Genomic DNA, 169,964 nt, shown 5'->3' with positions numbered 1-169,964 from the left:
AACTTGATTTCTTTAGAACGAAAGTCGTCGTCGCCAGCAGCGCCGCCGCCCTCGTTCAGTGAGCGGACTTATAAATCCATCACCTCAAACAAGTCAACAGCACAATTCGGAAAAAATAAGAAAATCATTCAACATATTGATTTTCCTAAATAATTTCAATTTTCAGCAGCGTTCCACTGCAAAAGACGCCACAGCACTGCCGGTTTTGCACAGGAGAACGGAACCCGCGACATCAAGTCGAACCCCGCGCCTTCTTTTGGCCCGGTTCCTCGCTAATTGCTTTGCCAACGAAGCGTTAACGCGGGCATGCGTGCGCGTGTCCTTGTGTAAGCTGTTGCGACATATCTTTCGATGCGTCGATCAATTTGACTCATGGCTTTGAAAGTTGCACACCTTCGCCTGAAGTTTCTGGAGAGCGCATGACCGACGGGGCACAGCTGGTATGACTGCGGATCGCAATGTGATCCGGTCGCTAGGCACGGAACCGCCAATTCTGGCGGAAGGGCGCCGTGCACCCGATCGTCGCGAAATTTCGCTGCGATGGCTCTCCGGTACATTCCTCACCGGCATCACTTCTTCCATATTGATGGGTGTGGCTCTTTTTGCAGCCCTGGACGGTCGCCAGCAGCTCGCCATTCCCGCCGAGGCCTTCGCCAAGGCGGACATGGGTAACAATGCGACGGAAGCGGCGCGCCGCGGCACGCGTCTTATCGCCCCGAATATCGCGGCCCGGCCATCCGACCGGTCGATCATGGAAGTCTCGACTGTCATCAATGAAGGCGACAAGGAAGTGGTCCGCAAGGTTCCTTTCTCTCACGTCAAAATTCCGCTGGCAGCGAATTATGCCAAGCAGGATGATTATCCCGCCTTCGATCCCTTAAACATTTTCGCAAGCAACGACGACAAGGACGCAGCCGCGCCTGCACCGAGCCGCACGGGAACGATCTACGGCTCCGAGGTTGAATCCGAAGTCAGCCTGAAGACTGTGGCCTTTCCGGTCCAGCACTCCAAATACGCCTTTGCCGGCTCCTTGAGCTTCGACGAGGTGGAGGAAGCGGTACGATCGAATGGCTCGATCTTGACGGATGGCAATGAGCAAGTTGCTGCACTTTATTACATCGACCCGCGCCGCTTTGATAATGATGAAGGTGATGTCGATATCACGGCCGGCCTTGCGGCCCGTGTCGTTGAACAGAATATGTCGGTTTCAACCCCGCAATCGGCATCGGTGCCGGTCAAGGAATATGCCGACGACGTGATCCCTGCCCGCCAGACCGAGACCATCGAGGCTGCTTTGTTCGGCGCGGGTTACTCCAAGGTACAATCATCGGAAATCGCCGGACTGCTGTCACCGCAACTCCAGTCGAACAATGTCGAAAGCGGTGATGTGCTGCGCGTCGGAATTATTCAGGAAGACGAAAAAAGCGACATCGTGCGCGTCAGCCTTTATCGCAAGGGCCGTCACATGGTCACCATGGCCGTCGATGACCGCAAGAATTTCATCAAGGCCAGCGAACCACCGAAACTCGACGCCGTGGCGACCGCCTTCGACAGTACGCCGGCGCCTGCGGCCGGCCGCGACCTGCCCAGCGTCTATGACGGTGTCTACCGCGCGGCTCTCGCTTACGGCATGAACCAGAGCATGGTTTCCCAGCTTATCAAGCTTCTGGCCAGCAGCGTCGATTTTCAGGCGCAGCTCAAGCCGGCGGATACGCTGGAGGCCTTCTTCTCCGTGGAAGATGCCGATGGCAAGGCCACCGACAAGTCGGAGCTGCTCTACGTCAATGCCAAGTTCGGCGACAACGAGACGCGGTTTTACCGGTTCCAGAACCCTGATGACAACAGCATCGATTATTTTGACGAGAACGGCAAAAGCATACGGCAGTTCCTGTTGCGTAACCCCGTTCCGAACGGCCGCATGACATCCGGTTTCGGCATGCGCCGTCACCCGGTTCTGAAATTCAGCCGCATGCATACCGGCACCGACTGGGCCGCCGCCCGCGGCACGCCGATCATCGCAACTGGCAACGGTGTTGTCGAAAAGGCCGGCTGGGCCTCCGGTTACGGTAACCAGACCCTGCTTCGCCATGCCAATGGCTATGTCTCTTCCTATAATCACCAGAGCGCCATCGCCAAGGGTGTTACCGAAGGCGCCAAGGTCCGGCAGGGTCAGGTCATTGGTTATGTCGGATCGACCGGCCTTTCGACCGGTGCCCACCTGCATTACGAGCTGATCGTCAACGGCACGAAAGTCGATGCGATGAAAGTGCGCCTGCCGGGCGGCAAATCGCTTTCCGGTGATGCGCTTGCACGTTTCTCCGATGAGAGAAAGCGCATCGACAACCTGCTCAACATCGAAGACAAGCCAAACCAAGTGGCGAGCCGGTAATCCGCCGGCATTTTGCAGTCCGAAAAGCAGATCAAATGAAAAGGGCTCCGTTTCCGGAGCCCTTTCGTTTTATGCCGCATCGGCTGTTTCGGTTTTGGCCTCGCCCTTCGGAGGCTTGACCTTGAACAGCAGCCGGTCCGTACCGGACGTCACCTTGACTCGCGAACCATCGGGGATTTCCCCGCCGAGGATCATTTCGGCGAGCCGGTCCTGAACCGACTTCTGGATCACCCGCTTCAGCGGACGTGCGCCGTAAGCGGGATCATAGCCCTTGTTGGCGAGCCAGCTGCGGGCATCCTCATCCAGTTCGAGCGAAATCTTGCGATCACCCAGCAGCGAGACGAGCCGCTTCAACTGAATTTCCACGATCGCACCCATTTCATCACGCCGCAGGCGGTGGAACAGGATGATATCGTCGATACGGTTGAGGAACTCCGGCCGGAAATGCGACCGGACGCGCTCCATCACCAACTCACGAACCGAATCCACATCGTCATTGTCGCCCATCTGCGTCATGAATTCCGAACCGAGGTTCGAGGTCATGATGATGATGGTGTTCTTGAAATCGACGGTGCGGCCCTGGCCATCCGTCAGGCGGCCATCGTCCAGCACCTGCAACAGGACGTTGAAGACGTCCGGATGCGCTTTCTCGATCTCGTCGAACAGCACGACCTGATAGGGCCGGCGGCGAACGGCTTCGGTCAGGGCACCACCCTCTTCGTAACCGACATAACCGGGAGGCGCACCGATGAGCCGGGCAACGGAGTGTTTCTCCATATATTCCGACATGTCGAGGCGAACCATCGCGGTTTCGTCGTCGAACAGGAAGCGGGCGAGCGACTTCGTCAGCTCGGTCTTGCCCACACCGGTCGGGCCAAGGAAGATGAACGAGCCGATCGGGCGGTTCGGATCCTGAAGGCCGGCACGCGAACGGCGAACCGCCTTGGAAACTGCCTGAACGGCCTCGCCCTGCCCGACAACGGACTTGGCAAGCTCGTCTTCCATGCGCAGCAGCTTTTCGCGCTGACCTTCCAGCATCTTGTCGACGGGAATGCCGGTCCAGCGGGAAACGACATGGGCAATATTGTCCGGTGTCACCACCTCCTGAACCATCGAGCCGGCACCGCTGCTGTCACGCGCTTCCGCCGCAGCCAGTTCCTTTTCAAGGCCCGGAATAATGCCATAGGTCAACTCGCCGGCGCGCTGGAACTGGCCGTTGCGCTGGGCAATTGCCAGTTCGTTGCGGGCTTCGTCCAGCCGCTTTTTCAAATCGGCGGCATGGCCGAGCTTCTGCTTTTCCGCCTGCCAGCGGGCCGTCAACGCATCTGCCTTTTCTTCCGTATCGGCCAACTCGTCTTCAAGCTTTTTCAGGCGATCGACGGAGGACTGGTCCGTCTCCTGCTTCAAGGCTTCGCGCTCGATCTTGAGCTGAATGATACGACGATCCAGTTCGTCCAGTTCTTCCGGCTTGGAATCCACCTGCATGCGAAGACGCGAAGCGGCCTCGTCCATCAGATCGATTGCCTTGTCGGGCAGGAACCGGTCGGTAATATAGCGGTTGGAAAGCGTTGCAGCCGCAACCAGGGCCGAATCCGAGATGCGGACCTTGTGATGCTGTTCGTATTTTTCCTTCAGACCACGCAGGATCGAGATCGTGTCTTCCACGGTCGGTTCATCCACCAGCACGGGCTGGAAACGGCGGGCAAGGGCCGGGTCCTTTTCCACGTGCTTGCGATATTCATCAAGCGTGGTGGCGCCAACGCAGTGCAGTTCACCACGGGCAAGCGCGGGCTTCAGCAGGTTGGACGCATCCATCGCGCCATCGGCCTTGCCGGCACCGACCAGCGTGTGCATCTCATCGATGAACAGGATGATGCCACCATTTTCGGCCTGCACCTCATTGAGTACGGCCTTCAGGCGCTCCTCGAATTCACCGCGATATTTCGCACCGGCGATCAGCGCGCCCATATCGAGCGCCATCAGCTTCTTGTCCTTGAGGCTTTCCGGCACGTCACCATTGACGATGCGCAGCGCAAGCCCTTCGGCAATTGCCGTTTTACCGACGCCCGGTTCACCGATCAGCACGGGGTTGTTCTTGGTGCGGCGCGAAAGGACCTGAATGGTACGGCGAATTTCGTCGTCGCGGCCGATGACAGGGTCGAGTTTACCCTCGCGGGCTTCCTCCGTCAGATCGCGCGCGTATTTCTTCAACGCGTCAAAACCCTGTTCGGCATTGGCGCTATCGGCCGTGCGGCCCTTGCGGATGTCGTTGATGACCTGGTTGAGAGCCTGCGCCGTTGCGCCTGCCTTTTTCAGCGAAGCCGAAGTGGAAGCAGAGCTTTCAATCGCCAACGCCTGCAAAAGGCGCTCGACGGTAACGAAGCTGTCGCCTGCCTTCTTTGCAAGATCTTCAGCAGTCGAGAACACCTTGGCAAGCGGCGCCGTCAGCGAAAGGCCGCCATTGCCGCCGGAAACCTTGGGCAATTTCGCCAACGCGGCATCATTGGCAAGACGCGCTTCTTTCGCGTCGCCACCAGCCCGCTCGATCAGCGATGCCGCCATGCCCTGCTCGTCATCGAGCAAAACCTTGAGAACATGTTCCGCAGAAAACTGCTGATGATTTTCGGCAAGTGCAAAGGTCTGTGCGGATTGCAGAAAACCGCGAACGCGTTCGGAGTATTTTTCAATATTCATAGTCGAACCTCCATTGACCGGCCCGCCCGCTTTCGGCACGGCTCCGGGTGTTAGGGTTGAGGCTCCCTCAAAAGGCAAGCCCCGCTACGACAGCCGTGTTTAAAGGATTTCACGATCGCCGCCTCTCGAAGGACGGTTGCCGGCGAATGCAGCTTGCGTCCTTCCTGCACGAATATGGGAGGCATTTTCATCGGTTTAAAGGGGCGCAAAACCGCCATTCGGGAAATTTTCGCCTGTTTTGACAGACGTCAGTTTGCCGGCGCGCAACCACCCTCTTTGCCTGCCAACGGCTCCTGCCATCTGAACCCTAAAAACAAAAAACTCCGGCAAGCCGGAGTTTTTCAATTGCGTGGTTGGCCGCGTGTTTGACGCGGCCTGCCTGAAATCCCTGCTTATTCAGCAGCGTTTTCAAGAGTGGCCGATGTTGCGTCTTCACCGGCGGGCGCGTCTTCACCTTCAGCACCTTCCGCCGCGGCGGCACGGCGCGGGCGACGCGGGCGCGGCGTCGTGGCACGGCGGGTCTTTGGCGCACGTTCGGTTGCGGGTGCTTCCGCCTGCTGCTGCTCTTCCTCGACGGCCACTTCCATGGGCGTGCCTTCGATGACGGGCTGCGGTGCCTGGCTGGCGTCATAAACCGGTGGCTGCTGCTCGGCCGAGACCTGCGGCTGGCGCGGCTGACGTTCCTGCCGTTCACGACGGTCCGGACGTTCGCGACGTTCCTGGCGTGGCTCGCTCCGCTCAGTGCGCTCCTGGCGCTCCGGCTGCTGGACGCGCTCTACCTGCTCGGAATGCTGCTGCGATGCAACGACGCCGTCGTCGCCATCGTTTCCATCCATATCGTCGGCATCCGTCTCGGCGGAATTATATTCACCGCGATCGTCGCGCTGGAAACGTTCCTGCATCTGGGCCTGAGCCGTGGCAATGATGCGGTTGTAATGCTCGGCATGCTGCAGATAGTTTTCCGCAATCACACGGTCGCCAGAACTCTGCGCGTCCCGGGCAAGGGCAGCGTATTTTTCCGCTATATGCTGGGCTGTACCACGAATCTTAACATCGGGGCCGGAACTGTCATAAGTCCTGGTGAGCGGATTGCCGCCCTTGCGGTTGAAGTTATTATTACCGCCACCATTGTTATTGTTGTTATTATTGTTGCTTCCACGCCCCCGGCCGCGCTTGTTTTGCTGTCCTGGCCTCATCAATTGCTCACCTGAATTCTGTTTTGCTGACAATCTGGTTATTTTCATGCAATTCCGGACGGAAAACCGCTGGAAATTTTTCCTGAAATTGTTCCGTCACGCGTCCTGCCGAAGATAACCCCGGACAAGACCTCGCGTGTGACGACCGGTCGCGCAAATGCTGCACCGAGCCGCCTGCGAACAAAGTTTACTGATTCACATGCCGGAAACGCCCAGCCTTTCAGGGCTCTCAAAAGAACCCGCTTCGGGACTGACCCATACCCTGACGAATCTGCGTTCGTCCTCAGCCACCCTGCATGTGGCCGCAAACTATCCCGCTTCCTGCGGAAATCCAAGCCTTTTCTTTTGCTGTGCAAAATATCTCTGCAAAATTCCGCCGCCATATCGCGAAGAACTATCTCCGGAAGATCAAAACTCTGTCGTTGCCGCCATAATCCTTCACGGCCTCCACAAGAGAGAAACCGTTAGAAGCAAATATCGTGGAAACATCAAGCCTTTGATCGAAACCGATCTCCACACCAACGATCCCGTTTTCCACAAGAAAGCGGCCTGCGTCGGCAGCAATAAGGCGGTACGGTGCAAGGCCGTCCTGACCTCCGTCCAGCGCCGCCATCGGATCATGATGACGAACCTCTCGGTCGAGCGTTGTAACGATATCGCTTCTTATATAAGGCGGATTCGACACAATTATGTCAAAGCGGCCGGAGATTTTTTCGAACCAGTCGCTCTGCATGATCTCAAAACGCGTTTCGAGCCCATTTCTGGATGCGTTTTTCGCAGCGGTCTCCAAGGCACCAGTGGAAATATCGCTGCCGATACCCGTCGCGTCAGGGCATTCCTTCAAAAGCGCCAGACAGATCGCCCCCGTGCCCGTGCCCAGATCCAGAATGCGGGCGCTGCCCTTGTGGGAAACCGCCTCCTTTAACGCCGGCAACAGCGTATCAACCAGAACCTCCGTGTCCGGACGGGGTTCGAGCGTATCCTTAGACAGCAGAAGATCGAGGCCGTGAAATTCCCGGTGACCGAGGATACGGTGGACGGGTTCCCCCCCGGCCCGCCTTTCGATCATGGAAGCGATGCGGGCCTGCTCCTCCTGCGTAAGGGGCCGGTCCGGCTTCATCACGAAATCGGTCAGTGAAAAGGCAACAACCTCACCGATCAGCAGGCGCGCATCGAGAAGCGGATCAGCAACACCGGCCGCCTGCAGCCGTTTGCGGGCAGCGGCAAGTTCGGTCGAAACGGTCCCCCCAGCGCCGCTCAAAGCTGCTGTTCGCCAAGCAGTGCCAGCTGGTCGGCCTGATAATCGGCGATCAACGCATCCACGAGCTCATCAATCTCACCTTCGATCATTCTGTCGAGTTTATAGAGAGTGAGGTTGATGCGGTGATCGGTGACACGCCCCTGCGGGAAATTATAGGTGCGGATGCGCTCTGACCGGTCACCCGAACCGACCTGGCTTTTGCGGTCCGCCGAGCGTTCGTTATCCACCTTCTGGCGCTCGATATCGTAAAGACGCGAACGCAGAACCTGCATGGCCTTGGCGCGGTTCTGGTGCTGGGATTTCTCCGAACTGGTGACGATCAATCCCGTCGGAAGATGGGTGATACGAACGGCGGAATCGGTGGTATTGACGTGCTGACCGCCGGCGCCCGAGGCGCGCATTGTATCGATGCGAATATCTTCCGGGCGGATTTCGACGTCGATGTCCTCCGCTTCCGGCAGCACCGCGACGGTGGCGGCGGAGGTGTGAATGCGGCCGCTCGCTTCCGTTTCCGGCACCCGCTGTACGCGATGCACACCGGATTCGAACTTCAGCTTGGAGAACACCCCTCGCCCGCTGATCGTGGCGATGATTTCCTTATAACCGCCCGCTTCACCTTCGCTGGCGGAAAGGACTTCGACTTTCCAGCCCTTGGTCGACGCGAAGCGCTCATACATGCGGAACAGATCGCCGGCAAACAGCGCCGCTTCGGAGCCGCCTGTGCCGGCACGGATTTCAAGGATCGCGCTTTTTTCATCCGCCGCATCCTTGGGAAGCAGCAGGACCTGCATGTCCTTCTCAAGCTCACCGATGCGGGCCTCGACCTCCGGCAGCTCCATTTCCGCCAGATCGCGCATGTCCCTGTCGGTCGTCCTGTCGGCGAGCAGCGCCTCGAGATCGGCAGCCTCGGCAATCGCCTTTTCGTAATCGCGGATCTTGTTCACGACCGGCTGCAGTTCGGAATATTCCGAAGCCAGCTTCACATAGACATCTGCCGCCGGGCCAGCCGACATCCGCGCCTCGATCTCTCCGAAACGCCTTTCCAACTCGCGCATTTTTTCGACGGGAAGCTTCGCCACCAGTCACTCCGATAATGAAATAAGTCTTTTAAATGGGAATGGAATGCGCTGCAGCAAAGCGTAACAACACCTCGCGACCGCTTTCCAGCGAATTATGATCGTCAAGCGCGGCATTCAACTCCTCGGCAAGACGTGCCGCGTCCAGCCCGAGCAGCATGGCCTTGACCGGACCGATTGCCGTTGGCGACATCGAAATCGACCGGAAACCGAGACCGATCAGCGCCATGGCAGTCAGTGGCTTGCCCGCCATCTCGCCGCACAGCGTGACTGATGTGTGGTGCTTTTCGCCGGCGCGAACGATATCACGCAGAATGCGCAGGAATGGCTTGCCAAGATTGTCGAAACGATCCGAAACCCGGGCATTGCCACGATCGACCGCCATGGAGAACTGGAACAGGTCGTTTGAACCTACGGAAACGAAATCCACCTCCTGCATCAGCTCGTCGAGCTGCCACATCAGCGACGGCACTTCCAGCATCGCGCCGAATTGCAGCTTTTTCGGCAGCGCATGGCTGAACTTCGAAAGATGCTGCACTTCCTTCTGCAGAAGATCGCGTGCCGCCCGGATTTCGGACACTTCCGTCACCATCGGCAACATCATGCGCAACTCCGCACCGGACGCGGCGCGCAGCAGTGCGCGCATCTGCGTGCGCATCAGGCCCGGACGGTCAAGCGACAGGCGGATTGCCCGCCAGCCGAGTGCCGGATTTTCCTCTTCCTGGCCGCGCATATAAGAAACGACCTTGTCGCCGCCGATATCCAGCGTGCGGAAGGTGACGCTCTTGCCTTTCGCCTGCCGGAGAACGGAGCGATAGAAAGCCTCCTGCTCCTCGCCCTTCGGCATGTTGGAAGCGATCATGAATTGCAGCTCGGTGCGGAACAGGCCGATGCCGTCGGCGCCGGATTCCTCCAGCTGCGGCAGGTCCACCAGCAGGCCTGCATTCATCTTCAGATTGACCTTCTGGCCATCCTTGGTGATCGGCTCGACATTGCGCAGCGCACGGAACTGCTCCTGCCGCTTGGCACGCAGGCGGACTTTTTCTTCATAGGCACGCTGCAGATCCGACATCGGGCGCAGATGCACCTGACCGTCATCACCATCGATGATGATCGGATCGTTGTTTTCCGCCAGCGCGACGATGCCGGCCGCCTGGCCGATGATCGGAATACCCATGGCGCGCGCCACGATAACGACGTGGCTCGTCACCGCGCCGTCTTCGAGCACGAGACCACGCAGTTTTTCGCGCGGGTAATCCAGCAATTCGGCAGCGCCCATGGCGCGTGCCAGAACGATGGCGTCGAGCGGGAAATCCTGCTCCGGTCCGCGACCGCCAAAACCGATCAGCTGGCGCAGCAGCCGGTTGGCAAGATCATCGAAGTCGTGCATGCGCTCGCGCAGATAAGGATCGGTCAGGCGCATCATGCGCGCCTTGGTGTCGCTCTGCACCTTCTCGACCGCCGCTTCCGCCGTCAGGCCGTTGCGGATCGCCTCTTCCATGCGCCGCACCCAGCCCTGATCATGGGCGAACATGCGATAGGTCTCGAGAACCTCGCGGTGCTCACCTTCGGTCGGCACGTCGCGGCGCTGCAACATGTCATCGATCGACAGGCGCAGCGAGCCGATAGCATCGGCAAGACGGCGGATTTCCGTATCCGCGTCCTCGTTCAGCAGGTTGGTGACGACAATGCGGGGATCGTGCAGCACGACGTGGCCAAGACCGATGCCTTCGCCATAACCATCGCCATCGATGGTGACGGCGCGCGTCAGGTCCAGCTCCACACCGGGGCGGGTGATCTTTTTCAACTCGCCGCTCGCCACTATTTCAGCGATAAGCATCGCGGTTGTCTCAAGCGCTTCAACTTCATCCTCCCGGTATGTTCGGCTGGCCTTGTTCTGGACCACAAGAACGCCAAGAGTGCGACCGGAGCGCAAAATCGGCACGCCGAGGAAGGAATGATAAATTTCCTCACCGGTTTCAGGAAGATAGCGGAATGCGGGATGCGCCTGCGCATCGGAAAGATTGAGCGGTTGAGCGGAAGCGGCAATGGTGCCGACAAGACCTTGCCCCATTTTCAGCTGGGCAAGATGCACGGCATCCTTGTTAAGACCTTCGGTGGCGTAAAGCTCCAGCACGCTGTCGGAACGCAGCACATAGACCGAGCAAACCTCCGCCACCATGTTGCTGGCAATCTGACGGACGATCTGGTCCAGACGATCCTGCGGTTCAAGGTGCTCCGCCATCATTTCGCGCAGCCGCTTGAGCAGGACGCGCGGACCTGCGGAAAGGTCTCTCATCGCGTTTGCTCCCCGACGCTTCCGATCCGAACTTCATAATATTCGAGAATCAAAACGTCATTTAAAAAATTTATAGCGCCAGAAGCGCGTCCCGCAAGGGACACGCTTTCAAGAAACGCCACATCGGAAGAACGCAACTCCGAAGAATCGGAGCATCGGGAACCGATGTCTCGGATTTAGCTCTTATCGAGACCGTAGGCCGAATGCAAAGTGCGAACGGCAAGTTCGGCATAGGCGCCGTCGATCAGGATCGAAATCTTGATCTCTGACGTGGTGATGGCCTTGATGTTGATGTTCTTCTCGGCAAGTGCCTTGAACGCGCTGGCGGCAACGCCGGCGTGGCTGCGCATGCCGATACCGATGACAGACACCTTGGCGAGACCCGTCTCGTTCTGGGCGACGTCGAAGCCGATCTGGGCCTTGTTGTCGTCGAGAACCTTGAGCGCCTTGGCAACATCACCCGAGGGAACGGTGAAGGTCATGTCGGTGCGCGAGCCATCTTCGGAGATGTTCTGCACGATCATGTCGACATTGATATGCGCTTCGGCCAGCGGACCGAAGATCGCGGCGGAAACGCCCGGACGGTCGGCCACGCGGCGCAGCGAAATCTGTGCTTCATCCTTGGCATAGGCGATGCCGGTTACGACTTCCTGTTCCACGATTTCATCCTCGTCACAAATCAAAGTACCGGGCGGGTTGATGAGGTCGCCCATGCCCGGCGCATCGGGATCCTCGAAACTGGAGCGAACGAAGGTGCGCACCTTGTGTACCATGGCAAGCTCGACGGAGCGAACCTGCAGAACCTTCGCGCCAAGAGACGCCATTTCGAGCATTTCCTCGAAAGCGATCTTCTTCATGCGGCGAGCCTTGGGCTCGATGCGCGGATCGGTCGTGTAAACACCGTCGACATCGGTATAGATGTCGCAACGATCCGCCTTGACGGCGGCGGCAATGGCCACAGCCGACGTGTCAGAGCCGCCGCGACCAAGCGTCGCGATGCGATTATCCGGGCCGATGCCCTGGAAACCGGCAACGACGGCAACCTGTCCTTCACCCATGCGCTTGACGATATCGGACCCGTCGATCTCGAGAATGCGGGCGGCGCCATGCGCATTGTCGGTGCGGATCGGGATCTGCCAGCCCTGCCAGGAGCGTGCATTGATGCCCATGGACTGCAGCGTAATTGCCAGCAGACCTGACGTCACCTGCTCGCCGGATGCGACAACCGCGTCATATTCGCGCGCATCATAGAAGGAGGCGGCATTGGTGCCGGTCACCTTCGCGGCGTTCTGCACCCAGTCCACCAATTCGTTGGTTTTGCCGGACATGGCGGAAACGACCACGGCCACTTCATGGCCGGCATCCACTTCGCGTTTCACATGCCGTGCGACATTGTGAATGCGTTCGAGGTTCGCGACGGACGTGCCGCCGAATTTCATGACAATGCGAGCCATAGCCTTGACCAGTACATCCCTTTTTTCCGCCAGCCGGTTTTCACCCGGTGTGGACAAGAACAAACCCAGTCGGCCCTTCCTGACAAAGAGCCTCAAGTTGCGGGTCTCTTAGCGAAAAGGCGGGGGGCACGCAATGCCGTTTATGAACCATGCGGTACGCCTTTTGAATGGCGTTTGCGAAGGACGATGGCGGGCTGGAACGCAGGGCAGGAGAAAATACCCGTAAAAGAGCGTACCGCAGTGCACTGTACAAACCGGCCTATTCGCAGTATGAGCGCGGGCAATGCAACCGGCCAGATGGCCGAAATGGCCTGTATCGGCTGCCCCGGAGACTTTAGGACCTATTGGTTTCGGGCGGATGCGGGCAGCTTCATATCCGAAAGACGGTAGATGACAGACACCCAGGGTATCGCCCCGGCGATCGCGCAGGCGTTGGAAAAACGCGGCTACAACGACTTGACCCCCGTGCAGAAGGCCATGCTTGCGCCGGAACTCGCCGATAAGGATGCGCTGGTTTCCGCGCAGACCGGTTCCGGCAAGACGGTTGCCTTCGGCATCGCGCTCGCAACCACGCTGCTGTCGGAAAATACCCGCTTCGGTCAGGCTTCCGCGCCGCTCGCTCTTGCCATTGCCCCAACCCGCGAACTGGCCATGCAGGTCAAGCGCGAGCTGGAATGGCTTTATGAATTTGCCGGCGTGTCGATCGCATCCTGTGTCGGCGGCATGGATATCCGCAATGAGCGCCGGGCGCTGGAACGCGGCGCCCATATCGTCGTTGGCACACCCGGCCGTCTCTGTGACCATATCAAGCGTGGCGCACTCGATCTGTCGTCCATCCGCGCCGTGGTGCTGGATGAGGCCGACGAGATGCTCGACCTCGGCTTCCGTGAGGATCTGGAATTCATTCTGGAAGAATCGCCCGAAGATCGCCGCACGCTGATGTTCTCGGCCACCGTGCCGCGCAGCATTGCCAAGCTGGCCGAAAGCTACCAGAAGAACGCAGTGCGCATCGCCACCGCTTCCGAACAGAAGCAGCATGTGGATATCGAATATCGCGCGCTTCTGGTGTCGCCGTCTGATCGCGAGAACGCCATCATCAACGCGCTGCGCTTTTACGAAGCCCGCAACGCCATCGTCTTCTGCTCCACCCGCGCCGCCGTCAACCACCTGACGGCCCGGTTGAACAATCGCGGCTTCTCCGTCGTCGCCCTCTCCGGCGAACTGACGCAGAACGAGCGCACGCACGCGCTGCAGGCCATGCGTGATGGCCGCGCCCGTGTTTGCGTGGCGACCGACGTTGCCGCCCGCGGCATCGACCTGCCCGGTCTGGAACTCGTTATCCATGCCGACCTGCCGACCAATTCCGAAACGCTTCTGCACCGTTCCGGCCGTACCGGCCGCGCCGGTCAAAAGGGCGTCAGCGCCATCATCGTGCCCGTGAGCCAGCGCCGCAAGGCTGAGCGCCTGCTCGAAGGCGCCAAGGTCAGCCCCGCATGGGTTCGCCCGCCCTCCGTCGAAGAGATCGTCGAGCGTGACGGCGCAAGGCTTCTGGCCGATCCGACGCTCAGCGAAGCCGTGGCTGAGGACGAACGCGATTTCGTGACGAGGCTGCTCGAACAGCATGGCGCGGAAAAAGTCGCCGCCGCCTTCGTGCGCCTTTATCACGCCGGACGCTCGGCACCGGAAGACATTTTCGAGGTCGCGCTGGATAACACCCGCAAGCCGCGCCGCGACAGCTTTGAGACGGTCGAAAACAATGCACCGCGCCGCGAGCGCTCCGACTTCTCCGACAGCGCGTGGTTCTCGCTTTCCGTTGGCCGCAAGCAGAGCGCCGAGCCGCGCTGGCTCATCCCGATGCTGTGCCGTTTCGGCAAGATCACCCGTCAGGATATCGGCGCGATCCGCATGCAGCAAACCGAGACCTTCGTGGAACTGGCCGCCGATGCCGTCGACCGTTTCACCTCCGCCATCGGCAAGGACATGATGCTGGAGAAGGGCATTCGCCTGAAGGCGCTGGAAGGCAAGCCGGAAATGACCGGCAGTGCCCGTGAAGACACAAGGCCGGCAAAGGCCCAGCGGAAGTTCACCAAATCGGACAATGCAAGCGCGCCGCGCGATGACCGCAAGGGCGAAGACAAGCCCTGGAAAAAGAAAAAGCCCTTCGGCGACAAGCCGAAATACGAAGGCAAAAAGGACAAGCCGTTCGAGAAGCGTGGACCGAAGCCAACGAAGGGCTGAGGGTTACTCCGGTCCCGTTCAGGCGAGACTCTGGATCGCCGGCAAAATTTCTGCCGTCATGCCGGCCTTGAGCCGGCATCCAGCCACGGTGCGTCTGCACCGTAAAAAGATTGTCTCGCGATCAAGGACTTGATCGCGCTCGACCCCGGATTAAATCCGCGGTGACAGTGAGGATGCTACGACTTCGCCAAACTGTTCGGTCGAAAAACTGGCCAGCAACAAAAAGCCCCGCTTTCGCGGGGCTTTTATTTTGTCTCAATTTCTCAAAACGTCTGCGCTCAGAACTCCAGCACGCGATCGCCGTTTTCATCCTTGATGCGGTTCGGCAGGCCAATCTTGTTCAGAATGTTCAGGAACGGCTTCGGCGGCAGTTCTTCCACATTGGCCATCTGCTTCACGTCCCATTCGCCGGTGGCGATGAGCATGGCAGCGGCGACCGGGGGAACGCCGGCGGTGTAGGAAATGCCCTGCGAACCAACTTCTTCATAGGCGTCCTTATGGTCGGCCACGTTGTAGATGAAGACTTCGCGTTCCTTGCCGTCCTTGATGCCCTTGACGATATCGCCGATGCAGGTCTTGCCGACATAGTCAGGCGCCAGCGAGGACGGATCGGGCAGCACGGCCTTGACCACCTTCAGCGGCACGACTTCCAGCCCCTCGGCCGTCTTGACCGGCTTTTCCGAAAGCAGGCCAAGGTTCTTCAGCACGGTGAAGACGTTGATGTAGTGATCGCCGAAGCCCATCCAGAAGCGCACATCGGCACCGTCCATGTTTTTGGACAGCGAGTGCACTTCGTCATGGCCGGTCATGTAGGCCTTCTGCTTGCCGACGACAGGCAGATCGAACTCCTGGCCGACTTCGAACATCTGGTTCGTCTGCCACTCACCCTTCTGCCAGGAATAGACAACGCCGGTGAATTCGCGGAAGTTGATTTCCGGATCGAAATTGGTCGAGAACCAGCGGCCATGGCTGCCGGCATTGATATCGACGATATCGACCGAGGTGACCTTGTCGAAATATTCGTCCTTGGCAAGGCGGGCATAGGCATTGACCACGCCGGGGTCGAAACCGACGCCGAGAATAGCGGTGACGCCCTTTTCCTTGCACTCAGCGGCGCGCTTCCACTCGTAGTTCCCATACCACGGGGGCGCCTCGCAAATCTTGGTGGGATCCTCATGGATCGCCGTGTCCATATAGGCAACACCTGCGTCCATGCAGGCACGAAGAACGGACATGTTAACGAAAGACGAACCGACATTGATGACGATTTCCACGCCGGTCTGTTTGATCAAGGCTTTCGTCGCCTCGATATCCATAGCGTCAAGCGCATGGGCCTCAAGTTTCACATCTGTCTTGAGGCTCTTCTTTTCGCGTACGGACTCGACAATCTTGCGGCACTTTTCCAAAGTCCGTGACGCAATATGAATGTCTCCCAATACATCGCTGTTCTGGGCGCATTTATGCGCCACGACCTGTGCTACGCCACCGGCGCCGATGATCAGAACGTTCTTCTTCATTTCAGGTGATGCCTCCTTTTCCCCGCAGGGATGAGCTTCGTTGGATGTTGAAACAGGGTTTAAGACAGGCTTTGCTCGAAATCGGCAAAGTCGAATTCACGAACGGCGCGGACCGTGCCGTCCAGTTCCTTGATGGCGATCGCCGGCATCTTCACGCCGTTGAACCAGTTCTTCTTGACCATGGTGTAACCGGCCGCATCCTGGAAGGAGATGCGGTCACCGACCTTCAGCTCCTTGTCGAAGCGGAAATCGCCGAAAATATCGCCCGCCAGGCAGGACTTGCCGCAGACCATGTAGGGATGCTCGCCCTCGTTCGGCGAAACCTTTGCGGTTTCGCGGTAGATCAGAAGATCGAGCATGTGGGCTTCGATGGAACTGTCGACGATGGCGAGGTTCTTGCCGTTGAACAGCGTGTCGAGAACCGTCACCTCAAGTGTGGTGCTTTTGGTGATCGAGGCTTCGCCGGGCTCCAGATAGACCTGCACGCCATATTTTTCCGAGAAAGCCCGCAGACGATCGCAGAACTGGTCGAGCGGATAGTTGTCACCGGTGAAATGAATGCCGCCGCCGAGGCTCACCCATTCGGCACGTGACAGCAGGGATCCGAATTTCTCTTCGATCTGCGTCAACATCCGGTCAAACAGCGAGAAATCGCCATTTTCGCAATTGTTGTGGATCATGAAACCGGAAATGCGGTCCATGACCTTGTCGACCTTGGCGACGTCCCATTCACCAAGACGGCTGAACGGGCGCGCGGGGTCGGCAAGATCGAAACTGGAAGAGCTGACCTGCGGATTGAGACGCAGGCCACGCGTTATGCCGGCGGCCTTGTCGGCGAAACGCTCCAGCTGACCGATCGAGTTGAAGATGATCTTGTCGGCATTCGCAATCACCTCGTCGATTTCGTAATCGGCATAGGCGACGGAATAGGCGTGGGTTTCGCCACCGAATTTCTCGCGGCCGAGACGCACCTCATAAAGCGAAGACGAGGTCGTGCCGTCCATATATTGCGACATGAAATCGAACACCGACCATGTGGCGAAGCACTTCAACGCCAGAAGCGCCTTGGCACCGGATTTTTCCCGCACATAAGCAATCTTCTCCATGTTGCGAAGAAGTTTTGTCTTGTCGATGAGGTAATAAGGCGTTTGAAGCATGTCGTTTCACATATTGATTGAAGTCAAGGTACGTCTCGATGATGGGCCTTATATGATGCTTGTGACAGGAAAACAAATGTCCGGCACCGAATTCCCAGAAAATTGCCCCCAACCGGAAATGCCTGCGAAGAAAACACATCACGTTGCGGAACCAAGCCTGCATCGGCGCGTTTGAATGGCGGACAGGCAGGTGTTTCGGTCACCGGAACGGAAGTTTTCGAGCGACAGAAATAGCCTGTAGCGGCAGTCGGGTTGGCCCGCCGCGATTTCCATCAACGATGTTCCAGGAAGGACTTCACCTATGGCAAGCGTGCGTAGCAGCGTTAATGACAAGATCCAGCAATCCCTCGAAAACGGTGATGCAGCCGACGTTGCGGCGCAGCTCGCCCAGCTTCGCGAAGATCTGGCAAATCTTGCCAAGAGCGTTAAGGCGCTGGGCGTCGGTGCCTCGCATGAGCTGAAGGCGCAGGCCGCCCGCGTGGCTGATGACGCGCTCACCGCCTCCGGCGAAATGGCCGACAGCGTCCGAAGCGAAATTTCGTCGCTGAACGACAATCTGACCGATCAGGTTCAGAGAAACCCGCTCCAGTCCCTCGGCATCGCCGTTGGCGTCGGCTTCGTGCTCGCTTTCCTTACACGTCGATAAGGCCGCATCATGCTTGAGGCATTGCTGGTCTATCTGGGAGACACCCAGCGCGAAGGACGCGTGGTGACGCGGCGTCTGCGTGCCACCATCATCCTGTGGGTGCTGACCGGTGTCTTTTTCCTGATCGCCTTCGTCGCCGCCGTGGTTGCAGGGTCGATCTATCTTGCCCGGCATGTCGGCGCGGGTCCCGCCGCGCTCGTCGTCGCGGGCACCGCGTTTCTGCTCGGCGTTATCATGCTGGTGGCGCTGGCAATCGTAAAAAGGCCCAGAGCCTATGCCGCACGGCCGGTTGCACCCTTGGCGGCTGCTCCGCTGACGGCAGCCCCCCTCGCCTTGCAGTCACTGTTGACGCTGGCGATCCAGGCGCGGCCCTATGCGACACTCGCTGTTGCCATGGCCGCCGGTTTCCTGGCGACAAGGGCCAATACGAGGAAAAAGAAATAAACACGCCTTCGGGCGCGTTTTATGCACTTCCGCAGACCCTCATAAAAGCTGTGCATCCAGATGATGGATGCGCAGTTTTTTTTATGTTACGCGCAATGGATAGACTGGCAAATGGTGTCCCGCGCCATGCCGCCCTTATTTGAACAAAGTGACATACAGTCTCGGCGCGTCCGTATTTATTGAAAGGCGTTTGATGAAGAAGAAAGTCCTTGTCGTCGGCGGTGCCGGTTATATCGGTTCGCACACCTGCCTTCTCCTGTCTGAGCGAGGATATGAACCGGTCGTTTTCGACAATCTGTCCAATGGACATGAGGAATTCGTCCGCTGGGGACCCTTCGAACAGGGCGATATTCGCGACCGGGCGAGACTGGATGAAGTCTTCGCCAAACACCAGCCGGAAGCCGTTCTGCATTTCGCGGCGTTGATCGAAGTCGGCGAATCCGTGAAGCAGCCCGTCGCCTTTTACGATAATAACGTCATCGGCTCGCTCAACCTTCTGTCCGCTGCGATTGATGCCGGCGTCACCGCTTTTGTTTTCTCCTCAACCTGCGCCACCTATGGACTGCCGGAACAGGTACCGATCGACGAGACGCACCGGCAGGCGCCGATCAACCCCTATGGCCGCACCAAATGGGTGGTGGAACAGGCGCTGAAGGATTACAGCACCTATAAGGGGCTGCGCTCGGTCATGCTGCGTTATTTCAATGCTGCTGGCGCGGATTTCGAAGGCCGTATCGGCGAGTGGCACAAGCCGGAAACCCACGCCATCCCGCTCGCCATCGAGGCCGCACTTGGACGGCGTCAGGGCTTCAAGGTGTTCGGCACGGATTACGACACCCGCGACGGCACCTGCGTGCGCGATTACATTCACATCCTCGATCTCGCCGATGCCCATGTGCGGGCGGTGGATTATCTACTGGCGGGTGGCGAAACCGTCGAACTCAACCTCGGCACCGGCACCGGCACCACGGTGAAGGAATTGCTGGCGGCAATTTCCGAGGTCTCGGGCCGCCCCTTCCCGGTCGAATATACCGGCCGGCGCGACGGCGATTCCACCACACTCGTGGCCAATAACGACAAGGCCAAAGAAGTTCTCGGCTGGGAACCGCGTTATTCCCTCTCGGACATCATCAAATCCGCCTGGGCATGGCATTCTTCCCGCAACGCCGGTGATTAAGCGAGCCCGTAGGCCAAAACAAAAAAGACACCGGCCAGTGGCCGGTGTCTCTCGCGGGACGGCGGATTGACGCCAGTGCCCGCTCCTGCCTCCCAGGTATGGGATTAAGGCTTGGTGGCGGATGTGGTTGTACTGTCAGGTGCCGCCGGGGTTGCCGCATTCTTTTCGCTGGTCTTCTGTTCCAGCGTCTTGAACTCGGGCGCCGCCTTCAGCGTTTCCGCCGTTTCGGTCGTCGTCAGACGGATGGTGCCGTCCTGCGCGTTGCGCGTCATCGTTACCTTGTCCATGGGCACCGCTACGTCCTTCGCGCCGATGCCGAGGAAACCGCCAACGCCGATCACGGCTGCGACCAGGCCACCATCTTCTTCCATGATGAGATTGGTGACGTTACCGATGCTCTCATCGGCTGCGGTGTAGACCGACTTGCCAATATAGTCATTGGCGCTGATCTGCGTTTCGCCCTGCTCGGTGATGTAAGCACCGCCAGTGGTTGTGGCCGCGCTGTCATTGGCCGCAGGAGCCGCAGGCGTCATCGGGGTGGCAGGCGGTGTTGCCGGCTCGGTCTGCGCGCTCGGATTTGCCGGTGCGGGCTGCGTGGTGCCCTGAGCGATGGCAAGCGGCGCGAAAGCCGTCGTGCCCATCAGGGCGGCGGTGACGAGTATCGTAAGTTTCTTTGCCATTTTCGTACCTTCCTTTCATCGTTCTCAACTGGCCGGGCGGTGATGAATTTCGCTTCCGCTCGCTGGCCGGTTCGTCTTGCAAACGGGCTGATCGTTGAAATAGTTCCGTTTTTTTCGTGCAAAACGGTGTATTCGCCTGATGTCACGACAACCGAGGGTAAAAATCAGGCATTGCTAAAGGGGGACAGCGCGGTATTATTCCTGCCGTAACAATGCCATAACTGCCGGAGTTTTTTGTATGCCTCAACCCGGCGACAGACTGAAAGAGATGATCTCGGCTTTACGTCGGCGCAGCGCGAATTTTTTCCCGACAGCCTCCATCGGCACCTATCTGGTGGTGATGGCAACCGTCATCACCCTGCCGCTCATCCTTTTTGTCGGCTACCTGATGTTGCGCCTCGAAGCCGAAAAACGCGACGACCTGCAAAGGGAAACCATCGAGGATGTCCGGGTCGTCAGCCGCAACATCGACCGCCGCCTGCAGGAAATCGCCACCTCGCTCAATCTGCTGTCGCAGTTTCCAGAGCTTGAGAGCGGCAATCTCGCAGCGTTTCAGGGGCGCGTCGCCGAAAGCCTGAAGAAGGAGGGCCTCTACGCCCTCCTCGCCGCCAAGGATGGTCAGCAGCGTCTCAACACCCGGGCGCCCTATGGCCAGCCTCTCGGCAAGGTACCGGCCGAGGCAAATCTGGCAAAGGCGATAGAATCCCGCCGCATCACCGTCTCGGATCTATTTTTCGGCGCCACCAGCCATGAGTGGGTGTTCAACGTCACCATGCCGCTTGACCCGGAACTGGGCCTTGCCGGGGACGCCCTGATCCTGACGCAGAATGCCAGCGATCTTGGCCGGCTTATTCCCACGGAAAACCTGCCGCGCAACTGGGCGGTCGCCATCATCGACGGCACCAACCGGGTTGTCGTTTCCAGCGCCCAGGATGAGGCCGAAGTTGGGAAACCCTTTGTCACCCCCGAAATATTGTCGGAAATGCAGGCCTTCAGTGGGAATTTCTTCGACGGCAAGGGCAATCTCTACGCCTATGCCCAATTGCCGGGCTGGCAATGGAAGACGGTGATGTGGGGACCGCTGGCCGCCAGCCAGGCGGCACTGATCGACACCTGGCGGCAGATGATGATCGGCAGCCTTGTGCTGGTGCTGATCGCCATCGGCGGCGCCTATCTGGTCGGCCGACAATTGCGCAGCTCCATTCGCGATCTGACCCATATGGCGGAGCGCATTGGCGAAGGCGAGATCGTCGCGCCGGTGGATACCAAGATAAAGGAAGCCAATCAGGTCGCCATCGCACTCTCCAACGCTTCCTTCGATAGAAGCCAGTCGGAAGAGCGGCTGCAATTGCTGCTGCACGAACTGGTTCACCGCTCCAAGAATATTCTGACGCTGGTTCAGGCGATGATACGGCAATTGGGCCGGGAAAATAAAAGCATTCCGGAGTTCCAGAAAGAGGTCGACCATCGCCTGCGCGGTCTCGGCATGTCGATCCGGGCGCTCGCGGAAGTTCAGTGGCAGGGGCTGCCGATCCGCAAGCTGATCGAGACCCACCTCGAAGTTTTCGGCACCGTATCGGAACGTGTGGTGCTGGCGGGCGATGATTTCATGCTATCGCCGGAGGCGGCGCAGAATTTCGGGCTTGTGGTGCATGAGCTGACCACGAATTCCATTAAATATGGCGCGCTTTCGGCGCCGCTCGGGAAAATCACCGTCAGCTGGAAGCCGCTCGAAAAAGACGGTCGGCAAATGCTTCATCTGCTCTGGATAGAGACGGGCGGGCCACCGGCCGTGGAGCCGAGCCGCAAGGGTTTCGGCACCACCGTCATCAAACGACATGCGGAAGGCGCATTTGGCGGCCATGTGACGACGGAGTACCGGCAAACCGGCTTCGAATGGTCTCTGGAAGCGCCGATACGGTATTTCACGCCGAAGCGGCCGGACCCGGCACACTGAACCGCATCGACGGTGAGAATGGCCGCAAATCTGCCGTTTGCTAAAAAAATGCATTTTCCGGGAACCGAATGCGGTTGCATGCATTAGTACTGCAGCCAAGCAATTCCCCCGTCCCCGCCTGAAGCTTGGCTGACTATAAACGGGTTTCGCCCCTGAAAACCCGTCATAAAAATAGCACGGCTCTCCTATGGGCCGTGCTTTTTTATTGCGCCTTCACAGAATGAAACAGCCTTTCGGCCTGACATGTAGTCCGATAACTCTCAGGAATCCGTGCTATCGCCCGAAGGGAACTTCAACCGGTAAACGATGCGTTCCGGCGTCAGCTGGTATTCGGCACTTCCTCCAAGAGCGGAAGGAACGACCTTTTCCAGCACGACGCTGCCGAAACTGCCGCGCCTTGCCTCTGCCGGCTCTTTCGAAGGCATCATCGGCTCGTTCCATTCGACGATATAAAAATCACCGTCCTGGCGACACTGCAGGGATATAGGCGGGTGATAGGCCAGATTGCCGCTATGGCTCACCGTGTTGACGACCAGTTCGTGGAAGGCCAGCCCGATGTAAAGCGCCCCGTTCGGGTTAAGCAGCAGGTTTTCCCCCTCCATGTGAATGAGGTTCGGATATTCCGGCACATAGAGATCGAATTGCTGGCGGAGAAGTTCGAATATGCGCGCGCCCCGCCAGTCCGAATCCGTGATGAGATCCTGGCTCTGGGCAAGCGCGTGCAGCCGCCCACGGAACTTGCGCAGAAAATCATCCTTGGTGAGGCTGAAACGGGCTGTCTGGCCCGCAAGGCTCTGGATGATCGCCAGCAGGTTCTTGGAACGGTGGCTGACCTCGCGCAGCAAGGAGCGCAACAGCTGCTCGCGCCGCCGTTCCGCCGTCACCTCGCGGATGGTGGTCTTCATCACCATCTGGTTCGACTGGTTGAAGGTGGAATGGACCTGAAACTGGAAGACCCGGTTCTGGCCGGCATTAACCTCCAGCATACCCCGGCTGCCAGCCGTCACCATGTCCTTTTTCAGCTCGGCCAGCCGGTTGGACAGGTCATTTCCAAACAGATTTTCATCCGTCGGGTGAGAATCCGCCGGCAATTTCCAGACATCCGGCAGATTGGCCACGAATATGTATTCGCGCTTCCAGTCCTGCAGCATGACCGTCTCACCCGAATCGAGCAAGGCGAGAACGAGCGAATCGTGAAGCTCGCTCTCGTCCCTCTCCGCGTTATGCCATGCCAGCCGATGCAAATTCGTCTCCTTGCAGAAAGCCGCGGGTCAACCCCACGACCGTAACCGCCAACGCCCGGGCACCACACTGGTTCCCGGCTCGTCTGCGGTTTCGGCAAATTTCACGCCGCGACGCGAGAGCTTTCGTTGAAAAACAGGGCCTGGCTGATAAGCGCTTTCACCATGTCCGGGTTGAAAGGTTTCGTCACAAGGAAGGTCGGCTCAGGCCGCTCGCCCGTCAAAAGACGCTCGGGGAAAGCCGTGATGAAGATCACCGGGAGGGTGGTCATCTGCAGGATGTCCTTCATCGCATCCAGACCGGAGCTGCCGTCTGCAAGCTGGATATCGGCAAGGATCATTTTCGGCTGCGTGCGATGGAAAAGGTCGAGCGCTTCGGTATGCGTGCGGGCAATACCCGTGACGCGGTGACCGAGATCCGTGACCATCTGTTCGATATCCATGGCGATCAGAGGTTCGTCCTCGATGATCATGATATCGGTTGCGACCTGGCGGGCGATTTCGGAAGCCGCCTCGTCGATCAGCCTGCCGACCTGGTCTTCAGACACCTTCAGAACCTCTGCGGCTTCCGAAGGCGTGAACTCTTCGACCGTCGTCAGCAGGAAAGCCTGACGGGCAAGCGGCGGGACGGCAGAGAGGTTCGCAGAAGCGCGCTTCTCCCATCCCGACAGGTTTTCATCCGCCTTAATATTGATCGTGACGGAACTAAAGATCGATACGAACAATTGATAGAGCGAAACGCGATCGCTGCTTGTCTGCGGGAAGATGCTGATATCGGCGATCAGAGCTTCGAGTGTTGCCGCAACATAGGCATCGCCCGTGGATTGTGAGCCGCAAACGGCACGCGCAAACCTGCGCAGATATGGCAGGTGCGGTGCGATGCGTGTAGAAACTGACATGGAATTCTCCCCTTTCATGCGGTTTGCAACGCAAACCCAAGATAGCAACGTGCGTATCGCAAAAAAAGTTCCAGAGGGCCGGAACTATTTTTTTCACCACGCATTATTTGCCACGACACAAAAGGAATACCGGACGTTATGAGCATGTTTCAATCGGACCAAGATTCGCCGGACAATTCGGCCGCCCCTCAGGTTCCACATTCCGGGCGGGCGGTGATTTCCCGCAAGCTCAGGGAGCTTTATGATGCCGTTCAGGATGAAGGCATCCCTGATAAATTCCTCGATCTTCTCGAAAAACTCGATGAAGCCGAAAGCAAAGCCAAAATAAAGGCTTCGGAGGAATGATGGCGAAAGAGCCGGAGCAGACAGAATACAACTTCAAGCGGGAAATGCTGGCGGCGCTGCCGAACTTGCGCGCCTTCGCCATTTCGCTCATCCGCTCGAGAGACCGTGCCGACGACCTCGTGCAGGACACGATCATGAAGGCCTGGGCGAAGCAGGACAGCTACCAACCCGGCACCAACATGCGGGCATGGCTGGTGACGATCCTGCGCAACGAGTTTTACAGCCAGATCCGCAAATCCGGCCGTGAAGTGCAGGATACGGACGGGGTCTATACCTCGCGCCTTTCGGTGCCACCCGAGCAGCACGGTTCGGTCGACCTTCAGGATTTCCGCTCAGCACTCGCAAAACTGCCTGATGACCAGCGTGAAGCCATCCTGCTGATCGGCGCCTCGGGTTTTGCCTATGAGGAAGCCGCCGAGATTTGCGGTTGCCCTGTCGGCACGATCAAAAGCCGTGTCAGCCGCGCAAGATTGCGTCTGCAGGAGCTTCTGGGTATCGAAAATGAAAATGAGTTCGGTCCGGATGCGCAGATGAGCGCGGTTACCGCCGCTGCCACGGCGCGCTGAACGAACTGAATTTTTTAAAAACAGCGAACGGGCAGGCTTACGTCTGCCCGTTTCTCATTGTCTATCCGTGACGTTCATTTCCGGACGGACGATGAAACCTATTTTTTCCCCGATGCCCCTAGATGCCGGTTTCCTTGACCGACTGCATGACCACGAAGGTCGAAGTATTGGCGACCGATGGCAGGCTCGAGATTTTCTCCCCCAGCACCCGCCGATATTTGCGGATGTCGCTGGTGCGCACCTTTAAAAGATAATCGAAGGCGCCGGCAATCATGTGGCATTCCTCGACTTCCTTGATCTTGCGAACCGCCGTGTTGAATTCCTCCAGTGCCTTTTCCCGCGTGTCGGAAAGTTTGACTTCGGCAAAAGCGATGTGATCGACGCCGAGTTTGTGCGGATTGAGCACCGCCCGGAAGCCCAGAATGTAACCCTCATCTACCAACCGTTTCAGCCGCGTCTGGCACGGCGTCTTGGAAAGGCCCACCCTTTTCGACAGCTGTAGCACCGACATGCGGCCGTCTTCGCTCAAGGCCTCGAGGATCTTGAGATCGAAGTGGTCCAGATCGTCTGTTCTGTGACTATTCGCCATATTCTTTCACGCCAATTGAAGAAAACAAAAGTTCATATGGCCTGTTTTATTCCAAAAATAAGGCCATAGCAATTTTCCCGGTGATGGTATTGTCAGCGGCAGGATGAAAAGCGGCGGGCGGAGGACACGCTGCCGCCGACGGCCTTTCTTCAACAGCTTTTTCAGGATTTTCAGAATGGCCGATGGTGCAAGCAACGCCGGTGTAGCAATGAACGGTATTTTCCAGAATTTCGCGCCGCCGGTGCGTGAACAAAGCCCGCTGCGCAAGGCAATCACCGCCGCCTATCGCCGCCCCGAGGAAGAATGCCTGGCCCCATTGATTGAGGCGGCAACGCTGACAGAGGAGCAGACGAAAGCCATCCGCACCACCGCCGGCAAGCTGATCGAGGCGCTGCGCGCCAAGACCAAGGGCACCGGCGTCGAAGGGCTGGTGCAGGAATATTCGCTCTCCAGCCATGAAGGCGTGGCGCTGATGTGCCTTGCCGAAGCGCTGCTGCGCATTCCCGACACCGCCACCCGCGATGCGCTCATCCGCGACAAGATCGCGCGCGGCGACTGGAAGTCGCATATTGGCGGCGGGCGCTCGCTTTTCGTCAACGCCGCCACCTGGGGTCTCGTCATCACCGGCAAGCTGACCTCGACCGTCAATGACAGCGGCCTTTCGGCGGCGCTGACCAAGCTGATCGCACGGGCCGGCGAACCCGTCATCCGCCGCGGCGTCGATATGGCGATGCGCATGATGGGCGAACAATTCGTGACCGGCGAAACGATCGGCGAAGCCATAAAACGCTCCAAGCCGCTGGAGGAGCAGGGCTTCCAGTATTCCTACGACATGCTGGGCGAAGCCGCGACCACCGCCAGGGATGCGGAGCGTTATTACAAGGATTATGAAAACGCCATCCACGCCATCGGCAAGGCCTCTGCCGGCCGCGGCATCTATGGTGGTCCGGGCATCTCCATCAAGCTTTCGGCGCTGCATCCGCGTTACGCCCGCGCGCAGGCCGAGCGGGTGATGGCCGAGCTTCTGCCGCGCGTCAAATCGCTGATGCTGCTCAGCAAGAAATACGATATCGGCCTCAATATCGACGCGGAAGAAGCTGACCGGCTGGAACTGTCGCTTGACCTTCTCGAAGAACTGGCGCTCGACAGGGACCTTGCCGGCTGGAACGGCCTCGGTTTCGTGGTGCAGGCCTATGGCCGCCGCTGCCCCTTCGTTCTGGATTACATCATCGATCTCGCCCGCCGTTCGGGCCGCCGCATCATGGTGCGCCTCGTCAAGGGCGCCTACTGGGATGCGGAAATCAAACGCGCGCAGGTGGATGGGCTGGAGGACTTTCCGGTCTTCACCCGCAAGGTGCACACCGACGTCTCCTATATTGCCTGCGCCCACAAGCTGCTCAACGCGCGCAACGTGATCTTCCCGCAATTTGCAACCCACAATGCGCAGTCCATGGCGACGATCTATCACCTGGCCGGCCCCGAATTCAAACTTGGCGATTATGAGTTCCAGTGCCTGCACGGCATGGGCGAACCGCTTTACAGCGAGGTCGTCGGCAAGAAAAAGCTCGACCGCCCCTGCCGCTTCTACGCCCCGGTCGGCACCCATGAGACGCTGCTTGCCTATCTGGTTCGCCGTCTCCTGGAAAACGGCGCGAACTCCTCATTCGTCAACCGCATCGCCGATTCCGCCGTTCCGGTCGATTCCCTGCTGGAGGACCCGGTCACGGTGGTCAAGGCTTATGCCGTTCCCGGCGCACGGCACGACCGTATCGCCGCGCCCGAAGGTCTCTTCGGCCCGGACCGAAAGAATTCCGCTGGCCTCGATCTGTCCAGTGAAACAACGCTCTCCGCACTCGACAGCACCTTGAAGGCAGCTGCGGCAACCGAGTGGAAAGCCGCAGCGCAGCAGGCAAGCGGCCAGACACGGCCGGTGCTCAACCCCGGTGACCACACGGATATTGTCGGCCATGTGACCGAACCGACCGAAGCCGATGCCGAAGCGGCGATGCAGCGGGCGGCGGCCTCCATTTGGCCCTCCACCCCGGTTGAAGAGCGTGCCGCCTGCCTGGAGCGCGCCGCCAACGCAATGCAGGCCGAGATGCCAGATCTGCTCGGCCTCATCATGCGCGAGGCGGGAAAATCCATGCCCAACGCCATTGCCGAAGTGCGCGAGGCGATCGACTTCCTGCGTTATTACGCAGCGGAAGCCCGCAAGAATTTCAAGGCTGGCGAAACACCGCTTGGCCCGGTCGTCTGCATCAGCCCGTGGAACTTCCCGCTCGCCATCTTCATCGGTCAGGTGGCGGCGGCACTGGTTGCCGGCAATCCGGTTCTGGCAAAGCCCGCGGAAGAAACGCCGCTGATCGCGGCGCAGGGCGTACGCCTGCTGCATGATGCCGGTGTTCCGCAGGATGCCGTGCAGCTTATGCCGGGCGACGGCAAGACGGGTGCGGCACTTGTCGGCTCACCGCTGACGGCGGGTGTGATGTTCACCGGTTCGACTGAGGTCGCGCGGCTCATTCAGGGCCAGCTGGCCGGCCGGGTTCTGACGAACGGCCAGCCGGTTCCGCTGATTGCCGAAACCGGCGGCCAGAACGCCATGATCGTTGATTCCTCCGCACTCGCCGAACAGGTTGTCGCCGATGTCATCGCATCAGCCTTCGACAGCGCCGGCCAGCGCTGCTCGGCGCTGCGCATTCTCTGCCTGCAGGAAGATGTGGCGGATCGCACGCTCACCATGCTCAAAGGTGCGCTGCATGAATTGCGCATCGGCCGCACCGACCGGCTTTCCGTCGATGTCGGCCCCGTCATCACCGCTGAGGCCAAGGGCATCATTGAGAAGCATGTTGACGGCATGCGGGCGCTCGGCCACCGTATCGAACAGATCACGCTTGCGGGTGAAACCGGCAAGGGCACTTTCGTGCCGCCGACCATCATCGAGATGAAATCGCTCGCTGATCTGAAACGGGAAGTATTCGGCCCGGTGCTGCATGTGATCCGCTTCAAGCGGGATAATCTCGACCGGCTGATCGACGAGATCAACGCCACCGGTTACGGCCTGACCTTCGGCCTGCATACACGTCTCGACGATACGATCCAGCATGTGCTGTCGCGCGTCGCGGCCGGCAATCTTTATGTGAACCGCAACATCATCGGCGCGGTGGTCGGCGTGCAGCCTTTTGGCGGGCGCGGTCTTTCCGGCACCGGCCCCAAGGCCGGCGGCCCGCTCTATCTCGGCCGCATGACGCAGGCTGCGCCGAAGATCGACCGGGTTGCAAGCCAGCAGGATCAGGCCGCCGTTGATCTTGCCCGCTGGCTGGATGAAAACGGCGAAACCGTTGCGGCCGAAGCAGCACGGCAGGCGGCGGCGCTTTCCGGCCTCGGCTTCGAAACCGAGCTGGCAGGCCCCGTCGGCGAACGAAACGTCTATGCGCTTCATCCGCGCGGCAGCATCCTGCTGGTTCCGGCAACCGAACAGGGGCTTTACCGCCAGCTAGCGGCAGCACTTGCCACCGGAAACACGGCCGTCATCGACAATGCCTCTGGCCTCGAAAAATCGATCTACGGGCTGCCGGCAACCGTCACCTCGCGCATCGTCTGGGCGGATGACTGGGCAAAATCCGGCCCCTTTGCTGGCGCCTTGGTCGAGGGTGACGCGGAGCGTATCGTGGCGACCAACAAAAAGATCGCCACCCTGCCCGGACCGCTGGTTCTCGTGCAGGCCGCGACCACGGAAGCGCTTTCCGGTGAAAGTCAGCCCTATAATCTCGACTGGCTGGTCGAAGAAGTCTCCGTCAGCGTCAACACCACGGCGGCCGGCGGCAATGCCAGCCTGATGAGCATCGGCTGAGCGGCACGATTGCCCAAAACAAAATCGGCACGGAAAAATCCGCGCCGATAAAAGCAATCCCACAGATCATTGTCGCTCCGGATGAGCGACAGGTCACAGATGTCATTCGATGTCGAAGGACACACCCTGCGCCAGCGGCAGCGACTTGGAATAATTGACCGTGTTGGTGGCGCGGCGCATATAGGCTTTCCACGCATCCGAACCGGATTCACGGCCGCCGCCGGTCTCCTTCTCGCCCCCGAAAGCGCCACCGATTTCCGCGCCCGAGGTGCCGATATTGACGTTGGCGATGCCGCAATCCGAGCCTTCCGACGACAGGAAACGTTCCGATTCCTGAATGTCGCGGGTGAAGATCGACGATGAAAGACCAGCGGCAACGGCATTATGCGCGTCGATCGCCTGATCGAGATCGCTGTATTTCATGACATAGAGGATCGGCGCGAAGGTCTCTTCGAGCACCGGGCCAACCTGTTCAGGCATTTCGACGAGCGCGGGCTTCACATAATAGGCATCCGCCGCGCCGGTATCCACGCGTCCACCGCCATTCACCACGCCGTCATGGGCTTTCGCCGCCTCGAGCGCCTTCTGCATGCCGTCAAACGCTGCCTTGTCGACCAGCGGGCCGACGAGTGCCGAAGTTTCCAACGGGTTGCCGACGGAGACGGAGGCATAGGCCTTTTTCAGGCGCGGCACGAGCTGGTCGTAAACGCTGTCATGCACGAAGAGGCGGCGAAGCGTGGTGCAGCGCTGGCCGGCCGTGCCCATAGCGCCGAAGGCGATGGCGCGCAGCGCCATGTCGAGATCGGCGGACGGGCAGACGATGCCGGCATTGTTGCCGCCAAGTTCCAGAATGGCGCGGGCAAAACGCTTTGCCAGGCGCGGACCGACATCACGGCCCATGCGGGTGGAGCCAGTGGCCGAAACCAGCGGCACCTTGGGGTTATCCACCAATGCTTCACCCACGGCACGATCACCGATCAGCAGCTGCGAAAGACCTTCCGGCGCATCGCCGAAGCGGGCGGCGGCCCGTTCGAAGATGCCCTGAACGGCCAGCGCCGTCAGCGGCGTCTTTTCCGAAGGCTTCCAGACCACCGAATTGCCGCAGACAATGGCAAGTGCGGCATTCCACGACCAGACGGCGACGGGGAAATTGAAGGCCGAGATGACGCCGACGACACCGAGCGGATGCCAGGTCTCCATCATGCGGTGACCGGGACGTTCAGTGGCGATTGTGAGGCCATAAAGCTGGCGGGAAAGACCGACGGCGAAATCGCAGATATCGATCATTTCCTGCACTTCGCCGAGACCTTCGGACGGGATCTTGCCCGCTTCCAGCGACACGAGACGGCCGAGATCAGCCTTGAAGGCGCGCAGCTCTTCGCCGAGCAACCGGATCAGCTCGCCACGACGGGGCGCCGGCACATTGCGCCATTGCTTGAAGGCGGCATCAGCCTTGTCGACCACGGCTGCCACGCCCTCGACCGAAACGGTCTTCAGGTTTGCGACCTGTTCACCCGTCACCGGGCTGAAGGACGCCATGTTGCCGCCGGTATAAAGATCGCGCGCAACACCCATTCTGTCGAGAAGGGCGGCGGCTTCCTGTTTCACGTCAAGCTTCGTGGTCGCATCCATGTCCAATTATCCTTTTTGGCTGAAAGGGGAGGAAAGGCCGTTTTTAGTACGGCGCTTTCAACTCCCGTCGCTCTTCTTTCCCCGAATTTGTCAACGGCGGCGCCAAGCCGGCAAAACACCATTCCATTCTTTCCCGTAATCATATATGGGCATAACAACCCTTTTCCAATGAGGAAAGCGGGTAAGTTGATGCGAGAATGGAATGGATCCGCGCAGAAGACTGGTTCCCGATATCGTCACCCTGCAGGCGTTTGAATGCGCGGCAAGGCACGGCAATTTTACCCGCGCGGCGGAAGAACTCAACCTCACGCAGAGCGCGGTGAGCCGGCAGATCGGCGAACTGGAAGCGCAGACGGGAATGCAGCTTTTCGAGCGCATCCGCAGGCGGGTCGTGCTTTCGGAAGCGGGGCGTAAATTCCTGCCCGATGTGCGGCGCCTGTTGCAGCAATCCGAACAGCTGATGGTGCGCGCGGTCTCGGCCGGAACATCGCACGCATCGCTTTCCGTCGCAACGTTACCGACCTTTGGCAGCCGCTGGCTGATGCCGCGCCTCTCCCGCTTCATCGATGCCAATCCGGATATGGCGATCACGATCGGTTCGCGCTCGCATCCGTTCGATTTCGACGAGGAAGGTTTCGATCTCGCCATTCATTATGGCCAACCGGTCTGGGCGCATGGCACCTGCACGTTTTTATGCAACGAGGTGATCGTGCCCGTCGCCAGTCCCGCCCTGCTTGGCCGCGCCAAAGTGAACCGGGTGCAGGATTTGGCCGAACACCCATTGCTGCATGTGACGACGCGGCCGAAACTATGGACGGAATGGCTGGAGATGAACGGGGTGACGGCGGAAAATGCCTATCAGGGAAGCCGTTTCGACCAGTTCTCGATGATCATCGAAGCTGCCGCAAGCGGTATCGGTTTTGCCCTTCTGCCGAAATATCTCATCGAGGCGGAACTTGCCTCCGGCCGCCTCGAAATCGTCTTCGACATCCCTTTGCAGACGGACAAGAGCTATTATGTCGCCCTGCCGGAAGGGCGGCAGGACAATGCACTCGCCCGCGCCTTTCAGGCCTGGCTGCTCGAGCAGGTCGGCAAGCCTGTCTAGTCCATTATCCGGTCACTTCGAGGACCGGAGGGAGACCTCATCAAGTCCCGGAAGATCGGGGCCGACCGGCACGATCCGGGTCGGATTAAGCGCCTTGATGGAATAATAACCGCGCTTGATATGGTCGATATTGACCGTGTCGCGCACGCCTGGAACGTTCAGCACCCGTATCATATAGGCCTGCAGCGCGGGATAATCGGCGATGCGGCGAAGATTGCATTTGAACAGGCCGTAATAGGCGGCGTCAAAACGAACCAGCGTCACAAAAAGCCGGACATCCGTTTCGGTCAGAAGATCACCGAAGAGGAAAGGCCCGCCCGTCGCCAACCGCGTCTCAAGCTCATCGAGCGTTTCGAAAACCTCGGCAAAGGCTTCCTCATAAGCCACCTGCGTGGTGGCAAAACCGGTTCTGTAAACGCCGTTGTTCAGACGGGGATAGATATGCTCGTTGAGAGCGTCGATCCCGTCGCGCAGCGCCGCCGGATAAAGGTCGATCGCATTATCGGCGAGATCACCGAACCCGGAATTCAGCATGCGCAGAATATCGGCAGATTCATTGTTGACGATGGTTTTCGTCTTCTTGTCCCAAAGCACCGGCACGGTGGCACGGCCGGTATAATGCGGGTCGGCGCTGGTATAGGCCTCATGCACGTGGGTGAAACCATTCAGCGTGTCCCGATCCGAACCCGGATAGTCGCCGAATTTCCAGCCTTCGTCGGAAAGCGCCGGCTCGACCACGGAAACGGAAATCACCTCTTCAAGCTTCTTCAGCTTGCGGCCGATCAGCGTTCGCGATGCCCATGGGCAGATCAGCGCGACATAGAGGTGGTAGCGACCGGCCTCAGCCGCAAAACCGCCCTCGCCCGTTGGTCCCGCCGAGCCATCAGGCGTTACCCAGTTGCGGAAACCGGAGGTCTGGCGAACGAAGCCACCCTTTTTGTCGGTTGCCTGCACCGGATGCCATTCGGCGGTCCATTTTCCATCCACGAGCATTTGCGGCTCCCTGTTCATCTAAAGATGAAAGCCTTATGGGCCGGGTCGCCACCTCATCACAAGCCACACTTCGGTTGACGCACTGTTTCCGATCGGCAGAAGAGTTCACAGGCGATTGCGGAAAAACGGGTTCCAGCGCACGGTGCCAAGCCTTACCTTTTCGCGGATCATCGTCAGAAGTCCCGATCCAGCGATGACCGCTAGACCCAGCACCGCAACGGCGTCAGGATATTCGCGAAAGAAGGTCATGCCGATCGCCACCGCCCAGAGGATTTGCGAATAATGCGAGGGCGCGATCTGGCTTGCCGGCGCGATGCGGGTCGCGACCAGAAGGGTTATCTGCCCCGTCGCCGTGCAAAGGCCGATGAAGGCGAAGGCCAGAAGCTGGTGCAGGTTGGGCATGACGAAATCGGGAATGGAAGCGATGCCGTTAAAAGTCAGACCGTAAATCAACAGCACACCCATGATCGAGGTGCGCTTCTCCTTGCCCGCCAGCGAGCGCAGCAGCACGATGGTCATCGCCGCCAGGAACGCCACGCCGATGGCGGCAAAATGCCCGAGTTCCAGCGACTTGAAGCCCGGCCGCACCACGAGGATGACGCCGACGATGCCGGCCAGAACCGCCGCCCAGCGCCATGGGCCGATATTCTCCTTCAGCACCACGGCGGAAAGCACGGTGACGAAAAGCGGCGACAGGAAGATCAGCGCATAGGCTTCCGCCAGCGGAATGGTGGTGAAGGCATAGATGCCGAAAATGCCGGCGAAGAGGCCGGAAATCGCGCGGCCATGCACGGCGAATGGTCTGCTCATGCGCCAGAATTCACGCCACCTTTCCTCACGCGGCTTGCTGAAGAAGATGAAAATGCCGGAGAAGAGAATGCTGAAGAAGCCGATTTCGAAAACGCTGATCTGCGATCCAAGCGACTTGATGGTGGCATCGCCCATGGAAAAGGTCGCATAAGCGAACAGACCGAGCAGAAAACCCTTTTGCATTTGACTTCCCCGAACACCGACCGCAACGCAAAGCTTCTCCCGGTCGCGTTTAACGCGACCCGGACGCCCCTTTGTGGGACAGACAGTCTGGCAGATTTGATCCTCAGCCCTATGGCTAGACCCGGCTACCTATGAGTGCAAGCCGCAAAAGACGCAAAATTGCCCGATTGGACCCGGCCGGTGCAAATGGCTGCAAGGTGCGGCAAATTTGTCCCGCCACCGCCATCACATCACCGTCATGGAAAGAGGTTAGCCGGTGTTCATCGTGGCGCTTGGCGACGGGCGTGAAGGCGGCTAAATATTATCGTGTAATTTTCGCCCGCCGATTTCCCCGGCTGGTATTGCCGCGTTAACATGGCCTCGCTAACCGAAAGGAAAAAGAATGCGGATAGTGATGATCGGTTCGGGTTATGTCGGCCTCGTGTCCGGCGCGTGTTTTGCAGATTTCGGCCACGATGTGGTCTGCGTCGACAAGATGCCGGAGAAGATCGAGGCCCTGAAAAACGGCCATATTCCGATCTTCGAACCGGGCCTGGAGACGATCGTCGCCAATAACGCCAGGGCCGGCCGGTTGAGTTTCACCACCGATCTTTCCGCTGCCGTCGCCAATGCCGAGGTCGTCTTCATCGCGGTCGGCACACCCTCGCGGCGCGGCGATGGCCATGCGGATCTCGGTTATGTCTATGCGGCGGCAAAAGAGATCGCCCATGCGCTGGATGGTTTCACCGTCATCGTCACCAAATCGACCGTTCCGGTCGGCACCGGCGATGAGGTGGAGCGCATCATTCGCGAGGAAAATCCCTCCGCCGATTTCGCCGTGGTGTCCAACCCGGAATTCCTGCGTGAAGGTGCAGCCATTGAAGATTTCAAGCGGCCGGACCGTATCGTCGTTGGCCTTTCGGACGAGCGGGCCCGCCCTGTCATGACGGAGGTTTACCGTCCGCTCTACCTCAACCAGTCGCCGCTGCTCTTCACCACGCGGCGCGCGTCGGAACTGATAAAATATGCCGCCAACGCCTTTCTGGCGATGAAGATAACCTTCATCAACGAAATGGCTGACCTCTGCGAAAAGGTCGGCGCCAATGTGCAGGACGTGTCGCGCGGCATCGGTCTCGATGGCCGCATCGGCTCGAAGTTCCTGCATGCAGGCCCCGGTTATGGTGGCTCCTGTTTCCCAAAGGATACGCTGGCGCTTGCCAAGACCGCGCAGGATTATGACGCGCCGGTGCGGCTGATCGAAACCACCATTGCCATCAACGACAACCGCAAGCGCGCCATGGGCCGCAAGGTCATCAACGCCGTGGGCGGCGACGTGCGTGGCAAGAAGATCGCCGTGCTTGGCCTGACCTTCAAGCCCAATACCGACGACATGCGCGACAGCCCGGCGATCGCCATCATCCAGACCCTGCAGGACGGTGGGGCGAAAGTGGTCGGTTACGATCCTGAAGGCATGGCGAATGCCCGCCATCTGATGGAGGATATCGAATACGCAACGGGCCCCTACGAGGCAGCGCAAGATGCCGATGCCGTGGTGATCGTGACGGAATGGAACCAGTTCCGCGCGCTTGATCTGCCGCGCCTGAAGGCGATCATGAAAAGCCCTGTTCTGGTGGACCTGCGCAATATTTACCGCACGGATGAAGTTGCCGCGCATGGATTTATCTATGCCGCCGTCGGCCGCCCGCATGAGGATACCGCCGGCAAGGAACTCTAGCGCTTCGTCGTCTGGAATTTCACTGAAACAATTTTCGCGCTTCGGTTTAACCGCAAACGCACCAACAGATTCGGGATATAGTCATCATGCGTTATCTGGTTACCGGCACGGCAGGCTTCATCGGCTTTTACGTCGCAAAGCGGCTGCTGGATGCCGGACACTTCGTGACCGGCTTCGACGGCATGACGAAATATTACGATGTCAGCCTGAAAGAAAAACGCCACGCCATCCTTTCCCGCTCCAACGGCTTCCGGGCCGAAATCGGCATGCTGGAGGATACCGATGCGCTGAAGCGGGCCGCGGAGGCCGCAGAACCTGAGATCATCATCCATCTCGCCGCCCAGGCCGGTGTTCGTTACAGCCTTGAAAATCCGCGCGCCTATATCGATTCCAATCTCATCGGCTCGTTCAACATGCTGGAGCTCGCGAGAGGCCTTGAGGTCAAACACCTGATGCTGGCATCGACCTCCTCCATCTACGGCGCCAACGAAAAAATCCCCTTTGCGGAAAGCGACAAGGCCGACGAGCCGATGACGCTTTATGCCGCCACCAAAAAATCGATGGAGCTGATGGCGCACAGCTATGCCCATCTGCACAAATTGCCCACCACCGCCTTCCGCTTCTTCACGGTCTACGGGCCGTGGGGCCGGCCGGACATGGCGCCGATCAAATTCGTCGACGCCGTCTCCAACGGCCGGCCAATCGACGTTTATGGCCAGGGCAATATGAGCCGCGACTTCACCTATATCGACGATCTGGTCGAAGGCATCGTCCGGCTGAGCCAGATCATCCCATCGGAAGAAAACCGGGTTACGCAGGATGGTGTCATCGACACGCTCTCGCATCACGCGCCCTTCCGCGTCGTCAATATTGGTGGCGGCCAGCCGGTGGAGCTGATGCATTTCGTCGAAACGATCGAAAAGGCAGTCGGCAAGCCGGCAATCCGCAACATGCTGCCGATGCAGCAGGGCGACGTTCCGCGCACCTTTGCCTCACCCGATCTTCTGAGGGCGCTGACCGGTTATGTGCCACAGACCCCGGTCGACGAGGGCATCAAGGCCCTCGTCGCCTGGTATCGGCAAATGCAATCAGCCGAACTGCGGGAGTAGTTCAGAGCGTTGCAAGCAACCGGTTGGAGAGGGCGCCACCCGATGCGGCCTGCATGGAGACTTTGGTTTCCACCGCGTCGATGATCGTATCGCTGAAATCGACATTGGTGAGTTCGAGGATATTCGACAAGCCACCGGGCGAAAACACATTCACTTCCAGTATCTTGTCACCGACGATATCGAGCCCGACCAGAAACATGCCGTCCTCCACGAGCTTCGGCCGCATCATTTCGGCAAGCGCCACGATGTCGTCCGTCACCTTCACGGCTTCTGCCGTGCCCTGGGCATGAATGTTGGAGCGCAGATCGCCTTTCGCCGGCACACGGCGGAGTGCGGCATATTTGCCGTCACGCATCAGCGGCCGGCCATTCATCATGAAGAAGCGGATGTCCCCGTCCTTCGCGGCCGGCAGATAGGCCTGCGCGATCAGATAACCCTCAAGGCTGACCGCCTCGAAAATCTGGTTGAGATTGGTCTCCTTGCTGGAACCGATCTTGAAGACGTTCTTGCCGCCGGAGCCCTGCAGCGGCTTGACGATGACGCCCTTGGGATGTGCATCGGCAAAGGCACGGATTTCCTCGACATTGCGGGAAATGATGGTGGTCGGCCGGACGATCTCGGGAAAGCTCTGGAAATAGAGCTTGTTCTGCGCCAGAGCCAGACCTTCCGGATCGTTCAGCACCACGACGCCGCGCTGTTCGGCAAGCCGCCCGAACAGAATGCCGGCATGCACCGCCCATGGCCGCGTCGTCTGGTCGAGCGAGGGGTCGTTGCGCAGCATCAGCGCGTCGATTTCCTCGACATCCATGGTCCGCCGCTCCAGAGCCTTGTCCTGAAGCGTGGAATGGAACGTCTCGCCTTTCTTGATTTTACCCTTCGGCAGCACGGTTGCATGAATGGTCAGGCTGTCATCTGAACGCAGGGTAAAATCCCCGGGCGTCAGATAAACCACCTCGTGGCCACGATTGAGTGCGGCCATGGCCAGCAGGCCTGTGGCGTAATTCGGCCCCTCGGTTTCGATGGAATTGACGAAAAACGCGATACGCATGAAGCCCCTCCTATAATGTTGCCAGTTCGGCAATGGATAATCCCGCCCGTATTTTCTCCAGCCGTTCATTGGCCTTGGCGGGCAGCAGAAATGCGGGTCTGACACCTGGCGGACGCAAAAGGCCGCGCAGGGCCAGTTCCTGCATGACCGGGAAATGTTGCGCGGCGATCTTGCCCATCCAGAATGGATCAAGCGCCCCGCCCCTGCGCAGATGTTCCAGAACCTCGGCCAGCCCGCGCAGATAAATCGCATCCTTTGACAGGCCGCCGCCGCGATAGATGCGCAGCACCATGTTGAAGGCGCCTGCCTCGTCGAAACCGTGATCACGGGTCATGATGCGGAAGGTCTCAACGAATGTCGCGCCATCAAGCATGGTGGCGCAGCCGACGACGCGGCCGGCAATCAGCCGCAGGCGCTCACGCGTCATGCCACCGGCCAGATGTTCCGCCAGCACCGCCAGCCCTTCCTGCACGCCCTCGTAACCGGAAAGGCCGGTGCGGAAGAGCCGCAGGCCCTGAAACGAACCGTTGAAATAGGTGAGAAGATGCACGCCGATCTCATGCGACAGCAGTGCTTCGACGCGGCGCTGTTCCATGACGGTATGGCGGGAAATCAAGAGCTTCTCGCCCGTCACCATCAGGCCCGGCGGCAGGTCGTCGCGGATTTCGACGCGAGCCTTGAATTCCGGCTCTTCCGCCAGATAGGTCTCGACCATCTCGCGCGATTTTCTGGCGACCGCGTAACAATCCACCATGGCGATTTCGCCGCTTTCCTGGGCGCGTGGGCAATCCTCAAGCACACGAAGCGCCAGCGTCAGGAGAGCGGGTTCGACGGCGCCATAGAGGGCGCGTGAAAAATCGGTGAAGGTGCGATGATGCAGGTTCGCAAGCATCGTCAATTGCAGGTCGATCTCCTGCTGTTTCTCCCGGTAGAGGTGATAGAGCACCGGGTCTTCCAGATGATCGAAAACGACGGAATAGAGCTTGCGTTTCTGCTCCTCGACATCAACGCCGAGCGGCCGGTAAAGCAGGCGTGGCGCAAACTGAAAGCTGCCATCGCGAAACTCCTCAAAGGCCCGGCGGGCATTGATTGGCGTAACCGACAGAAGAAAATCGAAGGATGAAACGATCTCATCCACCGAGCGGTCGGCGCGCCGGACGGCATCGACAAAGGCCTTGCGGCCAAGCGCCCGGTGGCTGGTGACCTTCAGCGCATCCATACCGGCGGAAAATGACGAGAAGGCCTGCAAACCCGCGTCAAAAAGATCGGCAATCATCGTTTCGCGCAGACCGGGATAATCGGCACCGGATTCCGGCTGTCGATAGATCGGCGCGAAACGCACGCTGATGCAGGGAAAATCCAGACCGGCATTCTGAAACCTGAGGATCGGATCGGCTTCCGGTTCCGGCCGGGTGATACGCGGTGTGCGAAACCGTACTTCGGCGTCACAGACCGCCTTGATGAAGACCCGGCGGGCTTTCTGCGTTTCCGGTTCTGAAGTCGCTGAAACGGAAACCTCATAATGCGGCAGAAAGGGGGAATCGTCGGCCAGCAGAATATCGTGTTCCAGTTCACCGATATCGAGGACGATGAAGGCGCCGAAACGCTGTAGCATGGCGGCGCCCACAGCCTCGATCAGCGGTGCGGCCTCCTGAATGGTGGAAGCGATGAGATAGGATGCATGGGCGGCGGCGATATCGCGCGCGGCAAGGTCTTTCGTACCTCCCGTGAGATGCAGGCAAAGGAACGGCAGCGGCCGGTCGATGTGCAGCCTGCCGTTTTTTCCGACATCCCGGCGGATAGCCTTGCCGCCCTTCAGGCAGGCGACGACATCATCCACCAGGTCGACGATGGGAGAAGGCTCGCTGCGGGCGGAAGAAACGCTCATCGCCGCGACCCCAGGCATTTTTCGAGAACCGGCTGAAGGGCAGCGATCGTATCACGGATATCCGATATCACCCGTGTGTCCGGTTTTCCCGTCCATTCATCCATGAAGAATTTCTTGAACTCGATCGCGATCGCGCAGCCGTTTTCGGCAAAGCATTCGTGGATAAAGCGGGTCTGTTCCCCTTTACCCTGAAACGCCACGTTTTCGCGAACATCAAGGCGTCGACCGCCGATGGTCGCTGAGGCGAAATGATGACCGACAGCGCTGACCACATCGCTCCAGCGGCTGCGATCCATGGAAAATGTACCGATATTGATATCGGGCGCTTCCGCCTGCGCCGTCGCAGGCGCGGCAGCACCCTGCCGGCGATGATTATAGCTGTGCACGTCCAGCACCACGAAAGCACCATGCCGTCGCTCCACCGTCGACAGAACTGCCTCCAGCGTCGCATAATAATCGTCGTGGAAATCGAGCGATTGCCGAAGCGCTAGTTCCGCCGGCTCCTCGTTCCAGACCTCAAGCCCCCAGGATTGTTCGGGCTTCAGGTAGATCGCCTGATCGGCAGCGCGGTTGAGATCGATTTCGAAGCGAGAATGATGAACAACGAGGCGATTTGTCAGCCCCGAAATCATCTCGCCGGTAAAGGGGTCTTCCTCGCGCAGCCTCTGCTCAGGTGAAAGAGCCATGAGCCCCGCCACTTCCGGGCGAATGAAATGACCGTCATGAATGGCCGTGCCGACAACGGGCGAGTTGCCGAAGTCGATCGACCAGAAACCCTTGTTTTGGTTATGACCGTAATGTTCGCCGTCGCTGTGTCTGGCTGCCATGCTGCCTCCCCTGCATCGGGTATAAAACAACGCGACTTGTCCGTTTGTTCCGGGAAAAATTGCGCACGATACATTTGCCCCCTGCACGGACACCGCCCGAAAAACTACGGAACCATACCGGAAAGCTCACGTTGTTCTGGCAGGAGGGCCGCCGTGTCAAACGGACGTGATGGTGCCGAAGAACATCGGGATTTTTCCGTTTTCTCCCGGTGGCCAACGAAGCGGCAGTCGAGCTTCTTACCCATCCGGCGTCCCTCCGTCCCCACTTTCCGCGCACAAGGAGCTGCGACATGGAAAAGACCGAAACGCGCAAACTTGCGGAAGAATATCTGCGACTTGGCGGCACACGTCAGGTGATGATCGACGATAACAAGACCTTCGTGCGCCAATGGGATCAGGAACCGGCAGACGCTGAGACATTCTGGCAAACGTACATCGAAAATCTCGAAGCCGAACGCCGCAAGGACGTGGAGTTTTTCCTGCCTTCCGTAAATTCGGACAAGGACGACTGAACACAGAAGGAGACAGACATGACTTCAATCAACGCTGCAAAAATCGTCATTCTCGCAACCGACGGCTATGAGCGCTCGGAACTCAGGGTGCCCTACGACCAGCTGAAGGCCAGAGGTGCCGATGTAAAGATCGCTTCGATCAAAACGGGCGAAATCAAGAGCTGGGATGAAAAGAACTGGGGCGACAGCATCGCGGTGGATCTTTCCGCCAAGACCGTCAAATCGGATGATTTCGACGCGCTGGTTCTTCCGGGCGGCCAGATCAACCCGGATATTCTGCGCCATGATGAGGATGCGATGCGCGTGGTGCGCGATTTCGTCAAATCCGGCAAGGTGGTGGCTGCCATCTGCCATGCGCCCTGGCTGCTGGTGGAAGCGGATGCCCTGCGCGGTCGTGACGCCACCTCTTACTGGTCGATCAAGACAGACCTGAAAAATGCCGGCGCCAACTGGAAGGACGAAAAGGTGGTGACGGACAAGGGCATCATCACCTCCCGCAGTCCCGAGGACCTTGACGCCTTCGTTGCGAAAATCGTCGAAGAGGTTGAGGAAGGCCGCCACGAGCGCCGCGCCGCCTAAAGGCCCTTACCACCCCGTGCCGCCGGTTTCCGGCGGCACTTTTATTGGGAGAGACCCATGAAAAGCAGATTGCTGGCGAGCGGCGCGGAGCGCACTTTCATTCTTGTCATCGAGCCGGAGGAAGAAGCCTTCGAGGCTATCCGGCGTTTTGCCGCGGCCGAGAACATCAACGCTGCGTCAGTGACGGCCATCGGTGCCTTTGCAACGGCAACTCTCGCCTTTTTCGATCTTTCGACGCGGGAGTACAAGGAAATACCGGTCACCCAGCAGAGCGAGGTTCTGAGCCTGCTCGGCGACATTACCCTTGATGAAAACGATGACCCCAATCCGCATCTGCATGTGGTTCTGGGCCTTGCCGATGGATCCACCAGGGGCGGCCATTTTCTGAAGGGCGTGGTGCGACCAACGCTTGAAGTGGTCATCCGCGAAACACCCGCGGAATTGCGGCGCAGCTATCGCCCGGAATTCGGCATCGCCCTTATCGATCCCGCCAAATAAACGGCGGAACCGGAAAAACACCATTGCGTTATTCCCCCATGTGAGGGGCGGCATGGCGGCAGCAATCAATCGAAAAGACACCGGTGACGATGAGGTCAGACAGTTTCTGACCGGTCTGGCACGTGGCACGGCGGGTGCCCTGCTGTTTGCCCTGCCGATGCTGATGACCATGGAAATGTGGTTTCTCGGTCTTTATATCAATCCGTGGCGGCTGCTGCTGCTCTGCATCCTCAACCTGCCGCTGCTGCTGCTTCTCGCCCGCCGCATCGGCTTTGAGAATATTCATTCCCGGGGCCAGGCGCTGCGTGACGCGATCACGGCCTATGGGCTCGGCATAGCCGTCAGCGCCGCTGTGCTGCTGTTGTTCGGTATCCTGAACGACCAGATGACCGTCTCCACCATCATCACAAAGATTGCGCTGCAATCCGTTCCGGCGAGCATCGGCGCGCTGCTCGGCCGCAGTCAGCTCGGCCAGCATTCGGATGCGCAGGACGAAGAGGAAGGCGAATATTCCGGCAAGACCGGTTATCTGCACGAACTGTTCATGATGATGGTCGGAGCGCTCTTTCTCAACCTCAATGTCGCGCCGACGGAAGAGATGATCCTGATCGCCTACAAGGTGACGCCCTATCACATTCTGGCGCTTTGCCTACTGTCGATCGCCATCATGCACGGCTTTGTCTATGCGCTTCATTTCAAGGGCTCTCACCAGCTGCATGATGGGCAGCATTGGTGGCAATCCTTCATCCGTTTTACCCTGCCGGGCTATGTCATCGCCATCGCCATCAGCATCTACACGCTCTGGACCTTCGAGCGTCTCGACCATACGTCGCTGTCGCAGATCATGAGCGCCGCCGTCATTCTGGGCGTCCCGGCTTCGATCGGCGCGGCCTCCGCCCGATTGATCCTGTGAGGACAAGATGACGACATCGAAGGGTAACAAACACACCGAAAGTTCCGATCCCCACTGGATAGAATGGGTAACAGGCGCGATCTGCACGCTTCTTGTTGCGGCCATGCTCGGCTGGATCGCCTACGATATCTATCGTTACCAGCCGGAGGATGCCCGTTTCGAAATAGCCGTCACCAGCGTGGAGGGGCAGTCCGTTCCGTACCGCGTGAAGTTCGATATCCGCAATCTCTCGATGACGACGGCAGCGCAGGTGCAGGTGCGCGGCGAGCTGCAGCAAGACGGCACGATGCAGGAAAGCGCTGATGTGACATTCGATTATGTCGCCTCGGAATCAAAGGACGCCGGCACGCTTTTCTTCCGCAACGATCCCCGCCGCGGAACACTCAATCTCAACGTATCCGGCTATACCGAGCCATGAGACCTTTCAGGACTATTTCATGCCGACATCCAAACTGACGAAAGAACGCGATCTCAGGGATTCAAAGCCGCTCTGGGCCGATAGCCCACGCATCGGCATCCGCAGCGGAACGACGCCAAAAGCCGACCGTTACGACACGATCGTCGTCGGTGCCGGCATAAGCGGCGCGCTGGTGTCGCACGCGCTGCATCGCCCGGGGCAATCCATGCTGATCATCGACAAGAGAGAACCGGTGATGGGCAGCAGCGTAGCCAGCACCGCGATGATCCAGCACGAGATCGACACGCCGCTGACGGAACTCAGAAAGATGATCGGCAAGGATGCCGCCGACAGGGCATGGCAGCGCTCGGCCCGCGCCGTCTTGCGTCTCGAAGAAATCGTCACGTCGCTTGGCATCTCCTGCAGCATGGCGCGCAAGCAGGCACTTTACCTTGCCGGAGATGAAATGGGGTCGCGTGCGCTGAAGGCGGAAGCGGCCGCGCGCGGGGAGGCCGGCATCGAGGCCAGGTTCCTCAGTGCTGCGGAACTGAAAGAACAATATGGCCTGGAGCGGACCGCCGCCATTCTCAGCGACATCTCGGCTTCCGCCAACCCCGCGCAGCTGACAGCCGGCCTGTTGCGCCACACGGCGGGTGCAGGCGCTGAAATTGTCTCACAGCTTGAAATTACCGATCTTAGAAATCTCGGTGACGAGGTGGTCCTTGCGACGGCTGAGGGCAAAATCCTGTCTGCCCGCAATGTCGTCTTCTGCACCGGATATCAATTCCTGAAAATGCTTGAAAGTCCGCAACACCAGATCATTTCCACCTGGGCCCTGGCGAGCAGGGAAGGACTTGAGCTGCCGGACTGGCTGGAGAACCACATCGTCTGGGAGGCTTCCGACCCCTATCTTTATCTGCGCACCGACCGAAACGGACGCATGATTGCCGGCGGCGAAGATGAGGAAAACCCTACCTCCTTCCAGTCGGAGCGCAAGCTGGCCTCTAAAACGAAGATTATCCGTAGCAAGATCGAAAAACTGCTCGGCGTCGATATCGGCGAACCGGAATATCGCTGGGCAGCGGCGTTTGGCACCACCACCACGGGCCTGCCGCTGATCGGCGCAGTTCCCGGCATGAAGAATATCTATGCCGTCATGGGTTTTGGCGGCAACGGCATCACCTTCAGCCAGATCGCCGCCGAGATCGTCGCCGCCGCCGTTAATGGCGGCAAGGACCCAGACGCCGATCTTTTCCGCTTCGGTTGATGCCCGGTCAGTCTTCCTTGATACCGGCGGCCACCTGCATGCGGCGAAGCGTCCAGAGAACGATAATGCCGACGCCGGAGGCTAACAGCGCGAGCGGCCACATGCCGAGCCCGGCAGAGAGGCCGATCGCGGCCGAAAGCCACATGCTCGCCCCCGTCGTCAGGCCTTTGACATCGCCCTTTGTATAAACGACCACGCCTGCCGCGAGAAAGGCGATGCCGGCCGTCACGGCTTCCACCAGCCGGATGGGATCGAGCCGCGCCGCCTCATGGCCTTCCGCCATCGTCTCCATCATGTGGATGGTGATGACACAGAAGGTGACGGCGGCAAGGCCGATCAGCATGTTGGTGCGCAGACCGGCGGTATTCTTGTGAAATTCCCGCTCCAGACCGATCAGGCCGCACAGGATGACCGCGCCAAACACGCGCACCAGCAGCACCTCGAAAGGCATGGAAACATTCATGGAAAATTCTTCTGCAAGGCTCTGGGGCATGGTCGCGTCTCCTCCCGAAATTTCATCACCAGTAAGTTCGGGAAGGCCGGTTGGTTCCGCGCGGCAATATAAACGTTGCGCGCAACGGAGCCGGAACCATAGGGGCGGCGAAAGGTTTGCCTCCCGTGTGCATGGGCGCACATCCTGCATTTTCACACCATGGGAGAAGGAACAATGGCCGAGAAGAAACTCGACGACCTGTTTTACGACACGCTGAAGGATATCTATTACGCCGAAAGGCAGATCCTCAAAGCCCTGCCGAAAATGGCCCGGGCAGCGACAGACCCGAAGCTGAAACAGGCGTTTGAAAAACACAAGGAAGAGACGCAGGGGCACGTGGAGCGCCTGCAGGAAGTGTTCGAAGTCATCGGCAAGCGGGCGCAGGGCAAGACCTGCGAAGCCATCCAGGGCATTATCGCCGAGGGCGAAGAGATCATTGATGAGTTCAAGGGCACTGCGGCGCTCGATGCCGGTCTCATTTCGTCGGCACAGGCCGTCGAGCATTATGAAATCGCCCGTTACGGCACGCTGAAAGCCTGGGCGGAAAAGCTTGGCCACACCAAGGCGGTTTCACTGCTGGATGCCACGCTCAAGGAAGAAACCAAGACCGACGATGCGCTGACCTCGCTCGCCAAGACCTCGATCAATGCTGCGGCTCAGAAAAAGGCGGCATGATCACCGCTTCGACCGCACAAGCAAAAACCGGAATGGTCTCCCATTCCGGTTTTTTATTTACCTGAAGCTGTCCCGTTTTACGGCAGCGTATAAGCGATCACATAGTCGCCCGGCTTGGTGCCGACGGAACCATGGCCACCCGCAACCATCACGACATATTGCTTGCCGCCTTCCAGCGCATAGGTCATGGGCGTTGCCTGGCCACCGGCCGGTAGACGCGCTTCCCACAGCTGTTTGCCGGTGGTGAGGTCGTAAGCGCGCAGAAAGTTATCGACAGCGGCACCCAGGAAGGCCACGCCGCCCTTGGTGATCATCGGCCCACCAATGCCGGGCACGCCCACCTTGAAGGGCAGCGGCAGCGGCGTCATGTCATAGACCGTGCCATTCTTATGCTTGTAGGCGATATCGCCGGTACGCAGATCGGCTCCTGCAACATAACCCCATGGCGGCGCCTGGCAGGGGATCTGCAACGGTCCGAGGAACGGCCCCATGAACACGCCATAGGGTGCACCATCATTGCGGTTCAGGCCCTGCTCGCTGCCCTTCTCATCCTGTCCCTTCGGGGGGATGTCAGCACGCGGCACAAGCTGGGAGGTGAAGGCGAGATAGGTCGGCATGCCGAACATGACCTGACGTTCCGGATCGACCGCCACGCTGCCCCAGTTGAACGTGCCGAAATTGCCCGGATAGATGATCGAGCCATTAAGCGAGGGCGGCGTATAACGGCCCTTGTAGTCCAACTGATGGAAGCGAATGCGGCAGGCGAGCTGGTCGAACATGGAGACGCCCCACATGTCCTTTTCCTTCAGCGGCTCCGGCTTGAAAGACAGGGCCGTCGTCGGCTGCGTCGGGGAGGTGAAGTCTTCAGGGATCGCACCGCCCGGCGCCGGCTCTTCCGTAATCGGCAGAAGCGGCTCGCCGGTGCGCCGATCGAGAACGTAGATGTCGCCCTGCTTGGTGGGTCCGACAAGGGCCGGCACGTTCTGGCCGTCCTTGGTGATGTCGAGCAGCACCGGTTGCGCCGGAACGTCCATGTCCCACAAATCGTGATGGACCGTCTGGCGAACCCAGCGGTCCTTGCCGGTGTTGATATCGAGCGCGACAATGGAGGAGGAATATTTCTCCACATTCTCGCTGCGGCCCATGCCAAGCTGGTCCGGCACCTGATTGCCGAGCGGGACATACACCAGGCCGAGGCCTTCGTCATAGCTCAGCACCGACCAGCTGTTTGGCGAGTTGGTGGTATAGGTCTCGCCCGCCGCAATCGGCTCGGTCTTTTCCGGATTGCCGGAATCCCAGTTCCAGATCAGGGCACCGCTATTCACATCGAAAGCACGGATGACGCCGGACTGCTCCTGCGTAGAGTAATTGTCGTTCACCGCGCCGCCGATGATGATCTTGCCCGCCGCGATGACGGGCGGCGAGGTCGAATAATAATAACCGGCAGGATTGTACTTCATGCCCTGTTCGAGATGCAGAACACCCTGATCGGCAAAGGAGGTGCAGACCTGACCGGTCGCAGCATCAAGCGCGATCAGCCGCGCATCCGACGTCGGCAGGTAGACGCGCTCTGCGCATGCCGTGCCTTGAGCCGCATTCGGCTCGGCATAATAGGAAACGCCGCGGCACGTCTGGTGCTGGCGGTCCGGATTGAGACCGACATTCGGGTCGTATTTCCACTTTTCCTTGCCGGTTGCCGCATCGATGGCAATCGCCCAGTTATGCGGCGTGCAGATATAAAGCGTGTTGCCGACCTTGAGCGGCGTCACCTGATAGGTGGTTTCGCCGACATCGTCGGGTAGCTTCACGTCGCCCGTCTGGTAACGCCAGGCTTCCTTCAGCTGCGAGACATTGTCGACATTCACCTGGGTCAGCGGTGAATAACGCTGGCCATAGGGCGTGCGGCCATATTGATGCCAGTCCGCATCCGGCACGTTGCCGCCCAAATCGGGCGTCGCCAACGCAATTTCCTGAGGCAGGGAACCTGCCTTATCGTGCGGATCCTGCGCCATCGAGTATCCGGCCACAGCCATGGAAGCGAGAACCGATAACACAAGCGGCCAGGCATTGGGGCCGTAGCTGAGCCCGGTCGGGCTTGAAAAACCAAGCGGCTTTCTGACCCAGGGCACCAGCATCCAAACGCCGATGAGAATGATGATACCGCCACGTGGGCCGAGCTGCCACCAGTCGAAACCGACTTCCCAGACGGCCCAGGCAAGTGTCGCGACAATGAAGACGGCATAGACGTGGAGTGCTGCGCGATTGCGCTGAAACAGCAAAATAGCCGTCAACAGAAAAGCCAGCCCGGAAAGGACATAATAAAAACTGCCGCCCAGCAACACCAGCTGGGAGCCGAAACCAAACAGCGCAAGGCCGATCAGCGTGAGAATAACTGCAGTGACGGTGACTGCCATGAATGAAACCCCCGATTCCTGTCACTTTGGGTGAAATGAAATCGGGGCCAATCTGGTTCCACACAAACTATTCATTTGTCGTGAAAAATTTCACGTCATGGTCGTCAGGGGTTTTGTGGCGCTCCCGTCGAGTCCTGACGCGTCGGATTCGTATCCGTCGAAGCGGGAGGTGCAGCACCGCCATTTGCAGGGTTGTTGTCGAAGCTGCCGGAGCCGGAAGGCTGCTGCGGCACGGGTGCCGTCTCGGTCTGCGTGCTTTGCGGACGGTTTTCATCCGGCTCAAAAACCGAATATTCCACAACCGCCCAGACGACCAGCGCGAGAAGAACACTGACAATCAGTATGACAAGAACCGGCCGTCCTCTGGACCCCTGCCGCGCCTGGGTTGCGGTCTCCGTTTTCGGAGCGTCCCGACCGTGGAGATAGCTGGCATTTTCTCTGGCCATATCTTTTACTCCCTGTAACCTGTGAATTTAATCCGCAGGGTCACGGTTTGGTTCCAGAGAGAAGAGAGAGCCTTCAGTTACACTCGGCTGGACAAGGCATATCGAGATCCGGAGCGGCGGCCGTCTCGATTGCACTGAAGCTTTGCCTGAGCCCCAGCCAGGAGGTTGTCCGCCGGGCATCCGCCGTTTCGCCCGGCTTGTCCGGGACGGTTCCAGCGCTCGCAGTGTCGGGGGTCTGGTTCAACCGCGCAGGCGGTCGCACGCCCCCAAATTCGGAATGACCGCCGGCAGCCCGATATTTTTTTGCCTCAAGGCGACGGCTGCGCCATACCGGCAGAATCTCCAGAAAAGTAAAAATTCTCAACATCATAACTATCAGAAAAATAGATCAATTAAAAACAATGCCGTCACTGTGGCATGTTCGCCGGTAATGTGCACCCCCTATTGCGTTACAACCACAGAGAATAGTCAGATTGTGCTAATAATACGCCACAAAGTGTCAGTTCGGCGGCCTGTATCGTCGCGTTTCAGCGCCCCACACAGCTATAAAGTGGAAAATCGCAGAATAAAGCCGGGAGGAAGCGAAGCGGCTTCGCGGGACATGCCGGCAGAAACTACTTCGCGGTCCAGCCGCCGTCGATGGAAATAGTCGTTCCCGTGATCGACCGCGCCATGTCGCCGGCAAGATAAAGCGCCATTTCCGCCACTTCTTCCGGTTGCACAAATTGCCGGGTCGGCTGCGGCGCAAGCATCACCTTTTTCACCACATCCTCCTCGCTCATGCCATGCACGCGGGCCTGATCCGCGACCTGCGCGGCAACGAGCGGCGTCCAGACATAACCGGGGCAGATGGCATTACAGGTGATGCCGAGTTCGGCCACTTCCAGCGCCACGCTTTTCGTCAATCCCACCACCGCATGTTTTGTTGCGACATAGGGTCCCTTGAAGGGCGAGGCACGCAGACCGTGGGCGGAGGCGATGTTGACGATGCGGCCCCAGCCCCTTTGCTTCATGCCCGGCAGCACCGAATGAATAGTGTGAAAGGCACTATCGAGCGAAATGGCGACGATGCGGGAAAAATCGGCGAAATCGAACTCGTCGATCGGCGCGACCTTCTGGATGCCGGCATTGTTGACGAGCACATCGATGTGGCCGAATTCGGCGATGACGGTTTCCGGCAGATGGGCGCTTTCGTCGTAATTTGCGAGGTTGGCCGAAAAATAGACCGGCCTGTGCCGCGCCACCTTCGCAACCATCTCCAGGGCCTGCGTCGCCTCTTCCGGCGTCTCTATGCCATGCACCGCGACCAGATAGCCCGCCTCGGCGAAACGTTTGGCGATGGCGAGCCCGATGCCGCTGGTGGAACCGGTGACGAGCACGGTTTTCGGTTGGTCCTCCATCGGCCTAGTCCTTCAGCTGCGGCAGGTTGCGGAAAAGCTCGAGCGATTCCGGGTTGGCGAGCGCATCGACATTCTTCACCGGCCGGCCATGAATGGTATCGCGCACCGCGATTTCGGAAATCTTGCCGGAACGGGTGCGGGGAATGGCGCTGACGGCAATGATCCTTGCCGGCACATGCCGCGGCGTGGCGCCCGAGCGAATGCGGCTGCGGATGGTCTTTTCCAGCTCTTCCGTCAAGGCCGCACCACCCTTCATGCGCAGGAAGAGGATGACCCGCTGGTCGCCGTCTATATCCTGCCCGACGGCAATCGCCTCCTCGACTTCAGGCACGGTTTCCACCTGCCGGTAGATTTCGGCCGTACCGATGCGGACCCCGCCGGGATTAAGTGTCGTGTCCGAACGGCCATGGATGACATATCCGCCGGAGGGGCGCATTTCGGCAAAATCGCCATGCGCCCAGATGCCGGGGAAACGGTCGAAATAGGCGGCCTGATACCGCGAACCATCCTCATCGCCCCAGAATTTGACCGGCATGGAGAGATGCGCATTGCGGCAGACCAGCTCACCGGCAACGCCGCGAACGGAACGACCTTCATCGTCAAGCGTATCGATATCCATGCCGAGCATCGCGCCCTGCAATTCACCGCGATGAACCGGCTGCAGCGGATTGCCGCCAAGGAAACAGGCGCAGATGTCGGTGCCGCCGGAAATGGAGGCGAGATGCACATCCGCCTTCCAGTCGCGATAGATATAATCGAAGGATTGCGGGATGAGCGGCGAGCCGGTGGAAAGGATCGTTCTCAGCGAGGATAGGTCGTGGCTTTCACGCGGTTTCAGTCCGGCCTTCAGGCAGGCATCGATGAACTTGGCCGAGGTGCCGAAGGTGGCGATCCGCTCCGCGTCGATGAGGTCGATCAGCCGCGCAGGCTTGGGATAACCGGGATTGCCGTCATAGGTGACGAGCGTTGCGCCCAGCGCCAGACCGGAGACCTGCCAGTTCCACATCATCCAGCCGCAGGTGGTGAAATAGAAGAAGCGCTCCCCTTCTTGGATATCGCATTGCAGCTTCTGCTCCTTCATGTGCTGAAGAAGCAGCCCGCCGCCGGAATGGGTGATGCATTTCGGCTTGCCTGTCGTGCCGGAGGAATAAAGGATCGCCAGCGGCGCCTTGATCGGCAGACGGTTGAAGGAAATCTCCCCCGCCTTATATGGCGCGACGAAATCCGAGAGCGTCACGCAGCCGAGATCGGCAAGGCCGGAAGGAACCGCATCACCGATCAGCACGATCTTTTCGGGCCTCGCACTTTCCGCCACGGCACGGATGGTCGGGCCAACATCGATGCGTTTGCCGGCATAGCCATATTCCGGCACGGCGATGAGGATTTTCGGGTCGATCTGCGACAGACGATCTGAAGCGCCGGCCGGGCCGAAATCCGGCGAGCAGGACGACCAGATCGCGCCGATGGCGCTGACTGCGAGATAGCTGACGATCGCCTCGATATCATGGGTAACGATCGCTCCGACGCGATCGCCTTCACTCACGCCCGCATGGGCGAGCGCCTGCACCAGACGGGAAACATCGTCGTAAAGGTCTCTTCGGCTTATTTCTCGCCGCGTTCCGTCATCCCGATGGGCGATGATCGCCAGCCGCTCGTCGGCATCGCGCAGCAGGTTTTCGGCATAGTTGAGCCGCGCACCCGGATAAAATTCGGCCTCACGCATCGTCGCGCCAGCCTTGAACGCTGTTTCGCCGCGCGTACCGATAATCCCGAGTTCATCCCACAGCGCATCGTAAAAGGCGTCCGGTGCATCAATGGACCAGCGCAGCAGGCCGGCATAATCATCGGCGGCCACCCCGTGCGGTTTTGCCGTTTTCTCTGCGAAGGAAAAAAGCGCCGAGCGCTCGAGCCTTTCCCTCGTCGGCACCCACAAAATATCGGAAGGCGCGGCGTCCGTCATGCTTCGCTCCCGCGCAGCATCTCGACGATGGCGGAAAAATCGCGCCCGCCGCCGCCCTCGCCGACGAAGTTCTCGTAAAGCGCCGATGCCGCTGCACCAAGGGGGGTGGAGGCCCCGGCTCCATTGGCGGCCTCCTGTGAGAGCTTCAGGTCCTTCAGCATCAATGCCGCCGCAAATCCGGGCTGGTAATCCTTGTTGGCGGGCGATGTCGGCACCGGCCCCGGCACCGGGCAATAGGTGGTGAGCGACCAGCACTGCCCCGAAGAGGTGGAGGCGACATCGAACAGCGCCTGATGCGAAAGGCCGAGTTTTTCGCCAAGCACGAAGGCTTCCGAGACCGCGATCATGGAAATGCCGAGGATCATGTTGTTGCAGATCTTCGCCGCCTGGCCATTGCCACCCTTGCCGCAATGGACGATCTTTTTGCCCATTGCCTCCAGCACCGGCTTTGCCGCCGAAAAGGCGTCGGCCTCGCCGCCACACATGAAGGTCAATGTGCCGGCGGAAGCCCCAACCGTGCCGCCGGAGACAGGCGCATCAACCGAGGGGCAACCGGCAGAAGCGGCCAGCTCATGCGCCTTCAGCGCGCTTTCCATATCCACAGTCGAGCAATCGATAAGGAGCGTCCCGGCGGAGACTTTCTGTACCAGATCACCATAGACCGAAACCACGTGCTCGCCCTTCGGCAGCATGGTGATGATCACATCAGCCGCTGCCGTCGCCTCGGCGGAACCCGCAGCAATGGGAACGCCGGCTTCCCTCGCCGCCGCACGGCAGGTTTCGGAAAGGTCGAAACCCTTCACGGTATAACCCGCCTTGACGAGATTGGCGGCCATCGGCAGGCCCATATGTCCAAGTCCGATAAAAGCGACGGTCTTCATGGGAGCGTTCCTCTCAACGATTATCCGCAAGGATCATGTCGGCAGCCTTTTCGGCAATCATGATCGTTGGCGAATTGGTATTTCCGGATGTGATCCGCGGCATGATGGAGGCATCCGCGACGCGCAGCCCCGCAAGCCTGCGGAACTTCAGCCTGTTATCGACAACGCTTTCCACATCCGACCCCATGCGTAACGTGCCAACGGGATGAAAAATGGTGGTGCCGATATCGCCCGCCGCCTTGGCGAGATCATTATCGTTTTCAAACGAGGGACCGGGCCGGTATTCCTGTGGCTTGAACCGGGCAAAGGCCGGCTGGGCGACGATGCGGCGTGTCAGCCGCATGGAATCGATGGCCACCTGGCGGTCGCCTTCCGTGGAAAGATAGTTCGGGCGGATTTCCGGCTGCATGGCGAAATCCGGTCCTTTCACATGCACTGAGCCGCGGCTTTCCGGCCGCAGATTGCAGACGCTTGCGGTGATGGCAGGAAAAGTGTGAACCGGATCACCGAACTTGTCGAGCGAAACCGGCTGGACATGATATTCCAGATCGGCGGTTTCCTTTTCCGGCGAAGAACGGGTGAAGACGCCGAGCTGGCTGGGCGCCATCGACATCGGCCCGGAGCGGGTCAGCGCATATTCGAGGCCGATCCTCGCCTTGCCGAACAGGGTGGAAGCCCTTTCATTCAGCGTCAGAACACCGGAAACCTTATAGACCATGCGCAGTTGCAGGTGATCCTGCAGGTTTTCTCCCACCCCCTGAACCTCGGCCACGGTGTCGATACCGGCGGCCTGAAGCACATCGCCACGGCCGACACCGGAAAGCTCCAGAACATGCGGCGAGCCGATTGCCCCCGCGGAAAGCACCGTCTCGCGCCGCGCCCGCATCTTTTTCAGAACGCCGTCATGGTGGAACTCGACGCCCGTAACCCGACCTTCTTCGATGATAAGCCGTTTGACGTGAGCTTTGGTCAATACCGTCAGGTTTTTACGACCAAGCGCCGGTTTCAGGAAGGCTTTCGCCGTGTTCCAGCGCCAGCCAGAGCGCTGGTTCACATCGAAATAACCGGCACCCTCATTGTCGCCCCGGTTGAAATCGTCAGTCGCGGGAATACCGGCTTCGCCCGCCGCCTTCTGGAAGGCATCCAGCACATCCCAGCGCACCCGGGCTTTTTCCACCCGCCATTCGCCGCCGGCGGAATGCAGGTCGCTCTTGCCGCGATAAAAATCCTCCGACTTCAGGAAATAGGGCAGGATATCGTTCCAGCCCCAGCCCTCGCAGCCAAGCTGCCGCCAGACGTCATAGTCCCGCGCCTGGCCGCGCATGTAGATCATGCCGTTGATGGAGGAACAGCCGCCCAGAACCTTACCGCGCGGATAGATCAGCGCGCGGCCGTTAAGGCCCGGCTCTTCCGCCGTCTTGAAACACCAGTCGGTGCGCGGGTTGTTGATGCAATAGAGATAACCGACCGGAATATGGATCCAGTGGTAATTGTCGTTGCCTCCCGCTTCCAGAAGCAGCACGCGGTTGTTCGGGTCTTTCGAAAGGCGGTTGGCGAGAACGCATCCGGCACTCCCCGCTCCGATGACGATATAGTCATATTCGCCCATGCTCTTCTCCATACGCCGCCCTTGCCGCGTCGTCCCGGACGCGGGGGAGGCCTTTCCAGTGTTTTCAAAAATATCTAGCCGCGGTGCTGGAAGCCGAGTTTTCTCCCGAGCCGCGACGCGTAAAATTCGCCGATCAAACCGCGCCGGAACACCAGAACGCAGGCCATGAACACAAGGCCGGTAATGATGGTGACCGGGAAATCCGATGTCGCGAGATAGTTCTGCAAGGTGACCACCAGGCCCGCGCCAAAAATCGGGCCGATCATGGTGCCGATGCCCCCGAGCAGCGTCATCAGAATGACCTCACCGGACATCTGCCAGGTCACATCGGTCAGCGTCGCGAACTGGAAGACCAGCGCTTTCAGACCGCCCGCAAGCCCGGCAAGCGCCGCCGACATGACGAAGGCGCCGAGCTTGTAACGCTGCACGCTGTAGCCAAGCGAAATGGCGCGCTGCTCGTTTTCACGGATGGATTTCAGGATCATGCCGAAGGGCGAGTTGACGAAACGCCAGATGACCAACAGTGCCAGAACAAAGGCGGCCAGCACCGTGTAATAGATGTTGAGTGGCGCGTTGAGATCGAGAAGGCCGAAGAGATGGCCGCGCGGCACGCCCTGCAACCCGTCCTCGCCATGGGTAAACGGCGCCTGAAGGCAGAAGAAATAAAACATCTGCGACAGCGCCAGCGTAATCATGGCGAAATAGATGCCCTGACGACGGATGGCGAAAAAGCCGATAACGAGGCCGAGAAGGGCAGCACCCGCCATACCGATCACAAGACCGATCTCCGGCGTCACGCCCCATTCCTTCACCGAATAGGCCGTGAAATAGGCCGCACCGCCGAAAAACGCCGCATGGCCGAAGGACAGCAGTCCCGTGTAACCGATCAACAGATTGAAGGCGCAGGCAAACAGCGCAAAGCACAGGAGCTTCATCAGAAAGATCGGGTAAACGAACATCGGCGCGGCGATGAGCACGGCAAGCCCCGCCAGAATGAGCACGGTCTTGATGGTTCCGGCAGTCGTCGAAACTTCCGTCTGCGGCATCGCACCGGCGGTGGTATGGGTGGCTTTGGACATATCAGGCGTCCTTTCCGAAAAGTCCGGCGGGGCGGATGAGCAGCACAAAGGCCATGATGACGAAGATGACGATGTTGGAGGCTTCAGGGTAAAACACCTTGGTCAGCCCTTCGGCGATGCCGAGCATGTAACCGGTGACGATGGCCCCCATGATCGACCCCATGCCGCCGACGACGACCACGGCGAAAACGACGATGATGAGGTTGGTGCCCATCAGCGGCGAGACCTGATAGATGGGCGCCGCCAGCACGCCGGTGAAGCCTGCAAGGCCGGCACCCAATGCGTAGGTCAGCGTCAGGAGCACCGGCACGTTGATGCCGAAAGCCTGCACCAGCGTCGGGTTTTCCGTCGCCGCCCGCAGATAGGAACCGAGCCGCGTCTTTTCGATCAGCGCCCAGGTGGCGAGGCAGGCAACCAGCGAAATGACGACAACGAAGGCGCGATAATTCGGCAGGAACATGAAGCCGAGATTGGTGCCGCCGGCAAGCTCACGCGGCACCGAATAGGGCTGGCCGGCAGCGCCGTAAAGCCAGCGGAACGTGCCTTCCACCACAAGCGCCAAGCCGAAGGTGAAGAGCAGCCCGTAAAGCGGATCGAGATCATAAAGCCGCGACAGCAGGAGGCGTTCGACGATCGCACCGAAAAGCGCAACGACGAGCGGTGTCACCACCAGCGCTGCCCAGAAATTGATGCCGAAATATTGCAGGCCGAGAAAGGCGACGAAAGCGCCGAGCATATATTGCGCCCCATGCGCAAAATTGATGACGCGCAGCAGGCCGAAAATGACGGCAAGGCCGAGCGACAGCAGCGCATAAAACGAGCCGTTGATAAGGCCGATCAGCAATTGCCCGAGCAGGGCCTGAATTGGAATGCCGAAGATCATCGTCATCGTTAAACCCCCAGCACTTTATTAAGTTCGCCTATGCGGCCGGAAAGCTCGCCCACCGGAAAATTGCTGACCATCTGGCCGTGATCCATCAGGTAGAAGCGATCGGCAATGCGGCTTGCGAAACGGAAATTCTGCTCCACCAGAACCACCGTCATGCCGCGGCTCTTCAGCTTTTGCAGCACTTCGCCGATGCGCTGCACGATGACGGGTGCAAGCCCCTCCGTCGGTTCATCAAGCAGCAGCACCTTCACCCCGGTGCGCAGGATGCGCGCCATGGCCAGCATCTGCTGCTCGCCGCCGGAAAGCTTGGTGCCGGGGCTCATGCGGCGCTCATGGAGATTGGGAAACAGTTCATAGATTTCATCGAGCGTCATGCCGCCGGATGCGACGACGGGCGGCAGCTTCAGGTTTTCCTCGACACTCAGCGTCGCGAAGATGCCGCGTTCTTCCGGCACGAAACCGATGCCGTATTTTGCCGTGCGATGCAGCGGCACCGGCATCATATCCTTGCCGCCGAGCTTGATGACGCCCTTGCGGTTGCGGATGATGCCCATGATGGTGCGCAGCGTCGTGGTTTTGCCCACGCCGTTGCGGCCGAGAATGGTGATGGTTTCACCCTCGCCGACCGTCAGATCGACGCCGTGCAGGGCCTGGCTTTCGCCATACCAGGATTTCAGGTTGGAGACTTCGAGCATTGCCGCCATATCAAGCCTCCTCCGTGCCCATATAGGCCGTGCGCACCCGCGGATCGGCGGAAACGGCGGCATAATCGCCCTCCGCCAGAATTTCACCGCGCTGCAGCACCGTGACGTGATGGCAGATATCGGCAACGACTTTCAGATTATGTTCGACCATCAGCACCGCGCGTGTCTTTGCCACCTCGCGGATAAGCTCGGCGACGTGGGAGACATCTTCCCCACCCATGCCGGCCATCGGCTCGTCCAGCAGCAGAACCTTGGGATCGAGCGCCAGCGTGGTGGCGATTTCGAGAACCCGCTTGCGGCCGTAAGAAAGATCGGCCGCAAGCGCATGTTTTTCCCGTGTCAGGCCAACCGTTGCGATCAGCTCCTCGGCGCGGGCATTCAGCCTGTCGAGCGAGGAGAGCGGCAGCCAGAACTGCGTTGCGAGGCCATTCGGACGCTGCAACGCAACCCGCACATTTTCCAGAACCGTCAGATGCGGAAACACCGCCGATATCTGGAAAGACCTGACGAGGCCGAGACGCGCCACCTTGTCCGGTGGCGTCCTTGTTATATCCGTTCCCATGAAGGTGATCGCTCCGCCCGTCGGCTGGAGAAACTTGGTCAACAGATTAAAGACCGTAGTCTTGCCGGCGCCGTTTGGGCCGATCAGCGCATGAACGCGGGCATGGTAGACGTCGAGATCGACGTTTTTCACGGCTGCGAATGCGCCGAAGGTTTTACTGAGACCACGCGCCGAAAGAACGACGCGAGGTTCGGCCTGCCCGGCGGGGGCGGGAGCGATCATCATGAAACTTTCCCCTTTATTGCGTCAGTCTTTTATTGCGTCACCAGCGGGCAACCACTTTTTGCGGGGTCCATGAAGGCTTCCTTGCCGGGGATGGTGGCGAGCACCTTGTAATAATCCCACGGCTGCTTGCTCTCATCCGGCTTCTTCACTTCCATGAGATACATGTCGTGGATCATGCGGCCATTGGCGGCCACATGGCCGTCCTTGGAGAAGACGTCGTTGACGGGCATTTCCTTCATGGCCTTGGCGACAGCATCGGCATCATCAGTGCCGGCCTTTTCGATGGCCTTCAGGTAGTGCAGCACAGCGGAATAGGTGCCGGCATGCACCATGTTCGGCATTGCGCCGGTGCGTTCCTTGAAACGCTCACCGAACTTGCGCGATTCATCGTCGCGGTCCCAGTAAAAACCTTCCGTCAGCGTCAGCCCTTGCGCCGCCTCAAGACCGAGGCCATGGACTTCGGCAAGCGTGAAGAGAAGAGCGGCAAGCCGCTGGCCGCCGGCAACGATGCCGAATTCAGCCGCCTGCTTGATGGCATTGGAGGTGTCGAGGCCCGCATTGGCAAGACCGATGACCTTCGCGCCCGAAGACTGCGCCTGCAGCAGGAAGGAGGAATAATCCGTCGTTGCCAGCGGATGGCGCACGGAGCCCAGAACCTTGCCGCCATTGGCCTTGACGAAATTGGCGGTGTTTTCTTCCAGCGAATAACCGAAAGCATAGTCCGCAGTCAGGAAGAACCAGCTGTCGCCGCCCTGCTTCACCAGCGCGCCGCCGGTGCCAACCGCCAGCGAATAGGTGTCATAAGCCCAGTGGAAACCATAGGGGCTGCACTGCTTGCCGGTCAGTTCGGTGGTTGCCGCACCGGTGTTGACGGTGATCTTCTTCTTGTCCTTGGAGAGCGCCTGCACGGCCAGGCCCACTGACGACGATGTCAGCTCCATGATCGAATCCACCTGTTCGGTGTCGTACCATTGCCGGGCAATGTTGGAGGCCACGTCCGCCTTGTTCTGGTGATCGGCGGTCACGACCTCAACTGGCGCATTGAGCACCTTGCCGCCGAAATCCTCAATCGCCATCTTCGCGGCCTCGTAAGAGTACTTACCGCCAAAGTTGGCGTAAACGCCGGACTGGTCATTCAGGATACCGATCTTGACCTTGCCGTCCGAAATCTCGGCGGCATAAGCGGCGGTGCCGGCGGCCAGTGCCATGGCCGTGGATAAAACGATACTCTTGCGCATGACTTCTCCTCCCAGAGATGATTGCGAGCCTCAGATTGTCTGTGCAACAGTGAACGAAGCCGCATGGCGATCGTCCCGGGTGCTGCATCCGAACGGTCACGCCACTCTCCTCAAAGCGACGCATCCTAGTTTTAGATTTCTCGAATTCCTCGGTTGACACAAGAGCACGGCATCATCAAATTTCGAACAGGAACTGTTCATTTTTGAACAGAACTCGGAATGGGAGACGAGATTGGCCACACCTTTTACCTGGGACGACCTGCAATATTTTCTGGCCGTGGCCCGCACCGGGCAGCTCTCATCGGCCGCCCGCAGCCTGCGCACCAGCCACGCAACCGTCTCCCGCCACATCGACCGACTGGAATTCTCGCTTAAAACCAAGCTGTTCGAGCGAAACCCGCGCGGTTACGAGCTGACGACGGTGGGGCGGCGGCTGGTCGATACGGTCGAGCGCATAGAAGCGGAGGCCGAAAGACTGCAATCGGATATTTCCGAAAGCGGCAGCCTGCTGCGCGGTGTGGTGCGCCTAAGCGCCCCTGAAGGTTTTTCCAATTTTTTCTTCGTGGAGAGGCTGAAAGACTTCGCCGCCACCCATCCCCACATCATGGTGGAGATGGTGACGATCCAGCAGATCATGGCGCTTTCCAGAAAGGAAGCGGATGTGGCCGTCACGCTCGATCCGCCGAAAGCCGGTCCCTATATCAATGAACAGATCATCGATTACACGCTGCATATCTATGCCTCGCGTTCCTATCTCGCCGGACATCCGAAAATCACGCGGCGTGAGGATTTGCCCGACCATTTCTTCATCGGTTACGTGCAGGACCTGATTTTTTCGCCGGGCCTCGATTACATGCGCGACGTGATGCCCGGCCTGCGCCCCAATTTTCAGTCATCGAGCATTTTCGCCCAGCTGACCGCCACGCTGAGCGGCCGCGGCCTGTGCATATTACCGAACTTCATCGCCGCCCGCTTTCCGGACTTGCAGATGGTTCTTGCCGACGAAGTGCAACTGCGGCGCGGCTACTGGCTGACCAGCCATCAGGATCTTGCCAACGTGCCGCGTGTACGCTCGCTGATGGATTTCATCCTGACCACCGCACGCGCCCACGAAAATCTCTTCATCCTCGACCGCAGGACGATTGCCTGAAACGACCATCGTTCACATTTCGGCGACACCGTGTTTACGGGTGACGGATTGGAGGATGTGCGCGGTTGCTTATATGACTGACAACAACGAAGCCGGTTTGTGAAAACCGGCATCCTCCGACATCTGGAAGGTCATCATGAAAAAGATCGGATTTTTATCCTTCGGCCACTGGACACCCTCACCCCAGTCGCAGACCCGCTCGGCGGCCGACACGCTGCTGCAATCGATAGACCTTGCCGTGGCCGCTGAAGAACTCGGCGCCGATGGCGCTTATTTTCGCGTGCACCATTTCGCCCGCCAGCTTGCCTCACCTTTTCCGCTTCTGGCCGCCGTCGGCGCCAGAACGAAAAATATCGAGATCGGCACCGGCGTCATCGACATGCGTTATGAAAACCCGTTCTACATGGCGGAGGATGCCGGTTCGGCCGACCTCATCGCCGGTGGACGCCTGCAACTCGGCATCAGCCGTGGTTCGCCGGAACAGGTGATCGATGGCTGGCGTTATTTCGGCTTCCGCCCGGCCGAGGGCGAGACCGAGGAAGATATGGCGCGGCAACATACCGAAGTCTTCCTGGAGCTTTTGAAGGGCGAAGGTTTCGCGCAGCCAAACCCGAGACCGATGTTCCCGAACCCGCCCGGCCTTTTGCGCCTGGAACCCCATTCCGAAGGGCTGCGTGAGCGCATCTGGTGGGGTTCGAGTTCCAACGCAACGGCGGTGTGGGCGGCAAAGCTTGGCATGAACCTGCAAAGCTCCACCCTGAAGACGGATGAAACGGGCGAACCTTTCCACGTCCAGCAGGCGCAGCAGATCCGTATCTTCCGGGAAGCCTGGAAGGAGGCCGGACATGCCCGCGAGCCCCGTGTCTCAGTCAGCCGCAGTATCTTCGCCCTCGTCAGCGACCGTGACCGGGCCTATTTCGGTTACGGCAATGAAGGCGACGACAAGATCGGTTATATCGACGACAAGACGCGTGCGATCTTCGGGCGCAGCTATGCCGCCGAGCCTGAAGCGCTGATCGAACAGCTGAAAGCCGATGAAGCCATTGCCGAGGCCGACACGCTGCTCCTGACCGTGCCGAACCAGCTGGGTGTCGATTACAACGCCCATGTGATCGAGACGATCCTGAAGCAGGTGGCGCCGGCTCTCGGCTGGCGCTAACGGCTGGTCCTGAAAATGAGCAAGGCGGCGCAGTCTGTGCGCCGCCTTTTTTATTTCACCGCCTTGCCATAACGGGAAAAGCTTTCCGCCAGCGGCGTCGTGCTGGCGCCGGGCTGCTCCGGCCTCCTGTAAACACCATCCCGCACATGGATCGGCTCTTCGAAATGATCCTTGATCCACGGAATATATTCGAGAATGGTCGAAGCCGGATGCCAGTAGCTCAGATGCACATGCACCTGGCTCATCTCACCCGCATGCGGCACCACGGGCAGGCGATGGGCGAGTGCGAGATCAGCCACCTGAATATATTCGGTGATGCCGCCAAGCCGGGTCACATCCGGCTGGACATAGGCGACCGCCCCGGCATCGATGAATGAGCGGAACGCATCCACCGTATAAAGCTGCTCGCCGAGCGCGATGGGAATGGATGTGCCGCGCGCCAGCCGGGCGTGGCTGGTGACATCGTCATACCACAGCGGTTCTTCGAACCAGTAGATATCCAGATCCTTCGCAGCTGCGCAAAAACGCTGGCATGTCGGCAGGTCCCACTTGCCATTGCCGTCAATGGCGATGCGGATGGAGGAGCCGACGCGGTGGCGGACGGCGGCAAGCCGGGCAATGTCGATATTCGGATCATCATGACCGACCTTGAGCTTCAGGCGGGTGAAGCCATCCTCCTCCACGGCCTTTGCACTGCCGGCCAGCAGGTTTTCCAGCGTAAAGGAAAGCCAGCCAATATCGGTGTTATAGGCTTCCACGCCTGCCGTGCGCGCACCGCCGAGATATTGCCAGAGCGGCACGCCCGCCTTTTTCGCCTTGATATCCCACAACGCCACGTCGATGGCGGCAAGTGCCAGATGGGTGATGCCGGCCCGGCCGACCCATTGCAGCGAGGGGTAACGGGCAAGTTTCATCCACAGCCGCGAATGCTCCGACGCGTCCTCACCCAGCAGCAAGGGCGCATAACAATCGCTGATGCAGGAGGTGATCAGCCTGTCGGATGGAAGATGCGCGTGGGTGCCGGTGAAACCATAACCTTGAATGCCGTCACTCGTCGTGATTTTCGCGCCGACGACGCCCCAATGGGTGATGCTGTGAGTGGAATCGGAGATAGAATCCGACGTGAGCGGCAGATGCAGGATGAAAGGTTCGACAGCGGTAATTTTCATGATCGGTCATTCCTCGATGCTTGGACGCTTCTGGGGAGGAAAGGCGGAAGTCCCTTTTCTGAGCGACGCTTCGCCGATTGGTGGGTGAAGTCACGTCATGCCCCGCACCCGATGACTGCGGGAACTGAACCGTCAGGGGATTGCCGGACCACCCTCCTCCGGCAGCCGGCTTCCGATGGCAGATAGAGCTAACGGAAAAACGGATTTTGTAAAATAAAAAATTTTTTATTTTTAATATTTGATTGTTGCCTGTCTTTCCAAGCTGGGCAATGATGCGGCCATGAACACACTCGTCAAAGTCACGCTCGCCGAACAGGCGCACCGGGAGCTGCGCGCCCGCATCGTCAGCGGCAAACTGCGCGGCGGCGAACGGCTGCTGCCCAACGAGCTTGCCGCCGATCTCGGCATCAGCCCCACACCGGTCAAGGAAGCCTGCGTGAAACTCGAGGCCGACGGGCTGGTGGTCAATTCTTCAAGGCGCGGCATGGTGGTGCGCGATTTCACCGTAGAGGATGTGGAAGAGCTCTACGCCGCCAGAATGCTGCTTGAAAAAGGCGCCGTCGAAGTGGCTTTCGATGCCGGACAACTGGACGGGGAGCTGCATGCGCAGCTTCTCGAAAGCCTCGCCAAACACCGCGAATTCGCCAAGGGCCCGACGCTCGACGAATTGTCAAAAGCGCTTTTTTACGACCGCAGCTTTCACACAACACTGGTTTCAGCCGCCCGCATTCCGGTCATCTCCGGCTCGCATGAACGCATTCTCGACCAGACCCACACGGTTTTCGTCTCGATCCTCGGGGATTACGCCCGTTCGGTGGAAGAGCACCAGAATATCGCCGACGCCATCGCCGCCGGCAGCAAGGCCCAGATCGTCGATACCCTGTGGCGGCATCTCGAGCGCAGCCGCCAGAACACGCTGCGTCAGGTCCGGCTGCTCAAAGAGGCTCGGGCCTGATCCATTCAAAATACGACCTGTTCAGGGACAAGTGGAGGAACTGACATGATGCGCGAAAACCCGGATGCCGCCATTACCATCTTGCTCCGCATGGAGATTTCGCATTGATGACAGACCGGCTTTCCGCTGCCACCCTTCCCCGCCTGCCGCAATCCGTGGCAACACCCGCCTATGATCGCCAGACAATTACACCCGGCATCGTGCATCTCGGGGTCGGTGCGTTTCACCGGGCGCACCAGGCGGTTTTCATTGATGACTGCCTCAATCGCGGTGAGACGCAATGGGGTATCGTCGCCGCATCGCTGCGCAGCCCTGACACACGCGATGCCATCGAACCGCAGGACAATCTCTACACATTCTGCCTGCGGGACGGCCAGAGCGAGCACCTGCGCATCATCGGCTCCATCACGGAAACCATCGTTGCGCCGGAAGATCCTGAGAAGCTGGTGGAGCGGCTATGCGATCCGCGCGTGCTCATCGTCACCCTGACCGTGACGGAGAAGGGTTATCTCACCAATCTCGCTTCCCGCAGCCTGCTGCGTGACCATCCCGATATTCTCCACGACTTTGAAAACCCGGACCGGCCACGCTCCATCTTCGGTTTCATTCTCGCCGCTACACGACGCAGACGCAAAGAAGCATCGCTGCCGCTGACGCTGCTTTCCTGCGACAACCTGCCTGCCAACGGGCATGTGCTACAAAAGCTCTTGCTGGAATTTGCGGAACTGGCCGATCCGGAACTGGCCTCCTTTATCGAAGCCAATATCGCCTGCCCCTGCTCCATGGTGGACCGCATCGTTCCCGCCACAACCGACGCAGATCGGGACGCGATATCGGCAGCACTTGGGGTGCGCGACGCCTGGCCGGTGGTGGCGGAGCCCTATTTCCGCTTCGTCATCGAAGATCGTTTTCCGCATGGAAGGCCGGCGCTCGAAAGATCAGGCGTGGAGTTCGTCAGCAATGTCGAGCCCTATGAACATATGAAGCTCAGAATGCTGAACGGCTCGCACAGCGCCATCGCCGCCATAGGCCAGATCACCGGCCTTAAAACGGTTGCCGATGCATGGGGTGAAAAAACCGTGCGCGATTTCATCGACGCCTATTGGCGCGAAGTTGCCCGGACGTTGGACCCGGCGGTCGATGGAGCAGAATTTGCAGCCGGCCTCAGGGAGCGTTTCGCCAACCCCTCCCTGCAACACAAGACGATGCAGATCGCCTCCGATGCCTCGCAGAAGGTGCCGCTGCGTATTCTTGGCCCCTTGCGCGAATTGCTGGAAGAAAAGACCGCCAGTCGCGCCGTTATTTTTGCCGTCGCTTTATGGATCAGATCCTGCGCAGACCGGGATGAGAAGGATCAGCCGATCACCATTCTCGACCCTGCTTTCAAGGAATGGGATGCGCCGGACCAGCTGGCAATGGCGCCGGATGCTGTCGTGGACCGGTTCCTCACCTTCAGGCGCACATTCGGCGATGACCTGCCAGCCAACGAAAACTTCGTGTCGACACTGAAAGCCGCTTATCGCGACATCCGCGAGCAAGGCGCACTTGCCGCTATGGGTATGTTTTTAAAGTCCTGAAAAACAAACAGGCCGGAAACCCGGCCTGTTTTCTAACTTGATGTTTCTATGCTCAGACCGTTGCGGCCTGCCGCGCCGCCTTGCGGCGTTCCACGCGGGCGCGGATGGCATCGACATCCGTGATGGGCGTCGCAGCGAAGAGCTGGCGCGTATAGGGGTGCTTCGGATCGGCGAAGAGTTGCTCGCGCGTCCCCTGCTCCACCGCCACGCCCTTGGAAATGACCATCACATCGTCGGCGATGTAACGAACCACCGAGAGATCGTGGCTGACGAAAACGTAGGTCAGTTCGAATTCTTCCTGCAGATCCCGGAGCAGGTTCAAGACCTGCGCCTGCACCGAAAGATCGAGCGCGGAAACCGGCTCGTCCAGCACCAGCAGCGCCGGATTGAGCATCAGCGCGCGCGCAATGGCGATGCGCTGGCGCTGGCCGCCGGAGAACATGTGCGGATAACGGTTGAAATGTTCAGGACCGAGACCGACCTTCACCAGCATGGCTTCAGCCCGCTCGCGACGCTCGGAAGCCGGTATTTTCGTGTTGATGACAAGCGGTTCCATCAGCACGTCACCCACCTTCTGGCGCGGATTGAGGCTGCCATAGGGGTTCTGGAACACCATCTGCACCTTGGAACGCATCTGCGTATCCGGACGCCGTCTGGCGATATCGACCGGCTGGCCTTCGATCTTCAGCTCACCGCCGGATGCCGGGTCGATCAGCGCAATGATGCGGGCAAGCGTCGACTTGCCCGAACCGGATTCGCCGACGATAGCGAGCGTCTTGCCACGCTCGACGGCAAAATCGATGCCTTTCAGCGCCTGAACCGTCTTGGCGCCGCCGAACAGGCCGCCCGGAACATGATAATCGCGGGTAATGCCCTTGCCTTCGACAACAATGCTCATTGAACGCCCTCCTTGCCGAAGAAATCGGAAACCGTGGGCAGGCGGTCGCCGGTGGCATTTTCGGGCAGGGCCGAAAGCAATGCCTTGGTATAGGGATGCTGCGGGGCCTCAAAGAGGCTCAAGACATCCGCCTCCTCCATCTTGCGGCCCTTATATTGCACCACAACGCGGTCTGCGGTTTCCGCCACCACGCCCATATCATGGGTGATGAGGATCAGCGCCATGCCGTATTCCGTCTGCAGGTTCATCAAGAGATCGAGGATCTGCTTCTGGATCGTCACGTCAAGCGCGGTGGTCGGCTCGTCGGCGATCAAGAGGCGCGGTTTGGAGGCGATCGCGATGGCGATCATCACGCGCTGGCACTGGCCGCCGGACATCTGGTGCGGATAGGCGTTAAGCTTGGTTTCCGGCTCGGGAATGCCGACAGCGCGGAACAGTTCCAGCGCCCGGGCGCGGGCGGCGGAGCGGCCCATGCCGAGATTGAGGCGCAGCACTTCCTCGATCTGGAACCCAACCGTAAAGGACGGGTTGAGCGAGGCGACCGGCTCCTGGAAGATCATGGTGATCTCGCGGCCGATCACCCTGCGGCGCTCCTGCGGCGACATGGTCAGCAGGTTCTTGCCGTCGAAGGTCATCTCATCGGCGGTAATCGTTGCCGTATCGGGCAGAAGCCCCATGACGGCGAGCATCGATACCGACTTGCCGGACCCGGATTCACCGACGATGGCCAGCACTTCATGCTTGTCGACGGATACGTCGATGCCGTTGACGGCAATGAAGGCGCCGGTGGCGGTGGCGAATTTGACGGTGAGGTTCTTGATTTTCAGCAGGCTCATCGCTCAGCTCCGCTTCAGTTTGGGATCGAGCGCATCGCGCAGACCGTCGCCCATCAGGTTGATGGCGAGTACCGAAATCAGGATCGTCAGACCGGGAAGGGTGACAACCCACCAGGCGCGCAGAATGAATTCACGCGCTTCGGCCAGCATCGTGCCCCATTCGGAAGCGGGCGGCTGGGCGCCCATGCCGAGGAAGCCGAGGGCCGCTGCATCGAGAACCGCGGACGAGAAGGAGAGCGTCGCCTGCACGATCAGCGGGGCAAGGCAGTTCGGCAGAATGGTCTTGAACATCAGCCGGAAATTGCCGGCTCCCGCCACACGGGCGGCGGTGACATATTCGCGCCTGAGCTCACTCATGACAGCGGCACGCGTCAGGCGCGCAAAATGCGGCTGATAGACGATGGCGATGGCGATCATGGCATTGGTAAGACCCGGGCCGAGGATCGCGACCAGCACCAGTGCCAGAAGCAGCGACGGAAATGCCAGGATGACGTCCATCACGCGCATGATGACGGTATCCACCCAGCCGCCGAAAAAGCCGGCGACGAGACCGATGACGATGCCGCCGACAAGGGCGATGGAAACGACGACGACGCCGATGAACAGCGAATATTGCGCGCCATAGATCAGCCGGGACAGCATGTCGCGACCGACCGCATCGGTGCCGAAGAAGAAGCCGGCGCGGCCGCCTTCCTGCCAGACCGGCGGTACAAGCAGCGTATCGCGATATTGCTGCGTCGGGTCATGCGGCGCGATCAGCGGTGCGAAAACCGCCACCAGCACCAGAAGAGTAAAGACGGCAAGGCCGATGACGGCACCACGGTTCTGACGGAAGTAGAACCAGAAATCGGCGATCATCCGGCGGCGGATGGCGGCGTCCGAAAGGCGGACGCCGGGGGTGGTGGTCACATCGCTCATTTGTGACGGATCCTCGGATTGATGAGGCCATAGGTCAAATCGACAAGCAGGTTGACGACCATTACCAGACCCGCGATCAGCAGCAGGCCGCTCTGCACGACCGGATAGTCGCGGCGCGAGATGGAATCGATCATCCACTTGCCGATGCCCGGCCAGGAAAAGATGGTTTCGGTCAGGATGGCACCCGCCATCAGCACGCCAATCTGCAGGCCGATGGTGGTGATGACCGGGATCATGGCGTTGCGCAGTGCATGCACGCCGACGACGCGGGAGGCCGACATGCCTTTTGCACGGGCGGTGCGGACATAATCCTCACCCAGCACTTCCAGCATGGCCGAGCGTGTCTGGCGCGCAATCACCGCCAGCGGAATGGTGGCAAGCACCACCGAGGGCAAGATGAGATGCGACAGGGCCGAGGCGAAAGCGCCCTTCTGCCCCGAAATCAGGCTGTCGATCAGCATGAAACCAGTGACGGAGGGGAAGAAATACATCAGCGAGATGCGGCCCGACACCGGCGTCCATTGCAGGATGCCGGAGAACATGATGATCAGCAGCAGACCCCACCAGAAGATCGGCATGGAGAAGCCCACCAGCGCGGTCGTCATGGAAATCTGATCGAACCACGAGCCACGGCGAATGGCGGCGATGACGCCGACCGGCACGCCGATCAGGGTGGCGATGATGATGGCGACGAGGCCAAGCTCGACCGTCGCGGGGAAGAGCGACAGGAACTCGGTCAGAACAGGCTTCTTGGTGACCAGCGAATTGCCGAGATCGCCCTGAAGCAGCCGTCCGAGGAAATGCAGATATTGCTGCCAGATGGGCTGGGAAAAGCCGAGCTGTTCGGCAAGCTGTGCATGCCGCTCAGGCGATATGCCCCGTTCGCCGGCCATCAGCAGCACGGGATCGCCCGGCAGAACGCGCACGAAGGCGAAGGCGACGATGGTGATCCCGAGGAAGGTCGGAACGAGATAGAGAAGTTTGCCGAGAATGAACCGGATCATGGTTTTTTCCTGAAAAGACGCGCGGAAGAACATGGTTCTTCCGCGCGTCCTGTTGTTTGGGATTACTCCGCGATATCGACGGATTCGAAGGTGAAGTCGCCAAGCGGGCTCATGGTGAAGCCGGAAACCTTGGCGGACATCGGAACGAACTGCGTGGAATGCGCAAGCGTCGCCCACGGAGCCTGTTCCTTGAAGATCACCTGCGCCTGCTCATAAAGCTTGGTGCGCTCGGCAACGTCAGTGGTCTGCTTTGCCTTGGAAAGCAGATCGGAGAACTCCTTGTTGCACCACTGCGCGCGGTTTGCACCACCTTCGCCGGTTGCGGCGCAGGAGAGCAGAACGCCCATGAAGTTGTCAGGGTCACCGTTATCGCCGGTCCAGCCGAGGATGACGGCACCGTCGCGGTTCACTTCTGTCGACTTCTTGAGATATTCACCCCACTCGAAGGAGACGATCTCGGCCTTGACGCCAACCTTCGCAAAATCCGACTGGATCAGCTCGGCCGTGCGGCGTGCGTTCGGCATGTAAGGACGCTGAACCGGCATCGCCCAGATCTTCATCGTCAGATCCTTGACGCCAGCGGCTTCAAGAGCCTTCTTGGCGGCTTCCGGATCGTACGGGTCGTCCTTGATGCTGTCGTTGTAAGACCACATTGTCGGCGGGATCGGGTTCTTGGCAACCTGGCCAGCGCCCTGGAACACGGCATCGATGATTGCCTGCTTGTTCATCGCCATGTTCAGCGCCTTGCGGACTTCCGGCTTGTCGAAAGGTGCAACGGTGGTGTTGTAAGCGAAGTAAGCGACGTTCAGACCCGGCTGCTCATCGAGCTTGAGGTTCTTGTCGGCGCGGATGGTCTCCAGATCGGCCGGAGCCGGATAGGGCATCAGGTGGCATTCGCCGGCCTTCAGCTTCTGCAGGCGCACGGCGGCGTCAGGCGTGATCGCGAAGATCAGATCGTCGATCTTCGGCGCGTCACCCCAGTAGTCGGCGTTCTTCTGGTAGCGGATGACCGCGTCCTTCTGATAAGCGACGAACTTGAACGGACCGGTGCCGATCGGCAGGTTGTTGAAGTCTTCCTTGGTGCCAGCCTTGTCAAGCGTATCGGCATATTCCTTCGATACGATCGAAGCGAAAGGCATGGCGATGTTGGCGAGGAACGGTGCTTCAGGGCGCGTCAGCACGAACTTGACGGTGTAATCGTCAACCTTGACGATTTCCTTGATCAGCGACGGCATTTCCATGGAGTTGTAATATTCGTAGGTGATACCTGCGATATACTGGTTCCACGGGTTCTTCGCGTCACCCTGGCGGTTGTAGCTGAAAATCACGTCATCGGCGTTGAAATCGCGGCTCGGCGTGAACTTCTCGTTGGAGTGCCACTTTACGCCCTTGCGCAGGTGGAACGTATATTCGAGGCCATCGCTCGAAACATCCCATTTTTCCGCAAGGCCCGGCTCGACTTCGGTCGTGCCCTTCTTGAACTCGGCCAGACGGTTGTAGACCGGGTGCGCGGAGGCATCGAAGGTGCCGCCAGCCGTGTAAGGCGACGGATCAAAGCCTTCCGGCGATGCCTCGGAGCAATAAACGAAGGTCTTCGCCATGGCAGGCATGGCGGAAGTGATCGCAATCGCAGAGGCGATAAGCAAACTGCGGGTCAGCGTTTTCATCTGGTGGTCCTTTCCCTCTTTTTCTGAGTTCCTGCGGCCCCGTTTGGGGGCCTACCTCTTCTGGTCAGCAGCGGCACGCAACACGTGCCGCTATTCGGTCCTTTGCCTCCCGACCAATTACCTGGCGACCGGCTGAAACAGCCGGTCGAGGTTCGTTTCCGGCGGGCAGAACCAGCGCGGTCCCGCCTCCGTCATATAAACAATGTCCTCAAGACGGACGCCGCATTCCCCATAAACGCACAGCATGGGCTCGATGGAAAAGCACATTCCCGGTTCAAGCGCCGTCGCATTTCCTGCAACGATATAGGGTTCTTCGTGAATATCCAGCCCAAGCCCGTGGCCGGTGCGATGCGGCAGACCCGGGACCTGATAATCCGGGCCGAAACCGACCGCCTTCAGGCTGTCGCGTGCGGCCTTGTCGACATCGGAACACGCAGCACCGATGTAGGCCGCGGCAAAGGCCGCAGCCTGCGCATCACGTTCAGCGTTCCAGAGGAAACGCTGCCGCTCGGTCGGCTGGCCAAAGACGTAGGTGCGGGTGATGTCGGAACGGTAGCCATGAAGAATGGCGCCGAGATCGACCAGCACCATATCGCCTTCGTTCAATGTCTGCGCATAGGGCACGCCATGCGGATAGGCCGTCGCCTCACCGAACTGCACCGCCACAAAAAGCGGTTTCATGCCAAGGGCGATATGAGCGGCATTAACGAAATCAGCCACTTCGGTGGTGGAAATGCCGGGACGAAGCCCTTCGAATACGGCCTTCTGCACGCCGTAACTTGCATCCATCGCCGTCTGGATAAGGGCAATTTCAGCCGCAGACTTGACCTGTCGCTGGGCGATGATCATCGGCTGGGCAGAAATGACCCGTCCTTCCAGACGCTGCATCAGGGCGGATGCGAAAACAAATGGTGTAGCGGGATCGATGGCCACAAGATGACCGGCACAGGAAAGCGCCGCAACGCGTCCCGCCATCAGGTCGAAGGGATTTTCATCCTCTTCCCAGATGGCGACTTCGCCCTTGATGCGAATGAGGGTCTGGAGTTTCGGCTCTTCGAATGTCGGGCTGATATAGATCGGCGCGCCCTCGGCCGGCACCAGAGCGCCGTGAATTCGCTCGGAAAGGCCAAGTGACAGGCCGGTATAATAGGTCAGCGACGATGATGCATCGAGCCAGACCGCCTTGACATTGTCCTGGATCATCCGCGCCTGAAGGCCGCGTAGCCGCAACCTGAGTTCGTCTTCAGCGATCGATGAAACCGCGATCGGCTGAAACCGCTTCAGCGCCTCTTGAAAGTCTGCCATTCTCTCCCCGCCGCTTTCGGGCGCACAGACACAAGCGTGTCGGCCACCTCCCAAGCGTTCTTTTGCCCATGCTTAAACACAGGCCGGGGCCTAAGCAATGGGCCAGCACCACGCACCGCCACAAAACTGTGCATATTCATCTAGACATAACGAAATCGTGATCGATGCGCGTCCGATTCCCGTTCCGATTGCCTTGACGGGAAAAATGAAAATCCCCCGGAAATTCGGGGGCCAGTGGAATATTCCGCGCGCCTGGCCAGCGCGCTGAAACGCACCCACAGAAAGAACATCAAAAAAGAAGGTCCGGAAAAGGAAAAAGCCTGCCGCGGGAGGAGGTGCGGCAGGCTTCAAACTTGATCGGCGACTGGGAGGAGGAGTGCCACCGATCCACATCGAGCGACGCTGGGAGGAGGAGTGCGTCGCTTCGATGATTGGAATATAGCGACATCTGCGATTTTTAACAGAGCAAGTCTCGCAATGCAGCATTGCATTTTTGCATAGCTTCAAAATACCTGCACGGTTTTTCAGCACTCCCCAAAATCCGTCGAAATCAGCTTTCGCGATGGACCTGAAAACCGGCAAAGGACTGGTTGACCGGCATGAGTTCGAGGCTGTTGATATTGATGTGTTTGGGCTGCGAGGCGACCCAATAGATCGTATTGGCGATATCGTCTGCCGTGATCGGGTTGACACCCTTATAAAGATTGTCCGACGCATCCTGGTTGCCGCCGGTGCGCACCAGCGTGAATTCGGTTTCGCACATGCCGGGTTCGATGGAAGTGACGCGCACGCCCTTGCCATGCAGGTCCGAGCGAAGGCCGAGCGAGAACTGCCGAAGGAAAGCTTTCGTGCCGGCATAAACGTTGCCGCCGGCATAGGGCCAGTGCGCGGCGACCGAGGAGAGGTTGACGACAATGCCCTTACGCTCGATCAGCGTGGGCAAGAGAAGGTGAGTGACGTTCAACAGGCCGGTGATATTGGTGTTCACCATGGTCTGCCAGTCTTTCAGCGGCACCTGCGGCGCGGGCGCCGTGCCAAGCGCAAGGCCGGCATTGTTGACGAGAATGTCGATATCCCGGAAGCCCTCCGGCAACGCAGCCAGCGCCTTCGCCGTTGCATCCTCATCGGTAATGTCGAAAGCGGCACCATGGAAGGCCGAGCCGAGTTCCGCCGCCAGCGCCTCCAGCCGTTCCGTCCGCCGGCCTGTGCCGATGACCTTCCAGCCTTCCTTGATGAAGCGCCGCGCCGTAGCCTGGCCGAAACCGGATGTGGCGCCGGTGATAAGAATGGTACCGCTCATGATGATGTCTCCGCTAATTTCGTTCTGTCAGGATCAGCCTGTCCCAGTAATTTCTCCGCCGCCGCCGCAAGGCAGCGTTTATAGGCGTCGAGGTCCGTATAGAGCGCCTCTTCAGGCGCATTGCCGACAATGATGACCCCACCGCGACGCACAATTCCACCATGCAGCATGAGATTGTCGACCATGTCGAAATTCTCGATCGACAGCCCGTCCGGCCCGCGATAGCGACCCGTTTCATCGATGGTGGAAACACCGCCATAATGCGCCTTGATGCGGGTGAAGTGATTGGCCGCGACATTGGTATAGGCGAAAACCGGCTTGCCCAGTGCGCACATGAAACCCAGCTCAAAGCTTGTTCCCGTATCGGCGGCGACACCGCGAAACGGTGTGAGATTGGCAATCACCGCATCCGCTTCAAGCATCATCCGCTCGTCAACGGCATTGATGTTGCAGCCATGGCCGATCCGGGTATCCGCCGGCGGAATCTGCAGATCACCCGGTGAAAGCGGCGTAAAACCGGCATCCCGCGCCAGCGAGGCCTTGAGATCGAGCATTTCACGCGCGTTCGGGAGGAAGACTTCCGGTCCGGCGAGATAGATTTTCTTTGTCATCGGGAATTCATGCGTTTTGTAAGAAAAGGATTTCCCGAACCTAACCCGGGGACTTTCGCAAAGGCAAGCGCGAAGCCGCGCCGAACCGACCCATAAAACGGTATCATCAGGCCATTCTTTCCGTTATAGCCGGAGCAACCGACTGCAATTTCTGGAGCAAGACATGGCCGCAACCATTCGCTATCACGAAGGCGATATTTCCGCCGAAGATACCGCGCGTTATGCCGGGGCCATCGCAATCGACACGGAAACACTCGGGCTGGTGCCGCGCCGCGACCGTCTCTGCGTCGTCCAGCTTTCGCCGGGCGATGGCACTGCGGATGTCATCCGCATCGCCGCCGGACAGAAACAGGCCCCCAACCTCGTGCGCATGCTCGAAGATCCCGCCCACCAGAAGATCTTTCATTACGGCCGTTTCGATATTGCCGTCCTGTTCCACACCTTTGGCGTGACGACGACACCGGTTTTCTGCACCAAGATCGCCTCCCGCCTCACCCGCACCTATACCGACCGGCACGGCCTGAAGGACAATCTGAAGGAGATGCTGGAAGTTGATATTTCCAAGGCGCAGCAGTCCTCCGACTGGGCCGCGGAGACGCTATCGCCCGCCCAGCTCGAATATGCCGCCTCCGATGTGCTGCACCTGCACGCGCTGCGCGACAAGCTGACCCACCGCCTTGTGCGCGATGGCCGCCTTGATCATGCCGACGCCTGTTTCGCGTTTCTGCCGACCCGCGCCAAGCTCGATCTTCTCGGCTGGGAAGAAACGGATATTTTCGCCCATAGCTGAGCGTTTTTACGCCTGGTTAAGCACTGATTTACCGAATTTGCCTATTCTCGGCCGCAACTTTGGGTGGCCGGGATTTTTCAGATGATTACTCCGCTGCAGCAGACAGCCAGCATAGCCGTCAGCGATCTCATGCGGTCGATGGTCGAGACCATCGAGGAACGTCAGCGCGAAGAGCAGGAAAAGGCAAACGGCACCAAAAAGGATGAGGCGGTCAAGACCCAGCCGCAGCCGGACCAAAGCCAGCGTGTCGCCAATGAAAAGATAAGCGCCCGTCTGTTCGGCATCATGAAACCGGACCCGGATGCCTTCACCTCGCTCGTCTCCCGCTTCTCCTCCGCCCTTGGTGTCACCCAGGAAAAGGACGAATCGAGCTTCTCGTTTGCGCGAAGACTTCAGGACGCACTGACCCTGACAGGCGGCTTTGAAAAGGTCGATGCGCAGGGAAAAGCCACGACAATTTCCCTGAAATCCTTCGGCGTTTCGGAAGCACAGGTCGTAGACGTGCTGAACAATGGCGCCACCGCCAAGACCGATCCCATGGCCGCCCTTGCCGCCCGCATTGCAGCAAGCGCTGGCCTGACGGGCAAGGAAGAGGATTTCGGTGTGCAGATGTCGGATGCGATCATGGCAGCGCGTGCGACCTTGCCGAAAAGCATCAACGATCTGGAAGAATCCACCGGTCTGAAGGAACTCGGCGTTTCAGCCCAGCAGATGATCGCCGCCATCGCCAATCCCTTCGGCGACGCGGCACGCGCCGTGAAGGATGCCCTGAACGAGCAGGCGCAGGGCACCCTGTTCATGACACGCGAAACGATGAAGGTCATCCAGCGCCTGGAAGATGTCGCCGACCCGAAAACCAAGGAAGAATTGCAGGCCGAGCGCGGCGAAAATCGCATCGGCGAAGTCAACGATGCCGAGGTGAAGGCCGAGCGGGAACAGGATATCCAGAGCCGCGACGCGCAGGGAAAACTCGAGGATGTGCAGGAACTTCAGGAGGTCGTGAAGGAACACAACGACGCTTCCGCCGGTGAAAAAACGGATGGCGCGGAGGGGCAAGGTCCGGTCGATATTTCATCGGAAATCGCCCTGATTTCCGTGCTTGCGGCCGCGCCGGACGAAGAAGCTACCCCGGCTGAAAACGATAATGCGCCTGCAGAGGCGGGCAAGGCCAAAACAGACGCGACCACCACACCGGCCGATGCGGAAGCATTGCTGGACGCGATGGCGGTTGTCGATGACGCCCGCAGCGCCATTTTGCCGATCTCGATCGACGATAACGGTCTTTATGAACTGCTGAAGAAAAAGGCGGCATGATTGCCGCTTGCGACCGTATTTGAGCGAAACATGATGTGAGTTCAGACATGTCCGATATTTCCGGCCTATCCGGCAGCGCCGGTCTCGATGCCGAACCGAATACCGCACAGGCATTGCTCTCGATAGCGGCCCCGCCACTCGCCCCGGATAACGCGAGCTTCCTCGCGCCCGGCGACGATGACGACACCATCGATCCCGTGGAAATTCTGCCCGAGAGAAGTTTTCCCAAGGCGAGCTGGCTCGATGCCATGCCGCCGGAGGCCATGGAAGTGACCGTCAGCGAACCCGACCACATTTCCTCGGTCAATTCCGACGATAACGGGCTTTACCGCATGTTCATCGGCGTTTCGCCGTGAGCGAAGCCATCCGGCACAATTTATGGTTAGCCAAATATTAATATCTGCGCGGCAAGCTTCGACTTGATGATTCTGTGTGTGCCGAAGAGAGCTGGCATTCGCGCCAGCGGCATATACGGGCGCTCCCGCATGAGCGGGCGAGATGACACCTGTACATCACCGGCGCGGCAATCTTTCAACGGACGAGCCAGACGCGAACCAGAGAGCCAGTATGAATTGGCCCTTTCGCAAGCCAGCGGCGGTAATCGATAGGAATGGAGCGCACCCATGTTACCGCCTGTAACGAAAATTTCGGCAGCCGATGCCGCCTATGGAACGACAGTTCCGCCGGCGACCCGCGGGCAGCTGAAAGACGCCGCGATACCGCAGGTGACCAATCCTGCTCCCGACAATGGCAGCAGTATTTTTGCCAAAGCCGCGGTCGCCTCGCTGACCAGCGAATTTCAACTTTCCCGCAGCACCGCCGTACTGGCGGAAACACTCGGTAAATTGATGAACCTGCCACGGCGCGACGGCGAAGCCATCGAGACTTATGTGGTGCGCCTGACGGACGTGCTGCGCACCATGCCCCCCGCACAGCGCCTGGCGCTGGAACAGCAGGTCAGCAAGGCCCTGCAAGGCTTGAGCCTTTCGATGCTGGCCGAAATTCTGAAACAGCCCACCGGCCCGGAAGCGGCCCGCCTCGCCCTGCTGATCGAGCTTTCCCGCTACAAGGGAATGGATCTGGCAGCGAAAGCGGTGGTTTCTTCCTATCAGCAGAACAATCCGGCCAGTTCGGCACCCACGCAGCCGAAACCGCAGAGCCCCCAAAGCCAGAATTCCGGAAACCACCAGAATGCCGCTGCGGCTGCGCAACCGGCAAGCGCGGCAGCGACCGCCCGGCTTCTGCCTTTGCTCATCAGTCCGCTCGCCCTCGGTGGCGCAGCGATAAAAAACGTCATCGCGGCGCAGATAGGGCCACCGGATCTACGGGCGAGCCTTTCCGCACCGGCAACAGACATGCCCGAACCTGCGCCGGCAGCCTCAAAACCGGAGGGAAAAGCGGGAGGTGTGGGACGCCCGCCTCAATCATCCGCAGGCAACGTGACCAGGGAAATAACGGCAGAGGCACGCCCGGCAAACTCGCCGCGGGCTGAAAATGGCGAGATGCGCCCGGCGCTTCCCCTTCGGGATATGGTGAAGGCAGAGCAGAAGGAAATGCGCACGCCCCTGCCCCAGTCTTCTGGCCAACCTGCGGGCGATGCCAAGACCATGGAAAACCTGCTGCTCGCCGCCCTTGCCGGAAAACTTCCCACCAGAGCTGCGCCCGGCGCGCAACCACCTTTCCCGCCACCGGGCACCGCGCCGCAGCAGCTCGAGAATCAGCCGGCCGAAAAGACCGCGGCGCCGACGCCGCTCATCCATCCCTCCGGCGAAGAGGCGGAGACGATTGCCAACCGTCCGGAGGCCCAGCCCCTCCCCCGCGCAGCACTCGATCCGGAAACGAGAATGGCGATGCTCGAACAATCGGCCTCACAATCGCTGATCGCCGCCGCTCTCGCAAAAGACGGCACACCGCTGCCGCTGGTCGCCTATCCGCCGGCGGAAGAGGACTATGAATCGGAAACACCACCCCGCGGTGGCGGCCCGTTTTCTGAAGATGAAGCGGAAGGCGAAGCTGACGGCGAAAACGCCGAAGCCCCGGAAGAGGCGGAAGAGCGGCTGGCCGCCAATGACGAGACCGGAGAACAGGGAAGCCAACCGGAAGCGGCTTACGACGACAGTGCGGAAAATTATTATCTCAGAATGAGCGGCGTGCTCTGAATTTCAGGTGACGCACCCGTCTCCGATGACGCGAAAACTGCGCCAATAAAAAACCCGCCGGAAAATTCCGGCGGGTTCTTCATTTCAAAAGATCAGAGCGATTATTCGCCGCGGTTCTTCAGAGCCGCGCCGAGGATGTCGCCGAGCGAAGCGCCCGAGTCGGAAGAACCGAACTGTGCGACGGCTTCCTTCTCTTCAGCGATTTCCAGAGCCTTGATCGAAAGCATGACCTTGCGATCCTTCTTGGAGAAGTTGACGACGCGGGCGTCGAAAACCTGGCCAACCGAGAAACGCTCCGGACGCTGATCGTCGCGATCGCGTGCCAGGTCGTTGCGGCGGATGAAGGAGGTGAGGTCTTCGTGGTTGACGAGCTTCACTTCAACGCCACCGTCGTTAACGGCGATGACTTCGCACGAAACAACAGCGTTCTTGCGCAGGTCGCCGGACGAAGCGGCTTCGCCGACAGCATCCTTGCCAAGCTGCTTGATGCCGAGCGAGATGCGTTCCTTCTCGACGTCAACGTCAAGAACGACAGCCTTGACGACGTCACCCTTGTTGAACTCTTCGATGACCTGCTCGCCCGGACGGTTCCAGTCGAGATCCGACAGGTGAACCATGCCGTCGACATCGCCTTCGAGGCCGATGAACAGACCGAATTCGGTCTTGTTCTTGACTTCGCCCTCAACTTCAGTGCCGGCCGGATGGCTGTAGGCAAATGCCTGCCACGGGTTTTCCAGCGTCTGCTTGAGGCCGAGCGAGATACGGCGCTTGGACGGGTCGACTTCGAGAACGACAACGTCGACTTCCTGGCTCGTGGACAGGATCTTGCCGGGATGTACGTTCTTCTTGGTCCAGGACATTTCGGAAATGTGGATCAGGCCTTCGATGCCCGGCTCCAGCTCAACGAATGCACCGTAGTCGGTGATGTTCGTGACCGTACCGGAGATCTTCTTGCCAACCGGGTACTTGGCGGAGATGCCATCCCACGGATCGGACTCGAGCTGCTTCATGCCGAGCGAGATACGGTGGGTTTCCTGGTTGATGCGGATGATCTGAACCTTGACCTGCTGGCCAATGTTGAGGATTTCCGAAGGATGGTTGACGCGGCGCCATGCCATGTCGGTAACGTGCAGCAGGCCGTCGATGCCGCCGAGGTCAACGAACGCACCGTAATCGGTGATGTTCTTGACGACGCCGTCAACAACCTGGCCTTCTTCGAGGTTCTGAACGATTTCAGAACGCTGCTCGGCACGCGACTCTTCGAGAACCGTACGGCGCGAAACAACGATGTTGCCGCGACGCTTGTCCATCTTGAGGATTTCGAAGGGCTGCGGGTTGTGCATCAGCGGGGTAACGTCGCGGATCGGACGGATGTCGACCTGCGAACGCGGAAGGAAGGCAACAGCGCCGTCCAGATCGACGGTGAAACCACCCTTGACCTGGTTGAAGATAACGCCTTCGACGCGCTCGCCAGCTTCGAACTTGGCTTCGAGCTTGACCCAGCTTTCTTCGCGGCGAGCCTTCTCGCGCGACAGAACGGCTTCGCCGAGAGCGTTTTCGATGCGCTCGACGTAAACTTCGACTTCGTCGCCGACCTTCAGCGTGCCGTCCTTGGACTTCGCGCCGAATTCCTTCAACGGTACGCGGCCTTCAACCTTGAGGCCGACGTCGACGATGGCAACGTCCTTCTCGATTGCCGTTACGATACCCTTGGCAACATAGCCTTCGGCAAGATCGTTAGAGGCAAAGGATTCTTCGAGAAGCGCTGCGAAATCTTCGCGCGTGGGGGTAGATACTGACATGAAATCTCCTGGTTGCATCCGCGCTAGGGCGAATACAAAAGCGCCGGTGGGCTAGTGTTGTTGATACCCGAACCCATGCCCGCCTTTTAAAAGGCTTTCCGGCGCAAGGACATGTCTTCAGGCATTCCGGACTAAACGCGGACCGAAATGAAGCGGTTCCGCGAAAAACCTATTTCCTCAGGGCGGCGTCGATGATCGCCCGCGCGGCCTGAAACGCCGCCTCTATACTCATTTCCGACGTATCTAGCAAGTGCGCGTCTTCAGCCGGTTTCAACGGGCTGTCGGCGCGGCCCATATCGCGCTCGTCGCGTTGCCTCACCTCGGCGAAGATGGCGTCGTAATCGGCCTCTCCACCATTGGCCAGAATTTCGTCGTAACGACGTCTTGCCCTGACATCAGGCGAAGCCGTGACATAAAGCTTCACCGGCGCATCCGGGCAGACCACCGTGCCGATGTCGCGGCCATCCAGCACCGTGCCAGGCTCCCTTGCCGCAAAACGCTGCTGCGCCTTGACGAGCGCGCGCCTCACCGGCGTCATCACCGCAATCTTCGACGCTGCTTCGCCGATATCGTGCCGGGAAAGCACCGAGCGGTCGAGGCCTGCAAGATCGAGTTCCAGCGCCACCTTTTCTGCCACGCCCTCATCATCAAGCGGCAGGCCGGCATCGAGAAGGGCCTTGGCGGTGGCTCTATAGGTCAAGCCGGTATCGAGATGATGGAACCCATAGATTTCCGCGATCCTGCGCGACAAAGTTCCTTTGCCGGCCGCAGCCGGTCCATCTATGGCGATCGTGAATGTCATGAAGCTCTCTGCCTGTGTGTGCGTCATTCATATAATATGGCGTTCGGCTGCTTCCAATCTTCATCAGCAGCCCGGCATATAAGGTGCGTTGCAAGGGTAATGCCCGAAGTTTGTCTTTGACACGAAAGACCGCAACGATTAAGGGGACCGGCTAGAAATTTTACAGTCTATGCCGGTTTTACGGCGTACACACCGAAACTCATTCGACAATTTGAGGCTTAGACAGTGGCAAAAGCGGACCTTGGTACCAAGCGCACAGACCCCGATACCGGCAAGAAGTTCTACGATCTGAACCGCAATCCGGTCGTTTCTCCCTATACCGGCAAGTCATGGCCGCTCTCCTTCTTCGAGGAAAGCACGGCACAGGCAAAGCTCGAGCAGGCTGAGGAAGAGGAAGTAGCGGAAGTCGATACCGAAAACACGGAAGTCGAACTCGTATCGCTGGAAGATGCCGATGGCGACAACAGCGGCGACGAGATTCCGGATATGGGCGACGACGAAGACGACGTGGAAATCGGCGACGACGACGATACCTTCCTTGAAGCTGACGAAGACGACGATGATGACGACATGTCCGGTATCATCGGCGTTACGGGCGACGACGAAGAAGCTTGATCTTATTGGATAAACCAGCCCGGCGACAAAAAAATGAAGCCGGGCTGTTTTTTGTGCTTGCACTCTTCGATTAGCCGAAGTAGTAAGCCGCCACCGAACGGAACAACAGCCGCTTCGGTTCCCGGAACCGGACGAAATGCCGGAACCCTTATGGGGCTATAGCTCAGCTGGGAGAGCGCTTGCATGGCATGCAAGAGGTCAGCGGTTCGATCCCGCTTAGCTCCACCAAATCTTCCCAGACACGATAAATCATCCGCGGACAGACATTGCCCGACGCCCTATCGGCCAGCGACCGGCATGGTCCTCTCCTGCAATAACGCCCGCACGTCCTGCCCTTTGATCCCGCATTCAACAGTTTGGACTGCCACTCCCTCTTCCACCACCCGGCATTCGAGATATTTGCCGCGCAGACGGTTCTCCAGCGCCTTGAAGGCGTTGAGGCCGCAGGCATAGCGGCGGCCATCAGCACCGGCGCAGACGCGGTTGCGGTCGATGTCTTCGACGCCGGCAAGGCGGAATTCCTGGCCCTTGAAGGTGAAGCGATTGCTGGCGACCACACGCAAGCGCTGGTCCGCATGTATTTTTAGCGGATAGCGATCGGGCGGGGTGGGGATTCGTTCATAATTTTGCTGACGGGTATCAACCTTCACCGGGGAGGTCGTCCACAGCATTTCCGTGTTTGCCGCAAGAGCGGCCGTCTCATATCCATCTTCGCCATTGAAGAACGAGGCGATGCGCATGCCGGCAATGCCGAACCCTATCACCAGCATGATCTGAAACAGCAAAATTGCGATCTGCCGAACCATGTCACCGAAACATCAAAAGCGATAAAATATGACCCTATCTCGCTGCAGAGTAGGGGAGACACCGCATTACATCAACAGCACCTTGCGCGCGGTAACATCGCGAATTGTCCCCATTGCCATGATCGGAACGCCGTCGCAGTCGTGGATCACCCTGCCCGTCGTCCTGAGCCAACGAAAACCGCCAGCCTTGAGATCAATCCGGCACTCCTGATCGTAAAACTCACCGTTTGTCAGCGAATTATGGACCGCTCGCGCCACCCGGGCCTGTGAACCGACCTCAACCTGGGCGATGAACTTCTCCACCGGAATGCCGCGAGAAGCCTCCTCAAAGGAGAAATCGCGCAGACGCGAAGCTACGGCATCCAGATAGACCAGATTCTGGCCGATGCTCCACGTATAATAACCAATAAGCGTCTCTTCCAGAGATATATCTTCTAACATCGGCTTTCTACACTATATGAATGCTTATAACTTTTTTATAACATAACAAAAAATGCATTACTAATCACAAGATTTTATCCATTTGTTTGATTATATGCTACTTTAGACTTTATGCGGATATAGAAAGCACTTTGCCGCCTACCCCTTGTTGGCGAACCAGCCTTCCTGTGCCAAAGAAGGTTGATACCGCAACCCAAGACAGGAGTCGCCGTGACCATCGGGCTTGCCCATGCTGAACTCATTGCCGTCGTCACCGCCATTACGGGAGACGAACCGCGGGTGATGACCGTCCGGGCGGGCGCGGCACTTCCCTCAGGCCCATTCGAATTCGGGCACAGAACGCTGCAAAGCGGGCTGCGGGAGTGGATCCACGAACAGACCCATCATCCAGTCGGTTATCTCGAGCAGCTTTACACCTTCGCGGATCGCGACCGTAACAACGATATCCCCGGCGGACGAACCATCTCCATCGGTTATCTGGGGCTGGTTCGCGAGCACGAATCATCGGGCAGCGGGCATGCACTCTGGCATGGCTGGTATGAATACCTGCCCTGGGAGGATCATCGGCAGGGACGCCCGGCAGTTCTGGATACCATCATCGACAGGCTGCGCGCCTGGGCGGATTCCGATCTTGCCTGCAAAAGCCAGCGTCACCTGCGGGCCGATTTCACCTTCGGCCTCGATGGCGGCGGCTGGAACGAGGAACTCACCCTGCAGCGCTACGAGTTGCTGTATGAGGCAGGCCTTGTCGAGGAAGCCCAGAGCGAGCCGCGGACCAACTTCGGCAGGCCGATGTTTGCCGATCACCGCCGCATTCTCGCTACCGGCATCGCACGCCTGAGGGCCAAGATCAAATATCGCCCGGTGGTCTTCGAACTGATGGCCGATACCTTCACCCTGCTGCAATTGCAACGCGCGATAGAGGCGCTGGCGGGACTGACCCTGCACAAGCAGAATTTCCGCCGGCTGATCGAGCAGCAGCAGCTGGTGGAAGAGACCGGCGACATGACGAGCGAAACCGGCGGCCGCCCGGCAAAGCTTTTCCGCTTCCGCCAGACCGTGCTCGATGAACGCGCCCTTTCCGGAACGAAACTGCCACTCTCCCGCAATTGACATATGCTCATAATGAGAATATCCCTTTGTTCTAGATATACTCAAAAAGAGTATAAATGGGAGAGTGCTCGTGAACGAACAGATTTCTGCTGCAAGCCTTTATGATCGGGTCAGCCGTGTCATTCCCAAGGCTGAATGGATGGGCTTTCAGGATGATGTGGATGCGATCCTTGAGCTGAAGCGCAAACGCAACGCCGTCATCCTCGCCCATAATTACCAGACACCGGAAATCTTCCACGGCGTCGCCGATATCGTCGGCGACAGCCTCGCCCTTGCGCGCAAGGCGATGGAGGTGGAAGCGGATGTTATCGTTCTGGCCGGCGTGCATTTCATGGCCGAGACGGCAAAGCTGCTCAATCCGGGAAAAACCGTGCTCATTCCGGATATGGCCGCCGGCTGCTCGCTGGCAGACTCCATCACGCCCGAGGATATTGCGCTGTTGCGCAAGGCCTATCCCGGCGTTCCAGTCGTAACCTACGTGAACACCTCTGCGGCGGTGAAGGCGGCGTCCGATATTTGCTGCACCTCCGGCAATGCCCGCCAGGTTGTGGAATCGCTCGGAGTGCCGCGTGTGCTGATGTTGCCGGATGAATATCTGGCGCAGAACGTGGCGCGGGAAACCAATGTCGAGCTGATCGCCTGGCGTGGCCATTGCGAAGTGCACGAGCTTTTCACCGCCGATGACATCAGGGAATTGAGAGAGAGCCATCCGGGCGTCACCGTTCTCGCACATCCGGAATGTCCGCCGGATGTCGTGGAAGCCGCCGATTTTTCCGGTTCCACCGCGGTCATGTCGGATTATGTCGGCCGGGAGCGACCCGCTCGCGTGGTGCTTCTGACCGAATGCTCGATGAGCGACAATGTCGCCGTGCATCACCCCGATGTCGAATTCATCCGCCCCTGCAATCTTTGCCCACATATGAAGCGCATCACGCTTGGCAATATCCGCACGGCACTGGAGGAAAACCGCCATGAGGTGACGGTCGACCCGGCAATCGCGGTCGCCGCCCGCCGCGCCGTGGAAAGGATGCTGGAGGTATGAGCGAACGCCTTTCGTCGCAGCACGACTGGACAGTCGTCGTCGGCAGCGGCATTGCCGGCTTGATGGCGGCGCTGACGCTTGCGCCGCAGCCCGTGCTACTTCTGACACGTGGCGCGCTCGGCGGCGAAACCTCAAGCGCCTGGGCGCAGGGGGGTATTGCCGCAAGTCTCGGCCCGGGCGATAGCGCCGCACTGCATCTTGCCGACACGCTCGCCGCAGGCGACGGGCTCTGCGACGCGGATATGGCCGAGCAAATCGTTTCTGCCGCTCCCGCCGTCATCGAGGCGCTGGAGCGGGCCGGCGTGCGCTTCGACCGCGATGCCGAGGGGAAACTTGTCTTCGGGCTGGAGGCTGCCCATGGCCGACGGCGCATCCTGCATGCGGAAGGCGACGGTTCGGGCGCGGCCATCGTCAGGGCGCTTGCAACCGCAGTCCTTCGCATGCCGTCCATCACTGTTATGGAAGGCACGGAAGTGCGCCGTCTATTGACGGAAGAGGGCATTATCACCGGTCTTGCCTGCGTCGGCCCGAAGGGCAGTTTCATTCTGCCGGCCACGCAGGTCATTCTTGCGACCGGCGGCCTTGGCGGGCTTTACGAGGCGACGACCAATCCCTCCGGCAATTTCGGCCAGGGCATCATGCTCGCGGCGCGGGCCGGCGCCATCCTTACCGATATGGAATTCGTCCAGTTCCACCCGACCGCACTTTCCTCGCCCAGACGGCCGCTGGCGCTGGTGAGCGAGGCGGTCAGGGGCGAAGGCGCGCTTCTGCTCAATGAAAACGGCGAGCGTTTCATGGCGGCGGTGCCGGGTGCCGAGCTTGCGTCACGCGATATCGTCGCCCGCGCCATCGATCGGGAAATCCTGCGCGGCGGCGCGGTCTTCCTCGATGCCCGCAAGGCGCTGGGTTCCGGCTTTTCGCTGCGTTTCCCCTCTATTGACCTGCTCTGCCGCGAGGCCGGCATAGACCCCGCCCGCGAACTTGTGCCCGTGCGTCCCGCCGTGCATTACCATATGGGCGGCGTCGCCACGGATGGCAGAGGCCAGAGCTCGGTGCCGGGCCTGTGGGTTGCCGGTGAAACCGCCTGCACCGGCCTGCACGGCGCCAACCGGCTCGCCAGCAATTCCCTGCTGGAAGCCGCCGCCATGGGCATGCGCGCAGCGCAGGACATTGCCGGTCGACAGGCACGCACGGCAGGGGCGACAGCTGTTGCGCAACGCGCAGCCCCCGACTGTGTGGCCGCCGATCTCGCTGCCGTCCGGCCCATCGTTTCCCGCCATCTCGGCATTGTGAGACATGCAGCAGGTTTGCGCGAAGCGATCCGGGACCTGCTGCCGCTTGCCGAACAGGAAGGCCCCGCATCCGATCCCGCCCTTATCGGCCTCACCATCGCCGTCTTTGCGGCCCTGCGCACGGAATCGCGCGGCGCGCATTTTCGCGACGATTTCCCCGGGAAGGACGCGGTAGCCACACGACGCAGGCTGAGCCTGACCGACGTCATTGCCACCGGCCATGACCTTTCCTCATCCAGCTTTTCTTCTTCCAGCATTGCGCGGAGCGCCTGACATGAACCTTGCCCCCCTGCCACGTCTCATCATCGAGCCGCTCGTGCGCAACGCCCTTCTGGAAGATCTGGGGCTTGCGGGCGACATAACCTCCGCCGCCGTCATTCCCGCCGATCATCGCTCGGTCGTCGTCATGGCCGCACGTGAACCGGGCGTTATTGCCGGTCTCGATGCGGCGGAGCTTGCTTTCCAGCTTGTCGATCCCGCCATCATACTGAAACGACACGTTGAGGATGGAGCAACCGTTGCGCCCGGCGATATCATCGCAACGATCGAAGGCCCTTCCCGCGGGCTTCTGACGGCGGAGCGCACGGCGCTGAATTTCCTCGGCCATCTCTCGGGCATCGCCTCCGTTACCGCAAAAATCGCCGCATCCATCTCCGGCACCAAGGCCTCAATCGCCTGCACCCGCAAGACGACGCCCGGCCTCAGGGCGCTCGAAAAATACGCCGTGCGCGCCGGCGGTGGCATGAACCACCGTTTCGCGCTTTATGATGCCGTCCTCATCAAGGATAACCACATTGCCGTGGCGGGCGGGGTGCGTGCCGCCATCCGGAGCGCCAAACAGGGCGTGGGCCATCTTGTCAAAATCGAAGTAGAGGTCGATACGCTCGCTCAATTGCGCGAGGTGATGGACGAAGGTGTCGATGCGGTTCTTCTCGACAACATGACGCCGGAACAATTGCGCGAGGCCGTGGCGATCGTTGCCGGGCGCGCCATCACCGAAGCCTCCGGCCGCATCAACCCGCAGACGGCGGCAGCCATCGCCGCAAGCGGCATCGATCTCATCTCCGTCGGCTGGCTGACGCACAGCGCACCGGTTCTGGATATCGGGCTGGATTTTCAAAGCCGGGGCTAGAGAATAAGGCCGCCCGGACGCGCCGCAGGGAACCAAATCTCCGCATCTGCGTTGTTACCCCGCCTGGGGTCATTCAAGGCGGGGGGATCAGTGCGCGCAAAAGCCTGTCCATATGCCTGCGGACCTCTCTTACAAAGGAAAGGCTTATTATGGAAGACGCACAAGTTGGCTGGATTGCAGCAATCATCATCGGCGGCGTAGCCGGTTGGCTCGCCGAACAGTTCATGAAAAGCAATATGGGTGTTTTCATGAACATTATTCTCGGCATCGTCGGCGCCATCGTCGCCAATTTCCTTCTCGGGCTGATTGGCGTCTCGCTCGGAGGCTGGATTGGTTATCTCATCGCCGGTTTCATCGGTGCCTGCATTCTCATCGCCGTCGGGCGTGCAATTCGCCGATAAGGGAGCACAAGAATGAGCTTTTTCGACAAGATCAAGAACGCGATTTTCGGCAAGGCCGAGGCCGCCCCGCAGACTTCGGCACCGGCCGGCACGCCAACGACTGCCGCAAGCCCGGCAGCACCCGCCCAGCCTGCTTCGCCGGCACCGACAGCCAGCGCTCCAGCATCCACCGGCAGCGTCGACGTCGCCTCCATTCTGGATGCGGCAGTTAAAAAGAACGGACAGAAGCTCGACTGGAAACACTCGATCGTCGATCTTCTGAAAGCCCTTGATCTGGATAGCAGCCTCAGCGCCAGAAAAGAGCTGGCGGGCGAACTGGGTTATACCGGTGACACCTCGGATTCGGCGACGATGAATATCTGGCTGCACAAGGCCGTCATCAAGAAACTCTCCGAAAACGGCGGCAAGGTTCCGGCCGACCTTTTGGATTGAACCGGTAAACGGGAGAGCCGCAATGGACGACTATTCCAGCCTGCGCGAGCAAATCGGCCAGGACCTCGACACCCTGCACGGGACCGATAACCCGAAGTCGATTTTTGAAATCGCTGACGACTATCTCCTGGGAAATCCAAACCTCAAGAGAGCAATCGTCGAAGACATCATCAAGGAAGAAGCGGACAAGCGCGGCATCGCCATCCACTAAGGCCGCGCGATAGGCACGGCTGTTTTACGAGAGGGCGGTATCCGGACCGGATGCCGCCCTTTTATGTCTCATGCCGAAGCGTTATTTTTCCAGCTTAGCCTCAGCCTTTTTGGCGTTTTCTTCCATCAGCTCATACCACATGGCGTTCATGACGGCGAAGATGGCGGCGAGGGGCAGGCCGAGCAGCCAGGCGAAATACCACATGTTCGATCTCCTTCTCTCGATATCAATATGCGTGACCGCTGTCGTCGCGGATCGCCTTTTCATCCACCTTGCCCCACAAGACGCGATAGACCCATGAGGTGTAGGCGACGATGATCGGAACGAAGATAAGGGTGACGACCAGCATGTTGAACAGTGTCATATGGCTGGACGACGCATCCCAGACCGTCAGGCTCGACTTCGGATCGACCGAGGACGGCAGGATGAAGGGAAACATTGAAAGCCCGACGGTGGCGATGATGCCGAAAATGGCAAGCGAGCTGGCAAGCAGCGCCATCACTTCCCTGCGGAGCCTCAGCAATATGAAGGCGACCAGCGGGAAGGCCAGACCGAGTGCCGGCGCCAGCATCATCCACGGATGCGCCGCATAATTGGAGAACCAGACGCCGGTTGCGACCTCAACCGTCTTTGCCAGAGGATTGGACGGCCCATCGGTCACGACTTCCGAGGTGAAACGGTAACCATCGACACCAAACCACAGCAGGATGCCACCGAGTGCAAAAAGAACGGTGGTGGCAAGTGCCGCGATGCTGCCGAAACCGCGGGCGCGGATGGCAACCGGACCTTCGGTTTTCAGCACCAGCCAGGCTGCGCCGTGCATCACCAGCATGGCGACGGAAACGAGGCCGCAAAGTAGAGCGTAGGGGTTCAGAAGCTCGAACAGCGTCGTGCCGTCGTAGAAGATCCTGAGGTCATCATTAAAATAGAACGGCACGCCCTGCAGCACATTGCCGATCGCCACGCCGAAGATCAGCGCCGGTACGAAGCCGCCAACGAACAGGGCCCAGTCCCAGCCGCTGCGCCATGCCGCACTTTCACGCTTGGACCGGTATTTGAAACCGACCGGTCGCAGGATCAATGCGAACATGATGGCCGCCATCGCCAGGTAAAATCCTGAAAATGACACCGCATAGAGTGGCGGCCACGCCGCGAAGATCGCTCCGGCGCCGAGAATGAGCCAGACCTGATTGCCTTCCCAGACAGGGCCGATGGAGTTGATGACGACACGCCGCTCAATATCCGTCTTCGCGACGAAGGGCAGCAACGCGCCCGTGCCGAGATCGAAACCGCCGGTTACGGCAAAGCCGATAAGCAATATGCCGAGCAGCAGCCACCAGATGATGCGAAGGATTTCATAGTCGATGAGTTGGTGCAGGATCATGATCGTTTACTCCGCAGCGACGAGTTTTTCAGGAACGAGCGGCGCTTCCGGCTCATGGTCCGGATCAGGCCCCTTGCGGATCGCCTTCAGCATCAGCCCCATCTCGACGATGAACAGCACCGTGTAGATGGCGATGAAACACAGAAGCGTAATCAGAACCGTCGAGGCGCTGAGGCTCGAAACAGCCGCCGCCGTTGGCAGCACGCCCTCGATGATCCACGGCTGACGCCCGAACTCGGCCACAACCCAGCCCATTTCAGCGGCAATCCACGGCAGCGGAATGGCGAAGACGGCCACCTTCAGCAACAGCGGATAACGGTCCAGCCGCCGGCGGGCCGACAGATAAAAGAAGGTCGCCGTCAAAACGATGAAGAACATGCCGAGACCGACCATGATACGGAAGGCCCAGAACAGCGTCGGCACATGCGGGATCGTATCAGCCGCCGCCTTGGCGATCTGCTCTTCTGTCGCCTGACGCGGATCGTCGACATAACGTTTGAGCAGCAGGGCATAACCAAGCTCGTGGCCCAGTTCGGCAAAGGTGCCGTTCACCTCTTCCGGCAGTTGCGCGCCCTTGCCGCTGGCGCGTATCTGCATCAGCGCGTCATAGGCCTTGATGCCGTCGCGGATACGGGTCTTTGCCTGTTCCACCAGATCGTTGATGCCGGGGATTTCCGTATCGAGCGAACGGGTGCCGATAAGGCCCATCACCCAGGGGATCTTCACCGCGAAATGCGTCTCACGCGCTTCCTGATTGGGGAAACCTATTGCCGTGAAGGGTGCCGGTGCCGGTTCCGTTTCCCACATGGCTTCGATGGAGGCGAGTTTCATCTTCTGATGTTCGGTGGAGAGATAACCGCTTTCGTCCCCCAGCACGACGACCGACAGGGCTGACGCGAGACCAAAGGAAGCCGCGACCGTCATCGACCGCTTGGCGAGATCGACGTGGCGCCCCTTCAGCACATACCAGGCGGAAACGCCGAGCACGAAGATGGAGGCCGTGACATAACCTGCGGAAACCGTGTGAACGAATTTCGCCTGCGCGACCGGGTTGAACAGGACCGCGGCGAAATCCGTCACTTCCATGCGCATGGTCTGCGGGTTGAAAGCCGAGCCCGTCGGGTTCTGCATCCAGCCATTGGCGATCAATATCCACAGCGCCGAGAAGTTCGAGCCGATCGCCACGCACCATGTGGCAACGAGATGGCCGAGTTTCGACAGCTTGTCCCAGCCGAAAAAGAACAGGCCGACGAAGGTGGCTTCCAGAAAGAAGGCCATCATGCCCTCGATCGCCAGCGGCGCACCGAAAATATCGCCGACATAGTGGCTGTAATAACTCCAGTTCATGCCGAACTGGAATTCCATGACAATGCCTGTCGAAACACCCAGCACGAAGTTGATGCCGAACAGCGTGCCCCAGAATTTCGTCATCTGCCGCCAGATCACCCGGCCGGTCATGACATAGACCGTTTCCATGATGGCGATGACCACCGACAGCCCGATCGTCAGCGGAACGAACAGAAAGTGATATAAAGCGGTAACCGCGAATTGCAGGCGCGACAGCGCCACGATGTCGAGTTCCATGGTTTTACCCCACCTTTATGGGAAGCCGGCCTTCCGTTACGAAATCACGCCAGCCCCGAAAAATACTCAGTCCCGGCGTAATGTTTGCAGCACTACGTCGTATTCCGGCGTCCCGCTTTGACATTCATCAAATTGGCACCCGTCTTTCAGCATGATTATGCGGTCAGTGAATTCGGCCTCGCGGCGATTATGGGTGATCATCACGACAGCCTTGTCTTCGGCCCTCGCAAACAGCCGGCTGAGCACATCGCGGGCCGTCTCGCCGTCCAGTCCCTCCGTCACCTCGTCGAGAAGCCAGAGCGGTTTGTCGATGAGCAGGAAACGGGCAAGCGCCAGCCGGCGCGACTGGCCCCCGGAGAGCCCCTGCCCCGCTTCGCCAAGCCTCGTCTCCAGCCCGGCGGGCAGGGTTTTGACATGTTCGGCAAGGCCTGCGGCGTCAAGGACGTCCCACAATTCGCGCTCGGTCGCAGCAGGTTTCGCCAGCCTCAGATTATCGGCGATGCTGTCGCGGAAAAGCTGGCTCCGTTGTGTCATGAGCGAAGAGGGCAAGGCGCGGACAGTACCTGCCGATGGCTGCAATTCACCGGCCAGAAGCTGGATGAGGCTGGTCTTGCCCGCACCGCTCGGGCCGATGATCGCGACCTTTTCTCCAGCGGCAATGGCAAGATTGATCTTGGTCAGGACCGGCTGGTCGTTGCCGTGCCGTTCCAGACGCACGCCTTCAAGCTCGGCAGCCACGCCGCTGGCGGGCAAAGCCGGACAACGGACCTCGGCCGGCGCTGAAAGGCGCGGCGCGATGCGCCTTGCGGAAAACAATGTGCGGCCGAGTTCCATCGCTCCGCGGCGCAGCGCGGTGAAAGGCTCCAGCGCGGCAAAACAGACGAGCAACCCGAGCGCGGCGGCCGGCGCGCTGACCGTTCCCTGCTCCGCCAGCCAGGCCATGCCGAGCAGAGCCGCGCTCAGAAGGACCGCCGTTGCAAACCCGAAGGAAAAACCGGTATTCGTTTCGATGCGATTCAAGGCCTCGTCGCAGGAAAGCAGGTAGTCATCGGCGCGCCTCACTGCCGCGACCTGCGCGGAAAGGCGACCTGCCGTAAGCAATTCCGTCTGCCCGTTGACGAGGTCCGCCGTGCGGGCACGCAAGGCTTCAAGCCCGATTGCCCGCCGGCGCGAGAATTTCTCTGCCCGCAGGGCGGAGCGCACCGAAATGCCGAGCCCTGCCGCAATGAGAAAGAACGCCGCCAGAATGCCCGCAAGCGGATTGAGAAAAGCCAGCCCGATGCCGGTTGCAACAGCCGCAAGCACCGCAACGGCGGCAGGAACCAGCACACGCAGATACAGCGAATCCAGCGCATCGATATCCGCAGTCAACCGGTTCAGCAGGCGGGCGGGCCTCGCTTCCAGGTTTTGCGCCGCCTGCGGCGCTGCAAAGCCGCGAAACAGCCTTTCGCGCAGCGCCGCGAGCACGGAGAGCGTCGCTTCATGGGTGGTCATGCGCTCGCCGTACCGGGCGGCGGTGCGTGACAGTGCCAGAAGGCGAATGGCTGCCGACGGCATAAAGACATCAAACGCATAGGCCGTTGCCGGAAGCAGACCGGCAATGGCAGTGGCGGTTATGAACCAGCCGGAAACACCGAGAAGGCCGATACCCGCCAGCACCGTGGTTGCGGCCAGAACCGTGCCGGCAAGCAGCATGCCGCGACGCGCCGACCAGAATAGTGCAATGACAGGTTTCAATATGGCAAAACGCGCAATCATGACCGATCCCCCGAATGGATCGCCGCCATATCCACGACCCTGTCCATGCGCGCGGCCAGCACCGGATCATGGGTTGCGACGATCAAAGTCCTGCCTTTGGCGAGCTGCAGCAGGTTTTCCGTAATGAGAGCGGCGGTTTCCCGGTCCAGATGCGCCGTCGGCTCATCAGCCAGAATAAGCTGTGTCGCGGGATCGGCGACGGCGCGCGCAATGGCCAGCCGCACCGCTTCACCACCGGAAATGCCATGGCCGGCATCGCCGACAAGCAGATGTTGCCGGGCGGATGACAGTCTTTCGAGACCTGTCTGTTCAAGCGCCGTCTCGACCATATCCCGCGTAATGCCGGGGCGGCCGAAACGGATATTTGCCGCAAGCGAACCGGCAAAAAAGAACGGCTTCTGGCCGATCCAGCCGATGGACGTTCGAAGGGTATCAGCCGTCTTGTCATCAAGGGCGATGCCGCCGATTTTTATCGTGCCGCTTCCGGCCGAAGCCAGCCCGGCGATCAGCGACAGAACGGTGGATTTGCCGCAACCCGATTGCCCCAGGAGCGCTACTGTTTCGCCCGCCCGAATGCGGAGATTGAAATTGCGGAGCACGGGCGGCGAGGCTGGATAGGCAAAGGACAGATCGTCCATCTCCACCGTACCGGGGGTGGGCAATGTTGCCAACGCCACATCCCTGCCCTCACCCGCAATGGCCGCACCGCCCTGCGTCAACTTGTCGAGCGCATCAAGTGCTGCTTCCCCCGCCGCCCGGTCGTGCCAGACCGCGGATAATTCCCGTAGCGGCTCAAAGAAGGCCGGGGCCAGAAGCAGGATGAACAGACCCTCGGCAAGCGTCAGCTTCTGCCCCCACGCGCCGAAATCAAGAAAACCGAGGAGATGGAAACCGATGTAAACGGCGGTCATGGCAACGCCGAGGGCGGCGAAAAGCTCCAGTACCGCCGAAGACAGAAAAGCGATCCTCAGAACCGCCATCGTCCGCGTCTTGAGGTTTTGCGCATCGGCGCTGAGGCGCCCGGCAGTCAGATCGACAGCTTCCAGTGCGCGGATCGTTTCCAGCCCGCGCAGGCGATCCAGTAGGAAAGCATTCATATTGCCGGTCTCGGCCAGTTGCTTTTCGCTCGCCGCCTTGGCCTGCCAACCGATCAGCGCCATGAAGAGCGGAATGGTCGGCATGGAGAGGAGCAGCACCAGCGCCGCAATCCAGGTGAACGGCAGGATCACCAGCACAAAAACCAGGGGAACGATGGTCGCCTTCATCCGCGCCGGCTGGAAACGGGAAAGATAGGACACCAGCGATTCCGCCGCCTCGGCCACGACACTTGCCGCCTCGCCGGAAGCCGTGCGCGACAGATCGAGCGGCGAAACCTTCGCCACGGCCTGAAGCGCTTCCAGCCGCCGCTGCGACAACGCCGCACGCGCAGCACGAAACGATAGTCTCGCAGCGATTTTCTCCAGCCACGCCTTCAGGAAACCCAGAATGAGAACCGCGACGGCCGCCGGCATGATTGCCATCATCGGCTCGCCATCAGCGATTTTTCCGACGGAAAAGGCCAGCAGGCCCGCCTGCGGCAACCAAAGCAGGGCCGCCAGAACATGCACCAGGGCGACGGATCTTCCCACCGCCGGTGCGCGCATCGCCTTCACGGCAGTCTTGTCGCGGGAGGTCTTGCGGCTAGCAGTGCTGAAGAAGCGCCGCCTCGGCGTTTCAGGTGAGACCGAAACCGGCACAGGACAGTCTGCGCCATCGCTATCGGCCGACTGGCGGATTTGTGCGGACATGTTCATGACCGATCTCCTCACCTGTCCTTTTTCGCACCGCGGGGTCTTGCAAGAGAGACGATCTTGTCCTTCGCCTCCAGCAGCTTCGTGACCTTTGAGCCGAGCGCCAGAAGGGAGGCCAGCCTCTCCGTCTCCAGCCGCTTCACATCGTCATACCAGCCGGTGAGCTGCTCGATCAGTGTCTTCATCTCATCGATGCGCTTTTGCGCATGCCGCTCATCTTCGTTCTCCGGCGTCTCCATCAAAATTTCACGCAATACGCTCAGGGTGGGATCAATTTCGCGCTTCTTGCGCTCTTCGGCAAGGGTACGGAGAATTTGCCAGACATCCTCCGGCGTCGTGAAAAAATCGCGCCTGTCGCCGGGAAAATGCTTGAGAATTGCAAGGTTCCACGCCTGAAGCTCCTTCAGGCTCATCGAGACATTGGAACGGGAAATGCCAAGCGCCTCAACAATCTCATCGGCGCAAAGCGGCTGCGGCGATATGTAAAGCAAAGCATAGACTTGGCCGACGGTGCGGTTGATGCCCCAGCGGCTGCCCATCTCGCCAAAATGCAGCACGAAGGACTGAACGAGTGGTGACAGGCTGGTCGGCATTTCTTTGTTTCCTGAATTTTCAGTAATTTCTGAAATTTCGATAACGCAAAAAATGACGGGCGGCAAATCACCTTTTTGACCTGCGTCAAAATGTGCAGCTCGACTGGCGATACGTCAGCAGATGCTGGGCCGGATAGGCCGGGAGGACCAGGAAACCTTTCGCAGATAATTTATGATACCGATAACATCAATGAGAGTCTGCTGAGGCTGAAATCTCTCGATAAAAAACCGGCGGTGGAACTAGCCACCGCCGGTTAGGGTCGTACAAATATGCGGAAGCACTTAGGAAAAAGCGATCTGGACTTTCATCGCCCGACTGCGGTCGGAGGCGAATTCGAAGGCCGAGATGGCGTCATCGAGATCGACGGTCTGGGTGATGAATGGCTTGACGTCGATCAGGCCCTTGCGCATCAGCTCGACACCGGTGGCGAACTCCTCGTGGAAGCGAAAGGAGCCCCGCAGATCGAGTTCCTTGGCGGTAATCGCCATCATCGGCAGGCTCATATCGCCACCCAACCCGAGCTGGACGATGATGCCGCGCGGCCGCAGTGCCGCGATGCCGCCGGCAAGCGCCACGGCGGCGCCAGAGCATTCATAGAGAACGTCGAAAGTACCCTTGTTCGCGCCATAAGCGGCAAGCGCATCGGGCTCATCCTTGCTGTTGATGACACGATCCGCACCCGCTTCGCGCGCCTTGGCGAGCGTGAAATCGGAAAGGTCCGTCGCGACGATTTCGGCAGCACCCGCCCGGCGCGCAGCGAGGATGGAGAGAATGCCGATGGGGCCGCAACCCGTCACCAGCACGCGTTTTCCCAGCAAATCACCGGCGCGGCGGGTGGCATGCAGCGTTACCGCCAGCGGTTCCGCCATGGCCGCCTCACCGGCGCTCAGGCCGTCAGCCGGCACGCATTGCAGGGCATCCGCCACCAGAACCTCGCGGAAAGCGCCCTGAATATGCGGGAAAGGCATGGCGCTGCCATAAAAGCGCATATTGAGGCACTGGTTGTGCAGGCCTTCCTGACAAAAACGGCAGGTGCGGCACGGGCGGGACGGCGAAACTGCCACAAGACCACCGACCTTCAGGCCTTCAACGCCTTCACCGAGCTCCTCGATAACGGCGGAGACTTCATGGCCGAGCACCATGGGTTCGCGAAGCCGTATCGCGCCAAAACCACCATGGTTGTAATAGTGCAGATCGCTGCCGCAAATTCCGCCCCGGGCCAGACGAAGCCGCACTTCTCCCGGCCCCGGCGCTTCCTCCGGCCGCTCCTCAATGCGCACATCCTTTGCCCCGTGGGCGACAATCGCTCTCATCAACAACTCCCGTTCAACCGCGCGCCACTGCGGCGCGTAAAAATTTCCGCATCCAGATCGCGGCCACAAGACCACATTTAGCCGCCTTGCGGCCTCCTCCCGCGCCGGATCCGTACCGAAACCGGACGTTTAAGCCTTGACATCCACGCCTGAAAGGGATGAATGTTATCGATAACATAAACCTGTACAAATGCAATGTCGAGAGACTGGAGGAAACAGTGGGCCTTAATTTGTTCGATCTTTCCGGCCGCCGCGCCCTGATCACGGGTTCGTCCCAGGGCATTGGCTTCGCGCTGGCGCAAGGGCTTGCGGAAGCCGGCGCGGAAGTGGTGCTGAACGGGCGTGACGAAGCCAAGCTGAAAGCTGCCGCCGCCGGCATCAAGGGCGCCAGAACGCTCGCCTTCGACGCCACCGACCACGGTGCAGTGCGCGAGGCCGTAGACCGTTTCGAAGCCGAAGTCGGCCCCATCGACATTCTGGTCAACAATGCCGGCATGCAGCACCGCACGCCGCTCGAGGATTTTCCGGCGGATGCCTTCGAGCGTCTTTTGCAGACCAACATTGCCTCGGTGTTCCACGCGGGACAGGCGGCAGCACGCCACATGATTTCCCGTGGACGCGGCAAGATCATCAATATCGCCAGCGTTCAGACCGCTCTTGCCCGCCCCGGCATCGCGCCCTACACCGCAACCAAGGGTGCCGTCGGTAATCTGACGAAAGGCATGGCGACGGACTGGGCGAAATACGGCCTGCAATGCAATGCCATCGCGCCGGGCTACTTCGACACGCCGCTCAATGCGGCACTGGTCGCAGACGAGACCTTTTCCGCATGGCTTGAAAAGCGCACGCCCGCCGGTCGCTGGGGCAAGGTCGAAGAGCTTGTCGGCGCCTGCATTTTCCTGTCATCCGATGCCTCGTCCTTCGTCAACGGACATATTCTCTATGTTGACGGCGGCATCACTGCTTCGCTTTAAAAATACCGAAACCGGATGGCCGGCTACGGCCGCCATCCGGTTTTGAACCGACGACACCACGACACTTTGGGAGGAGGCCGTGAACACCATGACCGAGAAGAACAAAGTCGCCCTGATCGGCGCAGGCGCCATGGGCGGGGCGATCGGCACGCGGCTGGTCGAAACCGGCAATCAACTGACTGCTTTTGATCTGGATGCGGAAAAAGTGGCGGCTCTGACCAGCCTCGGCGCGCGCAGCGCCGACACTGCTGCGGAAGCGGCATCCGTCTCCGATGTCGTGATCCTCAGCCTCAACTCACCGAAGATCGTCCGTATCGCCGTTTTCGGCAAGGATGGCGTGGCGGCGGGCGCAAAGCCCGGCACGCTGATCATCGACATGTCCTCCATCGATCCGGAGGCGACAAAGGAACTGGCGGCCGAAGCCGCAGAAAAGGGGCTGCGCTGGGTGGATAGTCCCCTCTCCGGCGGCGCGCCCAAGGCGCTCATCGGGCAGTTGACGCTGATGGCAGGTGGCAGTGACAGGGACGTCGCCGACGCCCATCGCGTGCTGCAGGATGTGGCCAGCAATTTTACCCATATGGGACCCTGCGGCGCAGGCCAGACGACCAAGCTCATCAACCAGGTTCTCTGCGGCCTGAACTTCCTGGCCGTGGCGGAAGCAACGCAGCTTGCGCTCGATGCCGGCGTCGATGCCGCCAAGATACCGCAGGCGCTGAAGGGCGGCCGGGCCGATAGCGCCATCCTGCAGGAATATATGCCGCGTTATGTGGCCAAGGACTATCGCCGCACCGGTCGCATCGACAATATGGTGAAAGACCTGAACGGCGCGCAGGATCTGGCCCGACGCACCAACACGGCCATGCCCTTGACGGCACTTTGCACCGAGGTGCACCGCATGCTGACGGCGGCGGGACTGGGCGGTGAGGATCAGGCCGCGCTGATGGAATTTTTCAGCGGCGCGAAACGAACCTTCCCGGACTGAGTTCCGTCATAGGGGAAACAAACCTCGACGTAACGGAGATCGTTCTTGCTGCGACCTCTTCCAGCCATTGCGAAATATCGGCACAGCGAAGATGATCTGCGAATCGGGACAGTCTTCCCGATGATCGCAAACATATGCATACAGAGGACAATTTCCCGATGACCACCTCCGCGACAGGCACGGGGATTGCCGCTGTTACCATTTCCGGCAAGGGCTTCAGCGCCGAGATCGCTTATGAGGGCGCTACGCTTCTGAGCTGGCGGCCGCGGCTTGCCGAAGGTGGCGGCAGCGATGGCGATGGCGAAAACCTTGTCGACGGCTATTTGACGCCGGCGGAGATGCAATCACAGAACGGTGTGAGAAACGGCATTCTTGCGCCCTTCACCAACCGCATTCCCAACGGCCGCTATGACTTCGGCGGGGAGATGCACCACATCGAGCCGGTTCTTGCCCACGAGGCCCTCGTTTTCCACGGATTTGCCAGAGCCCTGCCCTTTGCTCTCGAACAATCTTTCGAGGAAAATGGCGCGCACGTGCTTATTTTCCGCAGCGAAATATCACCGACCGATTTCAGCGGCTATCCCTATCGGCTTGCCATCGAGGTGGAATATCGCTTTGCCGGCCATGCGGTTAGTATCGATATACGTGGCATCAATCACGGCGATAGGCCTTTGCCCTTCGCAGCCGGCTGGCATCCCTATTTCCGCCTGCCTGGCATCGCGTCCATCGACGATCTCCTTCTCACCCTTCCTTCGCGAACGGCGATCGAAACGGACGATGATTTGATTCCCCTGCACGATTCACGGACAGGAATAATCAAACGGGACGATACTCGTTTTCTCTATGCGCCGGTGGCAGGCCATGTGCTGGATGTTTGCTTCACCGACCTGATCGCATCCGAAAACGGGCTTTACGAGACCCGGATCGAAAACCGGCACGATGGTTCGAGCCTCACGGTGTGGCAGGAGCGTGGCCACATGCATGTCTTTACCGGCGATACGCTGGCCCGTGACAGGCGAAAATCCATCGCGCTCGAGCCGGTGGAGATGCCCACCAATGCCTTCAACCAGCCGGAGCTGGCGGCAGCAGTGACACTTCAACCGGGAGAGACCCGCAGTTTCCGTTTCGGCGTCCGCTTCGAGGCGGCGCGCTGATAAGGCACCAATGATCTCTCAGATATGCGTTGTCGGTAGGGAAGACGACAGCTTCACCGTCTCCATGGAGATATATGCGGACATATCGTAGAGCTGAACGCGGCGCAGGATCTGTTTATAGACCGTGTCGTAATATTCGACATTCGGCAGCACCAGCTTCAGAATATAATCGAAATTGCCAGTCAGCCGGTGAACCTCGACGATTTCGGGTATGGTACTGACGGCGGCATGGAACTGGTCCAGCCAGTCTTCTGCATGCAGGCCGGTTCTCACCAGCAGGAAAACCGTGGTCGGCAGGTTGATCTTTCGCCGGTCGAGCAGCGCCATCGTGCCCGTCACATAACCTTCCGCACGCAGGCGCGTGACGCGCCGCGAGCAGGCGGATAACGACAACGACACCTCCTCGGCTATATCGGCAAGCGGCGTTTCGGCATTTTCCTGGAGAATCGCAAGGATTCGGCGATCACGGTCATCAATCATCGCCAAAGAATGCACTGGTTAACGCAACAGCGCAAGAAATTTGCACACCAAACCTATCAGACGCCTTCTATTTGCATGCGCGCATTTAAATCTCTAAAAAAACGCATGCCGTTTTCGTCCTTGCAATGGCATTCTTGTCTTCAATCAAACTTGATAAGGGAACTCTTATGAAACGCATCGGTCTGATCGGCGGCATGAGCTGGGAATCCACCGCAACCTATTACCGCATGATCAACGAGGCCGTGCGCGATAGCCGCGGCGGGCTGGTCTCGGCCGATATCGTCATGCATTCGCTCGATTTTTCCGAAGTCGTCGCCCTGCAGAAGGCCGATCGCTGGGATGAGGCCGGTGCGCTGTTGGGCGCTGCCGGTGCGCGCCTTGCCAATGCCGGCGCCGATTGTGTGCTGATCTGCACCAACACCATGCACCTCGTCGCAGAAACCGTTGAGAAGATGTCGGGCGTCGCCCTCATCGACATTATCGACGAAACCGCTGCAGCCCTTAAGGCCGATGGCCGCCGCAAGCCGCTGCTGCTCGCCACCCGCTACACGATGGAACATGGTTTCTACACCGACCGCATGCGCCGCCACGGTGTTGATGTGGTTGTGCCCGATGCGGAAGACCGGACTGCGATCCACGACATCATCTTCGGCGAACTCTGCCAGGGCGAGATCAAGTCCTGCTCGCGCGAGCGTTATCTCGCGGTCATCGAGAAGGCTCGTGCACTGGGTGTCGATTCCGTCATTCTCGGCTGCACTGAAATTTCGCTGCTGATCAACCCCGACGCTTTGCCGCTACCGGGTTATGATTCGACCGCCATTCACGCGAAGGCCGCCGTCGGTTTCGCGCTCGGAAACAAGGCCTTCAATAGAGCCGCATGAATGTGTCGCCTCTTTGCCTATTCCGGTAAACCGGTCTGGCTCGACAGTCTGCTGATCGAGCCGGAAGCATCGCTGGTCAGCCAGTCCATGGCCGCACGGGAAGCAAAGACCGTCGTTAATGGCGATGGTTGCGGCCTTGGGTGGTATGGCGAGCGCGGCACCCCCGGCGTGTTTCGCGATACCAGACCCGCCTGGTCCGACGCCAATCTGGCCGCACTTTGCCATCAGCTCCGCTCGGGCATGTTCATGGCTCATGTCCGCTCCGCGACGTCAGGCGAGGTTTCCCGCGCCAATTGCCACCCCTTTGCCCATGGGCAATATCTGTTCATGCATAACGGCCAGATCGGCGGTTACGAACAGATAAGGCGCGACATCGATTCTCTCATACCCGACGATATCTATGCGTCGCGACGCGGCACCGGCGACAGCGAAGCGATCTTCCTGATCGCCGCCGGCCACGGCCTTGTCGCAGACCCCATCCGCGCCATTTCCACCGCCCTGCGCCTCTGTCAGGAAAAGATGCTCGCTGCCGGCGTTTCCTCAGCGCTGCGGTTCAGTGCCGTGCTGATGGATGGTGATTGCCTGCATGCTTTCCGCTGGTCCAGCGATGACAAGCCACCGACGCTTTACTGGCGTGGGCTGGATGAGGGAATTGCACTGAGTTCGGAACCCTTTTCCTTCGATTGCACCCCGTGGTGCGCTGTTCCGCCGAATACGCGCGTGACGATCCGCGCCGGCGAGATGACGACGGAACCTTTTTTCCCGACGTAAATATCGGTTTTTGCAACGATCTGGGCCTTTTTTCCGCGCTCACCACCCAGAGCGGGAGCGGTCACGACGCCGCCTCGTTTATTTTCATTGAATTTTCCAGGCCGCGAAGGCTAGTGTGTGATCCGATAGACCGAAACAGATTTCAGGACCGGTGAACCACTTCAGAAAGTATTGCAGCCTCTCTCCCTTTTTTGAACGATGCCCCGCATCGCAACGACCACGCAAACCCGTTCAAGAACGGCGCATAAAGAGCGCGCAATGCCTTTGGCGGTCCTCGGGATGCTGAAGGAAAAGTCTTATTTTTCATAATATTAAGCCCTCCAACTTTCCGCGAAAATTGCTGTTGCCACGCCTCCATATCGATGCATAAACTGGCATCAGCAAAGGCAACACGGATCAACCTCTCAGACCCTCTCCTCCCACCAAGGTGCTGACCGACCAATGATCAATAATCTCAACGCCGCCGATCTTCCCCGCCCCGCCCCGCGCAGTTCCAACCCGGAAATCATGGCAGCGGAAATCATCGAGCGACTGACTTACCGTATCGGCAAGGACGTCAAGGTAGCCAAGCCGCATGACTGGCTGACCGCGACCATTCTCGTCGTTCGCGACCGCATCATCGACAAGTGGATGGAATCCACCCGCAAGGCCTATGCCAACAATTCCAAGCGCGTTTATTATCTGTCGCTGGAATTCCTGATCGGCCGCCTGATGCGCGACGCCATTTCCAATATCGGCCTGATGCACGAAATCCGCGACGCGCTGTCCTCGCTCGGTGTCGATCTCGACGTTATCGCCGGGCTGGAGCCGGATGCCGCACTCGGCAATGGCGGCCTTGGTCGTCTCGCTGCCTGCTTCATGGAATCCATGGCGACCGTCGACATTCCCGCCTATGGTTACGGCATTCGTTACGTGCACGGCCTCTTCCGCCAGCAGATGGCGGATGGCTGGCAGGTGGAACTGCCGGAGACCTGGCTGGCACACGGCAACCCCTGGGAATTCGAGCGCCGCGAAAGCTCCTATGAGATCGGCTTCGGCGGATCGGTGGAGACCATCGGCGGCTATGAAGACCCGCAGCGTTTCGTCTGGAAACCGGCCGAACGCGTCATCGCCATGGCTTACGACACACCGGTCGTCGGCTGGCGCGGCACCCGCGTCAACACCCTGCGCCTGTGGTCGGCGCAGCCGATCGACCCCATTCTGCTCGCCGCTTTCAATGCCGGCGATCACATCGGCGCATTGCGCGAGAGCAACAAGGCGGAAAGCCTGACACGCGTTCTCTACCCTGCGGATGCGACGCCGGCCGGCCAGGAACTGCGCCTGCGGCAGGAGTTCTTCTTCTCCTCCGCCTCGCTGCAGGACATTCTGCGCCGCCATCTGCAGCAATATCCTGATTTCACATCACTGCCGGACAAGGTTTCAATCCAGCTCAACGACACACATCCGGCCATTTCTATCTGCGAAATGATGCGCCTGCTGTGTGATGTGCATGGCCTTGAATTCGATGACGCCTGGAAGATCACGCAGGGGACTTTCTCCTACACCAACCACACGCTTCTGCCTGAAGCGCTGGAAAGCTGGCCGGTGCCACTGCTTGAGCGTCTTCTTCCAAGACATATGCAGATCGTTTATGCGATCAACGCCAATACGCTGGTCTATGCCCGCAAGGAAAAGAAGATGGCGGATCAGCAGATCCGTTCGATCTCTCTCATTGATGAAGGCGGCGAACGCCGCGTGCGCATGGGCAACCTCGCCTTCATCGGCTCGCATTCGATCAACGGCGTTTCTGCCCTTCATACCGAACTGATGAAGGAAACGGTGTTTGCCGACCTGCACGGCCTCTACCCCGATCGTATCAACAACAAGACCAACGGCATCACGCCACGCCGCTGGCTGATGCAATGCAATCCCGGCCTGACAGGACTGGTGCGCGAAGCGATCGGTGACGACTTCCTCGACGATGCGGAAAAGCTCACCGCGCTCGACCGCTTTGCCGACGACGCCGGTTTCCGTGAAAAATTCGCTGAAGTGAAGCGTCTGAACAAGGTGCGCCTTGCCAATACGGTGGCGCAACGCATGGGTATCCGTGTCGATCCTTCGGCCATGTTCGACATCCAGATCAAGCGCATCCACGAATATAAGCGCCAGCTTTTGAATCTTGTCGAAACGGTAGCGCTTTACGACCAGATCCGTTCCCACCCGGAACTGGAATGGGTACCGCGCGTTAAGTTCTTCGCAGGCAAGGCGGCGCCGAGTTATCACAACGCGAAGCTGATCATAAAGCTTGCCAATGATATTGCCCGGGTCATCAACAACGATCCGGCCGTGCGCGGGCTTCTGAAAGTGGTGTTTATTCCGAACTATAATGTCTCGCTTGCGGAAATCATGGTTCCCGCCGCCGATCTCTCGGAACAGATTTCGACCGCTGGCATGGAAGCATCCGGCACCGGCAACATGAAATTCGCACTGAACGGCGCGCTCACCATCGGCACGCTCGATGGCGCAAATGTCGAAATGCTCGAACATGTCGGCGCTGAAAACATCGTCATCTTCGGCATGACGGCGGAAGAAGTCGCAAAGGCGCGGGCCGAAGGTCACAATCCCCGTGCGATCATCGAACAGTCCGCGGAATTGTCGCAGGCGCTGTCGTCCATTGCGTCAGGTGTGTTCTCGCCCGATGACCGCTCGCGTTTTGCCGGCCTTATTGACGGTATATACAATAGCGACTGGTTCATGGTCGCTGCCGATTTCGACGCCTATGCCGACGCGCAGCGCAAGGTGGATGCGATCTGGAGCGACCAGGATAGCTGGAACACCAAGACAGTGCGCAACACGGCGCGTATGGGCTGGTTCTCGTCCGACAGGACGATCCGGCAATATGCCACCGAGATCTGGAGAGCCTGATGAAAAAACCGCTCAATTCGGCCGAAGAGAAAAAGACTGGCGAAATCACGAAGGCTGAAATCGAGGCGATCAAGAGCGGTTTGCACTCCAATCCCTTTGCCCTTCTCGGCGTTCACGAAACGCCGGAAGGGTTTTCCGCCCGCTGTTTTATCCCGGGCGCTGAAGAAGTGTCCGTCCTGACATTGGACGGAAATTTCATTGGCGAACTAAAGCGGCTCGATCCGGAAGGTTTTTTCGAAGGTCCGGTCGAGCTTGCATCGCGCCAGCCGGTGCGTTACCGCGCCGGCCGCGACGATGCCGAATGGGCAGTGACCGATCCATACAGCTTCGGCCCGGTTCTTGGACCCATGGACGATTATTTCGTCCGTGAAGGCTCGCATCTGCGGCTCTTTGACAAGATGGGCGCGCATCCTCTGAAGCTCGAGGGCGTCGAGGGTTTCCACTTTGCCGTCTGGGCACCCAATGCGCGGCGCGTTTCTGTAGTCGGCGATTTCAACAATTGGGATGGACGCCGGCATGTGATGCGTTTCCGCAAGGATACCGGCATCTGGGAAATCTTCGCGCCCGACGTCTATGCCGGTTGCGCTTATAAATTCGAAATTCTCGGTGCCAATGGCGAGCTCCTGCCGCTGAAGGCCGACCCTTATGCCCGGCGCGGCGAGTTGCGGCCGAAAAACGCCTCCGTCACCGCACCGGAACTGGCTCAGAAATGGGAAGATCAGGCTCACCGCGAACATTGGGCGCAGGTGGACCAGCGCCGCCAGCCGATCAGCATATACGAGGTTCACGCCGGTTCCTGGCAGCGCCGCGAGGACGGCACCTTCCTCAGCTGGGATGAACTGGCCGCGCAGCTCATTCCCTATTGCACAGATATGGGCTTCACTCATATCGAGTTCCTGCCGATTACCGAACACCCCTATGACCCCTCCTGGGGTTACCAGACGACCGGCCTTTATGCCCCGACCGCCCGTTTCGGTGATCCGGAAGGTTTCGCGCGGTTCGTCAACGGCGCTCACAAGGTCGGCATCGGCGTCATCCTCGACTGGGTGCCGGCACATTTCCCGACTGACGAGCACGGTCTGCGCTGGTTTGACGGCACGGCGCTTTATGAGCACGCCGATCCGCGTCAGGGTTTTCATCCCGACTGGAACACGGCCATCTATAATTTCGGCCGTGTTGAGGTGATGTCCTACCTCATCAACAATGCGCTTTATTGGGCCGAAAAATTCCATCTCGACGGCCTGCGTGTCGATGCGGTCGCCTCAATGCTTTACCTCGATTATTCCCGCAAGGAAGGCGAGTGGATTCCCAACGAATATGGCGGGCGTGAAAACCTCGAATCCGTCCGCTTCCTGCAGAAAATGAATTCGCTCGTTTATGGCACTCATCCCGGCGTCATGACCATTGCGGAAGAATCCACTTCCTGGCCGAAAGTCTCCCAGCCCGTTCATGAAGGCGGCCTCGGTTTCGGCTTCAAATGGAACATGGGCTTCATGCACGACACGCTGAGCTACTTCTCGCGTGAGCCGGTGCATCGCAAGTTCCACCATCAGGAACTGACCTTCGGTCTGCTTTACGCCTTCACCGAAAATTTCGTGTTGCCGCTTTCCCATGACGAGGTGGTGCACGGCAAGGGATCGCTGATTGCCAAAATGGCGGGCGACGACTGGCAGAAATTCGCCAACCTGCGGTCCTATTACGGTTTCATGTGGGGTTATCCCGGCAAGAAGCTGCTGTTCATGGGCCAGGAATTCGCGCAATGGAGCGAGTGGAGCGAAAAAAAATCGCTCGACTGGAATCTGCGCCAATATCCCATGCATGAGGGCATGCGCCGCCTCGTGCGTGATCTTAACCTCACCTATCGTTCAAAACCCGCTTTGCACGCCCGCGACTGCGAGCCGGAAGGTTTCCGCTGGCTGGTGGTCGAGGACCACGACAATTCCGTCTTCGCCTGGTTGCGCATGGCGCCCGGTGAAAAACCGGTGGCAGTCATCTGCAATCTCACCCCGGTCTACCGGGAAAGTTATTATGTGCCGCTGCCCCAGGCCGGGCGGTGGCGGGAGATTCTCAACACCGATGCCGAAATCTATGGCGGCAGCGGCAAGGGAAATGGCGGACGCGTTCAGGCGGTCGATGCCGGCGGAGAAATCGGGGCGATGCTCGTCCTGCCGCCTCTGGCGACGATCATGCTTGAGCCGGAAAACTGACAGACAGAGAGGGAGGACACCATGTCGGAAAAAAGAGTTCAGCCACTGGCACGTGATGCAATGGCCTATGTCCTCGCAGGCGGCAGAGGAAGCCGCCTGAAGGAGCTGACGGACCGCCGGGCAAAACCCGCCGTCTATTTCGGCGGCAAGGCGCGCATCATCGATTTCGCGCTCTCCAACGCGCTCAATTCCGGCATTCGCCGCATCGGCGTCGCCACGCAATACAAGGCGCATTCGCTCATCCGCCACCTGCAGCGCGGCTGGGACTTTTTCCGCCCCGAACGTAATGAAAGCTTCGATATTCTGCCGGCCTCGCAGCGCGTGTCCGAAACGCAGTGGTATGAAGGCACCGCAGACGCCGTCTACCAGAACATCGACATTATCGAGCCCTATGCGCCGGAATACATGGTCATTCTCGCCGGCGATCACATCTACAAGATGGATTACGAATACATGCTGCAGCAGCATGTCGATTCCGGTGCCGACGTGACGATCGGCTGCCTTGAAGTGCCGCGCATGGAAGCGACCGGCTTCGGTGTGATGCATGTGAACGAAAAAGACGAGATCATCGACTTCATTGAAAAACCGGCCGATCCGCCCGGCATTCCTGGCAATGAAGGTTTTGCGCTCGCCTCCATGGGCATCTATGTCTTCCACACGAAATTCCTGATGGAAGCGCTGCGCCGCGACGCCGCCGACCCGACTTCCAGCCGCGATTTCGGCAAGGATATCATTCCCTATATCGTCAAGCACGGCAAAGCCGTCGCCCACCGCTTCGCGGATTCCTGCGTGCGCTCGGATTTCGAACACGGGCCGTACTGGCGCGATGTTGGCACCATCGATGCCTATTGGCAGGCCAATATCGACCTGACGGACGTGGTGCCGGACCTCGACATCTACGACAAATCCTGGCCGATCTGGACCTATGCGGAAATCACCCCACCGGCCAAATTCGTGCATGACGATGAGGATCGTCGCGGTTCGGCCGTGTCGTCGGTCGTCTCGGGCGACTGCATCATTTCCGGTGCGGCCCTCACGCGCAGCCTGTTGTTTACCGGCGTGCGCGCCAATTCATACTCCCGCCTTGAGAATGCCGTAGTACTGCCGAGTGTGAAGATCGGGCGTCATGCCCAGCTCAGCAATGTCGTCATCGACCATGGCGTGGTCATTCCGGAAGGACTGATTGTAGGAGAAGACCCAGAACTGGATGCCAAACGTTTCCGCCGCACGGAAAATGGCATCTGCCTTATCACCCAATCGATGATCGACAAGCTGGACCTGTAGAGCCCATGAATGTCCTTTCGGTTTCATCCGAAATCTATCCCCTGATCAAGACCGGAGGGCTCGCCGACGTTGTCGGCGCGCTCCCCATCGCGCTCGAAGCCCACGGCGTCAAAACACGGACATTGATACCCGGCTATCCGGCGGTGAAAGCCGCCGTGACGGACCCCGTCAAATGTTTCGAATTTACCGATCTGCTCGGTGAAAAAGCCGAGGTGCTCGAGGTACGGCATGAGGGGTTGGATCTCCTCATCCTCGATGCACCCGCTTATTACGAGCGGTCCGGCGGACCTTATCTCGACCAGACCGGCAAGGATTATCCAGACAATTGGAAGCGCTTCGCGGCACTGTCGCTCGCGGCAGCCCGCATTGCCGCCGGCGCGCTTCCCGACTGGCGGCCGGATATGGTGCATGCCCATGACTGGCAGGCTGCCATGACACCGGTCTATATGCGTTATGCGCAAACGCCGGAGATTCCGAGCCTTCTCACCATCCACAACATCGCCTTCCAGGGTCAGTTCGGCGCCAATATCTTCAGCAAGCTGGCACTGCCCCCACATTCCTTCGGCATGGAAGGCATCGAATATTATAACGATGTGAGCTTCCTGAAGGGCGGCCTGCAGACGGCAACCGCACTTAGCACCGTCAGCCCGTCCTATGCCGAGGAGATCCTCACCCCGCAATTCGGCATGGGCCTGCACGGCGTCATCGGCAGCCGCGCCCATGTGCTGCACGGCATCGTCAACGGCATCGATGCCGATGTCTGGAACCCGGCGACAGACCATCTGATCCACGACAATTATTCGGCCGCCAATCTCAAGAACCGCGCGCTGAACAAGAAGGCGGTCGCTGAGCATTTCCGCATCGATGACGACGACAGCCCGCTTTTCTGCATCATTTCCCGCCTCACCTGGCAGAAGGGCATCGACCTCATGGCGGAAGCCGTGGACGAGATCGTTGCTCTCGGCGGTCGTCTTGTGGTGCTTGGCGCAGGCGAAGTGGCGCTGGAAGGCGCGCTTCTGGCGGCCGCATCCCGTCACCATGGCCGCGTCGGTGTTGCCGTTGGTTATAACGAGCCGCTGTCGCATCTGATGCAGGCGGGCTGTGACGCGATCATCATTCCCTCGCGTTTCGAGCCCTGCGGGCTTACCCAGCTTTACGCGTTGCGTTACGGCTGCATTCCGGTTGTCGCCCGCACCGGCGGCCTTGCCGACACGGTGATCGACGCCAACCACGCCGCCATCGCCAATAAATCGGCGACCGGCGTGCAATTCTCGCCCGTCACGCTTGACGGTCTCAAACAGGCGATCCGCCGGACCGTGCGTTATTATCACGACCCGAAACTTTGGACACAAATGCAGAAACTCGGCATGAAATCCGATGTTTCCTGGGAAAAAAGCGCCGGTCTTTACGCCGCGCTTTACAGCCAGCTTATTTCGAAAGGCCATTGAAACAATGATCAAGACCGTTCAGACCAAGCCCTATCAGGACCAGAAGCCGGGCACTTCAGGCCTGCGTAAGAAGGTGCCGGTTTTCGCCCAGGAAAATTACGCCGAGAACTTCATCCAGTCGATCTTCGACGCGCTTGAAGGTTTTCAGGGCCAGACGCTGGTGATTGGCGGCGACGGCCGTTATTACAACCGCGAAGTCATCCAGAAGGCGATCAAGATGGCCGCCGCTGCCGGTTTCGGCAAGGTTCTGGTTGGTCAGGGCGGCATTCTTTCCACGCCCGCCGCCTCCAACATCATCCGCAAATACAAGGCCTTCGGCGGCATCGTGCTTTCCGCCAGCCACAATCCCGGCGGCCCGAACGAAGATTTCGGCATCAAATACAATATCGGCAATGGTGGCCCGGCACCGGAAAAGATCACCGACGCGATCTATGCCCGCTCCAGGGTCATCGACAGCTACAAGATTTCCGATGCCGCCGATATCGATCTCGACAAGGTGGGCAGCTTCAAAGTCGATGAGCTGACGGTCGAGGTGATCGATCCAGTCACCGATTACGCGGCGCTGATGGAAGAACTGTTCGATTTCGGTGCGATCCGTGCGCTGATTGCCGGTGGTTTCAAGGTCGTGGTCGATTCCATGAGCGCCGTTACCGGCCCTTATGCCGTAGAAATCATCGAAAAGCGCCTCGGCGCGCCGAAGGGCTCCGTCCGCAACGCAACGCCGCTGCCGGACTTCGGAGGCCATCACCCCGACCCGAACCTTGTCCATGCCAAGGAGCTTTATGACGATGTCATGAGCCCGCAGGGTCCGGATTTCGGCGCGGCTTCCGATGGCGACGGCGACCGCAACATGGTCGTCGGCAAGGGCATGTTCGTCACGCCATCCGACAGTCTCGCCATCATCGCCGCCAATGCCAGACTGGCACCCGGTTATGCCGCAGGCATTTCCGGCATTGCCCGCTCCATGCCAACAAGTGCGGCAGCGGACCGTGTCGCCGAAAAGCTCGGGCTTGGCATGTATGAAACGCCGACCGGCTGGAAATTCTTCGGCAACCTCATGGACGCCGGCAAGGTGACGATCTGCGGCGAGGAAAGCTTTGGCACCGGCTCCAACCATGTGCGTGAAAAGGATGGCCTCTGGGCCGTGCTTTTCTGGCTGAACATCGTCGCTGCCCGCAAGGAAAGCGTAAAAGACATCGTCACGAAGCACTGGGCCGAATATGGCCGCAACTATTATTCCCGCCATGACTATGAAGAAGTGGATTCGGACGCCGCCAACACGCTGGTCGCCACCCTGCGCGAAAAACTCGCCACGCTCCCCGGCACCAGCTATGGCAATCTGAAGGTCGCGGCTGCGGATGATTTCGCCTATCACGATCCGGTCGATCAGTCGGTGAGCAAAAATCAGGGTATCCGCATCCTGTTCGAGGGCGGTTCGCGCATCGTGCTGCGCCTTTCCGGTACCGGCACGGCAGGCGCGACGCTCAGGCTTTACGTGGAGCGTTACGAGGCGGATGCGGCCCGTCATGGCATCGAAACGCAGGAGGCACTCGCCGACCTTATTGCCGCTGCCGATACGATCGCCGGTATCAAGGCCCATACCGGCCGCAACGAACCGAGCGTTATTACCTGAAGTTGCCGCGGCGCTTGTCTCTTCCGGGAGAGAGGGCGCCGCGCAATAGGATGGCATCTGGCAAGGCAGACTATAGGGGTGACACACCCTTCGCCACATTCGGCATCATCCTCGGGCTTGGCCCGAGGATCCATGGTGCAGCCGGGTTGTGGGTCCCTCGGGTCAAGCCCGAGGATGACGCAGGAGAGGCTCCAGCCCTCTAACCCTGCGGACGCGTTTGAGAAGAGACGATATTCTATCGGAGAGAGACCATGCAGAACCCACCCGTTTTCCCCAAAGGCGCAACCCAGACGGAAAACGGAACGGAATTCACGGTCTATTCCCGGCACGCTTCCCAGATCGATCTTTGCCTTTTCGATGCAGCCGGTGAAAAGGAGACCACCCGCCTGCCCATGAAGCGCGGAGAGGATGATATTCACCGTTTGACGGTGGCAGATGCCGGTTCTGGCACGCGATATGGCTACCGCGCCCACGGAATTTACGCCCCCGAACACGGTCTGTGGTTCGACCCATCAAAACTGCTGCTCGACCCCTATGCCATGGAGATCGATCGCCCCTTCCGCCATGATCCGGCGCTATACGCTTTTGGCGAAGACACGGGCGGCATCATGCCCAAGGCGATCCTTTCGCAATATGAACCGCTCAAACGCCAACCGTCGCTTTTTGCCGAAGGCGGGCTGATTTACGAACTCGCGGTCAAATCTTTCAGCAAATTGCATTCCGAGGTGCCGGAAAACATCAGGGGCACCGTCGCGGCGCTGGCCCATCCCGCCATAATCGCGCATCTGAAAAAAATCGGCGTGGATGCCGTGGAGCTGATGCCGATCACTGCCTGGATCGACGAGCGGCACCTGCCGCCACTCGGCCTTTCCAATGCCTGGGGCTACAATCCGGTCGGCTTCATGGCGCTCGATCCGCGCCTCTGCCCCGACGGCGTGCGGGAATTACGCAACACGGTGGCCGCGCTGCATGCGGAAGGTATCGGCACCATTCTCGATCTCGTCTTCAACCATACGGGTGAAAGCGATATTGAAGGCTCGGTTTTGTCATTGCGGGGTCTCGATAATCTTACCGCCTTCCGACACCCGTCCGGAGAGCCGGGCGTGCTTGTTAATGATACCGGCACCGGCAATACGGTTGCCTGTGACCACCCCTATGTGCGCCAGCTCATCATCGATGCGCTCAGGCATTTTGTCGTGAATGCCGGTGTGGACGGCTTCCGTTTCGATCTGGCACCCGTGCTCGGTCGAACCGCCAATGGCTTCGAGATGGCCAGCGAAACGCTTGCGGCCATGCATTCGGACGCAGTGCTTCACGACCGTGTGCTGATCGCCGAACCATGGGATATCGGTCCCGGCGGTTACCAGCTCGGCAATTTTCCCGAGAGCTTTCTGGAATGGAACGACCGTGCCCGTGACGATATGCGCCGGTTCTGGCGCGGTGATGCCGGAACCACAGGGGCGCTCGCCGATGCATTGTCCGGTTCGTCGCCGATCTTTTCACGCCATGGCCGCTCAAAAAGCCGCAGCGTCAATTTCCTTGCCGCCCATGACGGCTTCACGCTGTTCGATCTCGTCAGCCACGAACACAAGCACAATGAAAAAAACGGCGAGAACAATCGCGACGGCCACAATGAAAACCATTCCTGGAACAATGGCGTCGAAGGCCCAAGCGATGATCCCGCCATTGTCGCTGCGCGCCTTGCAGATGTGAAGGCGCTGCTGTCCACGCTTTTCGTCAGCCGCGGCGCGTTGATGCTGACCGCCGGTGATGAGGGCGGCCGCAGCCAGCAGGGCAACAACAATGCCTATTGTCAGGATAATGAGATCAACTGGGTCGACTGGTCGTCGCTTTCCCCGGAACTGATTGATCACACCGCGTTTCTTTCCGCATTGCGCAAACGCTTCGGCGTCTTTTCGCAAACCGCATTTTTCTCCGGCAAGGACGATGTGGCATGGCTTGCTCCCGGCGGCGAACCCATGACGGTGTCGGACTGGGAAAGGCCGGACGGACCGGCCTTCGCCATGGTGCTTTCCACCTCCGATCATGAGAGTGGAAACGATGTCGAACTCGCCGTGCTCATCAACCGCAACCGCGAGATCGTGCCCTTCACCTTGCCCGGCAATGGTTGGAAAGCTATCGGCACGGATTTCGGCAATCCGGCTTTCCTGCCTGCCCGTTCGGTGGTGTTTTATCTGCGCGGTTGATCGCCTGGCCCTCGCACCCTTATATGGCGGGCGACGCAACCGGAAAGAGACAAGATGGCAAAGGACATAGGGCTGGCGGAGATTAAGAGTCTCGTCGGCACGGAAATGGGCGTTTCCGACTGGATCGTTGTAGATCAGACGATGATCGACGCTTTCGCAAAGGCAACTTTGGACGAACAGTTCATCCATACCGACCCGGAGCGCGCCAAAGCGGAAAGCCCGTTTGGTGGCACCATCGCGCATGGGTTCCTGACGCTGTCTCTGCTTTCGGCGCTATATTATGACGCCGTGCCCCCTATTCGCGAGCAGACGATGGGCCTCAATTACGGCTTCGACGCCGTCCGTTTCGTCGCGCCGGTTAAATCTGGTGCGCGGGTGCGCGGCCGGTTCATCCTGGCGGAAGCCCGCTTTCGCGGCGCCGCCATGCTGATGACGACCTATGACGTGACGGTGGAGATTGAAAACGAAAGAAAGCCGGCGCTTACCGCCCGCTGGACGACGATCACCCAGTTCAATCCGGAGGACAGGCCGGAGGATATCTGACCCACGGACCAAGGGAGAGACCGCATGCATGATGAAGCCGTAAGAAATGCGTTTCTCGTTCAGGCAAGGGCTTGCGACAGCCTCGGCTCGCCCTTTACCGCACGGCTTTGCCGCGCGGTCTCGGCGCGGCTGGACCGCCAGACGGAAGTGGGCCGGAAAATCCTCTCCTGGCCGGGTGATGTTGGCCCCTCCGGTGATTCCGTGCCGCTGCGGCTGGCGGGCGCCCTGCATGCGCTTGCCATTGAGGACACGATCGCGCCGCTTGTCGATATAGCGCCTGAAAACGAGGACACGTTGTGGCAGGCCTGCGAAGATGCGTTGCGCTTTCACGCCGCCTTTATTCTCGATAGGTTGAAATCACCACCGCAGACCAACGAAGTGCGCCGTTCCGCAGTGCTGCTGCCGGGTTTTCTGACGATTGCAGCGCTTGCCGGCAAGCCGCTGGCGCTTTCGGAAGTTGGCGCCAGCGCCGGGCTGAACCTGCAATTCGACCGTTACCAGTATCGACTGGGCGACCTTGCATGGGGTGAGACGTCGGATGTCTTTCTCTCGCCGGAATGGCGCGGAAACGCTCCGCCGCTCGATCGTCGGATTGAGGTTATCGAGCGCGCCGGCTGCGATCTCAACCCACTCGATCCGTCGTCCGCCGAAGATCGCCTGCGGTTGATGTCCTATGTCTGGGCCGATCAGACCGACAGGCTGGAGCGAACGGCAGCGGCTCTACAGATTGCGGTGGAGAACGGCTTGCACGTCGAAAAGGCCGATGCGATCGACTGGCTGAAACGCCGCCTTGCCACACCACATTCGGGTGCCACCCATGTCGTCTACCATTCCGTCGCCTGGCAATATCTGCCGGATGCCTTGAAGCAGACCGGCGAAGCCTTGATTGCCGAGGCAGGCGCCCGCACCACACCCGAGGCTCCGCTTGCCCGCCTGCAGATGGAGGCGGACCAGACGCCGGGCAGCGCCGCGATTACCCTGCAAATCTGGCCAACCGGTGAGAAACAGGAAATCGGCCGCGCCGATTTTCATGGGCGCTGGGTGGATTGGCAGGGTTGGAAAAACCAGCCGAATTAAACCACCACGTCCTCAGCCGCCTCCTGCAGCAGCCCGCCGACATAATCGGCGAAGGAGCGCCAGCATTCCACCCGGAACGTATCATCCGCCGTGCGCAACAGCACCACTTCCGCCTTGCCAAAAACCGTGCGTGAGCAGGCACCCACCGGGAATTTTGCGACAGACAGATCCTGCGGGCAGCCGGCATTGAGCGCCGCTTCCGTGCCGGGACCGGAGACGATGACGGCCGTATTGCGGTGGGAAACGTCGGTTGCCGAGAACAGACCTGAGACGCCGGAGAGCACTGCCATCAGGTCGCTTTCGCCCTGATCGATCACCAGCCATTCATCCGGTCCGAGCCAGAGAGCGGAGCGCAGACCTGACGTAACGGCGCTTTTCGGGCTCGTGGGCAAGGAAAGACCAAGCGCTTCCGACAATGCCGGCACGGCGCTTTCCCGTGCGCGCAGCGACAGCCGTGATGCGGAAGCAGCAGGTTTTAACGAGACGAAGGGCGAGCCGCCATGGAAATCCTCAAGCACGGATTTGCGTTTTGCGTGAAGCATATCAGCCATTGAGACGGGCTCCTTCCTTGTCGAGGAAGACCATGTCGGTCACTTCGACGGCAATGGTTTTATCGGCGAGCGGGATATAAAGCGTTTCGCCCATGCGCGCCCTGCCATCCGCCACCAGCGCAAAGGCAATGGAATGGCCGAGATTTTCCGACCAGTAGGCGGAGGTGACATGGCCGAGCATGGTCATGGGTTTCGGCTGATTCGGATCAACAACGATCTGGCCGCCTTCTTCCGGGACGGTCAGCCTGTCCTTCGTCTTCAGACCCACCAGCTGCTTACGGCCGGAGCGTGTGAGATCGGGGCGCTTGAGACCGCGAATACCGACGAAATCCGTCTTCTTCTTGGAAACCGCCCAGTTGAGCCCGGCATCATCAGGCGTCACCGTGCCGTCGGTATCCTGCCCGACGATGATATAGCCCTTTTCAGCACGCAGGATATGCATGGTCTCGGTGCCATAAAGGCAACCGCCAACGGCTTCGGCCCTTTCCCGGATGGCAGACCAGACGGCTGCGCCGTAATCGGCCGGAACGTTGATTTCGAAACCAAGCTCGCCGGTGAAAGACACCCGGAAAAGCCGCGTCGGCACGCCGCAGAACTTGCCCTCGGCCACCGCCATATGCGGGAAGGCTTCCGGCGACAGATCGATGCCCTCGACGAAAGGCGCGATCACCTCGCGTGCCTTTGGCCCCTGCACGGCAATGACAGCCCATTGTTCGGTGGCCGAGGTCAGCCAGACGTTGAGATCGGGGAACTCGGTCTGGAGATAATCCTCCATGTGCTGCAGCACGCGCGGCGCGCCGCCCGTCGTCGTCGTCACATGGAAACGGTCCTCGGCAAGCCGGCCGACGACGCCATCATCATAAACGAAGCCGTCTTCACGGGTCATGATGCCATAACGGCAGCGACCGGGTTTCAGCGTATCCCAGGCGTTTGTGTAGATGAGGTTGAGGAACTTCGCCGCGTCAGGGCCGACCACCTCAATCTTGCCGAGCGTCGAGGCATCGAAGACCCCGACACTGTCTCGCACCGTCTTGCACTCCCGGTTCAGCGCTTCATGCATGTCCTCACCCGCGCGTGGGAAGAACCATGCGCGTTTCCAGTTTCCGACATCCTCGAACACCGCACCTGCTGCCGCCTCTTCATCGTGCATCGGCGTCTTGCGGGCCGGGTCAAACAGCGCGCCGCGCGAATGATTGATGAGTGTGCCGAAGGTGACCGGCGTATAGGGCTGGCGGAAAGTGGTGAGGCCGACCTTCGGCAAATCCCGACCCAGCGCTTCGGATGCGATGGCGAGCCCGTGCATGTTGGACATCTTGCCCTGATCCGACGCCATGCCATTGGTGGTGAAGCGTTTGATATGCTCGACGGAATGCATGCCCTCTCGCACGGCAAGGCGAATATCCTTGGCGCAGACATCATGCTGGAAATCGATGAAGGCCTTAACCCCGGTTCCTTCACCCGCGCCCTCGGCAGCGCCGATCATGCCGCCGGTCCAGCCACGGGCGTTCTCGCCGGAAAACTCCACAGCAGAACCGCCTGCGGCGACCGCCTCGGCAATCAGTGCCGAGAGATCATCCGTGCCGTTGCAGGCGCCTATGGAAACGCAGTCCTGCACATGGATATCGGGCAGGAAGCGCTGGTTAGCCGCGTCAAACTTCAGCTTGCCGCGCGATTGCGAAAACAGATGTACAGATGGCGTCCAACCGGCGGAAACCACAAGCGCATCGATGGAGATCTTGCGCTTGTTCGAGCCGCCATTGCGGCCAACGGTCATGGACGACACACGCAGGCGCCCGGCCGTATTATAAACGCTGTGGCCTGCCAGCACCTCTATGCCGAGAGCCCGCGCCTCGTCCAGCAACCGTCGATCCGGGTTCTCGCGGCAATCGACAATGGCGGCGATCTTCACGCCGGCCTTTTTGAGGTCGAAAGCCGTTTCATAGGCCGAATCATGGGCGGTGTAGACACCGACATTGTGGCCGACAGCCACCCCGTAATGGTTGAGATAGGTGCGTGCGGCCGATGCCAGCATGATGCCCGGACGGTCATTATTGGCGAAGACCATGTGGCGCTCGATCGCGCCCGCCGCCAGAACGACTTTTTTGGCGCGCACCTGCCACAACCGCTCGCGCGGCTGGTGTCTGGCGGGCGTGGCGAGATGATCGGTCACGCGTTCGGCCAGCGCCACGAAATTGTGGTTGTAATAACCGAAGGCCGTCGTGCGGGTCAGAACACGGACGTTAGGCAGGGATTTCAGTTCGGCGAGAACCTTCTGCGCCCATTCATAGCCGGGCAGGCCATCGATAACCGCCCCCGTGTCGAAGCGCAGCGCGCCGCCGATTTCTGCATTCTCATCCACCAGAATGACGCTGATGCCGGTTTTCGCCGCAGCAAGCGCCGCTGTCAGACCGGCAACGCCACCACCGGCCACCAACAGGTCACAATGGGCATAACGGGCGGAGTAATGATCCGCATCCGGTTCGCTCGGCGCTTTGCCAAGACCGGCAGCACGGCGGATGATCGGCTCGTAAATCTTGTGCCAGGCGGCCTTCGGCCACATGAAAGTTTTGTAGTAGAAACCAGCCGCAAACATCGGCGAAAGGAAGTCGTTGATCGCGCTGATATCGAAGGACAGCGACGGAAAGCGGTTCTGTGAGGCGATGATCGCGCCATCGAACACATCCTGCACCGTTGCGCGCACATTGGGCTGCTTGCGCATGCTGTCGCGTGAGACGTCGATCAGCGCATTCGGCTCTTCCGGCCCTGCAGACAGAAAGCCGCGCGGCCGGTGATATTTGAACGAGCGGCCGATCAGATGCACGCCGTTTGCGAGAAGCGCTGAGGCAACCGTGTCGCCTTCAAGCGCAGAGTAAATCTTGCCATCAAAGGTAAAGCGCGCGGTTCTGGCGGGCGTCAGGCGACCTGCACCCTTGATACGATAATCGCCGCTCATCGAGCCGCTCCCTTTTCTGCGGAAAGAACCGTCTCGGCATCCGGTTTTGGCTCACCAGCCTTGTAGGTCATCAGAAATTTGTCGCTGACGGAATCGCGGGCGGCGTTAAAGAACCGGCCGCAGCCATGGATATGCCGCCAGCGCTCAAAAACGAGACCCTTGTCATTGTCGCGGATGAAGAAATATTCGGCGAAAGCCTCGTCCGAGATATCGGCGATATTTTCAGGCCGCGCGATATGAGCTTCGCCCGCCCAGCGGAATTCCAGTTCGGAACGGTCTTCCCCGCAATAGGGGCAATGGATCAGAAGCATCGTCGTTCCACCTACAGAGAATTTTCCGGAAGGACGCTTCCGGCGGGTTGGTCACAGAGCCGCTTTCCCATTGCCACGAAGGGGGAAAGCCGCGTCAGAAGCTGCGCGAAATTATCGAAGGGACGTAGCGCCGAGGCCCGGCCCATATTGACGATGGCAACCGCCATCATGTCGGTGTCGATCGCGAAGGGATAGTCCTGCTCGCCATCCTCCTTCTCGCCGACGAAATAGACCATCTTGTCCGCGAGACTTGGAGCACACAGCAGCAGGCCTTTTTCCGCCACGAAAGGCCAGTCTTTCTCACCCTGCATCTTCGCAATTTTCTGGCTGCGAAAATCCTTGGCCTCGGGAATGATGCTGCCGACGGGCACGACCGCGGCCGCGCCAGACATATTGATCGCGAGCACAGCCGCCGCCAGCATCAATGCGCCACCGCGGCAGCGGCGGCCTCATCGATGAGCCGGCCGGTGCGGAACCGGTCGAGTGTCAGCCCGGCGGCAAGGCGATGCGGCTCGCCGCGGGCGATGAGATGAGCAAAGAGATTGGCGGAACCCGGTGTCGCCTTGAAACCACCCGTACCCCAGCCGCAATTAACGAAGAGGTTCGGCACCGGCGTCACGCTCTGGATGGCCGAACGGTCCGGTGTGTTGTCGGTAATGCCGCCCCATTGCCGCATCATCTTGACGCGACGGAATATCGGGAACAGCTCGCAGATGGCATCGAGCGTATGGGTGATGATCTGCAGGCCGCCGGTCTGAGAATAGGAATTATACTGGTCGGTACCCGCACCGATGACCAGCTCCCCCTTGTCAGACTGCGAAATATAGGCGTGAACCGTGTTGGACATCACGACGCAAGGGAAGATCGGCTTCAGCGGCTCTGACACCAGCGCCTGCAGCGGGTTGGAATGCAGGGGCACGCGCACATCCGCCATCTTCATGAGAACCGAAGAGTGGCCGGCGGCGGAAACGCCGATCTTCTTGGCACCGATGAAACCGCGATTGGTTTCGACACCCGTCACTGCCCCGTCCGGTCCGCGCCTGATGGCCGTGACCTCGCAATTCTGGATTATGTGCACACCGCGATCGGAGGCGGCGCGGGCATAACCCCAGGCCACCGCATCATGGCGCGCCGTGCCGCCACGACGCTGAAGTGCCGCGCCATTGATCGGATAACGCGCATTGCCGGAAATATCGAGCGGCGGGCAATAGGCCTTGGCCTGTTCCGGCGTCAGCCATTCATTGTCGATGCCATAAAGACGGTTGGCGTTGATGTGCCGGCTGAAGGACTGCCGGTCGTGAATATTGTGCGACAGCATCATCACGCCACGTGCCGAATACATGACGTTGTAATTGAGGTCCTGGCTCAGGCCTTCCCACAGTTTGAGGGAATGCTCGTAAATATCCATGCTCTCTTCATAGAGATAGTTGGAGCGGATGATGGTGGTGTTGCGGCCGGTATTGCCGCCGCCAAGCCAGCCCTTTTCCAGCACCGCGACATTGGTGATGCCGTGTTCCTTGGCAAGATAATAGGCCGCCCCCAGACCGTGGCCGCCGCCGCCGATGATGATGACGTCATAATCCTTGCGCGGCTCGGGTGATGCCCATTGCGCATCCCACCCTTTATGACCCCTGAGCGCCTCACGCGCCACGGCAAAAACGGAATATTTGCGCATTCGCAATCTGCTCCTCAAGAACCGGCCAGAAACCGGAAGCATAGTTCCGGCCCGTATCATACACATGGCAAATCGGGATGGGAGGCAATATCCATTTTGCGACGCCGCAATGCTTTTGTTTCGACATGGCGGCGAGAATGGCGGAGGGGTCGCATTTTAGCTGTTGTTTGCGGGTTGTCGGCTGGACTTGGCGTAAATGATCTGATAATGCACGACACCAATCGCACGGCTAAAAGGCCAAGCGAACGATTTTGTGTTTGCGTGCGAATGCCTTTATTCGCACAGCAAGATAACCAAACTAAAGGAACGGGTTTAACGTGCAGGTACTAGTCCGCGACAATAACGTTGATCAGGCGCTTCGCGCCCTCAAGAAAAAGATGCAGCGCGAAGGCATTTTCCGTGAAATGAAAATGCGTGATTACTACGAAAAGCCCTCCCAGAAGCGCGCCCGCGAAAAGGCTGAAGCCGTTCGCCGCGTTCGCAAGCTGGCACGCAAGCGCGCACAGCGCGAAGGTCTGATTGCGGCCCCGCGCGCGAGCCGTTAATAGGCCGTCTTTTGGACGTTTTTGAATGCTTGTTGGGCGGGGGCGATCAATTCGCCGCCGCTCTTTGTGTTTGTGGTCGGAGACAAATCGTGGGACAACGATTATGAGACCGGCCTGCGAGGGAACCCACACCGAATGATCGCTGTCGATGCCTGTGTTGTGAAAAACTCCGATGCCTCCACGCGCCGGGTGCCATTGAAAAACAACAGGGGGTTTCGCGCTTCTCTGGTCGTCTGCACCGTGCTTGCCGGTCTTTCCGGTTGCGCCACATCCAACCAGACGGAAGACGTGTTCAGGATCGACCGCGCCCAGGGTTCGCAGGAAAACATCGCCTCGCTCACCTCGGTCATCAACGCCAATCCGCAGGATCCGGAAGGCTACAATGTTCGTGGCTCGGCTTACGGCCGCGCCGGTGATTCCCGCCGCGCCATCGAAGACTTCAACAAGGCACTGCAGCTGAACCCGCGCTTCTACCAGGCTTATGCCAACCGCGCGCTCGTTTATCGCAACTCCGGTCAGCAGCAGCAGGCCCTGCAGGACTATAACGCCGCCCTGCAGATCAATGCGAGCTACGATGTGGCGCTGATCGGCCGTGGCAATCTTTACCGCCAGTCGGGACGGGTCAACGAAGCCTTCAACGACTTCTCCCGCGCCATCGAGCTTGAAACCACCGACGGACGCGCATGGCACAATCGCGGCCTGATCTACCAGCTGCGCAACCAGCACGCCCAGGCCATCGAGGACTTCTCCAAGGCGATTTCCCTGTCATCCACCTCGCCGGAACCGTATAACGGCCGTGGCCTCTCCTATGTCGCCTTGAACGACGATGAAAACGCCTTCGCGGATTTCAATCACGCCATTTCGCTTGATGGCAATGTCGCCGAATCCTGGGCCAACCAGGCGTTGGTCTATGAGCGCCGCGGCGAGATGGCCAAGGCCGCCAAGTCCTATTCCCACGCGGCGCGGCTCGATCCGAAATACAAGCCGGCGCTCGATGGTGTTGCCCGCACACGCGGCGCCAGCGCCTCCTGAAGCCAGACGGACACCAACAAAAAAGCCGGCGGAGCACAGCACCCGCCGGCTTTTTCATGAGAAAATCAAAGCCTCAATGGCTGTCGCGACGCGCCTCGGGGGCAGCATCGCCCGACCACAATTCGGCCTGCACCGCGTTTTGAAATTCCATGACCTCGCGCCGCATGGCGGCGTCCTCATAGCCTAATCCCGTCAGATAGGCGGCCAGCTCACGGCACTCCCTGCGCCAGAAATCATTCGCCTCCACACCATGCAGACGGTCAAGCATGGCTGCACACCGTTTTACGTCGGCAATGCGGTTCTTTGCCGGAAAGGCGATTACTTCTGAACTCGTCGTCACGCGGGCACCCTGCTCTTCGAGGAATCAATACCGACTTTTTAAAGGCGAGATGGTTAACGAAGTCTGCAGGGCGGCGGCGACAGCCCGCAATAGCCGGTCAAAGAGCGATTCTATGCCTGTCCGAAGCCAGAAACCGGGTTTCAAAACAGACCCGACAGAGGGAAATCATCGATTACCAAGGAATTTACCAATCAAGATTACCGAAATTTCATGCTGCGCCAGATAGAAGAAGTATATGTGTGTTGAAACAACACCAGTCTCATCGTATATTTCTTGCAAAGAAAAAAAATGCCGCAGCGCAGCCAAAAACGGAGAAATCGTTCTCGGGAGGAGAGCACCATGTATGCACCTCGTGTCTTTTTCAGCATGATCGGTGCATTGCTTACCTTTGCGGTTGCTACATATTTCATTCACGGGTCGTTCTATACGGCGTTCATCCAGACCCTCATCTGCGCCGTCCTTCTGCAAGTCGGTTATTTTATTGTAATTCTGGTTCTGGTCGCCCGCGAAAAGCGCCGGTTGCGTGAGACATTCGCGCATGATCGCAGCGCTGAAACCATGACGGCCGAGACAGCCAAAAGCGCCCCGCCGCATGGCGCGAAACTGAGCGATATGTGAGCTTTCAAACATCGGCTTTTGTTGCGTCGCAAAAATATCGCTTGCATCCATATCCCTGACACTTTCTGCTGGCCAAATCCTGACGGTCGTCAAAGCATAAGGACATCCCATGGTGAGTGGTTCACAGCCCGTTTGCGTCATCATCGCTGCGAAAAATGCCTCCGAAACGATCGATATCGCCATCCGCTCCGCGCTTGTGGAGCCGGAGGTCGGCGAAGTGGTGGTAATCGACGATGGTTCTACCGATACGACAAGCGATGTCGCACATGCGGCCGATGACGGTACCGGTCGCTTGCGGGTGGTGCGCTTCGACGTCAATCGCGGACCTTCCGCTGCCCGCAACCATGCGATCTCGATTTCCTCTGCGCCGCTTATCAGCATTCTCGATGCGGACGACTTCTTTTTCAGAGGCCGTTTCACCGCCATGCTGGCCGATGACGACTGGGATCTGGTCGCCGACAATATCGCCTTCATCCAGCAATCGGTTCCGGGCGCATCCTCAATGCAGCCGGCGCGCTTTGAACCTGAGGCCCGGTTTCTGTCGCTTGCGGAATTCGTGGAAGGCAATATTTCCAGACCCGGCGTGGAGCGCGGAGAGACGGGTTTCCTGAAACCGGTGATACGCCGCGACTTTCTCGACAAACATGCGCTGCGCTACGACGAGGCCCTGCGGCTGGGCGAAGATTACGAGCTTTACGTTCGCGCGCTTGCCGCCGGTGCGCGTTACAAGGTCATCCGCCATTGCGGTTACGGCGCAATCGTGCGCGGCAATTCGCTGAGCGGACGTCACAGCACCGAGGACCTTCGCCGCTTATACGAGGCGGACAGGGCCATCCTTGCCGGCTGCAGGCTGTCCGCCGATGAGGCCGCGATCCTTCGAGAACATGAAAAACATATCCGCGCCAAATTCGAGCTTCGCCATTTTCTCGATGCGAAAAAGCAGAAAGGCATGGGCGGCGCGCTGACCCACGCGCTTGCGCGTCTGCCTGCCCTGCCCGCCATCACGCGCGGTATCCTGACCGACAAGACCGCGCGTTTCCGCAAGCCGTCGCAGCCGGTGCGGGATGTGCGATATCTTCTGGATGGCACGCCGGTTTCGTGAGGGAAGAATGGACTGGATTGGGCAACACCGCGCTCAATACTCTGACGTCATCCTCGGGCCTGTCCCGAGGATCTAATCACGTCGCATAAAATCGGTCGGCTGCGGATCCTCGGGACAAGCCCGAGGATGACGGCGGAGAGGTCGGTGACCTCTCTTCCAGGCAAATTTTACCCCATCCGGTGCTTTCGCCCCTAGAGATAATCCCGCTTGATTGTTTCCAGCACGGCGGAAAAACGCTCCTTGCGTTCTTCCAGCCTGCCATCCGGGCTCAGACGCGGCTCCGCCCGGCTTGCCTGCCAGAGCGCCAGGGTGGAAGGTGCGGCCAGCACCTGCTTTGCCAGTTTGCGCAGCGACAGCGATTGCGTTTCCTGCGGCCGCACCAGCACATCACCCTCATGCGCCGAAACTGGGCCGGTCTCGGCAATAACAGGGGCTGGCGGCGGCGGAAAATTCATGCCCCAGAAGCGCGAGCCCTTTTTTGCCGCCTCGGCACGGGTGGAAACCGGTACGTAACGCGGCTGATATTCCACGCCGACGGTGCCTGCCCAATCGCTCCATTTGAAGCTGTTGATCGAGGGAGATGTGCTGACCGCCACCCATGGCACGCGGAAGGCATCGGCAAGGATTGCGCCATGCATGGATTCGGCGACGATGAATTCCGACTGGGCAATGGCACGGATGACCGCCTTCGCCTCGCCGCGCGGGTCGAGATAGGTCAGCCCCGCCGGTTCGCACACCGTTTCCCACATGCCAAATTCCGCCGATTCCCAATGGGGAACGAAGGTCTTCTTGTGGATTTTCGGCAGGCCTTTGAAGTCCGGCATCTCGGTGACCATGACGGCGGGATCGACGATGCCCATTTCCGGCGAAAGCCCGAGCTTGGCGGCGGTTTTTTCGCCGCGCACGCAGCGAATATCCCAGAACCCGGTGCCCGTATCCGGCACCGCGCCATAACCATAACCGCTGCCGATCACCAGCTTGCGCTGCTTTGCCGGCAACAGGGTGTCGTTGAGAACGGTGCCGACGCCGACGAGCATCACATCGTCATGCACATCGCGCAGGCCTGGAAGCAGAAAATCCCACAGCCACAGATTGAGATCGTCACCGAAATTGCCATGATGCGATTCCCAGTGGTAAGGTTTCATGAAGTCACTCCTGGGTGAAAAACATATAAATTCTTGCAGGCGAGAATTCGCTCATCTTGTGCGAACGATTTTTCCTGCGCCGAGCTCAAAAGCGGCCCGAAGAAGTGCGGGATCGCGCATTGCCCACTTCAGGAGCAGCCCGAACTCGGGAAATTTGCGCCGTTTCAGATTGCCCGCCTGGCTCCACAGCGCCTGTTTACGGGCCGTGTTTTTATAGGAAGCGATCGACGCCACATCGGCCGGCCGACGGGAAAAACGTCCCTCCAGAGTGTCGAGCGCCACCCAGGTATTGAACTGCTGACGCAGAAATTCCGGCGAGGTATTGTCGATGCTGTGGAAGATATTGACGCCCATGCCGCGCATCGCACCGGCATCGTCACATAGAAGCGTCCGCTTCGATGCAAGGATGCAATCGCAGAAAAACAGCACATCTTCCGCGGCCAGTCTCAGCGCCGGATCGAAGCGTATCTTTTCAAACAGCGGACGGCCGATCACCATGCAGGAGAGGTGCAGGAAACTCCAGTTGCGCAGCATGACGCTTGCGAGATCCGGTAGTTCGATCACCAGCGGCTTCTCGGAAAGCCTTGCCGCACCTTCGTTCTTTTCCAGTTCCGAAATGGCAAAATGGTAATAAAACTCGTCACTTGCCTGCATCGATGCCCAGTAGCACTCGCCGCGATAGGTCTCAAGCGCGAAGGCAGCATTCTGCAGATGATCGGGCGTCCAGATATCGTCGGAATCGAGAAAAGCGACGTAGTCGCTACCAGCAGGCACATTGTCGAGACCGGTATTGCGCGCGCCGCCAGGCCCGCCATTGGCCTGCTTAATGACAAGAATCCGGTCTTTCTCACCCTGCGAAAGTTCCGCAAGTTCGCTTTCGATCGGATATGGCGATTCGTCATCGACGATGACAAGATCGAAATCCTGGTAAGTCTGCGCAAAAACCGATGCGAGTGCACGTCCAAGAATTCCGTGCTGCTTTTGGTAATAGGGAATGACGACAGTAAATCTTGCCATTGTTTCGCCCCTTGCGTTGATCAAGAAGTGTCGGGCCCGATCCTAAAAGCGGCCCCGATGGTATCGGCAACTCCCAACCGGCGATCCTCCCCGCCGGCCTCCAGAAACAGGATGCTTGTATGCCCCCAGCTCCAAATGTAAAGACCATCACCACCAATGTGGGGTGGAGCGTCCTGTCAAAAACAGGGACATTCGGGCTTAAGTTTGTCACGGTCCCCATTCTCGCAAGACTGCTTTCCCCGGAAGAATTCGGCGTCGTTGCGGTAGGACTTACGGTTGTACAGTTCCTGACCATGATTGCCGGCGCCGGGCTGACATCGGCGCTGATCGTCGAAAAAGAAGAGGATATGGATACGATCCATACCGTCTTCTGGGCCAATCTGGCGATTTCCTGCACCATGGCTGCTGTGCTTTACATCTTCGCGGAATTTTTCGGCGGCCTGCTGGGCGCAGTGGAGAGCGCCTATCTCCTGCGCATCATGGCCTTTCTCATTCCACTGCAGCTGGCCGGTGATGTCGCCTATTCGTTGCTTGCCCGGCGCATGAACTTCAGCAAGGACGCGCTGTGGAGCATGGCGTCGGAAAGCATCGCGGCGGTGGTCGCGGTGGCTCTGGCGCTTCTTGGCTTCGGGGTCTGGGCGCTCATCATCCAGCTTTTCGCAGCTGCCCTCATCCGGCTTGTCGGGCTTTATGCCGTTTCCCGTTATTGCCCGCGCTTCGTCATGAAACCGCGCCGTCTGGTGCCGCTGCTCGGCTTCAGCTCCGGCCTGATGGGGTCGGAAATCGCCAACTTCGTCACCTTCCAGTCGCCGATGGTGGTGATCGCCCGGCATCTTGGCCTTGCCGATGCCGGCGCCTATTCCGCCTCCAACCGCTTTGCCAGCATTCCCAATCAGGTGGTGCTATCCGCCGTCATGGGGGTTTTGTTTCCCGCCTTCAGCCGAATGATGGACGATCCGCAGCGCCGTCGCGACGCCCTGATGTTCAGCACGCAGGTGCTGACCGTGCTGCTTGCGCCGATGATGTTCGGCCTCTGGGCAGTGGCCGAACCGGCCATGCTGGTCATCTTCGGGCAAAACTGGGCCTATGCCTGGCCGGTTCTCGGGCTTTTGGCCCTGTCAAAGGCCATTCTGACGCCGTGCAGCACCTTCATCCCGTATTTGAAGGGTGCGGGTTACGGCCGTGTGCTGTTCTGGTCTGCGACGCTCCGCGCCATCGTGACCACGCTAGCCGTCTGGCTCGCCGCGATTTATGGCACGCTGATAGATGCCATGGTGTGGCTCTGCATCGTCAATGCGGCGACGCTGGTCGCCTACTCCTGGGCGGTGTTCAAGGCGAGCGACACGCCGTTTCTCCGCGGCCTCTATGTCAGCAGCAGGCCAATGATCGCAGCGTTGATCATGGCGGTTTCGGTGCATTATCTGCTTCATATGCTTGCAGACCGCATTCCAAGCGCCACCCTTCAGGTTCTCGTCGGCGCGGCCGTCGGCGGCGTCATCTATGCGGTGCTGATCCTGTTGACGGAACGCGCGCTGCTGGGGAAAATTCTAGGGATGGTGAAATCGCGGCGCATGCGGGGTGCCGCAACCCAAGGTTAGAAATCTCGCGAAAAAACGCGCCTCATTTCCGCCGTTAAGCCACCTTGTCACGGTGATTTCATCGAACTCGACAAGGTGGCGCCGCCCCTCTTTTTGCAGCGCAACATCACGACAAATGACAAATTCACACGCTTCAGCGATTTTTAACGATGCGTGATTTTTAAAAAACTCTATTTATTTCAGTACTTTGATTTTTCTCGGCCGCAGAAATAGCGCTAAGGCCAGACAATCACCCGCAAAATCTAATCTTGTGTTTTTCCCGCGTCGCCACATTTTATCCCAAAGTCGAAACCAGACTTTCCAGTGCGGGCTTAAGTTCGCTCTGGTTGCAACGCGGCGTGGGGAGACGCCGCCCAATAGGGGTGACTGATGTGACTGTCGATCAGAACCTATCCTCCCGTATCAATTTGATGCGCATATTGTTGATTTCAGGAATCGTGTTCGTTCATGTGCCGCACGATGCCGAAACCAGCCCATTTCTTGGCCTTTATGGCTTCTTCGACTGGCTGCGGGTTTTTTTGGGCGACGCGCTGTTTCGCATTGGCGTGCCCTGTCTCAGCGCCATTTCCGGTTATCTGCTGTTTCGCCGCGGCATGAGCGGTTTCGATTATCCGGCGACGATCCGCTCCAAGTCGAAAACCGTGCTGCTGCCCTTCCTTCTGTGGAATGGCGCACTGTTTGCCGCCGTGCTGCTTATCCAGCTGTTCGACCTTGGCGTCGGCTATTTCCCTGATCTGTGGAATGCCAGCCCGCGGGAAATCATCAGTCACGGAACGGCGCTTGAAGAGCTGCCGGTCAACGTGCCGCTATATTTCCTGCGTGATCTCTTTATCTGCATCCTGCTGTCGCCGGTGCTTGCCTTTCTGATGCGCCGTTTCGCGCTGCCGACGCTGGCGATCCTGCTCATCATCACCGCCATGCCTGATTTGACGATCTTCATCGTCCAGAAGAAATCCATCCTTTTCAGTTTCTCGCTCGGCATTGCACTTGCGCTGCACCGGGTCGACGTCAAGGCGCTCGATCCTTACGCCGTGCCGATCATGGCGCTGACCTTTGCCGCTTCGGCCATGCTGGCCACCGGCCTTTATTTCACCGGCCCGGAATTCACCTTCTGGCTCAACATGTCGCGCAATCTTTTGGCCGTCTTCGGCGCGCTCGGTTTCTGGGTCTCTTCCTCGATACTGATCCGCAGCCGGCTTGGCCAGCGGCTTGCCGAGACCGGCAGCCTGAGCTTCTGGATATTCTGCGCTCACTATCCGTTGCTCGTCATCATGTGGATGGTGTGGAACAGGGGCGGGCCGGATTTCTATCCCGCCTTCTATATCAGCGCGACGCTGTCGGCCTTTGCCATTCTGGTGGTCAGCAACGCACAGACCCGCAAATACCTGCCGGCCGTCTATGGCGTATTGACGGGAAGCCGCAACGGCAAACCCAAGCCGAAAGCCGATTTTACGGCAAAACGGGGCGCCATCATCGGCCCGCCCACATCCGAAACACTTTATTCGCAACGACAGAGGTGAACCAATGACAACATTTGTCACCCGCGTTCAGACACGCATTCTTCTCGCCGCAGCCCTCTCGGCCACGGCTTTCGCAGCGCCGCTTCATGCACAGGAAGGCAACGGCACGTCCTTCATCGAGAACTTCGACCAGATGGACAGAAGCTTCTGGTACGTCTCCGATGGCTGGAACAATGGCGCGCATCAGAACTGCACCTGGTCGAAGAAGCTGGCGACGGTGGAAAACGGCCAGCTCACGCTTGGTTTCGAGGAAGCCAAGGCCGGCGAGCGCAATTTCGCCTGCGGTGAAATCCAGACCAAGGGCCGTTATCGCTATGGCACCTATGAGGCCCGCATGAAGGCTGCCACCGGCTCGGGCCTGAACTCGGCCTTCTTCACCTATATCGGCCCGACCGATAAAAAGCCGCATGACGAAATCGACTTCGAGGTGCTGGGCAGGAATACGGGCCAGGTACAGCTGAACCAGTATATTTCCGCCAAGGGCGGCAATGAGAAGCTGGTGCCGGTGGAAGGCGGAGCCGATGCCGGTTTCAACGATTACGCCTTCGTCTGGGAGCCGCAGCGCCTGCGTTATTACGTCAACGGCAAGCTCGTCCATGAAGTGACCGACGAGACGAAAATCCCGCAAAACGCCCAGAAGATTTTCTTCAGCCTGTGGGGCACTGACACGCTGAAGGACTGGATGGGCAAGTTTTCCTATTCCGGCGCGACGCAGATGGTCGTTGATCGTTTTGCCTTCACCGCGCTCGGCGACAAATGTCAGTTCCCGGAATCCATCGCCTGCGCCCTTAACTGACGGCATTTTTTATCGATCCGCTTTTTTGAACCAAACGGAATCTGCTGCGTCTCTGACGCATGAACCAACCGGACCCTTGCATGACCCATGTTCTATATTTCGCGCATGATCTGTCGGACCCCGCCATTCGCCGGCGGGTTCTGACCCTGCTTGCGGGTGGGGCGCGCGTCACGCTGGCCGGCTTCCGGCGCGGACAGAACCGGCTGGCAGAGATTGAAGGTGTCGTACCCGTTGTGCTTGGAGAAACCGCCGACGGGCAATTTCTGCAGCGCATGGCAGCGGTGGCGAAAGCCAGCCTTTCGCTGGGCAAAACCCTGCACGATATCCCCACGCCCGATGTCATTCTCGCCAGAAACCTGGAAATGCTGGCGCTGGCAAAACGCGCCATGTCGATCTATGCCCGGCAGCCGGCGCTGGTTTATGAATGTCTCGACATTCACCGCCTGCTTCTCAACAAGGGCAAGCCTGGACAGATGCTGAATGCCGCGCAGCGTTATTTCGCCCGCGACGCCAAACTGCTGGTGACGAGTTCCCCGGCTTTCGTGGAGCATTATTTCAAGCCGGTTTCCGGTCTTAATCTTCCCGTGCTGCTGCAGGAAAACAAGGTGCTGGCGCTTGACGCCACCGTTGCCGCCACGCCGCAACCGCGCCCGCCCGCCCCGGGTGAGCCATGGAAAATCGGCTGGTTCGGCGCGCTTCGCTGCCGCAAATCGCTCGAAATCCTTGCCGAATTCGCGAAGCGCATGGATGGCAGGGTCGAAATCATCCTGCGCGGCCGGCCGGCCTATTCGGAATTTTCAGATTTCGACGGCTTCGTGGCTGCCGCTCCGCATGTGCATTTCCATGGGTCTTACAAGAACCCCGAAGACCTTGCCGCCATCTATAACGAGGTGCAGTTCACCTGGGCGATAGACTTTTTCGAGGAAGGCCAGAATTCCAGCTGGCTGCTGCCCAACCGGCTTTACGAAGGCTGCCTTTATGGCACCCTGCCGATTGCGCTTGCCGGTACGGAAACCGCCCGCTTCATCGACAGGCGCGATATCGGCTTCGTCCTGCAGAATGCACATCCGGACAACCTCGCCGCCCTGTTCGGCCAGATGACGCCGCAAACTTACGCGGACGCCTTCGACACCCTCTCGGCAATAGACAGCAAACAATGGCTCACCGACCGCGACGATTGCCGTCAGCTGGTCCAGCACTTGTCTTCACTTGCCAAATCCGCCTCCGGCCATGCCCGTGAAGCGCAGTTTTCACCCGTGTAATGCGTGGGGGGCAAATCATGGAAGGTCGTGGCAATTCCAACATCAGAACATTGATCGTCATTCCCTGCCTCAACGAGGCAACTACGATCGAAGGGCTGCTCAACAAGTTCACCGTCGCAATGAACGGTCGGCTTTTCCGCATCGTGGTTGCCGATGGCGGCAGCACGGATGGAACACGCGATATCGTCACCGCCTTTGCGGCAAAGGACGAGCGCGTCACGCTGCTTGCCAATCCGAAGCGCATCCAGAGCGCCGGTATCAACCTTGCCGTTGCCACCTTCGGCGAAGATTTCGACTATCTCATTCGCATCGACGCCCATGGCGATTATCCCGATGATTATTGCCAGCGGCTGATCGAGGATGCGGAGCGCATCGGTGCGGATTCCGTCGTCGTCGCCATGGATACGGTCGGCCACGGCCTGTTCCAGAAGGCGACGGCCATCGCCCAGAATTCCAAGCTCGGCAATGGCGGCTCCAAGCACCGCGAAGGTGCCAAAGGCCACTGGATAGACCATGGCCACCACGCGCTGATGCGGATTGCCGCTTTCGATGCCGTCGGCGGTTATGATGAGAGCTTCAGCCACAATGAGGATGCCGAGCTGGATTTCCGGCTGCGCAAATCTGGTTTCCGCATCTGGATGACCGACAAGACCCGTATGACCTATTATCCGCGCGCCAGCATCATGCCGCTGTTCCGGCAATATCTTGCCTATGGCCGCGGCCGGGCGAAGAACCTGTTGAAACATCGTTCCATCCCGAAAATCCGCCAGATGATTCCGCTGGCCGTACTGCCGGTCTTCATCTTTGCCTTGCTGTCGCTTGTGCACTGGGCCGCACTTATTCCGCTTGGCCTCTGGATCGCCGCATGTGTCGGTTATGGCTTGTGGATGGCAATAGGTCAGAAAAACCCATACGGCCCGCTCGCCGCCTTTTCGGCGATGGTGATGCATCTGGCCTGGTCCACCGGCTTCTGGCTGGAACTCCTGAAATTCCGGGGAAGAAAGGCTGTCTCATGACCGACAACACCGTCACCCGCCCAGATGATTCGAAAACCGTCGATATCGGCATCTGCACCTACAGACGCCCGGCACTCGTCGCCACACTTCTGTCACTCTTCGAGCTCGATGTGCCGGAAGGCGTGACAGTTCGGCTGATTGTCGCGGATAATGATGAGGAGCCGAGCGCCAGGGCAAGCGTCGATCGGCTGCGCGAAACCGCCCCCTTCGAGATCACCTATGTGCATTGCCCGAAGTCGAATATTTCGATTGCCCGCAATGCCTGCCTGTCGGAATGCAAGGCGGATTATCTCGCCTTTATCGACGATGACGAAACCGCCCCGCCGCATTGGCTCTCCGCCCTTCTGGAAAAGGCCGATGAAACCGGTGCGGAAACCGTTCTCGGCCCGGTGACGGCCGTCTACCGCGAAAACGCGCCGGGCTGGATGAAACGCGGTGATTTCCACTCCACGGTTCCGGTCTGGGTTAATGGCGAGATCATCACCGGTTATACCTGCAACACGCTGCTTAAGATGGATGCGCCCTCGGTGAAAGGCCGGCGCTTCGCGCTGGCGCTCGGCCAGAGCGGTGGCGAAGACACCCATTTCTTCTCGCATCTTCACGCCGCCGGCGGCCGTATCGTCTTTGCGGACGATGCCACGCTGTCGGAGCCGGTGCCGGAAAATCGCGCAAGTTTCATGTGGCTTGCCAAACGCCGCTTTCGCTCCGGCCAGACCCATGGCCGGGTGCTGGCTGAAAAGAAACCCGGTGCACGCCGTGTGGTTCAGGTGCTGAAGGCAGGTTCGAAAGTGGTCTATTGCGCCGTCTTCGCCGCGTTGAACAGCTTTAACGCCGTTCGCCGCAACCGTTATGCACTGCGTGGCGCGCTGCATATGGGCTCAGTGAGCGGCACCTTCGGCGTGCGCGAAATCCGCCAATATGGCGCGGTGGAGGCGACCTGATGGAGAACCTTGCCCCGTCGCCCGATATCAGCTTCGTCATCGCCGCCTATAATGCCGCCGATACGATCGAAGCCGCCATTCAAAGCGCGCTCGGCCAGCAGGGTGTGACGCTGGAAGTGATCGTCGTCGACGACCGTTCCACCGATGACACCATTGCACTCGTGGAAGGTATCGCCGTCATCGACCTGCGTGTCCGCCTGCTTGCTCTTGCCGAAAATCTCGGACCGGGCGGTGCCCGCAATGCCGGCATCGAAGCCGCGACCGGACGCTGGATCGCGGTGCTCGATTCCGACGATGTCATTCGCCCGGAGCGTTCCGCCTGCATGATGTGCCGGGCGGAAGCCGCAGGTGCGGCGATTGCGGTCGATAATCTCGATGTCGTCTATACCGATGGCAGGCCGATGGAGACGATGTTTCCGGAAGAGTTTCTGGAGGAACGGGCGGTTCTCACCCTTGAGGACTTCATTTCCTCCAACATCCTGTTCCGCGCCACTTTTAACTTCGGCTACATGAAGCCGATGTTCCGGCGCGATTTCCTCAATAACGAGGAATTGCGCTTCCGCGAGGATATCCGCATTGGCGAGGATTATATCCTGCTCGCCTCAGCGCTCGCCGCCGGTGGTCTCTGCGTCATCGAACCCAAACCGGGTTACATCTACAATATCCGCGAAGGCTCGATTTCGCGCGTGCTCGAACTTCATCACGTCGAAGCGATGATGCGGGCGGATCAGGAATTCCTGAGCCATTACACTTTGCTGCCGGCCGCCATGGATGCGCAGCAGGCGAGAGCCCGCAGCCTGCAGCTGGCACATAATTTTTTGACATTGGTGGAAAACATCAAGAGCCGTTCGGTACTCGGTGCCTTGAAGACCACGATAAGGGATCCTGCCGTGCTGGGGCATTTGCGAATGCCGATTGCAGTGCGGCTGAGGAGGCTGCGGGACGCGATGTTTGCGCCCGCGGCAAATACTGGGGTGAAAAGACAGATTTCGTGAAATTTGCGCGTGGACGAAATCTGCGCGGGGACTGGGGACAGATCAAACCTTGATGAAGGAGAACGCGATGGACCTGAACAAAACTGTCAGAAAAGCCGTCATTCCCGTAGCTGGCAACGGCACACGGTTTTTGCCCGCCACCAAGGCGATGCCAAAGGAAATGTTGACGATCGTCGACCGGCCGGTCGTGCAATATGCTGTCGACGAGGCCATGCAGGCCGGCATCGAGCATATTATTTTCGTGACGAGCCGCAACAAGACCGCCATCGAAGACTATTTCGACAGCGCGCCGGAGCTCATCAATACGCTCACCCGCTCCGGCAAGACGGTGCAGGTATTGCAGCTGGAAAAGATGCTGCCGGTTGCCGGCACGGTGAGCTACACACGCCAGCAGGTGCCGCTCGGTCTCGGCCACGCCGTCTGGTGCGCGCGTGAACTGGTGGGCAAGGAGCCTTTCGCCCTGCTTCTGCCTGACATGGTTTCCTATGGTGCGCGCGGCTGCATTGCCGGGCTGATGGAGCTTTATGACGAAGTCGGCGGCAATATTCTCGGCGTCGAGGAATGCCTGCCGGAAGAAGTCTCGTCCTATGGTGTCGTTGGCGTCGGCCAGAAGGTCAATCATGGCTTCGCCGTCACCGAAATGGTCGAAAAGCCGGAACCATCCAAGGCGCCTTCGAATTATTACCTGAATGGCCGTTACATTCTGCAGCCGGAAATCTTCGATATTCTTGCGAAGCAGGAACGCGGTGCGGGCAATGAAATCCAGCTGACCGACGGCATGAAGCGGCTTGCCGAAAAGCAGGCTTTCCATGCGCAGAAATATGGTGGTCGCACCTTTGACTGCGGCAGCAAGCAGGGTTTCATCGCCGCCAACGTCGCTTTCTCGCTGATGCGCGCCGACATGGAGGCGCAGGTTCTCGCTTCCGTGAAGGAACTGGTGGCACACCACGAAAGCCGCGTTCGGGCGGCCTGACTTTAATCGCGCCGCCGGGGAGGCGGCTGGCGCACCAATAACGGGGGGCGGGAAGGCGAGCCAGGGCTCGGCTTCCCGCGTACCATTTTTAATTCACAAGGTAGGTCCATGCACCACAAGACCTTTAAATCCAACATCGGTTTTCCGGAATCCGGCAAGGATTCCGACACGTTTATCGACCTCGACCGCCTGTGGGCCGCCGTGGTGCGCCGTGCCAATGTCATTGCCGCTTCGGTCATCGCCGCCGTGGTTCTGGCCGGCCTTTATCTGGTGCTTGCGACCCCCGTTTACACCGCGATGACGCAGGTGCTGCTGGATGAAAGCCTTTCCCGTTATGCGGAAGAGGAATCACCGGTGCCCGCCGCGCAGATCGTCGACAACCGCATCGCCAGCGCAGTGGAAATCCTTAAATCCAAGGAAATGGCGCTGACCGTGGTCGACAAGGCCAAGCTCGATGAGAACGACATCATCGTCAATCCGCCGATGTCGCCGGTCGAACTCGTCAAATCCTCCGTGCGCGGCGTGCTTGATCTCGTCCTGCCCGGCGACCCACCCGCATCCGAAGCCGCGATTCGCGCCGGACGCCGCGAAAAGGCGGCTGCCGTGCTGCAGCAGTCGCTGACAGTGGAACGCGTCGGCCGCAGCTCGGTCATTGCCATCTCCACCCGCTCGACCGACCGCCAGCTGGCCGCGCAGATCGCCAAGACCTACGCGCAGGCCTACCTTACCGAACAGCTGAACGCCAATTTCGACGCCAGCGAGCGCGCTTCGGTATGGTTGCAGGAGCGCATGACCGACCTTAACCAGCGCGCCCAGGCGGCTGAGCTTGCGGTACAGAAATTCAAGTCGGACAACAACATCGTCTCCTCGCGCGGCGAGCTGATGTCGGAAGGCCAGCTTGCTGATCTGAACGGTCAGTTGATTGCCGCTCAGGCGGATGCCGCAACGGCCTCGGCCCGCTATAACCAATATAAGTCGATTATCGACCGGGGACCTGACGTGGCTGTCGATAACGCCGTTGTTTCCGCACGCGACACCGACAATTCGGTTATTCAGGATCTTCGCAAACGCTACATCACCATTTCCGACCGGCAGCAGGGCATCGTCCAGCAATTCGGCGCAGACCATCCGCAGGCTGTTGCGCTGGACGCCGAGAAGAAAGAGGTTTCGCGGCAGATCTATCAGGAACTGCAGCAGCTGACCGGCAGCCTGAAGAACGAATACGACGTTGCCAATTCCCGCGTGCAGTCGCTGCGCGACAATATTGAAGGCGTTGCGGGCCGCAACTCGCAGGCCAATATCACCATGGTGCAATTGCGCGAGCTCGAGCAGCGCGCAACCGCACTGCGCACGCTTTACCAGTCCTATCTCGGCCGTTTCGAGGAAGCCTCGCAGAAGCAGTCACTGCCGATCGCAAAGGCCCGCATTATCTCCGAAGCCGGTCTGCCGACCGCGCCGTCCAGTCCGAAAAAGACCATGACCATGGCGCTTTCGGTCATTCTCGGCCTGATGCTGGGCGGCGGTATCGCAGCACTTCTCGAATTCCGCGACCGGTTTTTCCACACCGGCAACGATGTGCGCGACAATCTGCGCATGCGTTTTCTGGGCTACCTGCCGTTTATCGGCGAAAGGGGCGTGGAAACAGCAAAACCGGGCACCAGCGCCGCCACCCCCGGCGGCGAGAATGCCACGCTTGATGAAAGCGGCCAGGTCTCTTTCCAGAAGATGCTGCGCCTTGCGGTCGACAGCCCGCGCTCCAGCTTTGCGGAAACCCTGCGCAACGTGAAACTGACGGCGGATGTCGTCATTCAGGAACGCCAGTGCCGGGTCATCGGTGTCATTTCCTGCCTGCCGAACGAAGGCAAGTCGGTCGTGGCGCTCAATCTGGCCGGGCTGATCGCCTCCACTGGCAAGCGCACGCTGGTGGTGGATGCCGATATCCGCAATCCCGGCCTCAGCCGCATGCTGACCACACGGCAATCCGCCGGTCTGGTGGAAGTCGTCCTCGACGAGGTTCCGTGGACACAGGCCGTGAAGGTGGATACGCGCACGAAAATGGGCATCCTGCCGGTTTCTACCAGCAACCAGTTCGCCCATTCCAGCGAATTGCTGGCTTCTTCCGGCATGCGCAAATTCATCGACCAGGCGCGTGAGGCCTGCGACTACATCATCGTCGACCTTGCACCCGTCGTCCCCGTCATCGACGCCAAGGCCTTTGCACCGCAGGTGGACGGTTTCGTCTTCGTCACCGAATGGGGCAAGACGCCGATCCAGATGGTGCAGAACCTGATGGCCAACGAACCGCAAATCGCCAACAAGACGCTGGGCATCGTGCTCAACAAGACCGACATGACGGAATTGCAGCGTTATGCCGGCCCAGGGGGCTCGGAGCATTATCACGAGAGCTTCTCGGCCTATTACGGCGACGCAAAGCCGCCGGTAAAGGAAAATGCGTAATGGTTGAGATTTAACAGGCCGGTTGCATCCCCACTCCGTCACCCCGGCCCCCGAGCCGGGGTCCAGCCAGCCCAAGTCCTTGGGCTGAAAAACTCTGCTCGCCGCGCAGACGCGCGGCGGCTGAATGCCGGATGAAGTCCGGAGTGACGGAAGAATCACAAATTCCCCCATTCCAGCCATGGTATTGCCCGCCGAAATTGCGCATTGATGGCGTGAAGCTAAAATCGCAAGCAGGACCAGTTTCATGTCATCACCCATCGCCTTTGTTTCGCGGATGAATGCGGAAGCGGAAGCCGTCTGGAAGCATGCGCTTCGTGCCGCCATGCCGCAGGAGGAAATCCTCTCCTTTTCCGAATTGACCAACGAACAGAGAGGGGCCGTGGATTTCGCCATCGTCGCCAATCCCGATCCGGCCGACATTGCCGCATTGCCGGGCCTGACATGGATTCACAGCCTCTGGGCGGGCGTCGAGCGGCTGGTGCTGGAACTGGGCAACAAGGCGCCGCCCATCGTCCGGCTGAAGGATCCGGAGCTTTCGCGCGTCATGGCCGAAGCCGTGCTGGCTTGGACCTATTATCTGCAACGCGACATGCCGGCCTATCGCGACAACCAGCAGAAGGCGCTCTGGCAGGAATTCGACTATCGCCATCCGCGCGAGATGACCATCGGCCTTCTCGGCCTCGGTGCGCTTGGCACCGCTGCTGCGGAACGCCTAAGTCATGCGGGTTTCAACGTTGCGGGCTGGAGCCGCTCGGCCAAGGCGATCGACGGCGTGGAAACGCTGACCGGCGATGACGGGCTGCAGGCACTGCTGGAAAAAAGCGACATTCTCGTCTGCCTCGTGCCGCTCACCGATGCAACACGCGGCCTTCTCGATGCCGGCCGTCTTGCCGCGATGAAAGACGGCGCGGCGCTCATCAACTTCGCCCGGGGTGCAGTCATCATTGCCGAAGACCTGATTGCGGCGCTCGATTCCGGCAGGCTTTCACATGCCGTTCTCGATGTTTTCGAGCAGGAACCATTGCCCGCCTCTTCCGCCTTCTGGCAGCACCCGAAAGTCACCGTCCTGCCGCACATTTCCGCGCCGACAAGCCGCGAAAGTTCAGCCCGGATCGTTGCCGGCAATGTTCGCACATGGCGCGAAACAGGTTCGCTGCCGGAAACGGTGGATATGGCGCGTGGTTACTGATCCCGCAAGAAACGACGGGCGGCTTATTCGGCCGCCACCGTTCCGCCCGCATGGGCCAATTCGACAGCCGAGATGATCTGCTGTTCGTCATAGGGCTTGGTCAGCAGTACCGCATTTTCCGGCGCACCTTCGGGCAGATGGCTATCGCCCGTCGCAAAAACCACGGCCAGGCCTGGTTTGCGGTGCAGGGCCTCCACCGCCAGTTCGCCCCCCTTCATGTCTGGCAGGCCGATATCGGTGACGAGAACATCAATATGTTCCGCCTCGACCACCTTCAGCGCCTGTGCCGCATTTCCGGCCTCAACGACGATGAAGCCGCTATCGGACAGCATCTCCAACGAATTCATCCGGATCAATTCGTCGTCTTCGACCAGAAGGACGCGTATCGCGCTGTTTTTATTTTTCGAGGGTCGCGCAGCTTCGGCTGGCTTTGAATGACCTGGCGCAGATGCCGCCCGTGCCTTTGACGACGAAACCTGTTTGCGATTGGCGATGACGTGGCGGATGCGCCGCGCCAGCGCTTCGCGCGTATAGGGCTTGGAGAGAAGTTCCACCCCGGCATCCAGCTTGCCGCCATGCACGATGGAATTTTCCGTATAACCCGAGGTAAAGAGAACGGCGAGATTGGGCAGTCGCTCCTGCGCGCGGCGCGCCATTTCCCGGCTTTTCAAAGGCCCCGGCATAACCACATCGGTGAAGATGACATCGATCGGGATGCCACTTTCCACCACCGTCAGACCCGCCTGCGCATCGCGAGCGGTGAGTACGCGGTAACCGAGATCGCTCAGCGTCTCGACAACCGTGCTGCGCACCTCTTCGTCATCCTCAACGACAAGGATGGTTTCCGTTCCGCCCTCGACGGGACCGGTATGCACCACCACTTCACGGTCTTCGTCGGCAGCCGAGCGCGGCAGATACATCTTGACCGTCGTGCCCTGCCCCAGCTCACTGTAGATATTGACGTGGCCACTGGACTGTTTCGCAAAACCATAGACCATCGAGAGGCCAAGGCCAGTGCCCTTGCCCTCCGGTTTGGTGGAAAAGAACGGCTCGAAGACCTTTTCCAGAATTTCCGGCGACATGCCGGAGCCGGTGTCGGTGACGGCGAGCATGACATATTGACCCGCCGAAACCTCCGAATGTTTGCGGGCATAATCACGATCGAGAACCGCATTGCCGACCTCGATCGTCAGCTTGCCGTGCCCTTCCATGGCATCGCGCGCATTGATCGCCAGGTTGAGCAGCGCATTTTCCACCTGGTTGGGGTCGGCATAGGTGTTCCACAGGCCGCCTGAGGTGATGACCTCCACCTCGATCGCCTCGCCGAGTGAACGGCGCAGCAGATCATCCATGCCGGTGACAAAACGGGCGATGTTGATGACACGCGGTTCCAGCGCCTGACGCCGCCCGAAGGCCAGAAGCTGGCTGGCGAGCTTTGCGCCGCGATGGACGCCGGCAAGCGCGTTTTCCAGCCGCCGCTCGGCCCGTTCATTGCCGATCACATCCTTCGACAGCAATTGCAGATTGCCCGCAATCACCTGAAGCAGATTGTTGAAATCATGCGCCACGCCGCCGGTCAGCTGGCCGATGGACTCCATTTTCTGCGCCTGCTGCAAGGCTCTTTCGGTCTGGCGACGTTCGGCCATTTCCGTTTCGACGCGGGCTTCGAGGCCTTCGTTCAACTGGCGAAGCTGCTCTTCCGCCCGGATGCGATGGCGTATCTCGCGCTCGAGATTGCTGGCATGTTCCTTGAGCGTATTTTCCGCCCGTCGCTGTTCGGTAATATCGGTGTGGACACCCACCCATTCGGCAATGGCACCGGCCTTGTCGAAAATCGGCACGCCGCGGATCGCAAAGGTGCGGTAGACGCCGTCATGACGGCGCACGCGATGTTCCCACACATAGGTGTCCCTGGCGGAAACCGCCTTTTTCCAGCTTTCGAGCGAATGTTCACGGTCGTCAGGATGAACCGCCTCAACCCAGCCGGCACCCTGATATTCCTCAAAACTCTGGCCGGTCAGCGCGCCCCAGGCGGGCTGCTCCCCCAGCATCCTGCCATCGGCGCTATTGGTCCACAACACGCCATGCACGGCATCCACCGCCGCACGGAAGCGATTGTTGCTGAGCAGGATTTCCTGCTCGGACCGCTTGCGGTCCTCGATATCGATGATCAGCACATAGATGCCGTCGATCGAGCCATCGGCGATGTAGCGCGGAATATAACGGATTTCAGCGGCGCGGGTGGTGCCGTCCGGCCTGCGGATCGAGGTATCAGAAACAATCTTTTCACCGGCAAGCGCCCGGTCGAGATAGGCCCGTCGCGCCTCGAAAAACGCCTCGCCGACGATTTCGGGAACGCTGCGGCCGATCACCTCTTCGGCGCTGCGGCCGAACCATTCCAGATAACCGTCATTGGCGAATTTATAGACATAGTCGCGATCGACATATCCCACCAGGATCGGAAGGGCGTTGGTAAGCCGGCTCAGTTCCTTGCGGCTCTGCTCCAGCGCCTCCACCGCCTTCACCTTGTCGGTGTTTTCAAGCACGGTGCATAAAACACCGTCCACCGACCCGCCCTCATTATAGATCGGCGTGTAAAACAGGTCGAAGATGACCTCTTCCGGTAGGCCATTGCGCATCAGCGTCATCGGCTGGTCACGATAGGCCATGACCTCACCGCGAAAGCCGGCTTCCAGAATGCGGCTGTTCCAGTCCCATATTTCCGGCCAGATGCCGGGCACGGTTTGTCCCAGCGCCCGAGGGTGATAGTTGCCGGCGATCTCCGCATAACCGTCATTATAGATCATCACGTGATCCGCACCCCACATCAGCACCTGCGGAATGGGAGAATTAACGACGGAATTGGCTTTTTGCCTCAGATTTTGCGGCCAGTCGCAGATAGGCCCGAGCGATGTCTTCGACCAGTCAAAGCGGCGCACAAGTTCGCCCGTTTCACCGCCACCGATCGGCCATACCGGGGCAGCACGAAGATTGGTCATTCACATCACCACAAAAACCGAGAGGAAATCTCCCGTAATACACAACCGGATAAAAGTCCAAGAAAACAAAAACTTCCATTTATTGTTCCCGACTTTTCGAAATTTCGGAAAAGTTCCATTTTTTTACACCACGTCAGCCGGTGCATCCGGCGAGGCTGCGGAACATCGCCGCCCGATGTCGCAAATTTAGCACCTGCACCCGCCGCAGCAGGCATTTGCCGGGCAATTGATTGACAATTGCCATCCTCAATACGCCAGAAATTGCCGCAAACGGGATGGCAACAGAGCAATTATTAACGCTCAATACGCGTGCTGACGGTCGCGGTGCCGTTTGCACGCGGGTCTTCGCCACACCGCGACCAGAGGGAACAACAATGAAAATACTTTTGGGTGCCACAATACTTTCCGCCGGCTTCGCCTTTTCAGGCGGCGTAGCCTTTGCCGCCGACTGTGGAAGCGTGACCATTGCCAGCATGAACTGGCAATCCGCCGAAGTCGCCGCCAATCTCGATAAATTCATTCTTGAAAATGGCTATGGATGTTCCGCCGAAATCGTCACCGGCGACACCGTACCAACCCTGACCTCCATGGCCGAAAAGGGCCAGCCGGACATCGCCCCCGAAGCCTGGGTCAGCCTGCAGCCGGAAATCGTCAAGCAGGGGCTCGAAGGCGGCAAGGTTGTCGCAGCCGCCAAGATCCTGTCGGATGGCGCCGTCCAGGGCTGGTGGATTCCGAAATATCTGGCCGACGCCAATCCCGATCTCAAGACCATTCCGGACCTCTTCAAGCATCCCGAACTCTTCCCCTCCCCCGAGGACAAGGCGAAGGGCGCCGTCTATAATGGCCCGCAGGGCTGGGGCGGCACGGTTGTCACCGCGCAATTGTTCAAGGCGTTCGGTGGTGAAAAGGCCGGCTTCACCCTCATCGATACGGGTTCTGCCGCCGGTCTCGACGGCTCCATCGCCAAGGCTTACGAAGCCAAGCAGCCATGGGTCGGTTATTATTGGGCGCCAACCTCGCTGCTCGGCAAATATGAGATGGTGAAGCTGGGTTTCGGCACGGAATATGATGCGGCCGAATGGAAACGCTGCACTTCGATTGCCGACTGTGCAGACCCCAAGCCGAACGCCTGGCAGGTGGACGATGTCCAGACGCTGGTCAGCAAGACTTTTGCCGACCGTGCCGGCCCGGCCATGGACTATCTGAACAAGCGCGCCTGGACCAACGCTACCGTCAACAAGCTGATTGCCTGGATGACCGACAATCAGGCGACCGGCGAAGATGGTGCCAAGCAATTCCTGAAGGAAAACGAAGCGCTCTGGACCGGCTGGGTGTCTCCTGAAGTCGCACAAAAGGTCAAGGCCGCCCTTTAAGGTCGGCCCGGCATATCTGCCCGGCAACCGGCGTCCGCCAGAGGCGGCGCCGAACCACATCGATGACTGAAAACCAGCCGGTTCTCAAAAAAGCACGATGCGCCGGTTCCACAGGAATAGAGCGTCCGGCCTGACGTCACCGACGATGCGGGCAGCGCTCTGGCGATTTTACTCCCGGAGCGCAGGGGATATTGATCCCCGCCTCCGGTTCGTCATGGAGAACAGGATATGGAATGGCTTTTCAAATTTCCGGCCATGAATGATGATGCCCTGCGTGCGCTGAAAAAAGTCATCGACGAGGGGTTCCGGGCATTTACCCGAACCTATGGCAGCGCGATAGAGGGGCTGTTCACGCCCCTTCAGAGCTTCCTCATCTGGGCGGAAAGGCTTTTGATCGGCGCGCCCTGGCCGGTCGTTATTCTTATTGTCGGCGTGCTCGCCTGGTTCGCCAGCCGCAGCGCCACCATTGTTGCCCTCTGTTGCGGTATTCTCTTCGCCATCGGCTGGTTCGGCATGTGGGAAGACACGATGAAGACGATTTCGATGATCTTTGTCTGCGCCGTGCTATCCATCGTCATCGGCCTGCCGATCGGCATCGCCATGGCGCGCTCCAACCGCCTGCAGAATGTGGTCAATCCCGTTCTCGACGTGATGCAGACGATGCCGAGTTTCGTCTATCTCATTCCCGTCGTCATGCTGCTCGGCATCGGCCGCGTGCCCGGTGTCATCGCCGTCGTGATCTACGCCATTCCGCCGATGATCCGGCTCACCAATCTCGGCATCCGCATGGTCGACCGTGACGTGCTGGAGGCGGCGGACGCTTTCGGTTCTTCGAAGCGCCAGAAGCTTTTCAAGGTGCAGCTGCCGCTGGCGCTGCCCACCATCATGGCCGGTATCAACCAGACCATCATGATGGCGCTTGCCATGGTCGTCATCGCCTCCATGATCGGCGTGCAGGGCCTCGGCCAGCCGGTGCTGAAGGCCATCGCCAACCAGTATTTCACGCTCGGCGTATTCAACGGGCTTGCCATTGTCGGCATCGCCATCATCTTCGACCGCATCAGCCAGGCCTATGGCCTTCGCCTGCAAAAACACCGGGAAGTGGCGCATGGCTAGTCAATCGATCGAAATTCGAAGCCTCTACAAGATTTTCGGCTCCAAGGCGGCGGACTATGTCGAACCCGTCAAGGCCGGCATGTCCAAGACGGAACTCAACGCCAAACATGGCCATGTGCTCGGCCTGCGTGATATCAACATCACCATGCCGGGCGGACAGATCACCGTCATCATGGGCCTTTCCGGCTCCGGCAAATCGACGCTGATCCGCCACGTCAACCGGCTGATCGACCCGACGGCCGGCGAAATCCTCTACGGCGGAACCGATGTCTGTCGCCTGAACGAAGCGGAACTCCTGGAGTTCCGCCGCCACAAGACAGCGATGGTGTTCCAGAAATTCGGCCTCCTACCACATCGCAACGTGCTGCAGAATGTCGTCTACGGTCTTGAAGTGCAGGGCATCGACAAGCGCGAGCGGGAAGAGCGCGCCGAAGTCTGGATCCGGCGCGTGGGGCTGGAGGGATTTTCCAGCCATTATCCGAACCAGCTTTCCGGCGGCATGCAGCAACGCGTTGGCCTTGCCCGGGCGCTGACCAACAATGCCGAAATCCTGCTGATGGACGAAGCCTATTCAGCGCTCGATCCGCTCATCCGTGTCGACATGCAGACGGTACTGCTGGAGTTGCAGAAAGAATTGAAGAAGACGGTGGTCTTCATCACCCACGATCTCGATGAGGCGCTGCGGCTGGGCGACAAGATCGCCATTCTGCGTGACGGCGAAATCATCCAGCAGGGCACGGCGGCGGAAATCGTCATGTCGCCGGCCGACAGCTATATCGAGGCCTTCGTGGAAGAGGTCAATCGCGGCCGGGTCATCCGCCTCGGCGCCATTGTCCAGCCGGAGTTCTCCGGCCAGTCGCGGCTTCAGCTCGATGCGGACATGACCGTTGAGGAAGGCCTGCGCGCCCTCGTGCGGGAAAATGTCGGCAGCGCTGTGGTCGTGGGGGAAAACGGCAAGGTGCTTGGCTCCGTTACCACGGATGCCATCATGCGCTGCCTTGTCAGAACTGCCTCCGGCGAGGAAGCGGGGATGGCGGAACGGCTGTCAGGCTGAGCTTTCAAACCACCTGGCCATTCCATTCGCCGCCGCCTTGCCGGTGGCAAAACAGGCGGTCAGCAGGTAACCGCCGGTCGGCGCTTCCCAGTCCAGCATTTCCCCGGCAGCGAATATGCCGGGGAGCTTTTGCAGCATGTAATTTGCATCGAGGCCACCCCAGGCGATACCGCCTGCCGATGAAATTGCCTCGGCGATCGGCCTAGGTCTCAGAAGCGGTATTTCCGCATGTTTCATTCTCGCTGCGACGAAATCATCCGGCATGGCCGCAATATCGGGAAAGATGTCCCGCAGCAGCCCGACCTTGACGGCGGAGAGACCAGCCGCCTTGCGCATGCGGTTTGCAAAACTCTCCTTCCGTCCGAGCTTCGCCAGATCCCGGCTGAGGCGCTCCACCGTGCGTCCGGGGGCAAGATCAACGGTGAGCGAGGCCTTGCCGGCCTGTTCCAGCCGGTCGCGCAGGGCGGCGGAATGGGCATAAACCACGCTACCCTCAATGCCGTGTTTCGTGATCACGAACTCGCCCTGAAACGCTCCGGCCGGTGAAATGGTAATGGTGGATTTCACCGCCTCACCGGCAAAACGCTGGCGGAAGACATCGCTCCATTCAACGTCGAATCCGCAATTGGCGGGACGGAACGGAGAAAACTCCACGCCTTTGGCCACCAGCGCCGGAACCCATGCGGCATCGGACCCAAGACGCGGCCAGCTTGCGCCGCCGAGCGCCAGAAGCACGGCATCGGCCTTAACTTCAACCGCGCCTGCCGACGTCTCAAAAACCAGTTGATCGCCGGAAAAGCCTGTCCAGCGATGCCGTGTCCTGATGGTAACCCCTTGCGCTTCCAGCCGGGCGAGCCAGGCGCGCAGCAACGGCGAGGCTTTCATGGCCTTTGGGAACACCCGGCCCGATGTGCCGACAAAAGTCTCCTGCCCCAACCCATGCGCCCAGTCACGCAGCATGCCAGGCGTGAAATCATCGAGAGCGGCGCGCAGCGTCGGTTCGGCATCGCCAAAACGATGGCGGAAACTGTCGTAATCTTCGGCATGGGTGATGTTGAGGCCGGATTTTCCAGCCATCAGCAATTTACGCGCCACGGTTGGCATCGCCTCGAACACTGTCACGGTGTGGCCTGCGGCCGAGAGCATTTCGGCCGCCATCAGCCCCGCCGGCCCACCGCCAACAATCGCGACCTGCCTCGCCTTTGCCAAAACCCTCTCCATCACCATCTTCGCCATTGAGAGCCTTATACCGATTTCCGTATGTGAATATATGCGATATTGAACCGCCATGTTCACGCTCGACCACCCCGTTACCTTTTCACAGGATATCAAGAAAAGCCGCTTCATCGCCTTTGCCGCGCCGATAACCGGCGAGGAAGATGCAAAGAGCTTCCTCGTGGCGCATTCGGACCTTGATGCCAACCACAATTGCTGGGCATGGCGCACCGGTCAGACCTATCGTTTCAGCGATGACGGGGAACCCTCGGGGACGGCTGGGAAGCCGATCCTTCAGGCCATTGACGGCCAACAGCTGGATAATGTCGCCGTTCTCGTCATCCGCTGGTTCGGCGGCATCCTGCTCGGCAGCGGTGGCCTGATGCGCGCCTATGGCGGCACGGCGGCAGCCTGCCTTCGCCTTGGTGAGACCTCGCCGGTCATCGCCTATGTCAGTGCCACGCTGAGCTGCCCCTTCTCCGATCTGGCGCTCGTAAAATCCCGCCTTGCCGCCACGCAGAACCTGCGGCTGGAGACGGAAGACTTCACCGGCACCGGTGCGGATATGCTGCTCTCGGTTCCGGCCGGGGAAGCCGAACGGCTCACCCGGCTTTTAAGCGACCTGACCAGCGGGCGCGTCAATCTGCACATTCCGGACTAGCACGCCTGTCCGAATGCGAGATTCGTGCTAAGGAAGCGCCATGTCATCTGAGCTTTCAAACCCCGTTTACAATCCGCCGCTCGAACCCTGGCTCACCATTGTCCACCGGGATGATGATCTGCTGGTGCTGGACAAGCCGAGCGGGCTTCTCTCCGTGCCGGGGCGCGATCCGGCGCTCTTCGATAGCCTGATGACGCGGGTGCAGAAGCAGTTTCCGAAAGCGCTGATGATCAACCGGCTGGACAAGGACACATCAGGCATCGTGCTGATGTCGTTGAACCGCAGGGCCCACGCCGCCATCGCCGCCCAGTTCGAGAACCGTGATACGCGTAAATCCTATGTGGCCGTCGTCTGGGGTACGGTCGCGGATGAAGCGGGCGAGGTGGACCTGCCGCTGGCGATCGATCCCGATAACAAACCGCGCCACCGCGTGGACCACGAAAATGGCAAGCCGGCGCAAAGCCTGTGGCGAGTGCTGGAACGATTGCCGCTTCCGGCGACAAGGCTGGCACTCACGCCCCTCACCGGTCGCACCCACCAGTTGCGGGTACATATGAAGGCGCTCGGCCATCCGATCCTCGGCGATGAATTTTATGCCGATGGTGAGGCGCTCGCGGCCGCGTCGCGCCTGATGTTGCATGCGCAGGAGATCGGCTTCCGCCATCCCGATGGCCGCGACGTCACCTATACCGTGCCCTGCCCGTTCTGAGGCCTGCGATGAAAGAACAAGACGAAAGCTTCGTGGTGGATTTTGTCGGCGGTGCGGTCGGGCACCGTTTCCGCTCCGGCGAGGGGCGCGGGCAGGCCCTGCCCAAAGCCGCCGGTTTTACCAAGGGCCGCACGCCAAAAATCGTCGATGCCACGGCGGGGCTGGGGCGAGATGCCTTCCTGCTTGCCTCGCTCGGGGCGGAGGTTACCCTAATCGAACGCTCACCGGGCATGCACGCCCATCTGGCGGACGGTATTCGCCGCGCCCTTGAAGCGGGCGGCGCCTATGCCGAGGCAGCTGCGCGCATGACGCTGCTGCAGGGCGATTCACGCCAGCTGTTGCAGGAACTGTCACCCGAGGTGGTGGTCGTTGATCCCATGCATCCGCCGCGCCACAACACGGCGCTGGTGAAAAAAGAGATGCGGGTGCTGAGAGAACTGGTGGGTTCCGATCCCGATCAGGTGGAACTTATGGAGGCGGCGCTTGAACATGCAACGAAGCGGGTGGTTCTGAAATGGCCGCTGCGCGCCGAGCCCATGCCGGGCATCCGCAAGCCGTCGCATCAGATAATGGGCAAGAATACCCGTTATGATGTCTTCATGATTTTCGGAAAATCTCTTGATCCCGAGGAATGATCAGCGGAAGCTCGGCTTGCGCTGCGCATTCATCAGGAGCTCATGCCGCGAGGCGAACTCACCGAACAGCTTTCTGAGCCTCGTCTCCTCCGCCTTGTCCAGCCGGTAACGGCGGCAGAATTCCGCAACGTTCAGGATTGGCTTGGTTCTGTTCCCGTTTATTGTCTTGTTGTCGATGATTTGCATGGCGTCCTCCGTCTGACAGAGGCCAAACGTGACGGCGGGCTTCCGGTTCCCTATCAATTCGCATGGATGAGAAAAGGGCGTGCGACAGTACACGACCTCATCAAGTTTTCTTGAAACTCTCGCAGGAAACGAAATCCTCCCCAAATGGTTCTCTGCCTGACGTAAACGAAGGAAGGGAGACCCATGTTCCACAACAACCGATTTCTGAGTTCGACGATCTTATGTGCGCTGCTTGCCGTGCCACTTGCCGGCGCTGCCCATGCACAGACCGCCCCGGCTGCCGAGACGAAACGGGCCAATGCGCCGGATCAGAAGCCGGCTTTCGAGGGCCAGACGCGTGCGCCGCAGGCTGACGCCCAGCCAAACGTTGAAAAAACCGTTGTCGCCGAGGGTCTGCCGCATCTCTGGTCGATGGAATTCCTGCCCGATGGCCGCATGATCGTCGCCGCCAAGGAAGGCGCCATGCATATCGTCGCTGATGGCACGGCAGGCCCCGCGATAGAGGGTGTGCCTGAGGTGGCATCCGCTGGACAGGGTGGTCTTCTCGACATCGCGCTGGCTCCCGATTTCGAGACATCGCGTAAAATCTTCTTTTCCTTCTCCGAACCACGGGATGGCGGCAACGGCACCTCCGTCGCCTCAGCCAAGCTGAGCGAAGATGGCGGTGCGGCAAAACTGGAAGATGTTTCGGTGATTTTCCGCCAGATGCCCACCTATGACGGCGACAAGCATTTCGGCTCGCGCCTCGTCTTCGGCCCTGACAACGAACTTTACGTCACCGTCGGCGAACGTTCGGATGCGACGCCGCGCGTGCAGGCCCAGGATCTGTCGAGTGGTCTTGGCAAGGTCTTCCGCATTGATGCCGAAGGCAAGGCTTTTGAGGGCAACCCCTTCGCCGGCCAGCAGAATGCGCTGCCGGAAATCTGGAGCTATGGCCACCGCAACCTGCAGGCCGCAGCACTTGATGGAGAGGGCAGGCTCTGGACCGTGGAACATGGCCCGAAGGGCGGCGATGAGCTGAACATGCCGAAAGCGGGCCTCAATTACGGCTGGCCGGTCATCACCTACGGCGTCGAATATAGCGGCCGGTCGGTTGGCGAAGGCACCACCGCCAAGGAAGGCATGGAACAGCCGGTCTATTATTGGGACCCGGTCATCGGCCCTTCCGGCATGGCCTATTATGGCGGCGACCAGATTCCCGAATGGAAGGGCGCCTTCATTGTCGGTGGTCTGGTGAGCCAGGGTCTCGTCATCCTGCATATCGATGGCGACAAGGTCGCGACCGAAAGCCGGCTACCGCTCGAAGCGCGCATCCGCGACGTCAAGATCGGGCCGGATGGCGCAGTTTATGCCGCAACCGAACAGCGGGGCGGCAATTCACAGATTGTCCGGATTGCCAAAGCCAGCTGAAAAACGATCGGCTGCAAAAACTGATGATCAAAGCAACAGGCCGCCGGAACGAAGGCGGCCTGTTTTTCGTTTGCCGCAGCGTGAAACCTGCCGGAAAAAACCATGCCACAACCGCCCACCCGCCTTCTTGCCAAAATCGGACTTGCCTATGTCAACGATCAGGAACCGGGGATAGCCCGCGAAAGGCGCGGGCGCGGTTTCTGCTACCGACTGCCGGGCGGCGAACTTCTCTCCGACGGTATCGAACTGAAGCGCATCAAATCGCTCGGCGTGCCACCCGCCTACCGGGACGTGTGGATATGCATCGATCCATCAGGACATTTACAGGCCACCGGCTTTGATGCGCGTGGGCGAAAACAATATCGGTATCATCCCGACTGGCATGCGCTGCGTGGCGAGACGAAATTCTTCCAGCTCAAGAGTTTCGGCAAGGCGTTGCCCGCCATTCGTCGCCGCGCGATAGCCGATATTGGCAAGCAGGACCATGGGGAGGAAATGACGCTGGCAGCGCTCACCCTCCTTCTCGACGCCGCCTATCTGCGTGTCGGCAACCGCTCCTATCTCGAAACCAACGGCACCTATGGCGCGACGACCCTGCTCAAACGGCACGTCTCCTTCGGTGAAACCATCGAATTGCGCTTCGCCGCCAAGGGCGGGCAAAAAGTGAAGCGGCAACTGCGCCACCCTCGCCTTCAGAAAATCCTCGAGGAAATCGCCGATCTGCCCGGCAAGGAGCTCTTCGTCTGGCAGGATAGCGAAAACCGGGTGCATTCGGTCGATTCCAGCGATCTCAACGCTTACCTTTCCCGCACCGGCGGAGCCGGTATTTCCGCCAAGACCTTCCGCACCTGGGGCGGTACGCTTGCGGCCTTCTGCGATGCGATGGAGCACGTGGCGGCAGGGGAAAAACCAAGCATAAAGGGCATGTGCCAGGCGGCAGCGACTGAGCTTTCCAATACCCCCGCCATCTGCCGCAAAAGTTACGTGCACCCTGCCGTGCTCGAAATTGCGACGGAGGAAAAGGCACAGAAAAAGCTTGGCCGCATTTTGAAAGTCGGGGCAAAGCCCGTCTCCGGCCTCAGGGCGGATGAAAGACGGCTGCTTGCCTTCCTGCCGTGAGGCTCAGCGGCTACCCGCCCACTCCGCCAGTTCCCGCTCGGCCCTTTCCAGCGCGCTATAATTCAAAAGCTTGCGCAGGAATGCCACCGTGACGGCGCGGGTTCGAAGATTATACCGGCCTTCCGCATCGTCATCACCCGGCGCCTGATGCACGTTCAGCTTTTCATAGAGGCTTTGCAGCCGGTTCTGCACGCTGCGCAGCGACAGATTGCGGCGGCGCGCAATTGCCTTGTCGGTGAGGCCGAGCGCGACATCGACAAGGATTTCATATTCGGAATCGGTAAAGCCATGCGCCTTGCCGAGGCTCTTTTCCTGCAGGCCGCGCACTTCCCGGTCGATCACGCATTGCGCCTCGATGAAGATGCTGCGCAGCGCCAGCCGCAACCGGTCATCGGAGGCCGATTTCAGCACGTAACCATAGGCCGCGCCCTCCGGCACGATGCGGGAAACGCCGCGCACATAGGCCTCGTCGGAATAGTTGGACCAGAACAGGATGCGGGTATCCGGCCTCTCCTTCCAGATGGTGCGCGCCGCCTCGATGCCGTTGCGCTCGTTCATCTGCAAATCCATGACGATATGGGCCGCCCGGTTCTCCCGCGCCAGCTTTTCGCCGGTTCTGCCGTTGGCTGCCTCCAGTACCTTGTCACATTCCGGCAGGGCGGCACGCACGGCCTCATTCAGATAGGCGCGGTGCAGCGCATCGTCCTCGACGATCAGCACGTCCATATCACAACTCCTCCCGCCGATCGAAAGCGCTTTCCGGCAGCGTCACGGTAATGCGGGTTCCGGCTCCCGCGCCGTTGCCGCCAATATCGAACCGCGCCGAAATCAGCCGCGCCCGCGTCTTCATGTTGCCGATGCCGAGACCGCCGGAGGCCCCACCACCACCACCGCCGCCGCTGCCGTCATCACTGACAGTCACCCGCAACCCGCCATCGACGGAGGAAAGCGTCACGGCAATGGTTTCCGGCTGCGCATGGCGAATGGCATTATTGACCGCCTCCTGCACGATGCGGAACAACGAGATGGCCACCGTCTTGTCGAGCGTTTCCACCAGCCCGTCGGTCTCATCGGTTACCGACCATTCAATCACATATCCGCTGTCACGAACGGAGCGGTCGACATAGGTCTCGATGGCCTGCACGACACCGAACAATTGTAGAATGGAGGGTTTCGCCTCCTCGATGATCTCGCGCAGGTCCTGCATGCAGTGCTGCAGGCTGCGCACCACCGGCTCCAGCATCTCGCCCGAAACGTCGGCGGCATGGCTCATGCGTTCGATGCGCCGCGCCAGCCGTGTGAGATCCGCCAGCGTCTGGTCGTGCAGATCCATGCCGATGCGCTGCCGCTCGGCCTCCAGCGCCTCGGTCAATTGCAGGGCGCCCAGCCGCAGGCCCTCTTCGCGGGCATTGGCGCGCGCCTCCTCGATGGCAGACCTTTTCGCCTGCTCGGCGGCGCGGATGGCGTAGAAATAGGGCGCCAGCAAATCCGCAACCGCGCGGGCATTGGCGACATCCTCCACCGTATAGGCATCCGACTGATGTGAGGAACAGCTGAGCGCGCCGATGATATCGCCATGCACCTTCATCGGCACATGCAGGCGGCTATGCAGGCCAAGTTCGATGATCGGGCTTGAAAACGAGCCTTCGAAATGAAAGCGCGGATCGGCGCAGGCATCGCCGCTCAAAAGATATTCGACCGCACCTGACAGCAGGGACCGGATCGGGCTGCCGGTCAACAGCGCAGGCGGCTGCCGGCTCCAGGCGCTGACCAGACCGCTCTCATAGGCAATATGGTATTTGTCATCCAGCTGCTTGATGCAGACATCCATATGGTCATGCGGGATGATATGGCTGATCTCTGTCGCAACCGCCTGAATGATGGCATTGAATTCCAGCTGCCCGGCAAGCAGCCGCGAAATGCCCATATAGTGGTGAAAGAGCGCGCTTTTCGGCGTATCCAGCATGTGCGGACGCCCTCCCAAGCGTCTGCCTTCGACCATTGCGGCTGAGATGACCCGTCACAACGCCGCATCATCCATTCTGCGCCGGGCAAGGCCGTTTCGTCCTGCGGGTTCCCGCATGCTTTCTGCGGAAACCCGCAGGAAGATTGCCGTGATCCGCCTATACAAGCCAAATCTTCTTGGTCATTCTCGCTTGTACTGGGGAACGGAGCTCCAGTGCAACGGGATTTCGTCTGCTGCCGAGGAGATTTGCGGCGGGTGAGGGTTCCGGCCCCGAAAGGGCAAGCCACCAGGGAGGAAAATCAATGGCTTTCAGGAAGATGCTTCTGGCGTCGGCCGCTGTCGCGTGCGCAGCCTTGCCGATCACCGCTCATGCCGATACGTCGGCCAAAAAAATCGCGCTTTCGAACAATTACGCAGGCAATTCCTGGCGTCAAGCGATGCTGACCAGCTGGGACAAGATCACCAAACAGGCTGTCGCCGACAAGCAGGTCGCGGCCGCCGACGCCTTCACGACCGCCGAAAACCAGGCGACCGAACAGGCGGCGCAAATCCAGAACCTCATCTTGCAGGGTTATGACGCCATCGTCATTAACGCCGCTTCGCCGACTGCCCTCAACGGCGCGGTGAAGGAAGCCTGTGATGCCGGCATTACCGTCGTATCTTTCGACGGCATCGTCACCGAGCCCTGCGCATGGCGTATCGCGGTGGATTTCAAGGCGATGGGCGAAAGCCAGATCGACTATCTGGCCAAGGCCATGCCGAAGGGTGGCAATCTGCTCGAAATTCGCGGCCTTGCCGGCGTTTCGGTGGATGACGAAATCCACGCCGGCATCGCCGCCGGTGTCGCCAAGAACCCGCAGTTCAAGATCGTCGGTTCGGTGAATGGCGACTGGGCACAGGATGTCGCGCAGCGCGCCGTTGCCGGTATCCTGCCAAGCCTTCCCGAAGTTGCCGCGGTGGTGACGCAGGGTGGTGACGGCTACGGTGCCGCACAGGCTTTCGCCGCCGCCAAGCGCCCGACACCGACCATCGTGATGGGCAACCGCGAAGACGAGCTGCAATGGTGGAAACAGCAGAAGGATGCCAGCGGTTACGAGACCATGTCCGTCTCCATCGCCCCCGGCGTTTCGACGCTGGCTTTCTGGGTGGCGCAGCAAATCCTCGACGGCAAGGATGTGAAGAAGGATCTGACCGTTCCTTTCCTGCGCATCGACCAGGCCAATCTTGAGGAAAACCTCAAGACCACCCAGAAGGGCGGCGTGGCGAATGTGGAATATTCGCAGGCGGACGCACAGAAGGCCATCGCCGCCAAATAGGCGGGCCGGTTCACAACAGATAGCTGCGGCGCTCCGAAACGGGCGTCGCAGCAACTACCGATATTATCCGATTTTCACATCACTGGCGTAATTGCTCATGAATGACATCATCGAGGCGGAAGAGGTCGTGGCCGCACGCGGCGTCAAGGTCGTGTTCGGCGCCGTGCGCGCGCTGGATGGAGCCGATCTCATCATCCGTGCCGGGGAATGCCTCGGGCTCGTCGGCCATAATGGCGCGGGAAAATCCACCATCGTCAACGTCATCAATGGCGGGCTGACGCCACATGAAGGTTCCGTTTCCTATCGCGGCGAGCAAGGCCGGCATGGCATCGCCGCCGCCCGCGCCAGTGGCGTGCGCTGCGTGTTTCAGGAACTGTCGCTCTGCCCGAACCTCACGATCAGCGAAAATGTCCGCATCATGCATGCCGCAATCGGCGGCCGAAACTGGCGCGGCCGGGCGCTGACGACGATCCGGCAGACACTGGATGAAATTTTCCCCGGCCACGGCATCGATTGCGAGCTGACGATTTCCGAATTGTCCATCGCCGAACGGCAGATGGTGGAAATCGCCATCAATTTCTGCTGGACCCCGGAGACGCCAAGACTGGTGATCCTCGATGAACCGACGTCTTCGCTTGATGCCGGCCTTGCCGAACAGTTGATGGATTATGTCCGCCGTTTCGTGCGTGAGGGTGGCTCCGTCCTGCTGATCTCGCATATTCTCGGGGAAATTCTCTCCACGGCCACCCGTATCGTCGTCATGAAGGACGGCCGGGTGGTGGCCGACCGGAAGGCGGCGGAATTCACCACCCGCTCTCTGGTCGAAGCCATGGGCAGCGTCGTCAAGGAACAGGACAGGCGGCGGGGAGAAAGCCGCAAGGCAGGCGAAAAAGTGCTCTCCATGCCGGCGCGGCGCGGCGAAGGCCTCGCCTTTGAGGCCTTTCGCGGCGAGATCATCGGCCTTGCCGGCCTCGGCGGCCACGGCCAGACTGAAGCATTGCTCGATCTTTATCTCGCGCAGAACAACAGCTGGCTGCCGTCGCGAAAGACCGATATCGCCTTCGTGGCGGGCGACCGCAGTCTGAACGGCACCTTCCCGCTCTGGAGCATCCTGAAGAACCTTTCCATCGCCTCGCTCAGGGATATTTCATCGGCAGGCATGGTGGACAGGGACAAGGAAAAGGCGGTCGGCGCGCAGTGGAAACAGCGCATCGAAATCCGCACGCCCGATATGGGCAACAAGATCCTCTCGCTCTCCGGCGGCAACCAGCAGAAGGTGCTTTTCGCCCGCGCGCTTGCCACCACCGCCAGCACGGTTTTGATGGACGACCCGATGCGCGGCGTCGATATCGGCACCAAACAGGAGGTCTATGACATCTTGAGAACCGAAGCTTCCCACGGCCGCACCTTCATCTGGTATTCCACCGAAATGGATGAAATCCGCCTTTGCGACCGGGTCTATGTGTTCCGCGACGGCGCCATTCAGGCGGAACTTATCGGCGATGACATTACCGAGCAGAATGTGCTGGCCGCCTCCTTTGCCGGCGAGGACCACGCATGAAACTCTCGGCAAACGCGCTCCGTCTCATCATTCCCGCCGCCTCGCTCGCCTTCCTGCTTGCTGCCGTCTTTTACATGCAGCCGCGCGCCATGAGCTATACAGGCATGAACCTGCTGTTCAATCTGGCGGTGCCGATCGCGCTTGCCACCATTGCGCAGATGCTGATCATGTCGGTCAACGATCTTGACCTGTCGATGGGCACCTTCGTCAGTTTCTGCGCCTGCGTCACCGCCACCTTCCTGCAGACGACGCCACTGCTGGGGATCGCGATTTTCGCTGGCGCGATTGCGGTTTATGCCGCACTCGGGGCCATCATCCATATCCGCGCCCTGCCCTCCATCGTCGTCACACTCGGCATGAGCTTCGTCTGGGGCGGTCTGGCCGTGCTCATTCTGCCCTCGCCGGGTGGCCAGGCCCCCGCCTTCATTCGGGCACTGATGACAGCCAAACCACCACTGGTGCCGATTGCCATCGTCGCCAGCATCCTGATCGCGGTCGTCGCGCATTACATCGTCATGCGCTCCTCCTTCGGCGTTTTGATGCGCGGCGTCGGCGGCAATTTCCGCTCGGTCGAGCGCTCCGGCTGGTCGGTGGTCGGCATCCGCGCCGCCACCTTTGCGCTGGCCGGTTTCTTCGCGGTGCTGTCAGGCATCGCTCTCGTCGGACTGACGACCGCGGCTGACGCCAATATCGCCCTGCGCTACACGCTGCTGTCGATTGCAGGCGTGATCCTCGGCGGCGGCGAATTTGTCGGCGGAAGGGTATCGCCCATCGGCGCTGTCATCGGCGCGCTGACGCTGACGCTTGCCGGCTCTTTCCTGTCCTTCATGCGCATTTCGCCGGACTGGCAGATCGGCGCGCAGGGCGCGATCCTCATCATCGTGCTTGCCTTGCGCATCCTGCTCAACCGTCTTGAAAAGCGGGAGAAAAATCAATGAACGGGCTGTCATCCCTCACAAAAAAACCATGGATCTGGTCTTTCGCCGCAACGGCTGCGGTGTGGATCATCACAGTGCTCTTCACCGGCGGCGCAAGTTCCTTCGGTCTGTCGCATGCAGCACTCACCTTCGCGGCCTTTTCCGTCATCGTCGGCATCGGCCAGATGTTCGTCATCACGCTCGGGCCGGGCAATATCGACCTCTGCGTTCCCGCGACAATGACGCTGTCAGGCACGCTGGCGCTGAAATTCATGGATGTGTCCGATGGTCTCATCCTGCCCGGACTGCTGATCGCCATCCTGATCGGCATCGCCATCGGCATCGGCAATTATGCGCTGATCAAGCTCTTACGCATCCCGCCGATCATCGCGACGCTGTCGATGAGCTTCATCGTGCAATCCATCGCCATCTGGTCGAACCGCGGCCTGCGTATCAAGCCGCCGGAAACTTTGGCCACTTTCGCCATCTCCAGCTCTTTCGGCATTCCGAACGTCGCACTTGTCGCATTGCTGCTTTCGGTCGTCGCCTGGCTGCTGCTAGATCGCACTTTCTATGGACGCTGGATTTCCGCGATCGGCCAGAGCACCTTTGCCGCCCGCATGACCGGCATTCCGGTGGATGGCACCCGTTTCGTCACCTATGTGCTCTGCGCGGTGCTGGCAGCGATTGCCGGTTATCTTCTCGCCAGCTTCTCCGGCGGTGCTGCGCTCAACATGGGCTCGGAATATCTGCTGATGTCCATCGCCGTCGTCGTCATCGGCGGCACGGCGGTGGCGGGTGGGGATTCCAACGTGCCCGGCATCTGGGGCGCCTCGCTCTTCATGTTCCTGGTGGTTTCGATGCTGAATACCTATGGTTTCGGCGCCGGCATCCGCCTCATCCTCACCGGCCTCATCATCATTTCAGTCATTCTTCTGGCAAGCGGCCCCAAGGCCACGCGCTGACCCCAAACAACAAGCCCACAAGCGGACCACGCTCATGACCACAGACAACACCTCCCCTTACGAAATCCACGACGACCGCTTCCGCCATCTGATCGTCGGAAATGCCGAGCTGGAAGAGCTTTATTCCGGCTGCCGCTGGGCCGAAGGCCCGGTGTGGTTTGCCGATCTGAACTGCCTGCTATTCAGCGACATTCCCAATCAGCGCATGCTGCGCTGGGTGCCGGATGGCGGCATCTCGGTGTTCCGCCACCCCTCCAACTTCACCAACGGCAACACACGTGACCGGCAGGGGCGACTGATTTCCTGCGAACATGGCGGCCGCCGCGTTACCCGCACCGAAGTCGACGGGTCGATTACGGTTCTCGCCGACAGCTATGGCGGCAAGCGGCTCAATTCGCCCAATGACGTGGTGGTCAAGTCCGATGGCAGCATCTGGTTCACCGACCCCACCTACGGCATTCTCTCCGACTACGAGGGCTACAAGGCCGAGCCGGAACAGAAGACTCGCAATGTCTACCGGCTCGATCCCGCAACCGGAAAGATCGACATCGCCATCGATGACTTCATGCAGCCGAACGGCCTTGCCTTCTCACCGGATGAAACGAAGCTCTATATCGCCGACAGCTCCTACAGCCACGATGTCTCCCGCCCGCGCCATATCCGCGTCTTCGACGTGGTGGACGGCGTAAAGCTCGCCAATGGTCGGGAATTCTGCAATCTCGACAATGGCCTGCCGGACGGATTCCGTCTGGATACGGCCGGCAATCTGTGGACCAGCGCCGGTGATGGCGTTCACTGCTTTGCGGCCGATGGCACGCTCATCGGCAAGATCAAGGTGCCGCAGACGGTTGCAAACCTCACCTTTGGCGGCCCGAAAAAGAACCGGCTGTTCATCACCGCGACGAAATCGCTCTATTCGGTGTATGTGGCCGCAACCGGAGCGCAGACACCCTGAGACGCTGAAAGCGTAGAATTCAGATCGGCAAGGAACTGGCAAGACGGCTTCGCCGCGTTATAAATGCGGCATGAGTGACGATTCCAGCCCCTTCCTGACTGATGACATGGAGTTCGACGGCGAAGCGCAGGCCGTTGAGCCCACCAGCCGAATGCTGTCCTGGGCGCGCAATTCCGCCCTCTACCGGCTGGAACAGCGGATGATGACGGAAAGGCAGCTGCGCGATGCCATCATGCGCAAGGCACGGGAAAAATTCGAGGAGATCAGCCCGGCGCAGGTGAAGGCGCTCGGCGACTTTGCCGTGACCTTTGCCTACGGCATCAAGGCGCTTGATGATACGGCCTATGCGGAAATTGCCGTGCGAAGCGGCCAGCGCAGCGGCAAATCGAAACGTGGGCTGGCGCAGAAACTTCAGATCAAGGGCATCGCCCGGGAAACGGCAACGGCCGCGTTGCAGGAGACCAATGATCTGGTCGCCGCCGTCATCTTCGCACGCAAGCGCGCCTTCGGGCCGTTTCGCCGTGTCGAACTCGACGAGAAACGAAAGGGCAAGGAGTTTTCCGCCTTCGCCCGCAATGGCTTCGGCTTCGAGATCGGCGGGAAGGTCATGGCGATGACCTTCGAAGAGGCGGAAGAGATAATCGCGGAAGCACCGCTCTGACGATTATTGCGGCAGGGGATGCGTTTTCAGATAGGCGATCAGGTCCGTTATATCGGTTTCGCTCCACAGTCCGAAAAAGCGCATCGCATTTCCCGGGATCGCCTTCTTCGGGCTGGCGATGAACTTCTGCAGTTCGTCTTCCGTCCAGACCCGGCCAACCGCGCCGGCATCCTTCAGCGCCTGCGAATAATGGCCGTAATCGGCCACCGAAGCCATCGGCCTGCCGACCACACCCATCAGATGCGGACCCATGCGGGTGCGCGGCGTATCGGCACTGTGGCAGGTGGAACAGCGGCTGAAAACCTTTTCCCCATGCGCCGCATCGCCTTCGGCAAAGGCGCTCGCCGCTAGGAGGGAAAACACGGTCGCTGCCGCAATATATCTGGATACGGAAATCATGGCCCGGATAATACAACGCCCTCCCCGTCTGACAACGAAGAGGGCGTGCTTTGACATGCGACAGAATGCCCGGTCAAAGCACCGGGCGCTTTGCCAATCAGTTCATGGCCGTCAGCGTAACCGAGGTGCCGGTGGCAGCAAGGTTGAGACCAACCTGGCCCGTCACGCTGACCGTCTGCAGCTGGATGGAGCCGGAGGTGCCGCCAACGAGGATGTTCGTGCCAACGCCAAGACCAACGGTCACTTCAGCCGTTGCGCCCTGATAGAGGCCACCGAGCGAACCACGGTGGTAACCGGCGGTCGGGGCAAAAACGGCCCAGACCAGACGGCCCTGTGTGGTGAAGCCGAGGTCAACGCCCATCTTGCGGATGGCGCCGGTGTAATGGTCGGTGCGGCGGGCGCCCATCGTGGACTGGAAGGTGCAGTCCAGTTCCTTGGCGGAACCGAGAACATAACCAACACCACCACCGATATCGCAGCTCAGATAACCGATCTTGACGCCGTTGCGGTCGTCCTGCTCCTGCGGAGCGGGCTCATATCTCGCAAGGTCGGCAGCCAGCGCGGATGCAGCCCCACCGAGGCCCATCGTCAATGCGGCAAAAGTTACGGCAACAGCCTTTTTCATCTTATTTTCTCCTGTTTTAGTCCTACCCGCAGCAGCCCTTCTTGCCCTCTCCGGATATTGAATTCCGCACTGTTAACGTTTGTTCCCTGAAATCGATCCAAAACAACTTAATTGGATGCAAGGAAAGGAAAGCGGTTAACAATGTCTAATGGCGGTAGGATGCCATTAAGACATTGTTAGGGCGGAAAATGCGTTGAAAATTACTGTCAACAACAAGCGCTTTCAGGCGTTGTTTTGCTGCAACAAACTCAAAGCGGCAGCGCGACCGGCAAGCCGGTGGCGGCATGCGTCATGACGTCCATGCGCACCCCATAAATCCGCTTCAGCGCCTCTGGCGTCATGATCTCCTGCGGGGTTCCTCTTTCAATCAGATTGCCGGAATGCAGGGCGACGATCTCGTCACAAAAGCGTGCCGCCATGTTGACATCGTGCAGCACCACGATGACGCCGAGACCCTTTTCGCGCGACAGTCTCTGTACCAGCGACAACACTTCGATCTGATGTGCGAGATCAAGCGCCGATATCGGTTCGTCCAGCAGCAGGCTTTCGGCATTCTGGGCCACCAGCATGGCAAGCCATACGCGCTGGCGCTCGCCACCGGAAAGCGTGTCCACAAGCCGGTCGCGGAAGGCCACGGTGTCCGTCAACTCGATGGCCTCATCCACCTTCTCCTGATCCGCCCTGGTGAACTGGCCGAGCGCGCCATGCCAGGGATAACGACCGAGCGCCACCAGCTCCTTGGCGAGCATGCCGGAGGCGGCCGGCGTATATTGCGGCAGATAGGCGAGTTTTCGCGCAAACTCCCGATTGCCCCAGTCACCCAGCGTCTTTCCCTCAAACGACACTTTACCAGCCGTTGGCTCCTGGATCCGCGCCAGAATCTTGAGCAACGTCGATTTTCCCGAACCATTATGACCGATCAAGCCGATTGTCTTGCCGGTTGCAAAACTTGCCGTCAGCGGCTGCAGCAATGTTCGGCCGGGCACCTCCATCGTCACGCCTTCCAGCGAAAAAAGCGGGGTATCGTCGTAGCCGGCGGCAAGCGCTGCCTCACCCATGGTTCTTATCTCCGTAAATGCCCAGACACATCATTGGCGCCTGCCTGAAAGCCAGATCAGGTAAGGCGCACCGGCCAGTGCCGCAAAAAGCCCAAGCGGCAGCTCATAGGGAAAGGTGACCGTTCGCGCCCCGAGATCGGAAAGCGCCATCAACACCGCTCCGAAAAGGAATGAAGCCAACAGATGGTCGCGCGGCGTGGTGAAGCCGGCGCGAAGCGCGATATGCGGCGCCATCAGCCCGACGAAACTCAAGGGACCGACAAGCAGCGAGGCCGCACCGGTGGCGATGCCGGCCACCGCGATAACGGCAATGCGTGCGAGACTGAGCGGCAGCCCGAGGGAAAGCGGCACATCCCGGCCGAGCGGCAGAATTGTCAGCCAGCGCGTTACCGACAGGGCACCCGAAAGCAGAACGACGGAAAGCACGGCAAGAAATATCGCCGAAGCGGGCGTGGCCGTGGAACCCGAACCGCTGAGCCAGGCAAGAATCTGCCAGGCGCGCTGGTCGCCAATGGCAAGCAGGGCCGAAAGCACCGCCGAGCAAAGCGAACTGACGGCAATACCCGCAAGCAGTATTTTTTCCGGCGCCAGATATCGGCGCACCGCAAAGAACAGCACGAGGGTCATGACCGCCGCCGAGCCGATGCCGGCACCCGCGAACAATTCAAGGAGGCCTGCCGCCGGAAAAATCGTGATGGCGGCGGCAAAACCGAGGCCTGCGCCGCCGCTGACGCCGATTACCTCCGGGCTTGCCATGGGATTGCCGGTCAGCCGTTGAAGAAGCGCACCCGCCAGAGCCAGCAGGCCGCCGGCGGCTATGGCCGCCACCAGCCGCGGCCAGCGGAAGGGTAGAAGGCTTTGCAGGTCACCCGCGCCCAGTACAGTCCAGCCATCCGGCCCCTTGCCGATCGCAAGCGCTGCAAAGATCAGCACAGCCAGGATCACAAGCACTGGCAGCAGTGCGGCAAGCCGGCGTCTTGCCGCAACATCGCCGCCTTCGCTGCGGTGGACATCGGTCGGCCGGATTTTCGGCAACAGCCACAGAAGCAGCGGTCCACCGATCAGCGCCGTTACCGCGCCCGTGGGGAAAACTTCAGCCGTCGTGCTCGCCAGAAGCTGAACGAGACCATCGCAGAACCAGAGCAGCAGCCCGCCCAGCAGCGGCGAAACCATGAGCACTGCGGATGACCGCCGCACGCCGAGTGCCCGGGTGAGCGCCGGTGCGGCAAGGCCGATGAAACTGACGAGGCCGACCGCGGCGGCCACGAAGGCGGCAAGCGCGACTGCAACGGCCGCGACCGCCAGCCTGATCGAAAACAGCGATACGCCGAGCGATCGCGCACCGGCATCGCCAAGACCGAGAACCGTCAATGGCCTTATCAGCAAACCGGTCAGCACAAGGCCGACGAGAAGCTGGAAGGCAAGGGAAAAGGCATTCGACCAGTCCTGCTGGCTGAGCGAGCCGCCGTTCCAGACGACAAGCGACATCAGATATTCGCCCTGCGCCAGCGTCAGCGCCGCCGAAACGGAGGCGGCAGTAATGCCAACCAGCAGCCCAGATACCACCATGGTCACCGGCTCGAAAGACCGTCGCCAGCCGAGAAGGAAGACAATGCCGGCGGCAGCGGCAGCGCCCGTGAGTGCCACCAATGCACGATTGCCATCCAGCACCGAGGGAAAGAACAGGGTGGCGATGACGATGGCCAGCTGCGCACCGGCGGAAATGCCGAGCGTCGAGGGGTCGGCAATCGGATTGCGCAGCAATTGCTGGAGAAGCGCACCGGACAGGCCGAGCATCGCACCCGCCAGAATGGCGACAGCTGCACGCGGCATCAGGCTGAAGGCGAAAATCACCTGATCCATCGACAGCTTGGCGGCATCGAATGGCAGGCCGGGCCATGCGCTGAAAGTTAGCCGTTGCAGGCCGGCATGCAGCGAAAGCCCGCAGGCCAGCACGAACAGAAGCCCGCAGAAAAGCTGGAGAGGCCGCGCCGTCACAGGGCTTCTCCCTGCGCCGTCAAAGCCTCGGTCAGAAGCCGCGCGAAACGCATGCCGGCGGTGATGCCGCCATAGGGACCGATATTGCCGAGCGTCACCACGCGGTTTTCCCGCACGGCCGGAAGGGCCCGCCAGATGGCGCTGTTGCGCAGGCTCTCACGGGCTTCCACCGGAATATCGGAGACGATGACGATACGCGCCTCCGGCGACGCGGCGAGATTTTCCAGCGGCACCGGCGCTGCGAAAGTGAATTGCGAACGATCCACCCAGGCATTGGCGAGCCCCAGCCGACCAAGCACATCCCCGAACATGCTGTCCGCACCAAACGCACGAAAATGCCGGGCGTCACCAATATTGATCACATAGGTCGGCCGCGCGGAAAAACCGGCAAGGCGGGTGCGCATGGCTTGCAGCGCCGCGTCCGTTTCGCTCAAAACCCTGCGCGCCTCATCAGCCCGGCCGAGCTTCTCGCCAAGAGCCGACACTGCCGCAAGCGCCTTTCCGAAAGGCGGCTCGCCCTTCACGTAAAAAGGCAGCGAGAAGACCGGCGCAATCGCTTCCAGCCTGCCGGTGTAGCGCGTGTAAAAAGGCGAGATCAGAATGAGATCCGGCCGCGTCAATTGCAGTAGCTCGAAATTCGGTGCGCCGCGCAGACCAAGATCAACGACGTTCTCAGGGATTTCCGGCTCGACCGCATCGACCCTGAACTGGATGAGCTCGGTTGCAGCCACCGGCATGACGCCGAGCGCCACGGAGGTTTCGAGCATGGCCCAGTCGATTGCGGCGATGCGGGGCGTCACCGCCGCCCGCGCCTTGCCTGCAAGAGCCGAAGCGGCGAGCAGGCCTAAAAATTCCCGCCGCCCCCAAATGGGGGACATCCATAGATCCTTGCGCGTCATGCCCCTGCTGCTTCACTTGATATGGCGTCACCAACGATAGGTCAGCTTGCCCATAACCGTTCTTCCGTCACCGTAATAGCATCCGAAAGTGGAGCAACTAGAAATATATTCTTTATCAGTCAAGTTTTGCACGAGGAGCGAAGCGCGATAGCCGTTCTTCTCGTAATGCACGCCGAGATCGAGCAAAGCGAGACCCTTCATTTCGAAGGTATTGGCGGCATCGCCATAACGCTTTCCGACATAACGGACGCCGCCGCCGATCCCGAAGCCTTCAAGCGCCGTATCCTCCGCAAATGTGTAGTCGAGCCAGAGGCTCGCGGCATGCTGCGGTGCGTTGTCCAGTTCCCTGCCGTTGTTAACGCGGCCCGCTACTTCGCTGTCCATGTAGGTATAGGCCGCACGCAGATCGAGCCCGTCGGCAATGCTTGCAACGCCTTCAAGTTCGAGGCCTTTCACGTGCGCCTCGTCCATCTGCTGCGTCACGCCGCCCACCGTCGTCGTCACATTCTTCTGCTTCAGATCATAGATCGCCGCGGAGAAAAAACCGTCGAAACCTTCGGGCTGGTATTTGATACCGGCTTCCCATTGCTCGCCGGTGGTCGGCTTCGGCGCATCACCGACAGCCGGCTGCGGCACCGGTTCGAAGGACGTGGCATAGCTGACATAGGGTGCGATGCCACCATCGAAGAGATAGCTGACGCCGACGCGACCGGTGAGCTTGTGGTCGTCCTTGTCGAGTGCACGATAGGTCGTGCCGTTGAAGGTCGTGCCACCGGTACTCGCCCAGTCCTGCCGAAGGCCAGCAGTGATGCGCCAGTTCTCAATCGCCATCTCGTCCTGTGCATAAAGGCCGATCTGCGAGATATCCGTCTTCACATCGGCATAAAGCGTGCGCGAGGTCAGGCTGATCGGCCCACCATAGACCGGGTTGACGGGATTGAGCGGCGTCGCGGCCCAGAATTCGGTTTTGACGTTGTTATCGAAATAACGATAATCCAGCCCGACAAGCAGGGTGTGATCCACCGGCCCGGTTGAAAAATCCGCCTGCAGGCTGTTGTCGATATTGAAGGTATTCAGCAGCTCGTCCTGCAATGTCGCGTTCCGGCGGATGAGATTGCCGATCATGCCGCCGCTGGTTGAAGACATGCCGAGCGCCCGGTAGGACCAGTCGAAATTGGAATAACGTGCATTTTGCCGGAAGGTGAAAGTATCGTCGAAACGATGCTCGAATTCATAGCCGATATTGGTGAATTTACGGTTCGACGTATCAAAGGACGGATCGCCGACATAAAAACTGCGGTCCAGCATGTTGCCAGGCCGCGAATACGTCAGCGCCGGCGGCAGGCCGGAAGGTGAACTTGGATTATCGTGCTGATAGGACGCAAGAACCGTCAGCTTCGTATCCTCGTCCGGCTGCCATGTGAGAGCCGGCGCAATGAAATAACGATCGTTCTGCAGATTGTCGGTCTGGGCATGGGCATTGCGGGCAAGACCGGTCAGCCGATAGGCGAAGCTTTCGCTATCCGCCACCGGACCACCAATATCGAACATCGACTGGTAATAATCGAAGCTGCCGATCTGCGCGCCCACTTCGCCAAAACGCTCGAAGGTCGGCCGCTTGCTGACGAGATTGATGAGTCCACCGGGATTACCCTGACCATAAAGCACCGAGGCCGGCCCGCGAATGACCTCCACCCGCTCCAAACCATAGACCTCATAGGAGGGTGCGCCGGCCGTGCGCATAAGCCGGAGACCATTGAGGAACTGCAGCTGGTTTCCGGCGAAGCCGCGAATTCGCGGCGCATCAAAGCGCGGATCGGAGCCTGACGGCTGCGCGACGACACCAGGCACATAATTCAGCGCCTCGCTGAGATTGCGGACATTCTGCGCATCCATCTGATCCCGGGTGATGACGGAGACCGATTGCGGCGTCTCGATCAGGGATCGGCCGGTCTTGGTGGCACTGGCGCTGGTTTTCGCCACATAACCCTTCACGGGAGCCTTGGGGTCCTGTTTTTTGGCGCCTTCCACGGTGATGGTCTGGAGCACTGTCGTCCCGGCTTCTTGAGCAAGGGCAGCGCCTGAGGATAAAAACGCCACATAGGCAATGGCGGCGCAGCCGCCGGCCAGAATGGAAATGTGTTTGGTTTTTCCCTGCACGCCAAGACCCTTTATCACCCGCACCGTCATTAACGGATATTTTTCTGGAGAATTTAAGTCATCTTATTACGCAAGGTGTAGATTGTGATCCAATAAGCCAAGCCGGTTTTTTTCAGAACTATTGATTATGAAAAACACGATCGATAATAGCTTGGAATTATTCAAATCTACTGCGAAAGGCCGCAATGATGGGCAGGAAGCCGGCAAGCCGGGCGGACACATTCGAGCTGCGCCACCTGCGCTATTTCACCACGCTGGTGGATGAGCGCAATTTCGAGCGCGCCGCCGCCCGCCTCGGCATTGCCCAGCCGGGTTTGAGCCAGCAGATCATGGCGCTTGAGGATATTGTCGGCATGCCGCTGCTCGACCGGACACGCCGGTCGGTAAAGCTGACCACGCCCGGCCAGCTGCTCTACGAGGATGCCCGGAAAATCCTCGCCAATGCCGAGGCAACGCTTGCGGCCCTCAAACGTGTGGATCGCGGTGAGACCGGCCGCATCTCCATCGGTTATGTGGCCTCTGCCGCCTATTCCGGCCTGCTGATAAAGTTCATCGCCAGTTTCCGCGCTTCCCATCCCGATGTGGAACTGCAACTGATCGAAATGGAGATGCGGCTGCAACTGGCCAAGATCGCCGACGGCAATCTGGATTTCGCCTTCATCCGCCCACCGGCGCCCATTCCGGAAGGGGTTGCCACCCAGGTGGTTCTGCGCGAACCGCTGATGGCGGCCCTGCCGGAAAATCATCCCCTGGCCTTTGCGCTGCAGGTCGATCTGAAGAATCTTGCAGGGGAAACCTTCATCACCCCGCGACAGCCGCCGGATGTCGGCTTTCATTACAATACGATAGAAGCCTGCAACGAGGCCGGGTTCCAGCCGACGATCAGCCCGGAAGGCCGGGATTACACCACCATTGCCAGCATGGTGGCCATTGGTCTCGGCGTGGCATTGGTGCCACGCTCACTCGATTGCCTGAGGTTGCCCGGCGTACGTTATGTGCCGCTTGCCGCAAGCTCCACCACCTCTGATCTCGCCATCGCCCATCGAAAAACGGAAGCTTCTCCGGCAGTGAGAGCCTTCATTCTCCACACACGCAGCTAAGGCAGAAAGCACTCACCTCTGGCAGCGACGTACTCCCTGATGTGAATGCAAAATCCGCCACGTCGGATTGCCCGACGGGAATGGCGACAAGGCCTGTGAAGCCAAACGCCGGAGATTGCAGGGAAAATACCCGTCTTTCGGGAAAACCGCGTGCAGGACGAAAGGTCCACCGCAGATATATCGTGCCCACTTATCCCCGCTGCCCAGATCCCTCGCATAATCACGGCAGATTTTGATTTACGGGAGACAGCAATGACTGAGACTTACGAACACTACACCGCCGGCCTGGAATCACCGGCATCCCGCGGTTTCGACATCGTGCCCGACGATACTAATCCGCTTCCTTCGCCCACGCGTGCCATTTATGTCGGCAATGGCGGGCAGCTTTCCCTTACCCTGCTTTCCGGAACGACCGTCACTTTCCAGAACCTTTCCGCAGGCAGCCTTTTGCCGGTCCGGGCAACACGCGTATTTGCAACCCGAACCACCGCAACGGGGATAATCGGACTGAGCTAGGTGATGCAACGCCAACGCCCAGCCCTCGATCTGAAAGCACCCACGCCTTGATATGACACTTTCATGACAAAGCTTTCAGGTTGATGTCAGCTAAATAACGCATCCGCCATCCATCGGCCCATGCGGCGGCGTGAACGGGGCGTTTGCTCGTTCTCCGCCACCGCCGGCACATTTGAAATCTGGTGGACCTGGCATTGGCTCTTTTTACCGCGAAAGCGACAGGCGTTGAATCGTATCGTCCGGAAATCGGCAGCGTGCCGCTCAGCCTGCTGACGGCGGCCTATCTGCTGTTTTTCATGAACCAGACATTCTGGTCGAAGGTTCACACCTATCTTTCCGCTTATCCGGTTGCCATCGTTGCGCTTTATGTCGCCATGGTGGCGCTTTTCGGCGCCCTCATCACCATTTTTTCCGCCAAGTATCTCATCAAGCCGTTTCTGGTCTTCGTCATATTCGCAGCGGCTGCCGCCTCCTGGTTCATGGACCGTTACGGCGTCGTCATCGACAGCGACATGATCCGCAACGCCATGGAAACCACGCAGGCGGAAGCGGGCAATCTGATTACCCCCGGCTTTGTCTGGCATATGGCGATTTACGGACTGGTGCCGTCCATCGTCATCGCCGCCATCCGCATCCGGCATCGGCCAATCCTCGACAAGCTTTTGTGGAACACCATCAGCATCCTGGTATGCCTCGGCATCGTCGGCATCATCAGCTTTGCGAATTCAAAGACATTCACGACTGCCATCCGGCAGCACAAG

At 59.6% G+C, this 169,964-nt stretch carries 150 protein-coding genes and 1 tRNA gene (1 of these 151 cut by a window edge); 81 read left to right on the top strand and 70 right to left on the bottom strand.

The genetic code is table 11. From position 1 onward, the window contains the following. Positions 1-442: 442 nt before the first annotated feature. Positions 443-2,389: a M23 family metallopeptidase gene (locus PL640_RS17725; protein WP_271362846.1), complete on the top strand. Its 1,947-nt coding sequence runs from the start codon at positions 443-445 to the stop codon at positions 2,387-2,389. A 69-nt stretch (positions 2,390-2,458) separates the two neighbouring features. Here the strand turns inward: PL640_RS17725 and clpB are convergent, their stop codons facing one another. From clpB to PL640_RS17695, 6 genes are all read right to left on the bottom strand, one after another. Continuing rightward, positions 2,459-5,083 (bottom strand): ATP-dependent chaperone ClpB, encoded by a 2,625-nt coding sequence (gene clpB / locus PL640_RS17720; protein ID WP_271362845.1) that lies wholly within the window; start codon positions 5,081-5,083, stop codon positions 2,459-2,461. 392 nt (positions 5,084-5,475) lie between these two features. Beyond that, positions 5,476-6,279, bottom strand: a complete 804-nt coding sequence (locus PL640_RS17715; protein ID WP_271362844.1) for a DUF4167 domain-containing protein — start codon at positions 6,277-6,279, stop codon at positions 5,476-5,478. Between the two features lie 394 nt (positions 6,280-6,673). Then, complete coding sequence (gene prmC / locus PL640_RS17710; RefSeq protein WP_271362843.1) at positions 6,674-7,540, bottom strand: peptide chain release factor N(5)-glutamine methyltransferase; 867 nt, start codon at positions 7,538-7,540, stop codon at positions 6,674-6,676. Further along, complete coding sequence (gene prfA, locus PL640_RS17705) at positions 7,537-8,619, bottom strand: peptide chain release factor 1 (protein WP_271362842.1); 1,083 nt, start codon at positions 8,617-8,619, stop codon at positions 7,537-7,539. The genes prmC and prfA overlap by 4 nt, the downstream gene beginning before the upstream one ends. Before the next feature lie 28 nt (positions 8,620-8,647). After that, positions 8,648-10,915: a phosphoenolpyruvate--protein phosphotransferase gene (gene ptsP / locus PL640_RS17700; protein WP_271362841.1), complete on the bottom strand. Its 2,268-nt coding sequence runs from the start codon at positions 10,913-10,915 to the stop codon at positions 8,648-8,650. 176 nt (positions 10,916-11,091) lie between these two features. Continuing rightward, complete coding sequence (locus PL640_RS17695; RefSeq protein ID WP_046802096.1) at positions 11,092-12,369, bottom strand: aspartate kinase; 1,278 nt, start codon at positions 12,367-12,369, stop codon at positions 11,092-11,094. Positions 12,370-12,759: 390 nt separating this feature from the next. On the opposite strand from PL640_RS17695, the gene PL640_RS17690 reads away from it, so the two are divergent. Beyond that, positions 12,760-14,607: a DEAD/DEAH box helicase gene (locus PL640_RS17690; protein ID WP_271362840.1), complete on the top strand. Its 1,848-nt coding sequence runs from the start codon at positions 12,760-12,762 to the stop codon at positions 14,605-14,607. Positions 14,608-14,885: 278 nt separating this feature from the next. On the opposite strand, the gene PL640_RS17685 is transcribed toward PL640_RS17690, so the two are convergent. Then, entirely contained in the window at positions 14,886-16,124 is a 1,239-nt protein-coding gene (locus tag PL640_RS17685) for a saccharopine dehydrogenase family protein (RefSeq protein ID WP_271362839.1), read from the bottom strand. A 59-nt stretch (positions 16,125-16,183) separates the two neighbouring features. Then, the gene (gene nspC, locus PL640_RS17680; protein ID WP_271362838.1) at positions 16,184-17,281 is read right to left on the bottom strand and encodes a carboxynorspermidine decarboxylase; all 1,098 of its coding nucleotides are present in this window, start codon (positions 17,279-17,281) and stop codon (positions 16,184-16,186) included. Between nspC and PL640_RS17675 the strand changes: the two genes are divergently transcribed. The 4 genes from PL640_RS17675 to galE all read left to right on the top strand — a co-directional run bounded on the left by PL640_RS17675 (position 17,280) and on the right by galE (position 19,548). Continuing rightward, a complete protein-coding gene (locus PL640_RS17675; RefSeq protein WP_271362837.1) occupies positions 17,280-17,456 on the top strand; it encodes a hypothetical protein in 177 nt (58 codons plus the stop codon). The two genes, nspC and PL640_RS17675, sit on opposite strands and share 2 nt — an antisense overlap. Before the next feature lie 126 nt (positions 17,457-17,582). Then, the gene (locus PL640_RS17670; RefSeq protein ID WP_271362836.1) at positions 17,583-17,927 is read left to right on the top strand and encodes a DUF883 family protein; all 345 of its coding nucleotides are present in this window, start codon (positions 17,583-17,585) and stop codon (positions 17,925-17,927) included. Positions 17,928-17,936: 9 nt separating this feature from the next. After that, positions 17,937-18,371 (top strand): hypothetical protein, encoded by a 435-nt coding sequence (locus PL640_RS17665; RefSeq protein WP_137087460.1) that lies wholly within the window; start codon positions 17,937-17,939, stop codon positions 18,369-18,371. 193 nt (positions 18,372-18,564) lie between these two features. After that, positions 18,565-19,548: a UDP-glucose 4-epimerase GalE gene (gene galE, locus PL640_RS17660; RefSeq protein WP_045015763.1), complete on the top strand. Its 984-nt coding sequence runs from the start codon at positions 18,565-18,567 to the stop codon at positions 19,546-19,548. A gap of 104 nt (positions 19,549-19,652) precedes the next feature. Here the strand turns inward: galE and PL640_RS17655 are convergent, their stop codons facing one another. After that, a complete protein-coding gene (locus PL640_RS17655; RefSeq protein WP_271362833.1) occupies positions 19,653-20,228 on the bottom strand; it encodes a PRC-barrel domain-containing protein in 576 nt (191 codons plus the stop codon). 238 nt (positions 20,229-20,466) lie between these two features. Here PL640_RS17655 and PL640_RS17650 point away from each other — a divergent pair, with 238 nt between their 5' ends. Next, on the top strand, positions 20,467-22,185 hold the full coding sequence (locus tag PL640_RS17650; protein WP_271362832.1) for a sensor histidine kinase: 1,719 nt from the start codon (positions 20,467-20,469) through the stop codon (positions 22,183-22,185). Positions 22,186-22,445: 260 nt separating this feature from the next. Here PL640_RS17650 and PL640_RS17645 read toward each other — a convergent pair whose 3' ends face one another. Together PL640_RS17645 and PL640_RS17640 are read right to left on the bottom strand one after the other, a co-directional pair. Next, positions 22,446-23,429, bottom strand: coding sequence for a sensor histidine kinase (locus PL640_RS17645; RefSeq protein WP_271362831.1), 984 nt, complete (start codon positions 23,427-23,429; stop codon positions 22,446-22,448). Positions 23,430-23,530: 101 nt separating this feature from the next. Beyond that, a complete protein-coding gene (locus PL640_RS17640) occupies positions 23,531-24,325 on the bottom strand; it encodes a response regulator (protein ID WP_142842401.1) in 795 nt (264 codons plus the stop codon). A 138-nt stretch (positions 24,326-24,463) separates the two neighbouring features. Between PL640_RS17640 and PL640_RS17635 the strand changes: the two genes are divergently transcribed. Together PL640_RS17635 and PL640_RS17630 are read left to right on the top strand one after the other, a co-directional pair. Continuing rightward, positions 24,464-24,670: a NepR family anti-sigma factor gene (locus tag PL640_RS17635; RefSeq protein WP_142842402.1), complete on the top strand. Its 207-nt coding sequence runs from the start codon at positions 24,464-24,466 to the stop codon at positions 24,668-24,670. After that, a complete protein-coding gene (locus PL640_RS17630) occupies positions 24,670-25,236 on the top strand; it encodes a sigma-70 family RNA polymerase sigma factor (RefSeq protein ID WP_142842403.1) in 567 nt (188 codons plus the stop codon). The genes PL640_RS17635 and PL640_RS17630 overlap by 1 nt, the downstream gene beginning before the upstream one ends. A gap of 118 nt (positions 25,237-25,354) precedes the next feature. On the opposite strand, the gene PL640_RS17625 is transcribed toward PL640_RS17630, so the two are convergent. Beyond that, positions 25,355-25,825 (bottom strand): Lrp/AsnC ligand binding domain-containing protein, encoded by a 471-nt coding sequence (locus PL640_RS17625; protein WP_271362830.1) that lies wholly within the window; start codon positions 25,823-25,825, stop codon positions 25,355-25,357. 175 nt (positions 25,826-26,000) lie between these two features. Here PL640_RS17625 and putA point away from each other — a divergent pair, with 175 nt between their 5' ends. Continuing rightward, the gene (gene putA / locus PL640_RS17620) at positions 26,001-29,675 is read left to right on the top strand and encodes a trifunctional transcriptional regulator/proline dehydrogenase/L-glutamate gamma-semialdehyde dehydrogenase (protein ID WP_271362829.1); all 3,675 of its coding nucleotides are present in this window, start codon (positions 26,001-26,003) and stop codon (positions 29,673-29,675) included. Positions 29,676-29,777: 102 nt separating this feature from the next. On the opposite strand, the gene amaB is transcribed toward putA, so the two are convergent. Continuing rightward, positions 29,778-31,307: an L-piperidine-6-carboxylate dehydrogenase gene (amaB, locus tag PL640_RS17615; protein WP_142842407.1), complete on the bottom strand. Its 1,530-nt coding sequence runs from the start codon at positions 31,305-31,307 to the stop codon at positions 29,778-29,780. Between the two features lie 202 nt (positions 31,308-31,509). Between amaB and PL640_RS17610 the strand changes: the two genes are divergently transcribed. Then, positions 31,510-32,412 carry a LysR substrate-binding domain-containing protein gene (locus PL640_RS17610; protein WP_269701753.1) on the top strand — a complete coding sequence of 301 codons (903 nt, stop codon included), beginning with the start codon at positions 31,510-31,512 and terminating at the stop codon, positions 32,410-32,412. 12 nt (positions 32,413-32,424) lie between these two features. Here PL640_RS17610 and PL640_RS17605 read toward each other — a convergent pair whose 3' ends face one another. Both PL640_RS17605 and PL640_RS17600 read right to left on the bottom strand, forming a co-directional pair. Next, entirely contained in the window at positions 32,425-33,405 is a 981-nt protein-coding gene (locus PL640_RS17605; protein ID WP_271362828.1) for a glutathione S-transferase family protein, read from the bottom strand. A gap of 105 nt (positions 33,406-33,510) precedes the next feature. After that, on the bottom strand, positions 33,511-34,398 hold the full coding sequence (locus PL640_RS17600; RefSeq protein ID WP_271362827.1) for a DMT family transporter: 888 nt from the start codon (positions 34,396-34,398) through the stop codon (positions 33,511-33,513). A gap of 382 nt (positions 34,399-34,780) precedes the next feature. Here PL640_RS17600 and PL640_RS17595 point away from each other — a divergent pair, with 382 nt between their 5' ends. Then, positions 34,781-36,112: a UDP-glucose dehydrogenase family protein gene (locus tag PL640_RS17595; protein WP_080828280.1), complete on the top strand. Its 1,332-nt coding sequence runs from the start codon at positions 34,781-34,783 to the stop codon at positions 36,110-36,112. Between the two features lie 86 nt (positions 36,113-36,198). Next, complete coding sequence (locus tag PL640_RS17590; protein WP_271362826.1) at positions 36,199-37,221, top strand: NAD-dependent epimerase; 1,023 nt, start codon at positions 36,199-36,201, stop codon at positions 37,219-37,221. 1 nt (position 37,222) lies between these two features. Here the strand turns inward: PL640_RS17590 and PL640_RS17585 are convergent, their stop codons facing one another. The 3 genes from PL640_RS17585 to PL640_RS17575 are packed head-to-tail and all read right to left on the bottom strand — an operon-like array spanning position 37,223 to position 40,984. Beyond that, positions 37,223-38,269: a glutathione synthase gene (locus PL640_RS17585; protein ID WP_142842412.1), complete on the bottom strand. Its 1,047-nt coding sequence runs from the start codon at positions 38,267-38,269 to the stop codon at positions 37,223-37,225. Positions 38,270-38,279: 10 nt separating this feature from the next. Next, on the bottom strand, positions 38,280-40,157 hold the full coding sequence (locus tag PL640_RS17580) for a flavohemoglobin expression-modulating QEGLA motif protein (RefSeq protein WP_271362825.1): 1,878 nt from the start codon (positions 40,155-40,157) through the stop codon (positions 38,280-38,282). Continuing rightward, on the bottom strand, positions 40,154-40,984 hold the full coding sequence (locus PL640_RS17575; protein WP_271362824.1) for an N-formylglutamate amidohydrolase: 831 nt from the start codon (positions 40,982-40,984) through the stop codon (positions 40,154-40,156). The genes PL640_RS17580 and PL640_RS17575 overlap by 4 nt, the downstream gene beginning before the upstream one ends. A gap of 290 nt (positions 40,985-41,274) precedes the next feature. Between PL640_RS17575 and PL640_RS17570 the strand changes: the two genes are divergently transcribed. From PL640_RS17570 to PL640_RS17545, 6 genes are read left to right on the top strand one after another with little or no spacing between them, the layout of a single operon-like run. Then, positions 41,275-41,496, top strand: coding sequence for a hypothetical protein (locus PL640_RS17570; RefSeq protein ID WP_269701739.1), 222 nt, complete (start codon positions 41,275-41,277; stop codon positions 41,494-41,496). Between the two features lie 18 nt (positions 41,497-41,514). Beyond that, positions 41,515-42,075 carry a type 1 glutamine amidotransferase domain-containing protein gene (locus PL640_RS17565; RefSeq protein WP_142842416.1) on the top strand — a complete coding sequence of 187 codons (561 nt, stop codon included), beginning with the start codon at positions 41,515-41,517 and terminating at the stop codon, positions 42,073-42,075. A gap of 57 nt (positions 42,076-42,132) precedes the next feature. Next, positions 42,133-42,573 (top strand): PPC domain-containing DNA-binding protein, encoded by a 441-nt coding sequence (locus PL640_RS17560; RefSeq protein ID WP_271362822.1) that lies wholly within the window; start codon positions 42,133-42,135, stop codon positions 42,571-42,573. A gap of 52 nt (positions 42,574-42,625) precedes the next feature. Next, positions 42,626-43,486, top strand: coding sequence for a TIGR02587 family membrane protein (locus PL640_RS17555; RefSeq protein ID WP_271362821.1), 861 nt, complete (start codon positions 42,626-42,628; stop codon positions 43,484-43,486). Positions 43,487-43,493: 7 nt separating this feature from the next. Next, the gene (locus tag PL640_RS17550; RefSeq protein WP_142842419.1) at positions 43,494-43,904 is read left to right on the top strand and encodes a TIGR02588 family protein; all 411 of its coding nucleotides are present in this window, start codon (positions 43,494-43,496) and stop codon (positions 43,902-43,904) included. A gap of 19 nt (positions 43,905-43,923) precedes the next feature. Then, positions 43,924-45,150: an NAD(P)/FAD-dependent oxidoreductase gene (locus PL640_RS17545; protein WP_271362820.1), complete on the top strand. Its 1,227-nt coding sequence runs from the start codon at positions 43,924-43,926 to the stop codon at positions 45,148-45,150. 7 nt (positions 45,151-45,157) lie between these two features. On the opposite strand, the gene PL640_RS17540 is transcribed toward PL640_RS17545, so the two are convergent. Continuing rightward, positions 45,158-45,643 (bottom strand): MgtC/SapB family protein, encoded by a 486-nt coding sequence (locus tag PL640_RS17540; RefSeq protein WP_149901167.1) that lies wholly within the window; start codon positions 45,641-45,643, stop codon positions 45,158-45,160. A gap of 174 nt (positions 45,644-45,817) precedes the next feature. On the opposite strand from PL640_RS17540, the gene PL640_RS17535 reads away from it, so the two are divergent. Further along, entirely contained in the window at positions 45,818-46,318 is a 501-nt protein-coding gene (locus PL640_RS17535) for a YciE/YciF ferroxidase family protein (protein WP_142842422.1), read from the top strand. Between the two features lie 77 nt (positions 46,319-46,395). Here the strand turns inward: PL640_RS17535 and PL640_RS17530 are convergent, their stop codons facing one another. The 11 genes from PL640_RS17530 to PL640_RS17480 form a co-directional block, all read right to left on the bottom strand. Further along, a complete protein-coding gene (locus tag PL640_RS17530) occupies positions 46,396-48,732 on the bottom strand; it encodes a glucose/quinate/shikimate family membrane-bound PQQ-dependent dehydrogenase (protein ID WP_271362819.1) in 2,337 nt (778 codons plus the stop codon). Between the two features lie 104 nt (positions 48,733-48,836). Further along, positions 48,837-49,178 carry a hypothetical protein gene (locus PL640_RS17525; protein WP_142842424.1) on the bottom strand — a complete coding sequence of 114 codons (342 nt, stop codon included), beginning with the start codon at positions 49,176-49,178 and terminating at the stop codon, positions 48,837-48,839. 614 nt (positions 49,179-49,792) lie between these two features. Continuing rightward, a complete protein-coding gene (locus PL640_RS17520) occupies positions 49,793-50,578 on the bottom strand; it encodes a 3-hydroxybutyrate dehydrogenase (protein ID WP_271362818.1) in 786 nt (261 codons plus the stop codon). A 4-nt stretch (positions 50,579-50,582) separates the two neighbouring features. Then, on the bottom strand, positions 50,583-52,538 hold the full coding sequence (locus tag PL640_RS17515) for an acetoacetate--CoA ligase (protein ID WP_271362817.1): 1,956 nt from the start codon (positions 52,536-52,538) through the stop codon (positions 50,583-50,585). Further along, positions 52,535-53,419, bottom strand: a complete 885-nt coding sequence (mmsB, locus tag PL640_RS17510; protein ID WP_271362816.1) for a 3-hydroxyisobutyrate dehydrogenase — start codon at positions 53,417-53,419, stop codon at positions 52,535-52,537. The genes PL640_RS17515 and mmsB overlap by 4 nt, the downstream gene beginning before the upstream one ends. A 13-nt stretch (positions 53,420-53,432) precedes the next feature. Further along, positions 53,433-55,028 (bottom strand): GMC family oxidoreductase, encoded by a 1,596-nt coding sequence (locus PL640_RS17505; protein WP_271362815.1) that lies wholly within the window; start codon positions 55,026-55,028, stop codon positions 53,433-53,435. Positions 55,029-55,102: 74 nt separating this feature from the next. Further along, the gene (locus PL640_RS17500; RefSeq protein ID WP_142842429.1) at positions 55,103-56,107 is read right to left on the bottom strand and encodes a branched-chain amino acid ABC transporter permease; all 1,005 of its coding nucleotides are present in this window, start codon (positions 56,105-56,107) and stop codon (positions 55,103-55,105) included. A 1-nt stretch (position 56,108) separates the two neighbouring features. Beyond that, positions 56,109-56,996: a branched-chain amino acid ABC transporter permease gene (locus PL640_RS17495; RefSeq protein ID WP_269701716.1), complete on the bottom strand. Its 888-nt coding sequence runs from the start codon at positions 56,994-56,996 to the stop codon at positions 56,109-56,111. Between the two features lie 2 nt (positions 56,997-56,998). Continuing rightward, the gene (locus tag PL640_RS17490) at positions 56,999-57,700 is read right to left on the bottom strand and encodes an ABC transporter ATP-binding protein (RefSeq protein WP_271362814.1); all 702 of its coding nucleotides are present in this window, start codon (positions 57,698-57,700) and stop codon (positions 56,999-57,001) included. 1 nt (position 57,701) lies between these two features. Then, positions 57,702-58,487 (bottom strand): ABC transporter ATP-binding protein, encoded by a 786-nt coding sequence (locus PL640_RS17485; protein WP_271362813.1) that lies wholly within the window; start codon positions 58,485-58,487, stop codon positions 57,702-57,704. 29 nt (positions 58,488-58,516) lie between these two features. After that, positions 58,517-59,725 carry an ABC transporter substrate-binding protein gene (locus PL640_RS17480; protein ID WP_271362812.1) on the bottom strand — a complete coding sequence of 403 codons (1,209 nt, stop codon included), beginning with the start codon at positions 59,723-59,725 and terminating at the stop codon, positions 58,517-58,519. Positions 59,726-59,957: 232 nt separating this feature from the next. On the opposite strand from PL640_RS17480, the gene PL640_RS17475 reads away from it, so the two are divergent. Both PL640_RS17475 and PL640_RS17470 read left to right on the top strand, forming a co-directional pair. After that, positions 59,958-60,875: a LysR family transcriptional regulator gene (locus PL640_RS17475; protein ID WP_142842434.1), complete on the top strand. Its 918-nt coding sequence runs from the start codon at positions 59,958-59,960 to the stop codon at positions 60,873-60,875. A gap of 136 nt (positions 60,876-61,011) precedes the next feature. Beyond that, the gene (locus tag PL640_RS17470) at positions 61,012-62,034 is read left to right on the top strand and encodes an LLM class flavin-dependent oxidoreductase (protein WP_142842435.1); all 1,023 of its coding nucleotides are present in this window, start codon (positions 61,012-61,014) and stop codon (positions 62,032-62,034) included. A 50-nt stretch (positions 62,035-62,084) separates the two neighbouring features. Here the strand turns inward: PL640_RS17470 and PL640_RS17465 are convergent, their stop codons facing one another. Next, on the bottom strand, positions 62,085-63,203 hold the full coding sequence (locus PL640_RS17465; protein ID WP_271362810.1) for a mandelate racemase/muconate lactonizing enzyme family protein: 1,119 nt from the start codon (positions 63,201-63,203) through the stop codon (positions 62,085-62,087). Positions 63,204-63,483: 280 nt separating this feature from the next. On the opposite strand from PL640_RS17465, the gene PL640_RS17460 reads away from it, so the two are divergent. Further along, positions 63,484-64,158, top strand: coding sequence for a GntR family transcriptional regulator (locus PL640_RS17460; RefSeq protein WP_271362809.1), 675 nt, complete (start codon positions 63,484-63,486; stop codon positions 64,156-64,158). Between the two features lie 107 nt (positions 64,159-64,265). Further along, positions 64,266-65,735 carry a mannitol dehydrogenase family protein gene (locus tag PL640_RS17455; RefSeq protein WP_271362808.1) on the top strand — a complete coding sequence of 490 codons (1,470 nt, stop codon included), beginning with the start codon at positions 64,266-64,268 and terminating at the stop codon, positions 65,733-65,735. Positions 65,736-65,787: 52 nt separating this feature from the next. On the opposite strand, the gene PL640_RS17450 is transcribed toward PL640_RS17455, so the two are convergent. The 8 genes from PL640_RS17450 to PL640_RS17415 form a co-directional block, all read right to left on the bottom strand. Continuing rightward, the gene (locus PL640_RS17450) at positions 65,788-66,633 is read right to left on the bottom strand and encodes an ATP-binding cassette domain-containing protein (protein WP_271362807.1); all 846 of its coding nucleotides are present in this window, start codon (positions 66,631-66,633) and stop codon (positions 65,788-65,790) included. Further along, positions 66,630-67,469, bottom strand: coding sequence for an ABC transporter ATP-binding protein (locus PL640_RS17445; protein ID WP_271362806.1), 840 nt, complete (start codon positions 67,467-67,469; stop codon positions 66,630-66,632). The genes PL640_RS17450 and PL640_RS17445 overlap by 4 nt, the downstream gene beginning before the upstream one ends. 3 nt (positions 67,470-67,472) lie before the next feature. Then, complete coding sequence (locus PL640_RS17440) at positions 67,473-68,387, bottom strand: ABC transporter permease subunit (protein WP_271362805.1); 915 nt, start codon at positions 68,385-68,387, stop codon at positions 67,473-67,475. Continuing rightward, complete coding sequence (locus PL640_RS17435) at positions 68,384-69,391, bottom strand: ABC transporter permease subunit (RefSeq protein ID WP_269701702.1); 1,008 nt, start codon at positions 69,389-69,391, stop codon at positions 68,384-68,386. The genes PL640_RS17440 and PL640_RS17435 overlap by 4 nt, the downstream gene beginning before the upstream one ends. 62 nt (positions 69,392-69,453) lie before the next feature. Next, the gene (locus tag PL640_RS17430) at positions 69,454-71,058 is read right to left on the bottom strand and encodes an ABC transporter substrate-binding protein (RefSeq protein ID WP_271362804.1); all 1,605 of its coding nucleotides are present in this window, start codon (positions 71,056-71,058) and stop codon (positions 69,454-69,456) included. A gap of 117 nt (positions 71,059-71,175) precedes the next feature. Beyond that, positions 71,176-72,363, bottom strand: a complete 1,188-nt coding sequence (locus PL640_RS17425; RefSeq protein ID WP_271362803.1) for a M24 family metallopeptidase — start codon at positions 72,361-72,363, stop codon at positions 71,176-71,178. Positions 72,364-72,913: 550 nt separating this feature from the next. Continuing rightward, positions 72,914-73,663, bottom strand: a complete 750-nt coding sequence (locus tag PL640_RS17420; RefSeq protein WP_271362802.1) for an SDR family oxidoreductase — start codon at positions 73,661-73,663, stop codon at positions 72,914-72,916. Continuing rightward, positions 73,660-74,274, bottom strand: coding sequence for a nucleoside 2-deoxyribosyltransferase (locus tag PL640_RS17415; RefSeq protein WP_271362801.1), 615 nt, complete (start codon positions 74,272-74,274; stop codon positions 73,660-73,662). The genes PL640_RS17420 and PL640_RS17415 overlap by 4 nt, the downstream gene beginning before the upstream one ends. Positions 74,275-74,437: 163 nt before the next feature. Between PL640_RS17415 and PL640_RS17410 the strand changes: the two genes are divergently transcribed. From PL640_RS17410 to PL640_RS17395, 4 genes are all read left to right on the top strand, one after another. Continuing rightward, a complete protein-coding gene (locus PL640_RS17410) occupies positions 74,438-75,064 on the top strand; it encodes a ribonuclease D (protein ID WP_271362800.1) in 627 nt (208 codons plus the stop codon). A gap of 81 nt (positions 75,065-75,145) precedes the next feature. Then, complete coding sequence (locus PL640_RS17405; RefSeq protein WP_271362799.1) at positions 75,146-76,378, top strand: hypothetical protein; 1,233 nt, start codon at positions 75,146-75,148, stop codon at positions 76,376-76,378. A 47-nt stretch (positions 76,379-76,425) separates the two neighbouring features. Next, positions 76,426-76,734: a hypothetical protein gene (locus PL640_RS17400; RefSeq protein WP_271362798.1), complete on the top strand. Its 309-nt coding sequence runs from the start codon at positions 76,426-76,428 to the stop codon at positions 76,732-76,734. Positions 76,735-77,001: 267 nt separating this feature from the next. Next, on the top strand, positions 77,002-78,537 hold the full coding sequence (locus tag PL640_RS17395; RefSeq protein ID WP_271362796.1) for a hypothetical protein: 1,536 nt from the start codon (positions 77,002-77,004) through the stop codon (positions 78,535-78,537). 101 nt (positions 78,538-78,638) lie between these two features. On the opposite strand, the gene rpsA is transcribed toward PL640_RS17395, so the two are convergent. Both rpsA and cmk read right to left on the bottom strand, forming a co-directional pair. Continuing rightward, positions 78,639-80,339, bottom strand: coding sequence for a 30S ribosomal protein S1 (rpsA, locus tag PL640_RS17390; RefSeq protein ID WP_046801715.1), 1,701 nt, complete (start codon positions 80,337-80,339; stop codon positions 78,639-78,641). Between the two features lie 169 nt (positions 80,340-80,508). Further along, the gene (gene cmk, locus PL640_RS17385; RefSeq protein WP_271362794.1) at positions 80,509-81,168 is read right to left on the bottom strand and encodes a (d)CMP kinase; all 660 of its coding nucleotides are present in this window, start codon (positions 81,166-81,168) and stop codon (positions 80,509-80,511) included. Positions 81,169-81,366: 198 nt separating this feature from the next. Here cmk and PL640_RS17380 point away from each other — a divergent pair, with 198 nt between their 5' ends. Beyond that, positions 81,367-81,756 (top strand): TIGR02300 family protein, encoded by a 390-nt coding sequence (locus tag PL640_RS17380; protein WP_046801713.1) that lies wholly within the window; start codon positions 81,367-81,369, stop codon positions 81,754-81,756. 152 nt (positions 81,757-81,908) lie between these two features. After that, positions 81,909-81,984: transfer RNA gene (locus tag PL640_RS17375), tRNA-Ala, on the top strand. 50 nt (positions 81,985-82,034) lie between these two features. On the opposite strand, the gene PL640_RS17370 is transcribed toward PL640_RS17375, so the two are convergent. Together PL640_RS17370 and PL640_RS17365 are read right to left on the bottom strand one after the other, a co-directional pair. Further along, complete coding sequence (locus tag PL640_RS17370) at positions 82,035-82,562, bottom strand: thermonuclease family protein (protein WP_271362793.1); 528 nt, start codon at positions 82,560-82,562, stop codon at positions 82,035-82,037. 66 nt (positions 82,563-82,628) lie between these two features. Beyond that, entirely contained in the window at positions 82,629-83,003 is a 375-nt protein-coding gene (locus PL640_RS17365) for a PAS domain-containing protein (RefSeq protein ID WP_142842450.1), read from the bottom strand. A 210-nt stretch (positions 83,004-83,213) separates the two neighbouring features. Here PL640_RS17365 and PL640_RS17360 point away from each other — a divergent pair, with 210 nt between their 5' ends. From PL640_RS17360 to PL640_RS17330, 7 genes are all read left to right on the top strand, one after another. Then, complete coding sequence (locus PL640_RS17360; RefSeq protein WP_271362792.1) at positions 83,214-84,116, top strand: NUDIX hydrolase; 903 nt, start codon at positions 83,214-83,216, stop codon at positions 84,114-84,116. A 70-nt stretch (positions 84,117-84,186) separates the two neighbouring features. Beyond that, positions 84,187-85,158 carry a quinolinate synthase NadA gene (nadA, locus tag PL640_RS17355; RefSeq protein ID WP_142842452.1) on the top strand — a complete coding sequence of 324 codons (972 nt, stop codon included), beginning with the start codon at positions 84,187-84,189 and terminating at the stop codon, positions 85,156-85,158. Further along, a complete protein-coding gene (locus tag PL640_RS17350; RefSeq protein WP_271362791.1) occupies positions 85,155-86,723 on the top strand; it encodes an L-aspartate oxidase in 1,569 nt (522 codons plus the stop codon). Before nadA ends, PL640_RS17350 begins: the two co-directional genes overlap by 4 nt. A 1-nt stretch (position 86,724) precedes the next feature. After that, positions 86,725-87,582, top strand: coding sequence for a carboxylating nicotinate-nucleotide diphosphorylase (nadC, locus tag PL640_RS17345; RefSeq protein WP_271362790.1), 858 nt, complete (start codon positions 86,725-86,727; stop codon positions 87,580-87,582). A gap of 149 nt (positions 87,583-87,731) precedes the next feature. Continuing rightward, positions 87,732-87,983, top strand: coding sequence for a GlsB/YeaQ/YmgE family stress response membrane protein (locus tag PL640_RS17340; RefSeq protein ID WP_142842455.1), 252 nt, complete (start codon positions 87,732-87,734; stop codon positions 87,981-87,983). Positions 87,984-87,995: 12 nt separating this feature from the next. After that, positions 87,996-88,415 (top strand): DUF3597 domain-containing protein, encoded by a 420-nt coding sequence (locus PL640_RS17335; protein WP_046801706.1) that lies wholly within the window; start codon positions 87,996-87,998, stop codon positions 88,413-88,415. Between the two features lie 22 nt (positions 88,416-88,437). Next, positions 88,438-88,626 (top strand): hypothetical protein, encoded by a 189-nt coding sequence (locus tag PL640_RS17330; protein WP_142842456.1) that lies wholly within the window; start codon positions 88,438-88,440, stop codon positions 88,624-88,626. A gap of 81 nt (positions 88,627-88,707) precedes the next feature. Here the strand turns inward: PL640_RS17330 and cydX are convergent, their stop codons facing one another. The 7 genes from cydX to PL640_RS17295 form a co-directional block, all read right to left on the bottom strand. Then, a complete protein-coding gene (cydX, locus tag PL640_RS17325; protein WP_045015706.1) occupies positions 88,708-88,830 on the bottom strand; it encodes a cytochrome bd-I oxidase subunit CydX in 123 nt (40 codons plus the stop codon). A gap of 22 nt (positions 88,831-88,852) precedes the next feature. Beyond that, on the bottom strand, positions 88,853-90,010 hold the full coding sequence (gene cydB / locus PL640_RS17320; RefSeq protein WP_271362789.1) for a cytochrome d ubiquinol oxidase subunit II: 1,158 nt from the start codon (positions 90,008-90,010) through the stop codon (positions 88,853-88,855). A gap of 6 nt (positions 90,011-90,016) precedes the next feature. Further along, entirely contained in the window at positions 90,017-91,594 is a 1,578-nt protein-coding gene (locus PL640_RS17315) for a cytochrome ubiquinol oxidase subunit I (protein WP_142842458.1), read from the bottom strand. 66 nt (positions 91,595-91,660) lie between these two features. Then, positions 91,661-93,352, bottom strand: coding sequence for a thiol reductant ABC exporter subunit CydC (gene cydC, locus PL640_RS17310; protein ID WP_271362787.1), 1,692 nt, complete (start codon positions 93,350-93,352; stop codon positions 91,661-91,663). Next, positions 93,349-95,139: a thiol reductant ABC exporter subunit CydD gene (gene cydD, locus PL640_RS17305; RefSeq protein WP_271362853.1), complete on the bottom strand. Its 1,791-nt coding sequence runs from the start codon at positions 95,137-95,139 to the stop codon at positions 93,349-93,351. Before cydD ends, cydC begins: the two co-directional genes overlap by 4 nt. Positions 95,140-95,156: 17 nt before the next feature. Beyond that, positions 95,157-95,735, bottom strand: coding sequence for a GbsR/MarR family transcriptional regulator (locus PL640_RS17300; RefSeq protein WP_269701655.1), 579 nt, complete (start codon positions 95,733-95,735; stop codon positions 95,157-95,159). A gap of 282 nt (positions 95,736-96,017) precedes the next feature. After that, on the bottom strand, positions 96,018-97,049 hold the full coding sequence (locus PL640_RS17295; protein WP_271362786.1) for an L-idonate 5-dehydrogenase: 1,032 nt from the start codon (positions 97,047-97,049) through the stop codon (positions 96,018-96,020). A gap of 218 nt (positions 97,050-97,267) precedes the next feature. On the opposite strand from PL640_RS17295, the gene PL640_RS17290 reads away from it, so the two are divergent. The 3 genes from PL640_RS17290 (at position 97,268) to PL640_RS17280 (ending at position 100,159) form a co-directional block, all read left to right on the top strand. Continuing rightward, positions 97,268-98,023 carry an SDR family oxidoreductase gene (locus PL640_RS17290; RefSeq protein ID WP_271362785.1) on the top strand — a complete coding sequence of 252 codons (756 nt, stop codon included), beginning with the start codon at positions 97,268-97,270 and terminating at the stop codon, positions 98,021-98,023. An 88-nt stretch (positions 98,024-98,111) separates the two neighbouring features. Next, positions 98,112-99,005, top strand: coding sequence for an NAD(P)-dependent oxidoreductase (locus PL640_RS17285; protein WP_271362784.1), 894 nt, complete (start codon positions 98,112-98,114; stop codon positions 99,003-99,005). A gap of 158 nt (positions 99,006-99,163) precedes the next feature. Continuing rightward, positions 99,164-100,159, top strand: a complete 996-nt coding sequence (locus PL640_RS17280; RefSeq protein WP_271362783.1) for an aldose 1-epimerase — start codon at positions 99,164-99,166, stop codon at positions 100,157-100,159. An 18-nt stretch (positions 100,160-100,177) separates the two neighbouring features. Here the strand turns inward: PL640_RS17280 and PL640_RS17275 are convergent, their stop codons facing one another. Next, positions 100,178-100,639 carry an Lrp/AsnC family transcriptional regulator gene (locus PL640_RS17275; RefSeq protein ID WP_142842464.1) on the bottom strand — a complete coding sequence of 154 codons (462 nt, stop codon included), beginning with the start codon at positions 100,637-100,639 and terminating at the stop codon, positions 100,178-100,180. A gap of 167 nt (positions 100,640-100,806) precedes the next feature. Here PL640_RS17275 and PL640_RS17270 point away from each other — a divergent pair, with 167 nt between their 5' ends. The 10 genes from PL640_RS17270 to PL640_RS17225 all read left to right on the top strand — a co-directional run bounded on the left by PL640_RS17270 (position 100,807) and on the right by PL640_RS17225 (position 115,594). Then, positions 100,807-101,520, top strand: a complete 714-nt coding sequence (locus tag PL640_RS17270; protein WP_269701647.1) for an aspartate/glutamate racemase family protein — start codon at positions 100,807-100,809, stop codon at positions 101,518-101,520. Next, positions 101,521-102,291, top strand: a complete 771-nt coding sequence (locus PL640_RS17265) for a class II glutamine amidotransferase (protein ID WP_269701645.1) — start codon at positions 101,521-101,523, stop codon at positions 102,289-102,291. It begins immediately after the preceding gene. Positions 102,292-102,732: 441 nt separating this feature from the next. Next, positions 102,733-105,195, top strand: a complete 2,463-nt coding sequence (locus PL640_RS17260; RefSeq protein ID WP_271362782.1) for a glycogen/starch/alpha-glucan phosphorylase — start codon at positions 102,733-102,735, stop codon at positions 105,193-105,195. Next, positions 105,195-107,402 carry a 1,4-alpha-glucan branching protein GlgB gene (gene glgB, locus PL640_RS17255; RefSeq protein ID WP_269701643.1) on the top strand — a complete coding sequence of 736 codons (2,208 nt, stop codon included), beginning with the start codon at positions 105,195-105,197 and terminating at the stop codon, positions 107,400-107,402. The genes PL640_RS17260 and glgB overlap by 1 nt, the downstream gene beginning before the upstream one ends. A 21-nt stretch (positions 107,403-107,423) precedes the next feature. Next, positions 107,424-108,686: a glucose-1-phosphate adenylyltransferase gene (gene glgC, locus PL640_RS17250; RefSeq protein WP_046801691.1), complete on the top strand. Its 1,263-nt coding sequence runs from the start codon at positions 107,424-107,426 to the stop codon at positions 108,684-108,686. 5 nt (positions 108,687-108,691) lie between these two features. Then, positions 108,692-110,134 carry a glycogen synthase GlgA gene (glgA, locus tag PL640_RS17245; protein ID WP_271362781.1) on the top strand — a complete coding sequence of 481 codons (1,443 nt, stop codon included), beginning with the start codon at positions 108,692-108,694 and terminating at the stop codon, positions 110,132-110,134. 4 nt (positions 110,135-110,138) lie between these two features. Then, complete coding sequence (locus PL640_RS17240; protein WP_271362780.1) at positions 110,139-111,767, top strand: alpha-D-glucose phosphate-specific phosphoglucomutase; 1,629 nt, start codon at positions 110,139-110,141, stop codon at positions 111,765-111,767. A 251-nt stretch (positions 111,768-112,018) separates the two neighbouring features. Next, positions 112,019-113,974, top strand: a complete 1,956-nt coding sequence (gene glgX, locus PL640_RS17235) for a glycogen debranching protein GlgX (RefSeq protein WP_271362779.1) — start codon at positions 112,019-112,021, stop codon at positions 113,972-113,974. Positions 113,975-114,028: 54 nt separating this feature from the next. Continuing rightward, positions 114,029-114,517 (top strand): MaoC family dehydratase, encoded by a 489-nt coding sequence (locus PL640_RS17230; protein WP_271362778.1) that lies wholly within the window; start codon positions 114,029-114,031, stop codon positions 114,515-114,517. A 24-nt stretch (positions 114,518-114,541) separates the two neighbouring features. Then, a complete protein-coding gene (locus tag PL640_RS17225) occupies positions 114,542-115,594 on the top strand; it encodes a DUF2332 domain-containing protein (RefSeq protein WP_271362777.1) in 1,053 nt (350 codons plus the stop codon). On the opposite strand, the gene PL640_RS17220 is transcribed toward PL640_RS17225, so the two are convergent. The 5 genes from PL640_RS17220 to PL640_RS17200 are packed head-to-tail and all read right to left on the bottom strand — an operon-like array spanning position 115,591 to position 121,084. Then, entirely contained in the window at positions 115,591-116,145 is a 555-nt protein-coding gene (locus PL640_RS17220) for a sarcosine oxidase subunit gamma (RefSeq protein WP_271362776.1), read from the bottom strand. The two genes, PL640_RS17225 and PL640_RS17220, sit on opposite strands and share 4 nt — an antisense overlap. After that, positions 116,138-119,098 (bottom strand): sarcosine oxidase subunit alpha, encoded by a 2,961-nt coding sequence (locus PL640_RS17215; protein ID WP_271362775.1) that lies wholly within the window; start codon positions 119,096-119,098, stop codon positions 116,138-116,140. The genes PL640_RS17220 and PL640_RS17215 overlap by 8 nt, the downstream gene beginning before the upstream one ends. Then, positions 119,095-119,409, bottom strand: coding sequence for a sarcosine oxidase subunit delta (locus PL640_RS17210; protein WP_137087356.1), 315 nt, complete (start codon positions 119,407-119,409; stop codon positions 119,095-119,097). Before PL640_RS17210 ends, PL640_RS17215 begins: the two co-directional genes overlap by 4 nt. Positions 119,410-119,420: 11 nt before the next feature. After that, positions 119,421-119,831, bottom strand: coding sequence for a hypothetical protein (locus PL640_RS17205; protein ID WP_271362774.1), 411 nt, complete (start codon positions 119,829-119,831; stop codon positions 119,421-119,423). Continuing rightward, positions 119,831-121,084 carry a sarcosine oxidase subunit beta family protein gene (locus PL640_RS17200; protein WP_046801680.1) on the bottom strand — a complete coding sequence of 418 codons (1,254 nt, stop codon included), beginning with the start codon at positions 121,082-121,084 and terminating at the stop codon, positions 119,831-119,833. The genes PL640_RS17205 and PL640_RS17200 overlap by 1 nt, the downstream gene beginning before the upstream one ends. Positions 121,085-121,401: 317 nt before the next feature. Here PL640_RS17200 and rpsU point away from each other — a divergent pair, with 317 nt between their 5' ends. Next, positions 121,402-121,629, top strand: coding sequence for a 30S ribosomal protein S21 (rpsU, locus tag PL640_RS17195; protein WP_006313768.1), 228 nt, complete (start codon positions 121,402-121,404; stop codon positions 121,627-121,629). Positions 121,630-121,764: 135 nt separating this feature from the next. Further along, entirely contained in the window at positions 121,765-122,661 is an 897-nt protein-coding gene (locus PL640_RS17190) for a tetratricopeptide repeat protein (RefSeq protein WP_142842476.1), read from the top strand. A 73-nt stretch (positions 122,662-122,734) separates the two neighbouring features. On the opposite strand, the gene PL640_RS17185 is transcribed toward PL640_RS17190, so the two are convergent. Then, on the bottom strand, positions 122,735-123,001 hold the full coding sequence (locus PL640_RS17185; protein ID WP_271362773.1) for a DUF6074 family protein: 267 nt from the start codon (positions 122,999-123,001) through the stop codon (positions 122,735-122,737). Positions 123,002-123,340: 339 nt separating this feature from the next. On the opposite strand from PL640_RS17185, the gene PL640_RS17180 reads away from it, so the two are divergent. Together PL640_RS17180 and PL640_RS17175 are read left to right on the top strand one after the other, a co-directional pair. Next, a complete protein-coding gene (locus tag PL640_RS17180) occupies positions 123,341-123,619 on the top strand; it encodes an exopolysaccharide production repressor protein (RefSeq protein WP_142842614.1) in 279 nt (92 codons plus the stop codon). A 109-nt stretch (positions 123,620-123,728) separates the two neighbouring features. Beyond that, the gene (locus PL640_RS17175; protein WP_269701602.1) at positions 123,729-124,721 is read left to right on the top strand and encodes a glycosyltransferase family 2 protein; all 993 of its coding nucleotides are present in this window, start codon (positions 123,729-123,731) and stop codon (positions 124,719-124,721) included. Positions 124,722-124,912: 191 nt separating this feature from the next. Here the strand turns inward: PL640_RS17175 and PL640_RS17170 are convergent, their stop codons facing one another. Together PL640_RS17170 and PL640_RS17165 are read right to left on the bottom strand one after the other, a co-directional pair. Then, positions 124,913-125,866 carry a polysaccharide pyruvyl transferase family protein gene (locus tag PL640_RS17170; RefSeq protein WP_271362772.1) on the bottom strand — a complete coding sequence of 318 codons (954 nt, stop codon included), beginning with the start codon at positions 125,864-125,866 and terminating at the stop codon, positions 124,913-124,915. Positions 125,867-125,917: 51 nt separating this feature from the next. Beyond that, on the bottom strand, positions 125,918-126,883 hold the full coding sequence (locus PL640_RS17165) for a glycosyltransferase family A protein (RefSeq protein ID WP_271362771.1): 966 nt from the start codon (positions 126,881-126,883) through the stop codon (positions 125,918-125,920). A gap of 119 nt (positions 126,884-127,002) precedes the next feature. Between PL640_RS17165 and PL640_RS17160 the strand changes: the two genes are divergently transcribed. The 10 genes from PL640_RS17160 to PL640_RS17115 all read left to right on the top strand — a co-directional run bounded on the left by PL640_RS17160 (position 127,003) and on the right by PL640_RS17115 (position 139,630). Continuing rightward, positions 127,003-128,481 carry a lipopolysaccharide biosynthesis protein gene (locus PL640_RS17160; RefSeq protein WP_271362770.1) on the top strand — a complete coding sequence of 493 codons (1,479 nt, stop codon included), beginning with the start codon at positions 127,003-127,005 and terminating at the stop codon, positions 128,479-128,481. Between the two features lie 410 nt (positions 128,482-128,891). Continuing rightward, positions 128,892-130,001, top strand: coding sequence for an acyltransferase family protein (locus PL640_RS17155; RefSeq protein ID WP_271362852.1), 1,110 nt, complete (start codon positions 128,892-128,894; stop codon positions 129,999-130,001). A 4-nt stretch (positions 130,002-130,005) separates the two neighbouring features. Next, positions 130,006-130,797: a family 16 glycosylhydrolase gene (locus PL640_RS17150; protein WP_271362768.1), complete on the top strand. Its 792-nt coding sequence runs from the start codon at positions 130,006-130,008 to the stop codon at positions 130,795-130,797. Positions 130,798-130,877: 80 nt separating this feature from the next. Next, entirely contained in the window at positions 130,878-132,059 is a 1,182-nt protein-coding gene (locus PL640_RS17145) for a glycosyl transferase family 1 (protein ID WP_271362767.1), read from the top strand. A gap of 17 nt (positions 132,060-132,076) precedes the next feature. Further along, positions 132,077-133,075: a glycosyltransferase family 2 protein gene (locus PL640_RS17140; protein WP_271362765.1), complete on the top strand. Its 999-nt coding sequence runs from the start codon at positions 132,077-132,079 to the stop codon at positions 133,073-133,075. Beyond that, positions 133,072-134,016 (top strand): glycosyltransferase, encoded by a 945-nt coding sequence (locus PL640_RS17135; protein WP_271362763.1) that lies wholly within the window; start codon positions 133,072-133,074, stop codon positions 134,014-134,016. Before PL640_RS17140 ends, PL640_RS17135 begins: the two co-directional genes overlap by 4 nt. Further along, positions 134,016-135,011 carry a glycosyltransferase family 2 protein gene (locus tag PL640_RS17130; RefSeq protein ID WP_271362761.1) on the top strand — a complete coding sequence of 332 codons (996 nt, stop codon included), beginning with the start codon at positions 134,016-134,018 and terminating at the stop codon, positions 135,009-135,011. The genes PL640_RS17135 and PL640_RS17130 overlap by 1 nt, the downstream gene beginning before the upstream one ends. A 67-nt stretch (positions 135,012-135,078) precedes the next feature. After that, positions 135,079-135,984, top strand: coding sequence for a UTP--glucose-1-phosphate uridylyltransferase (locus tag PL640_RS17125; RefSeq protein ID WP_142842487.1), 906 nt, complete (start codon positions 135,079-135,081; stop codon positions 135,982-135,984). Positions 135,985-136,092: 108 nt separating this feature from the next. Continuing rightward, positions 136,093-138,441 (top strand): polysaccharide biosynthesis tyrosine autokinase, encoded by a 2,349-nt coding sequence (locus PL640_RS17120; protein ID WP_142842488.1) that lies wholly within the window; start codon positions 136,093-136,095, stop codon positions 138,439-138,441. 244 nt (positions 138,442-138,685) lie between these two features. Further along, the gene (locus PL640_RS17115; protein ID WP_271362760.1) at positions 138,686-139,630 is read left to right on the top strand and encodes a 2-hydroxyacid dehydrogenase; all 945 of its coding nucleotides are present in this window, start codon (positions 138,686-138,688) and stop codon (positions 139,628-139,630) included. Between the two features lie 23 nt (positions 139,631-139,653). Here PL640_RS17115 and PL640_RS17110 read toward each other — a convergent pair whose 3' ends face one another. Then, entirely contained in the window at positions 139,654-142,629 is a 2,976-nt protein-coding gene (locus PL640_RS17110) for a PAS domain-containing protein (protein ID WP_271362759.1), read from the bottom strand. 374 nt (positions 142,630-143,003) lie between these two features. Here PL640_RS17110 and PL640_RS17105 point away from each other — a divergent pair, with 374 nt between their 5' ends. From PL640_RS17105 to PL640_RS17095, 3 genes are all read left to right on the top strand, one after another. Beyond that, complete coding sequence (locus PL640_RS17105) at positions 143,004-144,002, top strand: ABC transporter substrate-binding protein (RefSeq protein WP_271362758.1); 999 nt, start codon at positions 143,004-143,006, stop codon at positions 144,000-144,002. A 228-nt stretch (positions 144,003-144,230) separates the two neighbouring features. Then, complete coding sequence (locus PL640_RS17100; protein WP_142842493.1) at positions 144,231-145,118, top strand: ABC transporter permease; 888 nt, start codon at positions 144,231-144,233, stop codon at positions 145,116-145,118. After that, positions 145,111-146,172 carry a quaternary amine ABC transporter ATP-binding protein gene (locus PL640_RS17095; protein WP_269701579.1) on the top strand — a complete coding sequence of 354 codons (1,062 nt, stop codon included), beginning with the start codon at positions 145,111-145,113 and terminating at the stop codon, positions 146,170-146,172. The genes PL640_RS17100 and PL640_RS17095 overlap by 8 nt, the downstream gene beginning before the upstream one ends. Here PL640_RS17095 and PL640_RS17090 read toward each other — a convergent pair. Beyond that, the gene (locus tag PL640_RS17090; protein WP_309578129.1) at positions 146,164-147,408 is read right to left on the bottom strand and encodes a TIGR03862 family flavoprotein; all 1,245 of its coding nucleotides are present in this window, start codon (positions 147,406-147,408) and stop codon (positions 146,164-146,166) included. The two genes, PL640_RS17095 and PL640_RS17090, sit on opposite strands and share 9 nt — an antisense overlap. Positions 147,409-147,460: 52 nt before the next feature. On the opposite strand from PL640_RS17090, the gene PL640_RS17085 reads away from it, so the two are divergent. Genes PL640_RS17085 through PL640_RS17075 form a run of 3 tightly spaced genes read left to right on the top strand, consistent with a single transcriptional unit; the run spans position 147,461 to position 149,392 of the window. Continuing rightward, positions 147,461-148,048: an IMPACT family protein gene (locus tag PL640_RS17085; protein WP_271362756.1), complete on the top strand. Its 588-nt coding sequence runs from the start codon at positions 147,461-147,463 to the stop codon at positions 148,046-148,048. 40 nt (positions 148,049-148,088) lie between these two features. Next, positions 148,089-148,757 (top strand): RluA family pseudouridine synthase, encoded by a 669-nt coding sequence (locus tag PL640_RS17080; RefSeq protein WP_271362755.1) that lies wholly within the window; start codon positions 148,089-148,091, stop codon positions 148,755-148,757. An 8-nt stretch (positions 148,758-148,765) separates the two neighbouring features. Beyond that, the gene (locus PL640_RS17075; RefSeq protein ID WP_271362754.1) at positions 148,766-149,392 is read left to right on the top strand and encodes a class I SAM-dependent methyltransferase; all 627 of its coding nucleotides are present in this window, start codon (positions 148,766-148,768) and stop codon (positions 149,390-149,392) included. Here the strand turns inward: PL640_RS17075 and PL640_RS17070 are convergent, their stop codons facing one another. Beyond that, positions 149,393-149,578 (bottom strand): hypothetical protein, encoded by a 186-nt coding sequence (locus PL640_RS17070; protein WP_065116289.1) that lies wholly within the window; start codon positions 149,576-149,578, stop codon positions 149,393-149,395. It abuts the gene before it with no gap. Positions 149,579-149,761: 183 nt separating this feature from the next. Here PL640_RS17070 and PL640_RS17065 point away from each other — a divergent pair, with 183 nt between their 5' ends. Together PL640_RS17065 and PL640_RS17060 are read left to right on the top strand one after the other, a co-directional pair. Then, positions 149,762-150,988, top strand: coding sequence for a PQQ-dependent sugar dehydrogenase (locus PL640_RS17065; RefSeq protein WP_271362753.1), 1,227 nt, complete (start codon positions 149,762-149,764; stop codon positions 150,986-150,988). Between the two features lie 102 nt (positions 150,989-151,090). Next, complete coding sequence (locus tag PL640_RS17060) at positions 151,091-152,107, top strand: DNA topoisomerase IB (protein WP_271362752.1); 1,017 nt, start codon at positions 151,091-151,093, stop codon at positions 152,105-152,107. Positions 152,108-152,110: 3 nt separating this feature from the next. On the opposite strand, the gene PL640_RS17055 is transcribed toward PL640_RS17060, so the two are convergent. Next, positions 152,111-152,833: a response regulator transcription factor gene (locus PL640_RS17055; RefSeq protein ID WP_010973515.1), complete on the bottom strand. Its 723-nt coding sequence runs from the start codon at positions 152,831-152,833 to the stop codon at positions 152,111-152,113. A 1-nt stretch (position 152,834) separates the two neighbouring features. Further along, positions 152,835-154,073 (bottom strand): GAF domain-containing sensor histidine kinase, encoded by a 1,239-nt coding sequence (locus PL640_RS17050; protein WP_271362750.1) that lies wholly within the window; start codon positions 154,071-154,073, stop codon positions 152,835-152,837. Between the two features lie 302 nt (positions 154,074-154,375). On the opposite strand from PL640_RS17050, the gene PL640_RS17045 reads away from it, so the two are divergent. The 6 genes from PL640_RS17045 (at position 154,376) to recX (ending at position 160,448) form a co-directional block, all read left to right on the top strand. Beyond that, a complete protein-coding gene (locus PL640_RS17045) occupies positions 154,376-155,389 on the top strand; it encodes an ABC transporter substrate-binding protein (RefSeq protein WP_065116284.1) in 1,014 nt (337 codons plus the stop codon). Between the two features lie 97 nt (positions 155,390-155,486). Beyond that, positions 155,487-156,950 (top strand): ATP-binding cassette domain-containing protein, encoded by a 1,464-nt coding sequence (locus tag PL640_RS17040; protein WP_271362748.1) that lies wholly within the window; start codon positions 155,487-155,489, stop codon positions 156,948-156,950. Beyond that, on the top strand, positions 156,947-157,888 hold the full coding sequence (locus PL640_RS17035) for an ABC transporter permease (RefSeq protein WP_142842503.1): 942 nt from the start codon (positions 156,947-156,949) through the stop codon (positions 157,886-157,888). Before PL640_RS17040 ends, PL640_RS17035 begins: the two co-directional genes overlap by 4 nt. Further along, positions 157,885-158,832 carry an ABC transporter permease gene (locus tag PL640_RS17030; RefSeq protein ID WP_065116281.1) on the top strand — a complete coding sequence of 316 codons (948 nt, stop codon included), beginning with the start codon at positions 157,885-157,887 and terminating at the stop codon, positions 158,830-158,832. Before PL640_RS17035 ends, PL640_RS17030 begins: the two co-directional genes overlap by 4 nt. A gap of 34 nt (positions 158,833-158,866) precedes the next feature. Continuing rightward, positions 158,867-159,787: an SMP-30/gluconolactonase/LRE family protein gene (locus tag PL640_RS17025; RefSeq protein WP_271362747.1), complete on the top strand. Its 921-nt coding sequence runs from the start codon at positions 158,867-158,869 to the stop codon at positions 159,785-159,787. Between the two features lie 70 nt (positions 159,788-159,857). Next, on the top strand, positions 159,858-160,448 hold the full coding sequence (recX, locus tag PL640_RS17020) for a recombination regulator RecX (protein ID WP_271362746.1): 591 nt from the start codon (positions 159,858-159,860) through the stop codon (positions 160,446-160,448). A 3-nt stretch (positions 160,449-160,451) separates the two neighbouring features. Here recX and PL640_RS17015 read toward each other — a convergent pair whose 3' ends face one another. The 6 genes from PL640_RS17015 to PL640_RS16990 form a co-directional block, all read right to left on the bottom strand. Continuing rightward, complete coding sequence (locus PL640_RS17015) at positions 160,452-160,847, bottom strand: c-type cytochrome (RefSeq protein WP_271362745.1); 396 nt, start codon at positions 160,845-160,847, stop codon at positions 160,452-160,454. A 97-nt stretch (positions 160,848-160,944) separates the two neighbouring features. After that, the gene (locus tag PL640_RS17010; RefSeq protein WP_142842507.1) at positions 160,945-161,472 is read right to left on the bottom strand and encodes a DUF992 domain-containing protein; all 528 of its coding nucleotides are present in this window, start codon (positions 161,470-161,472) and stop codon (positions 160,945-160,947) included. A 248-nt stretch (positions 161,473-161,720) separates the two neighbouring features. Beyond that, positions 161,721-162,530 (bottom strand): ATP-binding cassette domain-containing protein, encoded by an 810-nt coding sequence (locus PL640_RS17005; RefSeq protein WP_271362744.1) that lies wholly within the window; start codon positions 162,528-162,530, stop codon positions 161,721-161,723. Positions 162,531-162,560: 30 nt separating this feature from the next. After that, positions 162,561-164,528, bottom strand: coding sequence for a Fe(3+)-hydroxamate ABC transporter permease FhuB (gene fhuB, locus PL640_RS17000; RefSeq protein ID WP_271362742.1), 1,968 nt, complete (start codon positions 164,526-164,528; stop codon positions 162,561-162,563). Continuing rightward, positions 164,525-165,427, bottom strand: coding sequence for an iron-siderophore ABC transporter substrate-binding protein (locus PL640_RS16995; RefSeq protein WP_271362741.1), 903 nt, complete (start codon positions 165,425-165,427; stop codon positions 164,525-164,527). The genes fhuB and PL640_RS16995 overlap by 4 nt, the downstream gene beginning before the upstream one ends. Before the next feature lie 27 nt (positions 165,428-165,454). Then, complete coding sequence (locus tag PL640_RS16990) at positions 165,455-167,617, bottom strand: TonB-dependent siderophore receptor (RefSeq protein ID WP_271362740.1); 2,163 nt, start codon at positions 167,615-167,617, stop codon at positions 165,455-165,457. 155 nt (positions 167,618-167,772) lie between these two features. Here PL640_RS16990 and PL640_RS16985 point away from each other — a divergent pair, with 155 nt between their 5' ends. The 3 genes from PL640_RS16985 to PL640_RS16975 all read left to right on the top strand — a co-directional run. Continuing rightward, entirely contained in the window at positions 167,773-168,687 is a 915-nt protein-coding gene (locus PL640_RS16985; RefSeq protein WP_271362739.1) for a LysR family transcriptional regulator, read from the top strand. Between the two features lie 252 nt (positions 168,688-168,939). Beyond that, on the top strand, positions 168,940-169,203 hold the full coding sequence (locus PL640_RS16980) for a spike base protein, RCAP_Rcc01079 family (RefSeq protein WP_271362738.1): 264 nt from the start codon (positions 168,940-168,942) through the stop codon (positions 169,201-169,203). A gap of 182 nt (positions 169,204-169,385) precedes the next feature. After that, a protein-coding gene (locus PL640_RS16975) for a phosphoethanolamine transferase (protein WP_271362737.1) crosses the window boundary here: on the top strand, positions 169,386-169,964 show its 5' portion. 1,089 nt of this gene lie beyond the right edge of the window; 579 of the gene's 1,668 nt are visible here — the first part of the coding sequence; the start codon lies at positions 169,386-169,388; the stop codon falls past the right edge of the window.

This window comes from Agrobacterium sp. ST15.16.024 (genome assembly GCF_027956545.1).
Taxonomy (GTDB): Bacteria; Pseudomonadota; Alphaproteobacteria; order Rhizobiales; family Rhizobiaceae; genus Agrobacterium; species Agrobacterium cucumeris.
Note: the sequence above shows the minus strand (reverse complement) of the source record. Positions and strands in the feature narration are given on the sequence as shown.

Bases quoted from the DNA above. Each gene is read 5' to 3' on its own strand.
- PL640_RS17725 (WP_271362846.1), top strand. From the start codon at position 443: ATGACTGCGGATCGCAATGTGATCCGGTCGCTAGGCACGGAACCGCCA.
- clpB (WP_271362845.1), bottom strand. From the start codon at position 5,083: ATGAATATTGAAAAATACTCCGAACGCGTTCGCGGTTTTCTGCAATCC.
- PL640_RS17715 (WP_271362844.1), bottom strand. From the start codon at position 6,279: ATGAGGCCAGGACAGCAAAACAAGCGCGGCCGGGGGCGTGGAAGCAAC.
- ptsP (WP_271362841.1), bottom strand. From the start codon at position 10,915: ATGAGAGACCTTTCCGCAGGTCCGCGCGTCCTGCTCAAGCGGCTGCGC.
- PL640_RS17695 (WP_046802096.1), bottom strand. From the start codon at position 12,369: ATGGCTCGCATTGTCATGAAATTCGGCGGCACGTCCGTCGCGAACCTC.
- PL640_RS17690 (WP_271362840.1), top strand. From the start codon at position 12,760: ATGACAGACACCCAGGGTATCGCCCCGGCGATCGCGCAGGCGTTGGAA.
- PL640_RS17685 (WP_271362839.1), bottom strand. From the start codon at position 16,124: ATGAAGAAGAACGTTCTGATCATCGGCGCCGGTGGCGTAGCACAGGTC.
- PL640_RS17675 (WP_271362837.1), top strand. From the start codon at position 17,280: ATGTCGTTTCACATATTGATTGAAGTCAAGGTACGTCTCGATGATGGG.
- nspC (WP_271362838.1), bottom strand. From the start codon at position 17,281: ATGCTTCAAACGCCTTATTACCTCATCGACAAGACAAAACTTCTTCGC.
- PL640_RS17670 (WP_271362836.1), top strand. From the start codon at position 17,583: ATGGCAAGCGTGCGTAGCAGCGTTAATGACAAGATCCAGCAATCCCTC.
- PL640_RS17665 (WP_137087460.1), top strand. From the start codon at position 17,937: ATGCTTGAGGCATTGCTGGTCTATCTGGGAGACACCCAGCGCGAAGGA.
- galE (WP_045015763.1), top strand. From the start codon at position 18,565: ATGAAGAAGAAAGTCCTTGTCGTCGGCGGTGCCGGTTATATCGGTTCG.
- PL640_RS17655 (WP_271362833.1), bottom strand. From the start codon at position 20,228: ATGGCAAAGAAACTTACGATACTCGTCACCGCCGCCCTGATGGGCACG.
- PL640_RS17650 (WP_271362832.1), top strand. From the start codon at position 20,467: ATGCCTCAACCCGGCGACAGACTGAAAGAGATGATCTCGGCTTTACGT.
- PL640_RS17640 (WP_142842401.1), bottom strand. From the start codon at position 24,325: ATGTCAGTTTCTACACGCATCGCACCGCACCTGCCATATCTGCGCAGG.
- PL640_RS17635 (WP_142842402.1), top strand. From the start codon at position 24,464: ATGAGCATGTTTCAATCGGACCAAGATTCGCCGGACAATTCGGCCGCC.
- PL640_RS17630 (WP_142842403.1), top strand. From the start codon at position 24,670: ATGGCGAAAGAGCCGGAGCAGACAGAATACAACTTCAAGCGGGAAATG.
- PL640_RS17625 (WP_271362830.1), bottom strand. From the start codon at position 25,825: ATGGCGAATAGTCACAGAACAGACGATCTGGACCACTTCGATCTCAAG.
- putA (WP_271362829.1), top strand. From the start codon at position 26,001: ATGGCCGATGGTGCAAGCAACGCCGGTGTAGCAATGAACGGTATTTTC.
- amaB (WP_142842407.1), bottom strand. From the start codon at position 31,307: ATGGATGCGACCACGAAGCTTGACGTGAAACAGGAAGCCGCCGCCCTT.
- PL640_RS17610 (WP_269701753.1), top strand. From the start codon at position 31,510: ATGGATCCGCGCAGAAGACTGGTTCCCGATATCGTCACCCTGCAGGCG.
- PL640_RS17605 (WP_271362828.1), bottom strand. From the start codon at position 33,405: ATGCTCGTGGATGGAAAATGGACCGCCGAATGGCATCCGGTGCAGGCA.
- PL640_RS17600 (WP_271362827.1), bottom strand. From the start codon at position 34,398: ATGCAAAAGGGTTTTCTGCTCGGTCTGTTCGCTTATGCGACCTTTTCC.
- PL640_RS17595 (WP_080828280.1), top strand. From the start codon at position 34,781: ATGCGGATAGTGATGATCGGTTCGGGTTATGTCGGCCTCGTGTCCGGC.
- PL640_RS17590 (WP_271362826.1), top strand. From the start codon at position 36,199: ATGCGTTATCTGGTTACCGGCACGGCAGGCTTCATCGGCTTTTACGTC.
- PL640_RS17585 (WP_142842412.1), bottom strand. From the start codon at position 38,269: ATGCGTATCGCGTTTTTCGTCAATTCCATCGAAACCGAGGGGCCGAAT.
- PL640_RS17580 (WP_271362825.1), bottom strand. From the start codon at position 40,157: ATGAGCGTTTCTTCCGCCCGCAGCGAGCCTTCTCCCATCGTCGACCTG.
- PL640_RS17575 (WP_271362824.1), bottom strand. From the start codon at position 40,984: ATGGCAGCCAGACACAGCGACGGCGAACATTACGGTCATAACCAAAAC.
- PL640_RS17570 (WP_269701739.1), top strand. From the start codon at position 41,275: ATGGAAAAGACCGAAACGCGCAAACTTGCGGAAGAATATCTGCGACTT.
- PL640_RS17565 (WP_142842416.1), top strand. From the start codon at position 41,515: ATGACTTCAATCAACGCTGCAAAAATCGTCATTCTCGCAACCGACGGC.
- PL640_RS17560 (WP_271362822.1), top strand. From the start codon at position 42,133: ATGAAAAGCAGATTGCTGGCGAGCGGCGCGGAGCGCACTTTCATTCTT.
- PL640_RS17555 (WP_271362821.1), top strand. From the start codon at position 42,626: ATGGCGGCAGCAATCAATCGAAAAGACACCGGTGACGATGAGGTCAGA.
- PL640_RS17550 (WP_142842419.1), top strand. From the start codon at position 43,494: ATGACGACATCGAAGGGTAACAAACACACCGAAAGTTCCGATCCCCAC.
- PL640_RS17545 (WP_271362820.1), top strand. From the start codon at position 43,924: ATGCCGACATCCAAACTGACGAAAGAACGCGATCTCAGGGATTCAAAG.
- PL640_RS17540 (WP_149901167.1), bottom strand. From the start codon at position 45,643: ATGCCCCAGAGCCTTGCAGAAGAATTTTCCATGAATGTTTCCATGCCT.
- PL640_RS17535 (WP_142842422.1), top strand. From the start codon at position 45,818: ATGGCCGAGAAGAAACTCGACGACCTGTTTTACGACACGCTGAAGGAT.
- PL640_RS17530 (WP_271362819.1), bottom strand. From the start codon at position 48,732: ATGGCAGTCACCGTCACTGCAGTTATTCTCACGCTGATCGGCCTTGCG.
- PL640_RS17525 (WP_142842424.1), bottom strand. From the start codon at position 49,178: ATGGCCAGAGAAAATGCCAGCTATCTCCACGGTCGGGACGCTCCGAAA.
- PL640_RS17520 (WP_271362818.1), bottom strand. From the start codon at position 50,578: ATGGAGGACCAACCGAAAACCGTGCTCGTCACCGGTTCCACCAGCGGC.
- PL640_RS17515 (WP_271362817.1), bottom strand. From the start codon at position 52,538: ATGACGGACGCCGCGCCTTCCGATATTTTGTGGGTGCCGACGAGGGAA.
- mmsB (WP_271362816.1), bottom strand. From the start codon at position 53,419: ATGAAGACCGTCGCTTTTATCGGACTTGGACATATGGGCCTGCCGATG.
- PL640_RS17505 (WP_271362815.1), bottom strand. From the start codon at position 55,028: ATGGGCGAATATGACTATATCGTCATCGGAGCGGGGAGTGCCGGATGC.
- PL640_RS17500 (WP_142842429.1), bottom strand. From the start codon at position 56,107: ATGTCCAAAGCCACCCATACCACCGCCGGTGCGATGCCGCAGACGGAA.
- PL640_RS17495 (WP_269701716.1), bottom strand. From the start codon at position 56,996: ATGACGATGATCTTCGGCATTCCAATTCAGGCCCTGCTCGGGCAATTG.
- PL640_RS17490 (WP_271362814.1), bottom strand. From the start codon at position 57,700: ATGGCGGCAATGCTCGAAGTCTCCAACCTGAAATCCTGGTATGGCGAA.
- PL640_RS17485 (WP_271362813.1), bottom strand. From the start codon at position 58,487: ATGATGATCGCTCCCGCCCCCGCCGGGCAGGCCGAACCTCGCGTCGTT.
- PL640_RS17480 (WP_271362812.1), bottom strand. From the start codon at position 59,725: ATGCGCAAGAGTATCGTTTTATCCACGGCCATGGCACTGGCCGCCGGC.
- PL640_RS17470 (WP_142842435.1), top strand. From the start codon at position 61,012: ATGAAAAAGATCGGATTTTTATCCTTCGGCCACTGGACACCCTCACCC.
- PL640_RS17465 (WP_271362810.1), bottom strand. From the start codon at position 63,203: ATGAAAATTACCGCTGTCGAACCTTTCATCCTGCATCTGCCGCTCACG.
- PL640_RS17460 (WP_271362809.1), top strand. From the start codon at position 63,484: ATGAACACACTCGTCAAAGTCACGCTCGCCGAACAGGCGCACCGGGAG.
- PL640_RS17455 (WP_271362808.1), top strand. From the start codon at position 64,266: ATGACAGACCGGCTTTCCGCTGCCACCCTTCCCCGCCTGCCGCAATCC.
- PL640_RS17450 (WP_271362807.1), bottom strand. From the start codon at position 66,633: ATGAGCATTGTTGTCGAAGGCAAGGGCATTACCCGCGATTATCATGTT.
- PL640_RS17445 (WP_271362806.1), bottom strand. From the start codon at position 67,469: ATGAGCCTGCTGAAAATCAAGAACCTCACCGTCAAATTCGCCACCGCC.
- PL640_RS17440 (WP_271362805.1), bottom strand. From the start codon at position 68,387: ATGAGCGATGTGACCACCACCCCCGGCGTCCGCCTTTCGGACGCCGCC.
- PL640_RS17435 (WP_269701702.1), bottom strand. From the start codon at position 69,391: ATGATCCGGTTCATTCTCGGCAAACTTCTCTATCTCGTTCCGACCTTC.
- PL640_RS17430 (WP_271362804.1), bottom strand. From the start codon at position 71,058: ATGAAAACGCTGACCCGCAGTTTGCTTATCGCCTCTGCGATTGCGATC.
- PL640_RS17425 (WP_271362803.1), bottom strand. From the start codon at position 72,363: ATGGCAGACTTTCAAGAGGCGCTGAAGCGGTTTCAGCCGATCGCGGTT.
- PL640_RS17420 (WP_271362802.1), bottom strand. From the start codon at position 73,663: ATGAGCGGTACCATTCTTATCACCGGCGCCACATCCGGTTTCGGCCAG.
- PL640_RS17415 (WP_271362801.1), bottom strand. From the start codon at position 74,274: ATGACAAAGAAAATCTATCTCGCCGGACCGGAAGTCTTCCTCCCGAAC.
- PL640_RS17410 (WP_271362800.1), top strand. From the start codon at position 74,438: ATGGCCGCAACCATTCGCTATCACGAAGGCGATATTTCCGCCGAAGAT.
- PL640_RS17405 (WP_271362799.1), top strand. From the start codon at position 75,146: ATGATTACTCCGCTGCAGCAGACAGCCAGCATAGCCGTCAGCGATCTC.
- PL640_RS17400 (WP_271362798.1), top strand. From the start codon at position 76,426: ATGTCCGATATTTCCGGCCTATCCGGCAGCGCCGGTCTCGATGCCGAA.
- PL640_RS17395 (WP_271362796.1), top strand. From the start codon at position 77,002: ATGTTACCGCCTGTAACGAAAATTTCGGCAGCCGATGCCGCCTATGGA.
- rpsA (WP_046801715.1), bottom strand. From the start codon at position 80,339: ATGTCAGTATCTACCCCCACGCGCGAAGATTTCGCAGCGCTTCTCGAA.
- cmk (WP_271362794.1), bottom strand. From the start codon at position 81,168: ATGACGCACACACAGGCAGAGAGCTTCATGACATTCACGATCGCCATA.
- PL640_RS17370 (WP_271362793.1), bottom strand. From the start codon at position 82,562: ATGGTTCGGCAGATCGCAATTTTGCTGTTTCAGATCATGCTGGTGATA.
- PL640_RS17365 (WP_142842450.1), bottom strand. From the start codon at position 83,003: ATGTTAGAAGATATATCTCTGGAAGAGACGCTTATTGGTTATTATACG.
- PL640_RS17350 (WP_271362791.1), top strand. From the start codon at position 85,155: ATGAGCGAACGCCTTTCGTCGCAGCACGACTGGACAGTCGTCGTCGGC.
- nadC (WP_271362790.1), top strand. From the start codon at position 86,725: ATGAACCTTGCCCCCCTGCCACGTCTCATCATCGAGCCGCTCGTGCGC.
- PL640_RS17340 (WP_142842455.1), top strand. From the start codon at position 87,732: ATGGAAGACGCACAAGTTGGCTGGATTGCAGCAATCATCATCGGCGGC.
- PL640_RS17335 (WP_046801706.1), top strand. From the start codon at position 87,996: ATGAGCTTTTTCGACAAGATCAAGAACGCGATTTTCGGCAAGGCCGAG.
- PL640_RS17330 (WP_142842456.1), top strand. From the start codon at position 88,438: ATGGACGACTATTCCAGCCTGCGCGAGCAAATCGGCCAGGACCTCGAC.
- cydX (WP_045015706.1), bottom strand. From the start codon at position 88,830: ATGTGGTATTTCGCCTGGCTGCTCGGCCTGCCCCTCGCCGCCATCTTC.
- cydB (WP_271362789.1), bottom strand. From the start codon at position 90,010: ATGATCCTGCACCAACTCATCGACTATGAAATCCTTCGCATCATCTGG.
- PL640_RS17315 (WP_142842458.1), bottom strand. From the start codon at position 91,594: ATGGAACTCGACATCGTGGCGCTGTCGCGCCTGCAATTCGCGGTTACC.
- cydC (WP_271362787.1), bottom strand. From the start codon at position 93,352: ATGATTGCGCGTTTTGCCATATTGAAACCTGTCATTGCACTATTCTGG.
- cydD (WP_271362853.1), bottom strand. From the start codon at position 95,139: ATGTCCGCACAAATCCGCCAGTCGGCCGATAGCGATGGCGCAGACTGT.
- PL640_RS17300 (WP_269701655.1), bottom strand. From the start codon at position 95,735: ATGCCGACCAGCCTGTCACCACTCGTTCAGTCCTTCGTGCTGCATTTT.
- PL640_RS17295 (WP_271362786.1), bottom strand. From the start codon at position 97,049: ATGAGAGCGATTGTCGCCCACGGGGCAAAGGATGTGCGCATTGAGGAG.
- PL640_RS17285 (WP_271362784.1), top strand. From the start codon at position 98,112: ATGACCGAGAAGAACAAAGTCGCCCTGATCGGCGCAGGCGCCATGGGC.
- PL640_RS17280 (WP_271362783.1), top strand. From the start codon at position 99,164: ATGACCACCTCCGCGACAGGCACGGGGATTGCCGCTGTTACCATTTCC.
- PL640_RS17275 (WP_142842464.1), bottom strand. From the start codon at position 100,639: ATGATTGATGACCGTGATCGCCGAATCCTTGCGATTCTCCAGGAAAAT.
- PL640_RS17270 (WP_269701647.1), top strand. From the start codon at position 100,807: ATGAAACGCATCGGTCTGATCGGCGGCATGAGCTGGGAATCCACCGCA.
- PL640_RS17265 (WP_269701645.1), top strand. From the start codon at position 101,521: ATGTGTCGCCTCTTTGCCTATTCCGGTAAACCGGTCTGGCTCGACAGT.
- PL640_RS17260 (WP_271362782.1), top strand. From the start codon at position 102,733: ATGATCAATAATCTCAACGCCGCCGATCTTCCCCGCCCCGCCCCGCGC.
- glgB (WP_269701643.1), top strand. From the start codon at position 105,195: ATGAAAAAACCGCTCAATTCGGCCGAAGAGAAAAAGACTGGCGAAATC.
- glgC (WP_046801691.1), top strand. From the start codon at position 107,424: ATGTCGGAAAAAAGAGTTCAGCCACTGGCACGTGATGCAATGGCCTAT.
- glgA (WP_271362781.1), top strand. From the start codon at position 108,692: ATGAATGTCCTTTCGGTTTCATCCGAAATCTATCCCCTGATCAAGACC.
- PL640_RS17240 (WP_271362780.1), top strand. From the start codon at position 110,139: ATGATCAAGACCGTTCAGACCAAGCCCTATCAGGACCAGAAGCCGGGC.
- glgX (WP_271362779.1), top strand. From the start codon at position 112,019: ATGCAGAACCCACCCGTTTTCCCCAAAGGCGCAACCCAGACGGAAAAC.
- PL640_RS17230 (WP_271362778.1), top strand. From the start codon at position 114,029: ATGGCAAAGGACATAGGGCTGGCGGAGATTAAGAGTCTCGTCGGCACG.
- PL640_RS17225 (WP_271362777.1), top strand. From the start codon at position 114,542: ATGCATGATGAAGCCGTAAGAAATGCGTTTCTCGTTCAGGCAAGGGCT.
- PL640_RS17220 (WP_271362776.1), bottom strand. From the start codon at position 116,145: ATGGCTGATATGCTTCACGCAAAACGCAAATCCGTGCTTGAGGATTTC.
- PL640_RS17215 (WP_271362775.1), bottom strand. From the start codon at position 119,098: ATGAGCGGCGATTATCGTATCAAGGGTGCAGGTCGCCTGACGCCCGCC.
- PL640_RS17210 (WP_137087356.1), bottom strand. From the start codon at position 119,409: ATGCTTCTGATCCATTGCCCCTATTGCGGGGAAGACCGTTCCGAACTG.
- PL640_RS17205 (WP_271362774.1), bottom strand. From the start codon at position 119,831: ATGCTGGCGGCGGCTGTGCTCGCGATCAATATGTCTGGCGCGGCCGCG.
- PL640_RS17200 (WP_046801680.1), bottom strand. From the start codon at position 121,084: ATGCGCAAATATTCCGTTTTTGCCGTGGCGCGTGAGGCGCTCAGGGGT.
- PL640_RS17190 (WP_142842476.1), top strand. From the start codon at position 121,765: ATGATCGCTGTCGATGCCTGTGTTGTGAAAAACTCCGATGCCTCCACG.
- PL640_RS17180 (WP_142842614.1), top strand. From the start codon at position 123,341: ATGTATGCACCTCGTGTCTTTTTCAGCATGATCGGTGCATTGCTTACC.
- PL640_RS17175 (WP_269701602.1), top strand. From the start codon at position 123,729: ATGGTGAGTGGTTCACAGCCCGTTTGCGTCATCATCGCTGCGAAAAAT.
- PL640_RS17170 (WP_271362772.1), bottom strand. From the start codon at position 125,866: ATGAAACCTTACCACTGGGAATCGCATCATGGCAATTTCGGTGACGAT.
- PL640_RS17165 (WP_271362771.1), bottom strand. From the start codon at position 126,883: ATGGCAAGATTTACTGTCGTCATTCCCTATTACCAAAAGCAGCACGGA.
- PL640_RS17160 (WP_271362770.1), top strand. From the start codon at position 127,003: ATGCCCCCAGCTCCAAATGTAAAGACCATCACCACCAATGTGGGGTGG.
- PL640_RS17155 (WP_271362852.1), top strand. From the start codon at position 128,892: ATGCGCATATTGTTGATTTCAGGAATCGTGTTCGTTCATGTGCCGCAC.
- PL640_RS17150 (WP_271362768.1), top strand. From the start codon at position 130,006: ATGACAACATTTGTCACCCGCGTTCAGACACGCATTCTTCTCGCCGCA.
- PL640_RS17145 (WP_271362767.1), top strand. From the start codon at position 130,878: ATGACCCATGTTCTATATTTCGCGCATGATCTGTCGGACCCCGCCATT.
- PL640_RS17140 (WP_271362765.1), top strand. From the start codon at position 132,077: ATGGAAGGTCGTGGCAATTCCAACATCAGAACATTGATCGTCATTCCC.
- PL640_RS17135 (WP_271362763.1), top strand. From the start codon at position 133,072: ATGACCGACAACACCGTCACCCGCCCAGATGATTCGAAAACCGTCGAT.
- PL640_RS17130 (WP_271362761.1), top strand. From the start codon at position 134,016: ATGGAGAACCTTGCCCCGTCGCCCGATATCAGCTTCGTCATCGCCGCC.
- PL640_RS17125 (WP_142842487.1), top strand. From the start codon at position 135,079: ATGGACCTGAACAAAACTGTCAGAAAAGCCGTCATTCCCGTAGCTGGC.
- PL640_RS17120 (WP_142842488.1), top strand. From the start codon at position 136,093: ATGCACCACAAGACCTTTAAATCCAACATCGGTTTTCCGGAATCCGGC.
- PL640_RS17115 (WP_271362760.1), top strand. From the start codon at position 138,686: ATGTCATCACCCATCGCCTTTGTTTCGCGGATGAATGCGGAAGCGGAA.
- PL640_RS17110 (WP_271362759.1), bottom strand. From the start codon at position 142,629: ATGACCAATCTTCGTGCTGCCCCGGTATGGCCGATCGGTGGCGGTGAA.
- PL640_RS17105 (WP_271362758.1), top strand. From the start codon at position 143,004: ATGAAAATACTTTTGGGTGCCACAATACTTTCCGCCGGCTTCGCCTTT.
- PL640_RS17100 (WP_142842493.1), top strand. From the start codon at position 144,231: ATGGAATGGCTTTTCAAATTTCCGGCCATGAATGATGATGCCCTGCGT.
- PL640_RS17095 (WP_269701579.1), top strand. From the start codon at position 145,111: ATGGCTAGTCAATCGATCGAAATTCGAAGCCTCTACAAGATTTTCGGC.
- PL640_RS17090 (WP_309578129.1), bottom strand. From the start codon at position 147,408: ATGGCGAAGATGGTGATGGAGAGGGTTTTGGCAAAGGCGAGGCAGGTC.
- PL640_RS17085 (WP_271362756.1), top strand. From the start codon at position 147,461: ATGTTCACGCTCGACCACCCCGTTACCTTTTCACAGGATATCAAGAAA.
- PL640_RS17080 (WP_271362755.1), top strand. From the start codon at position 148,089: ATGTCATCTGAGCTTTCAAACCCCGTTTACAATCCGCCGCTCGAACCC.
- PL640_RS17075 (WP_271362754.1), top strand. From the start codon at position 148,766: ATGAAAGAACAAGACGAAAGCTTCGTGGTGGATTTTGTCGGCGGTGCG.
- PL640_RS17070 (WP_065116289.1), bottom strand. From the start codon at position 149,578: ATGCAAATCATCGACAACAAGACAATAAACGGGAACAGAACCAAGCCA.
- PL640_RS17065 (WP_271362753.1), top strand. From the start codon at position 149,762: ATGTTCCACAACAACCGATTTCTGAGTTCGACGATCTTATGTGCGCTG.
- PL640_RS17060 (WP_271362752.1), top strand. From the start codon at position 151,091: ATGCCACAACCGCCCACCCGCCTTCTTGCCAAAATCGGACTTGCCTAT.
- PL640_RS17055 (WP_010973515.1), bottom strand. From the start codon at position 152,833: ATGGACGTGCTGATCGTCGAGGACGATGCGCTGCACCGCGCCTATCTG.
- PL640_RS17050 (WP_271362750.1), bottom strand. From the start codon at position 154,073: ATGCTGGATACGCCGAAAAGCGCGCTCTTTCACCACTATATGGGCATT.
- PL640_RS17045 (WP_065116284.1), top strand. From the start codon at position 154,376: ATGGCTTTCAGGAAGATGCTTCTGGCGTCGGCCGCTGTCGCGTGCGCA.
- PL640_RS17040 (WP_271362748.1), top strand. From the start codon at position 155,487: ATGAATGACATCATCGAGGCGGAAGAGGTCGTGGCCGCACGCGGCGTC.
- PL640_RS17035 (WP_142842503.1), top strand. From the start codon at position 156,947: ATGAAACTCTCGGCAAACGCGCTCCGTCTCATCATTCCCGCCGCCTCG.
- PL640_RS17030 (WP_065116281.1), top strand. From the start codon at position 157,885: ATGAACGGGCTGTCATCCCTCACAAAAAAACCATGGATCTGGTCTTTC.
- PL640_RS17025 (WP_271362747.1), top strand. From the start codon at position 158,867: ATGACCACAGACAACACCTCCCCTTACGAAATCCACGACGACCGCTTC.
- recX (WP_271362746.1), top strand. From the start codon at position 159,858: ATGAGTGACGATTCCAGCCCCTTCCTGACTGATGACATGGAGTTCGAC.
- PL640_RS17015 (WP_271362745.1), bottom strand. From the start codon at position 160,847: ATGATTTCCGTATCCAGATATATTGCGGCAGCGACCGTGTTTTCCCTC.
- PL640_RS17010 (WP_142842507.1), bottom strand. From the start codon at position 161,472: ATGAAAAAGGCTGTTGCCGTAACTTTTGCCGCATTGACGATGGGCCTC.
- PL640_RS17005 (WP_271362744.1), bottom strand. From the start codon at position 162,530: ATGGGTGAGGCAGCGCTTGCCGCCGGCTACGACGATACCCCGCTTTTT.
- PL640_RS16995 (WP_271362741.1), bottom strand. From the start codon at position 165,427: ATGACGCGCAAGGATCTATGGATGTCCCCCATTTGGGGGCGGCGGGAA.
- PL640_RS16990 (WP_271362740.1), bottom strand. From the start codon at position 167,617: ATGACGGTGCGGGTGATAAAGGGTCTTGGCGTGCAGGGAAAAACCAAA.
- PL640_RS16985 (WP_271362739.1), top strand. From the start codon at position 167,773: ATGATGGGCAGGAAGCCGGCAAGCCGGGCGGACACATTCGAGCTGCGC.
- PL640_RS16980 (WP_271362738.1), top strand. From the start codon at position 168,940: ATGACTGAGACTTACGAACACTACACCGCCGGCCTGGAATCACCGGCA.